This window comes from Nocardia sp. NPDC055165 (genome assembly GCF_053606985.1).
Genome location: NZ_JBSGSS010000003.1, coordinates 363,925 through 573,055, shown reverse-complemented (window position 1 = coordinate 573,055; position 209,131 = coordinate 363,925). Strand labels below are relative to the sequence as shown.

The window sequence follows — 209,131 nt, the reverse complement described above, 5'->3', positions numbered from 1 at the left end:
GCCCCACGGGGACGCGGCCTTCGCGGCTCGTGACTACAGGTACTGACCGGTGTTGGACTCGGTGTCGATCGCCCGGCTGGCCGAGGCGTTCTTGCCCGTGACGAGCGTGCGGATGTAGACGATCCGCTCACCCTTCTTGCCCGAGATCCGGGCCCAGTCATCGGGATTGGTGGTGTTGGGCAGGTCCTCGTTCTCGGCGAACTCGTCGACGATCGAGTCGAACAGGTGCTGGATCCGCAGACCCGGGTTACCCGTGTCGAGCACCGACTTGATCGCGTACTTCTTCGCCCGATCCACGATGTTCTGGATCATCGCGCCGGAGTTGAAGTCCTTGAAGTACAGGACCTCCTTGTCACCGTTGGCGTAGGTGACCTCCAGGAACCGGTTGTCGTCGCTCTCGGCGTACATCCGCTCGACGACCTTCTCGATCATCGCCTCGACGCACGCCTGCTTGTCGCCGTCGAACTCGCGCAGATCGCTCTCGTGCAGCGGCAGCGTCTCGGTGAGGTACTTCGAGAAGATGTCCTGCGCCGACTCCGCGTCGGGGCGCTCGATCTTGATCTTCACATCGAGACGGCCCGGCCGCAGGATCGCGGGGTCGATCATGTCCTCGCGGTTGGACGCACCGATCACGATGACGTTCTCGAGACCCTCCACACCGTCGATCTCCGAAAGCAGCTGCGGCACAACGGTGGTCTCCACATCGGAGGAGACACCGGAACCGCGGGTGCGGAAGATCGAGTCCATCTCGTCGAAGAACACGATCACCGGGGTGCCCTCGGAGGCCTTCTCGCGTGCCCGCTGGAAGATGATGCGAATGTGGCGCTCGGTCTCGCCGACGAACTTGTTGAGCAGCTCGGGGCCCTTGATGTTGAGGAAGAACGACTTGGCTTCCTTGGCATCCTGACCACGCGATTCGGCGATCTTCTTGGCGAGGGAGTTGGCCACCGCCTTGGCGATCAGCGTCTTACCGCAGCCGGGCGGACCGTAGAGCAGCACACCCTTGGGCGGGCGAAGCGCGTACTCGCGGAACAGGTCCTTGTGCAGGAACGGCAGTTCCACCGCGTCGCGGATCTGCTCGATCTGACGGCCCAGGCCACCGATGTCGGTGTAGTCGACGTCGGGAACCTCTTCCAGCACAAGGTCTTCGACCTCGGCCTTGGGAACGCGCTCGAACGCGAAGCCCGCCTTGGTGTCGACCAGCAGCGAATCACCCGGGCGCAGTTTGCGAATCGGCGAATCGGGGTCTGCCATGTCGTCGTATTCGGCGATCTTGGACAGCGGACCCGACAGCCACACGACCCGCTCTTCGTCGGCGTGGCCGACCACGAGGGCGCGCCTGCCGTCGTCGAGAATCTCACGCAGCGTGCCGATTTCGCCGATGGCGTCGAAATTTCCGGCCTCGACGACGGTGAGTGCCTCGTTGAGGCGCACGGTCTGACCGTATTCCAGTGCGTCGGCGTCGATGTTGGGCGAGCAGGTGAGGCGCATCTTGCGCCCGGAGGTGAAGACGTCGACCGTCTGATCCTCGTAGGCGTGGATGACGATGCCGTATCCGCTCGGCGGCTGGCCGAGACGATCGACTTCCTCGCGCAACGCGATCAGCTGCTGGCGCGCTTCTTTGAGCGTGTCCATCAACTTGCCGTTGCGGATGGTCAGCGAATCGATCCTGGCTTCCAATTCGCGTGCGCGATCCGGCGAATCGGCGAGTTGCCTGCGAAGAGCAGCCGACTCGGCGCGTACCGCCTCGAGCTCTCGCCAGGCCGCCGAATCCGAATTCTCGTTGGGGCTCATGATGCTGCTCCTCCCAGTCCCGGTCTATCAACGCTACCGGGCGCGGTCCGTTCTCGCTTTCCGACATGGTTTCGTCGTGATCACATCTTGTACGGTCGGTACGACATCAACCACACATTTGCACCTGTTAGGCTCCCCTAACACCCCGTACGGGGCACTCGCCCAACGAGTCGAAAGGTTGCTGTCCATGCTCCTTCCTCCCCGCACGATCCGTGTCACCGTCGCCGCCGCCGCTGCGGCGCTCGCCGTCACCGTCGGACTGACCGGTTGCGGCGATTCCGACGATTCCTCGACGAATGCCACCACGAGCAGTACCAGTATCGCGGCCGCTCCGTCCAGCGTTTCGGCAACTCCGGCACCTTCGGGTGACAACGCCGCGGCACCCACCGCCGATTCCCTGAAGGCGACGCTGATCAAGTTCGCCGATCCCGGAGTATCCACCGACGACAAGGCGAAACTGATCGTCAACGGCGACGCGCACAAGTCCAACATCGATCAGATGAACGGCATGCTCGCCGGCTACACCCTGACCTTCGCCGTCGACAACGTCGCGACCAGTGGTGACACCGCCACCGCCGATGTGACGATCACCTCTCCGCACGGCACGGCGCCCGCGTTCCCGGTCACCTGGCAGCAGGAGGGCGGCACGTGGAAGCTCTCCGACGCCAGCGGCTGCCTGCTGCTCGGCTTCGCCCAGGCTCCCTGCACGCCCGCCTGACCGATCGGCACGGCCCGGACGGCCCGCGGGTACCGTCCCGGCCGTACCGTCGCTGTGCACCGCACGCAGGCCGCAAGATCACCCGGGCTGGATCGATCGCCACCGACCAGCGGTCCACGCCCGCGTAGTTCCACTCAGCGACCGGGGTAGTTCCGCGCTGTGTCCGTGGCGCGAATTCTGCGATGGTCTCTGGCATGAGCGTTGTTCCCAGTGTCGCGGTGGTGGCCGCGAACACCCCGGCCGATCGGGACCGGTTCCTGGATCTGCTGCGGATCTCGTCGCTGGTGGTGGTCGTCGCCGGTCACTGCCTGATGCTGACCGTGACGGTGTCGGGCACCGAGGTGCGTTTCGGCAATGTGCTCGCCGATCTGCCGATACTGCACCCGCTCACCTGGGTTCTGCAGGTGCTTCCGCTGTTCTTCTTCGCGGGCGTGGCCGCGGGTGCGCGCGGCATCGGGCCGGGAACATCATGGGGCGCTTGGCTTTTCCGGCGCACCCAGCGGCTTGTCCGGCCGCTCGGCTACTTCATGGCCGCCTCGGTGGCGCTGCTGGTGGTGGCCGATCTGGTGCTCGCGCCGGGGTGGCATCGTCCGCTCGCGGTGACGAGCGTGCAGCTGCTGTGGTTTCTCGGCACGTACCTGGCGGTGCTGGCGTTCGTGCCGTTGCTCGCCGCGCGGATCACCAGCGGTGGCCGGATGTTCGCCGCGGTCGCGGTGATCGTGACAGGCACGGCGATCGTCGACGCGGTGCGGCTCACCGGCGGGCCGAGCGAGCTCGGCTACCTCAACATGGCCGTCTGGCTGGTGCCCGCGGTGCTCGGGATCGGGTATCTGCGTGGCCTGCTGCGCCGGCGGACCGCAGCGGTGCTGGCCGCGGCGGTTCTGGTCGTCGACGTGCTCTTGGTCCTGGTCGGCCCGTACGAGGTGAGCATGGTCACCGTGCCGGGCCAACGGCTGTCGAATCTGGCGCCGCCCTCGCTGCTGCTGGCCGGACACGCGGTGATGCTGTGCTGCGCCGCCGTCGCCGTGGCGCCCTGGCTGCGCCGTCTCGCCGCCCGCCCGCGCGTCTGGTGGTCGACCGTCATCGGCAACACCGGGGCCATGACGCTGTACCTGTGGCACATGCCCGCCCTGCTCACCGTGCTCGTACTCAGCCACCTGGCGGGCGCCGACCGCGCCGCACCCGCCGAATCCGGATTCTGGCTGCTCACGGCAGTGCAGCTCACCGCGACCGCCGCACTCACCGGCGCGCTGTTCCTCGGCCTGCGTGGCCTCGAGAACACACCGCTGCGCTGGTGGGACGGTCCGGTCGCGGCAGTGCGGGGCGTCCGCTCGGCCGCCACCGTGCTGACCGTGATCGCCGCCGGGATCGCGATCCTGCAAGCCACCCGATGGGGCCTCACCGCAGACGGTGGGCTCTGGTTCGCAGGCGCGGCGGCCGCGTTGCTCGCCGCCCGCCTGCTCACCCGCGCGTGATCAGCCCTTGGACGGACGCCGCTGCGGCTTGGGCGTGACAGTGCCCTCGGCCAGCCGCCGCGCGCTCACCAGGAACGCGGTATGGCCCTGCATGCGATGCTCCGGGCGCACGGCCAGGCCGACGACGTGCCAGCCACGCACCATCGACTCCCACGAGCGCGGTTCGGTCCAGCATTCCTGCTCACGCAGCGCCTCGACCACCTTGGACAGCTGGGTGACGGTGGCGACGTACACCACCAGCACCCCACCGGGAACCAGCGCCTTCGACACCGCGGGCAACGCGTCCCACGGCGCCAGCATGTCGAGCACGACGCGATCGACCTGCGGGCCCTCGTACTGCGCCACGTCGGCGATCGTGATCGACCAGTTCGCCGGCCGCTCGCCGAAGAAGGTCTCCACGTTGCGGACGGCGTGCTCGGCGTGGTCGTCGCGGATCTCGTAGGAGATCACCTCACCCTCGGGACCGACCGCGCGCAGCAGCGAGCAGGTCAGCGCACCCGAACCGGCGCCGGCTTCCAGCACCCGCGCGCCCGGGAACACATCGCCCTCGTGCACGATCTGGGCGGCGTCCTTGGGGTAGATCACCGCGGCGCCGCGCGGCATCGACAGCACGTAGTCGGTGAGCAGCGGGCGAAGGGCCAGATACGGGGTGCCGTTGACCGACTTCACCACGGTGCCCTCGTCGTTGCCGATGAGGTCGTCGTGCTTGATGCCGCCGCGATGGGTATGGAATTCCTTACCCTCCTCGAGCACCACGGTGAAGAGGCGTCCCTTACCGTCGGTCAGCTGCACGCGGTCCCCGATAGCGAATGGACCGGTTCGTCTGGCCGTCATTGATCTCCCGTTCTTCGAATGGACCTGTCAGCCTGCCAGGCGCCGCCGTCCGCGCGATCGACGGGTCAGCTATTTCGCGGCGGACGCGCGATCGTGTCGGTGTGTGCGGTTAACCTGCGAAACATGTCAGCGCCCTTGTCCGTGCCCCTGACCGACGACACCGCCGACGCGCCGGTGCATCGGTCGCGTCCGGCGTTGTCGCCTTCGCGGGCAAGCGATTTCAAGCAGTGTCCGCTGAAGTACCGGTTGCGGGCGATCGATCGGGTGCCGGAACCGCCGTCGCGAGCGGCAGTGCGCGGGACCGTGGTGCACGCGGTGCTGGAAGATCTGTTCGGGTTGCCCGCGGCCGAGCGTCAGCCGGCACGGGCGGCCGAGTTGGTGCCGGGGGCGTGGGAACGTGTGCGCGCGGAGCGCGACGGGGTGGACGAGCTCGTCGCCGAGGGTGGTCCGCAGGCGCTGTTCGACGAAGTGCGCACGCTGGTCGCGAGCTATTACGAGCTCGAGGACCCGCGCCGATTCGAGCCGCACGCGCTCGAGGAACGGGTCGAGGTCGACCTCGACGGCGATATTCCGCTGCGCGGTTTCGTCGACCGCATCGACGTGGCGCCCAACGGCCTGCTGCGCGTTGTCGACTACAAGACCGGTCGCTCCCCCGGCCCCCTGCACGAAGCGCGAGCGCTGTTCCAGCTCAAGTTCTACGCGCTGATGATCCTGCGCACCCGCGACATCGTCCCGGCCCAGCTGCGCCTGATCTATCTGGCCGACAAGAACATTCTCACCTACACACCCGAGCGCGAGGAACTGGACCGCTTCCAGCGCATCCTCACCGCGCTGTGGCAAGCCATCATCGACGCGGGCCGAACCGGGGACTTCCCGCCCACTCGCAACTCGATGTGCAAGTTCTGTGACTTCAAGCCCCTGTGCCCCGAGTACGGCGGCACGCCACCGCCCTACCCGGGCTGGCCGGTCCAGGCCCCGGCCCCTGCCGACCTGGTGACAGAACGTCTCCCCGAAGACGTATGACCGCACTCACTGTCCGGGTTAAGCTGCACACACCCTATGCAACTCGTTGAATATGAGGTGAGCTGACAGATGCATCCTTTCCGCACGGCGGTCGAAGCACGAGACGAAGCGGCCATCGAGGCATTGCTGGCCGAGAATGTGGTCTTCACCAGCCCTGTCGCCTTCCAGCCCTATCCCGGCAAGGCCATCACCGCGGCCATCTTGCGCGCGGTGATCCGCGTCTTCGAAGACTTCCGCTACGTGCGCGAGATCGGCGAAGGGCGCGATCACGCCCTGGTGTTCGAGGCCACCGTGGACGGCAAACAACTCACCGGGTGCGATTTCGTCCACCTCGACGAGGACGGCAAGATCGACGAACTGATGGTGATGGTCCGTCCGCTGTCGGCCGCGACCGCACTGGCCGCGCGGATGGGCGCGCAGTTCGAACAGATCAAGGCCGAGGCGACCGCGAGCAGCCGGGCTGATTCCTGAGGCTGCCCGCAGCGGGCACTCAGACCGCGAAGTCGCGGAACAGCAACACCGAAAGACCCAGGCCGACGGCGAGATTCACGACCGCCGCCGATCCGAAGACCACGATCGGCCGCCACCCGGCTTCGCGCAGCCCGCGCAGCGAGAACTCCAGGCCGATGGAGACGAAGGCCAGGATCAGGAACCAGGTGCGCAGGTCGTTGATGACGGCGATGTGCGCGGCGCCGGTCTTCTTGTCGACCGACTGCAGATACAGCGTGCCGATGATCGAGGCGGCGATGAACCCGAGCACGAATTTCGGGAACCTGGCCCAGAATTCGCCGAGGCTCGGACGAGCGGCGCCCTCGGTACGATCCACGCGGAACGCGAACCAGGCGGTGAGCGCGATCGCCACGAGACCGATGAGTGCGTTCTGCGTGGTTTTGACGATCGTCGCGATCTGCAACGACTGCTCACCCGCCAGCGCACCCGCGGCAGCCACCGCGGCCGTGGTGTCGATATTGCCACCGATCCACGCGCCTGCCACCGCATCGGAAAGCCCGAGAACATCAGCGAGCCAAGGCAACAGGAAGATCGACGGCAGCGCGAAGATGATCACCAGCGACGCCGCGTAGGCGATCTGCTCGCGTCGTGCCTGCACCGCACCCGCCGCCGCGATGGCCGCGCTCACCCCGCAGATCGACACCGCCGACGACAGCAGCGCCCGCAACTTGTCGTCGAGACCGAGCACCCCGCCCAGCCACCAGGTGAACCCGAAGACGATGGTGATCAACGCCAGCGCCTGCACGATCGACGGAGCGGCCGCTGTCACCAGAATCTTCAGATTGATCGAAGCGCCGAGCAGCACCACCCCGGTCTTGATGAAGAACTCGGTCCGGAAACCGGCCGAAAGCCGGTCCCGCAGGCCGATCTTGCTCAGCACCACATTGCCGATCAACCCGATCGCGATCGCGTACACCGGATACTCGACCGTCTTCGCGACCCGCTTGAAGGGTGTATCCGCGGCCCACTGCGGAACATGGGTGTCGAAGAACCGCGTCAACGCGCCCAGCGCCAGCACCAGCACGATCCCGGCCACGATGTCGCGCACCGCAGGCCGCGCATTCGCCTGCAACGCCGCGGTTTCCGACGTCGTCCCGGTCTCCCCCATCACGGCACCAGCCAATCAGGGATCGCGCCGACCAGTACCAGACCGATCAGGACGAGCCCGACGACGGTAGCCAACCAGTCTTCGTTCCAGCTGAATGCGCTGCCCGGCCGAGGCTCGGGCTGTGTCTGCGACACGGTGACTCCTTGCTGTTCCTCATCGAGAAAACGCAAGGTAGCAACGGAATCGCGAGGGCACACCGATTGCGTTCAGCCTGAGCGGATCTCGCCGCTGACCACATGATCGGTTGCATGATGTACGAGGGGCAGGCCTACTGCAGGCGACGATCCTCTTCTTCTTGCAGGCGGCGGCGTTCCTCTTCGCGCTCGACCTGCTCCTTCTCGATCTTCTCTTCGTGCTCGTTCTTGTTCGACATGTTCGCCCCGATCACTGATTGTCCGGACAAATCTGCGATTCCAGCCTACTCGCGGCGAGGTATCCATCGCGGGGTCGAAGCGACCACGACTACCCTCGGTCCGTAGGGGAATCCCCTCGGTAGCGACCTGTCGGTGCACCGCCGTCGCGGGTTGTCATCCATCGAGCTGAGGAGACAGATGAATCGCACCATGTCCAGAGCCGTGGCCGTCGCGGCTGTCGCGGTGTCGATCGGGATCTACCCGACCGTGGCATCGGCCGAGACGTCAGCGGGGCCGCGGATTGCGCAACCGGTGATCGGCGGTTACCCGACGGCGCCGTTCGACCCGATCTGCCCGTTGTGCTTCATTCGTGAGGCGCTCGAGAGTCTGTCGGCGAAGTAGGAACGCCGAAAGCTCCACCTGCACGAAAGCCCCTCACCTGGATGAACACAGGTGAGGGGCCTCCGGTCGTCAGGGCTCAGAAAGCCCGGCAGGAGCGGATGTCGGTGGCGAGGATGGCCTTGGCGCCGAGGTCGGCGAGGCGGTCCATCAGTTCGTTGCCCTGCTTGCGGGGAACGAGGGCGCGCACGGCGACCCACTCGGGATCGGTCAGCGGCGAGACCGTCGGTGACTCCAGCCCGGGGGTGATCGCGACGGCCTGGTCGAACAGCGACTTGGGGCAGTCGTAGTCGAGCATCAGGTACTGCTGGGCGAAGACGACGCCCTGGATGCGGTTGATGAGCTGGTTGCGGGCGCGGTCGTCGCGGTCGGACCCGGTGCGTTCGATGAGGACGCCTTCGGAATCGCACAGGGACTCGCCGAACGCGACCAGGTTGTGCTGACGCAGGGTGCGCCCGGATCCGACGACGTCGGCGATGGCGTCGGCGACACCGAGCTGGATCGAGATCTCGACCGCGCCGTCGAGGCGGATCACCTCGGCGTCGATGCCGAAGCGGGCGAGGTCGGCGCGGACCAGGTTCGGGTAGGAGGTGGCGATGCGCTTGCCCGCCAGATCCTCGACCTTCCAGTCCTCGCCGGCGGGGGCCGCGTAGCGGAAGCTGGAGCGGCCGAAACCGAGCGAGAGCCGCTCGCTCACCGGGGACCCGGAGTCCAGCGCCAGATCGCGGCCGGTGATGCCGAGGTCGAGCTCACCGGAGCCGACGTAGATGGCGATGTCCTTGGGACGCAGGAAGAAGAATTCGACCTGGTTCGCGGGATCGAGAACGGTGAGATCGCGGGAATCGGTCCTCTTGCGGTATCCGGCCTCGCTCAGGATGGAGGTGGCGGCTTCCGACAGCGAACCCTTGTTGGGAACTGCGACGCGCAACATGGGAATGGGGTCCTTTCGGGGAAGTGAGAAACGTGTCGATCGGGACGGATCAGCCGTCACAGATGTCGGTACACGTCCTCGAGCTTCAGCCCGCGACCCAGCATCATCACCTGGAGCCAGTACAGCAGCTGGGAGATCTCCTCGGCGAGCGCTTCATCGCTCTCGTGCTCGGCGGCCAGCCAGATCTCGCCTGCCTCCTCCAGGACCTTCTTGCCCTGGAAATGAACGCCTGCGTCCAGCGCGGCCACGGTGCCAGAGCCCTCGGGACGGGTCTGGGCACGCTCGGTCAGCTCGGCGAACAGGGATTCGAAGTTCTTCACGAGTAGAGATTGTTTCATACCCGACCCAGCGGTTTTCCCGGCGCACCGCGCGGTGCGGCACGCCGGGAAACGATCACGCCGGTTGAGCGAGCAGTTCGCGCAGGTCGGCTACGGCGGTGCGCAGGTGATCGGCGAAGGCGTACATCTGGTCGGACACCGATTTGGGGGTGGCCAGGTAGATGTTCCACCGATCCGGCAGCAGCACGTAGGCGATGCCGATGCAGCGCGGGCTGGTCGAGCCGAAGCCGAAGTAGCGGATGTACTTCGACGGGGCCGAGCTGGTCGAGAGGTAGTCGTCGCGCATGATCGTCCAGCCGGGGCTGTCGAACAGCGCGATCCGCTCCTCGGCGACGCCGAGCTGTTCGCCGCGGCGGCGCTGGATCCACTCCAGTTCCCACAGGTGCTGCTCGGGTGCCTGCCCGGCTTGGCATTCCTTGGCCCGCGCGACGTGGGCGGACGCGGCGGTGCGCGCCGCGGCCAGCTTGGTCGCGGGGTCGGCGTCGTCGGACACCATCGCGTCGACGAACGCCACCATCTCCGGGGTCACCACGCGCATGGCCTCGGTGCGGCCGTTGCGGAACTGCCGGGTGGCGATGGATTCGTAGGTGGCGCCGGTGAGCCCCTTGCTGCGCCGGTGGGCGAGCTGGTAGCTGAGCTGAGCGAAGGCATCGGGTGAGATGCCCAGCTTCTTGGCCTCGCCGGTGCCGAAGTCGTCGAACGACACCAGCGAGGTGGCCGTGTCGGCGGCGAAGCGGGCGAAGTCGGCGCCCGCCGCGGCGATGTCGGCGCGGGCGGCGGAGTCGAGCACGAACTCGATCGGCTCCACCGAGGGCAGCCCCTGCGATTGCGCGCCGCTGGTCGCCGCGTGGTCCTGGGCGGTCCGCTCGAGCAGCGCGTCGACGAACGACAGCACGGTGGTGCCGTCGAGTCCGCAGTGCTCGATGTTGATGCCGGACTGACCGTCGGCGAAGACGATGAACGTCACCGACTTGTCGAAGTAGCGGTTGCCACTGTCACCGTGGAGCAGCTGATCGCAGGCGTGCAGTTCGTCGCGCGGGGCGAAGTCTTCCAGGCACACCGAGAACAGCGCCGTCTCCACCGCGTCGAAGGCCTCGACATTGGCGGGCTCGGTGCGCAGCACTTCCCGGCTGCGCGCCCATGCCGCACGGGCTTTCGTGGTGAGATGGCCGACCGAGGTGTCGGTCGCGGCGGGCTTGGTACCGCCCTTGATCACCGCGCGCAGCCCGTCGACCACGTCGTCGAACGCGTACGGCGCGCCGTCGGGTCCGATGACATCCATCCGGAAGATGTTGCCGCGGTAGAAGACCGCGATGTGCCGGGCATCCGAGGGGCCGGGCCATTCCGGGCTGTAGGGCTTGCGGACGCTGTCCTGGATCTCGCCGGGAATCCGGGTCTCGGAGAACAGGTACTTGTTCTGCCACATCGACAGTGCCTGCCCACGCTGGGTCACCGGCGCGATCTTCTCCGCGTCCAGCGCCAGCTTGTAATCGACGGCCGCCCCGATGATGGCGGCTGCCCGCTCGGTCTGCCCGGCGAGGGTCGACGCCGCCAGGGGGGTGTCGTCGCGGAACAGGAACACGAAGTTGGCGTTGATCGCGATCCGGTCGCGGCGGCCCAGATACCGGGACGGCCAGAATTCGTCGAGCCAGCTGCCGACGCCGGGGGTGGCGTCGTAGTCGGCCAGGGCGGCGTGCAGCGCGCGCCCCGCCCCACCGGGGCGCAGCAGCTCGGCTACCGCGCCCTCGGTGGTGGCGTAATCTTCGGCGCCGAGCAGGGGTTGACACCACTGCAGGAACCGCGCGCAACTGTCGTCCAGACTCGGCAGCGGTACCCGGGGCAGCGTGTCTTCGGCGGCGAACGTGGGTTGGTTCAATCCAAGTCCTCAGGTCTCGATGGGATGCGGGCGGGACAGGAACAGGTTGGCGTAGAGCCAGCCTTCGGCTTCGTGGTCGGTGGTGTCGATTCCCTTGGCCGCCAACGCATCCAGCACTTGTTCACGTTCCTGCGACGAGGCGAACCTCCGCTGCTGGAACATACCGGGACGTTGCTCGCTGCGATAGCCGAGCGCGGCCAACTCCTCGGCGATGGGACCGAAATCGAACATCCGCAACACGAAATGCGCCATCCACGGTCGCTTGCGCGGATCTGCTTGGGCGACCCTGGACAGGGTTTTCTCGGTGATGTAGCCGACACATCCGGTGGAGATCACCAGATCGGCGGAGGCGAGCACACGGCGCTGTGCCTCGGTGGGCTCGGTGGCCTCGAGGTCGGCGTGCACGTAGTCGTGCAGGAGTCCGGCGGCGTGGGCGTAGGTCAGCGCCGGGCGTGCGGCGTCCATCCCGATGAAGCGTACGTCGGGCATCAGGTCGCCGCGCAACCGCTCCCGGTCGGCGGCGATCAACCCGATCTTGTCGGTGTCGACGTGATCGCGGTAGTGCCCGGCCAATTCGTCGACGGTGGTGCCGGTGCGCAGCAGTGCCGCGTTCACCCCGTAGGAGCAGCCGAGGTCGAGCACCGTCGGGATCCGGCCGGGCCGAGCGGCCCGCAGCTGGCGCAACTGCTCGGCGAAGTGCGGCTTCGCCAGTTCCGGGATCCGGTAGTCCAGCTCGTTCATCCGTGCGAAGTACGCACGCGGATCCGGACTTTCGTAGATGTCGTCGAAGGATGCTTTACCGGTGGTGTGCAACGGAACGGACATGGGCGGTTCCTCTCAGTCGAGCAGTCGGTCACCTCGGACGGCGTCGGCCGCGGCGGCCACGTGGTCGGGCAGGACACGGCCGAACAACTGCCTGGTGCGTTCGACCGTGCCGATCACCCCTGGACGGTCCGTGTAGGCGAAAATCGCCGAATGTCGTTGGCTCGCACCGGCCACCTCGGTGACGCGGTGCAGGGAGAAGCGGCCCTTGAACAGCTGCAGATCGCCGGGGCGCAGTTCCAGCGCGCGAATGAACCGGGTGCCGTCACCGGTGAGCACGGCGCGCACGTCGTCGAGGTGCTCGGCGTGCGGGTCGCGGATGTTGGGGCAGTACTCGAACACGCCGCCGGCGTCGGGCTTGCGTGTGAGCATGCTGACGGTGAATTCGTTGGTGTCGAAATGCCACGGATGCGACATCCCCGGCTCGACCACGTTCAGGCACAAACCTGCCAGTGGGTCGGCGAATTCGTGCAGATCCTCGAGTTCGAAACAATCGGCGACGAAGCGCTGGAACACCGGGTCGGTGTAGAGGCGCTGGATCAGCGCCTCGGCGGGGATCCGGTCGCGGGCCACGAACGCGTTTCCGCGATCGAGCACGATGCGCGCCGGATGGCCTGCGGGCAGGTCGGCGTCGAGGGGAATGTTGTAGGCGTTGACCCGCTCCACCTTGTAGTGGGCGTGCGGCGCGATCGCCTCCCCCTCGGCGCGCAGCGTGTCGAGCAGCTGCGGGCGGATGAACTCGCGCAGCACCGTACAACCGTCCTCGGCCAGCTCGGCGCGGGCGGCGTCGATAGCCGCCTGCCTGCCCGAACCACCGAGATCGGTGAGTGGATACCGTGCGATGTCGACGATTTCGTCAAGCCCCCGCGTGCCCGTCATGTACCCAGTTTGCGGGAATATTCGGGCGAGCGCCCGTGGTTTCGACAAATCGGGCGTATCCCGGGAAGATCACAATCGGGCGAAATCAACTGTGCGGCAACAGTTTTCGTAGATTCAACCTGGGTTTCGGTACTATCACGGTAGGCTATTACGCCCTATCACGCGCCGCTGTCGAAAGATTCACACGCGTGCGTCGAGTGCGACTCGCAGATCGTCGACCGACAAACCGATCAGCGACTCCCGGAATACCCGCCCCGGCGCCGCGGGAACCGCGATCTCGCACGGAATCACCAGCAGACCGCAGCCCGCGCCCTGCGCCGCGAGCGAACCGGTCGGCGAGTCCTCGATCGCGACACAGTCACCCGGGTCGACCCCGAGCAGTTCCGCGGCGCGGCGGTAGATGGCCGGATCGGGCTTGCCGTGCGCCACCTCGTCACCGCAGACGGAGGTGTCGAAGAAATCGCGGCCGAGGGTATCGAGGCCGTATTCGGTGAGCGAACGCTTGGTGTTGGTCACCAGCGCGGACTTCATGCCCGCCTCGCGCACCATCGCCAGCGCGTCCTTGGCGCCGGGACGCCACGGGATCGGGCCGAGCATCAGCTCGGTGACCCGGCGCTCCAGGAACTCCCCCGCCTCGACGATCGTCTGCGGCGACGGGTCGAGGCCGATACCGTCGAAGAGCATGCGCAGCGCGTTGGGGCCGGAGGCGCCGATCAGGGCGTGGCGGACCTCGTCGGTCAGCTCGCGACCGTGTTCGCGGGCCAATTCACGAACCGCGATGTCCCACAGCTTCTCCGAATCGAGCAGCGTGCCGTCCATGTCCCACAGCACCGCGGTCGGTCGCGCGCTCACCTGTTACTCGCCTCGTTCTCGTCACACATCGCCGAAGTGCCCGGCGCTCGCCGGACCCCGTTCAGGGTAACGGGTCCGCCTCAGACGCCCGATCCGGCGATCTGCAGGTTGCCCGCGTCGCCAGAGACCTGGATCCACCGGTTCTCCGAGGTCACGGTGCCATTGGCGAGCTGATAGGTGAGCGTGACGACCGCGCGGTTCGGCCCGTTGGGGGTGATCGAGCCGACAGTCACCGACCGCACCGACGACCAGAACGACGAGTACTGCCCGAACCCGCCGGTCTGCGCCTGGTAGCCGGGAGCGAGTTGCGCCCACGCCCCGCCGATATTGCCGGGCAGCATGCCGTAGTACCCGGCGATGAACTGGTTGATCCGGTCCGGGGTGGGCGGACCGAACGGCGTGGTGGTGATGGTCGTGCTGGTCGGTTTCGCGGTGGTGGGGGTCGGCTTGGCGGATGTGCTCGTCGGGGTCGCACCGGCGCTCGTCGCACCGCTCGGCAGGGCTTCGGGCGGGGCAGACACGGTGATCGTTTCCTGCTCGGGCACGATGACGACCGTGCTCACCTTGCCGTCGACCACGGTCGTGACGGTGACCGGCGATGCCGGGACCTGCGCCTGTTGATCGGAGTCACCGCCCCGGTCACGGGTGACCACCAGCACCACCAGCATCACCGTGAAGGCGGCGACGGCCGCGGCCAACAGCAGCACGGCGCGGCTGTTGTTCGCGCGGTCGGTGCGCGACGGCGGGACGGGGAACGCCGGATGCAGGCCGGAGCCGTCCGTCGGCCCGGCCGCGGCCTCGGCGCGCAGCTGCGCCTGGGCACCGGCGCGTTCGACACCGTCCGCGGCCGAGGACGCGGCGTCGCGCGGCCGGACGAGGCCGGGATCGCCTGCCGCCGCCTGCCGCACCGCGCCTGCCTGCCCGGCCCCGCCTGCCGCCGCTCGGCCGATTGCCCCGTCCGCTCGGCTCGCCGCGTTGCCGCCCGCGCCCGACGCCGCACTGCCGCTCACGTCCGAGGCATGCGGTGCGCCGGTCGAATTTCGGCCCGAGATGGCCGAGCGGGCAGCCTTGGCCTTCGCGAGACCGCTGCCGAACAACGCTGCCGCGCCCGACTTCGCCGTCGCGCCCCCGTTCGCGGGTGCGCCGGCCGGCGGAATCAGCGACGTGGCCGCCTCGCTCATCGGCAGAATCTTCGTGGCCGAGGCGGGCAGTGCCGGAACACGGCCCGCCGCAACGTCTTCCAGCGCGACCCGGGCCTGCGCCATCGTCGGCCGGTCGTCGGCGGACGCGGTCAGCAGCCACATCAGGACCGGGGCGAGCGGGCCCGCGTTCTTCGGCTCGGGCACCACACCGCGCGCGACGGCGTGCAGCACAGCCAGGGGGTTGTCGCCCTCACCGAACGGCGGAGCGCCTTCGGAGGCGGCGTACAGCGTGGAGCCGAGAGCGAACACGTCGGCGGCGGGTTTCGGGTTGTCGCCGCGGGCGATCTCGGGCGCCAGATAGGCGGGGGTGCCCGCCAGGAAGCCGGTGGCGGTGACGGTGACGTCGCCGGTCGCGTGCGAGATGCCGAAGTCGGTGAGTTTGACCGTGCCGTCGTCGCCGACGAGCAGGTTGGCCGGTTTCACATCACGGTGCATGATCCCGGCGTCGTGCGCGGCCGACAGCGCGGCGGCGGCCTGGGCGCCGATCCCCGCCACCTCGATCGGCGGCAACGTCACCCCACCCGCCAGCTTCACCGCGAGGCTCGGCGCGTTCATGTATTCCATGACCAGCCACGGCTGGCCGTCCTCTTCGGCGACATCGAAGACGGTGATGGCGTTGGGATGGTGCAGACGGGCCGCGATCCGGCCCTCCCGCATCGCACGCAGTTTTCCTTCGAGTGCTTGCGTACCGGTGAGACCGGGTGCGAGCAGCACTTGCTTCACCGCGACAGTGCGCCGCAGCCGGACATCGGTGGCGCGCCACACGACCCCCATCGCGCCCGTGCCGATCGGGTCGGTGAGTCGATAGCGTCCCGCGATCAACCGATCCGATGTCATATCGTGTGCCCCTCCTGCTTACCGCTGAGTCGTCTCGCCCTCCGCGCCACAGCGGGATGAAACTTTCGAAAATCCTACGTGCTGAACTGCTTCGATCCTGTTGCGGGACAGCCCGGTCCATGGACCCAGCGCCGCATCGTGACCAGACTCACATGCGTCGCAACGACAATCGGACCGGTCCGCGGGACCGGTCCGATCTGCCGACGCGTGTATCTCTGTGCCTGCAGTCTCTCAGGCGTTGAAGTATTTCGCCTCCGGATGCAGCAGCACGAACGCGTCCGTCGACTGTTCGGGGTGCAACTGCAGTTCCTCCGACAGCGTCACCCCGACCCGGCCGGCGTCGAGCAGGTCGACCAGCTTGGCACGATCTTCCAGGTCGGGGCAGGCACCGTAGCCGAAGGAGTAGCGAGCGCCCCGGTAGCCGAGCTTGAAGTAGTCCTGGATATCGGCGGGATCGTCGGCGGCGACGGACTTGCCGTCGACGGTCAGTTCCTCGCGCACCCGGCGATGCCAGTACTCGGCCAGCGCCTCGGTGAGCTGCACACCGATGCCGTGCACCTCGAGGTAGTCGCGGTAGTTGTCGGCGGCGAACAACGCGTTCGCGAAGTCGGCGATCGGCTGACCCATCGTCACCAGCTGGAACGGCAACACGTCGACCTGTCCGGTCGCACGAGCCTGCTCGCGCGAGCGGATGAAGTCGGCGATGCACAGGAACCTGTCGCGCTGCTGACGCGGGAAGGTGAACCGATACCGTTCCGGCGCATCCGGATTCGGGTCGGTCAACACGATGACCTCGTCACCCTCCGACACCGCCGGGAAGTACCCGTAGACCAGGGCCGCGTGCTGGAGCACACCCTCGGTGGCAAGCCGGTCGAGCCAGGCGCGCAACCGCGGCCGGCCCTCGGTCTCCACCAGGTCCTCATAGGTCGGCCCGTCCCCGGCCCGCTGACCGCGCAGACCCCACTGGCCGAGGAACAGTGCCCGCTCGTCGAGCAGACCCGAATACTCCGCCAGCGGCAGACCCTTGATCACCCGGGTGCCCCAGAACGGCGGCGTCGGCACGGGCAGATCCGCGGCCACATCGGAGCGTTCGGGCACCACGATCGGCACCTCGGCGGCCTTGCGCTCGGCCGCGATCCGCTTGGACCGCTCATGACGCGCCTTGCGCTCGGCGGCCTTGTCCTTGGCGGCGATCGCCGCCGGGCTGTCCGGGTCGAGCCCGCCGCCACGCTTGACGGTCATGATCTCGTCCATCAACCGCAGGCCCTCGAAGGCGTCACGGGCGTAGTACACGTCGCCGTCGTAGACCGCGGTGAGGTCGTTCTCCACGTAGGAACGAGTCAGCGCGGCGCCGCCGAGCAGCACCGGGAACTGTTCGGCGACACCCTTGGAGTTGAGTTCACCGAGGTTCTCCTTCATCACCACGGTCGACTTCACCAGCAGCCCGGACATGCCGATCACATCGGCCTTCTTGTCCTGCGCGGCGTCGAGAATGGTGGCGATGGGCTGCTTGATACCGAGGTTCACCACCTCGTAGCCGTTGTTGGACAAGATGATGTCGACCAGGTTCTTGCCGATGTCGTGGACATCGCCCTTCACCGTGGCCAGCACGATCCGGCCCTTACCCGCGTCGTCGGTGGCTTCCATGTGCGGTTCCAGGTGCGCGACAGCGGTTTTCATCACCTCGGCCGACTGCAACACGAACGGCAGCTGCATCTGGCCCGAACCGAACAGCTCACCGACGGTCTTCATGCCCGAGAGCAGGGTCTCGTTGATGATCTGCAGCGGCGGCACGGTCTGCATCGCCTCGTCGAGATCGTCACCGAGACCGTTGCGTTCACCGTCGACGATGCGCCGCTCGAGACGCTCGAACAAGGGCAGCAGCGCCATTTCCTCGGCGCGCGAGGCCTTCGACGAGGCCGTCGAGACACCCTCGAACAACGCCATCAGCTTCTGCAGCGGGTCGTAGTCCTCGGTGCGGCGGTCATAGATCAGATCGAGGGCCACCTGCTGGTGCTCGTCGGGGATCCGGCTCATCGGCAGGATCTTCGACGCGTGCACGATCGCCGAATCCAGTCCCGCTTCGACACATTCGTGCATGAACACCGAGTTCAGCACCTGCCGGGCGGCCGGGTTCAGACCGAAGGAGATATTCGACAGGCCCAGGGTGGTCTGCACCTGCGGGCGGCGGCGCTTGAGCTCACGGATGGCCTTGATCGTCTCCTCGCCGTCCTTGCGCGACTCCTCCTGCCCGGTGCCCAGGGTGAACGTCAGGGTGTCGATGATGATGTCGGACTCGGCCAGGCCCCAGTTGCCGGTGATGTCGTCGATCAGCCGCTCGGCGATCGCGACCTTGTGATCGGCCGTGCGAGCCTGACCCTCTTCGTCGATGGTCAGCGCGACGACGGCGGCACCGTGCTCGGAGACCAGCCGCATGATCTGCTGGAACCGCGAATCCGGGCCTGCGCCGTCCTCGTAGTTCACCGAGTTCACCGCACACCGGCCACCCAGATGCTGCAGACCCGCCTGCAAGACCGGCACCTCGGTGGAGTCGAGCATGATCGGCAGCGTCGAGGCGGTGGCCAGCCGTGAGGCCAGCTCGTTCATGTCGTCGGCACCGTCGCGGCCCACGTAGTCGACGCAGAGGTCGAGCATGTGCGCGCCGTCGCGGGTCTGGTCCTTGGCGATCTCGAGGCACCGCTGCCAGTCGGCGGCCAGCATCGCGTCACGGAAAGCCTTGGAGCCGTTGGCATTGGTGCGCTCGCCGATCATCATGATCGACGCGTCCTGCTCGAACGGCACCGCGGTGTACATGCTCGAGACGGCAGGCTCGTGCTCGGGGTGGCGACGATCCTCGATCGCGGGCAGCGTCTTCTCGACCTCACGCACCGCCTCGGCGACCTGGCGAATGTGCTCCGGGGTGGTGCCACAGCAGCCACCGACCAGCGAGAGCCCGAACTCGGACACGAACCCGCTCATCGCGACGGCGAGCTCTTCGGGGGTGAGCGGGTACTCGGCGCCGTTGGCACCGAGCACCGGCAGACCGGCGTTCGGCATCACCGACACCGGGATGGTGGCGTGGCGCGACAGGTGCCGCAGGTGCTCACTCATCTCCGCGGGCCCGGTCGCGCAGTTCAGCCCGATCATGTCGATGCCGAGCGGTTCCAGCGCGGTGAGCGCCGCGCCGATCTCACTGCCGACCAGCATGGTGCCGGTGGTCTCCACGGTGACGTGGGTGATGATCGGGATCCGGCGGCCCGCCGCGATCATGGCCCGGCGACTGCCGGTGATCGCGGCCTTGACCTGCAGCAGGTCCTGGCAGGTCTCGATGAGGATGGCATCGGCACCGCCGTCGAGCATGCCGAGCGCGGCTTCGGTGTAGGCGTCGCGCAGCGAGACGAACGGCGCGTGGCCCAGGGTCGGCAGCTTCGTGCCGGGGCCCATCGAGCCGAGGACATAGCGCGGGGTGCCGTCGGCGGACGGACCCATCTCGTCGGCGACATCGCGGGCGATGCGGGTGCCGCGCTCGGACAGATCGCGGATCCGGTCGGAGATGTCGTAGTCGGCGAGGTTGGGCAAGTTGCAGCCGAAGGTGTTGGTCTCCACCGCATCCGCGCCCGCCGCGAAGTAGGCGCGGTGAATCTCGGCGAGCACATCCGGGCGGGTGTCGTTGAGGATCTCGTTGCATCCCTCGAGGCCGCGGAAGTCGTCGAGCGACAGATCCGCGGCCTGCAACATCGTGCCCATCGCGCCGTCGCCGATGACGACACGCCGCCGCAGCGTGTCGAGGAGCGTGGTATCGAACCCGGTGGGCAAGGACGCAGACATGATTCAAGACTAGAGGGCGCCCCCGACGAACGAGACCACTGTGGGTGAATCGAGTGGCCTGCGCCACTGTTCCCGGTGGAAACACGCAACACCGTCGGTCACCGCAAAACAATTCGCACAAGACACTAGGCTGACCGGGTGGATGCCAGTGAGACCCCCGGGACGGAACTGCCGACGTTGCGCAATCCCGTCATGGTTGCCGCCTTCGAGGGCTGGAACGACGCCGGCGATGCCGCCAGTGGCGCCATCGAACATCTGGAGTTGATCTGGGATGCCGAGCCGCTGGCCGAACTCGATTCCGAGGACTACTACGACTACCAGGTGAACCGGCCGACAGTCCGTCAGGTCGACGGGGTGACCAGGGAGATCCAGTGGCCCTCGACGATGCTGTCGGTGTGTTCCCCGCCCGGAAGCGACCGCGACGTGGTGTTGCTGCGTGGCATCGAACCGAACATGAAATGGCGCAGTTTCTGCGACGACCTGCTCGAGTTCATCGAGCAACTCGGCGTGGAGACGGTCGTGATCCTCGGCGCGCTGCTGGCTGATACCCCCCACACCCGGCCGGTGCCGGTGACCGGCTCGGCCTACAGCCCCGAGGCCGCCGAGCGATTCAGCCTGGAACAGACCCGGTACGAGGGCCCGACCGGAATCACCGGCGTGCTGCAGGACCAGTGCGTGAAGGCCGGGGTGCCCGCGGTGTCGTTCTGGGCCGCCGTCCCGCACTATGTGTCGCAGCCGCCGAACCCGAAGGCGACGATCGCGCTGCTGCACCGGGTCGAAGACGTCCTCGATATCGAGGTTCCGCTCGGTGAGCTGCCGAAACAGGCCGAGGAGTGGGAAGCCGCGGTCAACGAGATGACCCTCGGCGACGAGGAGATCAGCGAGTACGTGCGCTCGCTCGAGGAGCGCGGCGACGCGGCGATCGACCTCAACGAGACCATGTCCAAGATCGACGGCGACGCCATCGCGGCCGAGTTCGAGAAGTACCTGCGCAGACGCGGGCCCGGCAGCTTCGGCCTCTAGTTCTCGTTCACCGGGAGTTCGCCGCACAGGCGCCTCCCGGCCGCCCTCGGCACGACACCTAGACTTTTTCGCGTGCCGACCCTGCCGATCCTCGCCCATCTGCGTGGTTTCGACGACCGCGTCGCGGTGCTGCACCCGGTGGGGCCCGCGTCCGCCGCCACCGTCACCTCGGTGACCTACGCCCAGCTCGCCGACCGCGTCGCGGAGTTCTCGGCCGAACTGGGACCGGTCCGCCGGCTCGTCGCGCTCACCGCGGGCAACGATCTGGACTCCCTCGTCGCCTACCTCGGCGCACTCGACGCGGGATGCGCGGTCCTGCTCACCGGCGAGCTCACCGGCGAACTGGCCGCAACCTACGACCCGGATGTGATCATCGACCGCGGTCGGGTCATCGCGAACCGCGCGCGGTCGGCGCACCGGCTACATCCGGAGCTGGCGCTGTTGCTCAGCACCTCCGGGTCCACCGGGTCGCCGAAGCTGGTGCGGCTGTCGGCGCGCAATCTCGGCGCCAACGCCGAATCCATCGCCGAGTACCTCGGCATCGGCCCGGACGACCGCGCGGCGACCACCCTGCCGCTGTTCTACTGCTACGGCCTGTCGGTGGTCCACAGTCATCTGCTGCGCGGCGCGAGCCTGTTGCTCACCGAGCGCTCCGTGCTCGAGCCCGAGTTCTGGGACGAGTTCCGCGAGCACCGGGCCACCTCGTTCGCCGCGGTGCCCTACACCGTCGATCTCCTCGACCGGATCGGCTTCGCCCGGATGTCGCTGCCCGCTCTGCGGTATGTGACCCAGGCGGGCGGCAGACTCGAGCCGGCCAGGGTCCGGACCTACGCGCGGCTCGGCGCGGCCGCGGGCTGGCGGTTCTTCGTGATGTACGGCCAGACCGAGGCCACCGCCCGAATGGCGTATCTCCCACCGGAATCGGCGGACGAGCACCCCGATTGCATCGGGATCCCCGTCCCGGGCGGGCATTTCACCTTGGCACCGGTCGACGACGGCGCCGCGGAGGAACTCGTCTACCACGGCCCGAACGTGATGCTCGGCTACGCCCGCCACTCGGCCGACCTGGCACTGGGCCGCACGGTCGACGCGCTGCGGACCGGCGATCTGGCCCGGCGCACGCCCGACGGGCTGTACCAGGTCGTCGGCAGGCGCAGCCGCTTCGCCAAGCTGTTCGGTCTGCGCATCGATCTGGGCCGCGTCGAATCGGAGCTGGCCACAGCCGGTTTCGTCGCCGCCTGCACCGACGACGGCAGCCGGGTGATCGCGGCGATACTCCCCCGCCCGGCGGCGTCGGCGACCTCGCGCCGAGCGCACGGGGTGGCGGTCGCGCGACTGATCGCCCAGGTGTCGGGCCTGCCCGCCACCGCGATCAGCGTGACCGTCGTCGACGAGCTGCCTCGGCTGGCCACCGGCAAAATCGACTATCCGGCGGTGCGCGCGATCGCCACCATACCGGCGAGCCCGGGCGACGATGTCGGCGCGATCTACGCCGACGCCCTCGGCCTGCCGATCGAGACGATCTCGCCCGCACACAGTTTCGCGGACCTGGGTGGCAGTTCGCTGAGTTACGTCACCGTGGCGGCACGCCTCGAGCGGGTGCTCGGTACCCTGCCCACCGACTGGCCACAGCGTTCGATCGCCGACCTGGGGCGAGCTCCCCGTACCCGCGCCCGCTTCGGCCGGGCGCTCGACTCCTCGACGGCTCTGCGCGCGATCGGGATCGTGCTGATTCTCGGCTCGCACATCCAGCTGTTCGAACTCTGGGGCGCCGCGCACGTGCTGCTCGCCGTGGCGGGCTACAACTTCGCCCGGTTCGCGGTGAGTTCCGCCCAACCCGCCCGGCGACTGCGACTCACCGGGCGGGCCGTGGCGATGATCGCGGTGCCGACCGCGCTCTGGGTCCTGATCACGATGGTCTGGCAACCCGGCTATTACAGCTGGCAGAATGTGTTGCTGCTCAACAAGATCCTCGGTCCCCGCAATGACACGGCGGGACACCTGTGGTTCCTGGAAGTGCTCGTGTACTGCACCGTGGCCTGCGCGCTACTGATCCGGGTCCCCCGGATCGACGGGTGGGAGCGGCGGGCGCCGTTCTGGTTCGCCCTCGGCCTGCTCGGCCTCACCCTGGTCTTGCGCTGGCATTCGTTCGGGCTCTATCCCGAACGCGATATCGCGTTGTCACCGCTGGCCTGTTGGTACTTCGTTCTCGGCTGGGCCGGAGCGAAGGCGACGGCGGTCTGGCAGCGGCTGATCGTCAGCGCCGTGCTGCTGGCTTGTGTGCCCGGATATTTCGGCGTCACCGAGCGGGAACGCCTTGTCATGGCGGGCATTCTGATCTTGATCTGGCTGCCCGCGCTGCGCGTGCCCGCCGTCGTCGCCGTGGTGGCGGTGGCGGTGGCCGACAGCTCGTTGTTCGCGTACCTGCTGCACTGGCAGGTGTACCCGGCGTTCGGCGACCAGCGATTGCTCGCACTGGTGGCCTGCCTGGCCGCCGGAGCGGCCGCTACCGAGATGGTGGATCGGTGCAGGCATCGGATCCCATGGCTAACGTTCCAGGGTCAGCACTTGAGCGGCCGCCTCGTGCGCCAGCTTCGCGATCAGCAGGTCACGCGGAATCGTCTGGCCGGTAAGGTGATCGAGTGACGGCACCACCACGTGGTGCGCATCGGCCCGCTTCAATTCCTGGGTGAGTTCGGCGAACGCCGCACCGTCACCCGCGGGTGCTTCGTGGAACGTCGCGGCGAAACACATGCCCGCGGTCCGCGCGAGGCTGCGTAGCGCATCCTCCAATTGGTCGCTCTGACCATCAGCCAGATCGTCCCGCAAGTATCCATAGATCAACGCTTCCACCCGAACCTCCGTTGGATTGGGATCGCTGTTCTGTTGTCGGACCTGTCGTGTACCGATCCCCCCGCGTCGCGCGGCACGCCACGCGGGGGTACTTCGTTGCCCTGCAAGCTCTCCTGCAAAGCCGGCATCCGGTTGTCGAGCCGAGTACCTGCTTACATCATGAACAATCATGGCCCCCGGCAGCAGATGTCAATCCGATGACATCTACATGCCCTATCCGGGACGCCGAACGTTAACTGGTGGAATACTACCGCCGTGACCGCAACTGATGATCGACCCGTCTGGGCTGTTCGGATGCGCTCGGAACGTGACGCGAGGGGGTGGTCGCAAGCCGATGCCGTTCGCGCTATGCGTGCCAAGTCCTCCCACAACCTGCCGACGGACAGTACCCTGCTGCGCAACTGGCGCCGCTGGGAATCCGGGGAATCGCGACCTGACGAGTTCTACGCGCCGATCATCGCGGCCGCGTTCGACACCGTCCCCGCCGCGTTCTTCCCGAAGTCCCGTCCCAACCGTGATGACGAGCTGTTATCGGCAACCGGTATGGACACTCTGGAGTTCATCGGACGACTCAGAATGTCCGACGTCAACAGCGCCACCCTGGACGCGGTGCGGATCACCGCCGAAAGGCTGTGCTGCGAATACGCCTACGCCGACCCCTACGCACTGCACACCGAGGGGACCGCGTGGCTGCGCCGGATCACCTCCCTGCTCGACGGCAGACTGACGCTGAGCCAGCATCGCGAAATCCTCGTCCTGGCAGGCTGGGTCGCGTTGCTGGTCGGTTGCGTCGACTACGATCTGGGCCGCCGGGGTGGTGCCGAGGCCACCCGCCGAGCCGCCGATTCGCTGGGTCGCGAGGCGGGCAATACCGAGATCGTCGGGTGGGCGGCGGAGATGTCGGCGTGGTTCGCGTTGACCCAGGGCAACTTCCGTGGCGCGATCGATGTCTCGGAGAAGGCCATGGCGGGTACCACGTCGTCGAGTGTGGGGGTGCAGTTGGCGGCGCAGCGCGCCAAGGGCTGGGCCCGGCTCGGTGATCGCCGCAATGTGCAGACCGCCCTCGACGAGGGCAGGGCGATCCTGTCGCGGATGGGTCATCCGGCCGATCTGGACAACCACTTCGTCGTCGACGCCACGAAATTCGACTTCTACGCGATGGACTGCTGCCGGGTGGCGGGCCAGGATCGACTGGCCGAGCGCTACGCCCAGCAGGTGATCAGCGATTCGACCCGACCGGACGGTTCGGTCCGCAATCCCATGCGGGTCTCCGAGGCGCGGCTCACCCTGGCCGTCGTGGCCGTGCGCGATCGCGATCTCGAGCGCGCGGTCGAGGAGGGTGTCGCGGCGTTCTCCGCGGGGCGCAAGTCGCTGCCGTCGCTGGCGTGGATCGCGGGCGAGGCGGCCAGGGAGATCATCGAACGATACCCAGGAGATCACCGCACCCAAACCTTCCTCGAGCAGCTGCGATCGCTCAATGTCGGATGAGCTCGCGCGGCGATGCCACGCCGATCGGGGACGGGTCCGGCGGAGCACGCGAAGGCCACCACTAACCTGTCTACGGTGACCGACTCCGCCGACGGCCTGCCCAGCGCCGTACCCGCCCTGTGGGACGAGCGTCTGCGGTTGTTCTCGTTCGCGACCGCCGAGAAGCGCGCCGACTACCTGCGGGTGCTGCGCGCCTTCGACAGCGCTCGGGCCGCCTACGTGGTGTTGTTGCACGCCGACGACGTCGCCGAGTGGATAGCCAGAGCCGAGGCGGGCGGTCGAGCCGAGGCGGCCGCGGGTGTCCCACTGCCCGCGGTCGAGATCGGTCCCCTGCTCGAGCAGCTGCATCGCTGGGGTGTGCTCGAACGCAGCTACGACGGCACCCGCGCGGCCACCCTGGCCGAGTACCGCAACCGGCACTACGTCTACCAGTTCGCGCAGGCCGGGTTCCAGGCCTACCGGGCGGTGGCCGGGGTGCTCGCGGCCCGGATGGAGGACGCGTCGCTGTCGCGGCTGGTGCTGCCCGAGCTGCTCGCCGACCTGCGCACCCTCTCCGCCGCCAACCGCGACGGCGACGCCGAGCGGGTCTACACCACGTTGCGCAGGCTCGACACCGCGCTCACCGACATGGCCGCGCGCGCCGCGCACTTCTACCTGTCTCTGGGCGACCTGGTGCGCACCACCGAGATCACGCCGGAATCCTTCCTCGCGCACAAGGACGCGCTGCTGGCACACATGCGGGAGTTCAGCATGGATCTGGCCCGGTTCGCCCCGCGGCTGGCGGCGGCGATCGGCGAAGTCGAGGAGACCGGCGTCGAGCAGCTGATCGGCCGCGCGGCCGGGTGCGACGAGCGGGTGCTGTTGAGTCTCGCCGAACGCGAAGCGGATTGGCGTTCCCGCTGGGACGGGCTGCGCACCTGGTTCGTCGCCGCGGGCACCGAGTCGTCGGAAACCTGCGAGGCCGATCGGCTCCGCGAGGCGACGATGAGCGCGATCGCGGCGGTGCTGTCGCTGTTGCGCCGGGTCACCGAGACCCGCCGAGGTGGCGTCAGCCGGGAATCGGCGTTGCGCCACCTGGCCGAATGGTTCGTCGCCACCCCCAGCGCGGGCAGTGCGCACGCGCTCTACGACGCGGTGTTCGGGCTGGGCAAGCCGCGCCACCTGTCGCTCGAACATCCCGACGCGGAGCTGATCCCCACCAGCCGATCCTGGTGGGAAGCACCGCCGTTGGAGATCTCCCGCACGCTCGCCGAAACCGGTCGCGCACCCACGGCGGGCGCCCCGGCCCGGATCGCGCGCAACGACGCGGGCGTGCGGCGGCTGCGGGAGGCCCAACTGGCGGCACAGCGTGAACGCGCCGCGGCCGCCGCCTCGCTGTCCCAGGGCAATGTGCACGACCGAGTGCTGGATCAGCGTGAGACCGAGGTGCTGTTGCGCCTGATCGACGCCGCCTCCACCGCGTGGGTTCCGGTGAGCGGAAAGGTCGACGGCACAACAGGTTCCGACAACGGCGTCACGTTGACAGTGCGCCCCTGCGATGGGTCGACGGTCATCCGGACCGCGGCGGGGCTGCTCCATCTGAACAACCGTCGCCTCGAAGTACGCGAGTCGAGCCGCCGCGGGGTCGCGCGATGAGACTGCGCATCGACTCGCCAGATTTCGGCGTCCATCGCTCGGTGCGACCGACGTCGGCACGAGGGGCAAGACTGTGAAGCGACAACGGATCGATGCGCTCGCTCTCGACAGTTATCAGCGGGCGGCGCGAGTGATGCTCGCCAATCACCTGGTCACCCGGGTCTATCCCGACCGGATCGCGCTGCCGTTGATTCGGCGGTGGGCGACGGAACTGCGCGAGGATCTGGCCGAATTGTTCGGTTACCGCTTGGAGGTCACCGAGACCACGGCCCGGCTCTACCCGGTGCACGATCGGCTCGATGACGCCCGGCCCGCCCGCAGCGTCAACGATCGGGTCTTCGACCGCCGCCGCTACGCCTATCTGTCACTGGCGCTGGCCGCGCTCGGCCGGGCAGGCGACCAGATCACCCTGTCCGAATTGGCCGAGCACGTCGCCGATTACGCGAGCCGGATCGAGGGACTCGACCTGTCGACCGAGCGAGCCGCCGATCGCGACGCCTTCGTCGATGCCGTCGGCTGGCTGGGCGCGCGGGGTGCGTTGACGTTGGCCGACGGCGACGCGGGCGGTTGGGCCAGCGACCCGGAGGCGGGCGAGGCACTCTACGACATCGACCGCCCGGTGGTGTTCGCGCTGTTCCGGCCCCCACGGGCACTGCAGCATCTACACAGCGTGCGCGGGTTGCTGGCCGAGGACACCGACCAGGCTGATCAGGCTCGCCGGGTGCGCCGGGCGCTCGTCGAGCGCCCCGTCGTCTATCTCGACGAACTGTCGGCAGCCGAGGGTGCGCTGCTCGGCCAGGACCGACTGGTCGGCGAGGTCGAACACTGCACCGGCTTGCGCGCCGAACGCCGGGCCGAAGGTGTGGCGCTGATCGACAACTCGGGACGACTGTCCGATACCCGCTTCCCCGGCACCGGAACCCTGGCACAGGTGGCGCTGTTGTTGATCGGCGAGATCGCCGACACGGTCCTCGACATCGACAACCCGATCCCCCGGCGCCCCGGCGCGCTCACCCCCGACGACACCCTGCTCGCGCACCTCGATGCGTCCATCCCCACTGCGGGCGTGTTCGCCCCGCTCGCCGAGGACCTCGAAACCAGCACGCCGGCCCCGGATTTCACCGACGACATCGACGACCTCGAACCCGTCACCTATCCGTTCCTCGACGACGCCTGGGTGCGCACGACCGTCACCGCGCTCACCGACCGCTACGGCGCGACCTTCGCCGCCCAGTGGCAGGCCGATGTCGGCGGGCTCACCACCGAGGTCCTCGCGCTGCTCACCAAGCTGCGGCTGATCCGGCCGGTCGAGGACGGGCTGCTGGTATTGCCCGCGCTGGCCAGATATCGCGGCGCGGTGGTCACCGTGCGGGTGCGCAAGGCCGAGGAATTGTTCGTCACCGCCGCCGATACCGACGGCAGCACCGGAGAGGGAGGGGTCTGAGCATGTCACTCATTCACGGCGGAGTGCGGTTCGTCCCGACCCGTGCCGGCATCGTCAACCTGTGGGACTACCGCGACCAGGAGTTCAGTTTCGCCGACGGGCGCCTGGTGCTGCGCGGTCCCAACGGCTCCGGCAAGACCAAGGCCCTGGAAGTGTTGTTCCCGTTCGTCCTGGACGGACGGATCGAACCACGCAGGCTGAACCCGTTCGCCGGTGAAGAACGCACCATGAAGTCGAATCTGCTCTATCGCAAGCAGGAATCGGCCTACTCGTATGTGTGGATGGAGTTCGCGCGCGGCAGCTGGGACGACCCGGAGACTGTCACCGTCGGCATCGGCATGCGCGCCACCCGCTCGTCGGACAAGGTGACCCGCTGGTACTTCGTCGCCGACGGTCGCGCCGGGGTCGACTTCTCGCTCATCGGTCCCGACGACCGCCCGCTCACTCGCAAGCAGTTGGCCGAGCAGATCGGCAGCGACGCCATCGTGGACCGGCCGGTCGAGTACCGGGCGGCGATCGACGCGCGCATGTTCGGGCTCGGCGTGCAGCGCTACGACCAGCTGATCAATCTGATCCTCACCCTGCGCAGGCCCCAGCTCGCCAAGAATCTCGACCCGCGCGGGCTCTCCCAGGCACTCACCGACGGCCTTCGGCCCCTCGACGAGCAGTTGATCCTCGACGCCGCACGCTCGTTCAGCGATATGGAGGAGGTCGGCCGCACCCTCGACGGGCTCGTCCAAGCCGATACCGCCACTCGCCGATTCGTCGATGTGTACCGCAAATACCTTGCGGTACAGGCGAAAACGGACGTCGACCAGCTCCGCGCCCGCCTCGATGCCGTGACCAACGCCGCCACCGCGCTCTTCGCCGCGACCGCTCTGCGTACCCGCCGCGACACCGACCGCACCGAAGCCGAGACCAGGGCCGAGAACGCCGACCAGGCCTATGAGCAGGCCATCGCCGACCGCGAGAATCTCCAGCGCTCCAGCGCCTACGAGGGCAAACAGCAACTCGACGACCTGGCCGACGCCGTCCGCCGCCTCGAAACCTCCGCCGCGGCCCACCGCGACAAGGCCGCCGAAGCCTCGCACACGCTGCAACGCCGCGCCGAGGAAGCCTCTCGCGCCACCGAAGCGGTCCGCACAGCGGCCGCCTCCCTCGTCCGCGGCGAAGACGCGGTCCGTGCCGCCGCCGAAGAGGCGGGCATCGAATGGACCCCACCGAGCGCCGAGGGCCGCGGCGACCAGTTCACCGCGGCGGTGCGCGGCCACGCGGAGGAACGTGATGCCGACGTGCGTGCGGTGCGACAAGCAGTGGGCAAGTGGGAAACCGCCGCCGCCGACCGCACCCGCTCCGAGCGCCTGGCCGAACGCGCTGTCGAACTGCGCGACTCGGCCGCCGCCGAAGTCGCCCATGCCGAAGCCGCGGTCGCCTTGGCCCGCAGCGAATCCGCCGCCGCCCTGCGCACCTGGTGGAACGCGCACAGCGAGATCTTCGGGGCCGTTACCGAACCGGGGGCGCACGACGGCCGCTCGGACGCGAATCCCGACGGACAGGACGGGAAAGGTGAACGTCGCCGAAAGGTGACGTCCGACACCACCGCCGGCATGTTCGCCGCGCTCGACGCTGCCATGGCCGGTGCGGGCGTGGAGGACATTCCCTCCGCCTCCGAGGTCTTGTCCGAGTGGTGCGAGCCGCTGCGCGAGCAGATCCGCACCCGCCGCGAGCAGGCGCGCTCCCGTGCCACCGCCGCTGCCGTGCGCCGCGATGCCCTGGTCGCCGAACGCACACAGATCGCCGCCCAGCACGACGACGCTCCCCCGGCCCATCCCGCCAGAACCGGTGTCCGCGAAGGACTTCCGGGTGCGCCGCTCTGGCAGCTGGTGCGGTTCGCCGACTCGGTGTCCCCGCGGGATGCGGCCGGTATCGAGGCGGCACTGCAGTCCAGCGGTCTCCTCGACAGCTGGATCTGTGGCCCGAGTCTGCCCGCCGGCATCGACTCCGAGCACTTCCTGCTGCCCTTGCCGATCGATCAGCGCCCGTCCGGCCGTACTCTCGCCGATGTCCTTGTCGTCGAGGACGATTCGGCCGATCTCACCGTGCCTACCGAGACCGTTGCCGCGGTGCTGGCCTCCATCGCCCTCCACGACACATCCGCACAGCCGGGTACGACGACCGATGACACGCCGGACGCAGAACGATCCGTGTCCGGCGATGCCACTCGGCTGGTCACCGGCGCCACCCTCACCGCACTGACCACTGCCGCCGCGCCGCAGGTCGTGGTCGGCCTCGCCGGAACTTTCCGGCAGGGCGTTCTGATCGGACACCACCACAAGCCCGAAGCCGAGTTCATCGGGACCACCGCGCGAGCGCGCAGGCGTGAGTCCCGGCTCGCCGAGATCGAGGCGGCGATCGAGGCCGCTACTGCCGAACATCAGGCGGCAAGGGACGAAGATAGTTGCGCCACTGCCGAATTGGCCGCGCTGTCGGCCGGCGCCAAGGCACTGCCGCGCCCGTCGGCGGTGACGTCTGCCCTGCGTGCCGTGTCCGAGGCCGCCGGCCTGATGCGGTCGAGGGTGGAGGCCGCCACCCAGTCCGAGCGCGAACTCGACCAGGCCGTCGCCGAAGTCGCGGCCCTGGACAAGAAGGTGCGCGCAGCCGCCCAAGCGCATCGAACCCCGCGCGAGGCACGCGAACTCGACGCGCTGGCCGCCGCGATCCGCCATTTCGAGAACACCGGTACGGGACTGCTCCGCCTACGCGCCGAACACGAACGCGAGCGCGAACGCGAACGCGAGGGCGCCGACCGGCACGACGAGGCGCGGGCACTGGCCGAGGCGTTCGCCGAAGAGGCCGAGGCTGCCCGACTGGGCTACACCGAGCAGCAGCGCAAACTCGAAACGCTGCGCGAAGCGCTGGGCGCCAGTGCCGCCGACATCGACCGCGATCTCGACCTGGCCCGCGGTGCCATCGAGGCGGCCAAGGCCGAGCAGCGGGCCGCGCGCAAGGCCGCCAATGCCGCCATCGAAGCGGTCGGCGATGCCGAGGCGGCCTCTCGCACCGCCAACGAAGCGCTCGCCACCGCACTCACCGAAGTGCTCGCCGAGGTGCGTTCACTGGCCCCGTACGCCCGACCCGACCTGTTGAGCCTGCTCGGCGCCTCGGTCGAACACCGCTGGCCCAGTAGCGATGCTGCGTGGTCCACCCCGGAGCAACTGCAGTACCGCATCGTCGCCGCGGGGCCGGAAACCGATCCGGAGGTGCTGCCCGACGAGGTGGCCGCCCTGTTCGCCGACCTCGACACCGCCACCAGCCAGGTCCGCGCCACCGAAGCGGGTCGCAAGTCCACCCGGTCCGCGGTCACCACCGCGCTCCAGGAATTCGACGCCGCGCTCACCGCCTCCGGCCGCGACTACCGGCTGAACTGGGACGCCGCCGACGGACTCACCGTCGTCGCCGTCCACGACGAGAACGGCCAGGCCGCCCTGGCCGACTTCGCCGCCCGCATCGACGCCGCCCGCCGCGACCAGGAACTGCTGCTCACCGATGCCGAGCGGCGCATCCTCGAAGACGCGCTGCTCACCGGCCTGGCCCAGCAGATCCACGAACGCACCACCGACGCACGCGAACTCATCTCCCGCATGGGCGCGGAGATGAAGCAGCGGCGGATGTCGTCGGGCAACACCATCGGTGTGCACTGGATCCTCGCCGACGGGTTGTCGGAGTCCGCGCGCTCCATGTGCAAACTCCTCGACCGCGACACCACCGCCCTGAGCCCGGAAGACCTCGGCTCGGTGCGCGCCCACTTCGCCGCCGAGATCCGCGCCGCCCGCACCGCGCACCCGGAGCGTTCGTACCCCGAAATCCTCGCCGCGACTCTCGACTACCGGACGTGGCGAGTCTTCTCCTTCACGCTGATCTCCGGCGACGGCACCGAGGACAAGCTCACCGTCGCCCGGCACAGCGCCCTCTCCGGCGGCGAACAGTCGGTCTCCCTGCACCTGCCCCTGTTCGCCGCCGCCCACGTGATGCTCGACTCCGCCGACCCGCAGGCGCCTCGCCTACTCGCTCTCGACGAAGCCTTCGCCGGCGTCGACGACAACGGTCGCAGCGAATTGCTCGGCCTCAGTGTGCAATTCGACCTCGACCTGTTCATGACCGGCTACGACCTGTGGATCACCTACGCCCACGTTCCCGGCTGCGCGCACTACGACCTGGCCCACTCCACCGCCGAGAACACCGTCAGCGCGACCCTTCTCGTCTGGGACAGCGGTGAGCTTCTCGCCGAACACGACGGCGGCGACCTCACCACGGCGCTGGGCTCCCCCAACCGCCGCCGAGTTCCCAACACGATCGAGGGCGGGTTGACCCTGGAAGGGATGCCGGGCGAACCCGCTCCGGTGGGCTGATCAGCGGTACGGGTTCGCCCAGCGCGCGCCGAAGAGAATCATCGTTCTGATGACACCGCGTAGCGGGCCGCGATCGCTGCGGCACGGTCGCGCAGGGTGGTGCGTAACCACTGCGGGGCAACGACTTCCGCGTTCGCGGCGAGCTGCCACATCGCCCATTCGGCGTGTCGGCGATCCTGGAAGGCCACTTCCAGCCGCAGTCGCCCGTCGTCGTCCGCTTCTTCGCGGTGGACAGCCACCGCGGTGCCGACCAACTCCTCGCGCCGCACCGGATCGACCAGAACCCGTACGGTGACGAGATCGCCGCCTGCGCGAAAGCGGGCGCTGCGCTCCTGCCAAGCCCGGTCCAGATCGACCCGGTCCGGTCGCTGGGCCGGTTCGGCGAGCGCCTCGGCGGCCACGACCCGCGACAGCCGGTAGGTGCGGTCCGCGCCGGATCTGGTGGCGAGCAAGTAGCCTTGGCCTCGGACGGTGACCAGGCCGATCGGGTCCACCGTGCGCCATGCCGGGCTCTGGTCGACGGCGGCGTAGTGGATGCGCAGCTTGTGTCCGGCGAGCACCGCGCGCCGGACCTCGCTGACGATCGTGTCGGGCAGCTCCTCGGCATCCAACCGGCGCGAGAGCAGATCGGTCTCGGGATCGATGAGCAATCGTTCGGCCGCGTCGCTCGCGGTCTCCCGATAGCTTTCGGGCAGCGCGTCGACCACCTTGAGCATGGCCGACGCGAGCGCCGAGCCGAGCCCGAATGCCTGTGCGCCACGCCGTGATCCGGCGATCAGCAAGGCCAGCGCCTCCTCGTGGTTCAGCCCGGTCAGCTCGGTCCGGAATCCGGGCAGCAGCGCGAACCCGCCGTGCCTGCCCCGTTCGGCGTAGACCGGAACGCCCGCCGTGGACAGCGCCTCGATATCGCGCAGCACAGTCCGGGTGGACACCTCCAGTTCGCGAGCCAGGGTGTCCGCCGACAGCTGACCGTGCCGCCGCAGCAGCAGCACCAGGGAGACCAACCGGTCAGCTCGCATACGAAAAACTATGCCAGGAATACACGACACAGGATGTCGTGTATTCCTGGCAGGTTCATCGCCATGACAAACATCGACCACGCGCGCCACACCATCGTCAACCCCGACGGCCTGCACGACCCGACCCCCTTCGGCTACAGCCACACCGCCGTCATCCCCGCTGGTACCGAACTGGTTCTCGTCTCGGGACAGTACGGATCCCGACCCGACGGCGCGGTCGTCTCCCCCGACTTCACCGAGCAGGTCGACCAAACCTTCCGTAACATCGCCACCGCCCTGGCCGCCCACGACCTCGACCTCAGCCACGTCGTCCAGCTCCGGACCTACGTCGTGAATCACGACGTCAGCAAACTGGGCCCCATCGCAGGTGCCGTCCAAGCGAACTGGGGCACAACCCCTCCCACCCAAACCCTCATCGGCGTCGCGAGCCTCGCCACCCCCGATGTCCTGTTCGAGGTCGAAGCCGTCGCCGCCCGCCCCTGAGTGTTCTCCGCACCTGCATCGGGCTGTCGAACCCGGTGCAGGTGGGGAGAGTTACCGGGCCGCTTTCCTCACGGGCAGATGGTCGATGGCGGCAACCTCATCGGTGACCATCCGAGACGCTCGAACGAGCACGGGCGGTCGCTCAAGCACCCAGGGCGGCTTGCAGGCGACTCGTGAGGGCACGCAATGCCGCGGTCAGTTCAGGCGAATCATGGACGCGGAACGGCACTCCCAGGGACGTCAGTTGTCCGGCGAGCCAGGTGGGGTCGTCGTCTCGGGTGGCGGTGAGGCGGCAGGTGGTGTTGCTGTCGGCGCGAAGGGTGTTCGGTTCCTCGCCGAGCCGGCCTGCGATTCGGCCGCGTGGAGCTTCGATGGTGACATCCACCTGGTATTCGGGTGTGGCCCAGTCGGTTCGGCGGCCTGCGACGTAGTCGGCCGGGTCGGCGGCGGGGAGGTCGCGGGGGGCGATCCGGGCGCCGGTGGGGTGGGGGGTTTCGATGCGGTCGGCGCGGTAGCTGCGCCAGGCGTCGCGGTCGAGGTCGTAGGCGACGAGGTACCAGCGGCGGCCTGCGGCGGCGACGCCCGCGGGTTCGGTGTGGCGGCGGGACTCGGCGCCGGTGGCGTCGCGATAGGTGAAGCGGAGGCGTTCTCGGTTGGTGACGGCGGCGGCGAGGGTGGTGAGGACCTCCGGGTCTACGGTGGGGCCCTCGCCCGCTCGGACCGTGACCGCCGCGCCGACCACGCGCACTCGTCTGCGCAGTGTCGCGGGCAGGACTTGTTCGAGTTTGGTCAAGGCTCGCACCGACGCGTCCTCGATGCCCGCGACCGCCTGTCCCGCGGCGACTCTCAGCCCCACCGCGACGGCGACGGCCTCGTCCGCGTCGAGGATCAGCGGTGGGAGCGCCGAGCCCGCGGTGAGCCGGTAGCCGCCTGCCGCACCCATCGCGGCGACTACCGGATAGCCCAGGTCGCGCAGGCGGTCGATGTCGCGTCGCACGGTCCGATCGGTGACGCCGAGCCGGTCGGCCAGTTCGCTGCCCGGCCACTCCCGTGGCATCTGCAACAGGGAGAGCAGGCGGAGCAGGCGGGCGGCGGTGTCGGTCATGTTTTCCATTCTCGCGCACATCTAGGACCAGAACTGTCCTAGATAGTCGATAACGTCGACATCACACCGACGACGAGGAGTCCCGATGACCACCATCCGCCCGTTCCACATCGACATCCCCCAGGCCGACATCGACGATCTGCACGACCGGCTGAGCAGGGCGCGCTGGGCGGCTCCGCTGCCGGGCGAGGGCTGGGAACGCGGCATCCCCACCGAGTACCTCCGCGAGCTCGCCACGTACTGGGCGAACGAATTCGATTGGCGGGCACAAGAAGCCGCGCTGAACGCGTTTCCCCAGTTCATCACCGAGATCGACGGCCTCGACGTCCATTTCGTGCACGTGCGCTCCCCCGAGCCCGACGCGGTGCCGCTGCTGCTGACCCACGGCTGGCCCAACTCGTTCGTCGAGTTCACCCGCACCATCGGCCCGCTCACCGATCCGCGCGCTCACGGTCTCGATCCCGCACTCGCCTTCGACGTGGTGATCCCGTCCGTCCCCGGCTTCGCCTTCTCGGCGGCGCCGCGCGAACCCGGCATGACCACCGCACGGGTCGCCGCGATGTGGGCCACTTTGATGGACCGCCTCGGCTATGACCGCTACGGCACGCAGGGCGGTGACCTCGGCGCCTACGTCGCGCCGGAGATGGCGCTCGCCGCCCCGGAACATGTGATCGGCGTGCATCTCGACGGCGGGATCGGCATGCCGACCGAGGCCGACGTGCCCGCGATGTCGGCCGATGATCGCGCGCAGTGGGCGCAGATGCAGCAGTGGATGACCGGCGGCGTCGACCACCACGCCCTGTTGCGGGCGGCCCCGCAAACGTTCGCCCTCGGCTGGAACGATTCGCCGGTCGCACTGCTGGCGTGGATGATGCAGAAGTTCCAGGAGTTCGCCTATATGGCCGACCGCGCCGAAGACGTGATCGAGCGCGACCACCTGCTGACCAATATCGCCCTGTACTGGTTCACCCAGACCACCGGCACCTCGTCCTGGCCGATGTACGACGGACTGCGCACCGGCGGCGGGTTCGGCTGGCCCACCGACCAGAACCTGGTGCCGACCGGCGTCTACGGTGGCGGTTCACCGCTCATGCGCACACTCGCCGATCACGGCAACAAGATCACCCATTGGCCGTCGGGAAATCCGGGCAACCATTTCGTCGCGATGGAAGAACCCACCGCGCACGTCGCCGACATCCGGACCTTCTTCGCCGGGCTGCGCTGAGCCCTCGTGGCAGTGCACACGGGTGCACTGCCACGACGGGGTTCGGCTCTAGCGTTGACTCGCGTCCGGCACCCGCGGCGGACACGGCGCACCGGGCGCGGTCACCAGCTCGAAATGCCACCACTCGTTGTCGAAGGTCCGGCACAGTCCCCACCGGTTGCCGTTGTCCTCGAGCCACTGTGCCCCCACCTGCGGGCCCACATCGACGGCACGGCCGGAGACATGGGTGGACTCCTCCGGCGGCAGCACCCAGCGTCGCGCTTCCTCGGGGCTGCCGTAGGTGGCCAGGCCGTCCTGCCAGAGCCACAGCTGCTGCTCGTAGGTGCGATGACCGGAGGTGATCGACAGCGGCACGTCCTCGGCGTGGGCCTGCTGTTCGGCGAGGGTGTAGGCGGCGGCGAGCGGCGGGTCGAGGCCTTCGGTGCCCGCTGCCGATTGGAACTGTTCGCGCGGCTCGGGTTGGGCGGCGGCGGCGATGCCGACGGCGGTGACGGCCGCGGCGGCCGTCACGGTCACCAGGATCCGGTCGGCCACGCGGCCGAGCACAGTATTCATAGGCGGATTCTATCGACCCGGCCGGTCGTCGAGACCACGGCGCCACTGCTCGATCGCCCGGCCGATCTCGGTCTGCGGGGGTTCGTCGTAGAGCCATTCGCGGGCGAGCTGATGCCAGTTGGCGGTAACGCGCAGCTGACCGAGGGTGGCGAAGGTGAACAGGTCGGCGCGGCGGGAGAACACGTGCTCGGGCGGCAGCAGCTGTTTGTGCATGCCCTGGAAGTCCGACGCTCGCGGGTCGACGGCGAGAAGTAGTGCGCCGGTGGCCAGTTCGGGGGTGATCGTGACTTCCTCGTCGAGCAGGTGCCAGCCGGTGGCGGCCCAGACGTAGGCCAGACTCTCCTCCACGGTGACCTCGGAATCGGGGTCGATGATCCCCCTGCCCAGCCATGCGGCGAACAGATCCTCACCGCGGCCCTCCGCGGCGGCCCGCAGGACCGAGCGCTCGAACTCGACGTGCTCCGGATCCATCTCCTTGTAGAGGCCGAAATCGACGAAGGCGAGTTTGCCGTCGGCGGCCAGCAGCACATTGCCGGGATGCGGATCGCCACAGAACTCGTTGTCGGCGAACAGACCGGCGATGTAGAAGCGGTAGATCAGCTCGCCGAGCCGGTCCCGCTCGGCGGCAGGCAGTGTCTGGATGTGCGAAAACGGATGCCCTTTGACGAATTCGGTGACCAGCACATTGTGCGTGCAGAATTCCTCGATGCTGTCGGGCACGGTGATGAAGGGATGGCCACGATAGCGCTGTGCGACCCGATGCTGGGTCTGAGCCTCGCGTTCGTAGTCGAGTTCGCTGCGCAGATTGCTGGCGACCTCCTCCAGCACACCGGTGTCGGCCATGCTCGGCAGCACTGTTCTGGCCATTTTGCCGAGGAACTCGAGATTGCTGATGTCGGCGTGGACGGCGCGCTCCACCCCGGGATACTTCACCTTGACCGCCACGATGCGTCCGTCGTGTAGTCGCGCCCGGTGTACCTGCCCGATCGACGCCGCCGCGATCGATGTCTCACCGAACTCGGCGAACGTCTGGGCCAAGGGGCCGAGGTCGTCCTCGATCACCTGCCGCATCGTCGCGAACGGCATCGCGGGCGCCCGGTCCTGCAGGGCCGCGAGCTGGGCGCGGAACTGCTCGCGATGGGCTTCGGGAACGAAGTCGAGATCGAGCACCGAGCCCATCTGCCCGAGCTTCATCGCCGAGCCCTTCATGCTCCCCAGCACCGCGACGATCTGCTGCGCCTTCATCATCGCCGACCGCTCCGCCAGCACCTCACGGGCCTCGTCGGTGCGCCCGATCATCGACAGCCGGCGCCCGACCTCGCGCACCGCCTGCCCGGCGGCGAACTGCCCCAGCTTCGCGCTCCGCGTCGCCCGCCCCCGGGGAACTCCACCGCTCGCCAATCCGCACCCCTGTCAGGCCTGGACACCGTATGTCGTGCGTCACATTACACCGGGGTGGCGGACGTCGCCGGACCCACGGAACAGACGAAAACCCCGGCGCTCACCGCAGTGGGCACCGGGGTATCGACGACCGGATGGCTACACGCGTTCCTTGGAACGGGTGCGCACGCGCAGGGCGATCGGCTTGGAGGTCTCGGCGAAGAAGTCGTTGCCCTTGTCGTCGACGACGATGAACGCGGGGAAGTCCTCGACGTCGATCTTCCAGACCGCTTCCATGCCGAGTTCGGCGTACTCCAGGACCTCGACGTTCTTGATGCAGTCCAGGGCGAGACGGGCGGCGGGACCGCCGATGGAGCCGAGGTAGAAGCCGCCGTGCTCGTTGCAGGCCTTGGTGACCTGGGCCGAGCGGTTGCCCTTGGCGAGCATCACCATCGAGCCGCCCGCGGCCTGGAACTGGTCGACGTAGGAGTCCATGCGACCCGCGGTCGTGGGGCCGAAGGAGCCCGACGCGTACCCCTCGGGCGTCTTGGCCGGACCGGCGTAGTAGACGGCCATGTCGCGCAGGTACTGCGGCATGGGTTCGCCCGCGTCGAGCCGTTCCTTGATCTTGGCGTGCGCGATGTCACGGGCCACGACCAAGGGGCCGGTCAGCGAAAGACGGGTCTTGACCGGGTATTTCGACAACTCGGCGCGAATCTCGTCCATCGGGCGGTTCAGGTCGATCTGCACCACGTCGCCGCCGAGGATGTCGGCGGTCTGCTCCGGAAGGTACTGGGCCGGTTCGGTTTCCAGCTGCTCCAGGAAGATGCCGTCCTTGGTGATCTTCGCCAGCGCCTGGCGGTCGGCCGAGCAGGAGACGGCGATCGCGACGGGGCAGGAGGCGCCGTGGCGGGGCAGACGGACCACGCGCACGTCGTGGCAGAAGTACTTGCCGCCGAACTGCGCGCCGATGCCGAACTCACGGGTGAGCTGGAAGACCTCCTCCTCGAGCTCGACGTCGCGGAACGCGTGACCGGTGATCGAGCCCTCGGTGGGCAGGTTGTCCAGGTAGTGCGCGGAGGCGTATTTCGCTGTCTTCAAGGCGAATTCGGCGCTGGTGCCACCGATGACCACCGCGAGGTGGTACGGCGGGCAGGCCGCGGTGCCCAGCGAGCGGATCTTCTCGTCGAGGAACTCGAGCATGCGCTCGGGGTTCAGGACGGCCTTGGTCTCCTGGTACAGGAACGACTTGTTGGCCGAACCGCCGCCCTTGGCCATGAACAGGAACTTGTACACCGGGTTGTCGGCGTCGCCCTCGGTCGAGTACAGCTCGATCTGGGCAGGCAGGTTGGTGCCGGTGTTCTTCTCGTCCCACATGGTGATCGGGGCGAGCTGGGAGTAGCGCAGGTTCAGCTTGGTGTAGGCGTCGAAGATGCCGCGGCTGAGCCATTCGGCGTCGTCGGCACCGGTGAGCACGCCCTCGCTCTTCTTGCCCATCACGATCGCGGTGCCGGTGTCCTGACACATCGGCAGCACGCCGCCTGCGGAGATGTTGAGGTTCTTGAGCAGGTCGAGCGCGACGAAGCGGTCGTTGCCCGAGGACTCGGGGTCGTCGATGATCTTGCGCAGCTGCCGCAGGTGCGCGGGGCGCAGGTAGTGGCTGATGTCGTGGATCGCCGTCTCGGTCAGCAGCCGCAGCGCCTCGGGCTCGACCTGCAAGAAGGTGCGCCCGTTGTGCTCGAAGGTGCTGACCCCCTCGCTGGTGAGCAGGCGGTAGGGCGTCTCGTCGGCGCCGATGGGCAGCAGATCGGAATAGCGGAACTCCGGCGCGGTCACGGATCGCACTCCTTCGGGCAGGGCGGGCACCGCAACACTGCGGAGCACCAGGCATGGCTGGTCACAAAGCAATCCGCAGCCTATCGACCACCCACACCCGCACGACGGTTAGGCAACCCTATGTGAGGTTCCTGACCTACCCTAACTAATATCGAGGTTGCACGTTCAACCCAAACGGTGCTACCCATTCTCCGGGCGGTGGCGGGAGTGCACCGTTCAATCCGAAGCCTGCACCTTCAGAATCTGGAGCTCGATCGTGACCGATCCACAGTGGCTCGATGATGTCGAAATGCGTGCCTGGCTGGGCTATGTCCGAACCCGCGACCTGATCGCCGCGGCGATCGGGCGCGACGCCGGCCGGGCAGCCAACCTGAGCTATGTCGAGTATTCCGTGCTGGTCTACCTAGCCGACGCGCCAGGTCAGCGACTCACCTTCGCCGACCTGGCCTGCGCGCTCGAATGGTCGCAGAGCCGGCTCTCGCACCAGATCACCCGCATGCAGAAGCGCGGTCTGGTCTCCCGCGAGACGATGCCGCACGACCAGCGCCGGACCGTGGCCAAGCTGACCCCGACGGGCGGGCAACTGCTCACCACGGCCGCGCCCGCCCATGTGCGCAGTGTGCGCAAGCACATGATCGATGTCCTCGATCGCGACCAGCTCGCGACCCTCGCGGAGATCTACGACGTGCTCGTCGATCATCACCGCGGCGCAAAGTCGGCCGAACCGGTCGGGCGGCTACAGACCGCCGCGCCCGGCGAGGACTAGGACCCGCCGCTGCCGCCCCCGCCGGAGGAGTCGGGGCGGGCCTTGCCCAACCCGCCGCGCGCGATGCTGCCACCCTTGGTGGGTGCGCCGCGATCGAAGACGTCGCCGCTGGTCGGGCGCAGGAAACTGCCCGCCGCCAGGGCGACAGCGACGCCGATCGCCGGGTAGACGAACGTATCGGTGTGCTGATACCAGAAGCGCGAGTACGTGGTATCGCTGGTGTCGCACTGGTCGTCGGCCACGCGGACATTGGTCGTCTTGTCCACGCAGACACCGACCGACGCCGGTGTGGCGGCGGTCGAGGTCGTGGTGGTCACCCGCGATGTCGTTGTCGGCGGCGGCTTCGAGGTGGTCGTGAGGGTGGTCGATGCCGCGCGCGGTGCCGGTTTCGGGGTGGCGGTGCCACATCCGGCCGAGACCAGCGCCACCGCCACCACGGCGGGCAGCGTGTAGGACACGCTGCGCGACATCATGATTCGCCTGCGCGAACCCTCGATTTCCGAAACCACACTCACGAAATTCCCCCTCGGGCGGTGTTGACCAACCGCCGATACTATCCAGCAGCGGCGCCGCTCACGACAGTTCCGTTGGTAGCGAAATCCGCTTCGCCGGAATCCTTTCGACCCGAAACGACGCCCAACGCGCGTTCGAAACCGGCGGGAACGATGATGTCGTCGCGCGTCAGGTCGGTGATCGAGGTCTTGCGCAGACCCAGCAGCGCCGAATCGATACCGCCACGCAGGATGTCGAGTACGTTCTCGACACCGGCCTGGCCGTTGGCCGCCAGACCCCACAGGGAGGCGCGCCCGATCAGCACCGCGCGCGCACCGAGCGCCACGGCCTTGACGACATCGCTGCCGCGCCGGATACCGCCGTCGAGGAGCACCTCGATCTGGTCGCCGACCGCGTCGGCGAGCACCGGCAGGGCGCGGATGGCGGCGGGGGTGCCGTCGAGGTTGTTGCCGCCGTGGTTGGACACCGAGATGCCCGCGACGCCCGCGTCGACGGCGCGCAGGGCGTCGTCGACCCGCATCACGCCCTTGAGCAGCACCGGGCCGTCCCACTGCGCGCAGATCCAGGCGACATCGTCCCAATCGGGTGCCGGGGTCTGCATCCATTCGCCGTAGGCGCCGAAGAACCCGGGGGCCGCGCCGCCGCCGACCGCCATATTGGGCGCGGTGAGGTCGGGGATGCTGCCCGAGCGCAGGTAGGTCGCGAGCCAGCGGGGGCGCGCGAGGGTCTGCGGCGCGAATTTCATCATCGTGCGCAGGTTCAGCGACTCCGGGATCACCGGGCTGCCCCAGTCTCGACCGTGCGAGAACGACCAGTCCAGGGTGAGGATCAGGCCCACGGCACCGGCCTTCTTCGCCCTGGCCATCCGCTCGAGGATCTGATCCTTGTTGCCACACCAGTACAGCTGGAACAGGGTCGCCGGGTTGGCGGCGACAACGTCCTCGACGGGCTTGCTCGCGAAGGAACTGAGCCCCATGGCGATTCCGCGGGCCGCCGCGGCGCGGGCGACCGCGACCTCACCGTCGGGGTGCACCGCCTGCACGCCGGTCGGCGAGATCAGCACCGGCATCGACACCTGCTGACCGAGCACTGTGGTCGATTGGTCACGGTCGCCGATCGGGCCCGCGCAGTGCGGGGCGAAACCGAGTTCGGTGAACGCGGTCTGATTGTCTTCGATGGTCTGTCCGCGTTCCGATCCGGCGATCAGCGCGCCGTACACCGACTTCGGCAGGCGCTTGCGGGCGCGCCGCTGCGCCTCGGCAACGGTCTCGAACCAGGGATTCATCGGGGTCCTTCCTCATGATCCTGCGGCCACCATCGGCGCAGGTCTTCCAGCAGTGCGGTAGTGGCGATCGTCAGCAGGCCGGCGCCTTCTTCGGCGCTCGATCCGGTGGGGTCGCCGAGGATTCCGTTGGGGCTGGCTGCCCGCACCCCGCCTGCGCGCAGCAGCGGCAGCAGTTCGGCCAGCGGGCGGCGGTCCCCCGGTTCGGCCAGTTCGGTGCGCACCCGGTCGGGGCGCAGCGCGAGCTGGATCGAGGTCTCGGTGCGCCCGGCGTGCGGGTCGCCGCCGTAGCCGGGCGAGAACAGCCGCACGTCACGCGACTCCGACCGCAGCAGCGCGACGGCTCGGCGCAGCGCTTCCACGTTTCCGCCGTGCCCGTTGACCAGCACGATCCGCGAAAACGTGTCCGTGGCGGAGCGGCACAGTTCGACGACGAGCAGTTCCAGCGCCGCCTGTCCGATCGACAAGGTGCCCGCGAACCCCGCATGCTCGCCGCTGGCCCCGTAGGCCACGGCAGGCGCGATCAGCAGATCGGTTCGCTCGGCCGCGGCCCGCCTGCTCACCGCCGACGCGATATCGCTGTCGGTCGACAGCGGCAGATGCGGGCCGTGCTGCTCGGTCGCGCCGAGTGGGATGACCAGGATCACTCCCTCGGCGGCGCGCACACCTGCCTCGGGCGATGTGAGGTGCGCCACGAACATAGCGCCCACATTAACGTCAGTCACTGACATAATCAAGAGCGCGTGCAGGTCGAAAGCTCGCCGAGTCCCTATCCTGTATCCATGTCCGCCCCGCCGCCGCGCGCACCGATGTCGATTCCGAAGCAGTCGGGGCACCGCGGGCGTCCGCCACGCACCACGCGCCGCGAGCTCGAGGTGATCGCGATGAAGCTGTTCGCCGAACACGGGTTCGACGACGTCACCGTCGAACGCATCGCCGCCGAGGCCGGGGTGAGCGAACGCACGTTCTTCCGCTACTTCCCCACCAAGGCCGAGGTGCTGTGGCACCAGTTCGACAACGAGGTCGACGACCTGCGCGCCGCGTTCGCCGCCGTCCCCGGCGACGAGCCGATGATGGCGGCGGTGCGCCGCATCGTGGTGGCGGCCAACAGATATCGCCCCGAGGACATCCCCGAACTGCGCACCAGAATGCGGCTCGTCTCCGGAGTTCCCGCCCTCTCGGCAGGCGCGGGGGCGCACTATGACGCGTGGGAACACGCTGTCGGCGAGTTCGCCGCGAGCCGCCTCGGCGCGGGCGCGGGCGACCTGATTCCGCTCGCCATCGGGCGCACCACCCTGGCCGCCGCGCGGGCGGCCTTCGATGCCTGGCTCGAGCGCGGCGACACCGATCTCACCGTCTATCTCGACCGGGCACTGCGCGCGCTGGAACGCGGGTTCGCCCCGGAATAGCCGGGCGCGCCACGTTTGGGCAGCACCACAGAGGGGGTATGAGTAGGCTCAGGCCCAACGCGCACTGTGCGCACCGAAAACATCCGTCGTCGAAAGGGGCAGGGGTTTCCATGTCCGAGGTGTCCACGAGTCTTTCGGCGGATTCGCTGCCGGCGCAACCGCTCGACAACCTGCTGCCACAGCTGGTCGAGCACCTGCGGCAGAACCGCACCGGGCTGCGGGAAGAGTGGGCACGGCGCATCACCGAAGCCGAACTGCTGACCGCGATGACCCCGGAGGAGATCTTCTCCGAGGCGACGTCGATGTACGACAACTACGTCGAGGTGCTCGTCACCGGTAGCGTCGAGGCACTGCAGGCCTACGCCCGCGACCTGTCCGAGCGCATCATTCCACGAGGCGTCGAGACCGACGAGGTCATCGGCATCGTGCTGCTGCTGCGCGACGTCCTGGCACGCAGCCTCTTCGAGAAGTACCAGTCCAACTTCGAGCTGCTCAATCGCGTGCTCGACGCCTACGAACCGGCCGCCAACCGCATCGCCAACACCGTGGCCGTGTCGTTCGTGCAGGAGCGCGAGCGCGTCATCAGCCGCCAGCAAGAGGCCATCCGCGAGCTGTCCACCCCGGTTCTGCAGGTTCGCGAGCAGCTGCTCATCCTGCCGATCATCGGCGTGCTCGACTCCCAGCGCGCCCGCCAGCTCACCGAGCAGCTGCTGCGCGCCATCCGCGCCAATCGCGCCAAGGTGGTCGTCATCGACATCACCGGTGTGCCCGCGATCGACTCCGTGGTGGCCAACCACCTCGTGCAGACCGTCGACGCCTCGGGTCTGATGGGCGCGAGCGTGATCATCACCGGCCTGTCCTCGGAGATCGCGCTGACCCTGGTGACCATCGGCCTCGATCTGTCCAAGATGAACGCGGTCGGCGACCTCCAGGGCGGTATCGAAGAGGCCGAGCGTCTCCTCGGATACGAGGTCTCCCGAGTGACCGAGCGCTTGAGCGAGCGGGACGGGCGCTGACCAAGCCACCATGCCGGTACCTATTCTCAAGCAGGGCACGTACCTGATCGCCTCGGTACAGTCGGCCCTGACCGACGCCGACACCGAGCGGCTACAGGACGACCTGATGAAGCAGGTCAGTCGCTATCGCGCGACCGGCATCATCGTCGATGTCACCGCCATCGACGTGATGGACTCCTTCGCCGCGCGCTCGTTGCGCACCATCGCGCACATGACCCAGTTGCGCGGCGCGGAAACCGTCATCGTCGGACTGCAACCCGAAGTCGCCTTCGCCATGGTGCAACTGGGCCTTACCTTCGAAGACATGCACACCGCGCTGGATCTCGAGGAAGGCCTCTCCTGGCTGAATCGGCACCCGCGGCGACGAGACGGTCGCGACAGTGGCCGCTGAGCAGGTGGCGATCGCGGTCAAGGTGTCCGAGGACATCGTCACCGCCCGGCAGGCCGGGAGCGAGTTGGCCGGTGACCTCGGGTTCACCCTCACCGACCGCACGATGATCTCCACCGCCATCTCCGAAATCGCCCGCAACATCACCAGTTACGCGGGAAGCGGCGAGATCAGGCTGCTCATCGACTTGCGCGAGGGTCGCCGCGCGCTCGTCATCCAAGCCGAGGACCAGGGTCCCGGCATCCGCGACATTCCCCGCGCGCTGGAGGACGGCTATTCCACCGGCCGCGGACTCGGACTCGGACTGCCCGGCGCGCGCAGGCTGATGGACCGCCTCACCATCGATTCCGCCCCGGGCCGCGGGACGTTGATCGAGATGTGGAAGTGGGTACCCGACGTTGCATGAGGACGGGATCATCGGGCGCATGGAGTGGTCGACGGCCGGTCGGGCGCTGCCCGGCCAGGACGTCTCCGGTGACCGCGCGCTCGTGCTCGACACCGGCGCCGGTGTGCTGTTCGCGGTGCTCGACGGGCTCGGTCACGGTGCGCCCGCGGCCGAGGCCGCCGATCGCGCGACGGTCATCCTCACCGAGAACTGTGGCGAACCGCTGGATGTGCTGATGGTGCTCTGTCATCGCGCTATGGTCGAAACTCGCGGCGCCGCAGTGTCTTTGGCGTTGATCGAGCCGGGAGAGACGCTGCAATGGCTCGGCGTGGGCAACGTCGATTCGCGACTGCTCACCCTCGGCCCGGCCGGTCCGGAGCTGCGGGCCACGATGCTGCTCACCGGCGGCATCGTCGGGTACCGGCTGCCCTCACACCTGCAGCCCCAGACGCTGCCGATCCGCCCCGGCGATCTGCTGCTGATGGCGACCGACGGGATCGTCGCGGTCGGCCCGGAATCGCTGGACCTGGCCAAACCGGCCACCGCCATCGCGGGCGATCTGCTCGCCCGCGACGCGAAGGACACCGACGACGCGCTGGTGCTCGCGGCGCGTTTCCGTGGGCCGTGCCCGTGAGGCCCCGAGACCGCGGTCTGTTCGCACCGACCCGGCCGATGAGAGGTTGCCGATGAGCGCTGTCCTGGTCGCATTTCTCGACGACTATTCGGCGGCCATGCGCCGCCACGTCGCCGCACCAGGCCAGGCCGGCCTCTCGGAGGGTTACGACCTCGGCAGGCGGGCCCTCGTGGAGGGCATCAGCCTGCTCGATCTCACCGAGCATCACTTCCGGGCGGTCGCCGAGGACGCAGGCACGCAGGCCGATCCGCGCCGCGCCGAAGTGGCACTGGAATTCCTGCTGCAGACCATGGCGGCCCTCGATATCGCCACCCGCGGCTATCTCGACGGCACTCGCCGCTACGAGCAACAGCGTTCCCGCGCGGAGGATCTCGAAGGCCGCGACGCGTTTCGCACCGCGCTCGTCGAATCGTTGCAGGACGGGTTCTTCGTCGCCGACGACCACGGCACCATCGTCGAGGTGAACTCCGCATTCGGGGTACTCACCGGCTACGGCGCCACCGAGGTGCCGTTCCCGCTACCGCACCCCTGGGCACTGAGCGATCGCACCGGCTACCCCCAGATCGGCACGGAGGCAGCGCGATTCGTGATGCCGGTGCGGCATCGCGACGGCCGGGAACGCTGGCTGGCGGTGAGCGCGAGCTCGCTGGTGAAGCAGGAGAACGACGAGCGGATCTTCGTCGGCACCGTGCGCGATGTGACCGCCGAACACGACGCACAGGCCCGCGACCAGGCCGCCTCGCGTCTGGCCACCGCCGTCGGGGCCGCGACGAGCATGGTGGAGGTCCTTGCGGTCGGACTCGACGAGCTGCGCCGGACCATGGGCGCCGAGACCGCGCTGGTCGCGATCTGGCCGAGCCGGACCGGGCGCCCCGATGTCTACTCCTGCGGCGTGACGCCGTCGGGCAGCGAAGAAGCGGAGCCCGCTCCCGAAACCATCGCCACCGCATCACAATTCACCGCGACGCCGATGCGGCAGAGTGGCCCGCGCGCGGACGGCCCCGTTGTACTCGACGACGACACCCAGGCTCTGCTCGATCGCTCGCGCAGGCAATCCGCCCGTGGCCTGTCGGCCATCACCGGTGACGAGGGCGGGGTCGACGCGGTCGTCGCACCGCTCGGCGAGACCGGCGACGCGGCACTGTGGGTGCGCTTCGGCGCGCCGCGCGCGGTGAGCGCCGCCGACTGGGCCCTGTATTCGCTGCTCGTCGGCCATCTCAGCGTGGCACTGCAGCGCGCCCGCAACTTCGATCAGGCGCGCGCCACCTCGCTCACCCTGCAGCGGGCGATGCTCGGACCGATCGAACTGCCGCCCCGTTTCTCGGTGCACTACGAACCCGCCCTGCCACCGCTGGAGATCGGCGGCGACTGGTACGACGTGGTGCCGTTGCGTGACGGCACCATCGGCGTCGTCGTGGGCGACTGCGTCGGCCGTGGCCTGTCGGCCGCGGTGGTGATGGGCCAATTGCGTACTGCGGCAAGAGCTCTGCTGCTGCGCGGCGCCGGACCGGCACAGCTGCTCGCCGAACTCGACGCCGTGGCGTCCCGGATCCCGGGCGCCATGTGTACGACGGTGTGCGCGGCGGTGCTCGACCCGGAGCGCGGGATGGTGCGGTACTCGAACGCGGGCCACATGCCGCCGGTCCTCGCGCCTCCCGGTGGGCCGGGCCGGATCCTCGAGGGTGGACGCGCGGTTCCCCTGGCGACCTTCGACACTCCGCGCAGGCCCGAGGCCACGACCGCGCTCCCGCCGGGCGCGACCCTGGTGCTGTTCACCGACGGCCTGGTCGAGCAGCGCGGGTACGACATCGCCGAGGGCTTCGTCAAGATCGCCGAAGTGCTCAGCGAAACCGGCGCCGCACTCCCCCGCGACGTCGCCGACGCCGTACTGTCGCGGCTGTGCCCGCCCGCGGGCTACGACGACGACGTCGCCATGGTCGTCTACCGTCAGCCCCCGGAGCCGCTGAGCCTCGATTTTCCCGCCGCCGCCACCGAATTGGCCGGCGTGCGCCGCGGCCTCTACCGCTGGTTCGCCACCGCCGCGGTCCCGCACGACCTGGCCGCCGACCTCGTCGCGGCCGCCAACGAGGCCTGCAGCAACAGCGTCGAACACGCCTACCGCGACTCCGAACCGGGCCGCGTGAGCCTGACGGCCCGCTGCGACGGTGACCGGGTGGTCCTCGAGATCGCCGACAACGGCAACTGGATTCCCACTCCCACCGATCCCGGCTATCGCGGTCGCGGCGTCGAGATGATGCGGGTGCTCACCGAGGACCTCACCTTCGACCACGACGAGAGCGGCACCCGGGTGCGCATGTGGGTGACCCTGCCCTCGATCACCTTCCCCACCGCGAACCCGCTGCGCGCCTCCTCCCGACCGCCGGCGGTCAGCTCCCGCCAGAACTCGTTCTGACCGGAGTGGTCTCGTAGGCCGCCACGTCGAAGCTCTTCAGCAGCCGGTGGAATCGGAAGCTGAAGTCCGGCCACAGCGTGGCGTTGTGGCCGTCCTCGTCGACGAACCAGCTGGTGCAGTCGCCGGCGTTCCACACGGTGCCGTCGAATTTCTTCTGCAGGTCCCGGTTGTAGCCGGCCTGCGCGTCCGCCTTGACCTCGACCGTGCGCAGCCCATCGGCCGCCATCGTGGTGATCGCGTCGCTGATGTAGTTGATCTGGGATTCGATGGTGAAGATCGCCGAGGTGTAGCTCAGCGCGGAGTTCGGGCCGATCATCAGGAACATGTTGGGGAAGTTCGCGATGGTCGTACCCTTGTACCCGCTCATCCCCTCGGCACCGAAAACCTCGGACAGCGTGCGGCCGTCGCGCCCGCTGATCAGGTCGTAGGTCGGCGAGTCGGCGATCCGGAAGCCCGTCGCCAGCACGATGGCGTCGACTTCACGCTCGGTGCCGTCGTTCGCGACGATCGACTGCTCGCGGATCTCGGCGATGCCGTCGGCGACGACCTCGACATTGTCGCGGGCCAGCGCGGGGTAGTACACGTTCGAAACCAGCATTCGCTTGCACCCGAGGCGGTAGCCGGGCGTGACGGTGCGGCGCAGCTCCCGGTCCCGGATCACCCACCACATCTTCAATCGCGCACCGCGCGAGAAGAAGTCGGCGAACGGTGGGTACTTGGACTGCCAGAGCACGAACGACTCACGCACCCAGTACACGCCGATCCGCGCCAACCGCTGCGCACCCGGAACACGCCGGTAGTAGAGGCGTTCCAGCCACGAGTACTTGCGTCCCATGCGCGGCAACACCCACGGTGCGCTGCGTTGATACAGGTCTAGCTTGGCGACCTCGCCCGCGATGGACGGCACGATCTGGATCGCGGACGCACCGGTGCCGACCACCGCGACCCGCTTGCCCGCGAGCTCGAACTCGTGATCCCAGCGCGCGGAGTGGAACATCGCCCCCCGAAAGGTGGTGATGCCCTTGATGTCGGGCAGCTTCGGTGCACTCAGCGGGCCGGCCGCCGACACCATGATGTCGGCGGTGTAGGAGCCGTCGCTGGTCTGGATCTCCCAGCGCGCGGTGTCGTTGTTCCACCGCGCGCCGATGACCTCGCAGCCCAGCACGATCGAGTCGCGCACCCCGTGCCGGTCGACCACGTCCTGGACATACCGCTGGATCTGCGGCTGTGTCGAGAACGAATGCGTCCAGTGCGGATTGCGGGCGAACGAGTACGAATACAGCTGCGACGGCACATCGCACCCGGCGCCGGGATAGGTGTTGTCGCGCCACGTGCCGCCGATATCGCTCGCCCGCTCGAGGACGACGAAGTCGGTGATCCCCAGCTGGCGCAGCCGAACAGCCACACCCAGCCCGGCGAAGCCGGCGCCGATGATCGCGACGCGGGTGTGACGCGTCGACGGTGCGGTCATCGTGTCTTAGTCGTGGTGTCGTAGGCGTCGATGTCGAAAGTGCGCACCATTCGCCGATATTTGAAGCTGAAGTCCGGCCACAGCGCCGAGTTGTTGCCGTGCTTGTCGAGGAACCAGCTGGTGCAGCCGCCGTTGACCCACACGGTGCGGGCCATCTTCGGCTGCAACTGCTCGTTGTATTCGATCTGCGCGTCCAGGCGGACCTCGAACGATTGCAGGTTGCGCTGCTCCATCGTGGTGATCGCGTCGACGATGTAGTTGATCTGGGATTCGATGATGTAGATCAGCGAGGTGTAGTTCAGCCCGGAGTTGGCGCCGAGCATGAAGAAGATGTTCGGGAAATTGGCGACCGTGGTGCCCTTGTACATCTGGTAGCCCTCGGCATCGGCTGCCTCGGACACGGTCCGGCCGTCGCGACCGGTGTACAGGTTGAAGGTCGGCGAATCGGCGACGTGGAAGCCGGTGGCCAGCACGATCGCGTCCACCTCCCGCTCCGTGCCGTCCTCGGACACGATCGAACCGCTGCGGACCTCGGCGATGCCGTCGGTGACGACGTCGACGTTGTCACGATCGAGCGCGCCGTAGAACTTGTTCGACACGAGCATGCGCTTGCAGCCGATCCGGTGCTGGGGCAGCACTTTTCGGCGCAGCTCCGGGTCACGGATCTCGAAGCGCATCTTGAATCGCCCGACCGTCTCGAGCACGATGCCGGTCCACGGATACTTCACCTGCGTGATCACGAACAGCTCGCGCGTGATGTAGATCAGCGCCCGGATGAACCGTTGCAGGCCCGGAACACGTTTGAAGGCAAAGCGTTCCAGTCCCAGGTACGGCCGCGAGATCTGCGGCATCACCCAGGTGGCGGTGCGCTGGTACACGTCGAGGTGCTCCACCTCGGGCGCGATCGACGGAACGATCTGCACCGCCGAGGAACCCGTGCCGATGACGGCGACCTTCTTGCCGGCCAGGGTGGCGTCGTGGTTCCACCGCGCGGAGTGGAAGATCTCGCCCTCGAAGCTCGAGATGCCCTTGATATCGGGCAGATTCGGCTCGGCGAGCACACCCGCCGCCGAGACGATGAAATCGGCGGTGAAGGTGCCCTTGCTGGTCTCGATGTCCCAGCGGCCGTCGGCGTCGTTCCAGCGGGCGCCGGTCAGCGCGCAGTCGAAGATGTGCTTGTCGCGAACGCCGTAGCGCTCGGACACGGTGCGCAGGTACTGCTCGATCTCGGGCTGGGGCGAGAACGAGCGGGACCAGTCGGGATTGAGCGCGAACGAATACGAGTACAGGTGTGAGGGCACATCACAGCCCGCACCGGGATAGGTGTTGTCGCGCCAGGTTCCGCCGACATCGGGGCCGCGTTCGATGACCACGAAATCGGACAGGCCACGCTGGCTGAGCCGGATCGCGGTACCCAGGCCGGAGAGCCCGCTGCCCACGATCATGACCTGGACGTGGCGGGTGTCGTTACTGCTCATGGGGCGACCTCAGCGGGATTCGTAGATGCGTTTGTGACCGGAGACGGCGGCCAGCCGGAACGGGCGCCGCGTTTCCTCGGCCATGGCGTGGTACGCGCCGTCACTGGGCGAAGTGGCCTCGTGCAGTGCCCGGTAGTGCTCGTAGCCGAGCAGCTCACGCGAGCTGATCGCGGCGAGATTCGCCTCGGTCCGCAGGTGCTCGCGGTAGCCGGGCGTCACGGTGCCGCTGAAGAATTCGGCGACGCTGCCCGATCCGTAGCTGATCATGGCCAGGGCCTTGTCGGTGAGGTCGTCCGCGTGATCGAGCAGCGAGGCCAGGCCGAGGTACAGCGAGGCGGTGTAACTGTTGCCGACCGTGCGGTTGTAGGTCGTCGTCGTACCGATGGCGGCCTCGATCGCGTCGGCGTCGGCGGTGTGGCCCTGGCTTTCGAGCAGATGCCGGTGCGCCTTGTAGGCCATCTTGGTGAAGGGCTGGTGGTAGCAGAACGCGGCGAACTCACCGAGCTCACGACCGCCCTGACGGCGGTAGTCCGACCAGGCCTCCTGGGCGGCCTTCTGGTAGGCGTTGACCGAGGTCTTGCCGTCCACGATGGCCTCGGTCCGGTAATTCGGACGCCAGAAGTCCATGATGTCGGCGCTGTAGAGGCCCGAAATCGGGTCCAGCGCCAGGATCGCCGGATCCGCGGTGACCAGCATCGCGACAGCGGCGGCGCCCTGGGTCGGCTCACCCGGGGTGTCGAGTTCGTACTTCGCGATGTCGGCGGCGATGACCAGCACCCGCTGCGACGGGTCGCGAGCGATCAGCCCCGCGGCGAACTGCAGCCCGGCGGTACCGCCGTAGCAGGCCTGCTTGAGCTCGACGACGCGGGCGGCGTTGGGCAGCCCGATCAGCGAGTGCAGGTACAGCGCAGCGGCTTTGGACTGGTCGACACCGGTCTCGGTGGCCAGCAGCACGGTGCGGATGTTGTCGGTGCCGTGCCGTTCCAGGATCGGCTTGGCGGCGGCCGCGGCGATGGTGACGATGTCCTCGTCGGCGGCGGCGACGCTCATCTTCTCCTGGCCGATGCCGAGGTAGAACTTGTCGCGATCCACGCCGAGTCGCTCGGCGAGGACGGCGTGATCGAGAGCGTAGTGGGTGGTGGCGAACGAGAGGTCGTGGATACCGACCGGTGTAGTTGTCATCGTGGGCTTCCGTTGCTCGTGGTGGACCGCTCGAATTGGGTATGGGCACGCATCAATTCACCGCGGTTGGTCTGTGCCGCCATCAGCGACAGCTCCCCGCACAACACGGTGGCCGCCCCGATCACCGCGAGGCGTCGGGCGTTCTCGCCGGGCTGCCGGTCTTCGCGGCAGCCGAGGCGTTCCAGGTTCTCGTCGACGAAACTCGCGTGCTTGCCGTTGCCGACCGTGCCCACGATCAGGTTGGGCAGGGTGCACGAGAAGTAGAGGTCGCCGTCACGATCCTCGGCATGGGTGATGCCCTGGGATCCTTCGACGATATTGGCGGCGTCCTGGCCGGTCGCCAGGTAGTACGCGAGCAGCATGTTGGCGTAATGCGCGTTGGCGGAACGGATTCCACCCGCCAGCAGGGTGCCGATCAGGTTCTTGCGGATATTGAGCTGAGTCACCTGCGCCGCGGTGGTGTGCAGGCGCTGCTCGACCACCTCGCGCGGGATGAGCAGTTCGGTGATCACGTTCTTGCCGCGACCGAGAATGCCGTTGACCGCGGTGGCCTTCTTGTCGGTGCAGTAGTTGCCCGAGATCGAGCCGTAGCGCACCCCGGGCATGGTCGACAGGATGTGATCCATCAGGTGGTCACTGGCCAGGGTCGCCATGTTGTGGCCCGACGCGTCACCGGTGGTGAACTCGAAGCGCAGGAACAGCAGGTTGCCGGTGATCTGGTGGTGCAGGTCGATGAGCCGGGCGAAACGACTGCTGCCGGCGACCACCTCCTGGAGCTCGGCCATGCGGCCTTCCAACTGCCCGACCGTGGTGTAGGCGGTGTACGCGTCGTCGGCTTCCAGCAGGATCGAGCGCGTCATCCGCTCGTCGATCAGCGTCGCGACGATGCCCTTCTCGGCCAGGGTGCTGATGCGCGCGCCGCGCCCGACCGAGGGCCACAGCGGGGTTTCGTAGGTGGCGAGGGGAACGTCGACGGCGTCGTCGACGACATTTCCGGTAATGCGGACAGGCCCCACCCACTGCAGCGGCACCGCCGCGTACGACATGTCATTCATGGGTGACTCCTTCTCGATTTTCGGATTCACGCCACCAGGGGCTCCGGTGGGCAAGTGCTGCGGCGTCGATGCCGCGAAGCAGGCAGAAGTTCGCGACATCGCCGGTGACGAGCAGGTCGGCGCCGACCAGATCGGCGGGGGTGCGGGCGCCGAGGACGGTGAGGATGGTGCGCAACTGGTCGAGCCAGGTCCCGATCTTGTCGACCAGGGCAGCGGTGTCGTGGCTGACCAGAGTTTCCAGGAACGCGCCCGCGACGCCGGTCGCGTCGGCGCCCAGCGCGAGCGCGCGCGCGATGTCCAGTGGCGAGCGGATGCCACCGGTGGCGGCGATGTCGATGCCGGGGATGCCGGCGCAGTCGAGCAGGCAGTTCGGGGTGGACTGGCCCCAGCTCTCGATGAACCCGAAGTCACCGCCCACACGCCGATCGTTCTCGATGCGAGCGAAGTTCGTGCCGCCGCGGCCGCCTACATCGGCCACGGACACACCCGCGTCGCGCAACCAGGTGACGGTCTGCCTGCTCAGGCCGAACCCGACTTCCTTGACGAAGACAGGCACCGCGGTATCGGCGACGATGCGTTCGATCTGGCGGGGCCACGCCCCGAACGAGCGGTCGCCCTCGGGCATGACCACTTCCTGCACGGCGTTGAGATGGATCTGCAACGCATCGGCCTCGAGTAGATCGATGGCGCTGCGCACCTGGTCGACGGTCGCGTTCGCGTTGACGTTGGCCATCACGAATCCGTGCGGATTCTCCTGGCGCAGCACGCGATAGGTGTCCGCGACCGAGGGATCACGGAAGTAGGCACTCATCGAGCCCGAGGCGATGGGGATGCCGGTCTCGCGCGCGGCGATGGCGAGCTGGCGGTTGATCTCGCCGGTCTTGGTGCTGCCGCCGGTCATCGCGTTCACGAACAGCGGTGTGTTCCACTGCTTTCCCGCGACTTCGACGGCCAGGGAGACATCCTCGGCATCGATGCCGGCGAGGGCGTGGTGGACGAAGGTGACGGAGTCGAAGTCACTGACTCCGGTGGCCTGGCGGTGGTGGTTCACCGCGTGGCGAACGTGGTCGTCCTTGCGATCGGCGATCATCGTGGGTCCCCTTCGACAAGGTGGGTTCGCAGGGGCAGCGGGCGGATTCCGGCGGTGATCCAGCGCCCGGTGAGCTCGGCGATCGCCGCGGGCCGGGTGCGTTCGATGAGCGCGATACCGCAGTCACCACCACCGGCGCCCGAGGGCTTCGCCGCCGCACCCACCGCGGCGCCCGCGTCGCACAGTGCGTGCAGACGCGGTGTCATGATGCCCAGGCCCGACGTCGCGTCGAGATCGACGAGCAGTGTTCGCGCGCTGTCGATTTCGACTCGCACGGCGCGGGAGTCATCGGCTTCGATGGCGGCGACCAGCCGTTCGACACACTCGTTGCTGTGCGCCCGGAAGGTGCTGCGGTCGCCGTCGAGGCCGGCGACCAGCGCCGGTGTGGAGGCCGGGTTCCCGGTCCAGCCGACCTGCAGGGTGAGCTCGGTCGGGGTGGGCAGCGGGCGCACCGACAGGCCCGGCCACGGGGAACGCAGGGTCGCGTCGACGCCGTCGCGGGCGAGCGAGGCCGCCACCTGCGCGCGGTCCGGGGATCGATAGGCGAGCCAGCCGCCCCAGGTGCTCACGGCGACATCGCCGCCCGAAGCGCGCGGATTGACCGCGATCGTGGCGAGCATGGCCAGCCGGTACCGGTCCATGGGATCGAGCCCGAGGGCGAAGTGCTGCCCGAGGGCGGCGACGGTGGCCACCGTGACGGCCGCGCTGGACCCCAAGCCGAACTTGCGACCATCGGCGTCGCCGAGGTCGGCGGTGACGCTCAGCCGGAAGTCGGAGACGGGGACGCCCCGTTCCAGGAGCAGCCGGTGAACCAGCGAAACGGCCGCGAAGACATAGGAAAATGCCGCTGGTACACCAGCATCGGAGATCGGTGCCAATTCGTCACCGTGACGCCCACACGACAGCGTGACACCGCCGTCCAGATCCGAGTGCACGGTGATGCCGTCGCCTGGATCCGCCGCCGTGACCGTGGCGGTCGCGTAGCGGTCGACCGCCGTGAGCACCGCGAGGTGTCCCGGCTCGACCACGGCGTATTCACCGGCGATGAAGAGCTTGCCCGGTGCGCGACAACTGGTCATCGATCGCCACCCGCCGCCGGTGCACCGGCCGTGGTCAGCGACGCACCGGGACCGATGTGCGCGATCCGGGTGGTGACGAAGTCGCCGAGACCGTCCAGGGTGGCATCGACCAGTGGCGCGTCCGCACGCGAGCACAACACTTTGACGTTCGGACCCGCGTCGATCGTGGCGTAGGCCATGATCCCGTCGGCGCGCAGCGCGAGGACCGCGTCGAGGATGGCGATCGAATGCGGTGACAGGTACCGGATTCCGGGTCGAGCGGTGAGCATGGTGGCGTGCATGCCGAGGGCGTTGCGCTCGGCGATCTCCCCGATCGCGGGAAGGTCCTGTCGTGCAATGGCTTTGCGCATCTCCGCCAGATCGAGCACCGACGAATCGGCCCACGGCCGATAGAACGGCGAGGTGGCGGTGGTCTCGCGCATGGCGACCCGGCTCGAGACGGCCTTCGCGCCCTGGTTCACCACGGCGACCACCAGAGCCGGATCCAGTTCGTCGCCGCCGATCGGCTCTGCGAACGAACTCAGGTCCCCCGCTTCGCCTTCGCCGTCACCGGCGTGCCAGACGACGAATCCACCGAAGATGGAGCGCGAGGCGGAGCCGGAGCCGCGCCGGGCCAGTCGCGACAGGGCGCGACCGTCGAGGTCGAGCTCATAGGCGGCCGCGGCAGCGGTGGCCAGGGCCGCGAAGCCGCTCGCCGAGGAGGCCAGACCGGCGCCGGTGGGCCCGGCGTTGGACGTCACCACCATCGCACGGTCGGCACGACCGGCCTTGGCGCGCACCAGATCCAGGAACGTCTCGATGCGGGTACGCGCGGCTCCGGTGGCCGCGACACCGTTGAACTCGACGACATCGGCCGGTCCCTCGATCACCCGCACCGATGTGGTGGTCGGGAAGATGTCGAGGGTCATCGACAGGCTGCCCGTGACGGGCAGGAACAGGGCTTCGTCCCGCTTGCCCCAGTACTTCACCAGGGCGATGTTCGGGTACGCGACCGACTCGGCGGACGGCCCGGTCACGGTGCCGCGCTCGGCGACCGCGGGTGATGCGGGAGTGAAAGTCATGGATTGACACCGTGTTCCGAGGTCGAGACGGATAGGGACTCCGCGCCTGAACGCAGGCTGCGGGTGGGGACCGTCCAGGTCTGTACCGCGCCGGCGCGGCGCAACGCGGCGCTGACCGTGCGCGCGTCACCGGTCTCGGTGAGCGCGAGGACGCAGCCGCCGAGACCGGCGCCGGTGAGCTTGGCGCCGTACGCGCCCGCCTCCAGCGCCGCGGCGACCAGTGTGTCGATATGCGGGGTGCTCACGCCGAGTTCGGCGAGCAGGTCCTGGAAGTCGAGCATCGCCCGGCCCAGCGACGCGGCGTCGCCCGCCGAGAGATCGGCCGCGGCGCCGCCGATCAGCTCGCCGGCCCTGGTCAGCACGCGGCGCGCGGACCGCGGGTCCCGGTCGAGTGTGCGGCGCACCCCGGCGACCGCGTGCTGGGTGGACCCGGGCACCCCGGTATCGGCGATCACCAGCGCGGCGTCGAGACCGATATCGAGTGCGGTGGCGGTGCCCTCGCGGAACAGGATCGGGCCGTCGGCCAGCACCGCGCTCGCATCGATGCCGCTAGCTCTGCCGTGCGCGACCTGTTCACCACACTGCACGAGTTCGTAGAGCGTGGCGGCGTCGACGGTCCGGCCGTGCAGGTCGGCGACGGCACGCACGGCCGCGCCGGCGCACGCCGCGCTCGAGCCGAGCCCGCGAGCGAGCGGAATGTCGCACTCCATCACCACATCGGCGATATGGCCGGTCAGGCCCCAGCGCCGCAATGCCTCCTCGACCGCTACGCGCGGTCCGGACAACGTGTTCTCCGCGGCATTCGGGTTGCCCGCGACGAACCCGAAGTGTCCTTCGGGAACCTCGACGACGCCGCCGGGGGTGCCGGGACGGGCGACCGCCCGCACCGACAGGGTGGGCAGCGGAAACGCGATGGCGGGCGTCCCGTGCACCACGGTGTGCTCACCCAGCAGGATCGCCTTGGCGTGGGCTCGGCCCACGCCACGGACCGGGCCGGTCGCTGTGGAGCTGTGTTCAGTACGTTCTCGAACGGGACTGTTCACGACGATTCCTCTCCAGACTCGGCCCGGCCGTGCCGGTTACCGAGACGATCGGCCGAAAATGGCGCGCACGGACGGGAAGAACGCGGGCACCTGCGCGGCGTACGCGCGATAGGACGCACCGAAACGAGCGATGAGATCGCGCTCCTCCAGGTAGGTTCCGAGCAGGATGTACCCGGTCAGCCCGAGCGCCCACACCAGGTGTCCGACGGTGAACTCACTGGCGAACCAGAACGACACCAGCAGACCGGTCATCAGCGGATGACGAACCAGCTTGTAGACACCGTTCACCTGCAGACGGTCGACCGTCGCGTCCGGTACCTGGATCACGTACTGGCGGTAGGCCTGACTGATGCCGAGCAGGTGGAAGTGGTTCAGCAGCAGGGTAGCCGCGTAGACCAGCACGAAGCCGATCCAGAACCCGGTGTCGAGCACCACCGCGAGCGCGCCGTCGGCCGACCACAGCACGTGCGGCACCGGCTGCCACGCCAGCATGATCACCCACATCACCAGGCACACGCCGATGATGTAGACGGTGCGCTCGAGCGCCTCGGGCACCCAGCGGGTGATGAACGCCTTGAACGAGGGCCGGGCCATGCCCGAGTGCTGCAGCGCGAACAGGGCGAGCAGCACCAGGTCGATCGCGATCGCGGGGACCGCGGACAGGTGCGGTCCCTTGTCCACCGTCTTGGGCAGCCACCAGCCGCCGGCGAACAGCAGCATCAGCGGCACCGTGATGCCGGCGAAACCGTAGACGGCGAAGGAGAACAGGAACGGGACGAGCCGCGAGGGGCTCGTCACCACGCCCCGAACCTGTTGCGGTGACATCAGATCCATGCGAACCACGGCAGGTAGCGTGAGCGAACGGTGCCCGCTTCCAGACGCGACTCCAGGCGCGCCTTCCACTTGTTGCCGTACCCCTCGTTGAGGAAGCCGCCGGGCACGACCAGACGCCAACCCGACTGCGCCACCATCCAATACGGCACGATGACGCCGGGGTTCACGTCACGCATGTAGTCGAGCTTGTCGGGGATCTGGCTCCAGTGGATGCCGGGGTAGCGGTGGTGCACGCTGTGGTAGCCCTGGTTGAAGATCAGGAAGTTGAGGATGTTGCCCGCGTTGTTCAGCGAGGTGCTCGGCTCATCGGTGAATCCGCGTGCGGGCGCGTGGCTCAGCCAGGCGAAGTAGCCGGCGTTGACCTGGGTGATCAGGAACGGCACCCAGTAGAACAGCACGAACTTCTCGAAGCCCGCGACATACCAGACAGAGCCGATCACGAGGGTGTACACCGCGAGATCGAAGATGAACTGGTGACGCGTCTTACGACGGCGCGGCGCCGGGTTCGCGGCGAACACCGTCCGCACCGTGTGGATCTTGACGACCATGCCGTAGCGGACCCAGTACCAGAGGGCGCCGATGCCCTTGTCCAGGCCGGTGGTCGCGGTGACATCGCCCGGGCCGTCGTTGAACCGGTGATGGTTGAGGACGTGCACCTCGCGCATCTCGGCCGCGGTCAGGTTGCCGGGCAGGCAGCACAGGATGTCGACCACCCGGTTGGGGAACTTGGACACGAACAGCGGGCGATGGGTGTGCATGTGCATCACGCCGATGGTCAGCGAGAGGTTCAGCAGCGAGAGCACGATGATCAGCGGTACCGCGATGTACCAGGTGGAGGTGCCGGGGATGAACAGCGCGGCTGCGGTCATGCCGATCCACAACGCGATGTGGAGCAGCGGGCCGACGTTGGATGCGTGCTCGAGTTTGAACACGCGCCGGCTGAACGGCGGTTTCTCTGTGGGCGCGACGGGCGTTCCGGTGCTCATGGGAGAGCTCCTTCGCTAGTAGTGACGATCATCGAGGAGGTGTTCCTCGACTACTGGTGGCTGCTGTTGTCGAGAGCGGCGAGCTGCAGCCGTGTGGCCAGCGCCCGGATCGCGTCGGGTTCGTGGCTCGGCACCCGCTCCATGGCACCGAAGGCCAGGTGATCGGCGATCATCATGGTGCGGATCGCCGAGTCGGAGAGTTCGCCGGTCAGGCGGCCTTCGGGCAGGGTTTGCACCAGCGCGAAGGTGGTGTCGACGATCAGCGGCATCAACGAGGTTTCCGTCGAAGCCAGATCGCCCGCACCGAGCACCTGCGAGGCCGACGCCGAGCCGGTGGTGAAATCCGGTGAGGCGTCGAGCATCTGATGGATCGCGGCGTCGCCACTGCGGCGCACACGCTCGAGCATCGTGGTCCAGTAGGCCGACGAGGCGGCGGCCAGCGTGGCCGCGGCGACCGGGCGCCGGAAGGGTGCGGGCGCCCCGACCGCGCCACACAGGAACGCCGAGGTCGTGATCGTCATGTACGCCATCGCCGCCCGCGCGCCCAGGCTCGGCGTGCCGGGACCGAGCTTGGCCAGCAGCGCGAAGCCGCCGAGGGCGGGGGTGAGCTGGCGCAGCATCACCATCCGGGTGAGTTCCTCACGGTCGGCGGCGCCGTAGATCGCGAGTTCGTTGTCGCGCAGGTCGTTGGCCGACTGGGCGATCACGGCGACACAACCGGTCAGTTCCCGCAGATCCGCTTCGGGCAACACATCTTCGGCGACCAGGGCGCAGGCGTAGTGGGTGATCCGGCCGAGCACGCCTTCGCTGTAGGCGACGCGGGTCAGCGGTGCGTCGATATTGCGCGCCATGACCCGGCCCACATCGGTGAGCACCAGCCCGACCCGCTCGCGACCCTGCTCGGACAACGCCGCGAGCAGCGCCCTGATGTCGGCGATGCGCTCGGCGAGTACCCGGTCGACGGCTTCGCTGTCGCGGATCTTGCCCTCGAGCGCGGGCAGCGGCGGTGGGAGGGTGTCGCTCGCGCCGTTGAGGTAATCCACTGCCGCCAGCACGGCGCCGCTGGCTACCGCGCGATCGCTGAGGTCTTCGAAAGCGTCGAGCACACGACAGGCGAGCAGCGCTGCGGTGGCCTCGTCGCGCAAGGTCGCAGGCAGCAGACCGACGGCGATGCCCAGGTTGCGGCCCGCGGGGATCAGCGCGAGCGCGGCCAGTTCCCGCGGTGACCGCGCGGCGCGCAGTGCGTCCAGATCCGGTGCGCGGCGTAGGTTGCGCAGTCCGCGGATCAGGAGGGGAAGTCGTGCTGAGCTCATCGGGAGATCACCTGCTCGAGAAGTTCGCGCAGGTCGTCGCGCGCGAGGGAAGGGGGAAAGACGTCGAGTGCGCGGGTGGCCTTCTCGGTGGCGTCCATCGCGACCAGGCGGGCCGCTTTGGTGGCACCGCTCTCGACCAGGTCTTCCTGCAGGGTCGCGCTGGAAATCTCTGCGTCCAGCCACATTTCGCGGGCGCCGGGCCGCGAGCCGAGCCATTCGATGACCGGCCAGGTCGGCACCCGGCGTTCGAGGTCACCGCCGGCGTCCTTGCCCAGGCCCGGTCCGCCCTCGATGTCGCGGACGTCGTCCATGATCTGGAAGGCGAGCGCGAGCTGGTCGGCGTACTCCATCAGGGCGTAGAGCCGGTCGAGATCGACCCCGCCCGCGGTGCCGCCGTACGCGCACGACAGCCGGAACAGGGTGCCGGTCTTGGCCCCTGCCACGAGTTCGTAGTGGCGGCGCAGCGCGACCTCGTCGATCGAGGGCGGCAGGGTCTCGATGAGCTGACCGTAGGACAGGTCGGAGAGCCGGTCGGCGTAGGTGATGCCGGGCGCCTCACCGACCCGCGCGAAGACCTCGGGGTTGTCGGTCAGCACGCGGGCGACGACCTGCATCGATGCGCCGGCCAGGTGGAATCCGGCGCGGGCACTGGTGCGCACGCCGAACGCGGCGGGCACCGACGGTGCGTCGCGGCGCAGCAGCGATCCGTCGCAGATGTCGTCGTGGACCAGCGAGGATTCGTGCAGCATCTCCATCGCGCAGGCCAGGTCGACGGCGTCGCCCAGCGGGGCAGCGGTGTCGGCGGCATCGGGGAGCAACCCGGCGCAGGCCAGGACCAACCGGGCCCGCACCCGTTTGCCGGGAGCGGCCAGGATGTGGGTGTAGATCGCGTCGAAATCCTCACCGGTGATGAGCAGTTCCCGCAGTCGTGCGGTGACCAGCGCCAGCTGCTCGGTCGGTCCGGCCGGTCTGGGCATGACCACCACTTGGTCGCCCGAGTGCTGGTCACCCGAGTGCTGTGCTGCGGGTAGCGCGGGATTATCCATAGCGCTGAGCTCCTTTGGTGTGGTCACGATGCGGAGAGGTTCACCGGCGACTGCCGGACAGGGGTTTATGGAGTTTCCGGCGGGGCAGTCGTAGGGAGTCACCTCTCGCAGCCGACGGGGTCGAGCGTCCCGTTCGCTGGCTACCGACGGGTAGTTTTGTAGAGGAAGCTCGAGATGTCAAGCATTCCAACATGTTCCAAGTTTGAAACCTACAATTGTGCTGTACCACAATGGTTTACGGATACTTCAGGCGGGGAACACAGCAGCGACAGCTGACTGCCGGTTCCAGGTGTGCGGCGTAATCGCCTGCACTACAACGGCTTTCGCGTCATCGCGATAATCCGGGGGCGAACTCATGAGTCGCGGAACTGCCCGGGGTAGACACCTCGGGAGTCATCCGGCGATGCGTGGGGGCGACCGCGATACGGTCGGGTCGGCGCTCGCAACGTCAATGTTGTTGGCACACACACGATTCGGGACCAGAGTGACACGAACTGTCCGTCCGTCAACAACTCCGGTGACTGGGACAGCCCTGTGTGAACCATACAATCCGATTCGCGTTACCGCGAGCCGAGGCGCGATCGGGAACCGACCCGAAGGCCCGCGGCGATCCGATATCACGCCCTCAGTAACGATGAAACCTGGTGCAGCACTGTTAGTTTCGCTAGCAACGCAGCGGACAGCGAAGCGGCCGAGTGAAAAGCCGCGACCGGGTTCGGTCAGCGGGCGGCGGTGCTGCCCAGGCTGCCGAGGACCAGGAGGTTCGGCGCCGGGTAGTCGACGGACGGGGACGGAGCCGTGGAACGGGCAGGGGGGCGCATGATCGTGCAGCGACGGGCCAGGACGGTGCCACAGGCGTGAACGGTGGTGGTGATCAGGTCCTCGGCCAGCGGCAGGTCGTCTTCGCGATAGGCGTAGACCGAGAAGCGCACCGTGCGACATTCGCTGTTCGGGTCGGCCTGCTGAACCGCTTCGGCGGGGCAGCTCGACAGGAGCATGATCGCGGCGGCCAGGTCCGCACAGGGATCACCACCGACCAGCGAGCCGGCGGCGAAGGCAGCGAAAAGTGTGCGCAGGCAAGGCTGTTCGGGTCTCTGCTGGGAGTCTTGGATCTGCGACCAGCGGCGCAAGGCCGGATGGTCGGCGATGTCGGCCCTGCCCTGCCATCGCCGGCGCGCGCAGTCGAGCAGCCGGGCGGACGTCGAGTCCCACACGTGGGGCGCCTCGATCCGGGCGACGATCCGCAGTAGGCGGCATTCGTCGGCAGCGGTGGCCACGGGCGGTTCGATGAGCGGCGCCGTCGCCTGTCGGTGCGTCTGCATTGTCGACCTCCTACCGCACGAGAGAAGAACCGAACGGGCGCTGCGCGGCGGCGGAACCACGCCGCCACGCCAGGCGGAACGCCCACGCCGAGGCCAGCACCGACATGACGACGACGGTCGCGATCACCCCGAAGACCACCCCACCGGACCACCCGACACCGTCGTATCGCGCGATCAACGCCGACGCGAGAATCGGACCCGCCGTGATGAACACGGGAATCAGCAAGATCAACCCGAGGGTCACCAGGCTCGACGGCGTCATCACTGTTTTCGCTGCGGAGAAATCACGTCGAGAGATCATGGTGTGCGGCCCCGACGGCTGCGTGACTGTAGCCATTTCCGCCCTCTCCGTTACCTGAATGGAACCCAGCGAAACTATCGAGTCCCAAACGTACAGCCCCGATCCGGCCAACCGCGTACTTCGTCACGAAACAGTGATAACTCGAAACTGAACCAAATCCGTCCAGCAGACATAACCCCAGCTCAGACAGCATTTAATCGGTAGCCATCAATTTGCTGTTCCTGTTTATCATTCAGATCGGATAACAATTTCAGGGGGCGACCATGCACACGTCAGCCTTCTCGATGAGCACGTCTTCGATCCCGTCCGAAAAGGAAACAGTTCGACAATCCGCCTGATCAAAATCTCGTCGCGCAATTGCCAAGCGGCGACAGCTGTTTCGAGTCGGGAACATTGTTCGGCGCGCACGACGCGGAGTCAGCCCGGTTCGCTACCGAAGCTGCCTTCCAGCCGATTGCGCGAACCCGGATGCACGAGCCGTGCCACGCTGACCAACCCGCCCGACGACCAGGTGCGGCGCCGGATGAGCAGGCACGGCTCGTCGGCGTCGATGCCGAGCAGCACACACTCCTCGCGGGCGGCCCGCACCGCCTCGACGACATGCTCGCCGCGCAGCAGCGGCGCGACCTCACTGAGGTAGCTGTTCGGGGTGACGGTGGTGAAGTCCTGGGCGAGGTAGTCGGGGGCCTGCGCCGGGTTGACGTAGCGGTCCTCGAGCTGGATCGGCACGCCGTCCTCCAAGTGCACCAGCAGCGAGTGGAATACCGTGCCGCCCATGGCATTCGCCATTTCCGCGTCGCCGGGCACCTCGGACCGCACGAACACCACCTCGGTGCGATGACGATGCCCGCGACCGGTGATCTCGTCGGCGATATTGCGGACCTCGAACAGCGGTGAGGTGGCCTTGCTCGCCGCGACGAAGGTTCCCACACCCATCACCCGGGTGAGCGCGCCGTCGGCGGTCAGGTCACGCAGGGCGCGATTGATCGTCATCCGGGACAGCCCGAGCGCGGCGACGAACTGGTTCTCCGAGGGGATCTGCTCCCCCGCGTTCCACCGGCGCGCTTTGATCTGCGCCATGATCAGCTGCTTGACCCGTTCATACGCCGCGAATTCGCTACCGAGCTCGCCGTAGAGCGCGGCCAGCTCCGCATCGACCACCTCGATCGCCACCACCGAACATCTCCTCGCCTCGCCCAGAGAATACGTTGCGCTCGAACCTCGTCGGCACTTGTATATACAGGACTATACTGCCCTCATGACCGACGCGACACCGCCTGTCTCCGGCCCTCGTCCCGTGTCCGCTCCGCGCGGCACCGAGTTGCACACCCTCGGTTGGCAGCAGGAGGGTGCCTTGCGGATGTTGATGAACAATCTCGATCCCGAGGTCGCCGAACGCCCCGATGACCTGGTCGTCTACGGCGGGACCGGGCGAGCGGTGCGCAGTTGGGCGGCATTCGACGCGATCGTGCGAACGCTGGAGACCCTCGCCGCGGACGAGACGTTGCTGGTGCAGTCCGGGAAACCGGTGGGGGTGTTCCGCACCAACGAATGGGCGCCGCGGGTGCTGCTGGCGAATTCGAACCTCGTCGGCGACTGGGCCACCTGGGACGAGTTCCGCAAGCTCGAGCAGTTGGGGCTGATGATGTACGGGCAGATGACGGCCGGGTCGTGGATCTACATCGGCAGCCAGGGCATTCTGCAGGGCACCTACGAGACCTTCGGTGCGGTGGCACGCAAGCGATTCGGCGGCACCCTCGCCGGCACCATCACCCTCACGGCGGGCGTCGGCGGGATGGGTGGCGCGCAACCGCTCGCGGTGACGATGAACGACGGCGTCGCGCTGTGCGTGGACTGCGATCCGGCGCGTATCGACCGGCGGATCGCGCACGGCTACCTCGATACGAAGGCCGCGACCTTGCGGGAGGCACTGGATCTCGCCGTCGCCGCGCGTGACGAGCGCAGGCCGCTCTCGATCGGCCTGGTCGGCAATGCGGCCGAGGTCTTTCCCGCACTGCTGGCCATGGGCGCACCGATGGACATCGTCACCGATCAGACCTCGGCCCATGATCCGTTGTCCTACTTGCCGATCGGCGTCGCGCTCGAGGACTGGCACACCCTCGCCGAGAAGGATCCGGTCTGGTTCACCACCGAGGCGCAGGCGTCGATGGCCGCGCACGTCGAGGCGATGGTCGGATTCATGGACGCGGGCGCCGAGGTGTTCGACTACGGGAACTCGATTCGCGACGAGGCCCGCAAAGGCGGCTACGACCGGGCTTTCGCCTTTCCCGGCTTCGTTCCCGCCTACCTCCGCCCGCTCTTCGAAGAGGGCCTCGGTCCGTTCCGGTGGGCGGCGCTCTCGGGTGATCCGGCCGATATCGCCGCCACCGACCGCGCGATCCTGGAACTGTTCCCCGGCAACGACCATCTGCGCCGCTGGATCACCCTGGCGGGCGAGAAGGTGAAGTTCGAAGGTCTGCCCGCGCGGATCTGCTGGCTCGGTTACGGCGAACGCCATCGCGCGGGCCTGAAATTCAACGAGATGGTCGCCTCGGGTGAGCTGTCGGCTCCCCTGGCCATCGGCCGCGACCACCTCGACTCCGGCTCGGTGGCCTCCCCCTACCGCGAAACCGAGGCGATGGCCGACGGTTCCGACGCGATCGCGGACTGGCCGCTGCTCAACGCACTGCTCAATACCGCGTCCGGGGCGAGCTGGGTGTCGATCCATCACGGTGGCGGGGTCGGGATGGGCCGTTCGATCCACGCGGGCCAGGTGTGTATCGCCGACGGCACCGAGCTGGCCGCGCGGAAGCTGGAGCGGGTGCTGACCAACGACCCGGGGACCGGGGTGATGCGACACGTCGACGCGGGTTACGAGCACGCGGCCGAGGTGGCTCGTGAACGGGGTGTGCGGATTCCGATGCAGGAGGGCTGACCGACCCGGAAAAAGACGAGAGCCCCGGCATCGCCGGGGCTCTTTCCACTTTCAATATATAGCGTAAACAGGGACTTGCGGCAAGGCCCCGGGGTTGCTGCACAATCATCCGGTCGCACCGGAAAAAGTACAGTTAGGGGCCTATGTCAGCGCACGGGTACGAAGAGGAACGCCGATCCGAGCAAAGCTATGTCGCCGGGTTGTACTCGCGCCTCGATGCCGAGCGGGCACGGGTGAAGGGTCGCTACAGCACGGCGCTGCGCACCAAGGGCGACTCCCCCATGGAGCGCGACAACGAGGTGCGGGCGCTGGGCAAGGAAGTACAGCGCCTCGATGTGGCCGACAACGGACTGTGTTTCGGCCGGCTCGACGCGGCCTCGGGCGAGCGGTCCTACATCGGCCGGATCGGGCTGTTCGACGAGTCGAACGATCTCGAACAGCTGCTCCTGGACTGGCGGGCACCCGCGGCGCGCGCTTTCTATGTCGCCACCGCGGCCAACCCGGAGGGCATGCGCCGGCGGCGGCAGTTCCACACCCGCGGCCGCCGGGTGGTCGACTTCACCGATGAGGTGCTCGGCCGCCCCGACGGGAGCGAGGGCGGAACCGACGCCGCGCTGCTCGCCGCGGTCGACGCGCCACGCGGGGACGGGATGCGCGATATCGTCGCGACGATCCAGGCCGAACAGGACGAGATCATCCGCCTGGAGCACCCGGGTGTGACCGTGATCGAGGGCGGTCCCGGCACCGGGAAGACCGTGGTGGCGCTCCACCGCGTCGCGTACCTGCTCTACACCCAGCGCAGGCGGATGGAGCGCCAAGGCGTGCTCGTGGTCGGGCCCAATCCGGCCTTCCTGAACCACATCGCCCATGTGCTGCCCTCGCTCGGCGAGACGAATGTCGTGTTCGCCACCACCGCCGACCTCGTGCCCGGTCTGCGCGCGACGGCGGAGGACACCCCCGAGGCGGCCCGGCACAAGGGTTCGCTGCGAATCCTCGACGTCCTCGCCGCGACGATCGCGGATCGCCAGCGACTGCCCGAAGCGCCGCTGACGATCGCGCTGACCGATGTGACGGTGCGGATCGATGCCGCGACCGCGGAGTGGGCCAGGCAGGAGGCGAGGGAGAGCGGGCGCCCGCACAACGAGGCGCGCGCGGTGTTCACCGAGATCATCACCTACGTTCTCACCGAGCGCGCGATCGCCCGGATCGGCGAGGGCTGGCTGACTCGCGACGACACCGAGGCATGGGAACAACTGCGCGCCGACCTGGTCCGCGAGCTCGCCGACAACGACGAGTTCACCGCGGCGCTGGATCAGTGCTGGCCGATCCTGAAGCCGGAAACCGTGCTGTCCCAGCTGTATTCGTCACACGATCGGCTGCGGGCAGCAGGCGCGGACGCCGCGCTGTGGCGGGCCGACGGTGGCCCGTGGACGGTCTCGGACGTGCCGCTGCTCGACGAACTCGTCGACTTGCTCGGCCGCGACACAGCCGCCGACGACTCCGCCGAGCGAGAGCGCAAGGCCGAGGCCGAGTACGCGGCCGGCGTGCTGGACACCCTCATCAGCCGCGAAGACCTGATGGACGACGAGGACCACCTGCTCGCCCAGGACATGCTCTACGGCGAAGACCTGGCCGAACGCTTCCTCGAACGCGACACCCGCGAACTCGCCGAACGTGCCGCGGCCGACCGGGAGTGGACCTACGGACACGTGGTGGTCGACGAGGCCCAGGAGTTGTCGGAGATGGACTGGCGGGTGCTGATGCGGCGGTGCCCGAGCCGCTCCTTCACGATCGTCGGCGATCTCGCGCAGCGCCGGTCGGCGGCGGGCGCGAGGTCCTGGGCCACGATGATGGAGCCCTACGTCCCCGGCCGCTGGATCTATCGTGCCCTCACGGTGAACTACCGCACCCCCGCCGAGATCATGGCCGTGGCCGCCGATGTGCTCGCTGAGTTCGCGCCCGATGTCCGCCCGCCGGACTCGGTGCGAGCCTGCGGTGTCGCACCCTGGTCGCATCGGGTCACCGACCACGAATTGCCCACCGCGATCGAGGAATTCGTGCGGGCTGAGGCGGGCCGCGAGGGAACGAGCATCGTGATCGGGCCACCCGGGGTACCCGGCACGGTGCCCGCATCGGAGACGAAGGGCCTCGAGTTCGACGCGGTGCTGGTCGTGGATCCGCAGCGTATCCTCGCCGACGGCCCCCGCGGCGCCGCCGAACTCTACGTCGCCCTCACCCGCGCCACCCAACGCCTCGGCGTCCTGCACCAGACCTCGCTGCCCGAGTCGCTGCGCGGGCTCACCGAGATCGAACCGGCACAGCAGCTGCAGGCGTAGCGATGTCACTCACGCGATCGCCGACTGCGGCAATCGCCTTCGCCGTCGGCCCGCGTGGGGCCGATCGCAGGTCAGCGGCAACAGCGACGATGCCATCGGGCGGATCAGTGCAGGCGAGACAGCGGTCCCCGGCCGGGGTTTCGCTCGCGCGTACCCCGCTCAGCCGAGCGGACCGGTCACCGATTCGGCGGCGGCGAGCAGCGCGCCGGATGCCGCGAGGCGGACCGCTGCCTCGATGTCCGGGGCGAGGTAGCGGTCGGGCCCCGGGCCGGGGACTCGGTCGCGCAGCGCGGTCAGTACGGCAGCGGTCGCGGGCGCCGGGGTCAGCGGGGCGCGGAGGTCGAGGCCGCGGGCCGCGGTGAGGGCTTCGATGGCCAGGACTCGGGTGAGGCCGTCGAGGGCGCGGCGGAGTTTGCGGGCGGCGGACCAGCCCATCGAGACGTGGTCCTCCTGCATCGCCGAGGAGGGGATCGAGTCGACCGAGGCAGGCGCGGCCAGGCGTTTGAGGTCGGAGACGATGGCGGCCTGGGTGTACTGGGCGATCATGTGACCGCTGTCGACGCCGGGATCGTCGGCCAGGAACGGGGTAAGGCCGTGGTTGCGGGCTTTGTCGAGGAAGCGGTCGGTGCGGCGTTCGCTCATCGAGGCGACGTCGGCGATCACGATGGCCAGGAAGTCCAGCACATAGGCGACGGGGGCGCCGTGGAAATTGCCGTTGGACTCGACCCGGCCGTCGAGGGTGACGACGGGGTTGTCCACGGCACTGGCCAATTCGTGGCCGGCGATGCGTTCGGCGTGGTCGAGGGTGTCGCGGGCGGCGCCGGCGACCTGGGGTGCGCAGCGCAGCGAGTAGGCATCCTGGACGACGGTGCAGTCCGGGGTGGCGTGGCTGGCCACGATCGGCGAATCCGCCAGCACGCGCACCATATTGGCGGCCGCCACCGCCTGGCCCGGTTGCGGGCGCAGTTCTTGCAGGTCGGCGGCGAAGACCTTGTCGGTGCCGAGCAGACCCTCCACGCTCATCGACGCGGTCACGTCGGCCAGGCGCAGCAGGGCCCGCAGGTCGTGGCAGGCGAGTACCAGCATGCCGAGCATGCCATCGGTGCCGTTGATCAGCGCGAGGCCTTCCTTCTCCGCGAGCTCGACCGGGGCGATACCGGCGTCGGCCATGGCCTCGGCGGCAGATCGCAGCTCGCCGGTCGCGTCCCGGACGGTGCCCTCCCCGATCACCGCCAGTGCGACGTGGGCCAGCGGCGCGAGATCACCGGAACAGCCCAGGCTGCCGTACTCGTAGACCACCGGGGTGATGCCCGCCGACAGCAGCGCGGCATAGGTCCGCGCGACCACCGGGCGCACCCCGGTCCGGCCGGTCGCGAGGGTCGACAGGCGCAGCAACATCAAGGCGCGCACCACCTCCCGCTCCACTTCTGCGCCCGACCCCGCCGCGTGCGAGCGAATCAGACTCCGCTGCAACTGCTTGCGTGACTCCGGCGGAATATGACGGACGGCCAGCGCACCGAACCCGGTCGACACCCCGTACACCGGCCTCGGGTCCGCGGCCAGCGCTTCAATCCGCGCACGACTCGCCTCGATGGCGGCGACGGCATCGTCGGACACCACCACCGCGACGCCGTCCCTGGCCACCCGGACCAGATCCCGCGCCGAGACCGGACCCGTGCCGACGACGACCGGTCCGGGCCGATCCGGGTCGATGCTCACGATGCTTCTCCCATCACTGCGGGCTACCCCTTGACGTTCTTGTCTATACAGGTCTATACCTACCGTACGTGTCCTGGCGCGCATCCGCCGGGCCCGCGCCACCTGATCTCGAAGGAACGCGTCGACCTGCCCGCGCTCTACGATCCGAAGGGCCGCTACGGTGCGAGCAACGTGCCCGCGCTGCTCGCCCGCGCACAGGGTCTATCGCGCGCACACCGCCATACTCGACACCCGCGCCGAGGAGGACTCCTCCATGCCCACCACCGTGCTGACCGATATCGGCACTCTCGTCACCAACGACCCGGCGCTGGGCGAGGGCCCGCTGGGGCTGCGGCGCGACGCCGCGCTGGTCATCGACGACGGGCGGGTGGCGTGGGTCGGTGACAGTACCGCCGCGCCGGCCGCCGACACCGCGTTCGATCTCGGCGGACGCGCGGTGCTGCCGGGGTTCGTCGAGTCGCATGCGCATCTGGTGTTCGCGGGCGACCGCGCCGAGGAGTTCGCGGCGAGGATGGCGGGGCGACCCTATGGGGCCGGTGGCATCCGCACCACGATCGCGGCGACGCGGGCAGCGAGCGACGAGCAGCTCGCGGCGACTGTACAACGGCTGCTGGACGAGTCCTTGCGGGCAGGCAGCACCACGGTCGAGTGCAAGAGCGGCTACGGGCAGACCGTGGCCGACGAACTGCGCAGCGTCCAGATCGCGGCCCGCTGCACCGACGAGGTGACGCTGCTCGCCGCGCACGTGCCGCCGCCCGAATACGCCGGGCGCGCCGACGACTACGTGACGATGGTGTGCGAGGAGATGATCCCGCGGTGCGCGCCGTACGCCCGGTGGATCGATGTGTTCTGTGAGCAGGGCGCCTTCGATCGCGATCAGGCGCATGCCGTGCTGACCGCGGGGATCGCGCACGGGCTGGTGCCGCGAGTCCACGGCAATCAGCTGCATCAGGGACCAGGGGTGCAGTTGGCCGTCGAGCTCGGCGCCGCGTCGGTGGATCACGTCTCGCACGTGAATCGTGCCGATATCGATGCGCTCGCGGGCAGCGATACGGTGGCCACGCTGCTGCCGGGCGCCGACTTCTGTACGCGCAACAGCTATCCCGATGCCAGAGCGCTGGTGGACGCGGGGGTCACCGTCGCGCTCGGCGCGGACTGCAATCCGGGTACCAGCTACACCACGAGCTTGCCGTTCTGTATCGCCCTGGCGGTGCGGGAAATGCACATGACACCCGACGAAGCGGTCTGGGCGGCAACCGCAGGTGGTGCGAAGGCGTTGCGGCGCACCGATATCGGGTCCCTCTCCCCCGGTTCCCGTGCCGATGTCATCGCGCTCGACGCCCCCTCGCACCTGCACCTCGCCTATCGCCCCGGCGTTGCGCTGGTCGGTCAGGTGTGGCGCGGAGGAGCCCTCGTCGCGAATCGAGGTGGGGTGCGGTGACTTCCGAATCCGCCTGGACCGGTCGCGTCGACGGCACGACGCCGGAGCACCTGCGCTGGCATCAGGCCGTCACGCCGTACGAGCCGGGCAACGACGATCCCGGCGCCTGTGTTTTCGTCGGCTTCGCCTGCGAGGAAGGCGTGCGCCGGAACAAGGGCCGCCTCGGCGCGGCGGCGGGCCCGGACGCGCTGCGCCGCGCGTTGTCGCCGATGGCGCTCGCCACCGAGCTGCGCGCCTTCGACGCGGGGACGATCGCCGTCACCGACGACCGGCTGGCGGACGGTCAGCGGCGACTGGGCGAGACGGTGTCCGCGCTGCTGGACGACGGCGCTTTCCCGGTCGTTCTGGGCGGCGGCCACGAGGTCGCCTACGGCACCTACCTCGGACTGGCCGGTTCGGCTCGCCGCGTCCCGGGCAGCGTCATCGGCATCCTCAACCTCGACGCGCATTTCGACCTGCGCCCCGATCCCGTGCCCAGTTCCGGCACCCCGTTCCGGCAGATCCTCGAGACCGGCGACGACGTCCGGTACGCGGTGATCGGGATCAGCCAGCCCAGCAACACCCGGGTCCTGTTCGACACCGCGGACAGATTCGGGGTGCGTTATCTCCTCGACGACGACTGCGAGCCTGCCCGGGTCGCCGCCTTCGTCGACGAGTTCCTGGCCGGGATCGACCTGCTGTATCTGACGATCGATCTCGACGTCCTCCCCGCCGCGGTGGCTCCCGGTGTGAGTGCCCCCGCGGCCTACGGTGTCGCGCTGTCCACGATCCAGGCCGTGTGCGACCGCGTCACCGCCTGCGGCAGACTCGCGGTTGTCGATGTCGCCGAACTGAATCCGCGGCTCGACATCGACAACCGCACCGCCCGCACCGCCGCCCGGCTGATCCACCGGATCGTCACCCGCCACGTCGGGTGAGCACCGTCGCGGGACTCAGAAGTACCGGATCCACACATAGATCCAGGCGATGACACTGCTGAGCATCGTGACCAACATGCCGTACTTGGTGAACTGCCAGAAGGTGATCCGCTGCCCCGCGCGGGCGGCGATCCCGAGGGCGACCACATTGGCGCTGGCCGCCACCGCCGTGCCGTTCCCGCCGAAGTCGGCGCCCAAGGCGAACGCCCACCACAGCGCCTGCCCGGTAGCTGGATCCGGTGCGCCCGCGACGATGTCCTCCACCACCGGCGCCATGGTCGCGGTATAGGGAATGTTGTCGACGAACGCGCCGAGGATCGCCGAACCGAACACCAGCGCGGTCGCGGCCAAAAAGTAGTTGTCCCCGACCCAGCCGATCGCGGCGTCACCGATCGTGGCGATCACCCCGGTGTGCACCAGGCCCGCGACCATTACGAACAGACCCATGAAGAACACCAGCGTCGGCCATTCCACCTCGTGTAGGACATCGCCGATGTCGAGGCCGGAGACCAGCACCATGATGCCCGCGCCGACCAGCGCGATCACCGACGGCGCGACGTGCAGCACGCTGTGCAGGCAGAAGCCGACGACCACACCGGTGAGCACGATCATCGAGCGCACCAGCAGTTTCGGATCGCGGATCGCGCGCCGTTCCTGCAGCGCCATCACCGCGTCGACCGAGGTGGGATCGGTGCGTAGCGCCGAGCGGAACAGCACCCGGGTGAGCGCGACGAACAGCACGAAGGTGATCACCACGATCGGGGCCATGTGCACGAGGAAGTCGTTGAACGTCAGCCCGGCCCGGCTGGCGATGATGATGTTGGGCGGGTCACCGATCAGCGTCGCCGCGCCGCCGATATTGGACGCGAGCACCTCGGCGATCAGGAACGGTTGCGCGGCGATGCCGAGACGTCGGCACACCACCAGCGTCACCGGGGCGACCAGCATGATGATGGTGACGTTGTCGAGAAACGGCGACGCGACCGCAGTGATCAACATCAGCATCACCATCAGGCGATACGGGTTGCCGCGCGAACGTTTGGCCGACCAGATCGCCAGATAGTCGAACAGCCCGGTCTGCTTGATGACGCCGACGATGATCATCATCCCGAGCAGCAGGAAGATGACGTTCCAGTCGATGCCCTCGTGGGCGGAATAGAAGACCTCGTCGCCGGGGATCAGGCCGAGCAGAGCCATCGCGCCCGCGGCGATCAGGACGGTTTTGACCTTGTCGGCTTTCTCCGTGGCGATGAAGAAGAAGGCGATCACGAAGATGACGACGGCAAGCGCTGCAGCCATGCGCGGCGTGGCGTTCAGTCGCCGGGGCCGACGACAGCGAGGCTGGTCAGCAACCGTTCCAGGGTGATCGCGCCGCGCAGGGTGCGCGAACGGTCGACCACGGCGATGAGCGGACTGTGCTTGCGCGCCATCAGGATCGCGATTTCGAGCAGGGTCGCGTCGGGGGGGACCGTGGCCGGCTTGCTCGCGCCGTCGGGCAGACAGTCGCCGACGGTGAGGCTGCCGGGTTCCTGCCAGAACAGGTCGGCGTGCACCTCGTCGATCGTGCGGACCAGCGTCGGGTCGTCGTGATAGGAGGCCGGAATCGCCAGGCGTAGCACCTGGGTTCCCGGCAGGACCGCCACCGGCCGGTCGAGCTCGTCGACGACGATCAGACCGGGCAACCGGTTGACGACCATCAGCCGCACCGCACGGGCGACGGGGTCGCTGGTGCGAACGGTCGGCAGGTTCATCGCGATATCGCGTGCGCGCATGGCATGGCTCCGGGGGGATTCGACGGTGCTCACGGCTGGGCCTGCCGTCCGGTCAGGTGGTCCAGGCGTTGTTCCAGGCGAGCGAGCCGGTCGCCGAACGGCCGCGAACGCATCAGCTCGGCGACCTGGTCGGCCTCGTCGGGTTCCAGCTCGATGTCGACCGTCGGTTCGTCGCTGCCCCCCGCGTAGGCGAGCAGGCGTCGCGCACCCGACGAGTGCGTCAGCAGGGCGAAGCGAATGCCGTGGCGGGTGTGGAAGCTGTGCAGCACACCGGCTCCCGGGATCGTGGTCCGGTCGATATCCATGGCCGGCGGTCCTTCCTCGGATCGTCGAAAGCGTCTGATCGAAGTCTGGTTCGCGCAGGTGGCGGGCACTATCGGCCGTGACACCCATTTCCTGGGCAGGTCGGTGCCGGTAAACGGGTGCGGGATGGGTGCTGGGCACCATGGACAGAACGCGGGGGCGCCAGCATGCTGGTGTCATGAACCGTCTCGCAGCGCTGCGAGCAGGACGCTCGCGGCGAATCCGAACGCCGGTGACGGCGTTGTTCTGGCGGATCTGCTTGCTCAACGGCGTGATCTTCACCCTCGGCACGCTGATCTTGGCCTTCTCACCGGCCACGGTGTCGGCCCGGCTGCGCCTGACCGAGGTGCCGGTGCTGGTGATCGGGCTCGCGGTGATCCTGACGGCGAACGCCGTGGCGCTGCGCACCTCGCTGGCTCCGCTCGACGAGCTGGTCGCCTCCATGCGCCGCGTCGATCCGCCCCGGCGCGCGGTCCGCCTCGAGCGCGGTGCGAGCGGGGACTTCCATCAGCTGATCGAGACCTTCAACGCGATGCTCGACCGCTTGGAAGCCGAACGTTCGGTCGCCGGTGGGACCGCGCTGGCCGCCCAGGAGGGTGAGCGGCGGCGCATCGCCCGCGAACTGCACGACGAGATCGGCCAGAGCCTGACCGTGGCGCTGTTGCGGCTCAAACGGGTCGTCGACCGGGCGCCCGCCGACCTGCGCGAGGACGTCGAGCAGGCGCAGGAAACAGTGCGCGGTTGTCTGGACGAGGTGCGCGGGATAGCCGCGCGGCTGCGGCCCGACGTGCTCGAGGAACTCGGCCTGCACAGCGCGATCACCGCGCTGTGTCACGAATTCGGCCGCACGGCAGGCATTTCCGTGCGCCGCGAGGTCGACCCGGCGATCAGCCGCCTCGACCCCGACATCGAACTCGTCTGCTACCGGGTCGCTCAGGAGAGCTTGACGAACGTGTTGCGCCACGCCGACGCCGACGAGGTGAGCTTGCTGATCGCACCGCGAGCCGGCACCGTGCTGCTGCGGGTGACCGACAACGGTCGCGGCGGCGCGGTCGAGGACGGGGCGGGCATCCGCGGGATGCGCGAGCGCGCGATGCTGATCGACGCCACGCTGACCATCACGTCCCCGGCATCGGGCGGTACCGCGGTCGAACTGATCGTCCCGGTCGCCGCACGCGAAGGAGTGCCCGCATGAGCGCGCCGACCCGGATTCTGCTGGCCGACGACCACGCCCTGGTGCGCAGCGGGTTGCGCATGATCCTGGACAACGAACCGGACCTGCTCGTGGTCGCCGAGGCCGCCAACGGGCTGGACGCGGTCACCGCCCTCGCCGACGACGGCATCGACCTGGTGATCCTCGACATCGCTATGCCGCGGATGACCGGCATCCAGGCCGCCCGCGAGATCACCAGGAACAACCATCCGGTGCGCATCCTGATGCTGTCGATGTACGACAACGAGCAGTATTTCTTCGAGTCGCTGAAGGCGGGCGCTTCCGGCTACGTGCTGAAGTCGGTGGCCGATCGCGACCTCATCGAGGCGTGCAGGGCCACGATGCGCGGTGAGTCGTTCCTCTACCCGGGCGCGGTCACCGCACTCGTGCGCGACTACCTGCAACTCGCCCGGCAGGGCTCCGCGCTGCCGGAAACGATCCTCACCCCTCGCGAAGAGGAGGTGCTCAAGCTGATCGCCGAGGGGTACTCGGCGCGCGAGATCGCCGCCGAGCTGGTGATCAGCGCGAAGACCGTCGACCGGCATCGTGCCAACATCCTGCAGAAACTCGGCCTGCGCGACCGGCTCGACCTGACCAGATACGCCATCCGCGCCGGATTGATCGAGCCGTGAGAACATCGAGGGCCCCCGCAGCGAACGATCGCGCGGGGGCCCCGGACACGGGTGGTTATTCTGCGTGCGGGTCGACCGTCACACGCTGCTTGCGACCGACCACCAGTCGCATCACCGGTTCCACGATGCGGGCGCCGATCGGGCCGATGATGGCCATCAGCAACACGTACGTGGTGGCGAGCGCGGCGAACTCGGCGGGCACCGCTCCGGCGGCCACCGCCAGGCCGGCGATGACGATCGAGAACTCACCGCGCGCGACCAACGCGGTACCCGCGCGAGCGCGGCCCAGTTGCGAGGCCCCCGCCCGTTTGGCCGCCCACCACCCCGTGGCGATCTTGGTGACGGTGGTGACCACCGCCAACAGCACCGCCCAGCCCAGCACCGGCGGAATACTCGCCGGATCGGTACTCAAACCGAACAGCACGAAGAACATCGCCGCGAACAGATCACGCAACGGTTCGAGGATCTTGGTGGCGTCGTGCGCGGTCGAATCCGAGATCGCGATACCGAGCAGGAACGCACCGACCGCCGCCGACACCTGCACCGCCGAGGCGATACCCGCCACCAGCAGCGCCGAACCGAGCAGCTTGAGCAGGAAGATCTCCCGATCCTCACTCGCCACGATCGCCGAGACGTACCTGCCGTATCGCAGCGCGACGATGAGCACCAGGGTCACCGCGACCAGCGCGATACCGACCGTGGTCATCCCCGCCACGAAACCGACACCGGCCAGCACGGCGGTGAGCACCGGCAGGTACACCGCCATCGCCAGGTCTTCGAACACCAGGATCGACAGCACCGTCGGCGTCTCCCGGTTACCCAGGCGGCCGAGGTCGTTGAGTACCTTGGCGACGATCCCGGAGGACGAGATGTAGGTGACGCCCGCCATCGCGATGGCCCCCGTCGGCCCGAGGCCGAGCATCAGCGCCACGATCACACCGGGAGTCGCGTTGAGCACCAGGTCGAGCAGACCGGCGGGCCACGATTTACGCATGCCGGTGACCAGTTCACCGGCGGTGTATTCCAAACCGAGCAGCAACAGCAGCAGCACGACGCCGATCTCGCTGGCGATGTGGATGAAGTCCTCCACCTCGTGCAACTCGATCAGACCGCCCGTACCGAAGACCAACCCCCCGAGCAGGTAGAGCGGGATGGGCGAGAGGCCGATGCGGGCGGCGATCCGCCCGAGCACCCCCAACCCGAAGAACACAGCCCCCAGCTGGATCAATGCCAGCGCGGTTCCACTGATCTCCACCGGCTCAGCCGTCGGTCAGGATCGAAGCGGCGGCGTCGAGTCCGGCATTGGTGCCGACCACGACGACCATATCGCCGCCCGCGAACACGAACTCCGGTCCCGGCGATGCCAGGACCTGGCCCGCGCGCAGAACCGCCACGATCGAGGCGCGGGTCCTGGTCCGCAACTCGGTGTCGCCCAACCGTCGTGACGCATAGGGCGAACTCGGCGGTACCAGCATCGACCGCGTGCTCACCCCATCGAGTTCGCGATGTTCCTCGCGCAGTTGCGCGACCAACTGTGGTGCGCCGAGCAGACTCGCCAGCGTGCGGGCTTCGACAGCGGACAGTGGAATCTGGACCGTGGAATCCGGGTCGCCGACCTTCGTGAAAATCAGATCGGTACCACCATCGCGGTGGTCGACGATGCCGATCCTGCGGTCCACCTTCGACAGTGAAAACTCTTTGCGGACACCGATTCCCGGCAGGGATGTCACTTCTACATTCATGGGATCACCTAACCTCAGCTAGGGATACCTTACCTGCCCTTTACTATCGGCATGGATTGTCAGCCTGCGTCGAGGAGCCGTCCTGCCGCGTCCAGACCCTCGTCGGTGCCGACCACAACGACAAGATCACCGGGGATGAAAGTGAAATCTGTTCCCGGCGAAGGAGTCACCTCACCCGCGCGCACCACCGCCACGACCGAGGCCTTGGTGCGCGTGCGCATCTCGGTGTCGCGCAACGGCCTACCGTCGAACGGGCTGCCGCGATCGATCGCGAACTGCCTGGTCGACAGCTCGCCCGCGCTGTGGGTCTCGCGTGTCTTCTGCACCACCTGCGGTGCGCCGAGCAGGCCGGCCAGCACACCGATCTCGGTGTCGGACAGGGGAATCGAGGTGGTCGAGTCGTAGTCGCCCGCTCGCGAGACGACCAGGTCGACGGAGCCGTCGCGATGTTCGATCACGCCGATCCGGCGGCGCGCCTCCGCCAGCGGAAAGTCCTTGCACACGCCGATTCCCGGTAAAGGCGTCACATCGATGTTCACGCCCTCACAGTACGACCAGATGGGAATAACACCAGCCCCTACCCTGCGCACCGGGCATACCAGGCGAAACAACTCGCGACCCTCGGGCTGTTCGCCTCGTTGACGATGGCGGTGACGACACAGTCGAGATCATCGGACTCGACGCCGCCGCCGACGCCGGGCACGAGCGCCTGTCCGGCTTCGGCGGCGAGGAGCCACCAGCACCGCCGCAACCGACGCCGACCATGGCGATCCCGTGGCGAGCAACCGCGGTGGCTTGCGTATTCGGGCAAAGTTGTGTGTTGTTGAACAGTGACCAACTCTTCCGGAGACGCGTATCCACTCACGGACACGATGACCACCACGACGGCGGTACACGACGGCGTCACGGTGCTGACGGTGACCGGCGAGGTCGACCTGGCGACCGCACCCGCGCTCGATGCCACCATCGAGGCCATCCTGGCCGAGAAACCGGCGGCGCTGGTGATCGACCTGACCGCGGTCGGGTTCCTGGCGTCGGCGGGCATGGCGACGCTGGTCGCCGCACATCAGCGGGCAGGCGAGACCACCGCGATCGCGGTCGTGGCCGACGGACCCGCCACCAGTCGTCAGCTGAAGATGACGAGCCTGGACCAGGTGTTCGCCATGCACACCACCCTGGACGCCGCCTTGGCGTCGTTCACGTCCTGACACAACACAACGCGCCGCCGCCCGGGAATCCCCCGGACGGCGGCGCGTTTGCCGTCGGTGGGGGTCAGCAGAGCGAGCGCAGCTGCTCGATCAGCTTCACCCGACCGGCCGCGTTCTCGGCGATCGGCGTGACGTTGAGCGTGGTGACGCCCGCCTCGGCCATCGCGGCGATGCGCTCCTTCACGAAGCTCTCCGGGCCGATCAGCGACACGTCGCGCACCAGCTCGTCGGGCACGGCCTGGGTCGCGGCCTGCTTGTCGCCCGCCAGGTACAGCTCCTGGATGCGGTCGGCGGCCTCGCCGTAGCCGTACTTGGTGGCGAGGGTGTGATAGAAGTTCTTGCCCTTGGCACCCATGCCGCCGATGTAGAGCGCCAGGTGCGGCTTCACGAACTCGAGCAGCGGAGTGACGTTCTCACCGATCGCCAGCGCCGGACCGGCGAAGATGTCGAGCTCGCCCAGCGCGGGATCACGCTTGGCCTTGCCCGCGGCGAGCGCGTCGCCCCACACGTCCTTCGCCTTCTCCGGCAGGAAGAAGATCGGCTGCCAGCCGTTGGCGACCTCGGCGGCCAGCTCCACGTTCTTCGGGCCGAGCGCGGCCAGCAGCACCGGGATGTCCGCGCGCACCGGGTGATTGATCAGCTTGAGCTCTTTGCCGAGGCCGGTGCCACGCTCGGCGGGCAGCGGGATCTGGTAGTACTTGCCCTGGTAGTTGAGCTTCTCGCGGCGCCACACCGTGCGGCAGATTTCGAGGAGTTCGCGGGTGCGCCCGATCGGGGCGTCGTAGGGGACGCCGTGGAAGCCCTCGATGACCTGCGGGCCCGACGCGCCGATGCCGAGGATGAAACGGCCGTCGGAGACGTAGTCCAGGCCCGCCGCGGTCATCGCGGTGAGGCTGGGGGTCCGGGTGTAGAGCTGCAGGATGCCCGAGGCCAGCTGCACCCGCTCGGTGCGGGCGGCCAGGAAGCCCAGCGCGCTCACCGCGTCGAACGAGTACGCCTCCGGCACGAAGACGATGTCGAGGCCGGCGCGTTCCAGGTCGGCGACCTCGGCCGCCGTCTCCTTGAAACCGTCCGTGTAGTTGATGCTCAATCCGATCCGCATGCACCCAACATAGCCCCGGACAACACGCGCACCCCGACCGGTCGGTCTGTCGGCACAGGTGCTGGTCGAGCGGGGTGCGTGGGCGGGCACGCGGTAGCGTTGAGGGGAAGATTCCACGCAATTCTCGCCGCATCGAAAGGCCACCCCGTCGTGTCGCAGCCCACCGTGTCGCCGCAGCAGATCGCCCCCTCCTTCGGTTCGGTGACCTTGGAGCACTACCTGTCGGAGCTGGCCGCGAAGGTGCCCGCCCCCGGCGGCGGGGCCGTGGCCGCGCTGCACGCCGCGCAGGCCGCCGCGCTGGTGGCGATGGTGGCGCGCTACACCACCCGCGCCAAGGACGCGCAGAACCGGCCGGTGATCGACCAGATCATCGTGGCCGCCGACGCCGCGCTGGCCAGGTCGCTCGCGCTCGCCGACGCCGACGCGGCCGCGTTCACCGCCGTCGGCGCGGCCTACAAGCTGCCCAAGGACACCGACGCCGAGATCACCGCCCGCACCGCGGCGATCAACGCGGCACTCGTCGAAGCCGCGCGGGTGCCCGCCGCCGTGGTCGACGAGGCCGACGAAATCCTCTCGCTGGCGGCCGAACTGCTGCCGATCGGCAATCCGAATGTGGTCACCGATATCGGCGCCGCCGCCGACGCCGCCCGCGCCGCGGCGATGAGTTCGCAGCTCAATATCGAGATCAACGTCGGCTCGCTGCCCGCCGACCTCGGCGACCCGTTCGCCGCCGCGCTGTTGCGCGTCGATACCATCGCGGCCCGCGCCGACGCCCTGCACGGCGACGTGCTGCACGCGGTCCGCGGCTGAGTCAGCGGTCCGCGGTGAGCACGATCTTGCCGCGGACCCGACCGGATTCGCTGCGCCGATGCGCGGCGGCGAGTTCGGTGATCGGCAGGATCTGCGCGATGTCGACGGTCAGCTCCCCGCGGTCGACCGTCGCCGCGAGCTCGTCGAGCACGGCCGTCGTCGGATCGACATAGAGTCGGCGCACGCGCGAATCCGGGTGTGTCGCAGGGCCTTCGGCGGCCACCACCTGCCCGGTGCCGCTCAGGACGGTCAATGATCGATCCGTGTAGTCGCCGCCGATCAGGTCCACCACCAGGTCGACCTCGCGCACCGCGGTGGTGAAATCGGTGGTCCGGTAGTCGATCGGTTCGGTGACGCCCAGTTCGCGGAGATAGGCGTGATTGCCGGTCCGCGCGGTGGCGGCGATCGTCGCGCCGCGTCGCGCGGCGATCTGCACCGCCAGATGCCCGACGCCACCGGCCGCCGCGTGCACCAGGACCCGCTCGCCCGGCCGTACCGAGGACAGTGCCTGCCAGGCGGTGACCCCGGCCACCGGCAGTGCGGCCGCGTGCACCGGGTCGATCGAGGCGGGTACGCGGGCAAGTCGATTCTCCTGCGCCACTACGTATTCCGCGTTGGCGCCGCCGAACACCATGCCGTATACCGCGTCTCCCGGCGCGAAGCGTGTCGCCTCGTCACCCACGGCGGCGACGATCCCGGACACATCGAGCCCGAGCACCAGCGGCGGCTCCCCCAACCGCCGGATCACACCGCTGCGCACCTTCCAGTCCGCGGCGTTGACGCTGGTCGCCACGACGCGCACCAGCACCTCCCCCGGACCCGGTGTCGGCCGCGGCACCTCTGCCCTTTCGAAGACGTCCGGACCGCCGAAAGATCTCTGCACCATCTGCCACATACCGCCGAGTCTGCGCCGAGTGGTGTCCCAGCGGTAGTAGGCACCTTTCGGATACCGTGGTACCCCGTGGATACCGTCAAGGGCGATCAGAGTTCGGTAGAGGCGTTCCTGCGGGACTGCCCCGCGCGGCAACTGCTGTCGGTACTCGCCGACAAATGGGTCCTGCTGGTCCTCGGCAGTCTGCGCGAGGCAGGCGGGCCGGTGCGTTTCAACGCCTTGCGCAGGCGCCTGGACGGCATCACCCAGAAGGTGCTCACCCGAACGCTGCGCGACCTGGAACGCGACGGCCTGGTCCGGCGCGAGGTATTCCCCACGATGCCGCCCCGGGTGGAGTACAGCATCACCGCGCTCGGGGCGGATCTGGGGCGGATCAGCCAGGCGATGGGTGCCTGGGTGGTCGAACACCACGCGGAGATCACCGCCGCCAGAGCCGAATTCGATGCCGCGCGCACCGCCGAACCGGCCCCGGTGCCGCAACCGGGGCGCCCGCTGTCACCGGTCTCGAAGTGAGAACGGTTTATCGGGGCCCCGACCTGCGCGAACGCAAGACGACACACCGTTGACCCCGTCGGCCGTTACCACTTCGATAGGTCGAGTTGATCATGGCGGCCTAGACTTGGAATCCGCCTACGAGTGAGTGAAGGGGTGGCGTTTATGAGGAGCGCATTTCGTGTCCTGTTCGTCGCGATCATGGCGGCAATACTGGCCGCAGCCTGGTCGGGAGCCGCGTCCGCGGACCTGATCGGAGGCCAGCGCACCCAATACGGCGGTGGCACTTACGCCGAGGCCAACCTGTCGACGCACACCTTCACTGTCAGCCAGGGTGGACAGGTAGTGCGGGTGATGCCCGCGTCGATGGGCAAGCCCGGTTTCGAGACTCCCACCGGCACCTTCAGCGTGCTAGAGAAGGATCGGTCGGTGGTGTTCGACTCGCGCACCATCGGCATCCCGCTCGACGACCCCGAGGGCTACATCATCGACGGTGAATACGCCGTGCGCCTCACCTGGGGTGGCGTGATGGTGCACTCGGCTCCGTGGTCGGTCGACTCGCAGGGCAACGCCAACGTGAGCCACGGCTGCATCAACCTCGCCCCCGACGACGCCGCCTGGTACTACGAGAATGTCGGCATCGGCGATGAGGTCTATATCCACTGGTAAACATTTTCCCTCGTGGCATTCGGCGAACGCGCCGTCAGGGCAGTATCGTGCCCGTAACGAAATCGTTGCGGGACATACCCTGACGGCGACGAGCCTGATGAAGGTGGGGCGATGGATCGACCGGAAGCGCACAGACCGATCGGGGCTCGACAGCACGACCCGGGATCGGCCGGTGCTCCGCTCGCGGCTGTCACCCCGATTCGGCGGTCCCGCGACCTGAGCGCGCCACGGCCCCGCCGGGCGAGCGATCAGCCCGCCGGCGGCGCCCGCCACCGGATCGAAGGCGGACCGACGACACCGGCCGGTATTCCGGTCATCTCGGCGGCCCGGCTTCGCGACGCCGAACACGACGAGGTCGTTCCCGTCGTTCCGGCGGACGCCACCGTCACCGATCGGCTGCCCGTGGTCGGCGGGAAATTCGATCCCGGTGCGCGCCACCGCCTCCCGGACACCGCGTTCTCGATCGACGACAACGGCCCCGACACCGATCAACTGCCGATCGTCACCGCTTCCGGCCCCGCGTGGGCGGCCCTCGAACATCCGAGGCCCGGCTACGACGACGCGGCGACCTGGCATTCGCGTCCCACACCCGAGTACCCCGGTGCGGACACCTTCCCACCGCGCCCGGCGGCCGTGCCGACCAGCGGCGCGGACACGTTCCCACGGCGCCTCGCGCCCGAGGACCGTGCGGATACCTTCCCACCACGCCCCGCACCCGAGAACCGTGCGGATACCTTCCCACCACGCCCCGCACCCGAGAACCGTGCGGATACCTTCCCACCACGCCCGGCACCCGATTACCGCGGACCGGACAGCTTCCCACCACGCCCCGCACCCGATTACCCGGACACGGACGCCTTTTCGCCACTCGCCGCTCCCGGCTCCGACGGTGCCGACAGCGAGCCTTCGCGTCCCGCTCCCGACTACAACGGTGATGACGAAGTCTTCGCGCGGATGATCGATCGATCCAAGCGACGGCGTGTGCCCCGCTGGGTCGCACCACTGGTCGCGTCGGTGGCAGGCGCCGTGCTACTCGGCGGCACCTACGTCCAACTACGCGGGCCCGCACCGGCATCCACGGCGGCAAGTACCCCACTCGCACCGAGTTCGGTGAGCCCGGTGACGGCCGAGTGCCCCACCGAACAGATCGGCGCCATGGTGCGGGGCAACGGCGCGGGCGGCACCGAGTCCGGCATCGCGGCGATCATGGCCTTCCAGTACGCCTACTACGTCGCACGCTCCGGCGACCAGGCCCGGACCCTCGTGGCATCGGACGCGGTCGCCCCCTCGGCGGCCGCCATCCAGGCCGGGATCGACTCCACTCCGGTGGGGACCACGCACTGCGTGGAGATCACTCCGGGCGCCTACGCCGGGCAGTTCCTGGTCAAGATCACCGCGTTCCGACCGGATTCGGCGCCGAGCACCTACACCCCGCAGCTCGTGGGAACCGCGGAGGTCGGCAACAAAACGCTGATCACTTCGTTCGGAGCCGCACCCCGCTAGACCCCGAACACGGATCGTTGTGCACCACCGCGGCCCCGGTAGTGCTCCCCGCTGACCAGCAGACGACCGCCGGTCTATTGCCGTGCCGGTGGCCGGGCTCGGTGCGATGCTGCATCGAGACCGACGGCAGCTGCGTCGTCAGCAGGCGGTAGATCCCGCGACCGGATAGCGAAAGGTGGTCAGGCGCGGGATTTTTCGGCCGCCACGACCACATGGCGCATGAGCAGCGCGGTGGTCACCGGGCCGACGCCGCCGGGGACGGGGCTCAGCGCCGCCGCCTTGCCGATGACCGACGCCGCGTCGACATCGCCGACGATTCCGCCGTCGGCGGACTCGTTGGTGCCCACGTCGATCACCACGGCGCCGTCACCGATGTGCTTGCCGGTGACCAGGCCGATCCGGCCCGCCGCGGCGACCACGATATCGGCGGGGGTGGTGACCGCGGCCAGGTCGGCGGTGCGTGAATGCGCGACGGTGACGGTCGCGTTCTCGGCGAGCAGCAGCTGAGCGAGGGGCTTTCCGACGATGTTGGAGCGGCCGACCACGGTGACCAGACGTCCCTGCAGCGCGATCCCGTGATGCTTCAGCAGCTCGACGACGGCTTCGGAGGTGGCGGGGACGAAACCGTCGAGGCCGGAAGCGAGCAAGCCGAGCGAGAGTGGGCTGACCCCGTCGACGTCCTTGGTCGCGGCGATCGCCGAACTCACGTCGTCGAGGTTCACGCCCGCGGGCAGCGGGGTCTGCAGCATGATCGCGTCGGTCGCCGGGTCGGCGCTGCGCGCGCTCAGCTCGGCGCGGATCGTCTCGGCGCTCGCGTCGGCGCCGAGATCGATGCGCTCGCAGGCTATTCCGAGTCGTTCGGCCGCCTTGCGCAGGGAGTTCACGTACCAGGCGCTGGCCGGGTCGTCGTTGGCGACGATCAGCGCCAGCGTCGGCGCGGTGCCCGCGGCGGTGAGCGCGGCCGCGCGCTCCTTCGAGTCGGCGTTGATGGCGGCGGCGAGTTCCTTGCCGGTCAGCGAAGCGGTATCCACGGTGTGACACCTTATCCGCCGCCGGACCGACGACGTGGCGCCGGGCCGCGACGCGCGCAAGCTGGTCGAGGTCCACCGCGGCCCGGACGGGCGGTCGTAGGGTGTCGGCAGCTCTGCTCTGCCAGCACGTACCGAACCGTTCGCGGGAAGGGTTGCGACTGTCGTGAAGATCTCGAAACACTGGAAACACCTGGCCGCCGCTGTCCTGGCGACCGCCGCGCTGACCGGCACCACGGTCGGTCCGGCCGCCGCGGAAGCTGATGTGGCCGCGCTCTACAACTCAGCACAGCGCCACTTCACCGACGGTGACGACGCCGCGGGACGCGCCGACCTGCGTGCCCTGATCGCCGCCGACCCCCATGATGCCGACGCGCTCGCGCTGCAGGCGATCTGGTCGCACTACGCGGGTGACGGGGCCGCGGTCGGTGACGCCCTGGCCCGGCTCGGCGGCATCGACGCGGGCATGGCGGCGGGCACCAATCGCGTGCTGCACGCGGTGACCGCGGCGGCCGCCACCCTGCCCAACCCGCTGCCGGCGCTCGTCGGTCCACAGACCGGCATCGTGGTTCTCGGCTACGGGCTGCTGCCCGACGGCGCGTTGCGCCCGGAGCTGGAGAACCGGCTCACCGCGGCGTGGTTGCAGGCGATCGCCGCACCGTTCTCACCGGTGATCGTGACCGGCGGCAATCCGCAGAACGGCATCTCCGAGGCCGAGGCGATGCGGCGCTGGCTGGTGGCGCGCGGGCTGCCGGGCGATCGGATCCATGTGGAGGACCGGGCCGGGTCGACCGTGCAGAACGCGCTGTTCAGCACGCGACTGCTGCGCGATCTCGGCGCGACCAGCGCGGTGGTGGTGACCTCGCCGAATCACATTCGGCGCGCGGTCGCCGACTTCATCGTCGCGGGGACGACCGTGGTCGGCGCGACGACCTCGCTCGAACAGCTGGTTTCCCAGTTGCCCCCACCCGCGCGCAACGCCCAGCGCGGGATCTATCTCGACGCGACGCGCACCTTCGAACTGGACACCGAGCGCTGATTCGTCGCACCGCCACCGGCGGTGAAAATTCGGTTGCCCGGTCAGGAACAATCGGCGCATGAGTGGTTCCGGTTTTCCCGAGGTGGTCGTCGAGTTGCGGCGCGCGGGATGTGTATTCGCCGAGGACGAGGCCGCGCTGCTGATCGAGGCGGCCGACGGCGATCCTGGACGCCTCGATGCGTTGGTCGGACAGCGGGTCTCGGGGACCCCGCTCGAATATCTGCTCGGCTGGGTGGAATTCCGGGGGCAGCGGGTGGGGGTGCGTCCTGGCGTTTTCGTACCGCGTCAGCGCACGGCGTTCCTGGTGGAACAGGCGGTCGACGGCGTCGCGCCGGACACGACGCGAGCCTGCGTGGTCGACCTGTGTTGTGGCTGTGGGGCCCTGGGGCTGAGCGCGGCGACCGAGCTCACCGCACGTGGATGCGACGTCGAGCTCGTCGCCGCTGATATCGACCCCGTCGCCGTCGCCTGCGCGCGCGAGAATCTCGCGCCGATCAGCGCGCCGGTCTTCGGCGGTGATCTGTTCGACGCGCTGCCGGTCGACCTGCGCGGGCGCATCGACATCCTGCTCGCGAACACACCGTACGTGCCGAGTGCCCGAGTCGCGGACCTGCCACCGGAGGCACGCGAGCACGAGCCGCTCGCCGCGCTCGACGGTGGAGCGGACGGGCTCGACGTGTTCCGCCGGGTCGCCGAAGGGGCGGCCACCTGGCTGGCACCGGGCGGCACGGTATTGGTGGAAACCGGGGCGGGGCAGGTCGACACCGCGTGTTCGGTGCTCACCGCGCACGGTCTCGCGCCGCGCGTCGCCGAGTCCGGGGAGCACTACGCCACGGTGGTTCTCGGCACCCGGGATCGCTGATCGCGTGGACACCACGACCGTCGAGACCGATCAGTAGCCCGTCGACGAGGCCGCGCGCACTGCCGCCGGACACGACGATGCCCCGTCGACCGATCGCCTGCGCGACCCGTCGACGGGGCACCCGTCCCGAATGCCTACTTGCGTCCGGTGAACTGATCCATCGAGTGGTACACGCCCACCGCGTTCAGGTAGAAGTCGCGAACCTTGATCGGCAGTAGACCGGTCAGTGCCCGGTTCATCCGCGAGGTCCACGGGAGCACCACCAGGGCGCCGCCCTTCTTCATCTCCGACCACGAGGTGTCGACGACCTCGTGCTGCTCGAGCATCGGCGTGAACAGAATGCCCTTCGCGCCGTCGAACATGCCGGTGTTGATATAGGTCGGGCAGACCGTGGTGACCTTCACGTGGTCGTGGCCCGCCTGCTCGAGCTCGAGGCGCACCGAATCCGACCAGCCCAGCGCCGCCCACTTCGACCCCGCGTACACGGCCATGCGCGGATTGGCGACCAGACCTGCCGACGACGCGATATTGAGCACGCGCCCCTCGCCGGCACCGGCGACCATGCCGGGCAGGAACTCCAGGGTGACGTACATGGGGGCCAAGGAGTTGATCGCCATCGTCTTGTCGATGTCGGCGCGGTTCTCGGTTTCCCAGAAGTAGGTGTTGCCACGCACGATGCCCGCGTTGTTGACGAGGATGTCGATGCCGCCGACCTCCTTGCGCACCGCCTCGCCCGCCTCACGGATCGAGTCCTGCGACGACACGTCCACCACGTAGTGGTGCACCTTGCCGCCCGCGGCGGTCAGCTGCGCCGCGGTCTCGCGCAGCGCCAACTCGTTGATATCCCACAGCACCACCGCGTCGGCGCCCTCGGCAACGGCCTTCTCGGCGAACAACTTGCCGAGTCCCATGGCGGCACCGGTGATGAGGACCCGCTTGCCTGCGACCGTTTCCAACTTCATTCTCGCTACCTACCCCTGCTCGTGTACTGCTACTTCTGCCGCGTCTACTTCTGACGCAGCGTCTTCATGACTCCGAAAACCACCGTCATCGTCTTGGCCCACATCTGCTCGGACATGCCGGGCAGCGGCGCGATCGGCAGCACTCGCTGGACCGCGATGGTCTGGGTGTCGATGTACTTCAGCAAGCCTTCGGGGCCGTGGCGACGCCCCTGGCCGGAGATGCCGAGACCACCCGAGGGCGCGTCGACGCTGCCCCAGGCGGCGCTGAAGCCCTCGTTCACATTCACCGAGCCGGCGTTGATCCGGGCGGCGATCTCCTTGCCGCGGTTCACGTCCCGGCTCCACACGCTGGCGTTGAGGCCGTAGGCGGTGTCGTTGGCCGCCTCGACGGCGGCTTCGTCGGAGTCGACCTTGTACACCGACACGACGGGGCCGAAGGTCTCTTCGCGGTAGACCGTCATGCCGGGCGCCACGTCGGCGAGCACGGTGGGCTCGTAGAAGTACGGGCCGAGATCCGGGCGGGCACGGCCACCGGCGAGCACCTTGGCGCCCTTGGCGACCGCGTCGTCGACGTGCCCGCTGACGGTGTCGAGCTGACGCTGGAAGGTCAGCGAACCCATGTCCCGGCTGTAGTCGAGCTCGCCGCCGAGCGACATGTTCTTGACGTTGCCGACGAATTCCGCGACGAACTGGTCGTACACGGTGGCGTCGACGTAGATGCGCTCCATCGACTCACACAGCTGACCGGCCGACGAGAAGCACGCGCGCACAGCCAGTTTCGCGGCCTTGGAGACATCGGCATCGGCCAGCACGAGCAGCGGGTTCTTGCCGCCGAGCTCGAGCGAGTAGCCGATCAGGCGCTCGCCGGCCTGCTGGGCGATGGTTCGGCCGGTGGCGCTGGAACCGGTGTAGTCGACGTAGTCGGCGCGCGCGATCACCTCGCCACCGATCTCCCGGCCGCGGCCGAGCACCGCCTGCCACAGACCGCGCGGCAGCCCGGCCCGCTCGGCGGCGTCGATGGCCCACAGCGCGGTGAGCGCGGTCTGGTTGTCGGGGCGCGCGATGACCGCGTTGCCCGCGATCAGGGCGGGCAGCGCGTCGGAGGCCGCCAGCGCGAGGGGGTAGTTCCACGGCGAGATGACCGCGACGACGCCCTTGGGCCGGTTGTGCACCTCGACCGAGGTGAGTACCGGCAGCACGCCGCGCGGCTTGCGGTCGGCGAGCAGTTTGGGCGCGACGGTGGCGTAGTAGCGCGCGTTCAGCGCGACGTCGGCGATCTCGTCGAAGGCGTGCGGCCGGGACTTGCCGGTCTCGGTCTGCACGATGTCGAGGATGGTGTCCTGCTCGGCGAGCACGATGTCGTGGAAGCGGCGCACGATCTCGGCACGCTGCTTCACTGCGACCTTGGCCCAGTCGCGCTGCGCGTGCCGGGCGACCGCGAAGGCACGCTCGATATCGGCGACCGAGGACTGCGGCAGGTCGCCGATCTTGTGGCCGGTGGCAGGCGCGAAGACCGCGACCGACGGCGCGCCACCGGCGACGCCGCGCTCGAACAGGGGCTTGACCAGCGCGGCGGGCAGCGCGGTGGGTTCGGCGGTCAGCTCGGGGGCTGTCGTCATTGTCGGCCCTTCTCCTCAACAGATGGATCGCGCGGAACAGGTCGCGCACGTTCAGCTCATTTACTGAACACTAGTGTTAGATTAATGCCAGCGCCCTGGTTCGTGTCAAGCTTTCAGTGTGCGAGGACCGGCTGTGAGGGAGGTGCGATGACCGAGGAAGCGACGACGGTGCGTCGCGGGCGCCCGCCGCAGACCCAGGAGCAGGCCGAGGAAGTCCGCGCCAGGATCATCGAGGCGACCGCGGCGGTGTTCACCCGCAACGGTTCGCGCGGGTTGAGCGTCGCCCAGATCATCGAAGAGGCCGGGCTGGCCAGGCCCACGTTCTACCGCTATTTCGGCAATGCGTCCGAGCCGCTGCACGCGGTGCTCGACGCGTCCAACGACGGCCTCGTCGGCGGCATCCGCGAGGCACTCGCCGGCACCGACGAGCCGGTCCAGCTGGGCATCCGGCTGATCGACGCGTATGTGGACTGGGCGCGCGGGCACGGCCCGATGCTGCGGCCCCTGTTCGCCGAGCTGCACGATCCCGGCTCGGTGGTGTCGGGCTATCGCGAACGCGCCCTCGACGACATTCGCGACCTGGTGCGCAAGACTTTCGGCGAACTCGGGCGGCCGGTCCCCGCACCGCTGGACCTGGACGCGGCGCTGCACGTGTGCGAGTACATCGTCTACCGGCTCACCGCGGGCAGCGAGCCCGGCAGTGATCCCGATCCGGCGCTGGCGTCCGAGGCCAGGGTGACCATGATTCGCGTCCTGCTGGTCACCCTGGGCACCCGCGACGATCTCGCCTACGCGATGGAACTACCCGGCCTGTTCCCTGATCCGTAGCGGTGCGGGGTCCCCGGCCGCGCGTCCCGCGGTGACCAGGGCGAGCGAGAGCAGCGCCGCACCGCACCAGCCGACGAGACCGAGCCGCTCGTCCAGGAACAGCACCGCCAGCAACGTGCCGGTGAGCGGTTCGAGCAGCGCCAGCAGTGCGCCGGTGCCCGCGCCCGCTGCGGTGAGGCCGCGGAAGTAGCGCGTGTACGCGATGGCCGTCGGAAACAGCCCGAGCGCGAGAGCTCCGAGGATGCCGAGCAGATTCGGGTCGATCGCGGTGCTGGTCAGGGCCGCCGGGAGGGCGAGCAGGATCGCGCCCGCGGTGAACCCGGCGCCGGTAGCGGTGACGGAGTCGAGTTCGGGAACCGGAACCGCGGCGATCACCGTGAGCACGGCGAAGGCGGTGGCCGCACCCAGCGCCATGGCCGCGCCCCACAGCGCCCTCGACCCGTCCGCACCGGGTGCGCCGACCAGCAGCGCGAGGCCGGTGAGGGCGAGCGCGATGCCGCAGGCGCGGGTGCGATCGAGAGCTCGCCTGCCGGTGAGGTACTCGGCCAGGGCGACGACGACCGGGGACATCCCGATGGTGATCAGCGTCGCCAGGCTCACCGAGGACAGTGCCACCGCGCCGAAATAGCAGCCCTGGAACACCGGCGCCAGGACGGCGATCGCGCCGATGCGTCGCCACGCCGGCGCACCACGCGGGATCGCCCGGCGGGTGAGCACGCAGAGTCCCACCAGCAGCAGCCCGCCGACGGCAAGGCGCACGGTGGCGACCGCGATCGGGGACAGACCGGTCGATCGCTGGACGAGGGTGCCGAGCAGGCCGCCGGTCCCCCAGAGGATTCCGGCGACGACGAGATCAGCTGTGCCCGTGCGGGCGGACAGCGAAACAGACATGGATGTGCGCTCCTGCGACAGAAGGTGAGGGGGTCGCGAGAAGCGAGGTGCTGGAGTGAGCAGGCTCGACGGGTCGGCCTGGCGAAACCACGGGCGGCCGGTTCGGCCGGTACGCGCTACCGACGAGCGCGGCGGGGCACCTCGCTCAGGAGGCGGGCGGCGGGGTGGAACGGAAGCACTCGTGCACGTCGCGAGTGTACTCCACACAGAATCTCCACATTTGGCGTCGCAACCCTCCACACCCGCTCGCTAGGGTCGCACCATGGACAACAGTGGGGGCGGGACAGGACAGGCGGCACGCCGGATCCTGGTGGTCGACGACGAGGTGACGATCGCCGAGTCCGTGGCCGCGCGGTTGCGGGCCGAAGGGTTCACCGTCGACCTGGCACACGACGGGCCCGCCGCGGTGGCGGCGGCGGTGGCGGGGGAACCCGATCTGGTGGTTCTCGACGTGATGTTGCCGGGATTCGACGGGCTGGAGGTGTGCCGCCGGATCCAGGCCGAGCGCCACGTGCCCGTCCTCATGCTCACCGCGCGCACCGACGAGACCGACCAGCTCATCGGGCTCGGCGTCGGCGCCGACGACTATCTCACCAAGCCGTTCTCGATGCGGGTGCTCGCCGCCCGGGTGCACGCCCTGTTGCGGCGGGTGGATCGGGCCGCCGAGCGCGGCGACACCAGCATCGTCGTCGGCGATCTGCGGATAGACCTCGCCGAACGGCGGGTGTGGCGCGGCGACACCGAAGCACGGCTCACCCCCTTGGAATTCGACCTGCTGACCCGGCTCGCGCAACGTCCGAGGGCGGTGCTGGCCAGGGAACGACTACTCGAGGACATCTGGGACTGGTCCGACGCGGCGGGGACGCGCGCGGTGGATTCGCACGTGAAAGCGTTGCGGCGCAAGCTCGGTGCCGATCTCATCCGCACCGTGCACGGTGTCGGATACGCCCTGGACGCGCGATGATCACCGCCGACCGCGCCACGAGATTGATGGACCGGATCGCCGACGTGCTGCCGCGGCCGCTGGACCGGCTGCGGTCGATCAAGCTCAAGCTGGCCGTGTTGATGTTGTGCTCGGGCGGTGTCGCGTTCGGGTACTTCCGGCTGAAGATCGGCTGGCTGCCGCCGCGTACCACGGTGGCCGCGATCGGGATCGCGCTGCTCACCTCGCAGTTCCTCGCCCACGGGATCACCCGGCCGCTGCGCGAGATGACCGCAGCCGCGCGGCGCATGACCCAGGGCGACTACAGCTTTCGCGTGCGGGCCTCTTCGCGTGACGAAGTGGGGCTGCTCGCGACCGCCTTCAACCAGATGGCCGCCGACCTGGCCGCCGCCGACCGGCAACGGCGCGACCTCATCGCCAATGTGTCCCATGAGCTGCGCACGCCGGTGACCGCGCTGCACGCCGTGCTGGAGAATATGGTCGACGGGGTGAGCGAACCCGACCCGGCGACGCTGCGCACCGCCCTGGCCCAGACCGAACGCCTCGGCCTGCTCGTCTCGGAACTGCTCGACCTGTCCAGCATCGAGGCGGGCGCGTTCACGCTGGATCGCGAAAACCTGCCGCTGGCACCACTCTTGGCGGAGGTGATCGCCGAAGCCGAGGTGATGACCGCCGCGCTCGGTCGCGGTGTCCGGTTCACCACCGCGATCGAACCCGGCTGCGCCACCGTGTTCGCCGACCGGGCCCGTCTGCACCAGGTGCTGTTCAACCTGCTCGACAATGCCGCCCGCCACGGCCCGTCCGGCGGCGAGGTCCGGGTCTGGGCGTCGAGCCACCCCGAGGGGACCGTCCTCGAGATCCAGGACGACGGCCCCGGCATCCCGCAAGCCGAGCGCGCCACCGTCTTCGACCGTTTCACCCGTGGCGGGCGCACCGACGGCGGCGGCACCGGCCTCGGCCTGGCCATCGCCCGCTGGGTGATCGACCTGCACGGCGGCACCATCGCCGTCGCCGACCCCGGCTCCCGCATCCGCGTCGTCCTCCCCACGGGCTGACCTCTACGTCGAAACCACCTACCCGGCACTTCGGTCCCGGGACGCATCCGCACACCTCCAGGAGGGGAACCTATGTCCGACAAGCCGATATCCGAGGCACCGACGCCCGATCAGGGCACTGCCGAGAACCAGCACACCGCGACACGAGCCGCCGACACGACCACAACCACAACCACGACCGACCCGACGGGCGAGGCAGTCGCGAGCGGCGTGCCCGACTCCGGCAGCACCGCCGCAGACCCCCAGGTGGGCGGCGATGCGACTGGCGCCGGTACTCAGGCGACAGCTGTGCTCACCAAGACCTCGCCGGACCCGCCCGCGCCGCCCGTCTCGGTCTCGTTCGCGAAATTGCTGGCCGCCCCGCCGGGGACCGCCGACCTACGAACCGCAGCGTGGCCGAGTCTGCCACCGCCCATTCCCCCTGTCCCCCCACGCTGGCAGCGGGTAGCGCGCCCACCCGGTGTCCTCCCGGCCGCGGCACTCGCCGGAATCATCGGCGCCACGGTGATCCCGCTCGACCGTCCCGGCGTCGGCTGGCTGATCGCGGGAACCGCCATCGCCGGAGCTCTCTGCGTCGTCGACTATCGCGCCCGGTCCGGCGGTCCGTCATCCGAGCCCACCTCGGATTCCGCACCGACGGCCGAAACATCACCCGCGCCGGCTCCGTCCACGCCGGTGCCGTCTGCGGCCGACGAAGTCAGCACGAATGACGCTGAGCCACTATCACTTTCAGATGCCGGTGCACTCGCACCGTCCAACGCCGACGACGTCGTGGCAGCCTCCCGCGCTGTCTCGATCGGCGATCGGGCCTGGTGGGCGGCAGCCGCGATTGTGCTGCTGGGAGTGGGAACGGTGCGGGCGGCGGGCTGGCTGTTCGTGCTGTGTGTGCTCGCGGCGTGTGTCGCCGGGTCGCTGGCGGTGCTGGGACGACGCAGTGTGCGTGGCATCGCGCACGACATGTTCGCGGTGCCGTTGGCGTCGTTCGGGGCGGTGCCGTGGGCGTTCTCGGGGCTGCGGGAGTCGCGGTCGGTGGGGACCTCGAGTGTCCGCCGGTACGGGATCTCGGTGGCCGCGACGGCGGCGCTGCTGGTGGTGTTCGTGCCGCTGCTCGGTGGGGCGGACGCGACCTTCGCCAAGCTGCTGAACGGGCTCGTCCCGACCGTGGACGGCCCGGCGATGTGGCAGTGGATCTTCTTGTTCGCTGTCGTCACGGTAGGTGTGCTCGGAGCGCTGTATGTGCTTGCCGGGCCACCTTCGCGCGCAACGGATTCGGTGCGGCCGCAGCGACTGTGGTCACGCAGTGAGTGGATGCTGCCGGTCGGGGCACTGACCGTGTTGTTCGCGGTATTCGTCGGCGCGCAGTTCGTCGCGCTGTTCGGTGGCGACGATTACGTGCAGCGCACCGCCGGTCTGACCTATGCCGAATACGCTCGCAGCGGTTTCTGGCAATTGTCGGCGGTGAGCATTCTGACGCTGGCCGTGATCCTCGCGGTACTGCACTGGTCGGTGCGGGAAACCGCTGCCGACCGCCGGTCGCTGCGCGTCCTGCTGAGCGCGGTGAGCGTGCTGGCGCTGGTGATCGTGTGCTCCGCGCTGGGCCGGATGTGGACCTACCAGCAGGCTTACGGATTCACCGTGCTGCGCCTGCTGGTGACCACCTGCGAGCTGTGGGTCGGCCTCGTCTACGTTCTCGTACTGGCCGCCATTGCACGACTGCGCTGGAGCTGGGTGCCGCGCGCCGCGATCGGCACGGCGCTGGCCACCCTCATCGCCCTCGCGGTGATCAACCCGGAATATCTTGTCGCCGAACGCAATATCGACCGTTGGCAGACCAGCGGCCGCCTGGACGCGGACTACCTGAGCAGTCTCTCCCCCGATATCCTTCCCGCCCTCGACCCGCTGCCCGCACACCTGCGGACACCGATCGAAACCCCCGTTCTCGACGACCTCGACCCCGACCACTGGTGGTCCTGGAACTGGTCTCGCAGCGCAGCCCGCTGACCACCGCAGGCGCGGTCGCTCGTGACGGGCGACCGCGCGTCACCACTCACTACCCCTGCGGCGCAACAGTTCTGGACAGTCCGCTGGCTCGCAGGACCCGGCGGCCGATCGCGGCGCGGATGGCGTCCTCGGTGCCGATGACGCGGACGTGGGAGCGCGCCCTGGTGATGGCCGTGTAGAGGAGTTCCCTGGTGAGCAGCGTGGATTCGGGTTCCGGCAGCACGACCGAGACGGTGTCGTACTGGCTACCCTGGCTACGGTGGATGGTCATGGCGAAAACCGTGACGACAGCGGGGAATTGGGTGGGGTGAACCAGGTAGGGCTCGCTGCCGCGCTGAAGCGCGGCGCGCAGCGAGCCGTCGGGGCGGCGGATGATGACGCCGGTGTCACCGTTGTAGATGCGGGCTTCGTGGTCGTTGGCGGTGACCAGCAGCGGCTGGCCGGGGTACCAGACCGATTGCGGCCCTTCGGGTCCCGCACCGCCTGCTGCGGCCCACTCGGCTGCCATGCGGTCCCAGCGTTCCACACCGAACGGACCCTGACGGTGGGCGCAGAGCAGGCGATGCGACTCGAGGGCGGTCAGTGCGCCGATCGCATCACCCGCCTCGGCGGCGGCCGTGACGGCGAGGGCAGCGGTCGTGACGTCCGCCCGCACCGCGCGAACATCGTCGGGGCCGCACAGCGACACATCGTCGCCTCCCGCACGCAGAATCGCCAGCGCCGCATCGGCATCACCCGCGCGAACGGCGACCGCCAGATCGGCGATGTGGCCGCCGAATCGCCGTCCCCTGGTCAACCGGACGATCCCGCCCTGCAACCGCCGCTGTTCGAGTGCCGTCAGCGAGTGTGCCTGCGTCGCGGGTGGATCGGCCGGCGATCCTTCGGGAGTCCCTGGTACCACATCGCCGTGGAGGCCGAGCACCTCGCGCAGCGCGGGATTGGGGGCGCCGCTCACCGGCCCGGCCACGAGGTCGGCCAGCACGGCGCCCGCGTCGACCGAGGCGAGCTGGTCGGGGTCGCCGACGAGCACGAGGCGAGTATCCGGGCGCAGCGCGGAGAACAGGTGGCTCATCATCGTCAGCGACACCATCGAGGTCTCGTCGACCACGACGACGTCGTAGGGCAGACGGTTGTGCTCGTGGTGGCGGAAGCGGGTGGTGCGGCCGCGCTGCCAGCCCAGCAGGCGGTGCAGGGTCGAGGCGGTGAGCTCGGGCAGGCCGAGGACGGCGGCTTGTTCGCGAACCGCTTCCTGCAGGCGGGCCGCCGCTTTACCCGTGGGGGCCGCGAGCGCGATCCGCAAGGCGGGCAGTTTCGGCGAGGCGGCGCGATGGGCGGTGAGCAGGGCCAGGATCCGGGCGATGGTGTGGGTTTTGCCGGTGCCGGGTCCACCGGCGACGACGGTGGTCCAGTGGGTCGCGGCGAGGGCAGCGGCCAGACGTTGCCGGTCGGGACCCGCGCCGAGCGGGTCGGCGAAGAGCCGATCCAGTTGTGCGCGTACCAGTTCGGTCTCGATGACGGGGTGGTCGGCACTGCGCTCGGTGAGCACTCTTCGCAGGGTCTGCTCCTGCTGGTAGTACCGATCGAGGTAGAGCAGCGCGCCACCCTCGGCATCGGCTTCGACGATCCGCAACGGGCGCAGCGGACCTGACTGCCCACCGCAGATCAGCGGACTGCGACGCAGGGCCGTGAGCACCCGCTCGGTGTCCGGCCACGGCAGGGTCGCGGGGTCGATTCCCGTGACGCTGTCGCGGGTTTCGTCGGCATCGATGCCGATCTCGCGCATCCGGGCCAACTCGAGACACACCGATCCAGAGCGCACCGCGCGCACCGCCAGCGCCGCCGCGAACAACACGTCCTCGCTGTCCTCGCGCCCCATACGACCCAACCGCACCGCCACGTGCACGTCCGCCGCCGACAGGACTCCCGCTTCATTGAAGACCCGCAACAGCCCGGTCCCTCGCTGCGCCACCTGGATAGACGTCATGACTGCCCCGCGAGGAGATCCGACAGCGCGACGACGAGTTCCGCGGACGGGTGCCAATCGAAGACGCCGTGCCCCGGTGGGGTCGCCGCGCCGATCATGCCCCGCACGAACAGGTATCTGGCGCCGCCGAGATGGCGAGCGGGGTCGTAACCGGGCAGCCGCCAGCGCAGATACCGGTGCAGCGCCACGGCATACAGCAGCGCTTGCAGCGGATAGTGCGAGCGGATCATCTCCGCGACCATGTGATCGCGGCGATAGTGCTCGACGGTGAGGTCGCCGGTCCCGAGCCGGTTGGTCTTGTAGTCCACGATCAGATAGCGCAGCTCACCCGTCTCATCGGGCACCCGCAGCACCGCGTCGATACTGCCGGTGAGATAGCCGCGCAGCACCGTATCCGGTAGTGCGGCAACATGATCGGCGTAACCGGCGAGGTCGTCGTCGGCGGGCAGGTGGGTACGCAGCAGCGCGGCTACGGCGTGCATCCCGGCCGAGCGCGGTCCGGGTGAATCACCACCGCCGAGCGGGAGCTCGAATTCCAGTTCGTTGAGCCGGTCACGGGTCGCGATCGCGGCCAGGGACCCGAAATCGGCCGGGGTACGCAGAACTTCGAGCAGCGCGGTCGCGAGCAGATCGACATCGAGCTCGGCCATCGTGTGCTCTACCGCCTCGACACAGCGCTGGTGGACCTCGGCGGCGAGATCGGGCACCGAGGTGTCGACCGTTTCGAGAACGCCGTGGACCAGTGTGCCGAACTCGGCGCCGTAGGGCAGGTCGTTCATCAGCGACGGGTCGGCCGTGCTGCCGGTCAGAGCGTCGATCGGCGCCTCGGTCGGCTCGTCGTCCGGGCCGGGACCGTCCTCGGGTTCCTCGTCGGCCACGCCAGGGGCGTCGTGCGCGCCCGCGGTGAGCGCCGAATACGACGTGCGCCGCCACTGCTGGTCGAGCGCGCGCGTGAACCCCGCGGCCGCCAGCTCGCCGGTCGGTAGCTCGGAGCGCACCCGCCGGGGCGCCACATCCTCGGGACGGTCGACCACGGTCACCGAGATCACCTCCGATGCGGACGCGGCCCATTCGGAAATCCGTTGCGCCGCAGCGGTGTCGGCGGGAATCTCGGCCCGGCGCGGTACCTGCGCCGATCCCGGGCGCCTGCCCAGCATCATCCGGTGCAGCGGCGCGGCGCCGGTGGTCACCGCGGGCGCCCACCACGCGACGATTTGGCACATCGCCCGGGTCAGCGCCACATACAGCAGCCGCAGTTCCTCCCCCGATTCCTCGGCCTCACACCGCAACTGGCGCTCGCCGTACCCGGGCGCCTCCTTGCCGCCGATATCGAGCACCCTGGTGCCGTTGTCGTCGTGGAACAGCAGCGTCGCCGGATACGGATTCTTGGCGCTGTCCCAGGTGAAAGGCAGGTAGACGATCGGAAATTCGAGGCCTTTGCTGGCGTGCACGGTGGCGATCTGCACGGCCGCCGCGTCTCGATCGAGGCGGCGACTGCGGCCGCTGACGCTACCGGTCTCCGGCTCGCGCACACGGTCGGCGAGCCAGCGGGTGAGCGCGGTCAGGCCGAGCCCCTCGGCCAGTGCCACCTCGTCGAGCAGCTGCGCGAGATGGCGCAGGTCGGTGAGTTCGCGTTCGCCGTTGTCCACCGCCAGCAGGCGGGGCGCGAGGTCGGTCTCGGTGGCGAGCTTGTCGAACACGGCGGCGAATCCGGCGCGCGCGAACAAGCGTGCGGCGTCACGCAACTGGGTGGACACCCGGCCGACGAGATCCGCACCGCCCGCGTCGATCTCGGCGGCGCTCACCCCGAGGATCGGTGTGCACGCGGCCAGCCGCACCCGGTCACCACGATGCGGTTGTTCCAGGGCCCGCAGCACCCACAGCCAATCGGTCGCGGCGACGGTCGCGAAGACACTGGTGCCACCGGCGAGGACGGAGGCCACCCCGACCCGGTCCAGCGCCGCGCGCACCACATCGATCTGGGAGCGGGTGCGCACCAGTACCGCGATATCGCCCGGCCCGATCGGCCTGCGCACCCGGCCGTCGCCGACCTCGCGCAGCGATTGATCCCCGCCGCGTACAGGTTTGGCGTCGATGGTGGTACCGGATTCGAGCAGGGTGACGATATCGGCGGCCAGGTCGTCAGCCACCTTGGCCCGCTGCCTGCCCACCGACGGGAACCCCGACCGATTGCGCGGACCGGCCCCGGTCCGTGGGAGCACCCGGAGTCGCAGCGGGGCGATGACGTCCGGCTCACCGTGCAGACGGGTCATCGGCCGCGTTGGCGTGACCGGGTAGACGCTGATCTCGGGATGACCCAATTCCGCACCGCCACACAGGTGGTCGATGGCGCGCAGCAGTCCGGCGTCGCTGCGCCAGTTGCGGGTGAGCTCGCTGCGTCGATCGGCCAGCGCCACGGCGTCGAGGTAGCTGAGCACTTCGGCGCCGCGGAAGGCGTAGATGGCCTGTTTCGGGTCGCCGACCAGGACGAGGGTGGCGTGTTGATGGAAGGCCAGGCGCAAAATGTCCCACTGCAACGGATCGGTGTCCTGGAACTCGTCGACCAGCGCGACCCGGTAGCGCTGCCTGATCCGGGCGCGGGCGCGCGGCCCGTGGTCGGCGTCGGCCAGCACGTCGTGCAGCAGGACCAGCAGATCGTCGAAATCACGCAGTCCCGCACGGCGTTTGCGTCGTTCGGTCTCGGCGCGCACGGCACTCGCGAAGGCGACCCGCTCCCCCGCCGCACCGTCGGTGCGCGGGGCGAGGTCGGCGTGCCGGTCGTGGACCGCCGCCAGTGCCAGGGTATGGGCATCGCGCAGGGTGAACGGGGCGCGGTCGCGGGCGTAGCGGGCCAGATACAGGTCGTCGGCGACGGTGCCGACCAGTTCGTCCACCGATTCGACCAGCCGAGCGCCGGGATCGTGTTCGCCTGCCAGGCCGAGTTCGTCGAGCATCCGCTGGCAGAACGAGTGGGTGGTGGCGATGGTGCCCGCGTCGAAATCGGCCAGGGCGGTGAGCAATCGGTGCCTGCGCAAGCGCACCGTGGCGGGGTCGGTGTCGGCCATCGCGCGGACGAGCTCGTCCTGATGGTGCCGTGCGGTATCGGGTTCGGCCAGGGCGGTCGCCACCGTGACGAAACGGTCCCTGGTGCGTTCGCGCAATTCCTGGGTGGCGGCGCGGCTGAACGTGACGAGGAGCAGTTCGGTGATCGCGATGCCCGCCTCGGCGACATAGCGGACGGCGAGCCCGACGATCGCGTGCGTTTTGCCGGTGCCCGCGCTGGCCTCGAGCACCGTGGTGCCCTGCGGCAGCGGACCGGTGGCATCGAAGGCGGTCGGCGCCGAGACGGTTCCCGTCACGGCTGTCCCTGACTTTCGGCGGCGAGCAGCGGCGCCCACCAGCGGCGCGCGAGGGCACCGAAGTGGGTGCTCTCCGGCTCGCCCGGCCGGCTGGTTTCGGTGGCGAGACCGGCGAATCGGGGTGCGCGGCCCCAGACGTAGCGCAGGTAGCGGTCGGTGTGGTCGCCGAACTTGTCGGGGCCGTTGGGGCCACCGTCGAAGGCGTGTTCGGCGGCGAGCAGGGCGTCGGCGACGCTGTCCCCGCGGAAGCGGCGCTCGGCGTAGGCCGCGGTGGCGGCGGGCGCGCAGGGCAGCGGTTCGCACAGCCCCTCGTCGCGCAACCGGACCAGATCACGCAGGATCGCCAGTGCGGCAGGCGCTTCGGGTGCGGTGATCACCGATCTGGCCACCGGCCTGCTGCGGAATTGCCCCCGCCCCGTGCTGATCGCCTGCCACGAGCGGTCTTCGGTCGCGGCGAGGGCGAGCAGCGACACCCAGGACGCGAGCCGGTGTTTCGGCGCGAGCCGCGAGTAGGTGGTACGCACCAGCGTTTCGCCGCGAACCTCGGGCACGGTGCCCGCGAGGGTGCGGCCGTTGCCGAGGTCGACGGCGATGTCGACGGCGCGCGGCGGCGCCTCGTAGTCGGGCAGTGCGGTCCGCACGAGGGTGTCGACGGTGCCCTCCACTTCGTCGAGCACCCTGGCCCCGAAACCGAAGGGGGGCAGGGTGCCCCGGCGCCATTCGGCGGCCCGAAGCCCGGCCGGGTCGGCGCCGGTGAGGCGCGCCGTCAGCATGCGTTCGCCGAGGTCCCATTTGGCCAGGCCGTCGAGTTCGATCGGGAGCTGATCGGCGATGTCCTCGGATTCCTCGGGTACCCGCAGGCCGAGCCGCTGCCACAGGAACGCGCGCACCGGGTGTTCGGCGAACGAGATCAGTTCCGCCAGTGCGACATCCGCGACGGCAGCAGGTGGCAGCGCCGCCGTGAGCAGCGGTGGACGCGGCCGGGACGGGCGCGCGGCGGCGCGGGCACCGGCCAAGGCGACGGTGTCGAAGCTGCGCGGCTTCCCGGGGGCGAAATTGCGCCGGTCGAAAGCCTGCAGGGGATGGCGAAGGTGGACGGCGTCCATGGCCGCCGGACCCACATGGGTGGCGAGCACGTCGAGCAGTTCGGCGACGGGGACAGCGGGCGGACGGGCGGCACCGGTGACCGGGTCCGCACCGGTGTGCAGAAGCAGCAGCCTGTCCCCCGCGGCCATGATGGCGTCGAGGAGGAGTTGCCGGTCTTCGCTGCGCGCATCGCGTTCGCCGACCAGCGGGTTCCGGGCCAGCAGATCGTCACCGTCGACGCTGCCGGGACGCGGGAAGACATCGTCGTCGAGGCCGAGCAGTACCACCACACGGTGGGGCACCGACCGCATCGGCACGAGCGTGCACACGGTAAGTTCGCCGGTACGGAAGTTCGCGCGGCCGGGGCCGCCCGCCAGGCGGCTGGTCAGCAGGACCGCCACGTCGGCGAGGCGCAGCGGGGTGTCGCCCGCGTGTTCGGTGGCGGCCACGATCTCACGGCGCGCTTCGGTGCGGATCCAGGCGTGCGCGGTGGGCACGTCGGTGAGCAGCTCGACCGCGCGCAGCAGCACCGCGGTCCATTCGGCGGCGGGGCGCGGGCCGCGCAGGTCGCGCAGGCACACCGCGAGACGGTCGATGAACTCGGCGAAGCGGCCGGCGAGGTCGACGTCGTTGGAGTCGACATCATCGAGCGGCAACGCCAGATCGAGCCAGTCGTCGCCGGATTCGTCGGCGGTGACACCGAGCAGGATGCGGTCCACCGCGGCGTTGAGGGTGTTCTGGGCGAAATCGGCGAGCCCGAACGCCTCGCGTTGACGCTGCCCGATCCCCCATCGCGCGCCTGATTCGGCCGCCCACTCGCGCAGCCGTTCGATGTCGTCGTCGTCGAAACCGCAACGGCGGCGGACGGTTTCGCTCGCCGCCAGGTCGAGCACCTGCGTCACCGTGACGCGTCCGTCGGCCAGCTCGAGCAGTTCGATCACCACCGCCAGCATCGGGTTGGTCACCGCCCGCCCGCGATCGGCGAGCCGCACCCGCAACTGATGCGCCGGGTGTTCACCGTCGACCGGCAGATCCACTCCGGACCCGCGCTGGCCGAACGCCGCCCGCACCAGGGGCGCGAACGCCTCCACATCCGGGCACATGATCAGCACGTCACGCGGCTCGAGCGCCGGATCCGCCGCGAATGTGCTCAGCAGCAGATCCCGCAGCACTTCCACCTGCCGCGCCGGGCCGTGGCACGCGTGGATCTCGACGCTGCCGTCCGGCACCGCGCCGATCCCGGGGACGCGGTCCGCGCGAACAGCGGTCTGCACGGCACCGAGCAGGGTGGGCGCGGCCATCTCGCCGGCGAGGTGGATATCGCTGTCCAGCACCGGGTTCAGGCGCTGCTCCAGTTCCCGCACATCCCTGGCCAGCCCCGAGAGCAGCGGGTGGGACACCAGATCCGCGGTGTGGTCGTCCGCGCGCGGGCGGACGACCGCGTCGTTCGCACGGCGATCAGCGCGCACGGCGTCGTCGCCCGGGTCGGCCGCGCCGTCGCCCCCGACAGCCCATTCGCCGCGGCGACCCTGCGCGAGTACGGGCGCGGCCTCGCTCACCTCGATACCGACGGCTACCCGGCCGAGCGCGGCCCACATCGCCGGACTCGGGTGCGCCGACCAGAGGTGAACTTCGCGGTGGGCGGCGAGCGCGGTGACCACGGCCAGCTGATCGGCGGGCAGACGGGTGAGCCCGAACAGGGAGAGCCGCTCGGGCAGGTCGATCGAGGCGGGTTCGGCGCGCAGGTGGGCGCAGGCATCGGCGAGCCGTTCGGCCGGGCTCGGGGCGCCCACGGCGGTGCGCAGGGCGCGCCACAACCGCGGTTGCCAGGCGAGGTCGTCGGGCACCGGCCCGCCCGCGCCGTCGGTGTCCGCGCCCGCCGCCCAGTCGAGCAGGACCTGCGGGCGTTGCGCGGCATAGGAGTCGAAGAGGGACGCGAGGTGGGCGGCCGTGGAGTAGCGCCTGCCGAGACGGTGATCGGTACCGGGCAGGCCGAGATGCCGAGCCAGGACGGCCGCCCAGGGCTGGTCGGCGACCTCGTCGATCACCCGCAGCAGCGTCCACACCAGTCGCTGACCCGCCCACGGATCGTCGGTGGGCGCGACCCCACTCGCACCGGCAAGCACCTCGGCCACCAGGGCCGCAGGCGCGGGAAACGCGATATTCGCGGCCACCCCGTCGCCGGCGCCGGCGACTCCGAGCACACCCGACAACCGTTGCGCCAGCCAGCGCTCCACCCCCTTGGCCGGAACCGCGACCACTTCCGTGGCGAAAGGATCGGCGGGAATCTCACCCAGCAAACGCCCCAGTCCGTCGGCCAGCGCGTCGGCGCGTTCGGCGCGATGGAGGTGCAACGGCATCCGTTGTTTATACGCCCAGCGACCGACCCGCAATCGCGCGGCCCCGCGACCACCACTGCACCGGGCTAGTGAAATACGCCACACCGCAAGATGTCCCGGCCCCGCCTGCGGCACCCTCGGCGCCGGGCGTGGGATCGTGGCGGTTCGGGTGGGACAGTACGGCCGCGGGCGAAAGGCTGGTTTCGTTTCATGATCGCGCAGGTGTTTCCCCTGGTTCCCGGTGGCGGCTTCATCGTCCGTCGAGTGGGCGCGCGCTGGGAGCTGATCAATTCCCGGCGCTACGGGCCTGATCAGGTGCTGCATTCGTGGCCGCTGGACCGGCACGGCGAAGCGTTCGAGCACTGCCATCGCCTCAACGGCTGCACCATCGCCACTCCGCACGCCGCACATCACTGACAGCAATTGCGCTGTGCCGCAACAACCCTGAGAGACGGCAACCGTGCGTCTCGGCAGAGTTGTCGCGCCTGATGCCGGATTTGGGGTGAAGTAGTGCATTGCGGCGCCCGGTGTGCGAATGTGGTCCATCGTGCGTGACCGTTCCCCCTCCACCCGTGTCGTTTCCCGAGTCGCAGCAACTGCCTGCCTCCTCGCCGCCGCGGCCGCCCTCACTCCGGGCGTCCCTGTTCTCACCGGCCCGGCTCATGCCGCGCCGCCCGCGCTGACCCAGGTGTCGGTGCCTGGATTCGACGCCGACCTGAGCTCCCGGATCGCCCGGGCCGACGCCTATCTCGCCGGCCGTCCCGGTGTGGTCGGCTACGTGCTGCGTGACCGCAAGACCGGTGGCATCTACGCCAACGAACACGCCGAGAACCAGGTCTGGACCGCATCCACGATCAAGCTGGCCATCGCCGCCGACCTGCTCAACCGGGCCCGCGTCGGCGCCATCGGCCTGTCCCCCGACGACCGCTTCAACATCGAAGCGATGCTTGCCACCTCCAACGACCACGCCACCGACGTGCTGTGGCAGAAGTACATCGGCTTCGACCGGATGGCCTACAACAACGCGTTCCGCGCCTACGGCATGGTCAGCCTGATCCCGCAGCCGACCACGACCGCGCTGTTCCCGGACTGGTCGTTCCAGAAGTGCACGGCCGCCGACCTGGATCGGCTGATGAACACCATCCTCGACACCATGCACCCCGACGATCTCGCCTACCTGCTCGACCGGATGCGCTCGGTCGACTCCAATCAGCACTGGGGCGTGTGGGGCGCGGGTGCCTCGATGCGACCCGGCCTGAAGAACGGCTGGTCGGCCGAAGCCGACGGCTGGGTGGTCAACTCGGTCGGCGTCGCGGGCGCCGGTGAGCGGTACACCCTGTCGATCATGAACGCGCTCGGCGGAGCAGGCGGATACACCGACGGCGCCGAGACCGACACCCGGGTCGCCGAGATCCTTCTCGCAGGTCGCTGACTCGGCGCATCCCGTATTGTCGATCGTGTCGTTTCGATGAGATACCGCGTCACACGCCGCGATCGGGTTCTTGTTGCGACGTCACAACCGGAGCCGACTACGGTTACCCCTGTCATTACCACCGCGGGGCCCACCCCAGTCTGTCGAGGAGCGCGACGATGAGCACTGAGTCTGTCGGGAAGCGGCACCACGTAGTGGTGATCGGTTCCGGGTTCGGCGGTTTGTTCGGCACCCGGCACCTGCGCCGAGCCGATGTCGACGTCACGCTCATCTCGAAAACGTCGACCCACCTGTTCCAGCCGCTGCTGTACCAGGTGGCCACCGGCATCCTCTCGACCGGCGAGATCGCCCCGGCCACGCGGCTGGTGCTGCGCAAGCAGAAGAACGCGCAGGTGCTGCTCGGTGACGTCGTCGACGTGGACCTGGCGAACAAGAAGGTCACCTCGCGACTACTCAACCGCGACACCGAAACCACCTACGACAGCCTGATCGTCGCCACCGGCGCCCAGCAGTCGTACTTCGGCAACGACCACTTCGCCACTTACGCGCCCGGCATGAAGACCATCGACGACGCGCTCGAGTTGCGCGCGCGCATCCTCGGCTCCTTCGAACAGGCGGAGCTGGCCACCACCCAGGAAGAGCGTGACCGGCTGATGACGTTCATCGTCGTCGGCGCGGGCCCGACCGGGGTGGAGCTGGCGGGGCAGATCGCCGAGCTCGCCGACCGGACCCTCGACGGCACCTTCCGCACCATCGATCCCCGCGACGCGCGCGTCATCCTGCTCGAGGGCGCCGGCGCGGTGCTCGGCCCGATGGGTCCCAAGCTGGGCGCCAAGGCGGCCAAGCGGCTCGAGAAGATGGGTGTGGAGATCCAGCTCAACGCCATGGTGACCGATGTCGACGCGCACGGCGTGATCGTCAAGGACGCCGACGGCAGCACCCGCCGCATCGAGGCCGTGTGCAAGGTGTGGTCGGCGGGCGTGCAGGCCAGCCCGCTGGGCAAGATGATCGCCGAGCGATCCGAGGGCACCGAGGTGGACCGGGCGGGGCGCGTCATCGTGGAGCCCGACCTCACCGTCAAGGGCCATCCGAACGTGTTCGTGGTCGGCGACCTGATGTCGGTGCCCGGTGTGCCGGGGCAGGCACAGGGGGCCATTCAGGGTTCGACCTACGCGGCCAAGGCGATCAAGGCCGGGCTGCACGGTCAGACGCCGCAGGAGCGCAAGCCGTTCAAGTACTTCAACAAGGGCTCGATGGCCACGATCTCGCGGTTCGACGCCGTCTGCCAGATCGGCAAGCTCGAGTTCAGCGGGTTCCTCGCCTGGCTCGCCTGGCTCGCCCTGCACCTGTATTACCTGGTCGGCTATCGCAGCCGAATCGTCACGGTGATCGGCTGGTTCGTGTCGTTCCTCGGCCGCAACCGCGGTCAGATGGCGGCGACCGAGCAGTGGATCTTCGCGCGGCTCGCGATCGAGGAGGTCAACGCCGATCAGGCGGAGGCCAAGGAACTCGCGGCCGACGTGGGCGCGCCGCCCGCCACCGCCGAACCGCTCACCGCGGAGCAGCGCAAGATCGGCTGACACAGCTCTACGAAGGCCGGGTGGTTCCGTCGAACCACCCGGCCTTTCTCGTGCCAGTTGCCTTTCCCCCGACCGCTGTTGCGGGTTGCCGACGTTTCGGACCCATCCGAGTCGGGCACCGGTCCGAATGTCGGAGGTCATATGTGTGACCAATCCCCAGGATGAAAGGTGATCTATGGCGACGGGGAAACACAGGGCGCCGAACTTGCAGCGACAGAAGGTAGGTTCGGTCGTCGCAGCCGGAGCGGTACCCCTGGTCATGGCCCTGATCGGCACGGGCACCGCGAATGCCGATCCCGCGCAGGCGGCGGTGACCCAGCCCGAGCATCAGGCCGGACCGGAGTTCGACGCGGTGGCGCCCAACGCCACCCCGTACGTGGGGCAGCCGATGCCCGCGAACACCCGCAGTTCGCTGCAGTGGTCGCGGACGGGGCCGGAAATGGATTACCTGTCCCCGGTGGGACCGCTGCACGCACCGACCGCGGTCGCGCCGGTGCCGCCGATCCTGCCGCCGCCGGGCCAGTTCCGCTTCGGTGACCAGCAGGTTCCGGTGCCGGACTTCGTGCCGGTGGACACCTCGATCCAGATCAACGACGCCGCAGCCAACACCGAGGCGAACCTGGCGACGTTCCTCGACTCGGTCGGGCTCGAGCGCAGCCGCTCGGACCGGATCGCGTCCGAGACCCTCGGTTCGGCGGCCAGGGGTGCGGCGGTCGGTTCCACCGTGGCGATCCCGTTCGCGATGATGGCGAGCACGGGTGGCGCGTTGGCGGGGCTCGTCGCCGGAATCCCGTTCGTGCCGATCGGTTTGGTCGCGGGTCCGATCCTGGGCGGCATGGCCGCGTACATGGCCGTGTCGATCCCCGTCACGGTCGTCGGCGCCGGTATCGGTGCGGCGGTGGGTGCGGCGAGCGGTTTCCTCGCGCCGCCGCGGGGGATGGCCCCCGAGGCCGCCGACAGCGACGCCGAGCTCGTCAACGCTTGATCGAATTCCCAGCGGTGGGAGTCGGGCTCTTGCTGCCCGGCTCCCACCGCCTTTTCGTGAGCTATCCGGGCGCGAACGCGAGCGCGCGCAGGCGGCTGCTCGTGCGGGTGGCGAGCGAGCCGCCCGCGGCCAGCGGGAGCCGAACCTCGTCCACGCTGCCCGACCAGGCAGGACGACGGTCCGGGTAGACCAATTCGCTGTCGAGCGCACGGGCCCCGCTCAGCCGATCGTCGGTCGACGAACCCGCGCCGAGCTCGAGCCGGTGCCGAAGCAACGGCACCTCGCCCAGGTCGGCCAGCAGATCACCGCGCCACCCACCGCCGTCCTCGCCGCTGCGGCCCACCTGCACCCGTTCCCGCAGCCGCAGCCGCGCGTCGGGCGCCACCTGGACCGTGGTCACCACATGATGGTGTGCGCCACCGGCCACGATCGTGGGTTCCGGATCGAAATCCAGTTCGGCGCCTTCGCCGATGTCGAAACGCCAGTGCGCGTGCGACACCATGGTGCCCGTGCCCGGCAGGGCGATCGTCGCCGCCACCGAACGAACCACCAGCCGCGCGCCGGCGCGCACGACGATGGTGATGTCGAGTTCGTCCCCGCCGAGCGGGGTCGCCGCGGTACCGATCAGGTGCACGGTGTCGATACCGGTGTGCCGCCCGGCCAGGCCGCCGATCGCGTCGATGCGGGGCAATCTGCCCGGTGCGGCGACGATGCTCAGTTCAGTGCGCAACGCCGGTGGCCGCGTCCTGCTCGGCGGCGACCCGCAGCTGCTCGCGCACCCAGGCCAGGACCGGGGTGGCGGCCGGGTCGTCGGTGAGCGAGACCAGGGCGGTGGGGCGGCCGTCGCGGACCTTGGCGGCGTCGCGCTCCATCACACCGAGGTCGGCGCCGACCAGCGGGGCGAGGTCGGTCTTGTTCACCACGAGCAGGTCGGAGAAGGTGACGCCGGGGCCGCCCTTGCGCGGCACCTTGTCGCCGCCTGCCACGTCGACGACGAAGATCTGCACGTCGATCAGACCGGACGAGAAGGTGGCCGTGAGATTGTCGCCGCCGGATTCCACCAGGATCAGGTCCAGCGGCGGATTGGCCGCGACGAGATCGTCGATGGCGTCGAGGTTGGCGGTGATGTCGTCGCGGATGGCGGTGTGCGGGCAGCCACCGGTCTGCACGGCGGTGATCCGCTCGTCGGGCAGCACGGCGTGGCGGCGCAGGAAGTCCGCGTCCTCGGTGGTGTAGATGTCGTTGGTCAGCACCGCGAGGGACAGCTCGTCGCGCAGCTGCCTGCACAGGGCCGCCACCAGCGCGGTCTTGCCGGAGCCGACGGGTCCACCGATGCCGATGCGCAGCGCTTCACCGGCCGTGCGGTTGCGCTTGGGCCGGTCGTGGCTGTGATCGTGCGGTTCGCCATCGATCAGATGGGGAGGCATGGGGGCTCCATTCTTCTCGGAATCACGGGGGTCAGGACGCGAACAACGGCATGTCGCGATGGAGGTGACGTTCGGCGAGCGCGTCCTGCAGCGGATCGGACAGGGCGGCGAGGCCGACGGCGGCCTCGGCGGCGATCAGGTCGCACAGCGGGGCCAGGCGCACGGTGCTCGCGGCGATTTCCGCGGGATCGAGGGCGAGCAGTCGTTGCGCGGCGGTGGCGGCGCCGGTGAGCGTCGTGTAGACGACCACGCCCGCCAGCTGTTCGGTGCTCGCTCCGCTCGCGGCGCCGACCATGCCGAACACCGTCGACAGGTGCGGGCGCGGGCCTACCGCGGCCCAATCATGGTGCGGCCACAGCTGTTTGGCCAGGCGGAGCAGCCCACGGCCTTGCGCGCGCGACGCCGTTCGCGCGGCGGGTGACGGCGTACGAGCGTCGGCTTCGAGCTCGGCGCGTTCGGGCGTGAGCGCCCCGCCGCACACCGCGGCGGCCAGCGATGCCGTGACCAGTCCCGAGGTGGAGATCCGGCGCCGCAGATACAGCTCCACGCTCGCGTTGTCGCGCAGCAACCCCGACGACACCGCTTCCTCGACGCCGCCGGAGTGCACGTGTCCACCGATGGGCAGGCGCGAATCGGCCAGGGCGAGCAAGGTCGCCAGTCCTGTCGCACCCTCGTTTCGCATCCGCCGATCCTATGCAACGAACCTGGACGTCTGCCCGGTGAGGGCGATCAGCACGGCACACCGTGGCGGTCATCACCCCGGCCGGTGGTCGTACTCGCCGATCGGCCGCGGGTGCTTCAGCCCGCCTCGGTGGTCGTCGAGCCGGTGCGGGCAGAGCGCCAGGCCAGTACCGCCATCGCGATCAGCAGCAGTGCGCCGCCCGCGGTCGCGACGTGCATGCCGCTGACGAAGGATTCGCGGGCCGCGTGGATCAGCCCGTCGTCGCCGGCGGACTCCAGGAGGGTGTCGCCCAGGGTCTCGCCGAAATCGCCGCCGGAACGGAACACCAGGGCGGCCACCGAGCCGAGCAGGGCGAGACCGAGCGCGTTGCCGAGTTCGAAACTCGTTTCGGAGATCCCGACCGCCGAACCCGCCCGCTCGGCCGGCACCGCCGACACCGCGACATCCGACACCAGGGTGAACGAGAAGCCGTACCCGATTCCGGCGATCACCGAGCCCGCGATGTACCAGCCGAGGCCGCCGTCGACACCGACGCCGAGCAACATCAGGTTGCCGATCGCCGACAGCAGCAGCGCGAGCGTGAACGTGGCCCGCACGCCGAGCCGCAGCCCCAGGCGCGCGCCGCTCATCGAGCACACGAACACCGCGATCGCCATCGGAATGCCGAGCAGCGCGGCGGCCAGCGGGTCACGCCCGGTGACCGACTGCAGGTAGATGCTGGTCAGGTAGCTCAGCGCGGCGAGCGACATCATGCCCGCCATGCTGGCCCCGATCGCCACCCGGAACAGCGGCCGCGTGAACAACGACAGGTCGAGTAGCGGTTCCGCGAGGTGACGCTGCCTGCGCACGAACAGTACGAGCAGCCCGACGCCGATCATCGCGATCACCAGCGACACCGCGTCCAGGCCTTCGGCGGCGATGTGTTTGATGCCGTAGATCAACGGCAGGATGCCGCCGATCGACAGCGCGACACTGGGCAGATCGATCGGCCCCAGGGCCGCGGAGCGATGTTCGGGCAGCAGGATCGGCCCGAAGATCAGCAGGATCGCCAGGACCGGGATGTTGATCAGGAATACCGAGCCCCACCAGAAGTGGTGCAGCAGGACACCGCCGATGATCGGCCCGACCGCCGAACCACCGGCGAAGAACGCGGTCCAGATCCCGATCGCGGTGGCCCGTTGCCGGGTGTCGGGGAACAGGGTGGAGATCAGCGCCAGGCTCGACGGCAACAGCGTCGCCCCGCCGATGCCCATGAGTACGCGGGCCGCGATGAGGATCGGCGCGGTGGGGGCGAACGCGGCGAGCACCGACGCGACGCCGAAGATGGCGGCGCCGGCGAGCAGGATGTTGCGTCGGCCGATCCGGTCGCCGAGGTTGCCCATGGTGATGAGCAGACCGGCGAGCATGAACCCGTAGATGTCGAGGATCCAGAGTTGTTGCGACGCGGTGGGATCCAGGTCGGCCGTGAGGGTCGGCATGGCAAGGAAGAGCACCGAGATGTCCATCGACACCAGCAGCACCGGCAGCAGCAGCACGCCCAATCCGAGCCATGCGCGGCGTCCACCGGCGACTGCGGTGGGCACCGCCGGTTCCAGCTTCGTCATTCCGACATCCTTCCGAGGTTGTGCGTACGCCGTACGCGCGAGCTGGGTACAGTGTACGCATGAAGGTTGTATTACGAAAACGAGTCATGGGATGACCGAGACGAAGCTCACCCGCACCGCGATCGTCGACGCCGCGATCGCCCTCGCCGACGCCGACGGACTCGACGCGGTATCGATGCGCCGCATCGCCGACCGCCTCGATGTGGGCACCATGTCGCTGTACCGGCACGTGGCGAACAAGGACGAACTCATCGCGGCCATGACCGACGAGATCGCCGCCCGGCACCCCTACCCCGATCCCGCCGGTCGCGGGTGGACGTGGCGCGACCGGGTGCGCATCGCCGCGGAGATCGATTGGGAGCTCTATCAGCAGCATCCGTGGGTGCTGCTCACTTTCGCGGTCCCCCGCTACAGCTTCGGCCCGCAAGGCCTGACCAGCCTGGCATGGCTGGTCGAAGGCCTGCGCGAACTCGACGTGACCGCCCGCGAGGCCACCACGATGGGATTCTCCGTCTGGAACTACATCTCCGGCGCCAGCTTGCCGGTGGTCGGCGGCGCACTGCTTGCCGAGAAGCGCACCGCCACCGACGACACCAACGGACTGCGCGATCTCCTCGAGGGCACACCCTCCTTCCCCGTCCCGCCGGCGCTGGCAGAGCTCGAAGGCGCCGGGGTCAGCGACCTGACCTCCGAGGACCTGCTGTTCCTCGGCCTCGAAGCGCTGTGCGACGGTTTCGCCGCACGGGCCGCCCGTCGCGCTTGACCTCGAGCACCGTTCAGGTTGAACACTGACCTCATGCATGCGATTCAGCTCCACGAGTTCGGTCCCGCCGAGAACCTGCGCTACGCGTCGATGCCGGATCCGGCACCGGGCCCGGGTCAGGTCCGCATCGACGTGGCGGCCTGCGGGGTCCACCTCGTCGGCACCGCGTTGCGCCGTGGTGAGCCGGGCCCGTACCCGGTACCCGAGCTACCGACGGTCCCCGGCCGCGAGGTCGCCGGAGTCGTGGACCGCGTCGGCGACGGTGTCGACGGCGCCCTGCTCGGTACGCGTGTCGTCGCCCACCTGGGCACCGCACCCGGCGGCTATGCCGAGCTCGCGGTCACCGAAGCCGAACGCCTCCTTGCCGTTGCGGACGGCGTGAGCTTCAGCGCCGCCGTCGCGATGGTCGGCACCGGTCGCACGGCGCTGGGCATTCTCCAGTTCACCGAACTCGATGCCGACAGCATCGCGGTGGTGACCGCGGCGGCCGGCGGGATCGGCACCCTGCTGGTCCAGTACGCCGTCGCCGCGGGCGCCACAGTGGTCGGGCTCGCGGGTGGACCGGACAAGGTGGCGATGGCGCGAGCCGACGGCGCCGATATCGCGGTCGACTACACACTGCCGGATTGGCCGGCGAAGGTACGCGCCCAGCTGGGCGGCCGAGCCGCGACCGTCGTGTTCGACGGCGTCGGCGGGCCGGTCGCCGAAGCCGCCGTAGACCTGCTCGGCCCCGGCGGCGCCCACCTGGTTTTCGGCTGGTCGGCGGGCGCTCCGGCACAGGTGGACACCGCCGCTCGCGGCATCACCTCCGAAACCGTGCTCGGCCCGCCGATGATCCAGCGGGCGGGCGGTGACCTGCGCGTCCTGTCCGAACGCGCCCTGGCCGGCGCGGGCACCGGCTTGTTCCGTCCCGCAGTGACCGAATTCCCACTGGCCGAGGCCGCCACCGCCCACCACGCTCTCGAATCCCGCTCCACCACAGGCAAAGTCGTGTTGATCCCCTGACAGGTCGAGATCATCGGGCTCCGGCGGTGGTGATCCGGCCGGAATCTCCGGTACCCGGGCCTGATGATCAACCGACCAGCTCACCGGTCGTCGGGCGCGTCCCCGAATGTCGGACGACGGGGCGAGGGTCGGTGGTGAAGACTGGACCTATGACCGACGCGCAGCCGCCCGCCGATCGTCGCCTCGCCGCTCAGTCGCTGGCCGCGAACGATCCGACCGGATGGTTCGAACCGCTTTACGCCGCGGCCGCCGCGGGGACCTCGGTGGTTCCGTGGGATCGCGACGTCCCCAATCCCCTGCTGGTCGACTGGCTCCGCACCGCCACCCTGCCTCAGGGAGCGCGGGCCGTGGTGATCGGCTGCGGATACGGCATCGACGCCGAATTCGTTGCCTCCCAAGGTATCCGAACCACGGCCTTCGACATCTCCCCCACCGCGATCCGTGGCGCCCGTGCCCGATTCCCGCATTCCCCCGTCACCTACAAGGTTGCCGACCTCCTCCACCCGCCGCCGACCTGGCTCCACGCCTTCGACCTGGTCGTCGAGTCGATCACCGTTCAATCCTTGCCCCTGGACGTCCGCGCCCACGCCATCACCGGTATCCGAGACCTCCTCGCGCCCGGCGCGACCCTGCTCGTGATCGCCGACATCAGCCAGACCCCCGCGACCGCCGGCCCGCCCTGGCCGCTCACCCGCGCCGACATCGACTCTTTCACCGCCTCCGACCTGACCCCGGTCCGGGTCGAAACCGTCTCCCGTGCCGACGCCTCAGGTCTGCACCGCTGGCGGGCGGAGTTCCACCGCCCGCCGCGCACCGCCGACTGACACCGGGCAACGCCAGGCAGGAGCGGTCCGCGGGGGCGGCCGAACGCGGACCGAGCGCGCGAATCGCGATCAAGACCAGGCCCAGGGCCGCGTACAGCGTGAGAATGTCGCCGTCCCCCAGACGGTAGAGCGCCGAATCGGCGCCTCAGACGCCGGGCGCAGCGTTCTGTACGGGGCGACGCCACGTCGGGACGGTCAGGTAGGTCGCGGCGCGGAGCAACCACTCCACCGGGCCGTACGAATGACCGCGTAGCCACCAGGCGCTGAACGCGAGCTGGGCGGCGAAGGTGAGCAGGGCGATCGCGATGACGCCCAGGGGTGCGATGTCATCGGCGAGGGCTAGGCCGTATCCGGTGTAGACGAGCATCAGCACCACGGATTGCCCGATGTAGTTGGTGGCGGCCATGCGCCCGGCCGGGGCGAGCAGGGCGGTGCAGCGGCCAAGGCGTGCGGACTGCGCGGCGAGCAGGACCGCGGCGACATAGGCGAACGTCATGAACGGGTTCACCAGCATTTGCAGGCCGTGGATCACCGCGGGGGCGTGCCACCAGGTCATCGACTCGGCGAAGGTCATCGCCGAGATCGGAACACCGATGCCGAAGCCGATCACGAGTGCGCGTAAGGACCAGCGGCGCAGCGTATCCGGATCCGCGAACAGGTTGCGTTTGCCCGCCGCCATGCCGATCAGGAACATCGCCAGGCTCGGTACGCCCTGACTGAACCAGATCAGCAACAGGAACACCGGCGCGATGGCCGTCTGCGCGGAGAACGTCGATGCGAAATCCGCGGTGTAGTCGGCCGATATCGCGGGCAGGTCGACGAGCTCGCCGAAGGCGAGAAGACCGGTACTGCCGGGCAGGAAGCTCCACGCCGACCACGTCGCGTACAGCACCACACCGGTGATCACCGCGGTCCGCGGCCGCAACTTACGCAGCGCGATGAGGGTCAGGCACAGGAACGCGTACAGGGTGAGGATGTCGCCGATCCACAGCAGGTAGACGTGGACGAGTCCGATCGCCATCAGCGCGGCACACCGCCGCAGCAACCGCCGCACCGGCGAAGCCCCCGCACGCTGGGCCGCCGCGATCTGCAACGTGAACGAGTACCCGAACAGAAACGCGAACAGCAGGTAGAACCGCCCGGCGAACAGCGCGTCGACGGTGGCCCGTACCAGCAGATCGACGGTGCCGCCGAAACGCAGTACCGGATCCTCGCGCGTGCCTACCACCGACCACAGCGAGGTCGCCACGACCACGTTGGTGATCAGGATCCCGAACAGGGCGAACCCACGCAGGATGTCGACCTCGGCGATCCGCGATCCGGATCGCACTGCGGGCGAGCGTGTTCCGAGCGCGTCTGCCATGCACCGAGGGTACGCACGCCTCCCGGTCACATTCGTCCACCGTGCGAGCTATTTCGACGCCCTGTCGGAGTGACCCGCTCTCAGCCCTGCGAGGTATTGACAGCCGGGTCCGACCATGGGCATCCCTGAGCCACCCGCGCCCGTCACGGTGCCACAATGGAGCACGATCACGCTCGGCAGGGACTCGCAACCACCACGGAGGCGGACATGCAGGCAGTTGTCATCGATGAATTCGGCGAACCGAAGGATGTGCTCACCGCACAGCAGGCGCCAACCCCCGAGCCCGGCGCGGGTGAGGTGCGGATCGCGATGTCGCTGTCGCCGATCCACAACCACGATCTGGCGATCATCCGCGGCGTCTACGGCTATCGGCCGCCGCTGCCCGCGATCCCCGGAACCGAGGCGGCCGGCGTCGTCGACGCGGTCGGCCCCGGTGTCGACGCACTTCAGGTCGGTCAGCGGGTGGCGATCGCCGGCGTCCGTGGCGCCTGGGCGGATTCCTTCGTCGTCCGCGCCGAACAAGCGGTGCCGATGCCGGATTCCGTGCCCGACGAGACCGCCTGCCAGCTGCTCGCCATGCCGCTGAGCGCCCTGATGCTGCTCGACGATCTCCAGGTGCGGGCCGGTGAGTGGATCGTCGTGAACGCCGCCAACGGCGCGGTCGGTCGCCTGCTCAACCTGTTCGCGAAGGAACGCGGAGTGCGGGTGCTGAGCCTGGTCCGCGGCCAGTCGTCGGTGCAGGCGCTGGAAAAGCTCGGCTACGGTCCCGTGCTCGACACCGAATCGGTGGGCTGGCTCGCCACGGGGGCCGACATCACCGGTGGCGAACCGATCGTGCGCGCCGTCGACCAGGTCAGCGGTCCGGCCGCGGGTGATCTGATGGCACTACTCGCCCCGCGCGGCGAACTGATCTCCTTCGGCGCGCTGTCGGGCAAACCACTGATCATCGACACCGGCGCCGTCATCTTCAAACAGGCTGTGGTGAAAGGATTCTGGGGCCAGCAGCGCAGTTCCGACATCGACCGGGCCGACTACGTGCGGTTGATCACCGAACTCGTCACCCTCGCCGCCGACGGCACCCTGCGACTGGATGTCCAGGCCGATTTCGCGCTCGCGCAGGCCGCCGAGGCCGCGGTGGTGTCCGAAACTCCCGGCCGCAACGGCAAAGTGGTCCTGCACGCCGGAACTCGCTGAACGCTCGGCCGGGCGGGTGAACGCGCCACTCGCCCGGCCGAACTCTTTCCGGACTCCCAACAGCAGGCGAAATTTCCGCGATGGGCTGTTCCCGCGCGCCGTCAGCGGGCAGGATTCGCCGCAGGAGCAGCGGCGACGCCGCGCCGCTGCCGAGCAGAGGACTGAGCCGATGACCGCAGCACAGGCCCCCAATCCCGACTTCGCACAGCTGGTCCCCAGCGTCGTGCTGTCCATGCCCGCCGCCGCGCACCTGGGTTTCCACTTCAGCCGGGTCGAGCCCGGCGACGTCGAGATCGTGCAACCACACCGGCGCGAACTCACCCAGCACGACGGCTATTTCCAGGGCGGCGTCCTCGGCTCGCTCGCCGATTTCGCCGCCGGCTCGGCCGCTGGCACGCTGCTGCCCGCAGGCTGGGTGAACATGACCATCGACTACACCGTGAAGATTCTCGCGCCCGCCAAAGGGCCGAACGTGGTCGCCCGCGGCCGGGTGATCAAGCCGGGCGCACTGCTCACGATCGCCGCCGCCGACGTGTTCTCGGTGGAGGAATCCGGCGAAATCCTGTGTGCCACCGCGCTGGTGACGATGCGCAACGTTCGCCTCGCGGCGGCCTGAGTACCGGCGGCGAGCGACCCCATGCCGATCATCACTCTCGACGGTGTTCCGATCTCCTATACCGACACCGGCGCTCCCTCGGGCACACCCGACGCCGCCACCGTGGTCTTCGGCCACGGATTGTTGTTCGGTGGCTGGATGTTTCGCGCCCAGCTCGAGGCCCTGCAAGGCGACTACCGATGCGTCACCCTCGACTGGCGCGGTCAGGGCGATACCCCACCCACCGCAGGCGGCTATGACATGGACACTCTCGCTGCCGACGCGGTGGGGGTGATCCGCGCTCTCGACGCGGGCCCCGTGCACTGGGTCGGGCTGTCCATGGGCGGCTTCGTCGGCCAACGACTGGCCGCCAGGCACGGCGAACTCCTGCGATCGCTCACGCTTCTCGACACCAGCGCTCAGGCCGAGGATCCCGCCAAGATCGGCGAATACCACCGGCTGGCCCTGGCGCTGCGCTGGCTCGGCATCCGCCCCATCGCCGGCCGGGTGGCCACGCACCTGTTCGGCCCCTCGTTTCGGGCTTCCGGCACCGGCAAGGAAGTCGTCCGCGAGTGGTCGCGTCGCCTGGCCGGAATCGATCGTATCGGCACCCGCAACGCCGTCCACGGTGTCACCGAACGCGGCGCCGTCGACGGCGAACTCGCGGCGATCACCGTCCCCACCCAGATCATCGTCGGCGCGGACGACGCCGCCACCCCGCTCCCGCATGCCCGCCAGATCGCCGCGCTCATCCCGCATGCCCGGCTCCACACGATCCCCGCGTGCGGTCACTCGAGTTCCCTCGAACAACCGGAGGCCGTCACCGAACTCCTTCGGGATTTCCTGGCATCGGTCGAGTCGAGTACCTCGACGACGGAGCCACGCACCACCTGATCGCGAATTCGTGTTCGTCACAGGGCTTTCCGTGCTTCCGGTGTGTACGGTCGATGCGCGTTCGGCCCGGCGCGGGTACCGTCGATTCGATGGCCGACCTCACCGCTTCCGCCCCTGTCGAGTCCATCGGCGCCGACTTCTTCGACGATCCGCACGCGCAGTACCGCCGGTGGCGCGCCGAGGGCCCCGTCCATCGGGTTCGCTTCCCCGACGATGTCGTGCGCTGGGTGGTCGTCGGCTATCCCGAAGCCAAGATCGCGCTCGCCGATCCGCGCTTGGGCAAGGACGCCGTGCAGATCAACGCGATCCTGCACACCAAGCGCGACACCACGGCGACGGACCCGAATATCGTCGCGCTCCTGAGCCATATGCTCGGCACCGACCCGCCCGCGCACACCCGCCTGCGCAAGCTCGTGAACAAGGCTTTCACCAGCCGCCAGGTCGCCCTGCTGCGACCACGTATCGAGCAGATCACCGCGTCGCTGCTGGATGCGATGGGTGATCGCGACGAGGTCGATCTGATGAACGATTTCGCCAATCCCCTTCCGGTGACCGTGATCTGCGAGCTGCTCGGTGTCGCGTTCGAGGATCGCGCGGATTTCCAAGCCTGGACCAAGGCCCTGGTCACGGTGGTGGGCGAGGGCGAGCAGGACGAGCGTCCCGCCGCGTCGGCCGCGATGGTCGGCTATCTCGCGAAGCTGGTGCGCACCAAGCAGTCCGCACCCGCCGAGGATCTGCTGTCCCAACTGGTCCTCGCGGACGAGGAGGGCGATCGGCTCACCGATCAGGAACTGGTGTCGATGGCGTTCCTGCTGCTGGTCGCGGGCCACGAGACCACGGTGAACCTCATCGGCAACGGCGTCCTCGCCCTGCTCCGCAACCCCGAGCAGTGGCAGGCCCTGCGCGCCGACCCCACCGGTGTCCCCGCCGCGATCGAGGAATTCCTGCGCTTCGACGGCCCCGTCGACATGGCCACCGCCCGCTATACCGCGGAACCGGTCACGCTGGGCGACACCGAGATCCCCGCAGGCGAGATCGTCTACGTCGCCCTCTCGGCCGCCAACCGCGACCCCGCCCGCTTCGCCGCCCCCGACACCCTCGCCACCGACACTCCCACCGCCGGCCACCTCGCCTTCGGCCACGGCATCCATTTCTGCGTCGGCGCCCCCTTGGCCCGCGTAGAAGCCGAAATCGCCTTCACCGCACTCCTGCACCGCTACCCCGACCTGACCCTCGCCCCCACCGCCGACCTCCGCTGGCAAACCAGCACCCTCATCCGGGGCCTACTCGAACTACCGGTCCGGCTGCGCTGAGGCCGCTGACCGCCACCACGATGTAGATCGGCGCCCGGGTGGACTTTCCACCATCGGCCGATCACCCGGTGACAGCCTCGCCGAACCCCACCAACGACTGACGACCACGACGAGCACCGATGGTGCGGTTCGTGGGTCGGTGGGGTCGAGATGATTGGACCGATCGACGTTCACTATCGCCCCGGCGCGGGGGCCGTGGCGGGCTCGACACTGGGCCCATGGCACGACTGCAGATCGAAGCGGTGTCGAAGAAGTTCGATGCCGAGTACGCGGTGCGCGAGGTGAGTCTCGACATCGCCGATGGTGAGTTCATGGTGTTGCTGGGGCCCAGTGGCTGCGGCAAGTCCACGTTGTTGCGGATGATCGCGGGGCTGGAGGAGCCGAGCGCGGGGCGGATTCTGGTGGGCGACGTCGACGTGACGGACGCGGCGCCACAGCGGCGGGATCTGGCGATGGTGTTCCAGAGCTACGCGCTGTATCCGCATCTTTCGGTGGCGCGCAATATCGGGTTCCCGTTGCGGGCCCGGCGCAGGCCACGGGCGGAGATCGCGCAGCGGGTCGCCGAGGTGTCGGCGACGCTGGAGATCTCGGCGCTGCTGGAGCGCCGCCCGGTCGCCCTGTCCGGCGGACAGCGGCAACGAGTCGCGCTGGCACGCGCCATGGTGCGCGATCCCGGCGCGTTCCTGATGGACGAACCGCTGTCGAACCTCGACGCGAAACTGCGCAGCGCGACCCGCGCCGAACTGATCGCGCTGCACCAGCGCCTCGGCGCGACCTTCCTCTACGTCACCCACGATCAGGTCGAGGCGATGACGATGGCGACGCGCATCGCGCTGCTCAACCAGGGCCGCATCGAACAGTGCGGCACCCCGGAGGAGCTCTACGACCGCCCGCGCTCGACCTTCGTCGCCGGCTTCCTCGGATCGCCGCCGATGAACCTGTTCCCCGCCGTCGTCACCGCGAGCGACGGCCATATGACGGTGATGGCCGACGGCATCGATGCCGCCCTGGACATTGCCGAGGATTCCGGCGACGCCACCGCCGTCGTCGCCGGAATCCGCCCGGAACGCCTGCGGATCGACGACACCTCGACCGATGTCCGCGGGCGGGTACGGATGGTCGAGAACCTCGGCAGCGAAGAACTCGTGCACCTCGAGTCCGGCCTCTGCGTGCGCGCGGCGCGACCGGCCGGTGTCCGGGTGGGCGAGGACATCGCCTGCCGCGTCGACCCCGCCGACATCCACCTGTTCGACCCCGACACCGGCCTGCGGCTGACGTGGCAAGCGCCCAGCTCCCCCGCGGAACCGGCCGTCGACGCGGCCGCGATCCCCGTCCCCTGATTTCGGCACCACCCCGATGACAAGGATAGAACCACGATGAAACGCACACTGCCCGCGCTGGGCGTGGTGTTCACCGCCGCCCTCGCCCTCACCGGTTGCGGCCTCGGCACCACCGGGTCCACCGACGCCACCACTACCGCGCAGATTCCCGAACTGGCTGCCGACCAACAGGTTTCGATCGTCTTCGAGTCCTACAGCTACGGTGTGGCGGGCGCCTGGACCGACACCTTCAACGCCCTGATCGCCGACTTCGGCGCCAAGCACCCCAATATCAAGGTCACCGCGCAGAAGCCGCAGGGCAACAGCCCCAACCCGGCCACCGACACCGTCTCCAGCATCCAGAACCAGATGGTGGCGGGCACCCCGCCCGACGTCGCCCAGCTCGGCTTCTCCGACCTGGACTTCACCATCCACCAGCTCAAGGCCAAGCCGCTGGACCAGCTGGTCGGCGCATCGGAAGTGAAGCAGAACTTCGACGGCGCCCGCCACGCGTACGCGCCCCGCGCCCGCACCCTCGACGACTGGGACGGCCACACCTACGGCGTTCCGTTCGTCTTCTCCACGCCCGTCCTGTATCTGAACGCGTCGCTGTTCGCCGAGGCCGGTCTCGATCCCGCCAAGCCGCCCACCACCTGGGACGAGGTCACCACCGCCGCGAAGGCGATCGCCGACCGCACCGGCAAGGGCGGGGTCTACATCGACTGCCTGACCAAGACCGCCAAGGACTGGTGCTTCCAGTCGCTGGTGCGCTCCAACGGCGGCCGCGTGATCTCCGAGGATCGCAACACCCTCACCTTCGCCGACGCGCCCGCCGTCGAGGTCACCAAGATGGCGCAGAACCTCGTGAACAGCGGCAGCATGCCCAAGCTCAATCAGAAGCAGGGCTACGAGGCGTTCGGTCGCGGCGAGATCGGCATGATGCTCGAAACCAGCGCGTTGCAAAGCGTTTTCGTCACCGGGTCCAAGGGCAAGTGGGACCTGCGTTCGGCGCCGATGCCCGGTTTCGGCAACAAAGCCGCCGTCCCGACGAATTCCGGTGCGGGCCTGCACATCCTGTCCAACGATCCCGCGAAACAGCGGGCCGCGTGGGAACTGATCAAGCACCTGACCAGCGAGGATTCCTACAAGAAGATCGCGCAGAACATCGGCTACCTGCCGCTGCGGACCGGCCTGCTCGAGGAAGCGGGTGGGCTGAAGGAATGGGCCGACCAGAACCCGCTGCTGCGCCCGAATGTCGCGCAGCTGGCGAACATGGAGCCGTGGGTGTCGATGCCGGGCAACAACTATCTGCAGATGCGCGACGGCATGATGGACGCCGTCGAGGCCGTCGTGTTCCAGGGCGCCGACCCGCAGTCGACGCTCACCGCCGCCCGCACCGCGGGCACCGAACTCATGCCGAAGTCATGAGCGGGCTGACGATCGTCCAGATCACCGACACCCACCTGCGGCCCGAGGGCGAACTGCTCCACGGGGTCGACACCGCCGCCAATCTGACCGCGGTGCTCGACCGGCTGCGCGAATTCGGGCAGCGCGTCGACGTGCTGATCTTCTCCGGTGATCTCAGCGACAACGGTTCGCCCGAGGCCTACCGGCGGTTGCGGGCCGCGGTCGAGCCCGTCGCGGCCGATCTCGGCGCCGAGATCGTCTACGCGATGGGCAATCACGACGAACGCACCGCCTTCGGCATCGAACTGCTCGGCCGCGACACCGTGGACCCGGATCTCCCACACGACCAGAGTGTCGAGATCGCGGGCGTGCGGATCATCGTGCTGGACAGCACCACACCGTTCCAGCACGACGGCAAGCTCGAGCCGGAGCAGCTGGCCTGGCTGGCCGAGCAGCTGCGCACCCCCGCCCCGCACGGCACCGTGCTGGTGGTGCACCATCCGCCGCTGCGTTCCCCGCTGGCCACCCTGGACTTCCTCCGGCTCAAGGACGCCGAACAGCTGGCCGAGGTCGTGGCGGGCACCGATGTCCGGATGATCCTGTGCGGACACAACCACCTCACCGGCGCGTCGGCGCTGGCCGGGATTCCGGTGTGGATCGGTCCCGCGACGGCCTACCGGGTGGACCCCATGGCACCGGCGGGCAGGCACCGCGGCTTCGTCGGATTCGGATTCAGCCGCGTCGACGTCACGGAGTCGACAGTGCTGGCCACCGCGATCGACGCTGCTCCGGCGCCGAAGGTCTATGACCGGCCGGAGTCGGAGATGCTCGAGCAGATCGCGGCGATCGTCGCCGCGCGGGCGGCGGTGCGGTAGATGTTCGTCATCGATGCGCCGGCGTCGCCGGTACCGCCGGTCGCGGCGACACCGGTGCGCCGGCGCCTCACCCGCCGCCATGTGGCCCGGTTCGTCGCGCCCTACCTCTATCTGAGCCCGGCACTGGTGCTGCTGGTGGTGTGGACCTATCAACCGCTGGTGCAGGCCCTGCAGCTGTCCACCTACTCGTGGAACCTGCTGCCGACCGCGCCGATGACCCCGGTGGGCACCGCGAATTACGAACGGCTGCTGGACCTTCCGGCGTTCTGGGGCGCCCTCGGTCGCACCGGGACACTGATCCTGGGCCTGTTGCCGTTCACGGTGGTGCTGCCGGTCGTGATCGCGATGGCGAGCAGACGGGTCACCGGTCGGGCGCGCACGATCTATCAGGCACTGGTGTTCGCGCCGTTCCTGGTCGCGCCGGTCGCGGCGGCGGCGGTGTGGCGCTGGTTGCTGCATCCGGGGACGGGCTTCCTCGCCCAGGTGACCGGTTCGGACCGCAACTGGGTGTACGAGACCGCGACCGCGCAGGGCGTGATCATCGCGATCACCGCCTGGCACCTGATCGGCTTCGCGGTGCTCGTGGTGTGGGCGGGCCTGGCCGGCATCAGCGGTGACTACGACGAAGCGGCCAGGGTCGACGGCGCCTCCCCCGGTCAGATCCGGCGCTGGATCACCCTGCCGCTGCTCTCGCCCACCGTGCTGTTCCTCGTCCTCACAACCGTGTTGCTCAGTCCCACACTGACTTTCCCGCTCATCGACTCGATGACCCAGGGCGGTCCCGCGCAGGCCACCACCAATATCTACTACCTGCTCTGGGATTACGCCTTCCACAGTTTCGACGCCGGTTTGAGCGCCGCGGCCGGTGTGCTGCTGTTCTTCGGCTTCGGTCTGGTGGCCGCGCTGCTGGTCTGGATCTCGGAAAAGGTTGCTGTCCATGACGATTGAACGACTGCGCGGGGCAGGCAGCCACCTGCTGCTCGCCGCCACGGCGCTGGTGTGCGTGTTCCCGATCTACTGGCTGTTCGCGACGTCGCTGCGCAGACCCGAGGACGTCACCTCGCTGTCGCCGATCCCGTGGCCCCTGTCGACGGCCAACTATCTCGACGCGGCGCAGAAGGTCGACATCGCCGGTCTGATCGCCAACACGTTCTTCGTCGCGGTGCTCTCGGCGGCGGGCCAGCTGCTCATCGCCTTGCTGGCGTCGTACGCGTTCGCCATCTACACCTTCCCGCTGCAGAAGCTGCTGTATCTGGCGTTCGTCGGGGTGTGGCTGGTGCCGTTCCAGGTGACGATGCTGCCCAACTACATCCTGCTCAACCAGCTGGGCCTGATCAACACCCTGATCGGCGTCGTGCTGCCGACGCTGTGCTCGGCGCTGGCGGTGCTGCTGTTGCGCCAGCACATGTCGGCGTTCCCGAAAGAGCTCATCGCCGCCGCGAAGATCGACGGGCGCTCGTCGTGGTCGATCCTGTGGACCGTGGTGGTCCCGAACCTGCGACCAGCGCTCGCCGCGCTCGGCATCCTGCTGTTCATCAACGCGTGGAACGAGTACTTCTGGCCCGCGGTCGTGCTGCGTCAGTCCAACAGTGTGCTGCAGCTGGGACTGCGTAGTTTCATGGGCACCGAAGGCGATCAGTGGGGGCCGATGATGGCGCTGGCGGGTCTGGCCTGCCTGCCGGTGCTGATGCTGTATCTGGTGCTGCAGCGCCACATCGTCAATGCGTTCGTGCGGTCGGGACTGAAATGAACGACGACTTCACGCCGTCAAGACCTGGTCGTCGGCCAGGGCAGGTGCCGTGGACGCGAGGCAATCCAGAAACATCGCCACCGCCGGATTCTGTTCGTCGGCCCGCCACACCACGTGCAGATCCAACGTCGGGACCGGATCGACCAGTTTCACCGCCACCGGGTCGGTGTCCGAGGACCCCATACCCGCCGACACCGCCCGTGGCAGCGAGGCGAATCCGACCAGTGGGCGCACCGAGACGATGTGGGCGGTGGCGCCCGGATCGTCGGCGATCTGGGTGATGTTCAGCGCGATCCGGGTCTGCGCGGCCGACCGCAGGATCGCGTCGTACATCGCCGGACACTGTTCACGGGCGAACAGCACGCAGTCCTGGTCCCGCAGTTCGGCGAACGGCACGTGCGAGCGGTGCGCCCAGCGGTGCTGCCTGCCGACCACCGCCACCAGCGGAATCCGGTGCAGCAGCCGCCGATACCGGAAATCGGCGGTGCTGGGGTGGCCGTAGACCATGGCCAGGTCGAGGGATCCGTCGGCCAGGGCGGCCAGCTGCGGCCCGGTTCGCTTCTCCCACAGCGACACCGAGATGCCGGGGTGGCGGTCGGTGAGCTGGGCCAGCGCGTCGGGCAGGATGTGCTTGCTGGCGGGCAGGTTGTAGCCGACGTTCAGGCTGCCGGCGCGACCGGCGGCGGTCGCCTTCGCGGCCTGGGCGGCCCGGTCGAGCTGGGCGATGATCTGGCGGGCCTGCAGCTCGAACTCCCGGCCCGCCGGCGTCAGCCGCACCTCGTGTGAATTGCGCGCGACCAGCTGCACTTCCAGGGATTTCTCCAGCTTCTGCAACTGAGCGCTCAGGCTCGGCTGCGTCAGATGCAGGCGCTGCGCCGCCCGTCCGAAATGCAGTTCCTCGGCGAGCGCGATGAACGAGACGAGATGACGGAATTCCATGATGGCGGCTCCTGAAGTCGAACAGTCCCACGCTAGCGGCAGCGAACAACCTCCCGATGAATCCCGGACGCCCGGCAATGACCCTGCGCATTGCCGGGCGGTGAAGATCAGGAATTCGGGCCGTTCACCACGGCGTAGGCGAATCCGTCCCACCCTTTCGCGCCGACGGTCTGGATGACGGTCGCGTCGACACTCGGTTCGGCGGCGAGCAATTCGATCAGGTCGCGGCTCGCTCGGGCATTGGGATCCTCGGTCTGCTCGTCGGCCACCGCGCCCGCGCGCACCACGTTGTCGACGATGATCACCGAGCCCGGGTGGGTCAGGCGCAGCGCCCACTGCACGTAGTTGGAGTTGTTGACCTTGTCGGCGTCGATGAAGACCAGGTCGAACGGTTCGGTCAGATCCTCGGCGACACCGGGCAGGGTGTCGAGGGCCGCGCCCACCAGGATCTCGACGCGCTCCCCCACGCCGGCGCGGTCGAGGTTCTCGCGCGCGACCTTGGCGTGGCGGGGTTCGAATTCGAGGGTGACGACGAGACCGCCGTCACCGACCGCGCGCGCCAGCCACTCGGTGCTGTATCCGCCGAGGGTGCCGATCTCGAGTACCCGGCGCGCTTTCGCGGTGCGGGCCAACAGGTTCAGCAGCTTGCCCTGGGGCGGGGAGACGTCGATGGCGGGCAGCCCCGCGTCGGCGTTGGCGGTGAGTGCGGGCGCTCCCTCGTCACCGACGAGCGTGGTGACGAGGTAACTGTCGACATCGGCCCAATCGTTGATCGTCATGGACGCAGTCTGCCACCGCAGTCGCGGCTTTGTTCTTGTGTCTCATCGGGGATGACGTGTTGGGTAGTCTGGACGTGGCCTGACGGTAGCAAGACCCCGGGGGAACCGTGAACCGACCACTGTTGTTCCTCGATGTGGACGGTCCGCTCAACCCTTACGCGGCCCAGCCGGCGCGGCGTCCCGACGGCTACACCACACTCGAACTTCCTCGCAACGACGCCCATGAGGACGACAGGGGCCTCTCGCCGCGACGGCGCCCCCTGCATGTCTGGCTCAATCCAGAACACGGCGGAATTCTGCTCCGGCTCGGCTTCGAGCTGTGCTGGGCCACCACGTGGATGGCGAATGCCAACCGGTGGATCGCACCGGTTCTCGGCCTTCCGGAACTTCCCTTCGTCGACTTCGGCGACGTCCTCCTCCAGGAGCGCCCTGACGGAGTGCACTGGAAGACCGGGCCGCTGGTGGACTATGCAGACGGCCGTCCTTTCGCCTGGGTGGATGACGAGCAGAGTGAGCTCGACGAGACGTACGTGTCCGCCCACCATCACGGGTCAGGGCTCCTGCACCACGTCAACCCGCGAATCGGACTCCGGGACAACGACTTCCGCGCCCTAGCCGACTTCGCCAGGTCCCTGGACACCTGACGAACCGCCGGCTGAGCACCTCCGGGTCTTCCGGTTGCAGTACCCGCATCCTCGGCCGCTACTTCGCGGTCTCGACCTCGGTCACGCCCTGGATGATCTTCACCGCGCTCTGCGCCAGCATCTTCGTATCGATCAGCGCCTGTGCCAGTTTCACCAGCATCTGCGAGACCGTCACCGTGGCCAGCGAGATGTCGAGCAGCGCCCTGGCGATGAGCGCGGGGGTGGCAGTTCCGGCGGAGGCGATGAGCAGCGCGGTCATCTCGGCGAGCATGCCGGCGAGATTGCTCAGGATCTCGACCACGATCTCGCGCACTGTCTCGACGATGCCCTTCATCGCCGCGTTGCACTCCGACAGCACCTCGGCGACGGCTGCCTTCTCGGCGATCTTGCCGGTCAGCTCGGTCGCCTTGGCCACGTAGGCTTCGGCCGCGGCACCTGCCCATTCACCGATTCCGGTGTCGAGCGCGGTCGCCCACTCCTGCGCGGTGGTCGTCAGACTCTCGGCGATCGCCTTCCACGAATCCGAATACGCCTGGACCATATCCGGGCTGCCGGTGATCGATTCCAGTGATTTGCGCACCGGTTCGACGTGTTCGAGCATCCAGCTCATCAGTTGCGAGCCGAGGAAGTTGAACGGGTCGAACTTCGCCAGCGTGGAGGTGCCCTTGATCGCCTTGCCGAACATCGTCGCCGCCGACGCCCAATCACCCGCGGTACCGGCCGCTTTGGAGATGGCGTCGACCTTGGTCATGATCGACCCGTCGCCGGTCATCGCGTTGTAGAGGCCGAGGCCGTTCTCCCAGGTGTCACCCTGGAGCGTGCCCTTCATGATGCCCGCGTCGGGTTCCTCCCCGCCCGTCGGCCGGCCCACGTTGCTGAACAGGAAGTTGTTTTCCTGGTAGTAGGTGTCCCGATAGTCGACGCCGTCTTGGAGCAGGTCGTTCTCGGGAGCTTCGCCGTCGTCGAAGGTGCTCACCGTGCCGGGCAGGACGGTGTGCTCGTTGAGGAACGTGCCCGCCGCGTTGGGTCCGTCGGCCATGGTCAGACGTTCCTTTCGATCTCGGCGGTCTTGCCGGTGAGATCGCCCGCCCGGGTGGTGTCACACGTTTCGAAGGTGTCGGCGGCGGTGCGGAGTTTGCCCGGCATCTCCGCGGTCAAAGTGTCGAGCTGCGCCAGTGCCTCGGTGATGTCGTCGTGGAGCGAGTTGAGGGTGCTCACCGCGTACGGCTTCACGAGCAGGCCGTAGCCGTCGTCGGCGTGGGCGAGATAGTTCGCCGCCTCGAGCGCCTTGGCGACCCCGCCGGACACGCCGTCCACCGAGCAGGCCTGTGACCTGATCGCCTCCAGATTCACATTCACCAGACTGGTCACGCAGAATCCCTCCTCCGGCGAACTCGGTCGAGTCCGCAGCTCTCGATCTAGTTGGACGCGCCCCGGCCCCGTTCGGTTCCCTCGAATGTGTGCCGGGTTGTAGCGGTGGCTACTGCAACCAGGATTTGCGCTGGTAGAACATGTCCTCGTCGGACGGCTCCTCGGGTGCGACAACCCGATCACGGTCGGGTTTGCGAGTGGCGGGAGCCTCGGGCGCGGCCGGCCACGATGCGGCGGGGGCGGCCGGAGCGGCGGGCGGCGACGACGGCGGGACGGGCGCCGACGCGGTCGGGTCCAGGTCGGGGAACCGGTCGCTGTACTGGCCGACGATCGCCTCCCCGGCCTCGTCGGTGCCGACCGTGTCATGGACCAGGCCGGTGACCTGGTCACGCAGGCGCGCCTGGGCGCGATGCGTGCAGGCCATGAGCTCGGCCGCCACGGCGGTGGGATCCATGCCGCGCACGGCGGCCGCCAAGGTGATCGCGGTGGTCGAACCGTTGGCGTCCACGGTGACGCTGATCCGGCCGTCGGCCGAGGTATCGGTGACGCTCACCGCGGTCATCTTGGCGTGCAGCTCCTGGTAGCGCTGCGCCTTCTGTTCCAGGTCCTCCGCCCAGCGCGACAGGTCCGCGGCGGCGTTGTTCAGGTCGTCCATGCTGTGTTCCCCTCCCGCCGGGGTCCCCGGCGCTGTGTGGCGGAAGGCGTGCCGAAACCCGCCCCGCTCGGATCGCGACGAGCCTAATGGACACAGCCGCGACAGCGTTCATCAGCCCGGCACGGACGCAGCGAAGACGGCGGTCAGAAAAGGAAGTAGCGCTGGGCCATCGGGAGTTCGGTGGCGGGTTCCTCTGCCCAGACTTCGCCGTCGATGCGGACAGTGAAGGTATCGGGGTCTACTTCGATGTGGGGCATGGCGTCGTTGTGGGGCATGTCGGCCTTGGTGACGCGGCGAGCGTTCTTGACCGGCACCAGCTTTCGGCGCACGTTCAACCGGTTCGCGAGGCCGTCGTCGATGGCCTGTTCGGAGACGAAGTGCAGGGAGGTCGCCGCGGCGGCCGGGGCCGCGGCGCCGAACATGGGGCGTGGAAGCACGGGCTGCGGGGTGGGGATGGAGGCGTTGGCGTCGCCCATCGCGGCCCAGGCGATCATGCCGCCCTTGAGGACCGCGTGCGGCCGGACACCGAAGAACGCCGGTTCCCACAGCACCAGGTCGGCGAGCTTGCCGACCTCGATCGAGCCGATCTCGTCGTCGAGTCCGTGCGAAACCGCCGGGCAGATCGTGTATTTGGCGATGTAGCGCTGCACGCGGGCGTTGTCGGCCGCACCGTCACCGGGCAGGGCGCCACGGCGGCGTTTCATCACGTGCGCGGTCTGCCAGGTGCGCATCACCACTTCACCGATCCGGCCCATCGCCTGGGAGTCCGAGCCGATCATGGAGATGGCGCCCAGATCGTGCAGGAGGTCTTCGGCGGCGATGGTGGACGGGCGGATCCGCGATTCGGCGAAGGCCAGGTCCTCGGGGATCGACGGGCTCAGGTGATGACACACCATCAGCATGTCGAGGTGCTCGTCGAGGGTGTTGACGGTGTGCGGCCGGGTGGGGTTGGTGGAGCTGGGCAGCACATTGAGATGGGAAGCGACAGTGATGATGTCGGGCGCGTGGCCGCCACCCGCACCCTCGGTGTGGTAGGCGTGGATGCCGCGGCCCGCGATGGCGGCGAGGGTGTCCTCGACGAAACCGGCCTCGTTCAGCGTGTCCGAGTGCAGTGCCACCTGCGCGCCCGCCGCGTCGGCGACGGTGAGGCAGGCATCGATCGCGGCCGGGGTGGAGCCCCAGTCCTCGTGCAGTTTGAAACCCGATGCGCCGCCGCGCAATTGCTCCCACATCGATTCCTGGCTGACCGTGTTGCCCTTGCCGAGCAGCACGATGTTCATCGGCCAGTGGTCCAGGGATTCCAGCATCCGCGCCAGGTGCCAGGAGCCCGGTGTCACGGTGGTGGCCTTGGAACCCTCGGCGGGGCCGGTGCCGCCGCCGATGAGGGTGGTGATGCCGCCACCGAGCGCCTCGTCCATCAGCTGCGGGCAGATGAAGTGGACGTGGCAGTCGATGGCGCCCGCGGTGAGAATGCGGCCGTTGCCCGCGATGATCTCGGTCGACGGGCCGACAACGAGATCGCGGTGCACGCCCGACATCGTGTCGGGGTTGCCCGCCTTGCCGATACCGCAGATCCGGCCGTCGCGAATGCCCACGTCGGCCTTGATGATCCCCCAGTGGTCGATGATCACGACACCGGTGATGACGGTGTCGGGGGCGCCGTCGGCGCGGGTCGCGCGTGACTGACCCATCGACTCGCGCAGCACCTTGCCGCCGCCGAACACCGCTTCCTCACCGGCGAGTCCCGGTCCGCCACTGCGGTCTTCGGTGATCTCGACGATCAGGTCGGTGTCGGCCAGGCGAATACGGTCGCCGGCGGTCGGCCCGAACAGTTCGGCGTAGCGGGCGCGGCTCAGTTCGGTCATCGGCTCTCTCCCGGACGTCGCGGCGAGAGGCTTGCCGCGCGATGGTTGTCGGTCACCTCAGGCATCCAGGTGCCCGGGCGGGTTCATGCTGATGCCGTAGACCTCGCGGGTACCACCGAGCGGAACCAGCGAAATCCGCTGCGGCAGACCGGGTTCGAATCGAACGGCGGTGCCTGCCGGGATATCGAGCCGGTGCCCGTGGGCGGCTTCGCGATCGAACTCCAGCGCGGCGTTGGACTGCGGGAAGTGCACGTGGCTGCCCACCTGAACGGGGCGGTCGCCGGTATTGACCACCTCGAGCTCGACGCGTACCGCGCCCGCGTTCAGTTCGATCGTGCCCTCGGCACAGAGGTATTCGCCGGGAATCATGGGTCTCGCCTATCCGATCGGGTGGTGCACGGTGACGAGCTTGGTGCCATCGGGAAACGTCGCCTCGACCTGCACGTCGTGAATCATCTCCGGCACCCCCTCCATCACATCCTCGCGGGTGAGCACCGATCGCCCCGACGACATCAGTTCCGCCACGGTCCGCCCGTCCCGTGCTCCCTCGAGCACGTGATCGGTGATCAACGCGATCGACTCCGGATGGTTCAGCTTCAACCCCCGCGCCTGCCTGCGGCGCGCCAGCTCGGCCGCATAGCTCAGCAGCAGCCGTTCCTGCTCGTGCGGCGACAGGCGCATACGTTCTCTCCTCGGCGGGTCGTGGTCGGTGAGCGACATTCTGGCACGCCGCCCGGCTGCGCGGCGACCGCCGCCGAGCGCGACCGGGGACGACCCCGAGGCGATTAACGAGATGTTAACGATGGGTCCGGGATCGGCCAGGGAACAGCCAACTCACCGGCCGAGCGGCGGGTGCGCCTGTGCCGCGGATCGCCGCGCCACGAATATCACTGGAGCACACCACGACGCGCCCGTACCGTCACACCCATGAACGAGTGGACCGGCCTGCTCAACGTGGTCGACGTGGAAGCCACCTGCTGGGCGGGCGACCCGCCCGCCGGACAGGTCAACGAGATCATCGAGATCGGGATCACGGTGGTCGATCTCGCCACCCGGACCAGGGTGAGCAAGCACGACATCATCGTGCGCCCGACCAGGTCCACGGTGAGCGATTTCTGTACCGAGCTCACCACCCTCACCCAGCAGCAGGTCGACAAGGGTGTCGAGTTCGGTGAGGCGTGCCGCCGGCTGGCCGACGAGTTCGCGGCAGGCGAGCGGCCGTGGGCGAGTTGGGGCGATTACGACCGCAAACAGTTCCGCGCCCAGTGCGCGGCCACCGGCGTCGACTACCCCTTCGGCCCCGAGCACACCAACGCCAAACAAGTCTTCGCCGAGTCCTACGACCTGCGACGACGCCCCGGCATGGACCACGCGCTCCGGATCGCCGACATCCCCCTCGAAGGCACCCATCACCGCGGTGACGACGACGCGTGGAACATCAGCGCGCTGGTCGTCGAGGTACTCGGCCGCGGCGGTTGGCGGGTCACCACCCTCGACTGATCCGAGGGCTACAGCCTCCGGAACTCGCGGATCACAGCCGAGCCAGCACTCTCACCGTTTCGCCGAAAAGCTTGATAGCCGCCGCGGAGTCGAAGGCAGGCCCCGCGGTGTCGAGCCGTGCGCCCTGCACGATCGCGACCAGTGGCTCCGTCGGCGGTTCATCCAGGACGCCCAGAATCGGACCGATCGCTTGATCGATCGATTGCGCTGTCGCGCGCATCGCCTCGATCCTCACTGCCATCTCCGCGTCGTAGTCGCCCGACAGGCCGGTATCGACCACACCGGGGTGCAGCAGGACATAGCGCACGCGCGTCGAGGACGATCGGCGCGCGAACTCGATACCCAGTAGATCGTTGAGCTGTCCACCCTGGGACAGGGCACGCAACCCGTGGTAATCACGCTCGAAACCCCAATCGTCCCAGCGGATCTCCTCGGTCCCGCTGCCTGGCCCCGCCACGTTCAAGACGACCGGGTCGACCGCGGAGTCGAACAGATCGATCAGTTCGTAGCTCAGCACGAAGCGACTCAGGTAGAACAAGGCGAAGGTGTATTCGAACCCCTCCACCGTGACCAGCCGCTCGGAGCGATAGTGCCGCGCGCACAGCACGAGGGCATCGAGTCGGGTGAAGTGGGCGCGCACGGACTCGATCGCGGTGCGCGTCTCGGCGATCGAGCTCAGGTCCGCCCGCACGAAATGCGCACGTCGGTCCGCGCCGATGGCCGCCGCCGCGGCGAGGAGGTCCGCGCCCTTCGCGGGATCGCGCCCGATCACCACGACGGCATCGCCCTTGGCGAGTCGGTCCAGTGCGACCGCTCGCCCCAACCCGTCTGTCCCGCCCGCGACTACAACGTGCTTCACAAGGACCGATGTTATCGATCCCGGTACGCGGATGCCACCGGGATCGTACAGAAAGTTGAACTCACAGGTTCAGACCGGAACGACGCCGAACCCGGCACGGCCGGGGGCTCCGGACCGCTAGGCGGCGAGGTTCTGGAGGCGGACCTGGCCGCGGGCGACGGTGCGGCCTTCCGCGTCGGTGATGACGACGACCCAGAGCTGCTGGCTGCGGCCACGGTGGATGGGGGTGGCCTCGCCGGTGAGGACGCCCTCGCGGACCGCACGCAGGAAGTCGGTGTTGTTGTTGACGCCGACGACCGAACCACGCTCGCCGAACCAGACGCCGCCGCCGACACTCGCGAGAGTTTCGATGATGGTGCAGTAGACGCCACCGTTCTGGATACCCGCGGGCTGATGCAGTTCGGGACGCACCTGCCATTCACCGCGAACCCGGTCGGGGGTGACCTCGGTGTAGCGCAGGCCGATGAGGTCGGTGAAGGTGCCTTCGCTGGCCTTGGTCATCAACTCGGGGGTGACATCGGCCAGGGACAGGGGCGTTTCGCTCATACCGTCCGGTTTACACCATCCGAAACGGCGCTCAACAGCCGGTAAGACGTAGCGGCGGGCTCCGTCTCGAAAACGGAGCCCGCCGCGGCAGGATGGCGGAGTCGACCGCAGCCCTCGGGACCACCGGCTCATCCATACGCCGAGATCAGAGTAGGTCAGGCTTACCTAAGTCGTCAAGTGCTCGCGGATTTGTCTCATTAATGTCTCATAATTCGTCTCATAATTAGTCTTTGAGATACCGATACACGGTTGCTCGCGAGACGCCGAGCGTGGCGGCGATCTCCGCGGCGCTGCGGTGCTCGACCCGGCTCATCCTGCGCGCCGCGGCTACTCCCGCTTCGTCGAGCAGTGCGGGCCTACCACGGTGCACCGCAGCAGCATTCATGTCGTCGGGGTACAGCAGATCTACCCCGGCCAGCACTTCCGCACGCAGAGCCGTCGGCGATTCGTCCGCGAACAACACCACCGGGTCGCTGAGCACGCCCAATGCCTGCACGGCGCGCACGCGATCGGACAGCGTCGGATTCGGTCCCGCTACCAGCACATTCGCGGCCAATACCAAGTCGCGGAACCGTTCGAAGATGCTGCCCGACGCGGCGAGCGCGAGATCGTTGACGTTGAGGCGCAGCAGATATCGATGCTCGATGTAGACCTCGAGAATGCCTTCGAGCGCCTGCCTGCGGGCGACCCGCGGATCGGGGTCGGCCGCCGCGGCCAAGGCGGCGGCGAGGGCGACGAGCAGCGGCTCGGCCAGTCCGGCGAGAATGTCGTACTTGCTCGGAAAGTGGTAGAGGACACCAGCCTTGGAGATGTCGAGCTGGTCGGCGATCGCCCGCACCGTCGTGCGGTGGTAACCGTGGGCGCTGAACAGATCCATCGCGACGGCAAGAATGCGCTCCCTGGTGCCGACCGCTGCGTCATCACTCATCGGCGCATTCTATCCCTTGACTGACCATCGGTCAGGAGCCTACGGTGAGAACTGACCAACGGTCAGTCACTGAGGAGTCGTCATGTCGACCAATCCCCGCATTCTCATCTCCGGCGCCAGCATCGCCGGGCCCACTCTCGCCTACTGGCTCGCCCGCCAGGGGTTCCGTCCCACCGTCGTCGAACAGGCTCCGGCGCTGCGCGCGGGCGGCAACGGCGTCGATCTGCGCGGCGCCGCGGTCGGTATCGCCGAATCCATGGGGGTGCTGCCCGCGTTGCGCGACCTCGCCACCGATATCCGGGCGCTCACCTTCGTCGATGCCGAGGGACGACGAGTCGCCGGTATGCCGACCAGCACCTTCGACGAGCCCGGCGATATCGAGGTGATGCGCGGCGACCTCGCCCGCGTTCTCTACGACGCCACCGCGCACGATGTCGACTACCGCTTCGGCGACACCGTCGACACCATCGCCCAGGACGGCGACACGGTCCAGGTGAGTTTCGCCGGTGGCACCAGCGCGGAATTCGACCTGGTCGTCGGCGCCGACGGATTGCATTCGCGCGTGCGCAATCTCGCGGTGCTGAGCGAGGCCGAGGCGGCGCACCCGCTCGGCATCGGCTTCGCGACCGCCACGGTGGATGTGAGCTTCGGCGCGCGGCGAGAGGTGACGCTGCACAATACGGCGGGCCGCGTCGCCGGGGTGTATCGATCCGGCAATCACCGAGACGCGCAAGCGTTCTTCGCGTTCCGCACCTCGCGCGAGTTCGACTTCCCGCGCGACCGGGAATCACAGATCGAGCTGTTGCGCGAGCAATTCGCCACCGCCGGCTGGGAAATCCCCACTCTGCTCGACGCCGCCACCGCCGATCCGACGTTCTATCTCGACGCGATGACACAGATCCGGATGCCGACCTGGTCGCACGGCCGCGTCGGCTTGGTCGGCGATGCCGCCTACTGCGCCACCGCGTTCTCGGGTTCGGGCGCCGCCCTCGCCATCGAAGGCGCGCATCTTCTCGCCACCGCCCTCGCCGAGAGCGACGGCCACACCGCTGCCTTCGCTCGCTACGAACACGCCTTCCGCCCGATCGTCCGTGCTCGCCAGCGCTCGGTCGGCCCCGGCAGCGCCATGCTCGTCCCCGCCACGAACACCCGGATCTGGCTGCGCAACCAGCTCACCCGGCTGATGGTGTTGCCACCGTTGGCCGCCCGTGTGTTCCGGGCGGACCCTCCCGCGGCGGCCCCGGCCGATCCGCTGCGGCGCGTGACGCGCCGGTAGCCCGGCCCTGGGCTTGCTCAACACGATCGCAATACTCCATGATCGCTGTACCTCTATGTTTTCCGAGGCTTGTGTCGATGGTGAAAGCTCATGTTCTGGGCGTACGACGACCAGGGGTGGGCGCGGCGAGAGAGGCAAGATTTCGTGAGTAGTAGTCGTATTCCCCGATGGGCCGTGCAGGCGGTGATGTGCGCGGCGGCGGTCGGGGCCGCGGTCACAGCACCTGTTCAGGCCGAACCACTGTGGCCCGGCGGGCCCGATGTGCCCGGCGTGCCCGCCATCATTCCCGCCCCGCCGCCGGAGCCCGTGGTGGCTCCGTGCAGCGAGAAAGCCCGTGCGTGCCTGCAGTTGTCGACCAACAACGCGTGGTTGATGGACAACGGCAAGGTCACCTTCGGGCCGAGCCCGATGTCACACGGCCGCCCCGGTTACGAAACGCCGCCCGGAGTCTTCAAGGTGGCCTTCAAGAAGCCGTTCCACTGGAGCACGCTGCACAACGCCCCCATGGAGTACGCGGTCTTCTTCAACGGTGACATCGCCTACCACATCGGACCCACCGAGGAGCAGTCCCACGGCTGCATCCGCCTCACCCCGGAAGGCGCCAAGGCGCATTACGAGTGGCTGGAACCGGGCGACATCGTCGAAGTCGTTCCCTGAGTTCTGCGTCGTGACAAGGGGAGGCCGGTCAGTCGCCGGCCTCCCCTTGTCACGTCACCGACGTGGTCAGGGCGTCGAAGAGCCAGAGTTGGGTGGTGCCGGAGGTGGCGGTTTCGCCGGTGAGAGTTGTTGTGAGGTGCCAGTATCGGCGGACTCGGTGGTCTGCGCCCGCGGCGTCGACGAGGAGTTGGCGGCGGAACGACGGGGTGTCGTGGCGGTCGCGGGCGGTGGCGTGGATCGCGACGTAATGGTCCAGTTCAGGGCCGGAGTGGGGTGGGTGGCCCGCGGTGACGAGGGGCGCGACCGCGACGCAGGCATCGGCTACGTCGAACAGGAGGCGCCGTTCGTCGCGGATGCCGGGGGTGCTGCGGTGCCGGATGGTGTCGTACACGGCGGTGGCGATATCCGGATTCGAGGCCACGGCAATCAGTTCCGCGTAGGCGAGGAGGTGTTCGGGGTGGGCGCCGGGTGCCAGTTCGGGGACGTTCATGCTCAGGAAACCGTCGATGGCCGCGGCCGGTAGCGGGGTGAGTTGGCGGCGCCAGAACGTGACAAGGACATCGTGGGCCGCTCGCGGATCGACCACGGCGGCAAGCAGATTCAGGCGTTCGTCATGCCGGTCGGGAGCGGCCGATTCGATGGCGCGCAGGAGCGCCCGACGACGATTCAACGCGTCGAGTTCGTCGTCGACGGCGACGCGTTCGGCCGCGATCACCTCGGCGAGCGAGCGAGTGCCGTCGAGCACGTCCTCGATCGCCGCCAGTCCGATGCCGAAGGAGCGCAGCCGGCGTAGCAGCACCAGCCGGTCGACCGCGCCGGGTTCGAACACTCGGTGGCCGGTGGGGGTGCGCGCCGCGTCCAGCAGGCCCGCGTCGCAGTAGTACCGGACCGTTCGCACCGCGACGCCGGTCCTGGTGGCGAGCTCGCCGATCGTCAGATATGTGATGTGAGTCACTTTCGCTGGCACCTCCACCTCGGTGGAACTCCTACGGTACCGAGGACGCCGACGCGAAGGAGAACCGACGATGACCCGACCGGACACGAGGAACGACACGATCTGGCAGGCCGTGGCCGACGAACGCACCACCCTGGTCGAATTGCTGCGCGGCCTGCCCGCATCGGCGTGGGACACCGCGTCCCTGTGCGAGGGGTGGCGGATTCGGGACGTTGTGGCGCACCTGGTGCTGGCCACCCGCGTCACGGTCGCGGCCTTGCTGGTGAACCTGATCCGCGCGCGCGGCAACACCGACCGCCTCATCCATGACACCGCTGTCCGGCACGCCGACCGGACACCGACCGCCGAATTGCTCGCCGAACTGCGCGCCACGATCGACTCCAGGGCCATCCCGATCGGCACCACACCGATCGATCGGCTGATGGATCTGCTGGTGCACGGGCAGGACATCGCCGTCCCGCTCGGCATCGACCGGGTGATGCCACCTACGGCAGCGCAACTCGCACTGGACCGGGTATGGACGATGGGCGCACCTTTCCACGCGCAGAATCGGCTGGCCGGATACTCGTTGCGAGCCACCGACAGCTCCTGGACCGCGGGCAACGGCGCACCGATCACCGGCACGGCGGCAGAACTACTGATGGTGGTCACCGGCCGCACCTCCCCCGATGAACGAGTCGACCGGCGGTAACCGCCGACGCGCAACTCCGGAATCCCCGACAGATTTCACGTAATACTCTGCAGGGCAATGGATACAGCGATCCGCAGCACCCGGCGAACTGGGGCTGCGGATCGCTCTCGGTCGACGAGATCGCGCGACCGTCAGACAGCGACGGTGGGTCGCTCGGCGGCACCGCCTGCCGCCGAAACCTCCTTTGTCTCCACATTTTCCGGCACCGAGGTCGCCCCGGCCGGGATGCGGCGCAGCAACGCCACCGCCAGCACCGCACCGGCGGCCGAGAGCACAGCAGCGGTCCACGCGGCGGCGTTCAGTCCGTTGGTGAACGCTTCCCGAGCAGCCAGTACGAGCGAATCGGCGAGGTCGGCGGGCAGCGACTCGGCCGAACTCAGCGCTGCCGGAAGGGTTTCCGAGGCGGCTCCCTCCGCCTCGGACATGTCGGCGCGGTAGATGGCCGCGCCCACGCTACCGAGTAGCGCGACGCCCAATGCCACGCCCAGGTCGCTGGCGGTGCTGTTCACGGCCGAGGCCGCGCCTGCCTTCTCCGCCGGGGCCGCACCGATGACCAGGCCCGGGATCAGTGCCATCGCCGGGGCGATGCCCGGGTAGAGGACGTAGAAACCGACGATGAGCAGCGGTAGCCCGGCAACGCTACCGACCTGGGTGAGCACCAGGTAGCCGACCGCCGAGACCGCCAGGCCCGCGGCGATGAGAGAGGCGGGACGAATGCGGCGAGCGAGCGCGGGGGTGACGGTGGAAACGATGACCAGGCCGATGGCGGCGGGCAGAATCCACAGCCCCGCCTGCAGCGGCGACTGGGCCGCGACCAACTGCAAGTACTGGGTGAACAGCAGGTATACCCCGCCCAGGGCGACGGCGGCCAGCATGTACACGCCGAGCGACCCACTGAACGTGCGATTCGCGAACAGTCGCACGTCGAGCAGCGGATCGGCCAGCCGCAACTGCCTGCGGACGAAGACCACCGCGAACACCACACCGGCGAGCAGCGTGAGCAGCGATTCGGCGGCGAATCCGGTCTCGGCCAGCTTCTTCACGCCGTAGACGAACGGCAGCAGCGCGGCCAGCGACAACGCGACACTGATCGGATCGAGTCGACCCGCGCTCGGCGCACGGTATTCGGGAATCAGCACCGGTACCGCGGCAACGACGACCAGCATGACCGGCACACCGATGAGCATCGACGCACCCCACCACAGCGAAGCGAGCATCAGACCACCCAGCAGCGGCCCGAGCGCCACACCCGCCGACACCGACGCGGCCCAGAGACCGATGGCGGTGGCGCGCTGCCTGTCGTCCCGGAACATGGTCGTGATCAGCGACAACGTGGCGGGCATGACGGCAGCCGCACCGAAGCCCATCACCGCTCGGGCGGCGATCAGCAGTTCCGGGCCCGGCGCGAACGCGGCCAGGATCGAGGCGGCGCCGAACAGCACGGCCCCGGCCAGCAGCAGTCGGCGACGGCCGAGCCGGTCACCGAGGGTGCCCATGGTGACGAGGAAACCGGCCATCACGAAACCGTAGATGTCGTTGATCCACAGCAGCTGACCGCTGCTCGGCGACAGATCGGCGGCGATATACGGGGTAGCGAGGAACAACACGGTCATGGTCAGGAACAGCAGGACTGTCGGCAGGAGCAGGACCGCGAGTCCCAGCCATTGGCGGGTACCTGCCCGCTCGGGGACATCGGTGAACTCGGACATCAGGAGTTTCCCTTCGAGGACGATTCGAACTGCGACCGACTGTGCCGGGCCGTGCTGCAGGAACCCTTCGGGTCGACTCCAGACGACCTCGAGCGGTTACGTGAGGCGATGATCGAGGCGCGGCGGGGCTCGCCGTGCGTGGTCGGGTCGGCGGCCGGGCCGTTTAGGGTGGGTGACATGCGTTTCGGAGTGCTCGGTCCCTTGGCGGTCTGGACCGACGAGGGACGATCCGTGCGGGTTCCAGAGCTCAAGGTGCGGGTTCTGCTCGGCGCGCTGCTGGTCGAACCGGGCCGGATCGTGCCCACCGACCGGCTCGTCGAGCATCTGTGGGATACGGCCCTGCCCGCCAACCCCGCTGGTTCGTTGCAGACACGAGCCTCACAATTGCGCCGGGTTCTCGGCGACGCCGAGGTGGGCGGGCGCGAGCTGCTGGTCTCACGCTCCCCCGGCTACCTGCTCGAGGTCGCCGACGGCTCGGTGGACTCCCAGACCTTCCAGCGTGTGCTCCATCGGGCGCGTGCCACCGACGACACCGCCACTCGGGCAACGCTTCTCACCGAAGCACTGGCGTTGTGGCGGGGCGAGGTCCTGGCCGACCTCGCCGATCACGAGTTCGCGCGAATCCCGGTGCTGCGGTGGGAGGAACAGCGCCTCACCGCGGTCGAGGAACTCGCGCAGACCCGGATCACCCTCGGCGAGCACGATCAGGTCGCCGACGAACTCGGCGAACTCACCGAGCTCCATCCGCTGCGGGAACGGTTGCGCTCGGCCCACATGCTGGCGCTGTACCGATCGGGACGACACGGCGAAGCCCTGGAAACCTACCGTCGGCTGCGCGAACACCTCGCCGAAGAGCTCGGACTCGATCCCAGTCCCGAGCTCACCGCATTGCATCGTGCTGTGCTGGAACAGGATCCGGCTCTCGGCGCGCCCGCGCGGCCCGCACCCGCGACACCGGTGACACCACGCCGGAACCTGCCCGTCGCGCCCACCTCCCCGATCGGGCGCGCGGACGATCTCGCCGCGGTCGAGGCGCTGGTCACTGCCGAACGACTGGTGACGCTCACCGGGCCGGGCGGTGTCGGCAAGACCCGCCTGGCACTGGCCACCGCGGCCGTGCATCCGGCGCGCGACGGCGTGCTGTTCGTCGAGCTCGCCGGACTGTGCCTGGGCACTGACACCGACAGCGCGCTGACGACGATCACCGAAGTCGTGGCGGGCGCCTTCGATGTCCGCGACGATTCGGCCGGTTCGAGCCCGTTCCCCGCGCCCGGCAACGGCACTCAGCTCGACCATCTCGCCGAGGCGGTGCGGGCCAAGCAGGTGCTGCTGGTGCTGGACAACGGCGAGCACGTCGCCGACGCGGCCGCCACGGTGGTGTCACGCCTGCTCGCCGCCGCACCGGAACTGCGGGTGCTGGTCACCAGTCAGGTGCCACTGAATATCGCGGGCGAGCACATCCGGCCGGTGGCGCCGCTGGCCCTGCCCACCGCACCCGCTGCCGGACCGGGGTCGCGCGAGGTGGAAACCTCACCTGCCGCACAGCTTTTCGTCGAACGGGCCCGCTCGCGCGCGCCCGGCTTCGCCGTCACCGACGACAATGCGGCGGCGATCGCGACGATCGTCACCCATCTCGACGGCCTGCCGCTGGCACTGGAACTGGCGGCGACGCGGGTCCGCGCGCTCGGGGTGCACGTGCTCGCCGAACGGATCGAGGACCGTTTCACACTGTTGTCGTCCGGCTATCGGGACGCACCCGATCGCCAGCGCACCCTGCGCGCGGTGATCGACTGGAGCTGGGAACTGCTCGATGAGCCAGAACGTGCTGTGCTGCGGCGGCTTTCGGCCCACGCCGACGGCGGCACGCTGGAATCGGCCGAAGCCGTCTGCGCCGGTGGCGACATCGCGGTCGCCGAGGTCGCGGAGTTGCTCGCTCGTGTGGTCGAGCGCTCCCTGATCATCACCCCCGCCACCGATACCCGCCCGCGCTACCGGCTGCTGAAGTCGGTCGCCGCCTACGGTGCGGACCGGTTGCGCGACAGCGGCGAGGAATCCGACACACGAGGGCGCCATCTCGCCTACTACCTCGCGTTCGCCGAACTGGCCGACCAGCACCTACGCACCGGTGACCAGCGCCGCTGGCTGTCTCGGCTCGACGCGGAGTCGGCCGACCTGCGACGGGCACTCGAGACCGCCCGTGCCGCGGGCAGGTCCGAGGACGCGCTGCGGCTGGTCAACGCCCTCGCCTGGTACTGGGTGATGCGCGGACGCCTCGCCGAGGGCATCCGGTCACTCGGCATCGCTCTCGCGGTATCCGGCGAGACCGAGCCCGCCACACGCCGGGTTGCCCTGTTGTGGCGCGGCGCTCTCGAGATCGGCGCCGGCCGTACGGTCGATTCTCTGCCGGCCCTCGCTGCGCGACCCACGCCCGCCGAACTGCGTGCCCGCTGGTACCTCGCGCACGTCTACTCCGGATTCGCCGCCCACCAGGGCATGGACGACGCGGCCCACCTGCGAGATGCCTTCGCCGACAACGCCGATGACTGGGGCATCGCGGCGGCCTCGGTGTCGCTGGCGCGCGACGCCTTCGCCCGCGGCGACCTGATCGGCCTGAGCGAGCACGCCGAGCGGAGCCGGGAGCTGTTCGCGAAGGTGGGCGATCGCTGGGGTCAGGCCATCGCCGGATTCCTGCTCGGCAGCCACGCCGAGGTGACCGGCGACCTCGACACCGCCCGTGACCACCACCGCGGCGCGCTGGCCACTGCCGAGGAACTCGGCCTGTGGACCGAAGTCGGCGAGCGGCTCACCTCGCTCGGCCGGATCGCGCTGCTGCGCGGTGAGCTCGACCGCAGCGCCGAACTGCACGAACGGGCCCGTCGGGTGGCGGTCGACCAGGGACACCTCGTCGGGGAAGAATCCGCGGTACTCGGGCTCGGTCTGGTCGCGCGCCGCCGCGGCGACCTGGCGGCGGCGCGCGAGTACCTCGGCACCTGGCTGGACTGGCATCTGCGGGCCGGGTCGCATTTCGGCGCCGCCCTGATCCTCGCCGAACTGGGCTTCACCGCCGAACTCGCCGGTGACGCCGGCGAAGCCGAGCGCCAGCACCTGCGTGGACTCGCCTGCGCCCTGCGCACCGGCGACCCCCGTGCCCACGCACTCGCGCTGGAAGGCCTGGCCGGAGCCCGGTCGCTCGCCGGATCTTCCGCCCACGCCGCGCGGCTACTCGGTGCCGCCGATGCGCTGCGTCGGTCCACCGGCGCCCCGCTGCCCGAGGCCGAACGCGGCGACGTCGACCGCATCGAGGCACGCATCCTCGCCGACATCGGAACGAACCAGTTCGCCGACAACCTCGCCAAGGGTGAGCGAGCCGAACCCTCGACCCTGCACCTCGCGCAAGTCCCGAACCGGCCCTGAGCCCACTGCGGATGCTGTCGACCGACCTCGATCGCCTCGAGTAGGCCCTGAGTCCGTCCGAAGCCCTCCCGGGCACGGTGAATCCATGACTCACACCGTGACCGACAGCCCCGATCCCTCGGTGACCGACCACGTCCGCCGCTACCTCGCCACCGACGGGCGTGCCGGCTTCCTCGACGGCGGCACCACCCACCTCGTCCTCACCACCGTCGGCCGCCGCGCCGGCGTGCGCGTCGAGGAGCGGTAGTGAGCAACCGCACCCGCGCCCACGTGCACACGTTCGCCGATATCAAACCCGATTTCGACGCCATCGTCGGCGCCGTCAACTACGCGACCATGACCACCGTCGACGCCAAGGGACGCCCACGGTCGCGCGTCCTGATTCCGGTCTGGGAAACCGATACCGACCACCCGGCCGGCTGGCTCGGAACCTACCGCACACCGGTGAAGGCCGCCCATATCGCGGGAAATCCGCATGTGACGTTCTCCTATTGGAGCCCGGCACAGAACACCGTCGCCGTCGACGCGGTCGCCGAATGGACCGACGACCCCGGCGAGCGCGCACACGTGTGGGACCTCTACCGGCACGGCAGCCCTCCCGGCGCCGGCTACGACCCCGGACAGTTCTGGCAGGGTGCCGACGACCGGGCCTTCCAGGTACTTCGCCTCACGCCGTGGCGCATCCAGGTGCTGCGGCGACAAGATCTGGTCAGCGGAATTCCGGCACGTCTCTGGCGCGGCCAACTCCAGGGGGATTGACAGATCTGGCGGCGAACGCGGTCGTTCATCGTCGGATCTGACGGGACTGGACGTCCGTACAGGTCACGGCGCGATTCTTCGTGACGGGTACCAATACCCATCGGCACTTCCATCAGGAAGGATCTCTGCCCGAATTGCGCGAATCGGACGATTTCCTTGCCGTAGGAAATGAGCGGAGCTACGTTACCCCCATCACAACAGAGATCTGATTGTGATCCACATCCCGGCCGACGGTACGACCATTTTCCGGCGGGATGCTTACCGATCATGCAAGGAGATTCACCATGGGTTCGCTGACGGAAATAATGATGGCCGCAATTGCGGGACTGGGCTCGATGGTCGAGGGCGACGGCCTTCTCGCGGCCTTCCTCGGCTCGGTCGAGGCCTTCTTCCCGTAAACGCGCCACCCGGCCAACGATAATTTTTTCATCACCCGAGGAGAAGACACATGGGATCCCTGTACGAATTGATGGCGACCGGCGCAGGCAGCTTGAGCGACGCCGTTCTGCCTTTCATTCAGGCGCTGATCACGGTCAGCGGCGGCACGCCGACGCCAGGTAAGTAATACACGGCAACACAGTCGGGGGCGGGCCGTTGACGGTCCGCCCCCGACCCATTCCTACCCACCATCCATGCCTGTGTCAACGCGTCATTTCAATAGCTGATCGACATGATTCATACCGGGTCTGCGTCGGAAAAAGGAGGATGACCGACATCGGCCTGATCGCCGGACATCCAGCACAGCGGCGAACCACTCGACAACAGACAGCTACGGAACTACGGCCGTTTCGCCCGATGCGGCCAGAACCCCGCATCGAAGAACCTCACGCCGCAAGCCACCGGCCCCAGCCGCCCAGCCTCACCGAACCACCGCAGATCAGACTGTCCAGAACCGATATCAATCCCCCTTGACATACTTGTGGCGAACGGGATCGTTCGCGGCCAGATCCCTGTTTACCGTGCCAGACAGTCGCAGTAACTACAGGTCACACGCAGTCCGGACAGAGAAGATGGCAACCGCCGAGCAGCTTCCATCAGGAATGAAAAAAATGAACGATTCACAGTGAGTGAAACATCGCCTTGCCACACATCTGCGACGGCGCTACGTTACCGGCATCACATCAGTTACCGATGGTGATAACCACCCGAAGCGAGGGGGCCACCCCAGTTCCGGGGGCTAGACAACAGCGCAAGGAGATACACCATGGGCTCATTCGATGAGCTGCTACTCGGCGTCCTGGGCGGAATGGCGTCCGCGAACTCGGGCGACCTCCTGCTCGGGACTTTCCTGGGCTCGGTGGAAGCGTTCTTCCCGTAACCCGACAACCCGTCGGCACCGTCGATTCAGCCCAGATGCTGAATTTCCCCATATTCAGGAGTAACACGTGGGATCCTTTTACGAATTGTTCGCGACGGGGATGGCCAGCCTCGGCAACGGCGCGCTGCCGTTCGTCGACGCCCTGATCAGCCTGAGCGGCGGCACGCCCATCGGCGGCGCATAACCACTGGCCGAGCGGGCAATCGCCGTCGATTCCCGACACTTCACAGCCATTTATCCGGCTGTGATCAGACCTTTCACACGAGCAAGGAGTTTTACGATGGGTTCACTGACCGAGATCATGATGGCCGCCATCGCCGGACTGGGTTCCGCGGCCGAAGGCGACGGCCTGCTCGCCGCCTTCCTGGGTTCGGTAGCAGCCTTCTTCCCGTAAACCCGGCCCACATCGGCACTTCGGCTCGTTCACCGAGCCTGATCCACCTCATCACCAGGAGTTAGACATGGGTTCCCTCTACGAACTGATGCAGACCGGCGCCGGCAGCCTCAGCGACGCGGCTCTGCCCTTCATCCAGGCGCTGATCAGCGTGAGCGGTGGCACGCCCACCCCGGGCAAGTAGATCCAGCGCAGGTAGTTCAGCGCGGTACGGGGCCGGCCGCGGCGTGGCCGGCCCCGCTTCCGCCCCGAGAAGTCAGCAGGCTCGCAACACCATGAAGAACGAAATGCTCCGCGCGATCATGTCGGCCGTCTGCGTCCTGGCGCTGGCCTCGACGCCCCTGTTCGTCGACCGCGCGCAGGCTTCGGCCGCGCCCGGCGCGCGCCTGATGAGCCAGACACAGTCCGGCCAGGTCGCCGACATCAGCGTCTACTCCCCCGCCATGGATCGCACGATCGCCCTGCGGGTGCTCCGGCCGGTCGACACCTCGACCCCGGCACCGACGCTGTATCTGCTGAACGGCGCGGGCGGCGGCGAGGATTCGGCCAACTGGCCCGGTCAGACCGATGCCGGTGGGTTCTTCGCGGACAAACACGTCAACGTCGTCATCCCGATGGAAGGTGCGTTCAGCTACTACACCGACTGGCAGCGACCCGACGCCGGCCTGGCGAAGAACCTCGAGAACAACGGCAACAACATGTGGACGACGTTCCTCACCCGGGAGCTGCCGCCCGTGATCGACGCCGCCTTCGGCACCGACGGCGTCAACTCCCTCGCCGGTATCTCGATGGCGGGAACCTCGGTCCTCGATCTCGCGATCCGGGCGCCCGACCTGTACCGCAGTGTCTCCGCGTACAGCGGGTGCGCGATGACCAGCGATCCGATCGGCCGGGCCTTCGTCTCCCTCGTCGTGCGGATGGGCGGCGGCAACACCGAGAACATGTGGGGTCCCGAGACCGACGCCGCCTGGCGCGAGCACGATCCCTACGTGCAAGCCCATCGTTTGCCGAATATCCCGATCTATATTTCCGCGGGCACCGGGTTGCCGGGACCACACGACACGTTGTCGAATCCGCGCGTGCATATCAACGGAAAGAATCCGACTTCGATTCTCACGAATCAAATGCTCGTCGGCGGCGGTATCGAAGCCGCGACGGCGTATTGCACCGCGAATCTGGCGCAGCGCACCCGAGAGCTCGGCCGCACGAATATCACCTACAACATCCGACCGACCGGTACCCACTCGTGGGGCTATTGGGAGGACGACCTCCACGCCTCCTGGCCGATGATGGCGACAGCCCTGGGCATATGAGCGCCGAACTCCGGGTGGGCTCCCGGCGACTGAGTCCGCGCGACGCGGTGTTCGTCTACGACGAGACCGACCGGCATCTGTCGAACATCGTCGCGGTCTACTTCGCCGACGCGTCGGGCCACGCCCCGCTGACGATCGCCCAGGTACTGGACTGGGCGCGCGCGAGCATCGGGCACGCGGAACTGTTCCACCGGCGCTTGCGGCGCGTCCCGATGGATCTCGATCTGCCGTACTGGGAGCCCGACCCGACCCTGTCGGTGCGCGACCACGTCACCCTGGACCTCCCCGGTTCGTGGGACGACGCCCGCGCCCGGATCGCCGAGATCACCTCCGCCCGGATGGATCTGACACGACCACCATGGGAGATCCATGTGCTGGACCGCGTCGAGGGCGTACCGGCGATGCCGGGCACGACCACGGTCGTGGCGCTGAAGTTCCACCACAGCGTCGGCGACGGCGTGGCGACCCGGGCACTCGAGCGGCGGCTGTTCGGCACCGAACCCGCCCCCGCGATCCGGCTCGACGAGGCGCGGCCGCTGACCACCGCGGCGCGCACCGCGGGCGCGCTCGCGGCGGCGCCGGTACGCTTCGTCGCCGGTCTGCGCCGTGCGCGGAAGGCGCAGGACGAGCTGCGGGCCCTGATCGATGCGGGTACCGTCCACGATCCGGTCGCCGAGCGCCCGGCCACCCGATTCAACCGGGACATCGGTGCGGAGCTGACCTTTCACCTGTTGCCGATCCCGATGTCGGAGGTGCTCGCCGCGAAAACCGCGGCGCCCCACCGGGTCACGATCAACGACCTGATGCTCACGACGATCTCCGGCGCACTGGCCACCTACCTCGCCGAGCACGACGAAACACCCGACGGCGCGCTGGCCGCCATGGTGCCGATGTCGATGCGCGGTGTCGCCGAATGGGATTCGGCGAATCAGCTCAGCCAGATGATCGTCGACCTGCACACCGACATCGCCGACCCGATCGAGCGGCTGACCGCGATTCAGCAGTCGGCGGGCCGCGCCAAACAGCGCACCGCCGACCCGGTGGTGCAACGCACCGACCGGCGGGTGCAGACCGCGCCGGCGCTGCTGCTGCGCGCCGCCGGATGGGCAAGGGCGCAACGGCGTTTCGACGACGCGGCGACAGTGCCGTTCTGCAACACCACGATCAGCAACGTGCCGCCGGTGACCGACACCCTGGTCTTCTGTGACAGGCCGGTTCGTCGAGCGGTCGGGTCACTGCCCATCCTCGACGGCGACGGCCTGCGTCACCTGATCACCTCGCAGGGTGAGGAGATCGTCATCGCGGTCACGACGAACGCCGCGATGATGCCGGACCCGGAGCACTACGGCGAGTTGATCCTCGCCTCGTTCCGCGCACTGGCCGCCGCCCTGCACGTCCTCGGAAAAGCGGCGCCGACCAGCGCCTGAGCGGCGGCCGCTCGACCCCGCCCGTATCCGCGATCACCGGATTCGCGCGGCGGATACCGACGTGAGATCCTGATGATCAACCGTCCAGATATGACTAGCGCTGCAGGCAGCTGCTGCGGCGCACCGGGAGACCGCGTTCCTCGAAGGCACCGAGCAGCAGCTGGCCACGGCGCGCGCCCGCGGAGACATCGGCGCGTGCCAGATCGGGGACGTAGGTCGCCGCGCCGATGATGGATTCGCCCACGAGGGTCCAGAACCGGCGAGCGGGCAGACCGGAGCAGCGAGTGAGGACCGATTGCAGCGGGATCAGCGACGACGCGCAGCGTTGAGCGAGCCAAACCGCCATGGCGGCTTCACAGGGGAAGGCGACCGCACCCGGCTCGGGATCGCAGTCGACGACGCGAATCGTGGTGTCGGACAAGCCCGCCCAGTCGATGCCGCCGTCGTTGTCGTGGTGGATCCACAGGTTGTCGCGGCCCGGATCCCAGGCGTGCGCGTCCATCACGAACAGTGCCGTGACGCGGCCCGCCACGGCGTGGATGAGCGCGGTGGCCACCACCTCGGCGGCGATCTCGTCGTTGATCATCTCCGCGGCGTGCCGTCGGTACATCAGCTCGACGCGGCCCTCGGACAGCCCGTTGGGCACATGCCACCATCGCCGTTTGCCCTGCCCGCTCATCGCCGCGACGGCATACACGCGCGGATGCTCGGGTTGCAGCGCTTGCAACCTGGCACAGGCGCGGTCGAACGCGGCGGTGGTGCGGGAAGTAGCGGTGGTGACGGGCTCGGACATCGAACCTCCTCGAACGTTGGTTCCCGTGACGATGATGTCTCGGAACATAGGTTAGGCTTACCAGACTTCACAAGTCGTGTCCGGTTTCGAGGCAGGAGAAGTTCGTCGCCGTGATCCACCCTGGCACCGTCAGACGTCGTCGTCTGACCGGGCTTCTGCTGCTCGTTGTCTTGCTCACCGTGGCGGTGGTGGCGAGCATTGCCATCGGCACCCGCTCGCTCGCACCCACCACGGTGTTCGACGCCGTCACACACGCTTTCGGCTGCGACGGCGGCCCGTTCCGATGCCCGGCCCGCTCCACCGCCGAGGAAATCGTGCGTGAGCTGCGTCTGCCGCGCACCGCATTGGCCCTGTTCGCCGGAGTGGCGTTGGGCGTCGCGGGCGCGCTCATCCAGGGGTATACCCGGAATCCGCTCGCTGATGCCGGATTGTTAGGACTGAATGCGGGCGCGGGCTTTCTGGCCGCGCTGAGCATCTTCCTGTTCGGGTTCACCGCACCCGCGCAGTACATCTGGTTCGCCTTCGCCGGGTCGGCGATCGCGGGGGTGATCGTGTTCGGGGTCTCCTCGATCGGCGGGGGCAAGGCGAGTCCGTTGAGCCTGATCCTGGCGGGGGCCGCGGTCACCGCCTTCCTCCAGGCGATGACGAACGCGATCATCGTGCTCGACAACGCGGCGCTCGACACCTATCGGTTCTGGGTGGTCGGCAACGTGGCCGGGCGCGAAGCGGAAGTGTTCTGGGAGGTCCTGCCGTTTCTGGTGATCGGCCTCGGCATGGCCATGGCCGCGGCACCCAGCCTGAATCTGCTGAGCCTCGGTGACGATGTCGCCCGCGGACTCGGCGTCGACGTCACCCGGGCGCGGGCCTTCGGCCTGCTCGCGGTGGTGCTGCTCAGCGGCGGGGCGACCGCGGCGATCGGGCCGATCGCGTTTCTGGGGCTGGTGGTTCCGCACATGGCTCGGACCATCACCGGACCCGACAACAAGTGGCTGATCCCCTATTCCGGGCTGCTCGGCGGGTTGCTGCTGCTCGTCGCCGACGTCGCCGGGCGGGTGATCGCCCGGCCCGGTGAACTCCAGGTCGGGGTGATGCTGGCCGCGATCGGCGCGCCGTTCTTCATCGCGTTGGTGCGTCGCAAGAAGTTGGTGGCGCTGTGAGTGGGGTCGAGATGGACAAGGCCGCCGACCGGGTCGCCGCCGAACCCGCGAACGCCGACCGGGCAGTGACCGAGCTGCGCCGGGTGCGACCCGCGCTGCGGGTCGGGCCGGTGTCGTTGGTGCTGCGGCCGGTCGTGTTCGGCGTCGTCGTGGCACTGGCGGTCGCGGTGTTCGCACTGTTCTGCCTGGACATCGCCGTCGGTGATACCCAAATCCCCCTGGGACGCGTCCTCGACGTGCTCGGCGGCGGCGGCACCCGATCCCAGCGCTTCATCATCATCGAATCACGATTGCCACGGGCGCTGACAGCCGTGGTCGTCGGAGCCGCGCTCGGATTGTCGGGCGCGCTGATGCAGTCGATCCTGCACAACCCACTGGCCGGGCCGGACGTCCTCGGCATCACCACCGGCGCCAGCGTCGGCGCCGTCGCGGTGCTGGTCGGCAGCGGTGGTGCGACAACCGGACTGGTCGCGACCGTGGGAGCCCCGATCGCCGCGCTGACCGGCGGCCTGATGACCGCGGTCGTCATCTATCTACTGGCCTGGGGCCGCGGGGGCGGCGGCGAACGCGGGGTCACCGGGTTCCGGCTCGTCCTGATCGGCATCGGCGTGAACGCGGTCCTGATGTCGGTGATCAGCTGGCTGCTCACCCGCGCCAGCCTGACCGATGCCGCCCGTGCCCAGCTGTGGCTCACCGGGTCGCTCAACGGAGCCGACATGTCCAGGGTCGTGCCCGCCGTCATCGCGCTGTCCGTCGTGACCGTGGTGTCGCTGGTGTCGGCGCGCACACTGGCCGCGCTGCGCCTCGGCGAGGACTCGACCCGAGTGCTCGGTGTGCGGATCCAGTCGCAACAGGCACTGCTCATCGGCGCGTCGGTCGTGGCGGCTTCGGTGGCGACCGCCGCCGTCGGGCCGGTCGGATTCGTCGCCCTCGCCGCACCGCAGATCGCGAGAATGGCGCTGCGGACCGCGGGTGAGCCCCTGATCGCCTCGGCGCTGACCGGTGCCGCACTGGTCGCGGGGGCCGATGTCATCTCGCGCGCACTCCTGCCCGTCGACCTGCCGGTCGGTATCGTCACCGCCGCGCTCGGCGGACCGTTCCTGCTCTACCTGCTCGTCCGCATGAATCGGAAGGCCACGCTCTCATGACCAGCCCCGCTCATCGCCTCGCCGCCGACGCCGTGTCCCTCGGCTACGGCGAGCGGGTGATCGTCGACGAGCTCAGCCTCGACATCGCGCCCGGCGTGGTCACCACGGTCATCGGCCCCAACGGCTGCGGTAAGTCGACACTGCTGAAATCGCTGGGCAGGCTGCTGCGCCCCTGCGCGGGACAGGTCGTCCTCGACGGCAAGGCCATCTCGTCGATGAAGACCAAGGACGTGGCCAGGGTGATCGGCATGCTGCCGCAGACTCCGGTCGCGCCCGAAGGGCTCACCGTCGCCGATCTGGTCGCGCGGGGACGTCATCCGCATCAGTCCTGGTTGCGGCAGTGGTCGGCCGACGACGAGACCGAGGTCGCGGCTGCGCTGGCCCAGACCGGTATCGCCGACCTGGCCGACCGGACCCTCGACGAACTCTCCGGCGGCCAGCGCCAGCGCGCCTGGATCTCCATGGCGCTGGCCCAGGGCACCGACATCCTGCTCCTCGACGAGCCGACCACCTACCTCGATCTCGCGCACTCGCTGGAAGTCCTCGACCTCGTCGACCGCCTGCACGCCGAGTTCGGGCGCACGGTGGTGATGGTGCTGCACGATCTCAACCTCGCCATCCGCTACAGCGACGAGCTCGTGGTGATGCGCGCGGGCGCGATCGTGGCGCGGGGCAAACCGGCCGACATCGTCACTGCCGAACTGCTCGCCGAGGTCTTCGGGCTCGAGGCCACCGTCCTGACAGATCCGGTCTCGGGGCGGCCGATGATCGTCCCGATCGGCACCCGGCACGTGCACGGCGCGGTCGGGTATGACGAATGACACACAGCAAACACCCCGTTACGACAATCTGTAGTACGCATGTTTGTCGTTGAGGCCGTAAAATCGGTGGGATGGCAGGTCTCGGCGAACTCGAAAAAGCGGTCATGGACCAGTTGTGGTCGGCCGATGAGCCACTGACGGTGCGGCAGGTCCACGAAGCGCTGGCCGCGCGGCGCGAGCTCGCGTACACCACGGTGATGACGGTGCTCCAACGACTGGCGAAGAAGGACCTGGTGGTTCAGCGACGCGACGATCGCGCGCATCGATACGCACCGGTTCACAGCCGCGACGAACTGGTCGCGAGCCTGATGGTCGACGCCTTGCAACAGGCCGACGCCGCAGGTAGTCGCGCCGCGGCGCTGGTGCACTTCGTGGAGCAAGTGGGCAAAGACGAAGCGGATGCGCTGCGCGAGGCACTCGCCAAGCTCGAATCCGACGAAAACAGCGGCTAGACTCCCTGGCGGCTCTCACAATGGAGTGAGCGCCCCTGGCCCCACAACGCAGTGAGCAGAGTCGATGAACGCAACCGCGGCAGTCTTTGCTGGTCTCGCCTTGCTTCTCGCAGGGCCGGTACCAGCGCTGCTCAGTCGCGCTACCTGGGTGCACCGCAGCCCACGCGCGGCGCTGGTGTTGTGGCAGGCGATCGCGCTGGCCGCCGTGCTCAGCGCCTTCGGATCGGGGCTGGCCATCGCCAGCCTGCTGCTCGTGCCCGGCCCTGACGGTCGGCCCACCACCTCGCCCACCCAGGAGATCGACGCGCTCGGTCTGCCGCTGTGGACGCTGTATGTGCTGGTCTTCGCCCTGACCCTGATGGTCGGCGCCCGGCTGATGTTCTCGATCGTGCGCGTCGGCGTGCACACCCGGCGCCGCCGCTCCCGTCATCGCATGCTGGTCGACCTGCTCGATCAGAGCGGTCCGGTGCGCCGCGCCGCCGACATCCGCGTGCTGGCCGCCACCGAACCCATCGCCTACTGCCTGCCGGGCCTTCGCCAGCGGGTGGTGATCAGCGAAGGCACGCTGACCAGCCTCGACGACTCCGAGGTCACCGCCATCGTGAGCCACGAACGCTCACACCTGCGCGCACGCCACGATCTGGTGCTCGAGGCGTTCACCGCCGTGCACGAGGCTTTTCCCCGGGTTGTCCGCAGCAAGGCCGCGCTCGGCCAGGTGAAACTGCTGATCGAACTACTCGCCGACGACTCCGCGGTGAAGGTCACCGGGCCCAAGCCGCTGGCCCGCGCCCTGATCGCCTGCGCCAAGTCCACCGCACCGCAGGGCGCGCTCGCCGCGGGCGGACCGAGCACCCTGATCCGCATCCAGCGGCTCGCGAGCACCACTGGAGACGTGAGAGTCGCCACCGCCGCCTACCTCGGCTCGGCCGCGATTCTGGTCGTGCCGACACTGGCCGTCGCGGTGCCGTGGCTGCAGGAGCTCAACCGGCTCTTCCGCGGCTGACCTGGCGATCCGCCGCTGGTTCTCCCCCCGTGCGGCCTACGCGCCGACCGCACCACCGCTCCCTGCTGCGCAGCGGCACAGACCTTGCCACAACCACTTCGCTGACCAGCCTGTTTACCCAACCGAGCCCGAACACGCCTATCCTGGGAGACCGGTCCTTCCTGCTGGGCCGCACCCCGCTCACGCCGAGGCGCGTATTCGGGTAATCGGCGCCGATCATCGTTCGGCGCGATTCGCAGCCCAACGAAAGGCCACCTTGACCAACTCTGCCGTGCCCAACGAACCGACCTTCGCCGAACTCGGCCTGCCCGTCGAACTGGTGCAGACCCTGCGCAACGCGGGCATCGACAAGCCCTTCCCCATCCAGGCCGCCACGATCGGCGACGCCCTGTCCGGGCGTGACGTGCTCGGTCGCGGCCCGACCGGCTCGGGCAAGACCCTCGCCTTCGGCCTGCCGATGCTGACCCGCCTGGCCGAGGGCTCGCAGTCCAAGCCCGGTCGCCCGCGCGGCCTGGTACTGGTACCGACTCGCGAACTGGCCACTCAGATCGAGAAGGCCCTGGAAGACGCCGCCCGCTCGCTGGGCCTGCGCGTGGCCTCCGTCGTCGGTGGCGCACCGATCAAGCGTCAGGCCGACCGCCTCGCCCGCGGTGTCGACCTGCTCATCGCGACCCCCGGTCGCCTCGACGACCTGATCAAGCAGCGCGCCGCCGACCTGTCGGACGTGACGATCACCGCGCTCGACGAGGCCGACCACATGGCCGACATGGGCTTTTTGCCCCAGGTCACCCGCCTGCTCGACCGCACCCCGAAACAGGGTCAGCGCCTGCTGTTCTCGGCCACCCTCGACGGTGATGTGGACAAGCTGGTCAAGCGCTACATGCACAACCCGGTGACCCACTCGACCGCGCCCGCCGAGGCCTCGGTGAGCACCATGACCCACCACCTGCTCTACGTGCGCGACAAGAACATCAAGCGCACCGTGGCCACCGAGATCGCCGCGCGTGAGGGCCTGACCATCATGTTCGTGCGTACCAAGCACGGCGCCGACCGCCTGGCCAAGCAGCTGCGCGGCGCCGGCGTCGACGCGGGCTCGCTGCACGGCGGCAAGGCACAGAACAACCGTGTGCGCACCCTGGCGGCCTTCGCCGACGGGTCGGTGCCGGTGCTGGTCACCACCGACGTCGCCGCGCGCGGTATCCACATCGACGGTGTCTCGCTGGTCGTGCACTTCGACCCGCCCGCCGAGCACAAGGCCTACCTGCACCGTGCCGGGCGCACCGCGCGCGCCGGGGAGGACGGTGTCGTGGTCACCCTCGTCACCGACGAGGAGCGCAAGGACGTCGCCGCGATGACCCGCAAGGCGGGCGTGCGCACCGACGGTGTCGACGTGCGCCCCGGCGACCGGAACCTGGTGGAGATCACCGGCGCTCGCAAGCCCAGTGGGATCGCACTGGCCGCGCCGGTCGCCCCCGCGCAGCCGACCCGCTCGGCGAACGGGAGCGGGCGTACTCGTCGTCCGCGCACCGGTGGCGCTCCGGCCGCCGAACCGGGCCGTGGCGGCGCGCCGCGCCGTGAACGTCCGGCGCACGAGCCGCGCACGCGCTCCGGTGGACACGCCCGCACGGGCGACACGCCGACGAATTCTCGTCGTCGCGCCGCGCGTCCGGCCGCTCCCGCCGCGCACCGCAACCGCACGGCAAACTGAATCAACGCGTGGCCGAACCGATTACGGTTCGGCCACGCGTCTGTTTCCGGGTACCCGAACCCCGCGACTCTCGTTCGTAGATCAGCGCCGACGAGCGCCGGAGCGCGCACACTGAGCCCGTGACGAACCACGAGATCGCCACCATCGTGTGCGCGCTGATCGCGGCCATGTTGATCGCGCTGGGCGCCGTAGCGCAGCAGCGGGCGGCCGCGGCAGTGCCCGAAGGCACGCCCCTGCTCGGCGGACTGCTCCGCAGCCCACGCTGGTGGTCCGGAATCGTCGGCGACACCGGTGGTTACGCGATGCAGGTTCTCGCGCTGGCATTCGGCGCGGTGCTGGTGGTGCAACCGATTCTGGTGAGCGCCTTGGTCTTCGCACTGCCGCTGTCCGCGCGGCTGAACGGGCAGCGGATCACCGCGCGTGCCGCCACGACCGCGCTGATCCTCGTCGCGGCGCTCGCGCTGTTCCTGATCGTGGGCGATCCGACAGCGGGCGAGGACACGGCACCCTTCCGGGAATGGTTGGTGCCCTTGGCGATTCTGCTCGGCATCGTCGGAGGCGCGGCCGTCGCCGGGCTGACGATCAGCAGCCGGTCGGGACAGGCGCTCGCTCTCGGCCTCGCCGGCGGCGCGCTGTTCGGGATGGCGGCCGCACTCACCGATCGCGTGGTCACCCTGTTCGGTGACGGGATCGGCGCGGTGCTCGGCGGGTGGCAGACCTGGACGCTGGTGGCCGCGGGACTGCTCGGTGTGTACCTGCAGCAGCGCGCATTCCAGGCCGGACCGCTGTCGGCCTCACTCCCCGCGGCGACGATCGCCGAACCACTGGCCGCCGCGTTCCTCGGCCTCACCGCTCTCGACGAGCACCTGCGCACCAGCGGTCTCGGACTGGTCGTCGTCGGAGTCTGTGTCGTCGTGATGTGCGCGGCGACCGTGGCCCTGTGTCACACCAGAGCGGTCACCGCCGAGCCCACGCGCTGACACCTCGCGGGATTTGCCCGCCGCTGGGCTCACAGGGCTACTATCAATCAAGTGCGATTTCTTCCGGGACCCCAGCCGCCGTATGACCTGACCTACGACGACCTCTTCCTGGTCCCGAACCGGACCGATGTCGCGTCCCGGTTCGATGTGGACCTGGCCAGCGTCGACGGGACCGGTACCACCATCCCCCTCGTGGTCGCGAACATGACCGCGGTCGCGGGCAAGCGGATGGCCGAGACCGTCGCCCGCCGCGGTGGCATCGTGGTACTTCCCCAGGATCTGCCGATCCCCGCGGCCGCCGACACCATCGCGTTCGTCAAGAGCCGCTCGCTCACCGCCGACACCCCCGTCACTCTCGACCCCGATCGTTCGGTGTCCGACGCGGTGGCGCTGATGCACAAGCGCGCCCACGGCGCCGTCGTGGTCGTCGAGGACGGCAAGCCGGTCGGCGTCGTCACCGAGGCCGCCTGCGCCGATGTGGACCGGTTCGCGCGCCTGCGCGAGGTCGCCTTCACCGACTTCGTCCAGGTGGCCGTCGAGGCGTCCCCGCGCGACATCTTCGACCGCCTCGCCGAGGCCCACGCCCAGCTCGCGGTGCTCACCTACCCCGACGGCACCCTCGCGGGCGTGATGACCCGCACCGGCACCGTCCGCGCCGGCATCTACACCCCCGCGGTCGACGCGAACGGCAAGCTGCGCGTCGCCGCCGCCGTCGGCATCAACGGCGACGTGGCCGCCAAGGCGAAGGCCCTGGCCGAGGCGGGCGCCGATGTGCTCGTCCTCGACACCGCGCACGGCCACCAGACCAAAATGCTCGAATCTTTGCGCACCGTCGCCGATCTCGGTCTCGGCCTGCCCCTGGTCGCGGGCAATGTGGTCTCCGCCGAGGGCACCCGCGATCTGGCCGAGGCCGGCGCGACCATCATCAAGGTCGGTGTCGGCCCCGGCGCCATGTGCACCACCCGCATGATGACCGGCGTCGGTCGCCCACAGTTCTCCGCTGTGGCCGAATGTGCCGCCGCGGCAAAGGAACTCGGCGTGCACGTGTGGGCCGACGGTGGCGTCCGGCACCCCCGCGACGTGGCGCTGGCGCTGGCCGCGGGCGCGTCGAACGTGATGATCGGTTCCTGGTTCGCCGGTACCTACGAGTCCCCCGGCGACCTGCGCATCGACCGCGACGGCAACAAGTACAAGGAGAGCTTCGGCATGGCGTCCAAGCGTGCTGTCGCCGCTCGTACCGCCGCCGACAGCAGCTTCGACCGCGCCCGCAAGGCCCTGTTCGAAGAGGGCATCTCCAGCTCGCGGATGCGTCTGGATCCCGAGCGTCCCGGCGTCGAGGATCTCATCGACCACATCTGTTCGGGTGTGCGCAGCTCGTGCACCTACGCCGGTGCTCGCTCGCTGCCGGAATTCCACGACAAGGCCGTGCTCGGCGTGCAGTCCGCCGCCGGCTTCGCCGAAGGCCGGCCGCTACCCAGCGGCTGGTGAACCGCGCCCGCGGCGGCCGATCGAACCCTTCGATCGGCCGCCGCCGGCGGGCCGGGGCCGCGCCGCTGACGCATCATGGGTGGGCACGGATTACTATGGAGTTGCCGATCACGGCACATGCTCGACTCCCGCCTCGAAAGGATCCAGTTGTCACCCGCGTCCAAGGGCGCCACACAGGAGGGCTCCTCTACGGAGCCGGGTGACAAACCCGGCGTCCTCCTTTCCGCAGCGTCCGTTCGATCCCCCGGTTTCCCTACCGCGCCCCCACTCGGGTGGTGCTGAGGATGTCCATCGTTCTGACCGTGCTCAGCCTGCTCGGCTTCGTCGCACTCACTCTCGGAACGGCACTGTTCGTCGCCGCCGAGTTCTCCCTCACCGCACTGGAACGCAGCACCGTCGAAGCGGCCGCTCGGGAAGGTGACACCCAGTCACGCCTGGTGAAACAGGCCCATCACACCCTGTCGTTCCAGCTCTCCGGCGCTCAGCTCGGCATCACCATCACGACGCTGATCACCGGCTACATCGCCGAACCCGTTCTGGCCCGGCTGCTCGATCCGCTGCTGGACGGCATCGGGTTGAGCGAAAACGCCTCGCACGGCGTCGCCTTGGCGCTGGCCCTGATCATCGCGACCTCGCTGTCGATGATCTACGGCGAACTGGTGCCCAAGAACATCGCGATCGCCGAGCCGATGATGGTCGCCCGGCTCACCGCGGGTCCGATGATCGGCTTCTCCGCCCTGTTCAAGTGGCTCATCCGTTTTCTCAACGGCGCCGCCAACTGGGTGGTCCGCAGGCTCGGCATCGAACCCGCCGAGGAACTGCGCTCGGCCCGCTCGCCCCAGGAACTCGGTTCGCTGGTGCGCACCTCCGCGATGCGTGGCGCGATGGATCAGCGCACCGCGCAGGTGATGGACCGCTCGCTGGAATTCGGTGAGCGCAGCGCCGAGGACCTGATGACACCGCGCGTGAAGGTCGAATCGCTGGACCGCCACGACACCATCGCCGATCTCATCGCCGCCGCCGCGCGCACCGGCTACTCCCGGTTCCCGGTGGTCGACGGCGACCTCGACAACACCCTCGGCGTGGTGCACGTCAAGCAGGCGTTCACCCACCCGGGTGAGCTGCGCAAGCAGATCCAGCTCAGCGACCTCGCCGTCGCGGTGCCGATCGTGCCCGCCAGCCTGGACGGCGACGAAGTCCTCGAGCGCGTCCGCGCCGACGGCATGCAGGTGGCCCTGGTCGTCGACGAATACGGCGGCACCGCGGGCATGGTGACCATGGAGGACCTGATCGAGGAGATCCTCGGCGACGTGCGCGACGAGCACGACGAGGAGGAGCGCGATGTGCGCCGCGTCTCCGACGGCTGGGACTGCTCGGGTCTGATGCGCATCGACGAGGTGTCGCGCGCGACCGGCTACGACGCACCCGAGGGCGAATACGAAACCCTCGGCGGGCTGGTACTGGCCCAGCTCGGCCGCATCCCGGTGACCGGCGACGAAGCGGTGCTGCCCGAATCCCGCGGTTCCGGGGGCGGCTGGATCGCCCGGGTGGAACGGATGGACGGACGGCGCATCGACCGGGTGCGGTTGATCCCCGTCGACGCGGCCGCCCTTTCGGCACGGGAGAACGCTCATGGGTGACCTGTTCGGAATCTTGCTGACCGTCGTACTCCTGGCGGGCAACGCGTTCTTCGTGGCCGCCGAGTTCGCCCTCATCTCCGCCCGCCGTGATCGGCTGGAAGCCCTTGTCGCCCAAGGCAAGAAGAAGGCGCAGACGGTGATCGAGGCGGGTGAGAACCTGTCGATCATGCTCGCCGCGGCTCAGCTCGGCATCACCATCTGCTCGATCCTGCTCGGCCGCGTCGGCGAGCCCGCGATCGCGCACCTGATCGAGCGCCCGTTCGAACTGCTCGGCCTGCCCGATCAGTTGCTGCACCCGGTGGGCTTCGCGCTCGCGCTCACGGTGGTGGTGATCCTGCACATCCTGCTCGGCGAGATGGTGCCGAAGAACATCGCCCTGGCCGGTCCGGAACGCTCGGCACTGCTGCTGGTGCCGGTCCACCTGATGTGGTTGCGGATCGCCCGACCGCTGATCGCGCTGTACAACCTGGCCGCGAACATGACGCTGCGGATGATGCGTATCGAGCCGAAGGACGAACTCGACGCGACCGTCTCGACGGTGGAACTGGCCGAGATGATCGGCGAATCCCGCTCCGAGGGACTGCTCGACGAAGAGGAACACCGCAGGCTCACCCAGGCCCTCGGCACCTCCGACCAGGTCGTCGGGGATGTGATGGTGCCGTTGGCCCAAGCCAGATCGGTGCCGCTGATCGGCAACGGAACCACCCTCGGTGAGGTCGAGGCAGCGGTGTCCGAAACCGGTTTCTCGCGCTACCCGGTCGCCGCCTCCGACGGCTCTCTGGTGGGTTACCTGCACATCAAGGACGTCCTCGACGAGGTCGCCGACGACAACGCGGGCCCGGACACCGTCATCCCCCGCACCGACATCCGCCCGCTGCCCACGGTGAGCACCGGAACTCCGCTCTACGAGGCGCTGGCCCGGTTGCGCCGTACCAGCAGCCATCTGGGACGGGTGGTCGACAGCCGCGGCAACACCGTCGGCGTGGTCGCCCTGGAGGACCTGATCGAAGAGTTCGTGGGCACCGTGCGCGACGGAACCCACCGCCTCGCCGAATAACCCGGATCGCGAAAACGGCCCGACCAACCGGTCGGGCCGTTTTCGTGTGCCGAGGGGCCTGGCGGATCGCCGACCCGGCTACACCTGGTCGCCGGGTCGGCGATCCAGGGTCCCGAGGCCGTGGATCAGAATGCTCACGGCGACGTCGATCAGTTCGTCGAGCGGCAAGGGTGCGTCGGCCAGCGTCCAGTCCACCATCAGCTCGGTCATCCCGCCGGCGAACAGCATTGCCGCGATCGCCAAACGATCGGTGGCGGGAACATGGAAGTAGGCGTCGGCGAAACCGGCGATCAGCTGGGCGAATTCGTGCATGACCGCGCGCCGGTGCACCTCGAGCTCCGCGCTGACTCCCACGACCTCGATGAAGATGACCCGGGCACGGCGCGGGTCCGCGGCCACGGTCCGAACGAAGGCGTCGACACTGGCGTGTGCCTGGGGAGCCAGATCGGGTTCGGCACCCGCGAGCGCCGCCAAGGTCGCGGCGCGGACCTGGTCGATCTGACCGTCGTAGACCGCGCGCAGCAATGCCTCACGATGAGTGAAGGACTCGTAGAAGTACCGCTCGGTCAAACCCGCGCGGTCGCAGATCTTCTTCACCGAGGACGCCGGATAGCCGATGGTGCCGAACAGTTCCAGGCCGGCCGCGAGGAGCGCGTCTCGACGCTCAGCGCTTCGACTCTCCTTGTCCCGCCCACCGTAGCGGCGCGACGGAGCTCGGTTCCCGGACGGAGCGTCGGTCTCGGTCACTGTCCTCCCGCATCCGGCTACCTGATCTAGAAGGTCTCCATCCTAGTCATCGGCCCGCGGTGGGATCACGATCGTCCCGTAGTCGAGTCCGCCGTGGGTGAAAGTCGGCACGACCGGCCACTGCCGCTTCCAGTTCGCGCATTCCGAGGAGGCGATGACTTGCAGCCAGCGCGGATCGCGCGGTGACCGGGAAGCCATGGTCTTCTCCTTGACCATGGAATCGTATTGATCCAGCGAGTCTTCGAGAGTGTTCGCGTTGAGGACGACTTCGCGGCCGTAGAACTGCGCCTGCTGCCGGACCCCGGGAATCCTGGACAGTTCCGGTTGCCAGCTGTCGGCGGCCATCCCGTTCTCCGAGGACACCCACACACCGTCGGGCGTGTTCACGCACAGCGAGTGGTTCCCGTCGGTGTGGCCGGGTGTCCACAGCAGGCTCACCCCGACACCCAACTCGACGTCACCGTCGAGGACCTGCAGCCGCTCGGCGGGGACGCCGTCCATACCGCCGTCGACGTACCACGCCCACTGCATCGGGTGCACCGATTCCAGCGTGCCGAGTTCGGTGCGCTGCACGAGCATCCGCGCGTTCGGGAACAGCGGGTCACGCGGGCCGGACTCTCCGTCGATCGGCACGTCGCTGCCCATGATCATGCGGATGTCCTGCACGTGCAGATGGTCGAAGCTGACGTAGTCGACATCCTCGTTGCGCAGGCCCAGCCGGGGCAGCACCACCTCGGGATCGTTGTAGTACTTGACGAACAGCGACTCCGCGCGCAGCGTGCGCGAGAGCTTCTGCAGTTTCGCGTAGAACGGGGCCTTGCCCGATCCGGCCGCGACGGTGGGCTCCCAGACCAGCGTTCGGAGCGTGCCGTCGAATCCCTCGAACTGGACCACGAACATCCGGTTGATGATCGAGATCATCGGGTTGGGGCCGATCGAATAGCCCTGGAACGCGAATCGCTGCGGATACGGGGCGGCGGCGATGTCGAAGCTCTTGACCGCACGCACCTGCCCCTGCCGGAGGAACCGCTCGCGGTAGCGGCGCGCGCCTTCGCGCACCGCCTCGAGCCGGTCGCCGCGCGGCCACACGTCGTGGACACCGGCGAACTCCGGTATCGGCCGGATGTCGCCGAGAGCGTCGGTTGTGGTCATGTCCGGTTTCCTGTCGTCGGCGTGGGTGGAGGTTCGGTGGGGCCACAGACCTTGTGTTCGTAGTCGGCCCGGCTCGATGAATCATGAACGGCGGCAACCTGATCCGGGACCATGCCGAGCAGGACGCGGTCGCGCAGGGCGGCCGGGAGCACGTTCACCGCGCGCAGCAGCGCTCCGATGTAGCGGGGCACTGTCACCTCGAATCGCGGGCGTTCGATCGTCCGGAGGACGGCGCGGGCAACGTCGGCGGGCTGGAGCAGTGCCACCGCGCCGGTGGCGGTGCCGGTCGCCAATTCGGTGTCCACGACGGTCGGCATGATCACCGAGAGTTCGACCCCGCTGCCGCGCAGTTCCGCGCGGACCCCGCTCAGGTAGCCGAAGACGGCGTGCTTGGTCGCGGCGTAGGAGGACTCACCGGGCGGGGCGAGCTTCGACGCGGCGGAGGCCACGGTGACGATGTGCCCGGCGCCTCGCGCACGCATGGCCGGTACGGCGAGGGTCACCCCGTTGATGACGCCGTGCACGTTCACGTCGAACTGTCGTCGCCGCGCCGCCTCGGGTTCCCGATCGAACGGGCCGACCCACATCACCCCGGCGTTGTTGACGAGGACATCGAGCGGTCCCCACACCTGCTCGACGGCGGCGAGGAACGCCGCGAACGAATCCCGGTCGGCGACATCGACGCCGAAGCCCCGCACCTGCGCACCCAGTTCCGTGGCGGTGGCGCGGGCCGCCGATTCGTCGATGTCGCCGATCGCGACGCGCTCGCCCGCGCGGGCGAGGTGCGCGGCGATCTCCCTCCCGATCCCACGCGCACCGCCGGTCACCGCGATGACCTGCCCTTTCATTGCCTGTCCCAATTTTGACATGAAGTCATGTCAACAAAGTACAGGACAATCGCGCGTTTTGACATGAGTTCTTGTCAGTTGGCCTGTTTCCCGAGATGATGCACGGCATGGATCGAAATCTCAGCGCGACACCGTCGCGCGCCAGCCGAATCGTGGCGGCGGTCATGCTGCTGACAGTGCGCCGACTGGGCTCGCGGCTTCCCGCCACTCGCGCCGGCGTCCGTATCGGACGCGCGGCAATGCACGGGTTGCGCCTGGTCATGCCGTCCTGGACGGTGGCGCGTTTTCCCGTCCACGAACACGCGGACACCGAATTCGCGGTCCGCGGCGAATGGGTGAACGCAGTACCCGAGCCACACGAGCCGGTCGTCTACTACCTGCACGGCAGTGCGTACTTCTCCTGTTCGCCGGGCACCCACCGCGGCTTGGTCGGGCGGGTGGGTCGCGCGAGCGGACGCCCCGTGTTCGCCGCGCGGTACCGGCTCGCGCCCGAGGACCCGTTTCCCGCGGCACACGAGGACGCGCTGCGTGGGTACCTCTGGTTACTCGCCCGCGGGCATCGACCCGCCGACATCGTCGTCGCCGGAGACTCCGCGGGCGGGCACCTGGCACTGGCCCTCGCCGGTGAGCTGGCCCGGCGCGGACTTCCACAACCGTCCGGGCTGGTGTTGTTCTCGCCGGTGGCCGACCCCACCTTCGGACTGGCCGCGACGAAGGAACCGGGCGTACGCGACCCGTACGCCTCCGCCACCACCGGCAACCGGCTGGTCGGCATGTACGTGGCGGGGTCAGACCTCGCCGATCCTCGCCTGGACGTCGCGGCGGGGATCGTCCCCGGCTTTGCGCCGATGCTCATCCAGGTCGGGGGGCTCGAGGTCTTGCAGGCCGACGCCGAACACCTCGCGGCAACCGCCCGCCGCGTCGGCGTGCGCTGTGACCTGCAGATCTGGCCCGGCCAAGTCCACGTCTTCCAGGCCGGCTATCTGGCCGTCCCCGAAGCAGTCGCTGCCTTGGCCGAGGTCAGCGCGTTCGTCACCGGGATCGAGCGAGCGAGCGGCCCGCCGGATCGGATGCCCGCCTGATCAGCCGGCGTCGGCGGGTGCTCATCGAGGGAGCAGCGGCCGGGCGCTGTGGGCGCCCGCCCGCCGCCCCGAGAAGATGCAGTCGGCCAGCGAGAGGCCACTGATGTAGGAGTTCGAACAGACCCCGACCGCGGCGCGCCCCGCGGCGAACAGTCCCGGCACTACTCCCCCGCTCTCGAGGCGCACGGCGCCGGTGTCCTCGTCCACCAGCAGTCCGCCGAGGGTGAGCATCGGCATCGGGTAGGTGAGCCGCGCCTTGAACGAGATATCCAGCAGGGCGAACGGTCCGGTGCGCAGCGGGCGGCGGATGTCGTCGGGCTTGCCCAGCGGATCGGGGCGGTTGTCCTCGATGGCACGGTTGTGCGCGTCGAGGGTCGCACGCAGGGCGGACCGGTCGATACCGGCGCGTGCGGCCACCTCCTCGACGGTGTTCCCCGAGACGCGCCCGATCCGCAGTAAACGCTCGGTCTGCATTCGCTGGAACCACACCGACTGGGTACCGATCTGACCGCGAGCCTCGGCCTCCAGCTCCGCGTCGACGAGCAGCCACGCGCGATGACCCGGACTGGCGGCGATGGCCGCGCCGAGGGCCGCGCCGTAGCGAGACTCGTCGATCATGCGCTCGCCCAGGGCATTCACCGCGATCGCTCCGAAGAAGGCGCTGGGCGGCGCGATGAACCGCCAGGTCGACAGCGCGTCCATCTTGCCGCTCGCCGCACCGATGTCGAGCGCCATGGTGATGCCGCTGCCGTCGTCACCGGCGCTCCCCAGCGGCAGTCCCTGCGACCACGGATACGCGGGGGCGTGCCGTGCGACCATCTCCCCGTTCGCGATGAACCCACCCGTGGTGAGCACCACGCCGGATCTCGCCTGGATCCGGACCGGCACACCGTATCTGCGCTCGATCCGGGCCAGCAGCTTTTCCACCGCCCGGCGCAAACCCTGGTGATACACACCGGGTTTCGCCGAGATCCGGGCGAGCGCGGCGAACCGTCGCCGTACCGCCGCGGGCGCGTCGGCGATCGTGAGCGCCTCGATGCCCGTCACGTGCCCGTCCTCGACAACGAGCCGAGTCGCCCTGGTTCCGGTCCGGACGCGAACGCCGTGCTCGGACGCCGACGCCGCCAGCGGCCCGAACAGCGCCTTGCCCGAGACGCCGGGACCGTGCGTGCGGTGACCGCGTTGACGCGGTTTCGCGAGATCGCGGTAACCGCCGGAGTTCTCGCTGCCCGAGTAGTACAGGTAGTAGTCATCGGTCGGATAGGACGTCTTGTACGGGCACACCGAGGGCTGGAAGGGCACGCCGTGCCCGGTCAGCCAGTCGATCATCGCCGGGGACTCTTCGCAGAATCGGCGCAGCGTCGCGGCGCTCACGGCGTCACCGACCTCGGCCTGCAGGTACGCGAGCATGGTGTCGACGTCGTCGTCGATGCCCGCGTCGCGTTGCACCCAGGTGCCGCCGCCCGCGTACACGATGCCACCCGACAGCGCCGTAGCGCCGCCACCCAGATACCGGTCGACGGCCAGCACTTCGGCGCCGGATTCCCGCGCGGCCAGCGCTGCGGCCGCACCCGCTCCGCCGTATCCGACGACCACGACATCGGCTGCGTCATCCCAGGCCCGCACTTGTCCACCCTTCCGAGCACGGGCCGACCGCATCGTCGCCCGATCAGCCGAACTATAACGTGTTCTAGATTTTCGGCACCAGTCGAGTCGCGGAACAGCGGGCCGTCAGGACATCAGTCCACGGCCGGTGGTGAGGGGCAGATCGGTGGCGGTGAGCAGACCGGGGCGGGCCTCGACCACGGCCGAGACGGCACTGACCAGGCGGGCAGCGGTGCCGACCACACCGGCGAGAGCGTGGTCACCGTCGCTGGTGAGCTGCAGGTCCAGCCAGTAGTCCGGTTCGCCCTGGATTTCGACGCGGTAGCCACCCTTTCCGGTCGGCTGTGGCCAATCGGGAGCCAGGTCGGGGTGCAGACGGGTGACGTGCTCGAGAGTCAGCACCTCGCGGTCGGCGCGGATGCCGTGGACTTGGAAGCGCAGCGCGGCGGCCGTACCCGCGGCGATGGTGCGGTCGCCGACGGTGAGATCACCGGTGGCCGGCAACCGTTCGAAATGTTGTGTGACCGAATCGAGTTCGATGTCGAGCGCGGCGGCGAGCTGCCGGATGACGCTGCCCCAGGCAAGGGTGAGGACGCCGGGTTGCAGCAGCATGGGCAGGGCATCGAGGTCACTGCCGAATCCCATGATGTCGAAGACGACCTTGGGATTATCATAGGTGGAGTAGTCCATGATCTCCGAGCAGATGATGCGGTCGATCCGTTCGGAGCCACTGGAGAGCAGCAGCGGCAGCCAGTCGTTGGCCCAGCCCGGGTCGATGCCGTTGACCCACAGGGACGCACCGCCCTCCTCGGCGGCCGCGACGATCGGGGCGATCGCCTCGTCGGGCAGGGTGCCGTACGGGTATTGCAGGAAGACAGGGCTGCTGGAGACCACATTGATGCCGGCGCGCAGGAACCGTTTCAGGTCCTCGACCGATTCCATCAGCCGGTCGTCGGCCATCGCGGTGTGCACGATGCAGTCGGGTTTCAGGGCCAGCAGGGCGTCGGCATCGGTGGTGGCGGTGATGCCGGTGTCGACGGACAGCCCGGCGAGCTCGCCCGCGTCCTTCCCGGCTTTGGCCGAGCTCGATACCCACACGCCGACGAGCTCCAGTTCGGGCCGGGCGATGATGGAACGCAGCGCTCGCGCACCGACGTTTCCGGTGCTCCATTGGATTACACGGTAGGTCATGTCAGATCCTTTGCGCGGGAGTGGATCACAGGTCGGGCAGGCCGAGTTCGAAATTGGGGCTTTCGATGCCGCCGTCGACCTCGAGAATCTTGCCGGTGACATAGCCGCCCGCGCGTGAACTGAGGTAGACGATGGCCGCCGCGATTTCCCAGGGCTCGCCGAGCCGACCCAGCGGGGTCGCGGCTTCCATCGTGGCCTTGATCTCGGGTTGACTCGCAACGACATCCAACGCGGAGGTGAGTACCGACCCCACCGCGATGGCATTGACGCGAATGCGTGGAGACAGATCGGTGGCGGCCAGCCGGGTCCAATGCGCGAGAGCGGCTTTGGCGGTGCCGTAGGCGAGGAAGCCACGGCCCGCGGTGCGGCCCATCATCGAGGAGATGCTGACCACCGAGGCGTTGTCCGACTCCAGCAGGTGCGGTACCGCGGCCTGGGTGAGCGCGTGCGCGGTGGACACATTGAAGCGGAAAGCCTCCTCCAGGAACTCCGGGGAGGTGGTCATGAAGGTATTGGGCATGGTGCCGCCGACATTGTTGACCACGATGTCGATACGGCCCAGTTCGGCGGCGGCGGTGTCGGCGAAAGCCTTCACCGCGGCCAGGTCGGCGAGATCCGCTGTCACGGTCACGGCACGGCGGCCCAGGGCACGGATCTTCCCGGCGACCTCGTCGAGCTGTTCGGTGGTGCGGGCGGCGATGGCGACGTCGGCACCGGCTTCGGCGAGCGCGAGCGCGGTGGCCGCGCCTATACCGCGGCCCGCTCCGGTGACGATGGCAACGCGACCGTCGAGCCGGAAGGCATCCAGGATCATGGTGCAAGCTCCTCTCTGAGATGGCCGCATGTGGCTGCGGTCACACTGCATCTTTAAGAGATTTCGCTTAACTGTCAATGAGTACTTCTCAATCCTGTTGATGAACGGCTACTGTTCGATCTGTGGCAGCAACAGCAGCGCGGGAACGCCTCATCGTCGCGGCGGAGCGTCTGATCGCCGAGCACGGACGGTCGGTACCACTGCGCGATATCGCCGCTGCCGCAGGTCAGCGAAACAATTCAGTGATCCAATATCACTTCGGGTCCCGCGACGGGCTCATCGCGGCGGTGGTCGAGTTCCGGCTGGCGACATTGGAGGTGCGGCGGCTGGAATTGCTCGCCGAACAAGCGGGCTCGGGTCGGCCACCAGGCTTGCACGGTTTGCTCGAAGCCTTGGTGGTGCCGATGTTCGAGCTCGGCGAGCGGCACGGAATTCGCCACTACGCGCGTTTTCTCGAACAGATCCAACCCCACCCGTCGATCTCGGATGCGACCAATCTCGACAGCGCGGGGCGCACGTCGGTGCGCGTCATCATGCAGGGCCTCGACCGCGAGCTCAGCGCCTTGCCACCACGATTGCGGGTTCGGCGGCTACGGGCGCTGACCACCATGCTTTTCGCGCTCCTGGCCGATCACGAACGAGCGGCCGAAGCAGGGGATGCACGGGCCACGGATACACAGGTGTGGGCAGAGATCATCGACATGCTCGCCGGATCACTCGCCGCCCCCGTCAGCACCGGTGGTGTGCTGACGCACGACGCCCGGGTGAGCTGACGTCACCCGCTCGACTCGCCGGACAGACACCGGCGGGCGTTCCACACCGGCACCTGACAGCGTCGGCCCAGCAGTTGTGCTGTTCACCGGTGGCTACCGCTGCCGTCAGGTGGCTACCGCGGCACCTCGGCGCGATCCCGAACGCATCGCCGGTCAGCGCGACGGCGGAGGCGAGTCCGGATCGCGGTGCAGGAGCCACCAGGCGACGATGAGGTCGTCGGTCCGGCCCAGATCGAGGCCGGTGAGGTCGGCGAAGCGCGTGAGCCGATTGCGGACGGTATTGCGGTGCAGGTACAGCCTGGCCGCCGTGTCGTCGACGCGTTGATCGCAGTCGAGGTAAGTCTCGACCGTGCCGAGTATCTCCTCGGCCCCAGCATGGCGTCGCAGCGGCGCGAGATGCTTGTCCGCGAGCAGTCGCGCGGTGCCCTCGGCCTCCCCGAGCAGCGGCAGCGGGCCCAGCGATCCGAGATCGACCAGGCCGCTCCTGCCGTGCCGCACCGCGAGGTCGAACGCGCGCCGCGCTTGCCGGTACGACGCCGTGGCATCACCGAGCAATACCGCGGAGCCGACCGCGACCACGCTGCCCTCCGGCAACGCGTCCGGAGTCCGCGGCAGCAGGGCGACCAGATGCTGATCCACGACCGTGTCGACGACCGGGAGCTTCGCCGTCGAACCCCGCGCTCGCAACGCGGCGAGCAGGTCCGTCGCCGCGGCGGTACCGTTCCACGCGGCGCAGGCAATCCGGTACCGATGCTCGGGATCGAGCCGGTGATCGCGCGCCTCGGCGCGCAGCACCGCGGGCGCTACCGTGCCGTCGACAAGGCTGCGCAGAAAGTCGGCGCGGCGCGCGGCCCCGGCGACTGCCCGCTCCCGCAGCACCCGGTGCACGGCGGTGGCGGACGCGGTCGCCCATTCCCAGGTGAGGTCCTGCATCTCGTCGATCTCGGCGGCAGGCACCCCGTGCGTGGCGGCGCGGCGACGGATCAGCTCGAAGATCCGGCGCGCGCCGATCTGCAGGCTGTGCGCCACCAGATCCAGGGGGATCTGCTGGTCTGCCCAGGTTCTCGCCAGGGTGGTGAGCTCGTCGAACCCCGCGTGCGCGGCTCCTTCGTCGCCCAGTTGCGCCACGACGATGCGCAACACGGCACGGGTGTTGGTCTCGATCGAGGCCGCGTCGACCTGGTCGTAGACCGGGATGTTGTCGCGGTACAGCCGCGTCAGGTCCGCGGCCATCTCGTTGAGTGCCGGGTCGACCTCCGCGATCATCGCGGCGATGCGCGCCGCGATCTTGCGCCGGTGCGGTCCCAGCGCCAGCGCGGGCACCGGCTCGCTGGTGTGCATATGCACAGTCAACTCGGTTTCCTCGCCTATTTCAACGCCGCTGACTGGACCCAAGAATGGCATGTGCACAGAGAGCGCGGCAGCGGGCGGCGCTCGATCGCTGGGAGGCACGCATGGTCGTCGGTGTTCGGTCCGCACCTGGGATGGCGCCCGTTCGGTGGTCACCGCCAACGGTGACTCCCCGCGCCGGGCAGCGCCGAAGTACGCCACCGATGCCCCCGGTCCGGCGGATCGAGCTCCCCGGCGCCGGCCCCGAGGACGTGGTTCTCGGCGCTGACGGCCTCGTCTACACCGGCATCGCCGACGGCCGGATCCTGCGGGTCGACATCGCCACCGAGGGCGTCGAGGTGGTCGCGAACACCGGTGGCCGCCCGCTGGGGCTCTGCGCGGTCGGCGATGGGTCCCTGCTCATCTGCGACGCGCACCGCGGCCTGCTGCGCTGGACCGGTACCGAGATCGAGGTCCTGGTGGGTGCCGTCGACGACGGCCCGCTGAACATGGCCAGCAATGTCGTCGGGGATCCGCGCGACGGCACCGTCTATTTCACCGCGTCTTCGCGCCGTTGGCCGCTGGAGCTGTGGATGGGCGACCTGCTCGAGCATTCCGGAACCGGCCGCCTGTTCCGGCATTCCCCCGACGGGACGACCGCCACCCTGCTGGACAACCTCCAGTACGCCAACGGCATCGCCTTCGCACCCGATCGGGCATCGCTGATCGTCGCCGAGACGGCGGCCTACCGGCTCAACCGCTACTGGGTGCGCGGCCCGAAAGCCGGTACTCGCGAGGTGCTGATCGAGAACCTGCCCGGCTTCCCCGACAACATCGCCCTCGGCTCCGACGGACTGATCTGGGTCACGCTGGCCGCACCGCGCAATTCCCTGCTCGATCGCCTGCTGCCCGCACCGGCGATCGCGCGAAAACTGTTGTGGCGGGTACCCGATCGGCTCAGGCCCCGCCCCGCCCGTACTGCCTGGGTGATCGCGGTCGATCACGCCGGGACCATCGTCCACGACCTGCAGCGCGACGGCGCGGACTACGCGATGGTCACCGGCGTGGCCGAGGCGAACGGCACGCTCGTGCTGGGCAGCTTGGACGAATCCGCCCTCGGTCTCACCCACCTACCCTCCTGAATTCCAGCGGGATCCCCCGCCGCCGTTCCCCTTTCACCGAAAGCAGAGACATGGACTTCGCTCCCAGTACCCGCGCCACCGACCTGGTCGGCCGAGTACACGGCTTCATCGCCGAGGAGATCGCCCCGATCGAGGCGGACTATCACCGCAGCGTGGCCGCGCTGCGCGAGACCGGCGCCGACCCGTGGGATCCCCTGCCCGTGCTCGGCGAGCTGCGCGCCAAGGCCCGCGCGGCAGGCCTGTGGAATCTGTTCCTGCCCGCCGCCCATGCCGGCCGGTACGCCGCGCGCTTCGGGACCGACGGCGGCACCGGTCTCACCAATGTCGACTACGCGCCGATCGCCGAGGAGACCGGGCGCTCGTTCCTGGCGCCGCACGTCTTCAACTGCAACGCACCGGATTCCGGGAACATGGAGGTGCTGCTCCACTACGGCGACGCCGCGCAGCGGGAGCGGTGGCTCGAACCGCTGCTCGACGGCAGCATTCGGTCTGCCTTCGGGATGACCGAACCCGACGTCGCCTCCTCGGACGCCACCACGATGGCGGCCACCGCCGTCCTCGACGGCGACGACGTCGTCGTGAACGGCCGCAAATGGTGGACCACCGGTATCGGCCATCGTGACTGCGCGGTCGTCCTCTTCATGGGCCTGACCTATCCCGAGGCCGAGAAACACCGTCGGCACACGATGGTGCTCGTCCCTGTCGGCACTCCGGGGGTGAAGATCGAACGGATGCTGCCCGCGATGGGCCGCTACGACGAGCCGTTCGGGCACGGTGAGGTGTCGTTCACCGACGTGCGTGTGCCCGCCGCGAACATCGTCCTCGGTCCCGGCCGAGCGTTCGAGATCGCCCAGGGCCGTTTGGGTCCCGGCCGCGTCCATCACTGCATGCGGCTGATCGGCCTGGCCGAGGCCGCGCTCGCCGCGGCCTGCGAACGCGCGACGACGCGGACCGCGTTCGGCAAGCCACTGGCCCGGCTCGGCGGCAACCGGGAACGCATCGCCCGGGCACGGATCGCGATCGATGCCGCGCGCCTGCTCGTCCTGCACGCGGCATGGAAACTCGATACCGTCGGTGCGTTCGGCGCGCTCAGCGAGATCAGCCAGATCAAGGCGCACGTGCCGTCGATGGCGCAGGACGTCATCGACTTCGCCATGCAGATCCATGGTGGTGCGGGACTTTCCGACGATGTGCCGCTGTCGGCGGCCTGGACGACAGCCCGGGCGATCCGCCTGGCCGACGGTCCCGACGAGGTGCATCTGGACATGGTCGGACGGCTCGAGCTCGCCGAGTACGGGCAGGGGCGGTAACCATGTCCAGAGTGCTGATCACCGGTGGCGCATCCGGTCTCGGAGCCGCGCTGGCGCGGCGCTTCGCCGCCCGCGGTGACCGCGTCGTGGTCACCGATCTCGCCGACGACGCCGTGGTCCCGCCGGGTGCCTCGTATCTGCGCTCGGACATCACGTCCGAGCAGGACTGGGACCGAGCCCGCGACACCGTGCAGGCCACCATGGGCGGGCTCGACATCCTGATCAACAACGCGGGTATCGCCGCGGGCGGGCGCATCGACCGGGTGCCCGCCGAGGAATGGGCCCGGGTCATGACCGTCAATGTCCTCGGCGTGGCGACCGGGTGCCGGACCTTCACCCCGATGTTCGAAGCGCAGGGCGGCGGTCACCTGGTCAATATCGCCTCGATGGCGGGACTCGTCCACCCACCGGCCATGGCGCCCTACACCGCCGCCAAAGCGGCCGTCGTCGCACTCAGCGAGAGCCTGCGCTACGAACTCGCGCCGCACGGCATCGACGTCTCGGTGGTGTGCCCGTCGTTCTTCCGCACCGATCTGGCGTCGTCGCTCGGCAACGCCGATCCCCTGATGACCGAGGTCGCTCGTCGCCTGATCGACGGCGCCGAGGCCGACGCCGACGACATCGCCGAAGCCGCGCTGGCCGGTATCGACGGGCGCCGCTTCCTCGTCCTCACCGACCGATCCGGGCGCGTGGCCTTCTGGACGAAACGACTGCTGCGCCCGCTCTACGACCGGCAACTGACCGCCATGGGCCGTCGCATCGCGACCGCCGACGACAAGGAGACCTCCCGATGAGCACCGGCACCATCGTCATCACCGGCGCCAGCTCCGGCCTCGGCGCCGAGATGGCCCGCCAATTCGCCGAGCGCGGTTACGATCTCGGGCTCTGCGCCCGCCGGGCCGACCGCCTCGACACGCTGCGCGACGAACTCCTCGCCACCCACCCCGGCATCGTCGTGCGCACCGCCGCGCTCGACGTCACCGACGATGCCGCCGTGCAGACCGTGTTCGAGAAGTTCCGGGCCGAATTCGGCGGCCTCGACCGGGTCGTGGTCAACGCGGGCCTCGGCCACGGGGCCGCATTGGGCACCGGTGGGCACGCGGCCAACCGGCGCACCGCCCTCACCAATTTCGTCGGCGCGCTCTCGCAGAGCGAACACGCCCTGGCGGTGTTCCGCGCGCAGGGCCGTGGCCACCTGGTCCTCGTCTCCTCGTTCTCCGCACTGCGCGGCATGCGCCGGTCGATGACCACCTATGCCGCGAGCAAGGCGGGGGTCGCCGCGCTCGCCGAAGGCTTGCGCTCGGAACGCATTCCCGGCGTGGATATCTCCCTGATCTGCCCCGGCTACATCCGGTCGGAGATGACCGACGGCAAGGAAGGTCGCACCACCTTCCTGGTCGACACCGAGCCCGGCGTCGCCGCGATGGTCCGCGCGATCCAAGCACGCAAACCCGTCGCCTACGTCCCGGCCTGGCCATGGGTTCCGCTGTCGGTCGTGGTGAAGCTGCTCCCCGTGTCCCTGCTGCGGCGGCTGACGTGACCAAGTCCTCCTCCCCCGCCGATGCCCGTGCCGTCCGCGCCGAGGACGCCTTCGATGTCGCCGCCCTGACGGATTGGCTACGCGCCGAAACAGGCGAATCACTGACCGGCATCGCACAGGTGCGCCAATTCTGCGGCGGCGCTTCCAATCTCACCTACCTCGTGCAGTACCCCGAGCGTGATCTGATCCTGCGCAGGCCGCCCGGCGGACACCGCGCCGAGGGCGCACACGACATGGCTCGCGAGTACCGCGTGCAAACCGCCCTCGGCCCGGTGTTCGACTACGCGCCACCGACAGTGGCGTTGTGCGAGGACGACACTGTGCTCGGCTCGCCGTTCTACCTGATGGAACGTCTCGACGGCCTCATCCCCCGGAAGGAACTCCCGCCCGACCCCTCCTGGACGGCATCGCGGGTGCACACGCTGTGCACCAATGTGCTCGACGTGCTCGTCGACCTGCACACCATCGACCCCACCGCCGCAGGGCTGAACTGGATGTCCAAGGGCCCCGGCTACATCACCCGGCAGGTGTCGGGCTGGTCCGACCGCTATCGCCGCGCCCGCACCCGCAATGTCGGCTCGTTCGAGTCCGTGATGGCGTGGCTGGCCGCCAACCAGCCGCCCGATCGCGCATCGGTGCTGATCCACAACGACTTCCGCTTCGACAACATCGTGCTCGATCCCGCCGATCCCACCCGTCCGATCGGGTTACTCGACTGGGAGATGGCCACCATCGGCGACCCGCTGATGGACCTCGGCGGCGCCCTGGCCTATTGGGTCCAGGCCGACGACAACCTCGCCTTCAAGTTCTTCCGGCGCCAGCCCACCCACGTTCGGGGCATGCTGACCCGCGACGAAGTGGTCGAATACTATTGTCGCCGTACCGGAATCGGTCTCACCGACCGCGAGTGGGCCTTCTACGAAGTCTTCGGCCTGTTCCGTCTGGCGGTGATCTGCCAGCAGATCTACTACCGCTACTATCACCGCCAGACCACCAATCCGGCCTTCCGCTCCTTCGGCCTGGCCGTCCTGCTCCTGGAACGGCGCTGCCGCGCCGTCATCCGGCGCGACAATAGGCGCGTCGGCACCAAAGATCTCGTCGGATGCGGAAGTCCCCGGATCGTTCGAGCAACCCAGGAGATGCGTAGTCCGGCTGGGGTCGCGCCCCGAGACTCGATTCAGGGCGAATTCGCCGGGGAAAGCCGGTGCGGGAGAATGTCCAGGTGAGCACGGACGGCGACCTCGACCACGCTCTCGACTTGCGGGTATTACCGGCGGTCGAGTGGCGGGCCGCCGCGCGCGCCCATCGTGACCGGCTCGGTCGGTTGGTCGGGCCGTATCTGGAGCGGCGGGCGGCGGGGACCACCCATCCGGTCATCGATTTCCTTTTCACCTACTACGGCCATAAGCCTTCACAGCTGCGTCGGTGGCATCCGGGGTTCGGGATCGGGCTGCGTGAGGCGGGCGACTACAAGGGTGCGCGGGGGTATGCCGAGCATCCGGATGAGCACGGAGTGTTCGCGGCCGATCCGGCCTACCTGGCCAAGCGGCGCGACACGATCGGGTTCGTGTCCGGCCTGCTCACCGCTACCGCGCGCCGTCCGGCGCAGTTGTCGTGTTTCGGGCTGCACGAATGGGCGATGGTCTATCGCACCGACGACGTGCGGCATCAGCAGGTTCCGCTGCGTCTGGGACACGCGGGGACGGACGCGGTGGTGGAGTCGATGTCGTTGCGGTGCACGCACTTCGACGCGTTCCGGTTCTTCACGCCGGAGGCGGTGGGGCGCAATGCCGAACCGCTCACCCGCGCGGACCAGGTGCAGCGGGAGCAGCCGGGGTGTTTGCACGCGAATATGGATCTCTACAAGTGGGGATTCAAGCTCGCGCCGCTGATCTCCTCGGACCTGCTGCTCGATTGCTTCGAACTCGCTTGCACCGCACGGGAACTCGACATGCGGGCCAGCCCCTACGATCTGTCGGGCTTCGGCTACGAGCCGGTGCGCATCGAAACACCGGCCGGACGCGCGGAGTACGTCCGATCCCAGGCGGCGATCGCCGAATCCGCTGACGCACTGCGGGACCGCCTGCGGCTGGCCTGCGCCGACTTGTCGTCGGCGCAGGCCAGGATCGACACCGCGGACTAGCCGCGTTCGGTACCGGCGACGGGGGGATCGTCGGCGAAGTCGACCTTGTCCGGCGAGGCCTCGGTGACGAGGGCGAAGTCACCCTCGTGCAGTTCGGTGCCCTGGTCGACGGCGACCTCGACCAACTCGATGCCGCGATCCATGCGCAGGATCAGCGGGTCGTCGCGCAGGTCCTTGTACAGCGACACACACATCGCCACCATCACCACCAGGAACGGCAGCGACACCACGGTGGTCAACGCCTGGAGGCCGGTCAGAGCGCCGCCGAGATTGTCGGAATCGGCGATCACCAGCATGATCGCGGCGACCGCGCCGGTGGCCGCGCCCCAGAAGATGACGACCCACTTCGACGGTTCGATGCTGCCGCGTTCGGACAGTGTGCCCATCACGATGGAGGCCGCGTCGGCACCGGAGACGAAGAAGATCGCGACGAGGATCATCACCACCACCGTGGTCACCGAGGTGATCGGATACTGGTCCAGCAGGTGGAACAGCGCGAAGTTCGAATCGACCGAGCCGTCCGGTTCGGTGAGGTCGCCGTGTTCGGCCTGTTCGGCGATGCCCGCGCCACCGAAGATCGCGAACCACAGCAGACTCACCACGCTCGGCACCAGCAGCACGCCGGTCACGAACTGACGGATGGTGCGGCCGCGGCTGATCCGCGCGATGAACATGCCGACGAACGGCGTCCACGAGATCCACCAGGCCCAGTAGAAGATGGTCCAGCTCGACAGCCATGTCTGCATCGCGTCGTCGCCGGCGCCGGTGCGTGAGGCCATGGTCGGCAGGCTCTCGATGTAGTCGCCGATCGAGGTGGGCAGGATATTGAGCACGAACAGCGTGGGGCCCGCGATGAACACGAACGCCGCGATGGCAAGGGCCAGCACCATATTGATGTTGGACAGCCACTGGATGCCGCGTTCGACCCCCGAGACCGCCGACAGCACGAAGGCCACGGACAGGCCCGCGATGATCGCCACCAGACCGATCTTTCCGATGCCGTCGATCCAGCCGTTGAACTCCATGCCCGCGCCGATCTGCAACGCGCCGAGACCGAGTGACGCCGCCGAGCCGAACAGGGTCGCGAAGATCGCCATCATGTCGATCGCCCGGCCGCCGATCCCGTCGGCGTGCCGGCCCAGCAGCGGCCGGAACACCGAGGAGATCAACTGCGAGCGGCCTTTTCGGAACGTGCCGTAGGCGATGGCCAGGCCCGCGACGGCGTAGATCGCCCACGGGTGCAGTGTCCAGTGGAACAGCGTGGTGGCCATGGCGACTTCCGCGGCGGCCGGTGATCCGGGCTCGGCGGTATGGGGCGGGGGGTTCACGAAGTGCGACAACGGTTCCGCCACACCCCAGAACATCAGACCGATGCCCATGCCCGCGCTGAACATCATCGCGATCCACGACACGGTGCGGAATTCGGGTTTTTCGTCGTCGGCGCCCAGCGGGATCCGGCCGTAGCGGCTGACCGCCAGCCAGATCACGAACACCACGAACGTAGTGGCGGTGAGCACGAACAACCAGCCGGTATTGGTGATGACCCATTTCTGAGCGGTACTCGCCGCGGAGGCGAGGCTCTCGTCGTCGAGGACACCCCAGGCGACGAAGGCGAGTGCGCCGATCGCGGTGGCGCAGAAGATGAGCAGATCCAGCCTGGGCTTGCCCGGCGACCCATCGGCTACCGATCCGCCCGGCGGCGGTGCGGTGCCGGAACTTCCTACGACATCGTTCGACATGGGTCCGAGTCCTCTCCGATCGCGGAAACTCCCCGCCTTTTCAGACGCGCTGGTCGTGCAGAGCAACCGTACAGCGTATGGGCGGCGACCCGAGGTAAGCGCGAGCCCGCCCCACACCCTGTTCCCCGAAACACCCTTCGGCAACCATTCGATCGCCTTACTATTCGTGATGCGGCACAACTGTCTGAGCCAGTTGTGTTGTCCGCATCATTGATTCGGGAGGGCAACGATGCCATCACGTCCGCACACCGACACACGACCCGAAGCCGGGTCCGCGAACCCGCCGGGCGATTCCGGCACGGCACCGCCGAACAGCCGACGACATTCGCTGCTGCGTGCTGTGGCGGCGGCCGCGATCACCGCGCTCGTGGCCGTCGGCCTGCCGTCCGGTGCGTCGGCCGATTTCGGCGCCGACCTGACGGGCGCGGTGCAGGAATTCCTCGACGTCGGCCGAACCGCGGTGCCGCGGGCCGACTGTGGACCCGGATCGCTGCCGGAGACCGGATTGCAGGGCGACGTCCCCGCCGGTGACCGGGACAGCGGGCGCAGCACCCAGGGCTATCGCTGCAACATGTCGATGGTCGGGGGCTACGCCGGGCGCGGAGCGGGCATCACCTCCACCAGTTTCGAGCACTGCGCCTACATGGGCACGTTCTTCCCCGGCAACATGCTCAGCGAGCACCCCGGCGTCCAGGTCCTCGATGTCTCCGATCCGGCGAATCCGCGGCTGACCGCGACCCTCGCCGAACCCGCCATGCTGGCAGGTACCTGGGAGACGTTGAAGGTCAACACGGCTCGCAAACTGCTCGTCGGAACGGGTGTGCCGGTCGGCATCGGGGCCGGGTACCTGTCGGTGTACGACATCTCCGATTGCGCGCATCCCCGGCTGCTCAATCCCGGAACCGGCTCGAATCTGCTGATGCCGCTGCCGATCACGACACACGAGGGCGGCTTCTCCCCCGACGGACGCACGTATTGGGCGTCGGGCCTGGTTCCCGGTTTTCTCAGTGCGATCGACCTCACCGACCCCGCGAATCCCCGGGTGATCTGGCAGGGGCTGACGGGGATCGAGGCACACGGGCTCGGGGTGAGTCCCGACGGAAACCGGCTCTACATCTCCGCCCTGGGCGGATTCACCGTGCTCGACGTGAGCGCGGTGCAACGCCGCGACCCGAATCCACATGTCCCCCACCTCGGCCGCACATTCTGGACCGACGGCTGGGCCACCCAGCACAGCGTGCCCGTGACCTATGACGGTGTGCCCCATCTGTTCACGGTCGACGAGGGCGGCTCCGGTGGCGTGAAACTCATCGACGTGTCCGACGACAGCGCGCCCAGGATCACCGCGAAGATCAAACTCGAGATCAACCTGCCCGACAATATCGACGCGGGCATCGGTTCCTCGATGGGCGGTTCGGCGTTCTCCTACGAATCGCACTACTGCACCGCCGACCGTCCCGACAACCCGACCGCCCTGGCCTGCGGCTGGATCTCCTCCGGGATCCGGGTGTTCGACGTCCGCGATCCCGGCGACATCCGCGAGATCGCCTACTTCAACCCGCCTGCCCGCACCGGACGCAATCTCGAGATCTGGAACTCGCCCCATGCGCTGGCCTCGATCATCGGCATCCCGGTGATGAGCGCCCCGGCGGCATTGCGGTCGATGGCCGAGGGGTTGTTCGATCCCGCGCAGGTGCTGACCGCCCGGGCAGGCGATATCGCGTTCGGCGACCTGTCCACGGACTGGTGCCTGTCGCCGCCGGAGTGGCGTGGCGATCAGCTGTATGTCACCTGTTCCGACAACGGGTTCATGGTGTTGAAGCTCGACAACGAGGTGTACACACCGCCCGCGAACCAGCAGTCCACGGTCGGGTCGTGACCGTGAACCGGGTGATCCGCCTGGCGTTCGCCGGGGCCGCCGTCCTCTTCCTGCTGGCACTCGGGGCGGCCCTGCGACCGCTCTTCGTCACCGAGACGGCCATGCCCGCACCGGTTCTCACCACGACGGAACTGGGCTTCGTCCAGGACATGACCGCGCACCACCAGCAGGCGCTGATCCTCACCGAGCGCCTCGACCCGGCCGCGGATCCCACCGTGCGCAGGCTGGCCGACCAGATCGCCGACACTCAGCGGGTGGAGATCGGCACCTTGCTCGGCTGGACCCAGCTGGCCGGCGCCGCACCCACGGCCGATGTCCCGATGACCTGGATGGCGGGAACCCACCACCACTCGACCGCCGCGCCGACCACGATGCCCGGTATGGCCACCACCGCCGACCTCGACACCCTCGCGGGGGCCCGTGCGGCCGACGCCGAAACCCTGTTCCTGCAACTGATGTACCGCCATCACGCGGGCGGCGTCACGATGGCCCGCGCCGCCGACACCCTGCTCACCTCGGGTCCGGTGAAGCAGGCCGCCCGCGCGATGGCCCAATCCCAAAGCCAGGAAATGGGGTACCTCGGCATGCTCCTCGACCTGCGAGGTGCCCGGCCTACTTCCTGAGGAGGCCGCCGAGCGAGCTCACCCGTCAGGTGCGGTCGGTGAAGTGGGCGTTGAGCGCCGTCTGGGTGAGTTGGGTGTCGCCGTAGGTGAAAGTGCCGTGCTCGGAGAGCTCGGTGGCCGCGTCGAGGAGGTGGCGGTAGAGCAGTCGGGCGATGCTGCCGCCGACGGTGACCCGGCGGACGCCGAGGTCGGCGAGTTCGGCCATCGACAGGCCGCCACCGGTCAGGCCCATGACGACGTTGAGCGGTCCGTCGATCGCCTCGACGAGCGTGGCGATCGTGGCGGCATCGGCCGCCCCGGGAACGAAGGCGCAGTCCGCGCCCGCGGCGAGGTAGGAGTTGGCGCGCCGGATCGCCTCGTCGAGACCGGCGTCCACCAGCAGCGCGTCGGTCCGGCCGACGAGCACGAACGGCACACCACTGGCGGCCACCGCCGCGCGCGCCGCCCGGACCCGATCCACCGCGTGCACCTCGTCGAACAGCGGGGTGGTGCGGTCGCCGGTGAAGTCCTCGATGTTGCCGCCCGCCGCACCGGCGTCGATGGCGAGGGAGAGGGTGGTCGCCACCTCCTGGGCGTCCGGCCCATACCCCTCCTCGAGATCGGCGCTGACGGGCACCCGCACGGCGGTGGTGATCTCGTGGATCCGCCCCATCATCGTCGAACGATCGACGCGACCGTGCGCACCGTGCTCGGTGAAGAAGTCGTGGTCGGGGCGACCGAACGAGAAAGCGACCCCCGCGCTGGTGGTCGCGATCGCGGGGAATCCCACCGACTCCAGAATTCGCGCACTCCCCGCATCCCAGGCATTCGGCAGCAGGAAGCAGCCTTCGCGGTGCAGATCGACGAAAGCCTGTGCGCGTGTGCGCTGTTCGCTGTCCACGAGAGCTCCTGCGGGGAGTCGAGGTGATCGTACGGGTCCATTGTGCCCGTCGCGCACGATCACCTCGCACATCGCCCGCGCACCTCTCGGCGCACTGCGGCTGCGGACAGACACCGTGATGCCCTCCCCCGAGCCGCGGCAGCTAGCGGTCGCGCAAACGCCGGACCGCGTCGTCCATGTGCTCTACGAGCAGGGCGCGGGCCCGCTCGGGTGCACCCGAGCCGATCGCTTCGTGGAGTTCGACGTGTTCGCCGGCTTGTTCGCGCAGGTCGGGGTAGGTGGTTTGGAGGGCGCCCAGGCACATGCGGGTTTCGATGAGCAGGGTGCGGGCGGCGCGGACGAGGCGGGGGCTGTCGGCGGCGGTGACGAGCGCTTCGTGGAAGGCCTGGTCGGCGTCGGAGACACCGGCGGCATCGCCGGCCTCGGCGGTGCGCCGCATGGCGGTGACGCTGGGTCGCAGTGCGGCGTAGGCGATGTCGCGGCGGCCGTCGAGGACGAGGTCGAGCGCGCCGCCTTCCAGGGCGGTGCGGGCGCGGTAGATGTCGATGACGTCGTCGGTGGTGAGTTCGATGACGAAGATGCCGCGGTTGCGGATGCTGAACAGCAGGCCCTCTTGCACGAGACGTTGCATGGCCTCGCGCACGGGTCCGCGGGAGACACCGAAACTGGTTGCCAGATCGGCTTCCCCGAGCTGGGCGCCGGGTGCCAGCGCACCGCGCATGATCGCCTCGCGCAGGCGGTCGGCGATCATCTCCGCGGTGGACTGCTGATTGACCGGCTCGAAATCAATGATCGACATGGCGACTCCCCTCCGCGAACAACGCGCCCAGCTCGGGAGCGACCGCGGTGACCCCCGCCAGCCGCAGACCTTCCCAGATGGTGACCTGGTTCGCCGTCAGCACCGGCTTGCCGAGCGCGGCCTCGAGTTTCGGAAGCACCTCGAGAGTATGCATGGCCGTATCCGGGATGAGCAGTGCCTGGGCGTCGGGGTGGTCGTTGGTGACGGCCAGGGTCAGGACCTGGTCGGGAGTGAGGGTGCCGACCTCCGCGGCGGTGTCGATCCCGGCGCTCGACATCGACACCACGTCGATGCCCGCGTCGGCGAGGAAGTCGACGAACAACCGTGCCACCTCCTCGGGGTAGCTCGCGACCACGGCCACGCGCCGCACACCGAGCGCCCGCGCCGCTTCGACGAACGCGAAACTCGTACTGGAGGCAGGCACTCCCGCCGCCTCGGCCAGGCTGTCGACCTGACCGCGCGCGCCCTGTGGCCCGTAGACGAAACTGCCCGAGGTGCACGCCCAGACCACAGCGGCGGGGTCTTCGGCCGCGAGCAACGAAGCGCCGTGGCTCAGCTTCTCCGGGCTGCCCAGATCGAGCAGTTCGGGAACGGCGTGCAGGTCGGTGCCGTAGATGTGGGCCACCGGCAACGCGGCGCCGAGCAGGGCCGCGGCACGCGGGTAGTCGTCCTCGGCGGCGTGGTCGGGGTAGATGAATCCGATGGTCGGCGTGTGCATCTCGCTCCGTTCAGAAGACATTGACGAGCCATTTACCTGGGCAGGATGCCGCGTCCTCATTCGACTAGAAGACATTGACCAGCCATTTACCTGGGCAGAATGTCGCGTCCTCATTCGACTAGAAGACATTGACGAGCCATTTACCTGGGCCCATCATCGGGAGTTTCATCCGGCCGAGGCAGGCCCACATGGTCAGTTGATTGGCGGTGAGGACGGGTTTGCCGAGTGCCTGTTCGAGTGGCTCGATCACGTCGTAGGTCGGCAGGTTGGTACAGCTGACGAAGATCGCTTCCGAGCGGGGGTCGTCGGCGCCGAGTATCCGTTCGGCGATGGTGCGGTAGTTGACCTTCCAGATGCCGCCGCCGAGCCCGAGGTGATCGGACTTGATCGTGGCGCAGCCCGCTTCGTCGAGGAAGTCGTGCAGTTTGCCGGTGAGGATCTCGTCGTACGGGGTGATCACCGACATCCGGGTGATGTTGAGGTGCTTGATCGCTTCCACCAAGGCGCCGGAGGTGGTCACCGCATCCGGTGCGCCGGCCAGGCAGATCGTTTCCCGCAGGGATCGTTCGTAGGCGAGACCGTTGATGAAACTGCCCGAAGTACACAGGTAGGCAACGACTTCCGGCTCCACGTGCAGCACGTCGTGGGTGGCCGCCGTGAGATGCAGCGGATTGGACACGAGTTCGGCCATCGCCAGGGATACCGGCACCGGTTCATAGGGTGTGCGGGCCAGGTGCAGACTCACCTCGAGGGGCGCCCACCGCCACAGTTCCCGTTCGAGGGCCAGGTCGAACGGCGCGATCACGCCGATACCTCGTTGGGCTACCGGCCCGTCGATGTCCGGGAAGCTGAACTCCACTGCGGCCCCTCTCGCGCTCAGCCGGGCAGACCTCCGAACACGATCGGATTGTTGACAATCATACGATCTGATCGTACGGTGTCAATGTGGAAAACGGGCCGATTGTCACCGTCCTACATCGTGACAGCCTGCCCGAATCGGACCTCATGGCCCCCGTTGCCGAGCGCGCCGACGTGCGCTACGCCGAGGCCGACGGGCTCGCCGACGCGCTACACGGCGCCGATGTGCTGTTCGTCTACGACTTCCAGACTCGCGCCGTTCCCGGTGCGTGGCCCAGCGCCGATCGCCTGCGCTGGCTGCACATGGGCGGTGTCGGCGTGGACCCGGTGATGTTCCCGGAGCTGCGCGCGTCCGAGGTGGTGGTCACCAACACCCGCAATGTCTTCGATACGGCCATCGCCGAATACGTCCTCGGACAGATCATCTCGTTCGCCAAGGACCTGCCCGGCTCGATCCGGTTGCAGCAGCGGCACGAGTGGCGACACCGCGAATCCGAACGCGTGGCCGGGACCACGGCACTGATCGTCGGGACCGGCTCGATCGGCCGCACCACCGCGCGATTGCTGCGCGCCGCGGGCATGACGGTGCGCGGGGTCGGGCGCCGCGCCCGCTCCGGCGACCCGGATTTCGGCACCATCAGCAACGACCTGCACGCCGAACTGCCCGGCGCGGACTACGTGATCGCGATCGCGCCGCTCACCGCGCAGACCCGGCACATGTTCGATGCCGCCGCGTTCGCGGCCATGAAACCGCATGCCAGGTTTGTCAATGTCGGGCGCGGGGAATCAGTGGTTACCGACGATCTCGTAGCCGCGCTCGGCAACGGTTCGATCGCCGCGGCCGCACTGGACGTGGTGGATCCGGAACCGCTGCCCGCGGACCATCCGCTCTGGGATCTACCGAATGTGGTGCTCACGCCACACAATTCGGGTGATTTCCACGGCTGGCGCACCGAGATCGTCCGCGCATTCACCGACAATTTCGGCAGGTGGGCAGCCGGACTGCCGCTGGACAACGTTGTCGACAAGACGCTCGGGTACGTGCCCGGCTGAAGGAGCCCCGCCATGACGCAGCCCGATCTCCCCACCGATCCCACCGTGATGACGGCGGTTCAGCTGGTCTCGGCCTATGCGGCCGGGCAGCTGTCCCCCGTCGAGGCAGCGCAAGCCTGCCTGGATGTCATCGCGGCCCGCGACGGCGCGCTCAACGCGTTCTGCCTGGTCGATCCGGACCGGGCGCTGGTGCAGGCGAAGGACTCCGAGGCGCGCTGGCAGTCGGGCCATCCACGCGGGTTACTCGACGGCGTGCCGATTTCCATCAAGGACATCTTTCTGACCGAAGGCTGGCCGACCCTGCGTGGTTCCACCTGCGTCGACGCGGGCGGGCCGTGGCTGGTGGACAGTCCGGTCGCCGCTCGACTGCGCGAGGACGGGATGGTGTTCGTCGGCAAGACGACCACGCCGGAGATCGCCTGGAAGGGCGTCACCGACAGTCCGCTCACCGGCGTCACCCGCAATCCCGCCGATCCCGCGACGACCGCGGGCGGATCGTCCGGTGGCAGCGCGGCGGCGGTGGCGGGTGGGATGACGCCGGTGTCGGTGGGCACCGACGGTGGCGGCAGCATCCGTATTCCGGCCTCGTTCTGCGGGATCGTCGGCTTCAAACCGACGCACGGGCGGGTGCCGCTCTACCCGGCCAGCCCATTCGGGCCCCTCGCCCATGCCGGGCCGATGACGCGCACCGTCGAGGACGCGGCGCTGCTGATGGATATCCTGTCGCTGCCGGATCCGCGTGACCCGACCGCGCTGGCGCCCACCTTGACGACCTTCCGCAGTCAGATGCAGCGGGATGTGCGCGGGCTGTCGGTCGGCTACTCCGCCACGCTCGGGTACGCACAGGTGGACCCCGAGGTGGCCCAGATCGTCGAGCGCGCGGTGCAGCGGTTGGCCGCGGCCGATCTGACCATCGATGCGGTCGATCCCGGATTCGCCGACCCGCGCGAGGCCTTCGAAACCCTGTGGGCGGCGGGTGCGGCAACCATGCTGTCGAAGTTCCCGGCCGGGTCCCGTGCGAAGGTGGATCCCGGCTTGGGCGCGGTCTGGGCTCGCGGCGAAGCTGTCAGCGCCGTGGACTATCTCGACGCCCGCCATGTCGCGGCGGAAGTCGGTATCACGATGGGCACCTTCCACACCGCCTACGACGTCCTGATCACCCCGACCATGCCGATCACCGCGTTCGAGGCCGGACACGATGTGCCGCCGGGCAGCGGACTGCGCGGCTGGCCGGACTGGACCCCGTTCACCTACCCGTTCAATATGACGCAGCAGCCCGCCATCAGCATCCCGGTCGGCACGACTCGCACCGGAATGCCGGTGGGCTTACAGATCGTGGGACCCCGGCACTCCGATGACTTGATCCTCGCGGTGGCCAGGCACGCCGAGTTCGTGCTGAACTCCTGAAATATCTAGGGCGCTCACCTCTTTCGACGCCGCCGAGGGATTCGACGGCGTCGGAGCGGTCGCTCTGTCAGGCGCGGGCGAAAGCCAGCGTCTCACCCTCGACACCGCGCAACCACAACCCGTTGCAGGCGGCCGCCAAGTCCGCGAGACCGTCCTCGATGGTGGCGAAGACGCTGCCGGGAACCCAGCCGAGGTCGCCGTTGATCAGGAGATTGTTGCGGCCGTAGAACAGGGCGAGGTCGGTGGCGCCCTGGGCGTGATGGGCGGCGGAGCCCGGTTCGTAGCCGTAGGCGGGGTTGCCGATTTCCCACGGTTCGAAGTCGAAGAGGCAGACGTCGCCGGGAATCGGTGTGACAGTGGGGTTTTCGCGATGCGGGGCCGCGGTGATGCGGGGCACCAGCGCGTAGACCTCGTTGCGGGCGTATTTGGCGTGGAAGGCGTCGCCCTCCTGCGGGAGCGCAGCCCAGACGGCGGCACACGTGCGCGGAGCTTCGTCGTCGAGCAGGCGCGCGCGGCAGGTGACGCCGGCTCCGGTGAGGGTGATGCTCATGTAGCGGGCCATCGGCTCCTGCTTCCTGTGCGGTGCGGGATTTCGGGATTGTCCCGGTGGTGGTGCGAGTCCCCGCCCGGAACCCGAGCGGGGACAGCGTGGCGGACTACAGCTCGGCGAGGACTTCCGACCAGATCCCCAGGGCATCCTGCACCTGAGTTTCGGTGACGATCAGCGGCGGAATCATGCGCACGACGTTCATGTGCGCCCCGCAGGTGAGCAGCAGCAGCCCCTTGTCGACGGCGGCCTTCTGGGCGGCTGATGCCGTCGCGGTGTCGGGTTCGCCGGTCGGCGTGGTGAACTCGGCGCCGACGAGCAGACCGAGGCCACGGACGTCCCCGATCGCCTTCGTGGCGAGACTCTCGACGCCGGAGAGCAATTGCGCTCCACGGACGGCGGCGTTGTCGACGAGACCCTCGGCCTCGATCACCTCGAGTGTCGCGACCGCGGCGGCACAGGCCACCGCGTTGCCGCCGTAGGTCCCGCCCTGTGACCCCGGCCAGGCCTTGGCCATCAACTCCCGCGACGCCGCGATACCCGACAGCGGGAACCCGCTGGCCAGCCCCTTGGCGATGGTGATCACGTCGGGGCGCACGTCGAAGTGCTGGTGGCCGAAGAACTTTCCGGTCCGGCCGAAGCCGGTCTGGATCTCGTCGAAGACCAGCAGGATGCCGTGCCGGTCGGCGCGCTCGCGCAGGCCCTGGAAGAAGCGGGTGTTGCCGGGGATGTAGCCGCCCTCGCCGAGCACCGGTTCGACGATGAACGCGGCGGTCTCGGCGGGCGAGGTGAGGGTGGCGAGCAGGTAGTCGAGCTCACGCAGCGCGAAGTCGGTGGCTTCGGCTTCGCTCCACCCGTAGCGGAAGGCCGTCGGAAACGGGGCCACGTGCACCCCGGACATCAGCGGGCTGAACCCCGCCGAGAACCGGGTCCCCGAGGTGGTCATGGTCGCCGCGGCGACGGTGCGGCCGTGAAATCCGCCGTGGAAGACGACCACATTGGGGCGCCCGGTGGCTTGGCGGGCCAGACGCAGCGCGGCCTCGACCGCCTCGCTGCCGGAATTGGCGAAGAACAGCGTGTCCAAACCCTCGGGCAGCACCGCGCCGAGGCGCTCGGTGAGCTCGAGCAGCGGTCGGTGCAGCACCGTGGTGTATTGGCCGTGGATCAGGCTGGCGACCTGGGCCTGCGCCGCCGCGACCACGGTGGGGTGACAGTGCCCGGTACTGGTGACGCCGATCCCGGCGGTGAAATCCAGGTAGCGGCGACCGTCGGTGTCGTAGAGGTAGCAGCCCGCGCCGTGGTCGACGTGGACGGGCGTGGCCTGCTTCAGGACGGGAGACAGCTCGGTCATCAAGGACTCCCCAGATTGTCTATTGTCGGATTGTTGACAATATGCATAACATGGCGGCAGGGTTCACAGCAACGGTTGATCCACCGCGTCGGGAGGCAGGCACCGCATGGACGAGTCCGGGGGCAGCGCGCAGCTGCTCGACATCCTGAGCGCCGCCGAGCGGGCCGCGGTCGACAGCGTTCCGCAGGGGTTGTTCATCGGGGGCCGATGGCGTGAGTCCGTCGCCACGCTGCCCGTCCTCGATCCCGCGACCGGCGCGCGGCTGTGCGTGGTGGCGGACGCGACCGCGTCCGACGGACTCGACGCGCTCGCCGCGGCCGCCGCCGCCCAGGCCGCCTGGGCCCACACCCCGGCACGCACCCGCAGCGACGTCCTCATGCGCGCGCACCACGCGCTGCTGGCCGACACCGAACGCCTCGCCTTGGTCATGACGCTCGAGATGGGCAAGCCGCTCGCCGAGGCGCGCGGCGAAATCGCCTATGCCGCGGAGTTCTTCCGCTGGTTCGCCGAGGAAGCCGTCCGCCTCGACGGCGGGTACATGCCCGCGCCGACGGGGGGATCCCGGTTTCTGGTGACGAAGCAGCCGGTGGGGCCGAGTCTGCTCATCACGCCGTGGAACTTCCCGATGGCGATGGGCGCCCGCAAGATCGCGCCCGCGCTGGCCGCCGGCTGCACCTGTGTGGTGAAGCCCGCCGAACAAACACCGCTGTCGATGCTGGCGCTCGCGGCGATCCTGGCCGAGGCGGGTGTGCCCGATGGTGTGGTCAATGTGGTGACCACCGCCGACCCCGGCGCGCTGATGACACCGCTCATCGCCGATCCGCGCTCCCGGAAACTCTCCTTCACCGGGTCCACCGCCATCGGGAAACTCCTCCTGGAACAGTGCGCCCGCACCGTGATGCGCACCTCGATGGAACTCGGCGGCAACGCACCGCTGCTGGTGTTCGACGATGCCGATCTCGACGAAGCGGTCGAGGGCGCGCTCGCCGCCAAGATGCGCAACATCGGCCAGGCCTGTACGGCCGCGAACCGAATTCTGGTGCAGCGCGGCATCGCTGCGGAATTCGCCGAACGACTGGCCACGCGGATGGCGGCATTGCCGATGGGCCGTGGCACCGAGCCGGGCGTTGTCGTCGGGCCGCTCATCGACGCCGAGGCCGTGGCCAAGGTGGAACACCTCGTGGCCGACGCCCGGCAGCGCGGCGCCCAGGTGCGGCTCGGTGGCACGGCGATCGACGGACCGGGCACCTTCTACCCGGCGACCGTGCTCACCGGCGTGCCCGACGACGCCGAGTTGTGCCACACCGAGATCTTCGGACCCGTCGCCGCGATCGGCACGTTCGACACCGAGGACGAGGCGATCACCCGCGCCAACGACACCCCGTACGGGCTGGTGGCGTACGTGTTCACCGAGAACCTGCGTCGCGGCCTGCGCGTCTGCGAAGCGCTCGACACGGGAATGGTCGGCCTGAACCAGGGCGTGGTCTCCAATCCGGCCGCGCCGTTCGGCGGGGTGAAGGAATCGGGGCTCGGGCGTGAGGGCGGTTTCACCGGGATCGACGAATTCCTCGAGACCAAATACATCGGCGTCAAGGTTTAGGGAGACAGCGTGCGCACATACCGGATCGCGACCATTCCGGGCGACGGAATCGGCGTCGACGTGACCGTCGAGGCGGTGAAGGTGCTCGACCGGGTCCTGCCGGGAATCGGCTGGACCGAGTTCGACTGGTCCTGTGAGAACTATCTGCGGACCGGTGCGATGATGCCCGCCGACGGGCCCGAGCAGCTCGCCGGGTTCGACGCGATCCTGCTGGGCGCCGTCGGATTCCCCGGGGTACCCGACCACATCTCGCTGTGGGGCCTGCTGATTCCGCTGCGGCGCGCCTTCGGCCAGTACGTCAACCTGCGGCCGGTACGACTGCTGCCCGGCACGGAATCGGCGCTGCGCGACCGCACCGCCGAGGACCTCGACATTCTCATCGTGCGGGAGAACTCCGAAGGCGAGTACTCCGAGATCGGCGGCATCCACAACCCGGGCAGGCCGGACGAATTCGTGTTGCAGGAATCAGTGTTCACCCGCACCGGCTGCGAACGGATCATCCGCTATGCGTTCGACCGCGCCGCCGAACGCTCGGGCAAGCTCTGTTCGGCGACGAAATCCAACGGGCTCATCCACTCGATGCCCTACTGGGACAGCATTGTCGAGCGCGTAGCCGAGGAGTACCCGACGGTGCGGACCCGGCAGATGCACGTCGACGCCCTCGCCGCCGAAATCGTGCTCCACCCCGATCGCCTGGATGTGATCGTGGGCTCGAACCTGTTCGGCGACATCCTCTCCGACCTCGCCGCGGCCGTCACCGGCGGACTCGGGCTCGCGCCCTCGGGCAACATCAACCCCGCGGCGGACGCGCCGTCGATGTTCGAGGCCGTGCACGGTAGCGCGCCCGACATCGCGGGCATGGGCATCGCCGACCCCGTCGCCCAGATCCTCGCCGGGGCCATGCTGCTCTCCCACCTGGGCGAGCACACCGCGGCCGCCGCCGTCGACCGCGCGGTCTGCGACGTCCTCGCCGCGGGTACGGTCCGCACACCGGACCTGGGCGGCACGGCCACCACCGCCGAGCTGGGCACCGCCATCGCCGACCGCGCCGCCGAGCTGACGAACGCCCTCACCGAAGCGTGAACCCCGTCGGCTTCTCCCTTACCGCTGACCGCCCGGACGTCGGGGCACCCAGCCCGGCAGACCTGCGGGTCACCCACTCGTGACGCCCGAACTGCGCACCGAGCGGCACGCGTGTGCGTGAGCACAACGTCATCGCGCGGCAACTGCCCAGAAAATCGCAGGCAATCGGTGGTGCGCACGATGAGTCCCAGTATCGGTGATGGGTCCTCGGAAGGCGGAACGTGGTGACGAGCGCACGGGTGGGCGTAGTTGCGGCGGTGCAATGTGGGCTGGGGCTGGTGCGCGCGCGAATAGCCGCCGAGCTCGAGCCGATCGCGGTGCGTGAACGACCCGTGGCCGAGGCCGTGGGGGCAACCCTGGCTGTCGCCCTCGCGGCGGGCACTCCCCTGCCGCGGGTGGACAGCGCCGCCATGGATGGTTACGCGGTGGCGGGCCCCGGACCGTGGTGGCGGCTACACCAGCAGGTCAGCTACGCCGGGCGCGGCTGCTCGGTGGTGCTGGCGCCCGGCGAGGCGGTGCGGATCGCGACCGGCGCGGCTACCCCGCTGGGTACCACGGCGACTTTGCGCGACGAACACATCGTGACCACCAGCGTGTCCGGCAAACCGGTGGTGATGCGCGCGCCCGGCGCACCGGTGCGCGACGACACCCGCCGCCAAGGCGAACACTGGAGCAGCGGAACGGAATTGGCGCGCGCTGGGGCACGCGTCTCACCGGCCCTGGCTTCGGCGGCACTCAGCGCCGAAGCCGAAACTGTCACCGTGCGTGGACCTTTGCGCGCCGATGTGGTGATGACCGGTGACGAGATCCGCGCTGTCGGCCCGCTCGGTCCGGGCGAAACCCGCGACTCCCTCGGCCCGGTCATGCCGGAGTTCTTGCGCTGCTGCGATATCGAGAGCACCGGCCTGTGGCACCTCGCCGACAGCCGCGACCTGCTGCGCTCCTGGCTCACCCTGAAATCCCACGCCGACTTGGTCGTCATGGTCGGCGCCACCGGTCGCGGCGCCGCCGATCACCTGCGTACCCTGCTCGCCGACCTCGGCGCGCGCATCATCGTCGAACGGATAGCGATCCGCCCCGGCGGCTCCACCCTCGTCGCCCAGCTCCCCGACGGCCGAGTCCTGCTCGGTCTGCCCGGCAACCCCTTCGCCGCCGTCGCGGCCCTCTTGGCCGTCGGCCCGGCCATCGTCGACGCCCTCACGCTGCGCACGCCCGGCCCCACCATGTGGGGCCGCCTCTCCGACGCCGGCGTCATGGAAGGCGAAGCCACCCGGATAGTCGGCGTCCAGCAACACCCCGGCGGCGTCTGGCGCAGCACAGGCCCCGCTCACACCCCTCACCTGGCCGGTCTCATCCCCTGCCAAGCCCTGGCCATCCTGCCCCCCGGCACCGGCCGAGGCTCCCTCGTCGAACTCCTTCCCCTCCCGCACTGACCCGACAGCGCTGCCGCACAACAGAAACGGCCCCGGAGTGGAAGTCCACACCGGGGCCGTACTCTGCTCGGATCAGCCGTGTTGCGGCGGCTGCCAGGGGCGACCGTAGGGGTCGTCCGGGCGCGGGGCGGGGTGTTCCGCCGGGGCGATCGGAGGTGGGGTCGGGAGTTCCGGGTCCCCCTTGGCCACCGAGGTTTTGGGCCGGGGTACGGGGGAATCGAAACCTTCGACGGGGGTGCGGGCGGTGGCTTCCGCGGCGCGGACTGCTTCGGCGATCTTGGGGTCCGAGGCGGTTTCGAACCAGTCGGCCACGTCGGTGTCGTCTTCGATCTTCACCGGGGCTTCGTCGGCGGACGGTTCGTAGCGGAAGACACCGTCCTCGCCCTTGGTGGCGAAGTTCTGGGCGAAGCCTTCGAGCGCCTTGCCGAAATCGCTGGGGACCAGCCACACCTTGTTCGCATCGCCCTTGGCCACCATCGGCAGGGTCTGCATGTACTGGTAGGCAAGCAGTTCCGGAGTCGGCTTGCCGTTCTTGATGGCGGCGAACACCTTCTCGATCGCCTTCGCCTGCCCCTGGGCCTGCAGGTAGGAGGCGGCGCGTTCGCCCTGGGCGCGCAGGATGCGGCTCTGGCGTTCACCCTCGGCCGACAGGATCGAGGACTGCTTGCCGCCCTCGGCGGTCAGGATCGCCGCCTGCTTGGCGCCCTCGGCGGTCTTGATCTGCGCTTCGCGGTTACCTTCGGCGGTGAGGATCGTCGCGCGCTTCTCGCGATCGGCCTTCATCTGCTTCTCCATCGATTCCTGGATCGACGGCGGCGGATCGATGGACTTGAGCTCCACCCGGGCCACCCGAAGGCCCCAGCGGCCGGTGGCCTCGTCGAGCACACCGCGCAGCTGGTTGTTGATCTGATCGCGCGAGGTCAGCGTCTCTTCCAGGGTCATGCCACCGACCACATTGCGCAGCGTGGTGACGGTGAGCTGCTCGACCGCGGCGATGTAGTTGCTGATCTCGTAGACAGCGGCCTGCGGGCTGGTGACCTGGAAATACACCACCGAGTCGATCTGCAGGGTGAGGTTGTCCTGGGTGATCACCGGCTGCGGCGGGAACGACACGACCCGCTCGCGCAGATCCACCTTCGCGCGGACGCGATCGGCGAACGGGACGAGGAACGTCAGCTGACCGGACACGGTGCGCGAATAACGCCCGAGCCGTTCGATCACCGCCGCCTCGGCCTGCGGGACGAGAGCGATCGATTTGAACACCACCACCACGACCAACAGGACGAGGACGGCGGCCACGATCAAGGCAACCATTGCTAGGGACCCTTCCAGACGACGGCGGTCGCGCCATCGATCTTCATCACATAGACAGTCACACCGGCTTCGTACACTTCACTCGGGTCGAGCGGACGCGCGGTCCAGACCTCGCCACCGAGCTTGACCTGACCCGAATACTCCGCGACCTGCTCGAGCACCAGCGCCGACTTCCCCGGCAGCGCATCGGCATTCGTCGGAGTGGGCGGCGGGGTACCGAACTTGCGGCGCAACAGCGGGCGCACCCCGACGAACAGCACACCGGCCATCGCGGCGAACACCAGGGCGTCTCCCCAGACCGGAAGGTCGGTGGCGGCGCTGATCCCCGCGGTGCCGAGTGCGGCCACCCCGAGGGTGAGTAGCGTGAGGTCCCCGGTGAGCATTTCCGCCGCCGCGAGAACGATGCCCGCGATCAGCCAGACTATTGCGGCCACCCTGCCAGCCTAGCCTCGATGACCGGTTCGGGGGCGGGCTCGCGTAATCGCCGCCTCCCGGTGCGCCGATACCGCGCGCGCTGGTGCGCGCGCGGTAGTTTCGGGGCGTGAGTGCGCGAGACAGCTACGGCGACATCTATTCCGGACACGATCGGACCAAGAAGAAGCCGGTGCCGACAGTGAACGCCGAACGCGATCTGGTGGTCGAGGACGCGGCGAGCGGATTCTGCGGTGCCGTAGTGGGTTTCGATCGCAGCTACGACGGCGAGTTCGTGAAGCTGGAGGACGCGCGCGGGGCGGTGCGGCTGTTCGCGATGCGGGAGGCGGCGTTCCTGATCGACGGGAAACCGGTCACGCTGATCAAGCCCACCGCGACCGCGCCGAAACAGCCGGTGCGGTCGGCGTCGGGGTCCACCCGCGTCGAGGGCCTGCGGGCAAGAGTCGCGCGAACCAGCCGGATCTGGGTGGAGGGCGTGCACGACGCGGCGCTCGTCGAACGGGTGTGGGGCCACGACCTGCGGGTGGAGGGCGTGGTCGTCGAACACCTCGAGGGCCTCGACAACCTCGGTGCCCGGCTCACCGAGTTCGAACCCGGCCCCGGCGCGCGGGTAGGCGTGCTCGTCGACCACCTGGTGACCGGCTCGAAGGAGACGCACCTGACCGCCGGCCTCGGCCCGCACGTGCTGGTGACCGGCCATCCCTACATCGATGTCTGGCAGGCGGTACGCCCCGCCGCGCTCGGCATCGATGCCTGGCCGACAGTGCCGCGCGGCGAGGACTGGAAGACCGGAATCTGCGCGCGCCTCGGCTGGGGAACACCGCAGCAGGGCTGGCGCCGTGTCTACGATGCGGTCGGCTCGTTCCGGGATCTGGAAGCCCCACTCATCGGCGCGGTCGAACGGCTCATCGACTTCGTGACCGAGCCGGAGTGAACGCACAGCAGGTCAGACGGATCGTCGCGCCGAAATCGGTGATCCGCGTAGGCACCATCGACCACCTCGGTGCGCGCACGCGATCGCGGGCGAACCTTTATGCTCGATGATTATGTGCTCTCCCAGTGCCACGCTGACGCTGTGGGCCGGCTCCTGGCTGGCCGGTACCAGCGCGCCCGACGACGTGCTGGAGGCACTGCACGCCTGGGCGCCGCACCACACCATCGCGGCGGGCGACCCGGTCACCGGCGGACGCACCGACCTGCCGTGGACCTCGCGCGGTGCGGCGGGCAACGGAGCCATGCCGCTGCTCAAGGTGATCCGCGAGGCGATGGCTCCCGCCGGGGCGCAGCTGCGCCTGGTCCTGCCCGCACCGGGTGACGTGCGCGGGCTGCCGGTCGGCACCGCGTTCGCGGCCGACGCGATCGACGCCGAGGAGGGCTTGCTGCTCGGCGTTCCCGGCGAGCCCGGCACCGGTCTGATCCCGCAGTGGGACGACGACGACACCCTGCAGTGGACCGTCTACGGCGTCGATCTGCCGCGTATCGCGGGTCACGACATGTCGCTCGGCGAGGCCGAGTACACCATGCGCGAATCGGTGCGCGACGCCGCCGACGCCCTGATGCAACTGCACACCACCTCGGTCGGCAACGGCGACGACGACCCGCGTGAACAGATCGAGGCCCAGCTCGCGGCCTATGCGCGCCACGCCTATCCCGACTCGATCCCGTTGCGCGCCAAGCGAATTCTCGATACGGCCGATCATGTGGCCGCGATCCTCACCGTCGCTCAGCACGAGCCGGCGTCCTCACCCACCTCGGCCACCGCGCTCGGGGCGCACGAATCCCTGCTGCGGCCGCTGTGGAACACGATCCGCGAGGCCCGCCTCGTCGCGGTCCACGCCGCTGCCCGCCGCGACGGCTGACCTTCCGCATTCGGGACCGACGGGGTAGTCACCGAGTCCGGTGGCGCACGCCGGAGCCGATCCGTCAGTGCCGATAAGGCTGCTGGTACTGCGGTTGTTGTGGATACGGCATCTGCTGCGGGTACGGCTGCTGCTGCGGGTACGGCATCGGCTGCTGCTGCGGATACGGTTGCGGGTACTGGCCCTGCGGATACTGCGGCGAGTACTGTGCCTGCGGGTAGCCGGGGCCCGACGGGTGCTGCTGTGGGTACGGCTGCTGGTACTGCGCCGGGTACGGCTGTTGCTGATGTGCCATGTGCTGTGGCGGCATCTGATGTGGCGCAGCCTGATTCGAGGAACCGCTGAACGTGCGGATCAACACGATCACCACGATGAGCACAACAACGCCGATGATCAGGTACCAGACCCACTCCGGGACCCCGCCACCACCGACGCTGACGCTGCTACCGCCCCCGCGACGGGCCAGCACCGCCTCCGCATCGCCCGCGGGTATGTCGTCACCGGCGAGAAGACCACCTCCCCGAGCCAGTGCGGTCAGCATCATGTCGGCATGGTTCATCGGGCCCTCCCCGTAGCGTCACCCGACCTTCGGGCGAAGGTCTGCGGCGATGCTAACGCAGAGATGCGCCGAACGGGGAAGCGCCAGTTCAGAATCCGCCGAGGGCGACTTTGAGATCGGGCACATCGAGCGACCTGAGCGTCGCATCGCGGACCTGCGGGCAGGTGCGGATGGTGACGGTGTCGACGATGTGGCGGTTGTAGGCGATCGCGGCGTTGGCGACGGTGTCGTTGACCGTCCACAGCTTCATCGCGCCGGTGAACGCCACCCGCGCGACGCGCGGGCCCAGCGCCTTCCACGTCCCCTTCTGTCCGTCGAGGATGCCGCACAATTCCTCGACGGATGCCTGCGAGATCGTGGGCTCGGTGGGCTGCGGGGGCTGGGTCTGATAGCCGGAGTCCCCGCCACAGCCGGTCAGACCGAGCGCGGCGGCGGTCAGCACGAGGGCGAACCCGGCAGCGCGGCGCGGCGTGGTCGAAATCATCGGAAATCCTCCGATCAGTCGAGCGCAACTGTGAAAAGGCTACTCCTCGAACCGGGGACTACCGGTGAATGGTTATCCGGTTGTGTTCAGCGCCGGACCGGGCGCGTGGGCGGTTCGCAGCAACCGGGGGCGCACAGGGCTCCGTCGACGGTGCAGCCGTAGCCGGGGACCGTGCCGAGTTCGCGCACCGGACCGGCGCTCACGCGTTCGGCGATCAGTTCGACGATCATCCGGGAGAATCGCGGATCGGTGCCGGGTGTCCCCGCACGGGCAAAGGCCATGCCGAGCTCGGCGGCGCGGGTCGACGCTTCGTTGTCGAGGTCCCAGATCACCTCGAGATGATCGGAGACGAAACCGACCGGGCACACCACCACGGCGTCGATGCCCTTGCCGTGCAGCACATCCAGGTGGTCGACGATGTCGGGTTCGAGCCACGGTACCTGTGGCGGGCCCGAACGCGACTGCCACACCACGTCGTACTCGGCGAAACCGGTTGCCGCGGCACACAATCGGGCGGCCTCGGCGACCTGCCTGCTGTAGAGGCGGCCACCGTCGGCCGGCGGGCCCGCCGACAGGTCGGCCGAGACGGGGATGGAGTGTGCGGTGAAGACCAGGCGCACGCCGTCGCGGCGCTCGGCCGGAATCTGTTGCACCGCAGCGGCGATCGCGTCGGCGAACGACTCGATCAGCAGCGGGTGATCGAAGTACTGGCGCAGTTTCACCAGTTCCGGGGCACCGGCACCGACCACCGTGCGGGCGCGGGTGATGTCCTCGTCGTACTGGCGGCAACCGGAATACCCACCCCACGCCGACGTCGGGAAGACCAGTGCCGAACGCACGCCGTCGGCGGTCATCCGCGCGACCGTGTCCTCGACCATGGGATGCCAGTTGCGATTGCCGAAATAGACCGGCAGATCCAGCCCGGCATCGGCGAGGTCGGCCTCCAGCGCCGCGATGATCTGCTGATTCAACGCGTTGATCGGCGAGACCCCGCCGAAATGCAGGTAGTGCTGCGCGACCTCGGCGAGCCGTTCGGGGGGCACCCCACGGCCCCGAGTGACGTTCTCCAGAAAGGGGATCACGTCCTCGGGGCCCTCGGGACCACCGAAGGACAGCAGCAGCAGGGCGTCCGGCATCAGCTCAGGGACATGTTCTCCGGGAACCACATATTGTGGCTGGCGCCGCCGTCGACGTAGATGATCGAGCCGGTGGTGGCGGGCAGCCAATCCGAGAGCAGCGCCACGATCGACTTGCCGACCGCGCGCGGGTCGTTGCCGTCCCAGCCGATCGGCGACGCGCCGTCCCAGTACTGGTCGAGCTGGACGAGCTGCTTGGCATCGTCGGTCGCGGTGCCGGCGATGGCCTTGGCCGCGAGGGTCTTGATCGGACCCGCGGCGATCAGGTTGGAGCGCACCTTCTTGGCGGCACCGACCTCACGCGCCACATAGCGGTTCACCGACTCCAGCGCCGCCTTGGACACGCCCATCCAGTTGTAGTACGGCATGGCCACGCGCGGATCGAAGTCCATGCCGACGAGCGAGCCGCCCTCGTTCATGACAGGGAGCACGGCGCGCGCGAGCGAGGCGTAGCTCCACGCGGAGATCTCGAACGACTTGGCGACATCGGGGCCGGGGCCCTCGAGGAACGGCAGCGCGCCGGGGCCCATGATCGACCGCGGCGCGAACGCGATGGAGTGCAGCGCGCCGTCGATGCCCTCGGGTGCCAGCTCACGCAGCTTCTCGGTGAGCGCGGCCAGATCCTCTTCGTTGGTCACGTCGAGGCCGATGGCGGGCGGCACTTCCTGCGGCAGCCGCTTGGCGATGCGGTCGATGAGCCGCAGTCGGTCGGGAATGCCGGTGATGATCACCCTCGCGCCCTGCTCCTGCGCGATCGCGGCCGCGTGGAACGCGATCGACGAGTCGGTGATGATGCCGGTGACCAGGATGGTCTTGCCTTCGAGCAGTCCGCCCATGAGTTTTCGGTTCTCCTGAAATCAGTATGGTTGCCGCCACCTTGTCGGTGGCGCGGGGCGATCCGTTAGCGGATCAGTGACCCATGCAATAGCAGCCGTCGACGTGGACGACAGCGCCGTTATCGGATCAGTGACCCATGCCCATGCCGCCGTCGACCGGGATGACCGCGCCGGTGACATAGCGAGAGTCCTCGGAGGCGAGGAAGCTGATCACCGCGGCGACATCCTCGGCCTGGCCGAGACGCCCGAGCGGGATGAACTTCTTCGCGGTTTCCTTCAGATCATCGGGCAGCTCAGCGGTCATATCGGTTTCGATGAAACCAGGCGCCACCACATTCGCGGTGATCGAACGCGAGCCCAGCTCACGGCTGATGGAGCGAGCCATACCGATCACACCGGCCTTGGAAGAGGCGTAGTTGATCTGGCCGGGGCCACCGCCGAGCCCGACGACGGAACCGAGGAAGATCATCCGGCCCCAGCGCCCCTTGAGCATGGCGCGGTTGGCGCGCTTGGCACAGCGGAAGGCACCGGTGAGGTTGGCGTCGATGACCCGCTCGAACTGGTCCTCGGTCATGCGCATCAGCAGGGTGTCGTCGGTGATGCCCGCATTGGCGACCAGCACCTCGACCGGACCCTGGTGCTCCTCGACCTCGGTGAACGCGCGATCGACCGAATCACTGTCGGTGACATCGCATTTCACGCCGAACAGACCCTCGGGTACCCCCGATCCACGATGGGTGACGGCGACCTTGTGGCCGTCGGCCTGCAGACGCTGCGCGACCGCGAGACCGATACCGCGGTTACCGCCGGTGACCAGGACCGACCGGGATGTGACGTTCGACATAGGGTCCAACCTATCTGTTCCGATTCGTGCGCCCCGCGTCAGGGTCGCGCCGTTGCGACAGCTCACAACGCGGGGCGGTGGGAGCTAGGGCAGGCGTTGACGATAGAGCAAACTGACCACGACTCCCGCCGCGATGGCCAGCATGCCGAACAACAGCCACGGGCGGCTCGCATCGCCCCGTGTGGTCTCGTAGCCGATCTGTTCCTCGAGGGTGTCGTAGACCGCGGTGAGTTCGGCCAGCGACGACGCGGTGTAGAAGTCGCCGCCGGACAGCTCGGCGATCTCGCGCAGCGAGTCGTTGTCGACCGGCACCTTCACCCGCTGGGAACCCTTGCCGTCGGAGTCCGGGATCTCGACCGTGCCCCATTCGGTACCGAAGGAGATCGTCGAGACCGGGATGCCCTTGTTCTTGGCCAGGCGCGCGGCGGTGAAACCGTGGCGCGGGTTGTCGACGTCCTTGTCGTCGGGCACCGTCTGCTTGCCGTCCGACATCAGCACCACGCGCGCGGGCGGGGGCGTCTCGGCGCCACCGAGCACGGCGGCCAGGGTGTCGATCGATTGCAGTGCGGTGAGGACGCCCTCGCCGGTGGCGGTGCGCTCGGCCAGCTTGATGTTGTCGATCGAATGCTTGACCGCCTCGCGGTTGGTCGTCGGCGACACCATCACCGAGGCCGTGCCCGCGAACGTGACGAAACCGAGGTTGATACCGGGGGTCAGCCCGTCGACGAAATCCTTGCCTGCCTTCTGCGCGACCTGCAACCTGTTCGGCTCCACGTCGGTGGCTTCCATCGACAGCGAAACATCCATCACCAGAACCACAGTCGCGCGGTTACGCGGCACCTTCTGCACGGCGGTCGGACCGGCCGCGGCGATCGTCAGCAGGACCAGGCCCGCCAGGATCAACGCGATCGGGACATGGCGCATCGGGCTCGGTCGCGACGGGGCGACCCGCTCCAGGATGGCCATGTTGCCGAACTGCAGCATCCGCTTGTGCCGGGCGCGCTGCACCAGCACGTAACCGAGCACGAGCAGGGCGACGACCACGAGGAAACCGAGCCAGACGACGGCCGTGAAATGCGAAATACTCACTGGCGAGGCACCCGCCCGCTCGGGGCGCCGAGGCTGTGGCGCCGGGTGGACACGAACCGGACCACGTCGGCGATCCAGTCCCGATCGGTCTGCAGGGTGAGCACCGGCGCCCCGCAGCTGCGCAGCGCCTGCGCCACCTGCTCACGCTGGGCTCGGGCCGCGGCCGCGAAATCGGCACGCAGCGTGGGAGTGACGCTGAACTCGCGGGTGCGGCCCGATTCGGGATCGTGCAGCACCACGTCGCCGCCGTCGGGCAGCGCGACATCGAGGGGGTCGAGCACTTCCACGGCGAGGAGATCGTGGCGGGCGGAGATCGCGCGCAGGGAGCGCTGCCAGTCGACGTCACCGAGGAAGTCGCTGATCACCACGGCCAGACCGCGTTTGCGTTGCGGACGGCGCAGCGATTCGATCCCGGCCTTGAGATCGCCGCGTACGCCGTCGCGGGCGTGCGGGGTGGTGGCGATGCCGCGCAGCAGGGTCTGGGCGTGCATCCGTCCGCTGCGCGCGGGGATGCGTACCAGATCCTGACCGGTCGCGACGACCGCGCCGATCCGGTTGCCGCCCCCGGAGGTGAGGTGGGTGATCGCCGCGGCCGCCGCGATCGCGAGATCGCGTTTGTGTACCCGGCCGGTGCCGAAGTCCAGGCTCGACGACAGGTCGACGACGAGCCACGTCTCGAGCTCGCGGTCGGCGATCATCTGCCGCACATGCGGATGGGTGGTGCGGGCGGTGACCGACCAATCCATCTGTCGCACATCGTCACCCGGCTGGTACAGCCGTGCCTCCCCCGGTTCCGAACCCGGTCCGGGGATCAACCCCTGGTGGTCGCCGTGCAGCACGCCGTCGAGGCGGCGCCGCACGGTCAACTCGAGGGTCTTGAGCGCGGCGGCCAGCTTCGGGTCGGTCAGTTCACCGGCACGGAACGAGGGCGGAGCGTGAGACGACACGGGCACGCGGACAACGGGTTCCGGCGCACTCACTGGGGCGCGACGGAGCCGGCGGGCTGGGACTGCTGCCCGTTCACCGCCTGCGGCACCGGCTGCTGCTGGGGCGGCTGGGGCACCGGCGGCTGCTGCGGTGCGGCCTGGCCGTTGGCCTGCGGGGCGACCTGCGGCAGGCCGACCGTCTGGAGCACGCGCTTGATGACGTCCTCGGGCGAAACCTCGTCGGCCAGTGCGTCGTACGACAGCACCAGACGGTGACGCAGCACGTCCGGGATGACCTCGACGACGTCCTGCGGAACCACGTAGTCACGGCCACGGATCAGCGCGACCGAGCGCGCCGCGGCGATGATGCCCAGGCTCGCGCGGGGGGACGCGCCGTAGGAGATCCAGCTCGCCACATCCTCCATGCCGAAGTCGGCGGGCGTGCGGGTCGCGGTGATCACACGGACCACGTAGTCGACGAGCGCGTGGTGCACGAAGACGTTGGCCGCCACCTTCTGCAGGCGGATGATGTCCTCGGGGTCGAGGATCTGGTTCGGTTCGGGCGCGCTCACACCCATCCGGTAGATGATCTCGCGCTCTTCCTCGACCGAGGGGTAGTCGACGACGACCTTGAACAGGAAGCGGTCGCGCTGCGCCTCGGGCAGCGGGTACACGCCCTCGCTCTCGATCGGGTTCTGGGTCGCCATGACCAGGAACGGATCGGGCATCGGGTAGGTCTTGCCGCCGATCGACAGCTTGCGCTCGGCCATCACCTCGAGCAGTGCCGACTGCACCTTGGCGGGCGCGCGGTTGATCTCGTCGGCGAGCACGAAGTTCGCGACGACCGGGCCGAGCTCGGTGTCGAATTCCTCGCGGCCCTGCCGGTAGATGCGGGTACCGATGAGATCGGTCGGCACCAGGTCCGGGGTGAACTGCACCCGGGAGAACGAGCCGCCGACGACCTTGGCGAAGGTTTCCACCGCAAGAGTCTTCGCGACGCCCGGCACACCTTCGAGCAACACGTGTCCGCGTGCCAGAACACCCACGAGCAAACGCTCGACGAGTCGGTCCTGACCGACGATAACCCGCTTGACCTCGTAGATCGCCTTCTCGAGAGTCTGGACGTCACGCTCCAGGGTGCTCGGCGTGGCCGTACCGGCGTCCTTCGCCAGCTTCGGCCCGCTCACACCTTCCGTCGAAGTCACCAACATCCCCGCTTTCGCTTTGGTCCTGTGCGTGCGGCACCAACTATTCCATTGAATCGCCCGGTGCGCCGCAACCGGCCAGTACTAGACGGGGATTCGTCATGCTCGTGACGCCGCTCACGCGCAGCGGCGACTGTGGCGCACGCTGCATCGATCGCGGCCCTACCAGCGGCGATGGACACTCAGCCGGTGACGATTCGGACCGCGTACGGCATGATGCCGTCTTCGCGGACCGGGGAAATCTTCACGACATCCCCGGATTCAGGGGCCTCGATCATCTTGCCGTTGCCCAGATACATCGCCACATGGGCGCTGCCACCGGGACCCCAGAACAGCATGTCGCCGCGCTCGCGGTCCTCGACGTCGACCCGGGTGCCCGCGTTGTACTGATAGCCGCTGTAGTGCGGCAGCGACACGCCGATGCCGGCGAAGGCGTAGAGCATCAGGCCCGAGCAGTCGAAGCCGACCTTGTTGAAGTCACCGTGGGCGTCGCCGGTGCCGCCGTCGCGGATGCCGAGGGTGGGACCGTCTTCGTCGCCGCCGCCCCAGGCATAGGTGACGCCGAGTTGCGACATCGCGCGGTCGACCACCGTTTCGATCGCGGCCGAACCGGTGACCTGCGGTTGCGAGGGTCGCGGTTTGGTTCGGCGCGGGGAGGCCGGGGTCGACTCGAGGTCGGCGTGCGGGCGCTGGCCCTCGTTGAGCTGGGCGGCGCGGTCGCGGGCGGCTTTGTCCGCGGCGGCGCGCGAGGCGGCGGCGTTGGCGGCGGCCAGCAGGGCCATCACCTCGGCTTCGCGTTGGTCGTCCCAGGCCAGGAAGATCTCGCGCTGGCTCTGCAGCCCGGCGACGGTCGAGCGGGCGACGTCGAGAGCGGACTGTGCCGCGCTGCGGTCGCGACGCAGGGTATCGCGAGCCACGGCCTGGGTGTCGAATTCGGACTTCGCGATGTTCACCGCGGCTTGGGCGGCGTCGCGCTTCTGCTCAGCGCCGGCGGCGGCGTTGTCGGCGTCGGTCTTGGCCTGCCGCGCGGCGGAGTTCTGGTTTGCCTGGGCGACCTGGGCGCGGCGCAAGCCGTCCAGGACCTGCCGCTGGTTCTTCGACACCATGCCGAGCACCTGCGCGCGATCCATCGCGGCATCGGGGGTGGAGGAGGCGAGGTAGGTGACGACCGAACTGTTGGCGGGGCGCACGTACGCCTGAGTGGCGACCTGATCGAAATCCTGGCGTGCCGCACCGACTTTCACGCCCGCGTCGGCCAGCTGGGTCTGGCTGTCGGTGACGGCGGCCGCGGCCGCGTCGGCGGCGTCGCGCGCGGTCTGCAGGTCCACGAGTGCCTGGTTGACCGCTTCCCGTTTGCCCGCGAGCTGGTCGTCGAGTTCGCGTAACTGCTGATCGGCCGCCGCGACGCGATTGATCAGTACACCGATCTCGGTGACCCGCGCGTCGACCTGAGCGCCCGCCCCGGCGATCTCACCGTCGGACGGATTGGGTGGAGGGGGTGGCACAGCAGCGACCGGTCCCGCGGCGAGCAGCACTGCCACTACCGCCAGCAAACCGATCGCTATTCGTAATAGACCTGGTTCGTCCTGCCTGCCCGCACTGCGCACGGCACCTCCGAGTATCTCGACTCGACATACGCCACCGGCGCATCAGTCGAAACACCGACCACAAGAGTCGACCAATGCCCCCTGTACCACTGCATTCACGATCGCGTTCATCGCAACCGTACGACACATAGTTCACAAAGGAAACATCCGTCACAGTGGGGCGCGGCATCAATTCACAGATTGCTCGGAATTAGCCTGACCAAGGACAGTTTTCTACCGCACAAAACAGACCGTTGGTCTGGAAATGTGACTGCAGTGAAACCAGTTAGTTGGTGGAACCCGCATCGACGCGCGAGGACGTGGGGGCTGCCGGTGCGTCCACATCGGGACCGCGGCGGACCTTCACCAGGTACAGCCCGGCGATCACGAGTGCCATCAGGGTCAGCAACACCGTGGTGATGACGCCCCAGGAAACGCCCTCCGGCTGCTCGAGCCGGTCGACGAAGGCCTGCACGGCCTCTTCAGGATGATTGCCCTTGTACTTGGCCGCATCCTCGGCCCATTCGAGCCGCACCCGGCTGACGGTGTCGCTGTAGGTGCCCAGCCAGTCGTCGCTGAACACGGCGACAGTGCCGTGGGTGTTCTCGCCGACCTCGGTGGCCAGGTCACGTAGGCTCGAGTCGTGGCCGGGATTACCGGGAACGATGACGACGCTGAGCGGGATCCCCTCGGATCGCGCCTGCGCGACGATCGCCGCCAGTTTCTCCTGATCCTGACCCTTGGGGGCCGCGACGTGATTGTCGGCGAGGTCGGACGCGACGCTGCTCAGCACGGTGTTCGGCGGCAGTTCGGCCGCCATCGGCGCAAAAGTGGTCATGTTCCATCCGGTCTGTCGAGCCACGATCGCCGGTGTCGCGACGGGCGTCCAACACTGCCAAGGTGAGCGTCACTGCGTCTTCCCCGACTTCGCTCGTCAGGCACAGTACGCGACTCGGCGCCCGGCTACGCCTGCGCGGCACCACCCACGGCCCCCGCGTATTTCATAGGACAAGCGTACTGTTAGGATCGTACGGCGAGGAAACAGGCATCTCACGGTGCCGGATACCCCCTCCGAAGACGCGAGTCGCCGGCACAGCCCCGCCGGCGGCACACCCTCACACATGAGTGGAGCTGACGTGACGAAGATTGATACCTTCGGCGCCAAGGGCACGCTCGAGGTCGGAAGCAACTCCTACGAGATCTTCCGTCTCTCGGCTGTTCCCGGCACCGAGAAGCTGCCCTACGCCCTGAAGGTGCTGGCAGAAAACCTGCTGCGCACCGAGGACGGCGCGAACATCACCGCCGATCACATCCGCGAGATCGCGAACTGGGACCCCTCGGCACAGCCGAGCGTCGAGATCCAGTTCACCCCCGCGCGCGTGATCATGCAGGACTTCACCGGCGTGCCCTGCATCGTCGACCTGGCCACCATGCGTGAGGCCGTCACCGTCCTCGGTGGCGACCCGAGCAAGGTCAACCCGCTCTCGCCCGCCGACATGGTCATCGACCACTCGGTGATCCTGGACGTCTTCGGCCGCGCCGACGCGCTGGAGCGCAACGTCGACCTCGAGTACGAGCGCAACGGCGAGCGTTACCAGTTCCTGCGCTGGGGCCAGGGCGCCTTCGACGACTTCAAGGTCGTCCCCCCGGGCATGGGCATCGTCCACCAGGTCAACATCGAGTACCTGGCCCCCACGGTCATGGTCCGCAACGGCCAGGCCTACCCCGACACCTGTGTCGGCACCGACTCGCACACCACCATGGTCAACGGCCTCGGCGTGCTGGGCTGGGGCGTCGGCGGCATCGAGGCCGAGGCCGCGATGCTGGGCCAGCCGGTCTCCATGCTGATCCCGCGCGTGGTCGGCTTCAAGCTGACCGGTGAGATCAAGCCGGGCGTCACCGCTACCGACGTGGTACTCACCGTCACCGAGCAGCTGCGCAAGCACGGCGTCGTCGGCAAGTTCGTCGAGTTCT

Annotated in this window: 188 protein-coding genes and 1 pseudogene (1 of these 189 cut by a window edge); 91 read left to right on the top strand and 98 right to left on the bottom strand. The window is 68.7% G+C overall.

Annotation, left to right across the window (positions count from 1 at the left end; all coding sequences use genetic code 11):
• Positions 1 to 33: 33 nt before the first annotated feature.
• On the bottom strand, positions 34 to 1,794 hold the full coding sequence (gene arc, locus ACWFRF_RS09395; RefSeq protein WP_056809924.1) for a proteasome ATPase: 1,761 nt from the start codon (positions 1,792 to 1,794) through the stop codon (positions 34 to 36).
• Between the two features lie 187 nt (positions 1,795 to 1,981).
• Between arc and ACWFRF_RS09390 the strand changes: the two genes are divergently transcribed.
• Positions 1,982 to 2,512 carry a hypothetical protein gene (locus tag ACWFRF_RS09390; protein WP_378627413.1) on the top strand — a complete coding sequence of 177 codons (531 nt, stop codon included), beginning with the start codon at positions 1,982 to 1,984 and terminating at the stop codon, positions 2,510 to 2,512.
• Positions 2,513 to 2,706: 194 nt separating this feature from the next.
• Positions 2,707 to 3,987: an acyltransferase family protein gene (locus ACWFRF_RS09385; protein ID WP_452449490.1), complete on the top strand. Its 1,281-nt coding sequence runs from the start codon at positions 2,707 to 2,709 to the stop codon at positions 3,985 to 3,987.
• On the opposite strand, the gene ACWFRF_RS09380 is transcribed toward ACWFRF_RS09385, so the two are convergent.
• Positions 3,988 to 4,821, bottom strand: a complete 834-nt coding sequence (locus tag ACWFRF_RS09380; protein WP_358121145.1) for a tRNA (adenine-N1)-methyltransferase — start codon at positions 4,819 to 4,821, stop codon at positions 3,988 to 3,990.
• 123 nt (positions 4,822 to 4,944) lie between these two features.
• On the opposite strand from ACWFRF_RS09380, the gene ACWFRF_RS09375 reads away from it, so the two are divergent.
• Positions 4,945 to 5,844, top strand: a complete 900-nt coding sequence (locus ACWFRF_RS09375) for a RecB family exonuclease (protein ID WP_378988156.1) — start codon at positions 4,945 to 4,947, stop codon at positions 5,842 to 5,844.
• A gap of 69 nt (positions 5,845 to 5,913) precedes the next feature.
• Positions 5,914 to 6,315, top strand: a complete 402-nt coding sequence (locus ACWFRF_RS09370; protein WP_358182305.1) for a nuclear transport factor 2 family protein — start codon at positions 5,914 to 5,916, stop codon at positions 6,313 to 6,315.
• A 19-nt stretch (positions 6,316 to 6,334) separates the two neighbouring features.
• On the opposite strand, the gene ACWFRF_RS09365 is transcribed toward ACWFRF_RS09370, so the two are convergent.
• The 3 genes from ACWFRF_RS09365 to ACWFRF_RS09355 form a co-directional block, all read right to left on the bottom strand.
• On the bottom strand, positions 6,335 to 7,462 hold the full coding sequence (locus tag ACWFRF_RS09365; protein WP_379316431.1) for a YeiH family protein: 1,128 nt from the start codon (positions 7,460 to 7,462) through the stop codon (positions 6,335 to 6,337).
• Complete coding sequence (locus ACWFRF_RS09360) at positions 7,462 to 7,596, bottom strand: hypothetical protein (protein WP_266290015.1); 135 nt, start codon at positions 7,594 to 7,596, stop codon at positions 7,462 to 7,464. The genes ACWFRF_RS09365 and ACWFRF_RS09360 overlap by 1 nt, the downstream gene beginning before the upstream one ends.
• A 134-nt stretch (positions 7,597 to 7,730) precedes the next feature.
• On the bottom strand, positions 7,731 to 7,865 hold the full coding sequence (locus tag ACWFRF_RS09355; RefSeq protein WP_378988163.1) for a hypothetical protein: 135 nt from the start codon (positions 7,863 to 7,865) through the stop codon (positions 7,731 to 7,733).
• Positions 7,866 to 8,013: 148 nt separating this feature from the next.
• Here ACWFRF_RS09355 and ACWFRF_RS09350 point away from each other — a divergent pair, with 148 nt between their 5' ends.
• Entirely contained in the window at positions 8,014 to 8,217 is a 204-nt protein-coding gene (locus tag ACWFRF_RS09350) for a hypothetical protein (RefSeq protein WP_378988166.1), read from the top strand.
• Between the two features lie 76 nt (positions 8,218 to 8,293).
• On the opposite strand, the gene hisG is transcribed toward ACWFRF_RS09350, so the two are convergent.
• The 8 genes from hisG to metH form a co-directional block, all read right to left on the bottom strand.
• A complete protein-coding gene (gene hisG / locus ACWFRF_RS09345) occupies positions 8,294 to 9,145 on the bottom strand; it encodes an ATP phosphoribosyltransferase (protein WP_378627402.1) in 852 nt (283 codons plus the stop codon).
• Between the two features lie 56 nt (positions 9,146 to 9,201).
• Entirely contained in the window at positions 9,202 to 9,483 is a 282-nt protein-coding gene (locus tag ACWFRF_RS09340; protein WP_266290031.1) for a phosphoribosyl-ATP diphosphatase, read from the bottom strand.
• A 55-nt stretch (positions 9,484 to 9,538) separates the two neighbouring features.
• Positions 9,539 to 11,359 (bottom strand): choline/carnitine O-acyltransferase, encoded by a 1,821-nt coding sequence (locus tag ACWFRF_RS09335; RefSeq protein WP_452449484.1) that lies wholly within the window; start codon positions 11,357 to 11,359, stop codon positions 9,539 to 9,541.
• Positions 11,360 to 11,368: 9 nt separating this feature from the next.
• A complete protein-coding gene (locus tag ACWFRF_RS09330) occupies positions 11,369 to 12,184 on the bottom strand; it encodes a class I SAM-dependent methyltransferase (RefSeq protein WP_378988173.1) in 816 nt (271 codons plus the stop codon).
• Between the two features lie 12 nt (positions 12,185 to 12,196).
• Entirely contained in the window at positions 12,197 to 13,060 is an 864-nt protein-coding gene (locus tag ACWFRF_RS09325) for a HalD/BesD family halogenase (protein WP_387443262.1), read from the bottom strand.
• Between the two features lie 180 nt (positions 13,061 to 13,240).
• Positions 13,241 to 13,912: an HAD family hydrolase gene (locus ACWFRF_RS09320; protein ID WP_452449482.1), complete on the bottom strand. Its 672-nt coding sequence runs from the start codon at positions 13,910 to 13,912 to the stop codon at positions 13,241 to 13,243.
• Positions 13,913 to 13,992: 80 nt separating this feature from the next.
• Entirely contained in the window at positions 13,993 to 15,951 is a 1,959-nt protein-coding gene (locus ACWFRF_RS09315) for a serine/threonine-protein kinase (protein WP_452449480.1), read from the bottom strand.
• A 231-nt stretch (positions 15,952 to 16,182) separates the two neighbouring features.
• Positions 16,183 to 19,779, bottom strand: a complete 3,597-nt coding sequence (gene metH / locus ACWFRF_RS09310; RefSeq protein WP_452449478.1) for a methionine synthase — start codon at positions 19,777 to 19,779, stop codon at positions 16,183 to 16,185.
• Between the two features lie 192 nt (positions 19,780 to 19,971).
• On the opposite strand from metH, the gene ACWFRF_RS09305 reads away from it, so the two are divergent.
• Together ACWFRF_RS09305 and ACWFRF_RS09300 are read left to right on the top strand one after the other, a co-directional pair.
• Positions 19,972 to 20,802 carry a PAC2 family protein gene (locus ACWFRF_RS09305; RefSeq protein ID WP_235569430.1) on the top strand — a complete coding sequence of 277 codons (831 nt, stop codon included), beginning with the start codon at positions 19,972 to 19,974 and terminating at the stop codon, positions 20,800 to 20,802.
• A 72-nt stretch (positions 20,803 to 20,874) separates the two neighbouring features.
• Entirely contained in the window at positions 20,875 to 23,448 is a 2,574-nt protein-coding gene (locus ACWFRF_RS09300) for an AMP-binding protein (RefSeq protein WP_452449476.1), read from the top strand.
• Here ACWFRF_RS09300 and ACWFRF_RS09295 read toward each other — a convergent pair.
• Positions 23,350 to 23,655 (bottom strand): hypothetical protein, encoded by a 306-nt coding sequence (locus tag ACWFRF_RS09295; RefSeq protein ID WP_301901081.1) that lies wholly within the window; start codon positions 23,653 to 23,655, stop codon positions 23,350 to 23,352. The genes ACWFRF_RS09300 and ACWFRF_RS09295 overlap by 99 nt on opposite strands.
• Before the next feature lie 348 nt (positions 23,656 to 24,003).
• On the opposite strand from ACWFRF_RS09295, the gene ACWFRF_RS09290 reads away from it, so the two are divergent.
• From ACWFRF_RS09290 to ACWFRF_RS09275, 4 genes are all read left to right on the top strand, one after another.
• Positions 24,004 to 25,143: an XRE family transcriptional regulator gene (locus ACWFRF_RS09290; protein ID WP_379218162.1), complete on the top strand. Its 1,140-nt coding sequence runs from the start codon at positions 24,004 to 24,006 to the stop codon at positions 25,141 to 25,143.
• A 75-nt stretch (positions 25,144 to 25,218) separates the two neighbouring features.
• Positions 25,219 to 26,778: a TIGR02677 family protein gene (locus tag ACWFRF_RS09285; RefSeq protein ID WP_449965553.1), complete on the top strand. Its 1,560-nt coding sequence runs from the start codon at positions 25,219 to 25,221 to the stop codon at positions 26,776 to 26,778.
• Positions 26,779 to 26,851: 73 nt separating this feature from the next.
• Positions 26,852 to 28,222 (top strand): TIGR02678 family protein, encoded by a 1,371-nt coding sequence (locus ACWFRF_RS09280; RefSeq protein ID WP_452449473.1) that lies wholly within the window; start codon positions 26,852 to 26,854, stop codon positions 28,220 to 28,222.
• 2 nt (positions 28,223 to 28,224) lie between these two features.
• Complete coding sequence (locus tag ACWFRF_RS09275; RefSeq protein ID WP_452449471.1) at positions 28,225 to 32,631, top strand: SbcC/MukB-like Walker B domain-containing protein; 4,407 nt, start codon at positions 28,225 to 28,227, stop codon at positions 32,629 to 32,631.
• A 38-nt stretch (positions 32,632 to 32,669) separates the two neighbouring features.
• Here the strand turns inward: ACWFRF_RS09275 and ACWFRF_RS09270 are convergent, their stop codons facing one another.
• Positions 32,670 to 33,650 (bottom strand): helix-turn-helix transcriptional regulator, encoded by a 981-nt coding sequence (locus tag ACWFRF_RS09270; protein WP_379313977.1) that lies wholly within the window; start codon positions 33,648 to 33,650, stop codon positions 32,670 to 32,672.
• 63 nt (positions 33,651 to 33,713) lie between these two features.
• On the opposite strand from ACWFRF_RS09270, the gene ACWFRF_RS09265 reads away from it, so the two are divergent.
• Positions 33,714 to 34,133: a RidA family protein gene (locus tag ACWFRF_RS09265; RefSeq protein ID WP_378988207.1), complete on the top strand. Its 420-nt coding sequence runs from the start codon at positions 33,714 to 33,716 to the stop codon at positions 34,131 to 34,133.
• A 142-nt stretch (positions 34,134 to 34,275) separates the two neighbouring features.
• Here the strand turns inward: ACWFRF_RS09265 and ACWFRF_RS09260 are convergent, their stop codons facing one another.
• The gene (locus tag ACWFRF_RS09260) at positions 34,276 to 35,238 is read right to left on the bottom strand and encodes a helix-turn-helix transcriptional regulator (protein ID WP_379313978.1); all 963 of its coding nucleotides are present in this window, start codon (positions 35,236 to 35,238) and stop codon (positions 34,276 to 34,278) included.
• Positions 35,239 to 35,323: 85 nt separating this feature from the next.
• Between ACWFRF_RS09260 and ACWFRF_RS09255 the strand changes: the two genes are divergently transcribed.
• Positions 35,324 to 36,463, top strand: a complete 1,140-nt coding sequence (locus tag ACWFRF_RS09255) for an epoxide hydrolase family protein (RefSeq protein WP_379313979.1) — start codon at positions 35,324 to 35,326, stop codon at positions 36,461 to 36,463.
• 48 nt (positions 36,464 to 36,511) lie between these two features.
• Here the strand turns inward: ACWFRF_RS09255 and ACWFRF_RS09250 are convergent, their stop codons facing one another.
• The 3 genes from ACWFRF_RS09250 to ACWFRF_RS09240 all read right to left on the bottom strand — a co-directional run bounded on the left by ACWFRF_RS09250 (position 36,512) and on the right by ACWFRF_RS09240 (position 40,234).
• Positions 36,512 to 37,018 (bottom strand): M15 family metallopeptidase, encoded by a 507-nt coding sequence (locus ACWFRF_RS09250; RefSeq protein WP_452449468.1) that lies wholly within the window; start codon positions 37,016 to 37,018, stop codon positions 36,512 to 36,514.
• A gap of 9 nt (positions 37,019 to 37,027) precedes the next feature.
• On the bottom strand, positions 37,028 to 38,419 hold the full coding sequence (locus ACWFRF_RS09245) for an ABC1 kinase family protein (RefSeq protein WP_452449466.1): 1,392 nt from the start codon (positions 38,417 to 38,419) through the stop codon (positions 37,028 to 37,030).
• A gap of 138 nt (positions 38,420 to 38,557) precedes the next feature.
• On the bottom strand, positions 38,558 to 40,234 hold the full coding sequence (locus ACWFRF_RS09240) for a fumarate hydratase (protein WP_378988222.1): 1,677 nt from the start codon (positions 40,232 to 40,234) through the stop codon (positions 38,558 to 38,560).
• Between the two features lie 256 nt (positions 40,235 to 40,490).
• Between ACWFRF_RS09240 and ACWFRF_RS09235 the strand changes: the two genes are divergently transcribed.
• Positions 40,491 to 41,000 (top strand): MarR family winged helix-turn-helix transcriptional regulator, encoded by a 510-nt coding sequence (locus tag ACWFRF_RS09235; protein ID WP_378988225.1) that lies wholly within the window; start codon positions 40,491 to 40,493, stop codon positions 40,998 to 41,000.
• Here ACWFRF_RS09235 and ACWFRF_RS09230 read toward each other — a convergent pair.
• From ACWFRF_RS09230 to mftE, 3 genes are read right to left on the bottom strand one after another with little or no spacing between them, the layout of a single operon-like run.
• A complete protein-coding gene (locus ACWFRF_RS09230; RefSeq protein ID WP_378988228.1) occupies positions 40,997 to 41,515 on the bottom strand; it encodes a hypothetical protein in 519 nt (172 codons plus the stop codon). The genes ACWFRF_RS09235 and ACWFRF_RS09230 overlap by 4 nt on opposite strands.
• A 38-nt stretch (positions 41,516 to 41,553) precedes the next feature.
• On the bottom strand, positions 41,554 to 42,798 hold the full coding sequence (gene mftD, locus ACWFRF_RS09225) for a pre-mycofactocin synthase MftD (RefSeq protein WP_452449463.1): 1,245 nt from the start codon (positions 42,796 to 42,798) through the stop codon (positions 41,554 to 41,556).
• Positions 42,795 to 43,496 (bottom strand): mycofactocin biosynthesis peptidyl-dipeptidase MftE, encoded by a 702-nt coding sequence (gene mftE / locus ACWFRF_RS09220; protein ID WP_379313245.1) that lies wholly within the window; start codon positions 43,494 to 43,496, stop codon positions 42,795 to 42,797. The genes mftD and mftE overlap by 4 nt, the downstream gene beginning before the upstream one ends.
• A gap of 81 nt (positions 43,497 to 43,577) precedes the next feature.
• On the opposite strand from mftE, the gene mftR reads away from it, so the two are divergent.
• The 6 genes from mftR to ACWFRF_RS09190 all read left to right on the top strand — a co-directional run bounded on the left by mftR (position 43,578) and on the right by ACWFRF_RS09190 (position 49,040).
• A complete protein-coding gene (gene mftR, locus ACWFRF_RS09215) occupies positions 43,578 to 44,204 on the top strand; it encodes a mycofactocin system transcriptional regulator (RefSeq protein WP_379313243.1) in 627 nt (208 codons plus the stop codon).
• A gap of 110 nt (positions 44,205 to 44,314) precedes the next feature.
• On the top strand, positions 44,315 to 45,220 hold the full coding sequence (locus tag ACWFRF_RS09210) for an STAS domain-containing protein (RefSeq protein ID WP_056809988.1): 906 nt from the start codon (positions 44,315 to 44,317) through the stop codon (positions 45,218 to 45,220).
• Positions 45,221 to 45,230: 10 nt separating this feature from the next.
• Positions 45,231 to 45,611, top strand: a complete 381-nt coding sequence (locus ACWFRF_RS09205) for an STAS domain-containing protein (protein ID WP_056809990.1) — start codon at positions 45,231 to 45,233, stop codon at positions 45,609 to 45,611.
• Positions 45,601 to 46,014: an ATP-binding protein gene (locus tag ACWFRF_RS09200; RefSeq protein WP_056809992.1), complete on the top strand. Its 414-nt coding sequence runs from the start codon at positions 45,601 to 45,603 to the stop codon at positions 46,012 to 46,014. The genes ACWFRF_RS09205 and ACWFRF_RS09200 overlap by 11 nt, the downstream gene beginning before the upstream one ends.
• A 19-nt stretch (positions 46,015 to 46,033) precedes the next feature.
• A complete protein-coding gene (locus ACWFRF_RS09195) occupies positions 46,034 to 46,627 on the top strand; it encodes a SpoIIE family protein phosphatase (protein WP_170112222.1) in 594 nt (197 codons plus the stop codon).
• 52 nt (positions 46,628 to 46,679) lie between these two features.
• Entirely contained in the window at positions 46,680 to 49,040 is a 2,361-nt protein-coding gene (locus ACWFRF_RS09190; protein ID WP_378988237.1) for a SpoIIE family protein phosphatase, read from the top strand.
• Here the strand turns inward: ACWFRF_RS09190 and ACWFRF_RS09185 are convergent.
• From ACWFRF_RS09185 to hutC, 15 genes are all read right to left on the bottom strand, one after another.
• On the bottom strand, positions 49,015 to 50,511 hold the full coding sequence (locus ACWFRF_RS09185; protein ID WP_379313241.1) for a flavin-containing monooxygenase: 1,497 nt from the start codon (positions 50,509 to 50,511) through the stop codon (positions 49,015 to 49,017). The genes ACWFRF_RS09190 and ACWFRF_RS09185 overlap by 26 nt on opposite strands.
• The gene (locus tag ACWFRF_RS09180) at positions 50,508 to 51,989 is read right to left on the bottom strand and encodes a flavin-containing monooxygenase (protein WP_387443225.1); all 1,482 of its coding nucleotides are present in this window, start codon (positions 51,987 to 51,989) and stop codon (positions 50,508 to 50,510) included. Before ACWFRF_RS09180 ends, ACWFRF_RS09185 begins: the two co-directional genes overlap by 4 nt.
• 9 nt (positions 51,990 to 51,998) lie before the next feature.
• Positions 51,999 to 53,171, bottom strand: coding sequence for a hydroxymethylglutaryl-CoA synthase (locus tag ACWFRF_RS09175; RefSeq protein WP_378988243.1), 1,173 nt, complete (start codon positions 53,169 to 53,171; stop codon positions 51,999 to 52,001).
• Positions 53,168 to 54,226, bottom strand: a complete 1,059-nt coding sequence (locus tag ACWFRF_RS09170; protein ID WP_378988246.1) for a hydroxymethylglutaryl-CoA reductase — start codon at positions 54,224 to 54,226, stop codon at positions 53,168 to 53,170. The genes ACWFRF_RS09175 and ACWFRF_RS09170 overlap by 4 nt, the downstream gene beginning before the upstream one ends.
• Entirely contained in the window at positions 54,219 to 55,316 is a 1,098-nt protein-coding gene (gene fni / locus ACWFRF_RS09165; protein ID WP_452449457.1) for a type 2 isopentenyl-diphosphate Delta-isomerase, read from the bottom strand. Before fni ends, ACWFRF_RS09170 begins: the two co-directional genes overlap by 8 nt.
• Positions 55,313 to 56,395 (bottom strand): phosphomevalonate kinase, encoded by a 1,083-nt coding sequence (locus ACWFRF_RS09160; RefSeq protein WP_379312471.1) that lies wholly within the window; start codon positions 56,393 to 56,395, stop codon positions 55,313 to 55,315. The genes fni and ACWFRF_RS09160 overlap by 4 nt, the downstream gene beginning before the upstream one ends.
• Positions 56,392 to 57,456: a diphosphomevalonate decarboxylase gene (gene mvaD, locus ACWFRF_RS09155; RefSeq protein ID WP_379312472.1), complete on the bottom strand. Its 1,065-nt coding sequence runs from the start codon at positions 57,454 to 57,456 to the stop codon at positions 56,392 to 56,394. The genes ACWFRF_RS09160 and mvaD overlap by 4 nt, the downstream gene beginning before the upstream one ends.
• Entirely contained in the window at positions 57,453 to 58,499 is a 1,047-nt protein-coding gene (mvk, locus tag ACWFRF_RS09150; RefSeq protein ID WP_452449455.1) for a mevalonate kinase, read from the bottom strand. The genes mvaD and mvk overlap by 4 nt, the downstream gene beginning before the upstream one ends.
• Positions 58,500 to 58,535: 36 nt before the next feature.
• The gene (locus tag ACWFRF_RS09145; RefSeq protein ID WP_378627342.1) at positions 58,536 to 59,333 is read right to left on the bottom strand and encodes a methyltransferase family protein; all 798 of its coding nucleotides are present in this window, start codon (positions 59,331 to 59,333) and stop codon (positions 58,536 to 58,538) included.
• Positions 59,324 to 60,319 (bottom strand): fatty acid desaturase, encoded by a 996-nt coding sequence (locus ACWFRF_RS09140; RefSeq protein ID WP_378988261.1) that lies wholly within the window; start codon positions 60,317 to 60,319, stop codon positions 59,324 to 59,326. Before ACWFRF_RS09140 ends, ACWFRF_RS09145 begins: the two co-directional genes overlap by 10 nt.
• A gap of 50 nt (positions 60,320 to 60,369) precedes the next feature.
• Complete coding sequence (locus tag ACWFRF_RS09135) at positions 60,370 to 61,632, bottom strand: hypothetical protein (RefSeq protein ID WP_452449452.1); 1,263 nt, start codon at positions 61,630 to 61,632, stop codon at positions 60,370 to 60,372.
• Positions 61,629 to 62,678 (bottom strand): polyprenyl synthetase family protein, encoded by a 1,050-nt coding sequence (locus ACWFRF_RS09130; RefSeq protein ID WP_378656323.1) that lies wholly within the window; start codon positions 62,676 to 62,678, stop codon positions 61,629 to 61,631. Before ACWFRF_RS09130 ends, ACWFRF_RS09135 begins: the two co-directional genes overlap by 4 nt.
• A gap of 719 nt (positions 62,679 to 63,397) precedes the next feature.
• A complete protein-coding gene (locus ACWFRF_RS09125; protein WP_452449450.1) occupies positions 63,398 to 64,000 on the bottom strand; it encodes a hypothetical protein in 603 nt (200 codons plus the stop codon).
• A 10-nt stretch (positions 64,001 to 64,010) separates the two neighbouring features.
• Positions 64,011 to 64,337 carry a hypothetical protein gene (locus ACWFRF_RS09120; RefSeq protein ID WP_378988270.1) on the bottom strand — a complete coding sequence of 109 codons (327 nt, stop codon included), beginning with the start codon at positions 64,335 to 64,337 and terminating at the stop codon, positions 64,011 to 64,013.
• Positions 64,338 to 64,718: 381 nt separating this feature from the next.
• Complete coding sequence (gene hutC, locus ACWFRF_RS09115; RefSeq protein ID WP_452449510.1) at positions 64,719 to 65,474, bottom strand: histidine utilization repressor; 756 nt, start codon at positions 65,472 to 65,474, stop codon at positions 64,719 to 64,721.
• Between the two features lie 85 nt (positions 65,475 to 65,559).
• Here hutC and hutU point away from each other — a divergent pair, with 85 nt between their 5' ends.
• Together hutU and helR are read left to right on the top strand one after the other, a co-directional pair.
• Positions 65,560 to 67,236 (top strand): urocanate hydratase, encoded by a 1,677-nt coding sequence (hutU, locus tag ACWFRF_RS09110; RefSeq protein ID WP_379312477.1) that lies wholly within the window; start codon positions 65,560 to 65,562, stop codon positions 67,234 to 67,236.
• A gap of 143 nt (positions 67,237 to 67,379) precedes the next feature.
• Positions 67,380 to 69,572 (top strand): RNA polymerase recycling motor ATPase HelR, encoded by a 2,193-nt coding sequence (helR, locus tag ACWFRF_RS09105; protein WP_452449447.1) that lies wholly within the window; start codon positions 67,380 to 67,382, stop codon positions 69,570 to 69,572.
• A gap of 159 nt (positions 69,573 to 69,731) precedes the next feature.
• Here the strand turns inward: helR and hutH are convergent, their stop codons facing one another.
• Complete coding sequence (hutH, locus tag ACWFRF_RS09100) at positions 69,732 to 71,291, bottom strand: histidine ammonia-lyase (protein ID WP_452449445.1); 1,560 nt, start codon at positions 71,289 to 71,291, stop codon at positions 69,732 to 69,734.
• Between the two features lie 253 nt (positions 71,292 to 71,544).
• Here hutH and hutI point away from each other — a divergent pair, with 253 nt between their 5' ends.
• The gene (gene hutI, locus ACWFRF_RS09095) at positions 71,545 to 72,732 is read left to right on the top strand and encodes an imidazolonepropionase (RefSeq protein ID WP_452449443.1); all 1,188 of its coding nucleotides are present in this window, start codon (positions 71,545 to 71,547) and stop codon (positions 72,730 to 72,732) included.
• Positions 72,729 to 73,649 (top strand): formimidoylglutamase, encoded by a 921-nt coding sequence (gene hutG, locus ACWFRF_RS09090; protein WP_452449441.1) that lies wholly within the window; start codon positions 72,729 to 72,731, stop codon positions 73,647 to 73,649. Before hutI ends, hutG begins: the two co-directional genes overlap by 4 nt.
• Positions 73,650 to 73,664: 15 nt before the next feature.
• Here the strand turns inward: hutG and ACWFRF_RS09085 are convergent, their stop codons facing one another.
• Genes ACWFRF_RS09085 through ACWFRF_RS09075 form a run of 3 tightly spaced genes read right to left on the bottom strand, consistent with a single transcriptional unit; the run spans position 73,665 to position 75,726 of the window.
• Complete coding sequence (locus tag ACWFRF_RS09085; protein ID WP_452449439.1) at positions 73,665 to 74,948, bottom strand: ArsB/NhaD family transporter; 1,284 nt, start codon at positions 74,946 to 74,948, stop codon at positions 73,665 to 73,667.
• A 14-nt stretch (positions 74,949 to 74,962) separates the two neighbouring features.
• On the bottom strand, positions 74,963 to 75,421 hold the full coding sequence (locus tag ACWFRF_RS09080; protein ID WP_378988294.1) for a CBS domain-containing protein: 459 nt from the start codon (positions 75,419 to 75,421) through the stop codon (positions 74,963 to 74,965).
• A 29-nt stretch (positions 75,422 to 75,450) separates the two neighbouring features.
• Positions 75,451 to 75,726, bottom strand: coding sequence for a hypothetical protein (locus tag ACWFRF_RS09075; protein WP_378988297.1), 276 nt, complete (start codon positions 75,724 to 75,726; stop codon positions 75,451 to 75,453).
• A 176-nt stretch (positions 75,727 to 75,902) separates the two neighbouring features.
• Here ACWFRF_RS09075 and ACWFRF_RS09070 point away from each other — a divergent pair, with 176 nt between their 5' ends.
• Entirely contained in the window at positions 75,903 to 76,919 is a 1,017-nt protein-coding gene (locus tag ACWFRF_RS09070) for a sensor histidine kinase (protein ID WP_378988300.1), read from the top strand.
• Entirely contained in the window at positions 76,916 to 77,569 is a 654-nt protein-coding gene (locus ACWFRF_RS09065) for a response regulator transcription factor (RefSeq protein ID WP_364405344.1), read from the top strand. Before ACWFRF_RS09070 ends, ACWFRF_RS09065 begins: the two co-directional genes overlap by 4 nt.
• A gap of 55 nt (positions 77,570 to 77,624) precedes the next feature.
• Here the strand turns inward: ACWFRF_RS09065 and ACWFRF_RS09060 are convergent, their stop codons facing one another.
• From ACWFRF_RS09060 to ACWFRF_RS09050, 3 genes are read right to left on the bottom strand one after another with little or no spacing between them, the layout of a single operon-like run.
• Positions 77,625 to 78,818 carry a cation:proton antiporter gene (locus tag ACWFRF_RS09060; protein ID WP_378988475.1) on the bottom strand — a complete coding sequence of 398 codons (1,194 nt, stop codon included), beginning with the start codon at positions 78,816 to 78,818 and terminating at the stop codon, positions 77,625 to 77,627.
• A 10-nt stretch (positions 78,819 to 78,828) separates the two neighbouring features.
• A complete protein-coding gene (locus ACWFRF_RS09055; RefSeq protein ID WP_378988303.1) occupies positions 78,829 to 79,311 on the bottom strand; it encodes a cation:proton antiporter regulatory subunit in 483 nt (160 codons plus the stop codon).
• Between the two features lie 59 nt (positions 79,312 to 79,370).
• Entirely contained in the window at positions 79,371 to 79,850 is a 480-nt protein-coding gene (locus ACWFRF_RS09050; protein ID WP_378627311.1) for a cation:proton antiporter regulatory subunit, read from the bottom strand.
• A 333-nt stretch (positions 79,851 to 80,183) separates the two neighbouring features.
• On the opposite strand from ACWFRF_RS09050, the gene ACWFRF_RS09045 reads away from it, so the two are divergent.
• Positions 80,184 to 80,519, top strand: coding sequence for an STAS domain-containing protein (locus ACWFRF_RS09045; protein ID WP_378988309.1), 336 nt, complete (start codon positions 80,184 to 80,186; stop codon positions 80,517 to 80,519).
• A gap of 64 nt (positions 80,520 to 80,583) precedes the next feature.
• Here ACWFRF_RS09045 and ACWFRF_RS09040 read toward each other — a convergent pair whose 3' ends face one another.
• A complete protein-coding gene (locus tag ACWFRF_RS09040) occupies positions 80,584 to 81,621 on the bottom strand; it encodes an LLM class F420-dependent oxidoreductase (RefSeq protein ID WP_378627308.1) in 1,038 nt (345 codons plus the stop codon).
• A 150-nt stretch (positions 81,622 to 81,771) separates the two neighbouring features.
• On the opposite strand from ACWFRF_RS09040, the gene ACWFRF_RS09035 reads away from it, so the two are divergent.
• Positions 81,772 to 82,431, top strand: coding sequence for a cyclodeaminase/cyclohydrolase family protein (locus ACWFRF_RS09035; RefSeq protein ID WP_378988312.1), 660 nt, complete (start codon positions 81,772 to 81,774; stop codon positions 82,429 to 82,431).
• Between the two features lies 1 nt (position 82,432).
• On the opposite strand, the gene ACWFRF_RS09030 is transcribed toward ACWFRF_RS09035, so the two are convergent.
• Complete coding sequence (locus ACWFRF_RS09030; RefSeq protein ID WP_452449435.1) at positions 82,433 to 83,317, bottom strand: NADP-dependent oxidoreductase; 885 nt, start codon at positions 83,315 to 83,317, stop codon at positions 82,433 to 82,435.
• Between the two features lie 75 nt (positions 83,318 to 83,392).
• Here ACWFRF_RS09030 and ACWFRF_RS09025 point away from each other — a divergent pair, with 75 nt between their 5' ends.
• The 3 genes and pseudogenes from ACWFRF_RS09025 (at position 83,393) to ACWFRF_RS09015 (ending at position 85,987) form a co-directional block, all read left to right on the top strand.
• The gene (locus ACWFRF_RS09025) at positions 83,393 to 83,836 is read left to right on the top strand and encodes a winged helix-turn-helix transcriptional regulator (RefSeq protein ID WP_379311982.1); all 444 of its coding nucleotides are present in this window, start codon (positions 83,393 to 83,395) and stop codon (positions 83,834 to 83,836) included.
• Positions 83,837 to 84,067: 231 nt separating this feature from the next.
• Positions 84,068 to 84,484 (top strand): annotated as a pseudogene (locus tag ACWFRF_RS09020) (L,D-transpeptidase); the annotation flags it as partial.
• Between the two features lie 111 nt (positions 84,485 to 84,595).
• The gene (locus ACWFRF_RS09015; RefSeq protein ID WP_452449433.1) at positions 84,596 to 85,987 is read left to right on the top strand and encodes a hypothetical protein; all 1,392 of its coding nucleotides are present in this window, start codon (positions 84,596 to 84,598) and stop codon (positions 85,985 to 85,987) included.
• A 179-nt stretch (positions 85,988 to 86,166) separates the two neighbouring features.
• Here the strand turns inward: ACWFRF_RS09015 and ACWFRF_RS09010 are convergent, their stop codons facing one another.
• Positions 86,167 to 87,018 (bottom strand): bifunctional 5,10-methylenetetrahydrofolate dehydrogenase/5,10-methenyltetrahydrofolate cyclohydrolase, encoded by an 852-nt coding sequence (locus tag ACWFRF_RS09010; protein WP_379311980.1) that lies wholly within the window; start codon positions 87,016 to 87,018, stop codon positions 86,167 to 86,169.
• Positions 87,019 to 87,181: 163 nt separating this feature from the next.
• Between ACWFRF_RS09010 and ACWFRF_RS09005 the strand changes: the two genes are divergently transcribed.
• Together ACWFRF_RS09005 and ACWFRF_RS09000 are read left to right on the top strand one after the other, a co-directional pair.
• Positions 87,182 to 88,054 carry a YdcF family protein gene (locus ACWFRF_RS09005; protein WP_378988327.1) on the top strand — a complete coding sequence of 291 codons (873 nt, stop codon included), beginning with the start codon at positions 87,182 to 87,184 and terminating at the stop codon, positions 88,052 to 88,054.
• 58 nt (positions 88,055 to 88,112) lie between these two features.
• A complete protein-coding gene (locus ACWFRF_RS09000; RefSeq protein ID WP_378988330.1) occupies positions 88,113 to 88,916 on the top strand; it encodes a putative protein N(5)-glutamine methyltransferase in 804 nt (267 codons plus the stop codon).
• A gap of 134 nt (positions 88,917 to 89,050) precedes the next feature.
• On the opposite strand, the gene ACWFRF_RS08995 is transcribed toward ACWFRF_RS09000, so the two are convergent.
• Both ACWFRF_RS08995 and ACWFRF_RS08990 read right to left on the bottom strand, forming a co-directional pair.
• The gene (locus ACWFRF_RS08995; RefSeq protein ID WP_378627296.1) at positions 89,051 to 89,878 is read right to left on the bottom strand and encodes an SDR family NAD(P)-dependent oxidoreductase; all 828 of its coding nucleotides are present in this window, start codon (positions 89,876 to 89,878) and stop codon (positions 89,051 to 89,053) included.
• 44 nt (positions 89,879 to 89,922) lie between these two features.
• Positions 89,923 to 91,497, bottom strand: coding sequence for a succinic semialdehyde dehydrogenase (locus ACWFRF_RS08990; RefSeq protein ID WP_379311977.1), 1,575 nt, complete (start codon positions 91,495 to 91,497; stop codon positions 89,923 to 89,925).
• A 147-nt stretch (positions 91,498 to 91,644) separates the two neighbouring features.
• Here ACWFRF_RS08990 and ACWFRF_RS08985 point away from each other — a divergent pair, with 147 nt between their 5' ends.
• Positions 91,645 to 92,325 carry a TetR/AcrR family transcriptional regulator gene (locus ACWFRF_RS08985; RefSeq protein ID WP_378988336.1) on the top strand — a complete coding sequence of 227 codons (681 nt, stop codon included), beginning with the start codon at positions 91,645 to 91,647 and terminating at the stop codon, positions 92,323 to 92,325.
• Here ACWFRF_RS08985 and ACWFRF_RS08980 read toward each other — a convergent pair.
• Positions 92,299 to 93,216 (bottom strand): DMT family transporter, encoded by a 918-nt coding sequence (locus tag ACWFRF_RS08980; protein ID WP_452449429.1) that lies wholly within the window; start codon positions 93,214 to 93,216, stop codon positions 92,299 to 92,301. The genes ACWFRF_RS08985 and ACWFRF_RS08980 overlap by 27 nt on opposite strands.
• A 262-nt stretch (positions 93,217 to 93,478) precedes the next feature.
• Here ACWFRF_RS08980 and ACWFRF_RS08975 point away from each other — a divergent pair, with 262 nt between their 5' ends.
• From ACWFRF_RS08975 to ACWFRF_RS08965, 3 genes are all read left to right on the top strand, one after another.
• Positions 93,479 to 94,180, top strand: a complete 702-nt coding sequence (locus tag ACWFRF_RS08975) for a response regulator (RefSeq protein WP_452449427.1) — start codon at positions 93,479 to 93,481, stop codon at positions 94,178 to 94,180.
• Entirely contained in the window at positions 94,177 to 95,214 is a 1,038-nt protein-coding gene (locus ACWFRF_RS08970) for a HAMP domain-containing sensor histidine kinase (RefSeq protein WP_452449425.1), read from the top strand. Before ACWFRF_RS08975 ends, ACWFRF_RS08970 begins: the two co-directional genes overlap by 4 nt.
• A 72-nt stretch (positions 95,215 to 95,286) precedes the next feature.
• The gene (locus ACWFRF_RS08965) at positions 95,287 to 97,215 is read left to right on the top strand and encodes a DUF4153 domain-containing protein (protein WP_452449423.1); all 1,929 of its coding nucleotides are present in this window, start codon (positions 95,287 to 95,289) and stop codon (positions 97,213 to 97,215) included.
• Between the two features lie 49 nt (positions 97,216 to 97,264).
• Here ACWFRF_RS08965 and recD read toward each other — a convergent pair whose 3' ends face one another.
• Genes recD through recC form a run of 3 tightly spaced genes read right to left on the bottom strand, consistent with a single transcriptional unit; the run spans position 97,265 to position 106,004 of the window.
• Entirely contained in the window at positions 97,265 to 99,199 is a 1,935-nt protein-coding gene (recD, locus tag ACWFRF_RS08960; RefSeq protein ID WP_387443171.1) for an exodeoxyribonuclease V subunit alpha, read from the bottom strand.
• Positions 99,196 to 102,558, bottom strand: a complete 3,363-nt coding sequence (locus tag ACWFRF_RS08955; protein ID WP_452449421.1) for a UvrD-helicase domain-containing protein — start codon at positions 102,556 to 102,558, stop codon at positions 99,196 to 99,198. The genes recD and ACWFRF_RS08955 overlap by 4 nt, the downstream gene beginning before the upstream one ends.
• On the bottom strand, positions 102,555 to 106,004 hold the full coding sequence (gene recC / locus ACWFRF_RS08950) for an exodeoxyribonuclease V subunit gamma (protein ID WP_452449419.1): 3,450 nt from the start codon (positions 106,002 to 106,004) through the stop codon (positions 102,555 to 102,557). Before recC ends, ACWFRF_RS08955 begins: the two co-directional genes overlap by 4 nt.
• 189 nt (positions 106,005 to 106,193) lie before the next feature.
• Here recC and ACWFRF_RS08945 point away from each other — a divergent pair, with 189 nt between their 5' ends.
• From ACWFRF_RS08945 to ACWFRF_RS08930, 4 genes are all read left to right on the top strand, one after another.
• Positions 106,194 to 106,400: a hypothetical protein gene (locus tag ACWFRF_RS08945; protein WP_378627280.1), complete on the top strand. Its 207-nt coding sequence runs from the start codon at positions 106,194 to 106,196 to the stop codon at positions 106,398 to 106,400.
• Positions 106,401 to 106,518: 118 nt separating this feature from the next.
• The gene (locus ACWFRF_RS08940; RefSeq protein WP_379316740.1) at positions 106,519 to 107,415 is read left to right on the top strand and encodes a serine hydrolase; all 897 of its coding nucleotides are present in this window, start codon (positions 106,519 to 106,521) and stop codon (positions 107,413 to 107,415) included.
• 158 nt (positions 107,416 to 107,573) lie between these two features.
• Positions 107,574 to 108,995 carry an NAD(P)/FAD-dependent oxidoreductase gene (locus ACWFRF_RS08935; RefSeq protein WP_378988360.1) on the top strand — a complete coding sequence of 474 codons (1,422 nt, stop codon included), beginning with the start codon at positions 107,574 to 107,576 and terminating at the stop codon, positions 108,993 to 108,995.
• Between the two features lie 205 nt (positions 108,996 to 109,200).
• Positions 109,201 to 109,980, top strand: a complete 780-nt coding sequence (locus ACWFRF_RS08930; RefSeq protein ID WP_387443165.1) for a hypothetical protein — start codon at positions 109,201 to 109,203, stop codon at positions 109,978 to 109,980.
• Between the two features lie 61 nt (positions 109,981 to 110,041).
• On the opposite strand, the gene ACWFRF_RS08925 is transcribed toward ACWFRF_RS08930, so the two are convergent.
• The 4 genes from ACWFRF_RS08925 to ACWFRF_RS08910 form a co-directional block, all read right to left on the bottom strand.
• A complete protein-coding gene (locus tag ACWFRF_RS08925) occupies positions 110,042 to 110,710 on the bottom strand; it encodes an urease accessory protein UreD (RefSeq protein WP_452449416.1) in 669 nt (222 codons plus the stop codon).
• On the bottom strand, positions 110,700 to 111,407 hold the full coding sequence (gene ureG / locus ACWFRF_RS08920) for an urease accessory protein UreG (RefSeq protein ID WP_379315716.1): 708 nt from the start codon (positions 111,405 to 111,407) through the stop codon (positions 110,700 to 110,702). Before ureG ends, ACWFRF_RS08925 begins: the two co-directional genes overlap by 11 nt.
• Before the next feature lie 31 nt (positions 111,408 to 111,438).
• The gene (locus ACWFRF_RS08915; protein ID WP_452449414.1) at positions 111,439 to 112,089 is read right to left on the bottom strand and encodes an urease accessory protein UreF; all 651 of its coding nucleotides are present in this window, start codon (positions 112,087 to 112,089) and stop codon (positions 111,439 to 111,441) included.
• Between the two features lie 116 nt (positions 112,090 to 112,205).
• Positions 112,206 to 113,693, bottom strand: a complete 1,488-nt coding sequence (locus ACWFRF_RS08910) for an MFS transporter (protein WP_452449412.1) — start codon at positions 113,691 to 113,693, stop codon at positions 112,206 to 112,208.
• Positions 113,694 to 113,784: 91 nt separating this feature from the next.
• Here ACWFRF_RS08910 and ACWFRF_RS08905 point away from each other — a divergent pair, with 91 nt between their 5' ends.
• From ACWFRF_RS08905 to ACWFRF_RS08895, 3 genes are all read left to right on the top strand, one after another.
• On the top strand, positions 113,785 to 114,456 hold the full coding sequence (locus tag ACWFRF_RS08905) for a TetR/AcrR family transcriptional regulator (protein ID WP_452449410.1): 672 nt from the start codon (positions 113,785 to 113,787) through the stop codon (positions 114,454 to 114,456).
• Between the two features lie 33 nt (positions 114,457 to 114,489).
• The gene (locus ACWFRF_RS08900) at positions 114,490 to 115,461 is read left to right on the top strand and encodes a zinc-binding dehydrogenase (protein ID WP_452449408.1); all 972 of its coding nucleotides are present in this window, start codon (positions 114,490 to 114,492) and stop codon (positions 115,459 to 115,461) included.
• Between the two features lie 149 nt (positions 115,462 to 115,610).
• Positions 115,611 to 116,285, top strand: a complete 675-nt coding sequence (locus tag ACWFRF_RS08895; protein ID WP_379314721.1) for a class I SAM-dependent methyltransferase — start codon at positions 115,611 to 115,613, stop codon at positions 116,283 to 116,285.
• A gap of 145 nt (positions 116,286 to 116,430) precedes the next feature.
• Here the strand turns inward: ACWFRF_RS08895 and ACWFRF_RS08890 are convergent, their stop codons facing one another.
• Positions 116,431 to 117,648 (bottom strand): DUF418 domain-containing protein, encoded by a 1,218-nt coding sequence (locus tag ACWFRF_RS08890; RefSeq protein ID WP_452449406.1) that lies wholly within the window; start codon positions 117,646 to 117,648, stop codon positions 116,431 to 116,433.
• Positions 117,649 to 117,855: 207 nt separating this feature from the next.
• Here ACWFRF_RS08890 and ACWFRF_RS08885 point away from each other — a divergent pair, with 207 nt between their 5' ends.
• The 9 genes from ACWFRF_RS08885 (at position 117,856) to ACWFRF_RS08845 (ending at position 126,995) form a co-directional block, all read left to right on the top strand.
• A complete protein-coding gene (locus ACWFRF_RS08885) occupies positions 117,856 to 118,842 on the top strand; it encodes a zinc-binding dehydrogenase (protein WP_452449404.1) in 987 nt (328 codons plus the stop codon).
• 169 nt (positions 118,843 to 119,011) lie between these two features.
• The gene (locus ACWFRF_RS08880; protein ID WP_378988382.1) at positions 119,012 to 119,458 is read left to right on the top strand and encodes a PaaI family thioesterase; all 447 of its coding nucleotides are present in this window, start codon (positions 119,012 to 119,014) and stop codon (positions 119,456 to 119,458) included.
• Positions 119,459 to 119,479: 21 nt separating this feature from the next.
• Positions 119,480 to 120,331: an alpha/beta fold hydrolase gene (locus ACWFRF_RS08875; protein WP_452449402.1), complete on the top strand. Its 852-nt coding sequence runs from the start codon at positions 119,480 to 119,482 to the stop codon at positions 120,329 to 120,331.
• 89 nt (positions 120,332 to 120,420) lie between these two features.
• Positions 120,421 to 121,644, top strand: a complete 1,224-nt coding sequence (locus ACWFRF_RS08870; protein WP_452449399.1) for a cytochrome P450 family protein — start codon at positions 120,421 to 120,423, stop codon at positions 121,642 to 121,644.
• A gap of 218 nt (positions 121,645 to 121,862) precedes the next feature.
• Complete coding sequence (locus ACWFRF_RS08865; protein WP_379315599.1) at positions 121,863 to 122,984, top strand: ABC transporter ATP-binding protein; 1,122 nt, start codon at positions 121,863 to 121,865, stop codon at positions 122,982 to 122,984.
• Positions 122,985 to 123,020: 36 nt separating this feature from the next.
• On the top strand, positions 123,021 to 124,391 hold the full coding sequence (locus tag ACWFRF_RS08860) for an ABC transporter substrate-binding protein (protein WP_452449397.1): 1,371 nt from the start codon (positions 123,021 to 123,023) through the stop codon (positions 124,389 to 124,391).
• Positions 124,388 to 125,245 carry a metallophosphoesterase gene (locus ACWFRF_RS08855; protein ID WP_387443143.1) on the top strand — a complete coding sequence of 286 codons (858 nt, stop codon included), beginning with the start codon at positions 124,388 to 124,390 and terminating at the stop codon, positions 125,243 to 125,245. Before ACWFRF_RS08860 ends, ACWFRF_RS08855 begins: the two co-directional genes overlap by 4 nt.
• Positions 125,246 to 126,193 (top strand): carbohydrate ABC transporter permease, encoded by a 948-nt coding sequence (locus ACWFRF_RS08850; RefSeq protein ID WP_378988395.1) that lies wholly within the window; start codon positions 125,246 to 125,248, stop codon positions 126,191 to 126,193.
• The gene (locus tag ACWFRF_RS08845) at positions 126,183 to 126,995 is read left to right on the top strand and encodes a carbohydrate ABC transporter permease (protein ID WP_452449395.1); all 813 of its coding nucleotides are present in this window, start codon (positions 126,183 to 126,185) and stop codon (positions 126,993 to 126,995) included. Before ACWFRF_RS08850 ends, ACWFRF_RS08845 begins: the two co-directional genes overlap by 11 nt.
• Before the next feature lie 9 nt (positions 126,996 to 127,004).
• Here the strand turns inward: ACWFRF_RS08845 and ACWFRF_RS08840 are convergent, their stop codons facing one another.
• Both ACWFRF_RS08840 and ACWFRF_RS08835 read right to left on the bottom strand, forming a co-directional pair.
• Positions 127,005 to 127,934, bottom strand: a complete 930-nt coding sequence (locus ACWFRF_RS08840; RefSeq protein ID WP_449965697.1) for a LysR family transcriptional regulator — start codon at positions 127,932 to 127,934, stop codon at positions 127,005 to 127,007.
• 107 nt (positions 127,935 to 128,041) lie between these two features.
• Positions 128,042 to 128,713 carry an O-methyltransferase gene (locus ACWFRF_RS08835; protein ID WP_378656229.1) on the bottom strand — a complete coding sequence of 224 codons (672 nt, stop codon included), beginning with the start codon at positions 128,711 to 128,713 and terminating at the stop codon, positions 128,042 to 128,044.
• A gap of 107 nt (positions 128,714 to 128,820) precedes the next feature.
• On the opposite strand from ACWFRF_RS08835, the gene ACWFRF_RS08830 reads away from it, so the two are divergent.
• Positions 128,821 to 129,357 (top strand): hypothetical protein, encoded by a 537-nt coding sequence (locus ACWFRF_RS08830; RefSeq protein WP_452449392.1) that lies wholly within the window; start codon positions 128,821 to 128,823, stop codon positions 129,355 to 129,357.
• Between the two features lie 58 nt (positions 129,358 to 129,415).
• On the opposite strand, the gene ACWFRF_RS08825 is transcribed toward ACWFRF_RS08830, so the two are convergent.
• The 6 genes from ACWFRF_RS08825 to ACWFRF_RS08800 form a co-directional block, all read right to left on the bottom strand.
• On the bottom strand, positions 129,416 to 130,396 hold the full coding sequence (locus ACWFRF_RS08825; protein ID WP_378988401.1) for a hypothetical protein: 981 nt from the start codon (positions 130,394 to 130,396) through the stop codon (positions 129,416 to 129,418).
• 2 nt (positions 130,397 to 130,398) lie between these two features.
• Positions 130,399 to 130,728 (bottom strand): type VII secretion target, encoded by a 330-nt coding sequence (locus tag ACWFRF_RS08820; RefSeq protein WP_379315523.1) that lies wholly within the window; start codon positions 130,726 to 130,728, stop codon positions 130,399 to 130,401.
• A 109-nt stretch (positions 130,729 to 130,837) separates the two neighbouring features.
• Positions 130,838 to 131,383 (bottom strand): YbaB/EbfC family nucleoid-associated protein, encoded by a 546-nt coding sequence (locus ACWFRF_RS08815; protein ID WP_378988405.1) that lies wholly within the window; start codon positions 131,381 to 131,383, stop codon positions 130,838 to 130,840.
• A 143-nt stretch (positions 131,384 to 131,526) separates the two neighbouring features.
• Positions 131,527 to 133,248: an urease subunit alpha gene (locus tag ACWFRF_RS08810; RefSeq protein ID WP_452449390.1), complete on the bottom strand. Its 1,722-nt coding sequence runs from the start codon at positions 133,246 to 133,248 to the stop codon at positions 131,527 to 131,529.
• A gap of 57 nt (positions 133,249 to 133,305) precedes the next feature.
• Complete coding sequence (locus ACWFRF_RS08805; protein WP_378988409.1) at positions 133,306 to 133,617, bottom strand: urease subunit beta; 312 nt, start codon at positions 133,615 to 133,617, stop codon at positions 133,306 to 133,308.
• A 9-nt stretch (positions 133,618 to 133,626) separates the two neighbouring features.
• On the bottom strand, positions 133,627 to 133,929 hold the full coding sequence (locus tag ACWFRF_RS08800; protein ID WP_101467224.1) for an urease subunit gamma: 303 nt from the start codon (positions 133,927 to 133,929) through the stop codon (positions 133,627 to 133,629).
• Between the two features lie 246 nt (positions 133,930 to 134,175).
• Between ACWFRF_RS08800 and ACWFRF_RS08795 the strand changes: the two genes are divergently transcribed.
• The gene (locus ACWFRF_RS08795) at positions 134,176 to 134,748 is read left to right on the top strand and encodes an exonuclease domain-containing protein (protein WP_452449387.1); all 573 of its coding nucleotides are present in this window, start codon (positions 134,176 to 134,178) and stop codon (positions 134,746 to 134,748) included.
• Positions 134,749 to 134,779: 31 nt separating this feature from the next.
• On the opposite strand, the gene ACWFRF_RS08790 is transcribed toward ACWFRF_RS08795, so the two are convergent.
• The 3 genes from ACWFRF_RS08790 to ACWFRF_RS08780 all read right to left on the bottom strand — a co-directional run bounded on the left by ACWFRF_RS08790 (position 134,780) and on the right by ACWFRF_RS08780 (position 137,081).
• Complete coding sequence (locus tag ACWFRF_RS08790; RefSeq protein ID WP_452449385.1) at positions 134,780 to 135,607, bottom strand: SDR family NAD(P)-dependent oxidoreductase; 828 nt, start codon at positions 135,605 to 135,607, stop codon at positions 134,780 to 134,782.
• A 117-nt stretch (positions 135,608 to 135,724) separates the two neighbouring features.
• A complete protein-coding gene (locus ACWFRF_RS08785; protein WP_378988477.1) occupies positions 135,725 to 136,108 on the bottom strand; it encodes a PaaI family thioesterase in 384 nt (127 codons plus the stop codon).
• Between the two features lie 268 nt (positions 136,109 to 136,376).
• Positions 136,377 to 137,081 (bottom strand): TetR family transcriptional regulator, encoded by a 705-nt coding sequence (locus ACWFRF_RS08780; RefSeq protein ID WP_378988415.1) that lies wholly within the window; start codon positions 137,079 to 137,081, stop codon positions 136,377 to 136,379.
• 82 nt (positions 137,082 to 137,163) lie between these two features.
• Here ACWFRF_RS08780 and ACWFRF_RS08775 point away from each other — a divergent pair, with 82 nt between their 5' ends.
• Positions 137,164 to 138,357, top strand: coding sequence for an FAD-dependent monooxygenase (locus ACWFRF_RS08775; RefSeq protein ID WP_452449383.1), 1,194 nt, complete (start codon positions 137,164 to 137,166; stop codon positions 138,355 to 138,357).
• Positions 138,358 to 138,501: 144 nt separating this feature from the next.
• Complete coding sequence (locus ACWFRF_RS08770) at positions 138,502 to 139,014, top strand: L,D-transpeptidase (protein ID WP_378988419.1); 513 nt, start codon at positions 138,502 to 138,504, stop codon at positions 139,012 to 139,014.
• Between the two features lie 49 nt (positions 139,015 to 139,063).
• Here the strand turns inward: ACWFRF_RS08770 and ACWFRF_RS08765 are convergent, their stop codons facing one another.
• On the bottom strand, positions 139,064 to 139,969 hold the full coding sequence (locus ACWFRF_RS08765) for a MerR family transcriptional regulator (RefSeq protein ID WP_452449381.1): 906 nt from the start codon (positions 139,967 to 139,969) through the stop codon (positions 139,064 to 139,066).
• Positions 139,970 to 140,039: 70 nt separating this feature from the next.
• Here ACWFRF_RS08765 and ACWFRF_RS08760 point away from each other — a divergent pair, with 70 nt between their 5' ends.
• On the top strand, positions 140,040 to 140,660 hold the full coding sequence (locus ACWFRF_RS08760; RefSeq protein WP_452449379.1) for a maleylpyruvate isomerase family mycothiol-dependent enzyme: 621 nt from the start codon (positions 140,040 to 140,042) through the stop codon (positions 140,658 to 140,660).
• A 131-nt stretch (positions 140,661 to 140,791) separates the two neighbouring features.
• On the opposite strand, the gene ACWFRF_RS08755 is transcribed toward ACWFRF_RS08760, so the two are convergent.
• Complete coding sequence (locus tag ACWFRF_RS08755; RefSeq protein ID WP_452449377.1) at positions 140,792 to 142,369, bottom strand: MFS transporter; 1,578 nt, start codon at positions 142,367 to 142,369, stop codon at positions 140,792 to 140,794.
• 177 nt (positions 142,370 to 142,546) lie between these two features.
• Between ACWFRF_RS08755 and ACWFRF_RS08750 the strand changes: the two genes are divergently transcribed.
• From ACWFRF_RS08750 to ACWFRF_RS08730, 5 genes are all read left to right on the top strand, one after another.
• Positions 142,547 to 145,783 (top strand): BTAD domain-containing putative transcriptional regulator, encoded by a 3,237-nt coding sequence (locus ACWFRF_RS08750; protein ID WP_452449375.1) that lies wholly within the window; start codon positions 142,547 to 142,549, stop codon positions 145,781 to 145,783.
• Positions 145,784 to 145,868: 85 nt separating this feature from the next.
• Complete coding sequence (locus tag ACWFRF_RS08745; protein ID WP_379318583.1) at positions 145,869 to 146,030, top strand: hypothetical protein; 162 nt, start codon at positions 145,869 to 145,871, stop codon at positions 146,028 to 146,030.
• Positions 146,030 to 146,542, top strand: coding sequence for a pyridoxamine 5'-phosphate oxidase family protein (locus ACWFRF_RS08740; RefSeq protein ID WP_378988432.1), 513 nt, complete (start codon positions 146,030 to 146,032; stop codon positions 146,540 to 146,542). Before ACWFRF_RS08745 ends, ACWFRF_RS08740 begins: the two co-directional genes overlap by 1 nt.
• Positions 146,543 to 148,529: 1,987 nt before the next feature.
• A complete protein-coding gene (locus ACWFRF_RS08735) occupies positions 148,530 to 149,567 on the top strand; it encodes an alpha/beta hydrolase (RefSeq protein ID WP_452449372.1) in 1,038 nt (345 codons plus the stop codon).
• On the top strand, positions 149,564 to 150,994 hold the full coding sequence (locus ACWFRF_RS08730; protein ID WP_452449370.1) for a wax ester/triacylglycerol synthase family O-acyltransferase: 1,431 nt from the start codon (positions 149,564 to 149,566) through the stop codon (positions 150,992 to 150,994). The genes ACWFRF_RS08735 and ACWFRF_RS08730 overlap by 4 nt, the downstream gene beginning before the upstream one ends.
• A 94-nt stretch (positions 150,995 to 151,088) precedes the next feature.
• Here ACWFRF_RS08730 and ACWFRF_RS08725 read toward each other — a convergent pair whose 3' ends face one another.
• Positions 151,089 to 151,787 carry a hypothetical protein gene (locus tag ACWFRF_RS08725; protein ID WP_378995192.1) on the bottom strand — a complete coding sequence of 233 codons (699 nt, stop codon included), beginning with the start codon at positions 151,785 to 151,787 and terminating at the stop codon, positions 151,089 to 151,091.
• A gap of 110 nt (positions 151,788 to 151,897) precedes the next feature.
• On the opposite strand from ACWFRF_RS08725, the gene ACWFRF_RS08720 reads away from it, so the two are divergent.
• The 10 genes from ACWFRF_RS08720 to ACWFRF_RS08675 all read left to right on the top strand — a co-directional run bounded on the left by ACWFRF_RS08720 (position 151,898) and on the right by ACWFRF_RS08675 (position 163,241).
• On the top strand, positions 151,898 to 152,944 hold the full coding sequence (locus tag ACWFRF_RS08720; protein WP_452449368.1) for a FecCD family ABC transporter permease: 1,047 nt from the start codon (positions 151,898 to 151,900) through the stop codon (positions 152,942 to 152,944).
• A gap of 11 nt (positions 152,945 to 152,955) precedes the next feature.
• The gene (locus ACWFRF_RS08715; RefSeq protein WP_452449507.1) at positions 152,956 to 154,092 is read left to right on the top strand and encodes a FecCD family ABC transporter permease; all 1,137 of its coding nucleotides are present in this window, start codon (positions 152,956 to 152,958) and stop codon (positions 154,090 to 154,092) included.
• Entirely contained in the window at positions 154,089 to 154,913 is an 825-nt protein-coding gene (locus ACWFRF_RS08710) for an ABC transporter ATP-binding protein (protein ID WP_452449366.1), read from the top strand. Before ACWFRF_RS08715 ends, ACWFRF_RS08710 begins: the two co-directional genes overlap by 4 nt.
• Before the next feature lie 62 nt (positions 154,914 to 154,975).
• Positions 154,976 to 155,365, top strand: a complete 390-nt coding sequence (locus ACWFRF_RS08705) for a BlaI/MecI/CopY family transcriptional regulator (RefSeq protein ID WP_279537543.1) — start codon at positions 154,976 to 154,978, stop codon at positions 155,363 to 155,365.
• Positions 155,366 to 155,429: 64 nt separating this feature from the next.
• Positions 155,430 to 156,368, top strand: a complete 939-nt coding sequence (locus tag ACWFRF_RS08700; protein WP_379316511.1) for a M56 family metallopeptidase — start codon at positions 155,430 to 155,432, stop codon at positions 156,366 to 156,368.
• A gap of 256 nt (positions 156,369 to 156,624) precedes the next feature.
• Positions 156,625 to 158,076, top strand: coding sequence for a DEAD/DEAH box helicase (locus tag ACWFRF_RS08695; protein ID WP_378995200.1), 1,452 nt, complete (start codon positions 156,625 to 156,627; stop codon positions 158,074 to 158,076).
• A 119-nt stretch (positions 158,077 to 158,195) separates the two neighbouring features.
• Positions 158,196 to 159,056, top strand: coding sequence for a DMT family transporter (locus ACWFRF_RS08690; RefSeq protein WP_452449364.1), 861 nt, complete (start codon positions 158,196 to 158,198; stop codon positions 159,054 to 159,056).
• Between the two features lie 51 nt (positions 159,057 to 159,107).
• Positions 159,108 to 160,544, top strand: a complete 1,437-nt coding sequence (locus ACWFRF_RS08685; RefSeq protein ID WP_452449362.1) for a GuaB1 family IMP dehydrogenase-related protein — start codon at positions 159,108 to 159,110, stop codon at positions 160,542 to 160,544.
• A 284-nt stretch (positions 160,545 to 160,828) separates the two neighbouring features.
• Entirely contained in the window at positions 160,829 to 162,184 is a 1,356-nt protein-coding gene (locus ACWFRF_RS08680) for a hemolysin family protein (RefSeq protein WP_379317440.1), read from the top strand.
• Positions 162,177 to 163,241, top strand: coding sequence for a hemolysin family protein (locus ACWFRF_RS08675; protein WP_379317438.1), 1,065 nt, complete (start codon positions 162,177 to 162,179; stop codon positions 163,239 to 163,241). Before ACWFRF_RS08680 ends, ACWFRF_RS08675 begins: the two co-directional genes overlap by 8 nt.
• A 78-nt stretch (positions 163,242 to 163,319) precedes the next feature.
• Here the strand turns inward: ACWFRF_RS08675 and ACWFRF_RS08670 are convergent, their stop codons facing one another.
• The 3 genes from ACWFRF_RS08670 to ACWFRF_RS08660 are packed head-to-tail and all read right to left on the bottom strand — an operon-like array spanning position 163,320 to position 165,988.
• Entirely contained in the window at positions 163,320 to 163,988 is a 669-nt protein-coding gene (locus ACWFRF_RS08670; protein WP_378995206.1) for a TetR/AcrR family transcriptional regulator, read from the bottom strand.
• 42 nt (positions 163,989 to 164,030) lie between these two features.
• Positions 164,031 to 165,140: an MBL fold metallo-hydrolase gene (locus tag ACWFRF_RS08665; protein ID WP_379316274.1), complete on the bottom strand. Its 1,110-nt coding sequence runs from the start codon at positions 165,138 to 165,140 to the stop codon at positions 164,031 to 164,033.
• The gene (locus ACWFRF_RS08660; protein ID WP_452449359.1) at positions 165,137 to 165,988 is read right to left on the bottom strand and encodes an SDR family oxidoreductase; all 852 of its coding nucleotides are present in this window, start codon (positions 165,986 to 165,988) and stop codon (positions 165,137 to 165,139) included. Before ACWFRF_RS08660 ends, ACWFRF_RS08665 begins: the two co-directional genes overlap by 4 nt.
• A gap of 107 nt (positions 165,989 to 166,095) precedes the next feature.
• On the opposite strand from ACWFRF_RS08660, the gene ACWFRF_RS08655 reads away from it, so the two are divergent.
• Positions 166,096 to 167,070, top strand: a complete 975-nt coding sequence (locus ACWFRF_RS08655; protein ID WP_379316278.1) for an alpha/beta hydrolase — start codon at positions 166,096 to 166,098, stop codon at positions 167,068 to 167,070.
• Between the two features lie 21 nt (positions 167,071 to 167,091).
• On the opposite strand, the gene ACWFRF_RS08650 is transcribed toward ACWFRF_RS08655, so the two are convergent.
• The 3 genes from ACWFRF_RS08650 to ACWFRF_RS08640 form a co-directional block, all read right to left on the bottom strand.
• The gene (locus ACWFRF_RS08650; RefSeq protein WP_452449357.1) at positions 167,092 to 168,729 is read right to left on the bottom strand and encodes an FAD-binding protein; all 1,638 of its coding nucleotides are present in this window, start codon (positions 168,727 to 168,729) and stop codon (positions 167,092 to 167,094) included.
• Between the two features lie 72 nt (positions 168,730 to 168,801).
• The gene (locus tag ACWFRF_RS08645; RefSeq protein WP_452449355.1) at positions 168,802 to 169,866 is read right to left on the bottom strand and encodes an NAD(P)H-dependent amine dehydrogenase family protein; all 1,065 of its coding nucleotides are present in this window, start codon (positions 169,864 to 169,866) and stop codon (positions 168,802 to 168,804) included.
• Between the two features lie 25 nt (positions 169,867 to 169,891).
• The gene (locus ACWFRF_RS08640) at positions 169,892 to 170,680 is read right to left on the bottom strand and encodes an SDR family oxidoreductase (protein ID WP_379318348.1); all 789 of its coding nucleotides are present in this window, start codon (positions 170,678 to 170,680) and stop codon (positions 169,892 to 169,894) included.
• Positions 170,681 to 170,802: 122 nt separating this feature from the next.
• Here ACWFRF_RS08640 and ACWFRF_RS08635 point away from each other — a divergent pair, with 122 nt between their 5' ends.
• The gene (locus ACWFRF_RS08635; RefSeq protein WP_452449353.1) at positions 170,803 to 171,453 is read left to right on the top strand and encodes a TetR family transcriptional regulator; all 651 of its coding nucleotides are present in this window, start codon (positions 170,803 to 170,805) and stop codon (positions 171,451 to 171,453) included.
• A gap of 153 nt (positions 171,454 to 171,606) precedes the next feature.
• Here the strand turns inward: ACWFRF_RS08635 and ACWFRF_RS08630 are convergent, their stop codons facing one another.
• On the bottom strand, positions 171,607 to 172,800 hold the full coding sequence (locus ACWFRF_RS08630) for a PucR family transcriptional regulator (RefSeq protein ID WP_378995345.1): 1,194 nt from the start codon (positions 172,798 to 172,800) through the stop codon (positions 171,607 to 171,609).
• Between the two features lie 206 nt (positions 172,801 to 173,006).
• On the opposite strand from ACWFRF_RS08630, the gene ACWFRF_RS08625 reads away from it, so the two are divergent.
• The 6 genes from ACWFRF_RS08625 to ACWFRF_RS08600 are packed head-to-tail and all read left to right on the top strand — an operon-like array spanning position 173,007 to position 178,917.
• On the top strand, positions 173,007 to 173,924 hold the full coding sequence (locus ACWFRF_RS08625; protein WP_452449351.1) for an SMP-30/gluconolactonase/LRE family protein: 918 nt from the start codon (positions 173,007 to 173,009) through the stop codon (positions 173,922 to 173,924).
• A 50-nt stretch (positions 173,925 to 173,974) separates the two neighbouring features.
• A complete protein-coding gene (locus ACWFRF_RS08620; protein WP_452449349.1) occupies positions 173,975 to 175,234 on the top strand; it encodes an acyl-CoA dehydrogenase family protein in 1,260 nt (419 codons plus the stop codon).
• Between the two features lie 2 nt (positions 175,235 to 175,236).
• The gene (locus ACWFRF_RS08615) at positions 175,237 to 176,028 is read left to right on the top strand and encodes an SDR family NAD(P)-dependent oxidoreductase (protein WP_452449347.1); all 792 of its coding nucleotides are present in this window, start codon (positions 175,237 to 175,239) and stop codon (positions 176,026 to 176,028) included.
• Entirely contained in the window at positions 176,025 to 176,774 is a 750-nt protein-coding gene (locus tag ACWFRF_RS08610) for an SDR family oxidoreductase (protein WP_452449346.1), read from the top strand. The genes ACWFRF_RS08615 and ACWFRF_RS08610 overlap by 4 nt, the downstream gene beginning before the upstream one ends.
• Positions 176,771 to 178,000 carry a phosphotransferase family protein gene (locus ACWFRF_RS08605; RefSeq protein WP_452449344.1) on the top strand — a complete coding sequence of 410 codons (1,230 nt, stop codon included), beginning with the start codon at positions 176,771 to 176,773 and terminating at the stop codon, positions 177,998 to 178,000. The genes ACWFRF_RS08610 and ACWFRF_RS08605 overlap by 4 nt, the downstream gene beginning before the upstream one ends.
• On the top strand, positions 177,997 to 178,917 hold the full coding sequence (locus ACWFRF_RS08600) for a 3-methyladenine DNA glycosylase (RefSeq protein ID WP_452449342.1): 921 nt from the start codon (positions 177,997 to 177,999) through the stop codon (positions 178,915 to 178,917). Before ACWFRF_RS08605 ends, ACWFRF_RS08600 begins: the two co-directional genes overlap by 4 nt.
• Here the strand turns inward: ACWFRF_RS08600 and ACWFRF_RS08595 are convergent.
• The gene (locus tag ACWFRF_RS08595; protein ID WP_452449340.1) at positions 178,914 to 180,656 is read right to left on the bottom strand and encodes a BCCT family transporter; all 1,743 of its coding nucleotides are present in this window, start codon (positions 180,654 to 180,656) and stop codon (positions 178,914 to 178,916) included. The two genes, ACWFRF_RS08600 and ACWFRF_RS08595, sit on opposite strands and share 4 nt — an antisense overlap.
• A gap of 229 nt (positions 180,657 to 180,885) precedes the next feature.
• Here ACWFRF_RS08595 and ACWFRF_RS08590 point away from each other — a divergent pair, with 229 nt between their 5' ends.
• Together ACWFRF_RS08590 and ACWFRF_RS08585 are read left to right on the top strand one after the other, a co-directional pair.
• Positions 180,886 to 182,535, top strand: a complete 1,650-nt coding sequence (locus ACWFRF_RS08590; protein WP_452449337.1) for an LVIVD repeat-containing protein — start codon at positions 180,886 to 180,888, stop codon at positions 182,533 to 182,535.
• Positions 182,532 to 183,158, top strand: a complete 627-nt coding sequence (locus ACWFRF_RS08585; RefSeq protein WP_452449336.1) for a DUF305 domain-containing protein — start codon at positions 182,532 to 182,534, stop codon at positions 183,156 to 183,158. Before ACWFRF_RS08590 ends, ACWFRF_RS08585 begins: the two co-directional genes overlap by 4 nt.
• A 25-nt stretch (positions 183,159 to 183,183) precedes the next feature.
• Here ACWFRF_RS08585 and ACWFRF_RS08580 read toward each other — a convergent pair whose 3' ends face one another.
• From ACWFRF_RS08580 to ACWFRF_RS08565, 4 genes are all read right to left on the bottom strand, one after another.
• Positions 183,184 to 184,038 (bottom strand): isocitrate lyase/PEP mutase family protein, encoded by an 855-nt coding sequence (locus ACWFRF_RS08580; protein WP_379316487.1) that lies wholly within the window; start codon positions 184,036 to 184,038, stop codon positions 183,184 to 183,186.
• A 142-nt stretch (positions 184,039 to 184,180) separates the two neighbouring features.
• Positions 184,181 to 184,837, bottom strand: a complete 657-nt coding sequence (locus tag ACWFRF_RS08575; RefSeq protein ID WP_452449334.1) for a GntR family transcriptional regulator — start codon at positions 184,835 to 184,837, stop codon at positions 184,181 to 184,183.
• A complete protein-coding gene (locus tag ACWFRF_RS08570; RefSeq protein WP_452449505.1) occupies positions 184,824 to 185,555 on the bottom strand; it encodes a maleate cis-trans isomerase family protein in 732 nt (243 codons plus the stop codon). Before ACWFRF_RS08570 ends, ACWFRF_RS08575 begins: the two co-directional genes overlap by 14 nt.
• 118 nt (positions 185,556 to 185,673) lie before the next feature.
• A complete protein-coding gene (locus ACWFRF_RS08565; RefSeq protein ID WP_379325394.1) occupies positions 185,674 to 186,414 on the bottom strand; it encodes a maleate cis-trans isomerase family protein in 741 nt (246 codons plus the stop codon).
• An 86-nt stretch (positions 186,415 to 186,500) separates the two neighbouring features.
• Here ACWFRF_RS08565 and ACWFRF_RS08560 point away from each other — a divergent pair, with 86 nt between their 5' ends.
• Positions 186,501 to 187,466, top strand: a complete 966-nt coding sequence (locus ACWFRF_RS08560) for a D-2-hydroxyacid dehydrogenase (RefSeq protein WP_452449332.1) — start codon at positions 186,501 to 186,503, stop codon at positions 187,464 to 187,466.
• A gap of 12 nt (positions 187,467 to 187,478) precedes the next feature.
• A complete protein-coding gene (locus ACWFRF_RS08555; RefSeq protein WP_452449330.1) occupies positions 187,479 to 188,873 on the top strand; it encodes an amidase in 1,395 nt (464 codons plus the stop codon).
• A gap of 67 nt (positions 188,874 to 188,940) precedes the next feature.
• On the opposite strand, the gene ACWFRF_RS08550 is transcribed toward ACWFRF_RS08555, so the two are convergent.
• Both ACWFRF_RS08550 and ACWFRF_RS08545 read right to left on the bottom strand, forming a co-directional pair.
• A complete protein-coding gene (locus tag ACWFRF_RS08550) occupies positions 188,941 to 189,435 on the bottom strand; it encodes a DUF3830 family protein (protein WP_452449328.1) in 495 nt (164 codons plus the stop codon).
• 94 nt (positions 189,436 to 189,529) lie between these two features.
• Complete coding sequence (locus ACWFRF_RS08545; protein WP_452449326.1) at positions 189,530 to 190,771, bottom strand: aspartate aminotransferase family protein; 1,242 nt, start codon at positions 190,769 to 190,771, stop codon at positions 189,530 to 189,532.
• 106 nt (positions 190,772 to 190,877) lie between these two features.
• On the opposite strand from ACWFRF_RS08545, the gene ACWFRF_RS08540 reads away from it, so the two are divergent.
• From ACWFRF_RS08540 to ACWFRF_RS08530, 3 genes are all read left to right on the top strand, one after another.
• Positions 190,878 to 192,371 carry an NAD-dependent succinate-semialdehyde dehydrogenase gene (locus ACWFRF_RS08540; protein ID WP_452449325.1) on the top strand — a complete coding sequence of 498 codons (1,494 nt, stop codon included), beginning with the start codon at positions 190,878 to 190,880 and terminating at the stop codon, positions 192,369 to 192,371.
• Between the two features lie 9 nt (positions 192,372 to 192,380).
• Positions 192,381 to 193,454 (top strand): tartrate dehydrogenase, encoded by a 1,074-nt coding sequence (locus tag ACWFRF_RS08535; protein WP_452449324.1) that lies wholly within the window; start codon positions 192,381 to 192,383, stop codon positions 193,452 to 193,454.
• A gap of 224 nt (positions 193,455 to 193,678) precedes the next feature.
• Entirely contained in the window at positions 193,679 to 194,887 is a 1,209-nt protein-coding gene (locus tag ACWFRF_RS08530; RefSeq protein WP_378995267.1) for a molybdopterin-binding protein, read from the top strand.
• A 72-nt stretch (positions 194,888 to 194,959) separates the two neighbouring features.
• Here the strand turns inward: ACWFRF_RS08530 and ACWFRF_RS08525 are convergent, their stop codons facing one another.
• Positions 194,960 to 196,201 carry an SPFH domain-containing protein gene (locus ACWFRF_RS08525; protein ID WP_378627173.1) on the bottom strand — a complete coding sequence of 414 codons (1,242 nt, stop codon included), beginning with the start codon at positions 196,199 to 196,201 and terminating at the stop codon, positions 194,960 to 194,962.
• Positions 196,202 to 196,203: 2 nt separating this feature from the next.
• Positions 196,204 to 196,635: an NfeD family protein gene (locus ACWFRF_RS08520; RefSeq protein ID WP_378995269.1), complete on the bottom strand. Its 432-nt coding sequence runs from the start codon at positions 196,633 to 196,635 to the stop codon at positions 196,204 to 196,206.
• A gap of 107 nt (positions 196,636 to 196,742) precedes the next feature.
• On the opposite strand from ACWFRF_RS08520, the gene ACWFRF_RS08515 reads away from it, so the two are divergent.
• On the top strand, positions 196,743 to 197,567 hold the full coding sequence (locus tag ACWFRF_RS08515) for a DUF3097 domain-containing protein (RefSeq protein WP_387443058.1): 825 nt from the start codon (positions 196,743 to 196,745) through the stop codon (positions 197,565 to 197,567).
• Between the two features lie 112 nt (positions 197,568 to 197,679).
• Complete coding sequence (locus ACWFRF_RS08510; RefSeq protein WP_378995273.1) at positions 197,680 to 198,492, top strand: hypothetical protein; 813 nt, start codon at positions 197,680 to 197,682, stop codon at positions 198,490 to 198,492.
• Positions 198,493 to 198,556: 64 nt separating this feature from the next.
• Here the strand turns inward: ACWFRF_RS08510 and ACWFRF_RS08505 are convergent, their stop codons facing one another.
• The 10 genes from ACWFRF_RS08505 to ACWFRF_RS08460 all read right to left on the bottom strand — a co-directional run bounded on the left by ACWFRF_RS08505 (position 198,557) and on the right by ACWFRF_RS08460 (position 207,995).
• Positions 198,557 to 199,051 carry a hypothetical protein gene (locus ACWFRF_RS08505; RefSeq protein WP_452449323.1) on the bottom strand — a complete coding sequence of 165 codons (495 nt, stop codon included), beginning with the start codon at positions 199,049 to 199,051 and terminating at the stop codon, positions 198,557 to 198,559.
• Between the two features lie 88 nt (positions 199,052 to 199,139).
• On the bottom strand, positions 199,140 to 199,535 hold the full coding sequence (locus tag ACWFRF_RS08500; protein ID WP_378627168.1) for a hypothetical protein: 396 nt from the start codon (positions 199,533 to 199,535) through the stop codon (positions 199,140 to 199,142).
• Between the two features lie 86 nt (positions 199,536 to 199,621).
• Positions 199,622 to 200,671, bottom strand: coding sequence for a ferrochelatase (locus tag ACWFRF_RS08495; protein WP_452449322.1), 1,050 nt, complete (start codon positions 200,669 to 200,671; stop codon positions 199,622 to 199,624).
• Positions 200,671 to 201,507 (bottom strand): NADH-dependent enoyl-ACP reductase InhA, encoded by an 837-nt coding sequence (gene inhA, locus ACWFRF_RS08490; protein WP_266290283.1) that lies wholly within the window; start codon positions 201,505 to 201,507, stop codon positions 200,671 to 200,673. The genes ACWFRF_RS08495 and inhA overlap by 1 nt, the downstream gene beginning before the upstream one ends.
• Positions 201,508 to 201,634: 127 nt before the next feature.
• On the bottom strand, positions 201,635 to 202,351 hold the full coding sequence (gene fabG1, locus ACWFRF_RS08485) for a 3-oxoacyl-ACP reductase FabG1 (protein WP_101467171.1): 717 nt from the start codon (positions 202,349 to 202,351) through the stop codon (positions 201,635 to 201,637).
• An 84-nt stretch (positions 202,352 to 202,435) separates the two neighbouring features.
• The gene (locus tag ACWFRF_RS08480; protein ID WP_378995280.1) at positions 202,436 to 203,440 is read right to left on the bottom strand and encodes a VWA domain-containing protein; all 1,005 of its coding nucleotides are present in this window, start codon (positions 203,438 to 203,440) and stop codon (positions 202,436 to 202,438) included.
• Positions 203,437 to 204,393: a DUF58 domain-containing protein gene (locus ACWFRF_RS08475; protein ID WP_378627164.1), complete on the bottom strand. Its 957-nt coding sequence runs from the start codon at positions 204,391 to 204,393 to the stop codon at positions 203,437 to 203,439. Before ACWFRF_RS08475 ends, ACWFRF_RS08480 begins: the two co-directional genes overlap by 4 nt.
• Positions 204,394 to 204,416: 23 nt before the next feature.
• Positions 204,417 to 205,577: a chaperone MoxR1 gene (gene moxR1 / locus ACWFRF_RS08470; protein WP_378995282.1), complete on the bottom strand. Its 1,161-nt coding sequence runs from the start codon at positions 205,575 to 205,577 to the stop codon at positions 204,417 to 204,419.
• A gap of 176 nt (positions 205,578 to 205,753) precedes the next feature.
• Entirely contained in the window at positions 205,754 to 207,121 is a 1,368-nt protein-coding gene (locus ACWFRF_RS08465) for an NlpC/P60 family protein (protein ID WP_378995347.1), read from the bottom strand.
• Positions 207,122 to 207,443: 322 nt separating this feature from the next.
• The gene (locus ACWFRF_RS08460) at positions 207,444 to 207,995 is read right to left on the bottom strand and encodes an Rv1476 family membrane protein (protein ID WP_452449321.1); all 552 of its coding nucleotides are present in this window, start codon (positions 207,993 to 207,995) and stop codon (positions 207,444 to 207,446) included.
• A gap of 283 nt (positions 207,996 to 208,278) precedes the next feature.
• On the opposite strand from ACWFRF_RS08460, the gene acnA reads away from it, so the two are divergent.
• On the top strand, positions 208,279 to 209,131 hold the start of the coding sequence (gene acnA, locus ACWFRF_RS08455) for an aconitate hydratase AcnA (protein WP_452449320.1). Its footprint extends 1,961 nt past the window's final position; the window shows 853 of its 2,814 coding nt (coding positions 1-853); its start codon is at positions 208,279 to 208,281; its stop codon lies off the right edge, out of view.

Bases quoted from the DNA above. Each gene is read 5' to 3' on its own strand.
- mftR (WP_379313243.1), top strand. From the start codon at position 43,578: ATGTCCGCCCCGCCGCCGCGCGCACCGATGTCGATTCCGAAGCAGTCG.
- mftD (WP_452449463.1), bottom strand. From the start codon at position 42,798: ATGAATCCCTGGTTCGAGACCGTTGCCGAGGCGCAGCGGCGCGCCCGC.
- ACWFRF_RS08785 (WP_378988477.1), bottom strand. From the start codon at position 136,108: ATGACCAAGGCCAGCGAAGGCACCTTCACCGACCTCATCGGCCTGCGC.
- ACWFRF_RS09085 (WP_452449439.1), bottom strand. From the start codon at position 74,948: ATGGCTGCAGCGCTTGCCGTCGTCATCTTCGTGATCGCCTTCTTCTTC.
- ACWFRF_RS09055 (WP_378988303.1), bottom strand. From the start codon at position 79,311: ATGAATGTAGAAGTGACATCCCTGCCGGGAATCGGTGTCCGCAAAGAG.
- ACWFRF_RS08710 (WP_452449366.1), top strand. From the start codon at position 154,089: ATGACCAGCCCCGCTCATCGCCTCGCCGCCGACGCCGTGTCCCTCGGC.
- ACWFRF_RS09370 (WP_358182305.1), top strand. From the start codon at position 5,914: ATGCATCCTTTCCGCACGGCGGTCGAAGCACGAGACGAAGCGGCCATC.
- ACWFRF_RS09070 (WP_378988300.1), top strand. From the start codon at position 75,903: ATGAACCGTCTCGCAGCGCTGCGAGCAGGACGCTCGCGGCGAATCCGA.
- ACWFRF_RS09185 (WP_379313241.1), bottom strand. From the start codon at position 50,511: ATGACCGCACCGTCGACGCGTCACACCCGCGTCGCGATCATCGGCGCC.
- ACWFRF_RS08735 (WP_452449372.1), top strand. From the start codon at position 148,530: ATGAAGAACGAAATGCTCCGCGCGATCATGTCGGCCGTCTGCGTCCTG.
- ACWFRF_RS08845 (WP_452449395.1), top strand. From the start codon at position 126,183: ATGACGATTGAACGACTGCGCGGGGCAGGCAGCCACCTGCTGCTCGCC.
- ACWFRF_RS09160 (WP_379312471.1), bottom strand. From the start codon at position 56,395: ATGACCAGTTGTCGCGCACCGGGCAAGCTCTTCATCGCCGGTGAATAC.
- ACWFRF_RS09315 (WP_452449480.1), bottom strand. From the start codon at position 15,951: ATGACATCGGATCGGTTGATCGCGGGACGCTATCGACTCACCGACCCG.
- ACWFRF_RS09190 (WP_378988237.1), top strand. From the start codon at position 46,680: ATGAGCGCTGTCCTGGTCGCATTTCTCGACGACTATTCGGCGGCCATG.
- ACWFRF_RS09250 (WP_452449468.1), bottom strand. From the start codon at position 37,018: ATGAATACTGTGCTCGGCCGCGTGGCCGACCGGATCCTGGTGACCGTG.
- ACWFRF_RS09270 (WP_379313977.1), bottom strand. From the start codon at position 33,650: ATGCGAGCTGACCGGTTGGTCTCCCTGGTGCTGCTGCTGCGGCGGCAC.
- ACWFRF_RS08655 (WP_379316278.1), top strand. From the start codon at position 166,096: ATGGATCGAAATCTCAGCGCGACACCGTCGCGCGCCAGCCGAATCGTG.
- ACWFRF_RS09325 (WP_387443262.1), bottom strand. From the start codon at position 13,060: ATGACGGGCACGCGGGGGCTTGACGAAATCGTCGACATCGCACGGTAT.
- recD (WP_387443171.1), bottom strand. From the start codon at position 99,199: ATGACGTCTATCCAGGTGGCGCAGCGAGGGACCGGGCTGTTGCGGGTC.
- ACWFRF_RS08815 (WP_378988405.1), bottom strand. From the start codon at position 131,383: ATGGACGACCTGAACAACGCCGCCGCGGACCTGTCGCGCTGGGCGGAG.
- ACWFRF_RS08715 (WP_452449507.1), top strand. From the start codon at position 152,956: ATGGACAAGGCCGCCGACCGGGTCGCCGCCGAACCCGCGAACGCCGAC.
- ACWFRF_RS08900 (WP_452449408.1), top strand. From the start codon at position 114,490: ATGCATGCGATTCAGCTCCACGAGTTCGGTCCCGCCGAGAACCTGCGC.
- helR (WP_452449447.1), top strand. From the start codon at position 67,380: ATGTCAGCGCACGGGTACGAAGAGGAACGCCGATCCGAGCAAAGCTAT.
- ACWFRF_RS08890 (WP_452449406.1), bottom strand. From the start codon at position 117,648: ATGGCAGACGCGCTCGGAACACGCTCGCCCGCAGTGCGATCCGGATCG.
- ACWFRF_RS08495 (WP_452449322.1), bottom strand. From the start codon at position 200,671: ATGCCGGACGCCCTGCTGCTGCTGTCCTTCGGTGGTCCCGAGGGCCCC.
- ACWFRF_RS08810 (WP_452449390.1), bottom strand. From the start codon at position 133,248: ATGACCGAACTGAGCCGCGCCCGCTACGCCGAACTGTTCGGGCCGACC.
- ureG (WP_379315716.1), bottom strand. From the start codon at position 111,407: ATGCCTCCCCATCTGATCGATGGCGAACCGCACGATCACAGCCACGAC.
- ACWFRF_RS09375 (WP_378988156.1), top strand. From the start codon at position 4,945: ATGTCAGCGCCCTTGTCCGTGCCCCTGACCGACGACACCGCCGACGCG.
- ACWFRF_RS08625 (WP_452449351.1), top strand. From the start codon at position 173,007: ATGCCCCCGGTCCGGCGGATCGAGCTCCCCGGCGCCGGCCCCGAGGAC.
- ACWFRF_RS08755 (WP_452449377.1), bottom strand. From the start codon at position 142,369: ATGTCCGAGTTCACCGATGTCCCCGAGCGGGCAGGTACCCGCCAATGG.
- ACWFRF_RS09120 (WP_378988270.1), bottom strand. From the start codon at position 64,337: ATGGCTACAGTCACGCAGCCGTCGGGGCCGCACACCATGATCTCTCGA.
- ACWFRF_RS08570 (WP_452449505.1), bottom strand. From the start codon at position 185,555: ATGCACACGCCGACCATCGGATTCATCTACCCCGACCACGCCGCCGAG.
- ACWFRF_RS09040 (WP_378627308.1), bottom strand. From the start codon at position 81,621: ATGCGGATCGGATTGAGCATCAACTACACGGACGGTTTCAAGGAGACG.
- ACWFRF_RS08995 (WP_378627296.1), bottom strand. From the start codon at position 89,878: ATGAAGTTGGAAACGGTCGCAGGCAAGCGGGTCCTCATCACCGGTGCC.
- ACWFRF_RS08975 (WP_452449427.1), top strand. From the start codon at position 93,479: ATGGACAACAGTGGGGGCGGGACAGGACAGGCGGCACGCCGGATCCTG.
- ACWFRF_RS08840 (WP_449965697.1), bottom strand. From the start codon at position 127,934: ATGGAATTCCGTCATCTCGTCTCGTTCATCGCGCTCGCCGAGGAACTG.
- ACWFRF_RS08700 (WP_379316511.1), top strand. From the start codon at position 155,430: ATGAACGCAACCGCGGCAGTCTTTGCTGGTCTCGCCTTGCTTCTCGCA.
- ACWFRF_RS08970 (WP_452449425.1), top strand. From the start codon at position 94,177: ATGATCACCGCCGACCGCGCCACGAGATTGATGGACCGGATCGCCGAC.
- ACWFRF_RS08550 (WP_452449328.1), bottom strand. From the start codon at position 189,435: ATGGCCCGCTACATGAGCATCACCCTCACCGGAGCCGGCGTCACCTGC.
- ACWFRF_RS08640 (WP_379318348.1), bottom strand. From the start codon at position 170,680: ATGATCCTGGATGCCTTCCGGCTCGACGGTCGCGTTGCCATCGTCACC.
- ACWFRF_RS08800 (WP_101467224.1), bottom strand. From the start codon at position 133,929: ATGCGCCTGTCGCCGCACGAGCAGGAACGGCTGCTGCTGAGCTATGCG.
- ACWFRF_RS08750 (WP_452449375.1), top strand. From the start codon at position 142,547: ATGCGTTTCGGAGTGCTCGGTCCCTTGGCGGTCTGGACCGACGAGGGA.
- ACWFRF_RS08505 (WP_452449323.1), bottom strand. From the start codon at position 199,051: ATGAACCATGCCGACATGATGCTGACCGCACTGGCTCGGGGAGGTGGT.
- ACWFRF_RS08745 (WP_379318583.1), top strand. From the start codon at position 145,869: ATGACTCACACCGTGACCGACAGCCCCGATCCCTCGGTGACCGACCAC.
- ACWFRF_RS08905 (WP_452449410.1), top strand. From the start codon at position 113,785: ATGACCGAGACGAAGCTCACCCGCACCGCGATCGTCGACGCCGCGATC.
- ACWFRF_RS08775 (WP_452449383.1), top strand. From the start codon at position 137,164: ATGTCGACCAATCCCCGCATTCTCATCTCCGGCGCCAGCATCGCCGGG.
- ACWFRF_RS09180 (WP_387443225.1), bottom strand. From the start codon at position 51,989: ATGAGCAGTAACGACACCCGCCACGTCCAGGTCATGATCGTGGGCAGC.
- ACWFRF_RS08525 (WP_378627173.1), bottom strand. From the start codon at position 196,201: ATGGTTGCCTTGATCGTGGCCGCCGTCCTCGTCCTGTTGGTCGTGGTG.
- ACWFRF_RS08850 (WP_378988395.1), top strand. From the start codon at position 125,246: ATGTTCGTCATCGATGCGCCGGCGTCGCCGGTACCGCCGGTCGCGGCG.
- ACWFRF_RS09015 (WP_452449433.1), top strand. From the start codon at position 84,596: ATGGATCGACCGGAAGCGCACAGACCGATCGGGGCTCGACAGCACGAC.
- ACWFRF_RS08615 (WP_452449347.1), top strand. From the start codon at position 175,237: ATGTCCAGAGTGCTGATCACCGGTGGCGCATCCGGTCTCGGAGCCGCG.
- ACWFRF_RS08855 (WP_387443143.1), top strand. From the start codon at position 124,388: ATGAGCGGGCTGACGATCGTCCAGATCACCGACACCCACCTGCGGCCC.
- ACWFRF_RS08935 (WP_378988360.1), top strand. From the start codon at position 107,574: ATGAGCACTGAGTCTGTCGGGAAGCGGCACCACGTAGTGGTGATCGGT.
- ACWFRF_RS08885 (WP_452449404.1), top strand. From the start codon at position 117,856: ATGCAGGCAGTTGTCATCGATGAATTCGGCGAACCGAAGGATGTGCTC.
- recC (WP_452449419.1), bottom strand. From the start codon at position 106,004: ATGCCGTTGCACCTCCATCGCGCCGAACGCGCCGACGCGCTGGCCGAC.
- ACWFRF_RS08835 (WP_378656229.1), bottom strand. From the start codon at position 128,713: ATGACGATCAACGATTGGGCCGATGTCGACAGTTACCTCGTCACCACG.
- ACWFRF_RS08645 (WP_452449355.1), bottom strand. From the start codon at position 169,866: ATGACCTACCGTGTAATCCAATGGAGCACCGGAAACGTCGGTGCGCGA.
- ACWFRF_RS08875 (WP_452449402.1), top strand. From the start codon at position 119,480: ATGCCGATCATCACTCTCGACGGTGTTCCGATCTCCTATACCGACACC.
- mvaD (WP_379312472.1), bottom strand. From the start codon at position 57,456: ATGACTTTCACTCCCGCATCACCCGCGGTCGCCGAGCGCGGCACCGTG.
- ACWFRF_RS08675 (WP_379317438.1), top strand. From the start codon at position 162,177: ATGGGTGACCTGTTCGGAATCTTGCTGACCGTCGTACTCCTGGCGGGC.
- ACWFRF_RS09000 (WP_378988330.1), top strand. From the start codon at position 88,113: ATGAGTGGTTCCGGTTTTCCCGAGGTGGTCGTCGAGTTGCGGCGCGCG.
- ACWFRF_RS08725 (WP_378995192.1), bottom strand. From the start codon at position 151,787: ATGTCCGAGCCCGTCACCACCGCTACTTCCCGCACCACCGCCGCGTTC.
- ACWFRF_RS09075 (WP_378988297.1), bottom strand. From the start codon at position 75,726: ATGGATATCGACCGGACCACGATCCCGGGAGCCGGTGTGCTGCACAGC.
- ACWFRF_RS09330 (WP_378988173.1), bottom strand. From the start codon at position 12,184: ATGTCCGTTCCGTTGCACACCACCGGTAAAGCATCCTTCGACGACATC.
- ACWFRF_RS08860 (WP_452449397.1), top strand. From the start codon at position 123,021: ATGAAACGCACACTGCCCGCGCTGGGCGTGGTGTTCACCGCCGCCCTC.
- hisG (WP_378627402.1), bottom strand. From the start codon at position 9,145: ATGTTGCGCGTCGCAGTTCCCAACAAGGGTTCGCTGTCGGAAGCCGCC.
- ACWFRF_RS08555 (WP_452449330.1), top strand. From the start codon at position 187,479: ATGACGCAGCCCGATCTCCCCACCGATCCCACCGTGATGACGGCGGTT.
- ACWFRF_RS08500 (WP_378627168.1), bottom strand. From the start codon at position 199,535: ATGATTTCGACCACGCCGCGCCGCGCTGCCGGGTTCGCCCTCGTGCTG.
- ACWFRF_RS09305 (WP_235569430.1), top strand. From the start codon at position 19,972: ATGGTTGCCGCCTTCGAGGGCTGGAACGACGCCGGCGATGCCGCCAGT.
- ACWFRF_RS09205 (WP_056809990.1), top strand. From the start codon at position 45,231: ATGCCGGTACCTATTCTCAAGCAGGGCACGTACCTGATCGCCTCGGTA.
- ACWFRF_RS08880 (WP_378988382.1), top strand. From the start codon at position 119,012: ATGACCGCAGCACAGGCCCCCAATCCCGACTTCGCACAGCTGGTCCCC.
- ACWFRF_RS08980 (WP_452449429.1), bottom strand. From the start codon at position 93,216: ATGTCTGTTTCGCTGTCCGCCCGCACGGGCACAGCTGATCTCGTCGTC.
- ACWFRF_RS09030 (WP_452449435.1), bottom strand. From the start codon at position 83,317: ATGGTGCAGAGATCTTTCGGCGGTCCGGACGTCTTCGAAAGGGCAGAG.
- ACWFRF_RS09290 (WP_379218162.1), top strand. From the start codon at position 24,004: ATGCGTGCCAAGTCCTCCCACAACCTGCCGACGGACAGTACCCTGCTG.
- ACWFRF_RS08965 (WP_452449423.1), top strand. From the start codon at position 95,287: ATGTCCGACAAGCCGATATCCGAGGCACCGACGCCCGATCAGGGCACT.
- mftE (WP_379313245.1), bottom strand. From the start codon at position 43,496: ATGTTCGTGGCGCACCTCACATCGCCCGAGGCAGGTGTGCGCGCCGCC.
- ACWFRF_RS09380 (WP_358121145.1), bottom strand. From the start codon at position 4,821: ATGACGGCCAGACGAACCGGTCCATTCGCTATCGGGGACCGCGTGCAG.
- ACWFRF_RS09275 (WP_452449471.1), top strand. From the start codon at position 28,225: ATGTCACTCATTCACGGCGGAGTGCGGTTCGTCCCGACCCGTGCCGGC.
- ACWFRF_RS08460 (WP_452449321.1), bottom strand. From the start codon at position 207,995: ATGACCACTTTTGCGCCGATGGCGGCCGAACTGCCGCCGAACACCGTG.
- ACWFRF_RS09080 (WP_378988294.1), bottom strand. From the start codon at position 75,421: ATGCGCGCACGCGATATCGCGATGAACCTGCCGACCGTTCGCACCAGC.
- ACWFRF_RS09210 (WP_056809988.1), top strand. From the start codon at position 44,315: ATGTCCGAGGTGTCCACGAGTCTTTCGGCGGATTCGCTGCCGGCGCAA.
- ACWFRF_RS08660 (WP_452449359.1), bottom strand. From the start codon at position 165,988: ATGAAAGGGCAGGTCATCGCGGTGACCGGCGGTGCGCGTGGGATCGGG.
- ACWFRF_RS08945 (WP_378627280.1), top strand. From the start codon at position 106,194: ATGATCGCGCAGGTGTTTCCCCTGGTTCCCGGTGGCGGCTTCATCGTC.
- hutU (WP_379312477.1), top strand. From the start codon at position 65,560: ATGACCGACGCGACACCGCCTGTCTCCGGCCCTCGTCCCGTGTCCGCT.
- ACWFRF_RS08540 (WP_452449325.1), top strand. From the start codon at position 190,878: ATGGACGAGTCCGGGGGCAGCGCGCAGCTGCTCGACATCCTGAGCGCC.
- ACWFRF_RS09145 (WP_378627342.1), bottom strand. From the start codon at position 59,333: ATGGATCTGATGTCACCGCAACAGGTTCGGGGCGTGGTGACGAGCCCC.
- ACWFRF_RS09265 (WP_378988207.1), top strand. From the start codon at position 33,714: ATGACAAACATCGACCACGCGCGCCACACCATCGTCAACCCCGACGGC.
- ACWFRF_RS08545 (WP_452449326.1), bottom strand. From the start codon at position 190,771: ATGACCGAGCTGTCTCCCGTCCTGAAGCAGGCCACGCCCGTCCACGTC.
- ACWFRF_RS08940 (WP_379316740.1), top strand. From the start codon at position 106,519: ATGTGGTCCATCGTGCGTGACCGTTCCCCCTCCACCCGTGTCGTTTCC.
- ACWFRF_RS09385 (WP_452449490.1), top strand. From the start codon at position 2,707: ATGAGCGTTGTTCCCAGTGTCGCGGTGGTGGCCGCGAACACCCCGGCC.
- ACWFRF_RS09065 (WP_364405344.1), top strand. From the start codon at position 76,916: ATGAGCGCGCCGACCCGGATTCTGCTGGCCGACGACCACGCCCTGGTG.
- ACWFRF_RS09045 (WP_378988309.1), top strand. From the start codon at position 80,184: ATGACCACCACGACGGCGGTACACGACGGCGTCACGGTGCTGACGGTG.
- ACWFRF_RS08665 (WP_379316274.1), bottom strand. From the start codon at position 165,140: ATGACCACAACCGACGCTCTCGGCGACATCCGGCCGATACCGGAGTTC.
- fabG1 (WP_101467171.1), bottom strand. From the start codon at position 202,351: ATGTCGAACGTCACATCCCGGTCGGTCCTGGTCACCGGCGGTAACCGC.
- ACWFRF_RS08915 (WP_452449414.1), bottom strand. From the start codon at position 112,089: ATGCGAAACGAGGGTGCGACAGGACTGGCGACCTTGCTCGCCCTGGCC.
- arc (WP_056809924.1), bottom strand. From the start codon at position 1,794: ATGAGCCCCAACGAGAATTCGGATTCGGCGGCCTGGCGAGAGCTCGAG.
- ACWFRF_RS09340 (WP_266290031.1), bottom strand. From the start codon at position 9,483: ATGAAACAATCTCTACTCGTGAAGAACTTCGAATCCCTGTTCGCCGAG.
- ACWFRF_RS09255 (WP_379313979.1), top strand. From the start codon at position 35,324: ATGACCACCATCCGCCCGTTCCACATCGACATCCCCCAGGCCGACATC.
- moxR1 (WP_378995282.1), bottom strand. From the start codon at position 205,577: ATGTTGGTGACTTCGACGGAAGGTGTGAGCGGGCCGAAGCTGGCGAAG.
- ACWFRF_RS08780 (WP_378988415.1), bottom strand. From the start codon at position 137,081: ATGAGTGATGACGCAGCGGTCGGCACCAGGGAGCGCATTCTTGCCGTC.
- ACWFRF_RS09135 (WP_452449452.1), bottom strand. From the start codon at position 61,632: ATGAGCTCAGCACGACTTCCCCTCCTGATCCGCGGACTGCGCAACCTA.
- ACWFRF_RS08865 (WP_379315599.1), top strand. From the start codon at position 121,863: ATGGCACGACTGCAGATCGAAGCGGTGTCGAAGAAGTTCGATGCCGAG.
- ACWFRF_RS08990 (WP_379311977.1), bottom strand. From the start codon at position 91,497: ATGACGACAGCCCCCGAGCTGACCGCCGAACCCACCGCGCTGCCCGCC.
- ACWFRF_RS09170 (WP_378988246.1), bottom strand. From the start codon at position 54,226: ATGAATGACATGTCGTACGCGGCGGTGCCGCTGCAGTGGGTGGGGCCT.
- ACWFRF_RS08825 (WP_378988401.1), bottom strand. From the start codon at position 130,396: ATGGCCGACGGACCCAACGCGGCGGGCACGTTCCTCAACGAGCACACC.
- ACWFRF_RS08730 (WP_452449370.1), top strand. From the start codon at position 149,564: ATGAGCGCCGAACTCCGGGTGGGCTCCCGGCGACTGAGTCCGCGCGAC.
- ACWFRF_RS08760 (WP_452449379.1), top strand. From the start codon at position 140,040: ATGACCCGACCGGACACGAGGAACGACACGATCTGGCAGGCCGTGGCC.
- ACWFRF_RS09390 (WP_378627413.1), top strand. From the start codon at position 1,982: ATGCTCCTTCCTCCCCGCACGATCCGTGTCACCGTCGCCGCCGCCGCT.
- ACWFRF_RS09365 (WP_379316431.1), bottom strand. From the start codon at position 7,462: ATGGGGGAGACCGGGACGACGTCGGAAACCGCGGCGTTGCAGGCGAAT.
- ACWFRF_RS08805 (WP_378988409.1), bottom strand. From the start codon at position 133,617: ATGATTCCCGGCGAATACCTCTGTGCCGAGGGCACGATCGAACTGAAC.
- ACWFRF_RS09260 (WP_379313978.1), bottom strand. From the start codon at position 35,238: ATGACCGACACCGCCGCCCGCCTGCTCCGCCTGCTCTCCCTGTTGCAG.
- ACWFRF_RS08620 (WP_452449349.1), top strand. From the start codon at position 173,975: ATGGACTTCGCTCCCAGTACCCGCGCCACCGACCTGGTCGGCCGAGTA.
- ACWFRF_RS08910 (WP_452449412.1), bottom strand. From the start codon at position 113,693: ATGACGAAGCTGGAACCGGCGGTGCCCACCGCAGTCGCCGGTGGACGC.
- ACWFRF_RS09140 (WP_378988261.1), bottom strand. From the start codon at position 60,319: ATGAGCACCGGAACGCCCGTCGCGCCCACAGAGAAACCGCCGTTCAGC.
- ACWFRF_RS08510 (WP_378995273.1), top strand. From the start codon at position 197,680: ATGTGCTCTCCCAGTGCCACGCTGACGCTGTGGGCCGGCTCCTGGCTG.
- inhA (WP_266290283.1), bottom strand. From the start codon at position 201,507: ATGGGCGGACTGCTCGAAGGCAAGACCATCCTGGTCACCGGCATCATC.
- hutI (WP_452449443.1), top strand. From the start codon at position 71,545: ATGCCCACCACCGTGCTGACCGATATCGGCACTCTCGTCACCAACGAC.
- ACWFRF_RS08680 (WP_379317440.1), top strand. From the start codon at position 160,829: ATGTCCATCGTTCTGACCGTGCTCAGCCTGCTCGGCTTCGTCGCACTC.
- ACWFRF_RS08985 (WP_378988336.1), top strand. From the start codon at position 91,645: ATGACCGAGGAAGCGACGACGGTGCGTCGCGGGCGCCCGCCGCAGACC.
- ACWFRF_RS08590 (WP_452449337.1), top strand. From the start codon at position 180,886: ATGCCATCACGTCCGCACACCGACACACGACCCGAAGCCGGGTCCGCG.
- ACWFRF_RS09130 (WP_378656323.1), bottom strand. From the start codon at position 62,678: ATGGATAATCCCGCGCTACCCGCAGCACAGCACTCGGGTGACCAGCAC.
- ACWFRF_RS08650 (WP_452449357.1), bottom strand. From the start codon at position 168,729: ATGCGGTCGGCCCGTGCTCGGAAGGGTGGACAAGTGCGGGCCTGGGAT.
- ACWFRF_RS08795 (WP_452449387.1), top strand. From the start codon at position 134,176: ATGAACGAGTGGACCGGCCTGCTCAACGTGGTCGACGTGGAAGCCACC.
- ACWFRF_RS09125 (WP_452449450.1), bottom strand. From the start codon at position 64,000: ATGCAGACGCACCGACAGGCGACGGCGCCGCTCATCGAACCGCCCGTG.
- ACWFRF_RS08610 (WP_452449346.1), top strand. From the start codon at position 176,025: ATGAGCACCGGCACCATCGTCATCACCGGCGCCAGCTCCGGCCTCGGC.
- fni (WP_452449457.1), bottom strand. From the start codon at position 55,316: ATGATCGCCGATCGCAAGGACGACCACGTTCGCCACGCGGTGAACCAC.
- ACWFRF_RS09195 (WP_170112222.1), top strand. From the start codon at position 46,034: ATGGAGTGGTCGACGGCCGGTCGGGCGCTGCCCGGCCAGGACGTCTCC.
- ACWFRF_RS09350 (WP_378988166.1), top strand. From the start codon at position 8,014: ATGAATCGCACCATGTCCAGAGCCGTGGCCGTCGCGGCTGTCGCGGTG.
- ACWFRF_RS08575 (WP_452449334.1), bottom strand. From the start codon at position 184,837: ATGTCGATCATTGATTTCGAGCCGGTCAATCAGCAGTCCACCGCGGAG.
- ACWFRF_RS08595 (WP_452449340.1), bottom strand. From the start codon at position 180,656: ATGTCGAACGATGTCGTAGGAAGTTCCGGCACCGCACCGCCGCCGGGC.
- metH (WP_452449478.1), bottom strand. From the start codon at position 19,779: ATGTCTGCGTCCTTGCCCACCGGGTTCGATACCACGCTCCTCGACACG.
- ACWFRF_RS09175 (WP_378988243.1), bottom strand. From the start codon at position 53,171: ATGACAACTACACCGGTCGGTATCCACGACCTCTCGTTCGCCACCACC.
- ACWFRF_RS08870 (WP_452449399.1), top strand. From the start codon at position 120,421: ATGGCCGACCTCACCGCTTCCGCCCCTGTCGAGTCCATCGGCGCCGAC.
- ACWFRF_RS08895 (WP_379314721.1), top strand. From the start codon at position 115,611: ATGACCGACGCGCAGCCGCCCGCCGATCGTCGCCTCGCCGCTCAGTCG.